Genomic DNA, 226,257 nt, shown 5'->3' on the forward strand with positions numbered 1-226,257 from the left:
ATAGGGCAAGCCCCATCGTCACCGTTCGACTTGCATGTGTTAAGCACGCCGCCAGCGTTCGTCCTGAGCCAGGATCAAACTCTCCATCAAAAAATGAAAAACTATCCTGGCATTTCAAACGACTAGCATAATATAAATTCTGCTACATCATCCGTCATGCCATAAAACATATGGCATCAACAAATTGACACGCTATTGAGATTTCAAACAGCACGCGCACACCCTCACGCCACCACAATGGCAACCGCTCAGGGGCACTGCACCGGATCCAGGCCGAAACCCGTTCCGAGCGAATCACTTCGTCACTCCGGCACGAGAAGCTACTCTAGTAGATCCCCGCGGCATTTGCAACTCCGCGATCCGTGCTCTGCGTCACATCCCGATCAGATCAGCATCTGACACACAGCACTTGAATTTTCAGTTCGTCGTCCTGGGCTCTTTCGCGGCACTCGATCCGGCCAGCAGGCCTTCCCTCGTTCCGCTCGGCTCACCCGGCGACAGAGAAAACATTACGGGCCCCCCGAACCCCCCGTCAAACCCGCCGTTCACCCCCTCGCCACCCCCTCGCAACCGTGTCTGCGCAGGTCAGGGGGCTTTGCGCTCCCGATCGGCGTCAATATTGCAGGGCCTGTGACGTGCAGATGCGGCTGGCCTCACATGAGGCCAGCCGCATCTAGTACACAGCGGGAAGGGAGCGCTCGAGCGGCTCAGGCCGGCTGCGGCACCACCCCTCGATGGAGCGCGACGATCCCACCGGTGAGGTTGCGGTACTGCACCTGTTCGAGGCCGGCCGCGCCCAGCCACTGCACCAGCTCCTCCTGGCTCGGCCACTCGAGGATCGACTCCGCGAGGTAGTCGTACGCATCCGCGCTGCTCGACAGTCGCCCGGCGATCGCCGGGAGCGCGCGCAGCAGGTACTTCTCGTACACCGCGCGGAAGGGCTTCAGCACAGGGGTGGAGAACTCGCAGACCACGACGCGCCCCCCGGGGCGGACGACTCGCGCCATCTCGCGCAGGGAGCGGCGCGGATCCTGCACATTGCGCAGGGCGAAGGAGATCACCGCGCTGTCGAACGAGTCGTCGGCGAAGGGGAGCGCCTGGGCGTCGGCTCCGACGAACGGGAGATGGGGCTGGCGCTCCCGGCCCTCGCGCATCATGCCGAGCGAGAAGTCGGCGGCGAGCGCGCGGGCGCCGGCCTCGACGATCGCGGCGGTCGAGGTGCCGGTGCCTGCAGCGAGGTCGAGCACGGCATCCCCCGGTGCGATGGCGAGCGACTCGACCATCGCCTTCCTCCACGAGCGCACCTGGCCGAGTGCGGCCACGTCGTTCATCAGGTCGTACCGCCCCGCGATGCTGTCGAACATCCCGGCGACGTCGAAGGGGCGCTTGTCCAGATCCGCACGGCTCATGCCCCGATCCTGCCAGATCCGGTCCAGCACGCGGCGCACCTTCGCGCTGTGCCGCCCCAGCACGGACAATGGAGGGGGCGCGCCAGTGCGCTGCGCTCCCGCCGACAGTCCCGTTCCCGCTCTCAGGAGACCCTGTGACCTCCATCGATTCCCTCCACATCCCCGATTCGCTGCTGCCGGCCGACGGCCGCTTCGGCTCGGGACCCTCGCGCGTGCGGCAGGAGCAGATGGATGCGCTCTTCGCCCTCGGCCCCGATGTCATGGGGACGTCCCACCGGCAGGCCCCGGTGAAGCGGATCGTCGCTCGGGTCCGCGAGGGCCTCGCCGCGCTCTTCTCCCTCCCCGAGGGATATGAGGTCGTGCTCGGCAACGGCGGCTCCACGGCGTTCTGGGACGCTGCGGTCTTCAGCCTCATCCAGGAGCGCAGCCAGCACGTCGTGCTCGGGGAGTTCTCCTCGAAGTTCGCCCAGGAGAGCGCGGGCGCCCCGTTCCTCTCCGAGCCCCGCATCATCCGCACGGAGCCTGGCACCGCCGCTGCCGCGCAGGCCGACGACGAGGTGGATGCCTTCGCCTGGCCCCAGAACGAGACCTCGACCGGCGTCATGCTCCCCATCGTCCGCCCTGAGGGCGCGCGCGAGGACCAGCTCGTGCTGATCGACGCGACGTCCGCCGCCGGCGGCATCGCGTTCGATCCGCTCGCGACGGATGCCTACTACTTCGCGCCCCAGAAGAGCTTCGCCTCCGATGGCGCGCTCTGGTGCGCGGTGCTCTCCCCCGCGGCGATCGAGCGCGCCGGCGCCATCGCCGCGAGCGACCGCTGGATCCCGGAGATCCTCTCCCTCACCACCGCGCTCGAGAACTCGCGCAAGGACCAGACGCTCAACACACCTGCGATCGCCACCCTGGCGCTGATGGCGGAGCAGATCGAGTGGATGCTCGCGCAGGGCGGACTGGCGTGGGCCGATGCCCGCACCCGTTCCACGAGCGGACTCCTCCACGCATGGGCTGATCGCCGTCCCGAGATCACGCCGTTCGTGACCGACCCCGCGGCCCGCTCCCAGGTGGTGACCACTCTGGACGTCGATGACCGCATCGATGCCGAGGCGATCACGGGACTGCTGCGTCGCCACGGCATCGTCGACATCGAGCCCTATCGCAAGCTCGGACGCAATCAGCTGCGCATCGCGACGTTCCCCGCGGTCCCGGAGTCCGACGTCCAGTCGCTGATCGGCGTGCTGGACTACGTCCTCGATGCCATCGAGGTCGCCGCGCAGCCCTGAGCCTGCCCTGCCGCTCGCAGCACGAAGCCCCTCCGCATCCGGGATGCGGAGGGGCTTCGTCGTCCTGTCGGCGGGAAGCACGCACGCTCTCCCGCTCACGCAGAGCGCAGGATCGATGCCGCAGCGCACTGCGGCCGCGGGCGGCCTGTGCGCCTGCTCAGGGACGCTGCCCGAGGGCTCCCGTGGCCCCGGCGAGGAGCTCATCGTCGGTCTCGGGCTGCAGGAGCAGGGCGAGCAGGGCCACGGCCTCGGCGAGGGACTCGGCCTGCTCCTCGGAGAGCTGCTCGATCCGGGAGCGCAGCCGCGCATCGCGGCCGTACCGATCGTCCTCCACTGCTGCCGCCCCCTGCGCGGTCAGCCGCACGACGGTCTGGCGGCCGTCATGGGGATGGGGCGAGCGCTCGAGCAGCCCTTCGGATTCCAGTCGCGCGAGCATGCGCGAGACGACGGGAGCGGAGACCCCCTGCACCTCCGCCATCCGGCGCGGAGAGCTCTCCCCGGCGCGGTGGAGGTAGGCGAGGGCGGAGGCCTGCGGAGCGGTCAGCCCCGCATCCGAGCTCCGGACGCGGGGGCGGCGCGATGCCATGACCAGCACCCGATGCAGCGCATCGACGATGCCGTCCACGACGTCGCGCCCCGCGCCCGGGCCGCTCATGCGATCAGCGACTCGATCGCTCCGCGCAGGAAGTACAGGACGAACAGGGCCGAGACCACGTACATGAGCGGGTGGATCTCCCGCCCGCGTCCGCGCACCACGCGGATCAGCACGTACATCAGGAAGCCCGCGCCCATGCCCACCGTGATGGAGTACGAGAAGGGCATCAGGATGATGGTGAGGAAGGCGGGGATCGCCTTCTCCATGTCGGTGAAGTCGATGGACGTCACCTGGGTCATCATCAGGAAGCCGACCATCACGAGCGCGGGAGTGGCCGCCTCGTAGGGGACCATCGCGACCAGGGGCGCGAAGAACATCGTCGCGAGGAACGCCAGGCCCGTGACCACCGCGGCCAGTCCCGTGCGCGCGCCATCGGCCACGCCTGCCGTCGACTCCACGAAGCTCGTGTTCGAGGAGACGCCGCCGAGACCGCCGCCGATCGCGGCGACCGAGTCGGCGATCAGGATGCGCTGCGAATGAGGGATGTCGCCCTTCTCGTCGAGCAGATCGGCCTCGGAAGCCACCGCGACCATCGTGCCCATCGTGTCGAAGAAGTCCGCCAGGAGCAGCGAGAAGACCACGACCGTCGCGCCGACGGCCCCCGCGGCCGTGATGCCCGCGATCGGATCGACCGTCAGCAGCGTGGAGAAGTCCGGCAGCTGGATCGGGAAGCTGTCCAGGGACGGGACGTTCATGCTCCAGCCATGGGGGTTCGGGGCATCGCCGCGCGAGCCGTCGGAGTACGCGCCGACTCCCGCGAAGCGCTCGATGACCCAGGCGAGAACGGTCGCGATCACGATCGAGATCAGGATGGCGCCGGGCACCTTGCGCACCCACAGCACGAACATCAGCAGCAGGCCCACCACGAACACGAGCGTCGGCCAGCCGACGAGGGAGCCGTCGTTGCCCAGCTGCACCGGCGTGCCGGCGGCGTGCGTCACGAAGCGGGCGTTGAACAGGCCGATGAAGGCGATGAACAGGCCGATGCCCACGCCGATGGCGGTCTTCATGAAGGGGGGCACAGCGTCGAACACCGCGCGGCGGAAGCCGGTGAGCACCAGGATCAGGATCAGGATGCCCTCGATGACCACGAGGCCCATCGCACCGGCCCACGTCATCCCCGGGAGGGAGACGACCGAGTAGGCGAGGAAGGCGTTGAGGCCGAGGCCGGCGGCGAGCGCCAGCGGGAACTTGGCCCACGCCCCCATGAAGATGCTGAGCACACCGGCCACGACGGCCGTGCCCGCGGCGACCGCGGCGAGATTGGGCTCGGTGCCGCCGCCGAGATAAGCGCCGGTGGAGTCGGGGACCGTGCCGATGATCAGCGGGTTCAGCACCACGATGTAGCACATCGCGAAGAAGGTGACGAGACCGCCGCGGATCTCGCGGCCGATCGTCGAGCCGCGCTCCGTGATGCGGAAGTACCCGTCGAGCCCGCCGCGAGAGGCGGGGGCCGGTGCGCCGGCGGCCGCTGGGGAGGCGGCTGCGCGGCGGTCCCCGGAGAGAGAGGAGGAGGATGAGGAGGAATGGGGTTCTGGCATGGGGGAATGCTATCGGGATCAGCCCTCCAGGCGGCTCTTCTGCCGCTGGATGAACCGGTAGTACTCCGCGTCCTGCAGCTCGCCGGCGGCGTCCTCGTCCACGACCACCGTGACGGCCGGATGCATCTGCAGGATCGTGGCCGGGCAGAACGCGCCGAAGGGGCCCTCGATCATCGCAGCGATCGCACTGGCCTTGCTCTCCCCGGTCGCGGCAAGGACGATCCGGCGCGCCTCCATGATGGTGCCCAGCCCCTGCGTGATCACGTGGACCGGGACGTCCTCCGGGGAGTCGAAGAAGCGCGCGTTGTCGCTGATCGTCTGCTCTGTGAGGGTCTTGACCCGGGTGCGGGAGGTCAGCGCGCTGGTGGGCTCGTTGAAGCCGATGTGGCCGTTCCCGCCGATGCCCAGGATCTGCAGGTCCACTCCGCCCGCGTCGGCGATGCCGCGGTCGTATCGGGCCGCTTCGCCGACGGGGTCTGCCGCCTGGCCGTCCGGGGAGATGACCAGCTCGTCGGCGATGTCGACGTGGGAGGTGAAGTGCTCTCTGATGAAGCGGTGGTAGCTCTGCTCGTGGCTGCGCGGGATCCCCACGTACTCGTCCAGCAGGAAGGCGCGCGCGTGCCCGAAGGAGAGGCCCTCCTCCCGATGCCGGCGGATGAGCTCCTGGTACGTCGCCACCGGAGAGGATCCCGTGGCGAGGCCGAGCGTCACGCCGAAGCGGCCCCCGTGCCGGATGACGCTCTCGAACCTGTCTGCGACCTGCCGGGCGACGCCCTCGGCGTCCCGCTCGATGATGATCTCCATGGTGGCCTCCTGCGCGTGCGAGCTGTTCGATGGTCTGCGCGAGCCTGCGCGGAATCGCCTCGATCCGCGCACGCCCGATCACAGACTATCGGCTGGGCCGCAGATGAGCACGGGACCTCGGCACCTGCGCGCCCCGCAGGATGCGTCAGAGCCCCGCTCCTCCCATGAAGGAGGAGCGGGGCTCTGAGGGGCGCGGGGCGACCGATCGGCCGCCCGTCGCGCATCCCGCCGCGCCTCTCAGCGAGAGGCGCGGGACGGGGTCACTTCTTCTTCGGGCCCGCCGCCAGCTCGAACGCCCCGCGGGGGTTCGTCGACTGGGGGATGCCGATGATGTCGCGGCGCGAGATCATGTTCCCGATCCAGTCGGTGAGCACAGCCGCCTTGCGGCCGAAGGTCGGCATCGCATAGAGGTGGTAGGCGCGCGCAGCGGCCCAGGCCGGGAGGCCCTTGAACTCGATGCGCTTGTCGCCGAGCATCACGTAGCCCATGCCCTTGTACATGCCGAGGGTCGCCATGGTGCCGAGGTTCTTGTGGTAGTAGTCCACGAGCGGGCGGCCCTGGATCGAGCGCGCGATGTTGTCGGCCAGGCGCTTGGCCTGCCGGACCGCGTGCTGGGCGTTCGGCGGGCACATCTTGTCCTCGCCGGAGGCGAGGTCGGGCACCGCGGCGCAGTCGCCGGCGGCGAAGACGTCGTTCAGCACGCCGTCATCGGTCTTCACGCGCAGGTCGGGGAGGCAGGCGAGCTTGCCCATCATCGGGCCGCGCTCGGAGATGACCGGGAGGTCGGAGTGCTCGGCGTCCGAGAGCAGCGGGTTCGGCTTCACCCCGGCGTTCCAGACGATGAGGTCGCTCGCGAACTCATCGTCATCGCTGGTCTTGACGACGCCATTCTCGCAGGAGTTCACGAACGTCTCGAGCTTGACCTCGATGCCGCGCTCGCGGAGCTGGTCGAGAGCGTACTGACGATGCTCCTCGCTCACCTCGGGGAAGATGAAGGGCGCCGCATCCACGAGCACGAAGCGCACGTCGGAGGAGTGCAGATCGGGGTAGTAGCGCAGCGCGTCGCGGACCATGTCCTCGGTCTCCGCGAGCGCCTCGCCGCCGGCGAAGCCGCCGCCGATGAAGGTGAACGTGAGCAGGCGCTTGCGGGCCGCGGGATCCTTGGTGGACGCCGCCTCGGCGAGGTTCGCGAGGATGCGGTCGCGCACGGCGATGGCCTCCTCCACCCACTTGAAGCCGATCGCGTTCTCCGCGAGGCCGGGGATGGGGAGCAGGCGCGGGACGGAGCCGAGGCCCACGACGAGGTAGTCGTACGAGATCTGCAGATCCTCGCCGTCCTCCGTCTGGACGCCGACGACCTTCGCCGAGGAGTCGATGTCGGTGATCGCACCGGTGACGACCTTCGTGCCCGTGAGGATCTTGCGCAGCGGCGCGAGGACGTTGCGGGGATCGATCGAACCGGCGCCCACCTCGGGGAGGAAGGGCTGGTACGTGAGGTAGGGGCGCGAGTCGACGACCGTGATGGCGACGTCGGAGCCGAGGTTCTTGCGGAGCTCCGATGCGGCGTTGAGGCCGACCGACCCGCCGCCGAGGATGAGGACGTGCGGCTTGCTGCCGGTGGTGGTGTTCATGATTCCAGCGTATCTCTCCCACCGGTCACAAAGTCCAGGCACGCCGCCTCATGAGACCGGATCCTCGTCACGCCTCCCCCTCACCCCAGCAGGCGCAGGGCGATCCCATCGAGGATGTCGTGCTCGGAGACGCGCACGCTGCGCGCGCCCGAGGCCTCCTGCACCCGCTCGAGCAGTCGCGACCAGATCAGGGCTCCCCCGCCGATCACATCGATCCGGCCGGGGTGGATGATCGGGTGGGCTGCGCGCTCAGTGCGCGTGGCGGAGAGGATCTCGGCGCAGCTCTCGCGCATCCGGGTGATCGCCAGCTCCGCCCCGTGGGTGAGGTCGGGGGTGTAGCTCTCGTGGCCCAGGGCGAGCCCTGCCAGCGTGGTCACCGTGCCGGCGACGCCGACGACCGTGCGAGCGCGGGCGAGCGGCACGGCAGCGGCCGCCTCGTCCAGCAGCGCATCCACCAGGGAGCGGGCCTGCGCGATCTCCTCGGAGGTCGGAGGATCCCCGTGCAGGAAGCGCTCAGTCAGGCGCACGGAGCCCACGTCGAGGCTGATGCGGTGAGTGGGGGCATCCTCGCCGAGCACGAGCTCGGTGGATCCCCCGCCGATGTCGACGACGAGGACGGGCCCCTCCTCCAGCCCCCGCAGCGTCGAGACCGCGCCGAGGAAGGACAGCTCCGCCTCCTCCTGACCGGACACGACGTCGAGCTCCACGCCGAGGATCTCGCGGACCCCGTCGATCAGCTCGTCGCGGTTGGCGGCGTCCCGGGTCGCGGAGGTCGCGACGAAGCGCACGGCCTCGGCGCCGTGCTGGTCGATGAGGACCGCGTATCGGCGGGTCGCCTCCAGGGTGCGCTGCAGCGCGGCGGGGTCGAAGCGCCCGGTGCGATCCACCCCGTACCCGAGGCGCACCACCTCCATGCGGCGCTCGAGATCCCGCAGCGAGCCCCCGGGGCCCCCCCCTGCGGCGATCAGGAGTCGGATCGAGTTGGTCCCGCAGTCGATCGCGGCGACTGTCCTGCTCATACCGTCCCCTCCCCTGCCTGCTCGCAGCGGCACACGTCGATCGAGGCGCTCGGGGCAACCTCGGCCAGCACGAGGTCGGCGACGGGGTTGATCCCGGGTCCTTCGGCGAGCCCCTGCCCGATGAGCGCATGCAGGCACTTCACCCGGGTGGGCATGCCGCCCGCGCTGAACTCGGAGATCTCCTCGACCTCCCCGAGCTCCCCTCGCCGCTCCAGGTAGCGGCGGTGCGCCGCCGCGTAGCCGGCGGCGAGCTCCTCGTCCTCGAGCAGGGCCGCGCTCAGCTCCGCCATCCGACCGTCGGCCTCGAGCCGCGAGACCGCGTGGGTGAGCGAGGGCAGGGTCAGGTAGAGCGAGGTGGGGAAGGGGGTGCCGTCCGGCAGCCGCGGCTGCGTGCGCACGACCGCGGGCCGGCCGCAGGCGCACCGGCGCGCGATGGAGACGACCCCGCGCATGGGCCGGCCGAGCTGGATCGCCATGGCCTCGAGATCCGCGGGCGTCGCAGGGCTCTCGAACGGGAGAGGAGGGAGTGTGCTCACGGGATTCCGATCATGGGGAGAGATGTCCGAGGGGATGCGCTCCGGCGCGGGGCTCGGGGCGCTGCGATGTCTGGGAGTGCTGCGAAGGCTGGGAGGGAGGTGCGGACCGAAGCGGTCAGGGTCGGGAGGGATCGGCCGGTCCGCCGTCGGCCGGAGGGATCCCGGCACCGGCGGTCTCCGCACGGCTCGCGCCCTCCACGCTGCTCCACAGCGTGTCGTACCACTCGCCCTGCGCTGCAGCGACCTCCTGCTGCTCCCGCTCGGTGAGGGGGACGGCTGCACCGCTGCTGTCCATCAAGCGGTACTGGGTCTCCCCGGGCATCGCGTAGAGGAGGCGCTCGCGCGCCTGGGCGGCGACGAAGTTGGGGTCCTCCCAACGGTCGACGTCCTTCTGCAGGGAGGCGAGCTCGTCCTGCTGGGCGGCGACCTGATCCTGGAGCGCGGAGAGCTGCTGGCTCTGGGCGACGTAGCTGTTGAGAGCCGGGACGAGGGTGCCCGCGGCCAGCACGATCACCGCCACCAGCACCAGGGCGCGGCGGGTGACCGTCAGCAGCGGGCCGTCGTCGGCCTCCGGCAGGGGCGCGGAGGTGCGTGCGCGCGCGGCCGCGGCAGGGCGCGTGCGCGAGGCTGCGGCGCCGCCGCCCGCGCGCTTCGCGCGAGACGCGACGACCGGGCGACCCGCTCTGCGCGGGGCACCCGGTCGTCGTGTCGTCATGCGGTCAGGCTACAGGCTGCGCCTGCATCACTTCCCGAAGCGAGGGAACGCAGCAGCACCGGCGTAGTTGGCCGCCTCGCCCAGCTCCTCCTCGATGCGGATGAGCTGGTTGTACTTGTTCACGCGCTCGCCGCGGGCGGGGGCGCCGGACTTGATCTGGCCGCAGTTGGTCGCCACGGCGAGGTCGGAGATGACGGTGCTCTCGGTCTCGCCGGAGCGGTGCGACATCATCGAGCGGTACCCGGCGCGGGTGGCCATGTCGACCGCGTCGAGGGTCTCGGTGAGCGAGCCGATCTGGTTGACCTTCACCAGCAGCGCGTTCGCGGCCTTCTGGTCGATGCCGCGCTGGAGGCGCTCGGGGTTGGTGACGAAGAGGTCGTCGCCCACGAGCTGGACCTTCTCGCCGAGCTTCGCGGTGATCGCGACCCAGCCCTCCCAGTCGTCCTCGTCCAGCGGATCCTCGATGGAGACGAGGGGGTAGGCATCCACGAGCTCGGCGTAGTAGTCCACCATCTCCTGGCTGGACTTCTTGGCGCCCTCGAACTGGTAGGAGCCGCCCTCGAAGAACTCGGAAGCCGCGACGTCGAGCGCGAGCGCGACATCGGTGCCCGGCTTGTAGCCGGCCTTCGTGATGGCCTCGAGGATGAGGTCGAGCGCCTCGCGGTTGGAGTCGAGGTTCGGGGCGAAGCCACCCTCGTCGCCGAGACCGGTGGAGAGCCCGCGATCCTTGAGCACCGACTTGAGCGCGTGGTAGACCTCGGCGCCCATGCGCATGGCCTCCACGAAGCTCTCCGCGCCGATCGGCGCGATCATGAACTCCTGGATGTCGACGTTGGAGTCGGCGTGGGAGCCGCCGTTGACGATGTTCATCATCGGCACGGGCAGGACGTGGGCGTTGGGGCCGCCGACGTACTGGTAGAGCGGCACGCCCGCGGAATCGGCGGCGGCCTGCGCGACGGCGAGGGACACGCCCAGGATCGCGTTGGCGCCCAGCTTGCCCTTGTTCGCGGAGCCGTCGGCCTCGAGCATCGCGAGATCGATCGCGCGCTGCTCCTGCGCATCCTTGCCCACGACCACGGGGCCGAGATCCTCGATGACCGCCTGCACGGCCTGGGTGACGCCCTTGCCGAGGTAGCGCTTCTTGTCGCCGTCACGGCGCTCGACGGCCTCGAACTGGCCGGTGGAGGCGCCCGAGGGGACCTGGGCGCGCGCGAACGTGCCGTCCTCCAGCAGGACCTCGACCTCGACGGTGGGGTTGCCGCGGGAGTCGAGAATCTCGCGGGAGTGGATGGCTTCGATGATGGCCATGGGCTGTTCCTTCCTTCGGATGAGGATCAGACGGCGGGGCTCATGGGAGAGGCCCGCTCTCGCCGCCCAGTCTAGTGTCCGCCGGCGCCAGGGCGCGGGGCCGTTCAGCCCGCGCCGCGCAGCGCCGCGGGGATCCGCGCGAGGAGGGTGCGCAGCGCGCTCTCGGGATCGGAGTCGACTTCCTCGGCGCGCACCGCGAGGTCGAGCAGCGCGAGCGCGAGGCGCCCGTCCCACTGCCCCTCTTCGCTCCCGCCGGCCGCTCGACGGGCGCCGTGGAGGAGCTCCTCGAGCCTGCCGGCCGAGCGGGCGCGGTGCACGATCTTCGCCGCGCGCTGCAGGGAGGGCAGCTCGCGCGGAATGCCGTGGAACCACGCGTCTGCCCCCGAGGGGGCAGGCGGGGCCCCGGCGGCTCGCGCGGCCTCGGCCTCCTGCGCCTTGACCGCATGCCACTGCGCGACGATCGCCTCGACGTCGCCGCGGTCGCCGATGGCCTCCGCGCGATCGGCGCCGAACACGTGAGGATTGCGCCGCTCCATCTTGTCGATGAAGGCGCGCGCCACATCGTCCACGTCCCACGGGGGCTCGGCGTCCTGACCGAGGCGCGCGTGGAAGAGGATCTGGAAGAGCAGGTCGCCCAGCTCATCGGGCAGCCCTGCGCCGTCGGCCTCGATGGCTTCGAGGACCTCGTGGGTCTCCTCCAGGAGGTAGCGGGCGAGCGAGCGGTGGCTCTGCACCGCGCTCCAGGCGTCGCCGTCCTCGGCGAGCAGAGCGTCCATCACCTCCACGGCGCGCAGCAGCGCTGCGCCCTTCGCCTGCGCCTCGGGCGGCCCGGCGAGGGCCGCCCCGCACGGATCGGCGGCATCGGGCTCCAGGCGCGCCGACGGTGCGGCGCCGTCCGCTGCAGATGCCGGAGCCGGCAGCTCCGACCAGTCCTCCTCGTGCGCGCCCGCGGCGGCGAGCACAGCACGGGCGATCTCACGGGCGGCGGGGAGGTGGGCCTCGCCCACCAGCCACGCGCCCTGTCCGAGGCGCACGATCCCCTCGAGCGCGCCGAGCAGCGCGGGCATCGGGGGGTCCTGGCCGATGTCCACGACCGGGGCGTGCGCCTCGTCGAGAGCGCGCCTCCAGCTCCCGTGCGCATCGCCGCCCGCACCGGCCGTGGCGATCACCCCGTCGGCCCCGCGCAGCGCATCCCACGCCGCGGCGCTGAGCATCCCCGCCGGGATCCCGGCGGGCACGGGCACGAGGACGAGCCGCTCGGTGCGCATCAGGCGGCCGCGCGCTCGGGGGCGAGCACTGCGAGCACCTGGCGCGCCCAGTCCAGCAGCTCGTGGTCGCGCAGCTCGACCCCGCCGACGCGCGAGGTCGTCGGGCGCGGGATGAGGACCTGGCGCACGGCGGGCTTCAGCATCGTGCCGGGGTACAGGCGGCTGACGCGCAAGGCGACCGAGTCCGGCAGCTCCACATGGGCGAAGCGGATCATCTTGCCCTGGGCCTGGACCTCGTCGATGCCGGCGAGGCGGCAGTCGCGGCGGAAGCGCGCGACGTCCAGCAGCACCTCGACGGGAGCGGGCAGAGGGCCGTAGCGGTCCGCGAGCTCCGCGCGCACCTCCTCGATCGTGGCGAGATCGGTCGCGCCCGAGAGCTTCGCGTACGCCTCCAGGCGCAGCCGCTCCGAGGAGATGTAGTCGTGCGGGATGTGGGCGTCCAGCGGCAGCTCCACTTTGATCTCGCGCTCGGGAGCCTGGGACTGGCCGCGGAAGGCGGAGACCGCCTCCCCCACCATGCGCACGTAGAGGTCGAAGCCGACCCCGGCGATGTGTCCCGACTGCTCGGCGCCCAGCAGGTTGCCCGCGCCGCGGATCTCGAGGTCCTTCATGGCCACCTGCATGCCCGCGCCGAGATCCGTGTTGGTGGCGAGGGTCGTGAGGCGGTCGCTCGCGGTCTCGGTGAGCGGCTTGCTGCCGTCGTAGAGGAAGTACGCGTACGCGCGCTCGCTCGAGCGGCCCACGCGCCCGCGCAGCTGATGCAGCTGGGAGAGGCCGAACTTGTCGGCCTTCTCGACGATCAGCGTGTTCGCGTTGGAGATGTCGAGCCCGGTCTCCACGATCGTCGTGCAGACGAGGACGTCGAACTCCTTCTCCCAGAAGTCCACGATGACCTTCTCGAGCTGGTGCTCGCCCATCTTGCCGTGGGCGATCGCGACCCGCGCGTCGGGCACGAGATCCCGGATGTGCTGGGCTGCGCGATCGATGTCCTCCACCCGGTTGTGGATGAAGAACACCTGGCCCTCGCGCAGCAGCTCGCGGCGGATCGCGGCGACGATCTGCTTGTCGTCCTCCGCGCCCACGTAGGTGAGGACTGGGTGGCGCTCCTCAGGCGGGGTCGCGAGGATCGACATCTCGCGGATCCCCGTCACGGCCATCTCCAGGGTGCGCGGAATCGGGGTGGCAGACATCGACAGCACGTCGACGTCGGTGCGCAGCGCCTTCAGCGTCTCCTTGTGCTCGACGCCGAAGCGCTGCTCCTCGTCGATGATCAGCAGTCCGAGATCCTTGAAGCGCACCTGCCCGGTGATGAGGCGGTGCGTGCCGATGACGACGTCGACCGTCCCGGCCGCGAGGCCCTCGATGGTCTCCTTCGAATCCGCATCGGACTGGAAGCGCGAGAGCCCCCGCACGACCACCGGGAAGCCGGTGTAGCGCTCGGTGAAGGTGTCCAGGTGCTGCTGCGCGAGAAGGGTGGTCGGCGCGAGCACGGCCACCTGCTTGCCGTCCTGGACCGCCTTGAAGGCGGCGCGCACGGCGATCTCGGTCTTGCCGTAGCCGACGTCGCCGAGGATCAGGCGGTCCATGGGGACGGTCTTCTCCATGTCGCGCTTGACGTCGTCGATCGTGGCGAGCTGGTCGGGGGTCTCCACGAACTCGAAGGCGTCCTCGAGCTCGCGCTGCCAGGGCGAATCGGGGGCGAAGGCATGCCCCGGAGCCGACTGGCGCTGGGAGTACAGGCGCACGAGCTCGTCGGCGATCTCGCGGATCGCCTTGCGGGCCTTGGACTTCGTCTTGGCCCAGTCGCCGCCACCCATGCGGTTGACGGCCGGATCCTCCCCGCCGACGTACTTCGTGACCTGGTCGAGCTGGTCGCTGGGCACGTACAGGCGGTCCCCCGCCTGGCCCTTCTTCGAGGCGGCGTACTCGATGACGAGGTACTCGCGCGTGGTCGCCTTGACCCCGGTACCGACGGTCCGGCTCGTCATCTCGACGAAGCGGCCGACGCCGTGGTGGTTGTGGACGACGTGGTCTCCCGGGCGCAGCTGCAGCGGGTCCACGACGTTGCGGCGCTTCGCGGGGATGCGGCGGTCGGTGCCGCGGCGCTGGCCGGTCTTGCCGGTGATGTCCCGCTCGGAGACGAGGATCAGCCGCAGCGACTCGTCGATGAGGCCCTCGGTGAACGGCCCGACCGTCACCACCGGCTCCCCGGGCGGGGGCATCTCGTCCAGCGCCGCGCGGAACGACACCGGGAGCCCCTGCTCGGCCATGGTCTCCGCCGCGTGGCGCGCCGAGCCCGTGCCCATGAACGTGATGGCGATGCGCCAGCCCTCCGCGCGGCGCGCGATCAGGTCGGCGGCGGCGTCCGTGCCGCGGCCCGTGTAGCCCGGGTGCGTGGTGGCGCGGGCGGTGACGTCGGCGTCCTCGTCGAGCCCGAAGGGGCCGACGCGATGCCAGCCGAGTCCCCGCTCGGCGGCGCGCTCGCGCGCCTCGCCGAGGGTCGCGAAGGAGGCGTCCCCGACGTCGATCGGCGTCCCGCCGCCGACGGCCGCGCTGGACCACGCAGCGGCGAGGAACTCCTCGGTGGTCGAGACGAGCTCCGCAGCGCGCGAGCGGACGCGCTCGGGATCGAGCACGAGGACCTGCGCCCCGGCGGGGAGCACGTCCAGGACCTGCTCCATGCCGTCCACGAGGACCGGGCTGAGGGACTCCATGCCCTCCACCGCGATCCCGCCGGCGATGCGCTCCAGCATGTCCTGGATGCCGGGCAGCCGCGGGGCGAGCTCGCGGGCTCGCTCGCGCACCGCGTCGGTCAGGAGGATCTCGCGGCACGGCGCGGCGTCCAGCCCGTGAGGCACGGGCTCCAGGGAGCGCTGGTCGGCGATGGAGAAGTAGCGGATCTCGTCGATCTCGTCGCCGAACAGATCGATGCGCACGGGGTGCGGCTCCGTGGGCGGGAAGACGTCGAGGATCCCGCCGCGCACGGCGAACTCCCCGCGCTTCTCGACCATGTCGGTGCGCACGTAGGCGGCGTCCACGAGGTCCTGCTCGAGCGCTTCGAGGGGATACTCCTGGCCGACCTGGCCGCGCACGGCCCGCAGGTCCCCGAGGCCCTTCGCGATCGGCTGCAGCAGGCTGCGCACGGGCAGGAGCAGCACGGAGACGGGCTGCTCGGTCTCCGGGTGGGCGATCCGGCGCAGGGTCTGGAGGCGGCGGGCCACGGTGTCCACGCGCGGCGAGAGCCGCTCATGGGGGAGCGTCTCCCAGGCAGGCAGCTCCGCGATCTGCTCGGTCGCGACCATGGCGCTGATCGCCGCGCGCGCGTCCTCCGCGGCGCGCGTCGTGGCGGTGAGCACCACCAGGGGGCGCTCGGGGCTCGCGCAGCGCGCGAGGTCGGCCACGATGAAGGGCACGAGACCCCCGGGGGCCACCACGCTCGCGTCCTGCTCGGCGTCCGGCCCGAAGAGTGCGCGGATGCGGGTGAGATCGTCCCCGCTCGCGACCAGATCGAGCAGCGGGGCCAGGGGCGCCGCGGCGGCGGCTCCGTCGGCGGCGACGGGAGCAGGAGCGGGGGCGGTCATCGGGCCTCCTTCGAGTGGACGTGCTGCTGGGCGGCGGTGAGGCCCTCGAGGACGAGCCTCTGGAGCGCCTCGGCCGCATCGTCGATGAGCAGGGGGAGGTTCTTGCGCTCTGCGGAGGAGAAGGGCGCGAGGACGAAGTCCGCGGTGTCCTGGCGGCCGGGGGGCCTGCCGACGCCCACGCGCACGCGCAGGTAGTCGCGCGTGCCGAGCGCCTTGGAGATGCCCCGCAGGCCGTTGTGGCCGCCTTCGCCGCCGCCCTGCTTCAGGCGCACTGTGTCGAAGGGGATGTCGACCTCGTCGTGCACGACGACAACGTTCTCGGGGGCGACGTCGTAGAACTTCGCGAGCGCGCTCACGGGGCCGCCGGAGGCGTTCATGAAGGTGGTGGGCTTCGCGAGGATGGTGCGCGCGTCCGCGCCCGGCATCCCGAGGCGGCCCTCGATGACCACCGCCTGCGCGCGCCGCGCCGCCTTGAAGGTGCCGCCCGTCTCGGAGGCGATGTGGTCCAGCACCATCTGCCCGACGTTGTGGCGGGTGGCTGCGTACTGGGGGCCGGGGTTCCCGAGCCCCACGACCAGGAAAGTCTCGTGCATCGTGCGCTCCTGCAGGTCTCGGTGGGCGGATCCGGCCACCGGAACGCTACCGGGGCGCCGCGCTCAGCGCGACGCCCCGGCAGCAGATGTGGGCAATCGATCGGGAATCGGCTCGCGCCGCCTCCCGGGAGGATCACTCCTCGGAGTCGGACTCCTCGGAGGACTCGCCCTCGGAATCCTCGGACTCCTCGGAGGACTCGGCACCGGCCTCGGCGCCGCCGGCCTCCGCCTCCTCGATAGCGGCCTCCAGCTCCTCGTCCACGCGCGGCAGCTGCACGGACAGCACGAGCAGCTCGGCGTCGGTGACCAGCTCAGCGCCGCTGGGGAGGGTGACGTCGCCGGCGAAGAGCTGGAAGCCCTCCTCCTTGCCCTCGACGTCGATCTCGATGCTCTCGGGGACGTTGAGGGCGTCGACCGAGAGGGTCAGCGCCTGCTGGTCCACGACGGCGATCGCGGGGGCGACGGGCTCACCGGTCATGAAGACGGGGATGTCGACCTCGACCTTCTCGCCGCGGCGGACCAGGATGAGGTCCAGGTGGGTCAGGGAGCGGCGCAGCGGGTGGCGCTGGATCTCCTTGATGAGGCCGAGGTGGGTCTCGCCGTCGGGCAGGACCAGCTCGAACAGCGCGTTCGCGTTGCGGGCCGCGAGAGCGGTCTCGTGGCCCGGGAGGACCAGGTGCAGGGGCTCGGTGCCGTGGCCGTACAGGACGGCGGGGACCTTGTGCTCGGCGCGGATGCGGCGGGCAGCGCCCTTGCCGAACTCTTCGCGCTTCTCGACGTTCAGCTTCTCAGCCATGGGGATGCTCCTTCAGGTGGTTCGCGGGCGGCGAGCGGCGCAGCGGAACCTGCTCAGCCGCCCATGGAGGGGGGAGCCATCCCGCACCGCGTCGATCACGGAGAGCAGATGCTCTCCCTCGCCGAAGTGACCGACGCACTCTACCACGGCCTCTCCGCCCCGGCCCGGGACCGCCTGCGACATGGACTTTCGTCCTGCCGACGGGTGCGGCGCGCGACCTAGCGTGGAGGCATCCGGAGGCGCACGCCGCCGGGCGGCGCACGAGCCGCAGCATCCCGACGGACCGAGGAGTTCGATCCCATGACCACCTCCCCCACCGCCCCGCTCGAGAACCGCTCGCCGGGAGCAGATCCGGCGCGCGGCTCCCTCGCCGCCGACGCCCGGGGAAGCCACGTGAAGCCCTGGGGCTTCACCCTCCTCGGAGCGGTGCGGATCCTCCTGGGCTTCTACTTCCTGTGGGCCTTCCTCGACAAGCTGCTGGGGCTGGGATTCGCTACCCCGCGCGAGCGCGCCTGGATCAACGGCGGCTCGCCCACCACCGGCTTCCTCGGCGGCTCGATCGAGAGCGGCAACCCGTTCGCTGGGATCTGGAAGTTCTGGCTCGGCCTGAACCCCTTCACCGACATCCTGTTCATGGCGGGTCTGCTCGGCATCGGGCTGGCTCTGCTGCTGGGGATCGGAATGCACGTGGCCGCAGTATCCGGCGCGCTGCTCTACCTGATGATGTATCTCGCCGCGTTCCCGCTCGCGACTAACCCGATCCTCGACGACCACCTGATCATGGCGGTCCTGCTGCTGGCGATGGCCGGTCTGGCGGCTGGCGATCACCTGGGCTTCGGACGGCCCTGGCGCCGACTCGTGAAGGGCAACGCTCTGCTCGTGTGACGCGCAGCCAGCGGCCCGGCAGCAGACCAGGCAGCCGACGAGGAGGGGCGAGCACCGCACGGTGCTCGCCCCTCCTTCATGCTCCAGCGTTGCGCAACGCTCAGACGTCGCCGTCGAACAGGCTGGTCACCGATCCGTCGTCGAACACCGCGCGGATCGCTCGTGCGATCAGCGGCGCGATCGAGAGCTGCGTGAGCCCTTCGAACTGCTTCTCGGCAGGGATCGGGAGCGTGTTCGTGCAGATGACCTCGCGCACCCCGGAGCCCCGGAGGCGCTCGGACGCCGGATCCGAGAGGATCGGGTGCGTGGTGGCGACGACGACGGACGAGGCGCCATTGGCGGTCAGCGCCTCGATGGCCTGCACGATGGTGCCGGCCGTGTCGATCATGTCGTCGACGAGGATGCACGTCTTGCCGGAGACCTCGCCGATCACGCGCTTGGCGACAGCCTGGTTCGGGCGCGTGGTGTCGCGGGACTTGTGGATGAAGGCGAGGCCGACGCCTCCGAGCCGCTTCGCCCACTGCTCGGCCACCCGGATGCGGCCGGCATCCGGGGAGACCACGACGATGTCCTCGGAGCCGTAGCTGGCGCTGACGTAGTCGGCCAGGAGCGGCAGTGCCATCAGGTGGTCGAGCGGCTTGTTGAAGTAGCCCTGGACCTGCGGGGCGTGCAGGTCCACGGAGATCATGCGGTCGATGCCCGCGGTCTCGTACAGATCCGCGACCAGCCTGGCCGAGATCGGCTCGCGGCCGCGGTGCTTCTTGTCCTGGCGCGCGTAGGGGAAGCTCGGCGCGATGGCCGTGACGCGCTTGGCCGAGGCGCGCTTGAGCGCGTCGATCATGATCAGGTGCTCCATCACCCAGGTGTTGATGGGAGCGGGATGGGACTGCAGGACGAACGCGTCGGCGCCGCGCACCGACTCCCCGTAGCGCACATAGATCTCGCCGTTGGCGAAGTCCCAGGCGTCCATCGGGAGGACCTCGATGCCGAGCTCCTCGGAGACCTCCTGGGCGAGCACCGGGTGGGCCCTTCCTGAGGCCAGGACCAGGCGCTTCTCTCCACTGGCGACGATGCCGCTCATCGGTTCCCCTCTTCCTCCGCGCCCTGCTCGGGGCGCGTGACGGACTGCTGGTTGGCGAGGGCCGCTTCCGCGGCCTGCGCGGCAGCGGTGCCGGCGCGCCGTTGCAGGCTCCATCCTTCCATGATTCGCATGGAGGTCGCGTTCACAGCCAGCGCGCCGGGCGGGACGTCGGCCCGCACGGTGGTGCCCGCGCCCGTGTCGGCGCCGTCGCCGATCGTGACGGGCGCGATCAGCACGGAATCGGCGCCCACGTGCACGTGCTTGCCGATCACCGTGCGGTGCTTGTGCACGCCGTCGTAGTTCGCGACGATCGTCGCGGCGCCGAGATTCGTGCCCTCGCCGATCTCCGCGTCGCCGACGTAGGACAGGTGCGGGACCTTCGCGCCCTCGCCGATCACCGCGTTCTTCGTCTCGCAGAACCCGCCGATCTTCCCGCGCGCGCCGAGCTCGGTGCCGGGGCGCAGGTAGGTGAACGGGCCCACGGTCGCCTCCTCGCCGATGACGGCGAGATTCGCGTGGGTGCGCACGACGCTCGCGCGGTCGGCGACGTCGGTGTCGATCAGGGTGGAGTCCGGACCGATCTCGGCGTCCTCGCCGATCGACGTCGCCCCGAGCAGCTGCACGCCCGGGCGGATGATGGTGTCCTGCCCGATGGACACCTCCGCATCGATCCAGGTGGTGGCCGGATCCACGAGGGTGACGCCGGCGCGCATGTGGCGCTCCAGGATGCGCCGGCGCATCTCGGCGCCGAGCTGCGCGAGCTGGACCCGGTCGTTGACGCCCTCGACGAGCAGCGCGTCCTCGGTGAGCAGGGCGCGCACGATCCCGCCGTCCTCGCGGGCGATGGCGAGCACGTCGGTCAGGTACATCTCCCCCTGCGCGTTGTCCGTCCCGATGCGCTGCAGCGCGGAGCGCAGCACGGCGAGGTCGAAGGCGTAGATGCCGGAGTTGATCTCGGTGATCGCGAGCTGGTCCGCGTCGGCGTCCTTGTGCTCCACGATCCCCAGCACCCCCTGGCCGCTCGGATCCCGCAGGATCCGGCCGTAGCCGGTGGGATCGGCGATGCGCGCGGTGAGCACCGTGACGGCGCTGCCGTGCTCCTCGTGCTCGGCCACGAGGTCCTGGAGGGTCTGCGCATCGAGAAGCGGCACATCGCCGTAGGTCACCAGCACAGTGCCGCTCTCGGCGCTCACGCGGTCGAGACCGCACTGCACCGCACGGCCCGTGCCGGGGATGTCGTCCTGATCGGCGATCAGGACGTCGTCGGCGACGTCGGCGAGATGGCCCACGACCCGCTCACGCTCATGGCGCACGACGGCGACGATCTGATCGGTGTGCGTGCCGCGCGCGGCGTCCAGCGCATGCAGCAGCAGCGAGCGCCCGCAGATCTCGTGGAGGACCTTCGGGGTCTTCGAGCGCATGCGGGTGCCGGCTCCGGCGGCGAGCACGATGACGGCGACTGGGACGGGAACGTTCACGCGGATCTCCTCGAGGGCGGCTCGGTGGCGGGGCGGCCCCAGGGGCCTGCTCCGTTCCGCCACCAGGACTCGAACCTGGAATATCAGAACCAAAATCTGAGGTGTTGCCGATTACACCATGGCGGATCCGCCGGGCCCCGCCACGAAGGGCTGGGGCGACGGCTCCGTGATCCTATCCGGCCAGGCTGTCCGCCCCTCGCCGCGGCGCCCGCGTGCAGGAGGCAGCGAGGCCCGCCCGCAGGAGGCGTCCTCGCCCCGGGAGACGGCCGGGCCCTGTGGGAGACTGCCCGCATGCCCGATTCCTCCCCCACGTCCCGGCCGTCGCCGCGCTCGGACGGCCCGCGGCCGCGCTCGGCGCGGATGTCGGGCAGGGAGCGCCGGGAGCAGCTCCTGGAGATCGGGCGCTCCGTGTTCGCGCAGAAGGGCTTCGAGGCCACGAGCGTCGAGGAGATCGCCTCGCGCGCGGGCGTCTCCAAGCCGATCGTCTACGAGCACTTCGGCGGCAAGGAGGGTCTGTACGCGGTGATCGTGGATCGCGAGACCTCCGCACTGCTCGGAGCGCTCGAGAGCGCGCTCGAGGATCCCAGCGCGCACCCGCGGCGGCTGATGGAGCAGGCGGCGCTCGCCTTCCTCACCTACATCGATGAGCGCGAGGACGGGTTCCGCATCCTCGCGCAGGACTCCCCCGCTTTCCGCGCCTCCGGCTCCTACTCCTCGGTGCTCGGCGACATCGCCGCGAAGGTCTCCTGGATCCTCGCCGCGCAGCTGCGGCCGCGGAAGTACCCCGTGCGCGACGCCGAGATCTACGCCCAGATGCTGGTGGGGATGGTCGCCTTCACCGGGCAGTGGTGGCTGGAGAGCCGCAGGCCCTCGAAGGAGGAGGTCGCCGCCCGCATGGTGAACCTCTCCTGGTACGGGCTCGCGCAGCTGGAGAAGAAGCCGGAGCTGATGCGCCGCAGCGACGCCAGGAGCGTGGGTCAGGCCACGCCCGGGCCGCGCACACAGCTCCCCGGCGCACCGCCTCCGTAGAATCGCTCCCATGCCCACTGACCAGACCCGTCCCGATGCGGTGGACCGCGTCATCGCCGGATGGTCGCGGGCGCGTCCCGATCTCGACACCACTGCGCTGTCGGTCTTCTCGCGGATCTCCCGACTGGCCCGCCACCTGGAGAGCGCGCGCCGCGAGGCGTTCACCGCGAGCGGCATCGAGGGCTGGGAGTTCGATGTGCTCTCCGCGCTTCGCCGCGCCGACGGCGAGCCCCTGAGCCCCGGCGCCCTGCTGCGCCAGACGATGGTCACCAGCGGCACCATGAGCACGCGACTGGACAAGCTCGAAGCGCGCTCCCTGGTGCGGCGCGAGCGGGATCCCCGCGATGGCCGCGCGGTCCTCGTGCGCCTCCAGGAGGAGGGCATCACCCGCGTCGACGCCGCGATCGAGCGGCTCCTCGACGCCGAGCGCCGCGCGCTCAGCGCGGTGCCTCCCGCCGAGCAGGAGCAGCTCGCGAGCACCCTGCGCACCCTGCTGCTCCCGTTCGAGCCCGACGGCGACTGAACCGGGTCCGGCGGATCTCTCGCCGGTTCTGCGCCGCCACGTCCCGCCCCTTCCGCACCACCACCCGAGGAGCACCCCCATGGCCCACCTGCTGGGAGCCGAGAAGATCCACGTCGCCCTGCCCGACCGCGTGCTGCTGGACGCCGTCACCCTCGGCATCGAGGAGGGCGACCGGATCGGCGTCGTCGGCCGCAACGGCGACGGCAAGTCGACCCTGCTGCGAGTCCTCGCCGGTCAGCAGCCCTCCGACAGCGGCCGCGTGACCGTGCGCGGCGGGGTGCGCGTGGGCGTGCTGGACCAGCAGGACCACGCCGAGGAGGGCGAGACGATCCGGTCCCTCGTCGTGGGGACGGGCCCGGAGCACGAGTGGGCCGCGGATCCTCGCATCCGTGACGTGATGGCCGGACTGCTCGGCGAGCTCGACCTCGACGCTCCGCTGACGAGCCTCTCCGGCGGGCAGCTGCGCCGCGTCCACCTGGCTGCGCTCCTGGTCCGGGACGACGACGTGCTGCTGCTGGACGAGCCCACCAACCACCTCGACGTCGAAGGGATCGCGTGGCTCGCGGAGCACCTGAAGCACCGCTGGAGCGCGCGCTCCGGCGGGCTCGTGGTCATCACCCACGACCGCTGGTTCCTCGACGCGGTCTGCACGCGCATGTGGGAGGTGCACGACGGGGTCGTGGACCCCTTCGAGGGCGGATACGCGGCGTACGTGCTGCAGCGCGTCGAGCGCGACCGCCAGGCCGCGGCCATCGAGTCCAAGCGCCAGAACCTCATGCGCAAGGAGCTCGCGTGGCTGCGCCGCGGCGCCCCGGCGCGCACCTCCAAGCCCAAGTTCCGCATCGACGCCGCGACCGAGCTGATCGCCGACGAGCCGCCCGTGCGCGACAGCGTGGCGCTGATGCAGCTGGCCACGACGCGGCTCGGCCGCGACGTCATCGACATCGTCGACGTCACCGCGGGCTACGACGGCATCCCGGTGATCGAGGACGTCACGGTGCACATCGGGCCTGCCAACCGCATCGGCATCCTCGGCCCCAACGGCGCCGGCAAGTCGACGCTCCTCGCCCTGGTCAAGGGCGATCTCCTGCCGATGGCGGGCCGCGTCAAGCGCGGCAAGACCGTCACCGTCAAGCAGGTCTCCCAGCGCCTCGAGGGCCTCGCCCCCCACCTGGACTCGCGGGTAAGCGACGTGGTGGGCCGCTACCGCACCACCTTCACCTCCGGCAAGGACGAGGTCACTCCCGGCCAGCTCCTGGAGCGGCTGGGCTTCACCGCCGCGCACCAGAAGGTGCAGGTCAAAGCACTCTCGGGCGGCCAGCAGCGACGCCTGGACCTGCTGCTGACGCTGCTGGACGAGCCGAACGTGCTGGTGCTGGACGAGCCCACCAACGACATGGACACCGACATGCTCGCGGCAATGGAGGATCTCCTGGACACGTGGCCCGGCCCGCTGGTGGTCGTCTCCCATGACCGCTACCTTCTCGAGCGCGTCACGGACACCCAGTACGCCGTGCTCGACGGCCGTGTGCGCCACCTCCCCGGAGGGATCGACCAGTACCTGCAGCTGCGGGCCGGCGGCGCGTCCCCAGCGGCGCACCAGCCGACAGCGGCTCCGGCCGCCTCGGCCGCGCCGTCGGCAGCGCCCTCCGGTCCGGTCGCCGGGAGCAAGGAGGCGCGAGAGGTGCAGAAGGAGATCTCGGCTCTGGAGCGCCGCTTGCAGCGCCTCACCCAGCAGACCGAGGCCATCCACGCGAAGATGTCCGACCACGACCCCGGAGACTTCGAGGGCCTGCAGACGCTGAACGCCCAGCTCACCGAGGTGCAGGCCGAGCTCTCCGCCGCCGAGGAGCGGTGGCTGGAGCTCTCCGAGCTCATCGGCTGAGGCAGGCCGCCGCGCCGCTCAGCGCCGCGCGCTCACATCCACTTCTTCCAGCGGAACACGACGTACAGCACGACCGCGAGCAGCAGCATCGAGCCGAGGGCCAGGGGATACCCGTAGGTCCAGTGCAGCTCCGGCATGTCGTCGAAGTTCATGCCGTAGATCGCGCCGATGAGGGTGGGCGCGAAGAGGATCGCGGCCCAGCCGGAGATCTTCTTCATGTCCTCGTTCTGACGCTGCGCGACCAGCGTCGCGTTCACGTCGAGGATCTGGGCGAGCGTCTGGCGCTGGTTCTGGACCTCCTCGACGGTGCGGGCGAGGTCGCTCTTGAGGTCCTGGAGATAGGTCTGCAGCGAGGCGGGCACGTCGTGCTTCTCGAACCCGGCCTCGAGATCGCGCAGCGCCCGCGCGGTGGCGGTGCTCGCCTGCACGAGGTCGACGACCTCCTGGCTCAGCAGATAGATGCGCTGGGCGGCAGCAGCGTCTCCGCTGAACACCTGGCGCTCGATCTGCTCCACGTCGATCTCGATCCCGGCGACCACGGGGGCGTAGCCGTCGATCACGGCTTCCAGCAGGCGATACATGATCGCCTCCGGGCCGAGGCTCAGCAGCTCCGCGTCCCCGATCAGCCAGCTGCCGTCGACCGTCCGCAGCTCCTCGGGCGTGCTGGCGGGATCGATCCGCCGGCCGTCCAGGAGGCGGTCGTCCTGGCACAGCAGCACCAGGCAGCGCCCGGTGACGACCAGATGGAACTCGCTGAACTCCACGTCCTCGAGGTCGTCGATGTAGCGAGCGCTGCGCAGCACCAGGAGCAGCGAGTCGTCGTAGCGGGCGAGCTTGGGCCGCTGACGGCCGCTGAGGAGATCCTCGGTGATCAGCGGATGGAGATCGAACGCGCCGGCGATCTCGGCGACGTCGGCGGCGGTGGGCGCGAGCAGCACCGCGAAGCCCATGCGATTGCGGGCGCTCGCGGCGAACTCCCTGATCTCCTCGAGAGGCATGCCGGGATCGGCCTCCCGGACGACTCCGTCCTCCACCAGCCGCAGCAGCCGGGGCGAGGCCCCGCGCACGACCGGGGCCGGACGGCGGGGGCGCTCCCGGCTCATGCCGTCGCCTGCTCGCGCGCGCGAGCGATGGCGAGGAACTGCTCGATGCGCAGGGTCTCCCCGCGCAGGGTCGGATCGACTCCGGCGCGCTCGAGGATCGCGCTGGCGAGCGTCGAGGAGCCCGCCCATCCCGAGAGCGCGGCGCGCAGCATCTTGCGGCGCTGGGCGAAGGCGGCCTCGATCACCGCGAAGGTCGCCAGGCGCTCCGCCTCCGTGCCCAGCGGGCTCTCCCGCCGCGTCAGCAGCACGAGCGCGGAGTCGACGTTCGGCACCGGCCAGAACACCTGGCGCGAGATCTTCCCGGCGTACTCGCGCGTCCCGTACCACGCGGCCTTGGCGCTCGGTGCGCCGTAGGTGCGAGAGCCGGGCTCGGCGACGAGACGGTCGACGACCTCGGACTGCACCATCACCAGCGCGGTGCGCAGGGAGCCGAACCGCTCCATCAGCGTGAGCAGGATGGGGGTCGCCACGTTGTACGGGAGGTTCGCGACCAGCGCCGTCGGCTCCCCAGCCCGCGGGGCCGACGGCAGCGCGGTGACCTGGAGCGCGTCGGCGTGCACGAGGGCGAAGCGGTCCTCGGAGATGCCGCGCGCGCCGAGCGTCTGCGGCAGCAGCGCGGCGAGGCCGCGGTCGAGCTCGATCGCGGCGACGTCGGCCCCCGCCTCCAGCAGTCCGAGGGTGAGGGATCCGAGTCCCGGACCGACCTCGAGCACGGACTGCCCCGGCGCGATGGCGGCGCGCTCGACGATCAGGCGCACAGTGTTCGGATCGATCACGAAGTTCTGGCCGCGCTGCTTCGAGGGGCGGATGCCCGCGCGGTCGGCGAGCTCGCGGATGTCGCGGGCGCTCAGCAGGATCGACGCGCCGGGCTCTGCAGCAGCCGACGCACCGGGAGCGGACTGGTCGCTCATGCCGCGGGCCAGCCGTAGACCGCGCACGTGGTCGCCTCGATGGTGCGGCATGCCTCCTCGAGGTCCGTGCCCGTCACCTCCGCGATCGTCGCCATGGTGTGCGGGATCAGATAGGAGGAGTTCGGGCGCCCGCGGTAGGGGACGGGTGTGAGGAACGGGGCGTCGGTCTCCACCAGCACGCGCTCGAGCCCGACGGCCGCGAGTGCCTCGCGCAGGTGCTGGGCGTTGCCGAACGTGACGTTCCCGGCGAAGGAGAGGTAGTAGCCGCGCGCCGCGCACTCCCGAGCGAACTCCGCATCCCCGGAGAAGCAGTGCAGGACGGTGCGCTCGGGCGCTCCGTCGGCATCGAGGACATCCAGGACGTCCTGGTGTGCATCGCGGTCGTGGATCTGCATCGGCAGGCCGAGCTCCTTGGCGAGCGCGATGTGCATGCGGAACGCGGTGATCTGCGCATCGCGCGCCCGGTCGTCGCCTCGCTTCGTGCGGAACCAGTCCAGTCCCGTCTCGCCGACGGTGACGATGCCCGGCCCGGCGGCGAGCGCCGCGATCTCCGCGAGCGCCTGCTCGAGAGGCTCGAGAGCCTGGCCGTCATGATCCGTGCCGCGCGCATGCAGCGCGGCCTCGTTCGGATGGAGCGCGACGCCGCCGGCGAGGGTGGGCGGGCACTGCGGGGAGCCGACGAGTGCGGCGGTCCACCGGGCGGAGGCCATGTCCGAGCCGATCGTGATCTGCGCGCGGATCCCCGCCTCCGCCGCCCGCTGGACGTGGTCCGTGACGGACAGCTCGGTGTCCCCGTCGGCGAAGTCGAGATGGCAGTGGTTGTCGATCACGGGGTGCGGCAGGGGCTCCGGGGCCGGAGGCCAGGAGCGGTCGCGGGAGGATCGGCGGGGATCGATCTCCTCGCGGGCGTGCACGGGTGCGGGGTCCAGGGGCATGTGCACATCGTACGGAAGCGCCGTCGCCGATCCCTCTGGACTGGGCCGACGCCCCTCCCTGCGATGGCCGGTGGCGCATATCACCGGCCCGGCCGGGGGCCCCGCCTCGGGCATGTGGCAGAATAGTGGACCGTTGCGTGTCCATCCGCGCGCCCTCGCGGCTCCCCGCCGCTGCCCCTCACGGGGCGGGCCCGCTCGCAGGACAGACACCCTCGATGACCACATTTCCGGACCGTCAAGGAGCGTTCCCATGGCAGTGCCCAAGTTCAAGATGTCCCGGGCTCGCACCCGGTCCCGTCGTTCCAACTGGAAGGCCAGCAACGACGGCCTCGTGCAGGTCACCGTGCGCGGCCGCACCGCTGCCGTGCCGCGTCGCCTCGCGAAGGCCTACCAGCGCGGTCTCCTCCAGTTCGAGGACTGATCCCCTTCTCCGATCCGCGCTGAGCCTCGCGCTCGCTCCCGGATCCCGACGAGAGCCCCGACCGATCCGGTCGGGGCTCTCGTCGTTCCCGGAGTCCGCTCCCCTGCCGTGCGGAAGGGCTGCCGCGGCGGGAGCCAGCGGTCGCTCTCAGCCGCGCTGCGTGCGCGCCATCTCGTAGAGGTCGCGGGCGCTGATCCCGGAGTGCCCGCGCGCGACCTCCTTGGCGGCATCCTTCAGGCGCTCCCCCGCCTCGGCGCGGCGCACCACCTCCGCGGCGAGCTCCGCCGGGTCAGCGGCCACCGCGTCGGCGCCGGCGACCACGATCGCGATCTCGCCGAGCACCTCGGTCGTCGCGGCCCGTTTGGCGAGCTCCGCGAGCGTCCCGCGCACGACCTCCTCATGCGTCTTCGTCAGCTCACGGGCGAGGACCGCGGGCCGCGCAGGGCCGAATCCGTCGCGCATCGCGGCGAGAGCGGAGGCGGTGCGGCGCGGGGACTCGAAGAACACGAGCGTGCGCCGCGCCTCGCGCAGCTGCGCGAAGAGGCTCTCCCTCTGCCCGGGGCCGCGGGGGACGAAGCCCTCGAAGGAGAAGCGATCCGGGGCCAGCCCCGAGACGGCGAGCGCCGTCAGCACTGCCGAGGGACCCGGGATCACCTCGACCCGTCGGCCCGCGGCCACGGCGGCTTGCACGGCGCGGTACCCGGGGTCGGAGACGACGGGCATGCCCGCATCGGTCACCAGCAGCACCTTCTGGCCCGCGGCGAGCGCCTCGAGCAGCCAAGGGATCCGCTCCACCTCGTTGTGCTCGTGGCAGCTGATGATCTTCGCACCGGCCTTCACGTCGAGATCCCGCAGGAGGCGCTGGAGGCGCCGGGTGTCCTCGGCGGCGATGAGATCGGCGTCGGCGAGCGCCCGCATCAGCCGCACCGACGCATCGAGCGGGTTGCCGATGGGGGTGGCGGCGAGGGTGAGGACTCCGGGCTGCAGCATGCCAGCCATCGTAGGCGCGCGCCCGAGGCGCGCAGCACGGGCCGGATGGACGCTCCGGGAGCGGACCGGGCATGACCTAGCATGACCGGGTGCAGCCAGCCCCCCGATCCCCCGCCCGCGACGAGGTCCCCTCCGAGGGCTCGGGGGTCGCGTCGGCGGATCCGGGCGCAGCCCTGGCGTCCCAGCGCCGGCTCCTGCACTGCAGCGACCTGCCCCGCGGATGGGTGACGTGGCTCCCCGCCCTCGTCCTGCTCGCCCTCGCGCTCACCTTGCGCCTCTGGGGGCTCGGAGCGATCCACGAGCTGATCTTCGACGAGACGTACTACGTGAAGGATGGCTACACCCTCTGGCAGGAGGGGGTGGAGATGCAGTGGCCCGACGAGGCGAACCCGGCCTTCGAGGCCGGCGCGGTCGACACCTACCTCCCTGCCGGGGAGCGCGTCGTCCATCCGAGCCTCGGCAAGTGGATCATCGGCGCGGGCATGTCGGCCCTCGGCGCCGACAGCGCGGTGGGGTGGAGGATCTCCGTGGCCCTGGCCGGCTCCCTCAACGTGCTGATGACCGTGCGCATCGCGCGCCGGCTGCTGCGCTCGGGGAGCATGGGCGCCATCGCGGGCGGGCTGCTGGCGATCGACGGGCTGCACCTGGTGATGTCCCGCACGAGCCTGCTGGACACCGTGCTGATGGTCTTCGTGCTGGCCGCGTTCGGCGCGCTGCTCATCGATCGCGACCAGCACCGGGAGCGGCTCGCCCGGATCAGCGCGGCCGCGCTCACCGGTGCGGTCGCGGCGGATGCGGGACGCAGCTGGCGGCCCTGGCGGCTGCTCGCCGGGGTGCTGCTGGGGATGGCCTGCTCGGTGAAGTGGTCGGGGCTGTACGTCCTCGCGGTCTTCGGGATCATGACGGTCCTGTGGGACTGGTGGGCGAGGCGCACCGTGCGCGAGCCGCGCTGGGCGCTGAAGGGCCTCACCCGCGATGCCATCCCGGCGTTCTTCGCCATGGTGCCCACCGCGATCGCGGTCTACATCGCGAGCTGGACGGGCTGGCTCGTCACCGACAAGGGCTACTTCCGCGACTGGGCGCGCACCCACGGCCATGAGGGCGACTCCCCCGTCATCGACGGCCTGCGCTCCCTGTGGGAGTACCACCGCGACTCCTACGCCTTCCACGTCTCGCTCTCGGATCCCCACCCCTACGCGGCGAGCCCCCTGGGCTGGCTCCTCCAGCTGCGGCCGACGAACTTCTACTACCGGGACTTCGACTTCGGGGAGGCGGGCTGCCGGGTAGAGCAGTGCTCCGCCCAGGTGATGTCGGTGGGCAACCCGCTGATCTGGTGGCTCGGCACGGCGGCGATCGCCGTGGCGGTGTTCGCAGGGATCCGCTGGCGCGACGGCCGCGCGTGGGCGATCCTCGCCGGGATCGCCGCGGGGTACCTGCCGTGGCTGCTGTACCTGGATCGCACGGTCTTCACCTTCTACTCGATCGTCTTCGAGCCCTGGCTCGTGATGTGCCTGGCCTACGCGATCGGGCTCGCCCTCGGGCCGGCGGGCACGGCGGGCTCGCCCTCCTCGCTGCGGCGGCCTGCAGTGCTGGCCGTGGGCGCCCTGCTGGTGCTGATCGTGCTGGTCTCGGCGTTCTTCTGGCCGATCTGGACCGGGCAGGTGATCGACCACGAGCAGTGGCAGTGGCGCATGTGGCTGCCCTCCTGGCCCTGAGCCGGACCGCCGCGAGCCCCTGAGGCGCGCGCCCGGGTGACCCATGCCACCGAGCGGGGCCGTCTCCCGCACTGAGCGCGGCGGCGAGGGCACCCTCAGCCGCCTATACGATTGGGGCATGCCTCTGGACACCTCAGCGCTGCGCGCACTCGCCCGTGACATCGGGGTCAGCATCGACTTCTGGGGGTGGGACGGCGTGCAGAAGCAGGTCGCCGATGACACCCTGAGGAAGGTGCTCGCCGCCCTCGGCCATCGCATCGAGACCGACGACGACATCGAGCGCGTGCGCCGCGAGCGCGAGCAGGCCGCCTGGGCCCGCACCCTCCCGCCGGTCGTCGTGATGCGTGAGGACGCCGACCGCGGCCTCGCGGTGCGCGTGCCCGACGGTGCCGCAGTGCGCGTGCGCATCCTCCTCGAGGACGGCACCGAGCGTCTCCTCGAGCAGCTCGAGGACTTCACTCCCCCGTTCGAGGCCGACGGCGGGCGCCGCGGCCAGGCGAGCTTCCGACTGCCCGTCGGCCTTCCGCTGGGCTGGCACCGGATCCTCGCCGAGGTCGGGCCCGCGCAGGGCCGGGACGCCGAGGAGCACTGCTCGCAGCTCGTCGTCACCCCCGCGCGCGTCACCGTCCAGGACCGCCTCGGCGCGAAGCGCGCCATGGGCATCCAGGCGCAGCTCTACTCCGTGCGCTCCCCGCGCTCCTGGGGCATCGGGGACCTCGCGGACGCCCGCGACCTGGCTGCCATCCTCGGCGTCCGGCACGGGGCCGACTTCCTCCTGGTGAACCCCCTGCACGCCTCGAACCCGCGCCCGCCCGTGCTGCCCTCCCCGTACCTCCCGGTCACTCGCCGGTTCACCTCCGCGCTCTACGTGCGACCGGAGGAGGTCCCCGAGTACCGGGACCTCCCGGAGTTCGCGCGCCAGAAGATCGCGCTGCTGCGCGGGGAGGTCTCCCCCTGGAACGACCGCGCCGACCGTCTCGTGCGCGACGAGGTCCTCGCCCGCAAGAACGAGGCGCTCGAGGAGCTCTTCGCGGTGCCCCGCACGCCCGCGCGCCAGGCGCTGCTCGATGCCTTCCGCGCCCGCGAGGGCGAAGGCCTGGAGGACTACGCCCTGTGGTGCGCACTCGATGAGCGCGCCGCCGCCACGGGCATCACCCCGCCCGTGCTGCAGGAGGACGTCCGCAGCCCCCTCGCCGCGCAGGCCCGCGCCGAGCTCGCGGACCGCATCGACTTCCACATCTGGGTGCAGTGGGTGTTGGACGAGCAGATGGCCGCCACGCAGCTCGCCGCGACCGAAGCGGGGATGCGGATCGGCCTCATGCACGACCTCGCCGTCGGCGTCACGCAGCACGGAGCGGACGCCTGGCGCCTCGCGCACGTGCTAGCCCGCGGGATCGGCGTCGGCGCGCCGGCCGACCAGTACAACCAGCTGGGGCAGAACTGGGACCAGCCGCCGTGGCGCCCCGACGCTCTCGCCGAGGCCGCCTACCTCCCGTGGCGCGACATGCTGCGCACCCTGATGCGCCACGCGGGCGCCCTGCGCATCGACCACGTGCTCGGCCTCTTCCGGCTGTGGTGGATCCCGGAGGGCAACCAGGCCTCCGACGGCGCCTACGTGAACTACGACCACGAGGCGATGATCGGCATCCTCGCCCTCGAGGCCCAGCGCGCCGGCGCGATCATCGTCGGCGAGGATCTCGGGACCTTCGAGCCGTGGGTGCGCGACTACCTCGCCGGACGCGGGATCCTCGGCACCTCGATCCTGTGGTTCGAGAACGACTCCCAGGGGCAGCCGCTTGCCCCGTCGACCTATCGCGAGCTGTGCCTGGCCTCGGTCAACACCCACGACCTCCCTCCGACCGCGGGATACCTCGCGGGCGACCACGTGGCGCTGCGCCACGAGCTCGGGCTGCTGGAGCGGCCGCTGGAGGAGGAGCTGCGCTCCGACGAGGAGGGCCGCGAGAAGGTGCTGCGCGTGCTGCGGCAGGAGGGTCTGCTCGCCGAGGGCGCGAGCGTGGAGGACACGATCATCGCCCTGCACCGCCACCTCGCGCAGGCGCCCTCGCAGCTGCTCGGCGTGTCCCTCGTGGACTGCGTCGGCGAGCGCCGGATCCAGAACCAGCCCGGCACCGACAACGAGTACCCGAACTGGCGGGTGCCGCTGGCCGACGAGAGCGGCGCCGTGGTGAGCGTGGACGACATCGCCGCCTCCGCGCGCACCGCCCGCCTGCTCGGCGCGATCCGCGAGGAGCTCGATCGCTCCTGATCCCGGGCCCGGGATCGCGGGACAGCGGAAGGGCTCGGCGCCGTCACGGCGCCGAGCCCTTCTGCATGTCGCAAGGGGCGGCGGGCTCGCTGCGCGCGGGACCCGCCCCTCACCAGCCCTCGCTCAGGCGGTGACGCTCCCCCACTGCGCGCGCTGCTCGAGGAATGCGCGCGCGGCGGCCTGCGCGCCCTCGAGCGTGTGGTGGGCGCCCCAGCCGCACTGGATCTCATTGGCCGCCGGCACTTCGCTCGCCTCCAGCACGTCGCGCAGCGTCGCCTCGAGCACCGGCGCGAAGTCCTCCGGGGTGTGCTCGCCGACGAGCAGGGCGTAGAAGCCGGTGCGGCAGCCCATCGGGGAGACGTCGATGACGGCATCGGTGTGGTTGCGCATGTGCTCGGCCATGAGGTGCTCGAGCGAATGCACCACGTCGCTGTCGAGCGCGGAGACGTTCGGCTGGGTGAAGCGCACGTCGAACTTCGTCAGCACATCGCCCTGCGGGAGGGTCTTGGAATCCGCGATGCGGATGTACGGAGCGACGACGGTGCGGTGGTCGAGGTTGAAGCTCTCGACGTTCATGCGGGGCTGCTCGGTCACTGGGGTGCCTCCTCGGGCATCTCGGGGATGCCGACGAGCCTAGCGGGGCGAGCTCGGCCCCTCCTGCGCTGCGGTGCAGCGGTGCAGCGGTCCCGCGGTGCCGCGGTGCAGCGGTGCCGCGGTGCCGCGGTGCCGCGGTGCCGCGGACGAGCCCATCCCCGCGGGAGACGTTCCGACCCGTTGCCCTGCTCAGCCGCCATTGCGCCCCGAGCGGCCGGTCCTGCCGCGGACCGTGCCCACGAACTCCTGGCGGGCATCGTCGTCTGCCGCGCGAGGCCAGACGATCGCGATCTGCGTCGGCTCCGCATCGGTGATGACACGGTGCACGGCATCCTTGCGATGGTGCAGCCGGGCGAGCGAGAGCGGGAGCCGGGTGAAGCCCGCGCCGGTGGCGGCGACCTCCACGCGCTCCTCCGCGTCGTCGAGATGGCGGGGAAGGATCTCGGTCTCGCCCTCGAGGTCCGCGAGGAGGATCTCCCCGTGCAGGCTCAGCAGGTGCTCATCGCCCATGAGGGCCACGGGCTGCTCCTCCCACAGCGGCACGATGTGGAGGTCCGCCGCGGTCAGCGCAGCCGGTGCGCCGGTCGCTTCCGGGTCGACGCCCTTCGAATCGGAGACCGGCGCATCAGTGCCCTGCGCACCGGCACCCTGCGCACCGGCACCCTCCATGAGCGGGAGGCGCACGAAGCACATGTCCACGCGGCCTTCGGCGAGCGCAGAGAGCTGCTCGGACAGCGCCAGCGGATGCAGCTCGAGCCAGGCGGTGCGCGGGGCGGTCTTCCAGCGGCGCATGAAGCGATCGGGCTCGACGCCGGGGATGAACCCGACGCGCAGGATCTGCTGGATCGTGGTGATCGGGGGCTTCGCCTTCTGCCGCGGGCGGCCCTGGCCCCCTGCCTTCCCGCTGCCGGCCGCACCGCGGGCGCTGCCGCCCCCCTTCTTCGCGCTGCCCGCTCTCGAGGCGCCGGACTTCGATGCGCCGGCACCCTGGCCCCGCGTCGAGCTGGTGCGACGGCTGCCTGAGGATCCCCGCGATGTCATGCGCCCAGGATACGGGGCCGCCCGCGGCGCAGTCCTCGCCTTCCCCGCCTGCCCGCCTGCCCGCCCTGCCGGCACGCTGGGCGACGCGAACTGCCGCCTTGCGGCCCATTGAGGTACCTTTCCGGCGCACGAATGATACGTGAGCGGGCCTGACGCCGAGGCAGGCCACCGGCCAGTGCCGGCATCCCGCTGGGAGCGGGAGCGCGCCGCCGGAAGCGGGTGTGCTCTGCCAAGCCGAACCTGGACAGACGAAAGGCCCCCGCCGAAGCGGAGGCCTTTCGCACGAGTCACTGTCTCACGGTTTCTCGAGTGGAGCTTAGGGGAATCGAACCCCTGACCTTTTCATTGCGAACGAAACGCTCTACCAACTGAGCTAAAGCCCCATGCCGCCGGAGCGACCCGACAAGCCTAGCACCACCGCGCGAGTGCGCCGGCCCCTGGGCGGGGCGCTGGATCAGGATCACATCCCAGCGCCCGCCCGGGCGCCTCAGGCGCGACGTCGGGCGAGGACCTCGTTGAGGTTCAGCTCCACGACGGGTGCGGGCTCGCTCTGCGCCGCATCCTCGCGCAGCGCCTCATCGCGATCCTCGCTCTCGGTCTCGAGCGGGACCGAGAGCCCGGCCACGCTGCGGCGGTGCGCCGCGTGGCGGGTGGCGAGGTCTTCGACGTCGCCGCGCAGGCTGTACGCCGGGCGCGGCACGGGGCGGGGGGTCCACTCCCCGGGAGCGAGGACCTGCTCCGCAGCAGCCTCGACTTCTTCACCGAGGGCGCTTGCCCGGTTCGCCTGCGCCGCAGCGCCGTCGGCCGGGACTCGGCTGACGCGCACGGAGCCGCCCTCGTGGGGCCCGCTCGCGAGCGCCTCGCCGGCGCTCGGCGAGACGGCGGGCTGGGCCGATGCGGGGTGCTGGCGGCGGGCCTCGGCGCGGGAGGCGGCGCGCAGCGTCATCGCGCGGCTGCGGCGCTCCAGCTCGGCGCGCCGCAGGCCCACCAGGTACACGCCGAGCACAGCCGCGCACACGACCGCGCTCCACCACGGCACCATCCCCGCCAGGGAGAGTCCGGCGAGCGCGATCGTGCCCACGACCAGCACCAGCAGGACGGCCATGAGCATCCGGCGTGCGGTCACGTTCTCGGAGAGGCTGCCCACGCGGGTGCCGGGGTCCTCCTCGAAGCGCGGGCGGCGTGTGGGATCGGCGGGCCGCAGGAGCATGCGGTCTTCGGTCATGGGACTCACCTCATGTGCTCGGGGAAGGGTGCGAATCGCCGCAGAGAGATCCCTGGCGGTGGCCGATTCTCGAGAGCGCTCCACCTGGTGCGCCGCGCCCATCACGTCCCTGCGCGCCGCGGTGCGCGGAACGGCGTAGCCGATCCACAGCAGCAGCAGGAGGGCGATGAGCACTGCCCCGAGGTTGAAGTTCTCCACACCTGCACACTAATGACACAGCTGTGATTCCCCTGCTCACGACGCGCCCGGGTGTCCGTTTCCGTCCGAGTGATGTTCGGCCAGATAGCGGCGCAGCACTCCCCTGCCGCTCGCGTCGGTGGCGACCTCCTCGGCCGTGAGCGCGAAGGAGAGGTGATCGCGGAAGGCGCCGTCCACGTGGATGAACGCGCGGCGCAGGCCCTCCTCGCGCAGATGCAGCTTCTCGGCCACCCGCAGGCTGGCCGCATTCTCCGGGCGGATGTTCACCTCGATGCGGTGTAGCCCGGCCTCGGCGAAGAGGTGGTCTGCCAGCAGCGCCACCGCGCGCGGGGCGATGCCCGCACCGACGTGCGCACTGCCGACCCAGTAGCCGATCACGGCGCTGGACTGCGGGCCGTAGAGGATCGGGGAGGCGCTGACCTGTCCGAGGATCGCGCCCCGCCGCGTGATGAGCAGGGGGATCATCGCTCGTGCGCGGGCCTGCTGGTGCGTCCAGCGCAGCAGCGTCGCGAACGGCGGCCGGGCGCGATCGCCCACTGGGTCCGTGGCATCCCAGGCCCGCAGCCAGTCCCGGTTCTCGGCGAGGAGCGCTTCGAACGCACGGCGATCCCGCCTGCGCAGCGGGCGCAGCAGCAGGTCGCCGTCGGTGAGCTCGAGGGGCCAGGGGGAAGGCATCTGCAGATCGTAGCCACCGCGACGGAGGAGGCGGTGCCATGCTGGGTGCATGCACACTGACCCCCCTCTCTCGTGGAGCGCCGCATCCCCGGCAGAGGTCGCCGACGCCAAGCGCGACCTGCGCACCCGCCTGCGCGCCCAGCGCGCCGAGGCGAGCTCCCGCAGATCCGCTCGCGAGGCGGATGAGCTCGCCTCTGCCGCTCCGACGCTCCTGGGGCTCGCCCGAGTCTCGGCGCGAGACGGAGGTCCCCTGCGGATCGCTGCGTTCGACCCCACGCCGCGCGAGCCCGACGTGCACGCGCTTCTGGCGGCTCTGGCGGAGGCGGGCGCCGAGCTGGTGCTGCCGCTCGATGGCGGGGATGAGCTGGACTGGGCCGCGTGGGACGCGCGCAGCGCGCTGGCGGACTCTCCCGCTCGCGGTTTCGGGCGGGAGCCGCGAGGGCCCCGGCTAGGCCCCTCGGCACTCGCCGGAGCCGCGCTGGTGCTCGCTCCTGCCCTCGCCGTGGACCGCAGCGGGATGCGCCTCGGCCATGGCCGAGGCCTCTACGACCGGGCGCTCCTGCACGCTCCGGCCGACGCCCCTGTGATCGCAGTCGTCCATCCGTGGGAGGTGCTCGAGCACCGCCGGGTCCCCGTCGAGCCTCACGATCGGCCCGTGAGCGGCGCCCTCACCACGGGCGGCCTCGAGGGTCTGCCCCGCCCCTGAGCTCTCCGACGAGGCCGGCCCCGACGGTATTGTTCTTCGCGATCATGCTGCGCGGCGCTCACCGAGCGCCCGCCGACCCCTGAAGGAGCGGCCCCGTGCCCACGTACGCCTACGCCTGCAAGAACTGCGGCCATCGCTTCGAGAAGTACCAGAGCTTCAGCGAGGACTCCCTGGTGACGTGCCCCGAATGCAGCCAGGACTCCCTGCGGAAGGTCTTCGACAGCGTGGGCGTCGTCTTCAAGGGCTCAGGCTTCTACTCGACCGACTCCGCGAAGTCGACCTCGGCAGGCCATGCGGGCAAGAGCGCGGGCTCCTCGGACGGCGCCTCGGGGACGGACTCCTCCTCGAGCGCGACGGGCGAGAGCACCGGCGCGTCCTCCGCGGCGCCGGCGGCGAGCTCCTCGAGCGCCCCTGCGGCGTCCTCCTCGACCTCGGCATCAGGGTCCTCCTCCGCCGATTCCTGAGGCGACCCTCTCGGCTCCCCGGCGCCAGTCCCTCGGCCCCGGCCGCCAGGCCCGGTCGCTCGGTGTTGGACGCTGTGCGCTGTGCGAACCCTCCCCTGAGCGCGCTGTCCACAGCGCACCGCAGGAGCCGCCCGGGAAAGGCGGCCCGGACGTAGCGTCGCAGGATGCTCCTGCGCCTGCGCTCCCTGCTCCCGCACCTCCGCCGCGCCGCCCGGCGCCGGCGACGCCTGCTCGGCGTCCTCCTGACCGCCGGGCTCCTCGCGATCGCCGTGCCCAGCGTCCTGCCCGAGCGCAGTCCCCAGGCGGGAGTCGTCCAGGCCGCGCGGCCGCTGGAGCGGGGCCATGTCCTCGACGCCTCCGATCTGCGCACGGTGCAGATCCCCCGGGCGCTCGTCCCTCCGGGGTCCGGCACCGACCCCTCCGCTCTCATCGGACTCCGTCTCCCCTCTCCCCTCCACGAGGGGGACATCCTGCGCCCGGAGGAGCTCGCCGCCGAGGCCGCCGCACCGGATACCCGCGGGCTCGCCCAGCTGGTCCTGCCCGTCGATCCCTCGCTGCGCGAGCGGCTCGTGCCCGGGGACGCGCTCAGCATCGTGCTCTCCACGCCCGATCCGGGGCAGACCCTCGTCGTCGACGCGGTGGTCGTGGACGTCCCTGTGGCCGCCGCCACTGCCGACGGCGGGGAGCTCTGGGCGGAAAGCGGATCTGGATCACAGGGCACCGCCGTGATCGTGGGAATCGCACCACACAATGCCCGTGACGTCGCCTACGCCACGCACGAGGGCTGGTTTCTGATCACTTTCATCGACTAGCGTCCGAATCGTGAGGGACCCGGCCGCGACGGCCGGCCCCGCCATTCCCGCCCCCGAAGAGGCTCGCGCTCCACGCGCAGACAAGGACATCCCCATGAAGGGCTTCAAGGATTTCATCATGCAGGGCAACGTCATCGACCTCGCGGTCGGCGTCGTGATCGGCGGCGCGTTCACCGCGCTCGTCACCGCCTTCTCCGACAACATCATCAACCCCGTTCTCGCCGCCGCCGGCGGTGCGAACAACGTCGATGGCCTGGCATTCCGCATCTTCGCCGACAACCCGGCGACCGCCATCAACATCGGCGCCCTGATCACCGCGATCATCACCTTCCTCATCACCGCTGCGGTCGTGTACTTCGTCTTCGTGATGCCGGTGGCCAAGGCTCGCCAGGCCGCTCGCGCTCGCCGCGGCCTGCCGGCCGAGGAGGAGTCCGCCGCTCCCGAGGACGTCGTGCTCCTCACCGAGATCCGCGACCTGCTCGCGACCCAGCAGGGTGGCACCCGCATCTGATCCTCGTGCTCCTGCAGTCCGGCTGAATGCCGGATCTGCAGCGCAGGATCTCCAGGCAGGCATCTGCCGCACCGCGAGGGGCGGGACCGATATCGGTCCCGCCCCTTCGCCGTGCTCGGAGACATCGGGCCGGGTGGCATCGGGCCCGGCGGCATCGAGCCGGTGGAATCCTGCCCGGCGGCATCGGGTCGGGTGGCATCGGACCCGGTGCGATCGTGCCCGGTGGGATACGGTCCTGGGATGCCCGCGCGCCCCGCTCCCCCTGCCCTGCAGAGCCATCTGCCCGAGGAGGCGACTGCAGCGGTGATCGCGTGGTTCGACCGCAGCGGGCGCGATCTGCCCTGGCGCCACCCGGACGCGAGCGCCTGGAGCATCCTCGTCTCCGAGATCATGCTGCAGCAGACCCCCGTCGTCCGCGTGCTGCCCCGGTGGCAGGAGTGGATGCGACGCTGGCCGGCCCCTGCCGATCTCGCCGCCGCGCCAACTGCCGAGGTGCTGCGAGCCTGGGACACCCTCGGCTACCCCCGGCGCGCACTGCGCCTCCAGGAGTGCGCGCGCGTGATCACCGAGCAGCACGGCGGGCAGGTGCCGCGCGGTCTCGAGGCGCTGCGCGCGCTGCCGGGCATCGGGGAGTACACCGCCGCCGCGATCACCGCCTTCGCCCACCACGGGCGCGCGGCCGTGGCGGATACGAACATCCGGCGGGTCCTCGTGCGCACGCTCGACGGCCACGCCCACCCCGGCCCCGCCCTCACGGCCCACCAGCGGGCGCTGACCGCCGCCTCCCTCCCGGAGGGCAGGGAGCAGTCCGTGCGCTGGAACCAGGCCGTGATGGAGCTGGGCGCGCTCGTGTGCACCGCACGCGCGCCGCGCTGCGAGGAGTGCCCTCTGCGCGAGCGGCACTGCAGGTGGTTCGCTGCGGGGCGCCCCGAGGGGACGGGCGCCCCCGCGCGCACGCAGGCGTTCGCCGGGACGGACCGCCAGCTGCGCGGCCAGATCATGGCGCTCCTGCGAAAGGGACCGGCAGGCCCCGAGGCCATCGCCGCTCTGGACCCGAACGATCCTGAGCGCGTGCGGCGATGCCGGGGCACCCTCGTCGCCGACGGCCTCGCGGTCGAGATCCCCCAGCAGCCGGCGGCCGGGGCTGCGGGCGAGGCTGCAGGCGACACTGAAAGCGCCGACCTCGCGGGCGGTCTGCGGCTTCCGTGACGCCGCTCAGGCGCCTGGTCGGCCCTCGCGGAGGTGCACGATCATGCGCGTGTTGCCCAGCGTGTTGGGCTTTACGCGCGCGAGGTCGAGGTATTCGGCCACTCCCTCGTCGTGCGAGCGCAGCAGCTCGCTGAACAGCTCGCTGGGGATAGGCTCCTCCCCCATCGGCTCGAAGCCGTGGCGGGCGAAGAAGTCGACCTCGAAGGTCAGGCAGAACACCCGCTCGAGGCCCAGATCCGCGGCCCGGCGCAGGAGACCGTCCAGCAGCAGGTGGCCGACGCCCTGGCCGCGCACCGAGTCCGCGACGGCGAGCGTGCGTACTTCCGCGAGGTCCTCCCACATCACGTGCAGGGCGCCGCAGCCCACGATCGTGCCGTGCTCGTCCACGGCCACCAGGAACTCCTGGATCGCCTCGTAGTAGACAACCAGCTCCTTGCCGAGCAGGATCTTCTGCGCGGCGAGAGGCTCGACCAGCGCATCGATCGCACGGACGTCAGCGGGCAGGGCGGGGCGCAGGGCGATGCTCATGAGGGGGCGTCCGATCTCGCGCGGTCGGTGGGCGGGCGCGGGAATGCGCGCGCGACGATCTCCTGCTGACGACGCCGGTGGCGCAGGTGCGCGCTGCGCTCATGATCGCCGGCGGCCTCGGCCTCGTCGATCTCGGCGGCGATCCGGTCCAGCGCCGCTTCCTGCTCGGCGACGGCGGCGGCTGCGCGCCGCTCATGATGGCGATCGAGGATCCGGTTGAGCAGGGCGACCAGGCGCTCGACTCCGAGCGCGATCACGACCGCGAGCACCACGGCGACGGTGATCGCCAGCAGGTGGTTGTTCTCGAACCAGGAGCCCGCCACCGCGCCGATGGCGCAGGAGTAGAGGGCCCACACGGCGGTCGCCGCGAGGGCGCGCCGCCAGAACTTCTGCCAGGGGTAGTGCACCGCCCCGGCGGTGAGGTTCACGGCCGTGCGGCCGAAGGGGATGTAGCGGGCGGTCATCAGCAGCAGGAGGGCTCGCCTGTCCAGCCCGCTCTCGGCGGCCTTGACGGCGGCCAGCCCGCGGCCGCGCCGGAGGAAGCCGAAGCGCTCCCATCCCACTTTCGCCCCGATCGCATACGCGATGTTGTCGCCGGCGAAGGCGCCCGCCCAGGCGGCGAGAGCCACCAGCCAGATGGCCGGGGTACCGGAGGAGGACCAGAGGGAGGAGAGCGCCACGATGACGGACTCGCTGGGGACCGTCGGGAAGAAGGCATCGATCGCGCACAGCGCGAGCACCACCAGGTGGACCCACCACGCGTCGCCGACGGTGAGGATCCAGTCCTGGATGGTGCTCATGCTGCGCGATCTCCGCTGCGCCGCTCGAGGCGGCGGGTCAGCGGGTCCCGGTCGTGCCGGTGCCCGGCTCCGAGGCGGGCAGCGGGTCCGAGTCGCTGGACTGCGCGTCAGGATGCGTGAGCTCCTCGGCGCGCGCGCCCGTGATCGACTCGACGTCCACGTGATCCGAGATGGGGCTCACTGTGCCGTCCTCGCCGCGGCGCTGGAACGTCAGCTCCCCGAGGATGCCCTCCCCCTCCGCGTCCACGAGGATCGCGTCACCGGCGTGGACCTGGCCGAACAGGATCTTCTCGCTCAGGGCGTCCTCGATGTCGCGCTGGATCGCGCGGCGCAGGGGACGCGCGCCCAGAACGGGGTCGTAGCCCTTGTCGGCCAGGAGCGCCTTCGCCGCCGGGGTCAGCTCGATGCTCATGTCCTTCTCCGCGAGGCGCGCGGAGAGCTTGCCGACCATGAGATCCACGATCTCCACGATCTCGCTCTGCGAGAGCTGCGGGAAGACGACCACGTCATCGACGCGGTTGAGGAACTCGGGGCGGAAGTGCTGCTTGAGCTCCTCGTGGACCTTGCTCTTCATCCGCTCGTAGTTCGTGGAGAGGTCGCCGCCGGCCTGGAAGCCGACCTGCACGCCCTTGGCGATGTCGCGGGTGCCGAGGTTCGTGGTCATGATGATCACGGTGTTCTTGAAGTCCACGACGCGGCCCTGCGAATCGGTCAGACGACCGTCCTCGAGGATCTGCAGGAGCGAGTTGAAGATGTCGACGTGGGCCTTCTCGACCTCGTCGAACAGCACCACGCTGAACGGCTTGCGGCGCACCTTCTCGGTGAGCTGGCCGCCCTCGTCGTAGCCCACGTAGCCGGGGGGCGAGCCGAACAGGCGCGAAGCGGTGTGCTTCTCCCCGAACTCGGACATGTCGAGCTGGATGAGGGAGTCCTCGTCGCCGAACAGGAACTCGGCCAGAGCCTTCGCGAGCTCGGTCTTGCCCACGCCCGTCGGGCCGGCGAAGATGAACGACCCGCCGGGGCGCTTGGGATCCTTCAGGCCCGCACGGGTGCGGCGGATCGCCTGGGACAGGGCCTTGATGGCCTCGTCCTGGCCGATGACGCGCTTGTGCAGCTCGTCCTCCATGTGGAGCAGCCGCGAGGACTCCTCCTCGGTGAGCTTGACGATCGGGATCCCGGTGGAGGCGGCGAGCACCTCGGCGATGACCTCCTCGGAGACCGTGGTCACCGCGTCGCTCTCGCCGTTGCGCCAGGCCTTCTCGCGCTCGTCGTGCTCGGACTTGAGGGACTGCTCCTCGTCGCGCAGGGAGGCGGCCTTCTCGAAGTCCTGGGAGTCGATCGCCTCCTCCTTGGCCTTGCGGACCTCCTCGATCCGCGCGCCGAACTCCTTGAGCTCCGGCGGAGCGGTGAGGCGGCGGATGCGCAGGCGCGCCCCGGCCTCGTCGATCAGGTCGATCGCCTTGTCCGGCAGGAAGCGGTCGTTCACGTAGCGATCGGCGAGGTTCGCCGCGGCCACGAGCGCGCCGTCGGTGATCGTCACCTTGTGGTGCGCCTCGTAGCGGTCGCGCAGGCCCTTGAGGATCTCGATCGTGTGCGTGATCGAGGGCTCGTCGACCTGGATCGGCTGGAAGCGGCGCTCGAGGGCGGCGTCCTTCTCGATGTGCTTGCGGTACTCCTCGAGCGTGGTCGCGCCGATGGTCTGGAGCTCCCCGCGCGCGAGCATCGGCTTGAGGATGCTGGCGGCGTCGATCGCGCCCTCGGCGGCGCCTGCGCCGACGAGGGTGTGGATCTCATCGATGAAGATGATGATGTCGCCGCGCGTGCGGATCTCCTTGAGCACCTTCTTCAGGCGCTCCTCGAAGTCGCCGCGGTAGCGGGAGCCCGCCACGAGCGATCCGAGGTCCAGCGTGTAGAGCTGCTTGTCCTTGAGCGTCTCCGGGACGTCGCCGCGCACGATCGACTGGGCGAGGCCCTCGACGACGGCGCTCTTGCCGACGCCCGGCTCGCCGATCAGCACGGGGTTGTTCTTCGTGCGGCGGCTGAGCACCTGCATCACGCGCTCGGCCTCGTGCTCGCGCCCGATGACCGGATCCAGCGACCCGTCGCGCGCGGCCTGCGTGAGGTTGCGGCCGAACTGGTCCAGCACGAGCGAACCGGCGGGCTGCCCCTCGGCGGGGCCGCCGGCGGTCGCCGGCTCCTTGCCCTGGTAGCCGGAGAGGCGCTCGATGACCTCGCTGCGCACGGCGGCGGGCTCGGCGCCGAGGCGGGAGAGGACCTTGACGGCCGTCCCCTCGCCCTCGCGCAGCAGGCCGAGCAGGATGTGCTCGGTGCCGATGTAGTTGTGGCCGAGCTGGAGGGCCTCGCGCAGGCTCAGCTCCAGCACCTTCTTCGCGCGCGGCGTGAAGGGGATGTGGCCGGTGGGGGCCTGATTGCCCTCGCCGATGATGTCGCGCACCTGCTCGCGGGCGGCATCGAGCGTGACGCCGAGTGCCTCCAGAGCCTTCGCGCCGACGCCCTCGGCCTCGTGGATCAGCCCGAGCAGGATGTGCTCGGTGCCGATGTAGTTGTGGTTCAGCAGGCGGGCCTCGTCCTGTGCCAGGACGACGACGCGGCGTGCACGGTCAGTGAAGCGTTCGAACATGTCTCTCCCCCATCGGGTGGTGGTGATGGATCGAGCGTACGCGGCAGGGGGGACATCTCCCCTGCGTGTTCGCCGCGGGCGTGACACCGGGGTGCGGACCGCTACGCTGTCGGCATCACCGGCCGCTGTCGCGGCCGCAGTCCGACCCTTTCCACCGCATCACCGAGCACGAGGAGCACACCATGGGCGCGATCGTCGGAGGCATCATCCTGTTCGTCATCGGAGCGATCTGCCGCTTCGCACTGGAGGTCGACCTCCCCTTCGTCGCGGGAGGCACGCTGGGCACGATCCTGATGGTCGGGGGCGGAGTCCTCTTCCTCGTCGGGCTGCTCCTGATGCTCGCGGGCCGCCGCACCACGGTCACCGCGCGCCAGGACCCCAGCGGCTATGTCGCCGAGCGCCGGGATCCCGGCGCGGGTCTCTGAGCGCTCCCGCTCCAGCGCAGCGATAGTCTGGCCTGACAGCCGGACGCCACCGGCGGCGCACGGCATCGATGCCGTGCGCCGCCGTCGCGTGCGCCCCCGAGGGCGTCCGGATCGCAGTCGGGCGCACGATACGAACGGAAGTGTCATGGGAGATCTGGCAGTGGATGTCACGCGCGCAGACGCAGTGCTGATCGGGGGCGGCATCGCGAGCGCGACGCTCGCAGCCATGCTGAGCGAGCTGCAGCCCGACTGGCGCATCGAGGTGCTGGAGAAGCTCGACGACGTGGCGCTCGAGTCGAGCGACGGATGGAACAACGCGGGCACCGGCCACAGCGCGCTGTGCGAGCTCAACTACACCCCCCAGGACGTCGACGGCTCGGTGAGCCCCAAGAAGGCGACCCTCATCAACGAGCAGTTCCAGATGAGCCGCCAGTACTGGGCGCACCTGGTCGAGACGGGACGCATCGGGGATCCCTCGGCGTTCATCCACTCCGTGCCCCACATGAGCTTCGTGCACGGCGCCGACAACGTCGACTACCTGCGCCGGCGCCACGCCGCTCTCGTCGGCAACCCCCTGTTCGACCGGATGGAGTTCACCACCGATCACTCTCAGCTCGCCGAGTGGGCCCCGCTGGTGGCAGAGGATCGGCCCGTCACCGAGAACATCGCCGCGACCTACTCCCCCGACGGCACCGACGTGGACTTCGGCGCGCTGACCCGCGAGATGCTGCGCTTCGCGAGCAGCGTCGGCACCACGGTGAGCTGCGGCTGGGAGGTCACCTCCCTGCGTCGGATGCCCGGCGCCGAGCCCCGCGAGTGGGGCGTCATGGCGCGGCGCGCCGACGGCTCCACCCGCGTGGTGCGCGCACCGTTCGTGTTCGTGGGAGCAGGCGGGGCCGCCCTTCCGCTCCTGCAGAAGTCGGGCATCGAGGAGATCCGCGGATTCGGCGGCTTCCCGATCTCGGGCCAGTGGCTGCGCTGCACGAACCCCGAGGTGATCGCCCGGCACGATGCGAAGGTGTACGGCAAGGCGGCCGTCGGCGCGCCGCCGATGAGCGTGCCCCACCTGGACACCCGCTACATCGACGGGAAGCAGTCGCTCATGTTCGGCCCCTACGCGGGCTGGACCCCGAAGTTCCTCAAGCAGGGCTCCCTGTGGGATCTGCCCGGGTCCGTGAAGCCCGGGAACCTCCTGCAGATGCTCGCCGTCGCGCCGCCGAACCTCGATCTGATGACGTATCTCGTCAGCGAGGTCGCCGCGACCCCCGCGAAGCGCTTCGCCGCGCTGCTCGAGTACATGCCGAGCGCCCGCCAGGAGGACTGGGAGCTGATCACTGCCGGTCAGCGCGTCCAGGTGATCGCCCCGGACGCCGACAAGGTCGGTGTGCTGCAGTTCGGCACCCAGCTCATCACCGCCGCCGACGGGTCGATCGCGGGCATGCTGGGGGCCTCGCCGGGCGCCTCCACCGCGACCACGATCATGCTGGGCATGCTCCGCTCCGTCTTCCCCGACCGCATCGACGGCTGGGAGCCCACGATCCGCGAGATGGTCCCGAGCCTCGGCACGGATCTCGCCGACGACGCCGGCGCCGCCCACCGCAGCCTCGAGGCGACCGCCTCCGTGCTGGGCCTGCGCGGATGACCGCGGCCGCCCGCCCCTCCCTGCCCCTGCGCGCACGGGGCGAGCGGATCGAGCTGCGCGCGGGCGAGTACCGCGCGGCCGTCTCGAGCGTCGGCGCGATGCTCGAGTCGCTCGAGCTCGCAGGGCGTCCGCTCGTCCTGATCAGCCCGGAGGACGGTCCGATGCTGCTGCACCGCGGCGCTCTGATCGCACCGTGGCCGAACCGCATCGGTCGCGGCGCGTACGTGTGGGAGGGCGAGGAGATCCTCGTCCCCGTCAACGAGCCCGAGCGGGGGAACGCCCTGCACGGGCTCGTCTCGTTCTCCGAGTTCGAGGTGCTCTCCGCCCAGGAGGACGCCGTCGTGCTCGCGCACACCCTGCGGCCGCAGCCTGCGTACCCGTTCACCCTCCGCCTGGAGGTCGAGCACCGCCTGGACGCCGCCGAGGGCCTGACCACCCGCGTGCGCGCGCTCAACGCCGGCACCCGCACCGCTCCGTACGGGGTGTGCCCCCACCCCTACGTGGTGGCGGGCCCCGAGCCGCTCGAGGAGTGGAGCCTCGAACTCCCTGCCGAGGAGGTCCTCGAGGTCGACGAGAACCTGCTCCCCCTGCGCACGCAGCGGATCGCCCCCGGATCGGAGTGGGACTTCCGCACCGCGCGCCGACTCGGCGACCTGCAGATCGATCATGCCTTCACCGGCCTCCTCCCCCGCGGGGCGGACGCGGAGCGCTCGCGATGGAGCGTGCGGGTCAGCGCCCCGGGGGGCACGGGCGTCGAGGTCAGCGCCGACGGCAGCTGCCCGTGGGTGCAGGTGCACACGGCGGACCGGCCCGAACCGGAGAACGACCGCAAGGGCCTCGCCCTCGAGCCGATGACCTGCCCGCCCGACGCCTTCCGCTCGGGCACGGACCTGGTGCGGCTCGAGCCCGGAAGCACCCATGAGGCCTCCTGGAGCATCCGCGGCTGGTGAGGCCCCACCCGCCCTCGCATGCGAGAAGCCCTGACCCGCATCAGCGGGTCAGGGCTTCTCGCATGCGCGGGGAAGGTCAGTTGCCGGCGGCGTAGTACGCCTGGCGCAGCTCCTCGGGGATGCGGCCGCGGTCCGAGACCTCGCGGCCGTTCTCGCGCGCCCACTGGCGCACCTTCGCCGAGTCGTTGTTCGCGGAAGCGCTCGAGGCGGAGCCCGTGCCGCGGGTCTTGCGACCGGCGACGCGGCGGGCCTTGCCGACCCACTCGCCGATATCCGAGCGCAGGCGCTCAGCGTTCTCGGCCGAGAGATCGATCTCGTAGGCGACGCCGTCGAGCGAGAAGCTCACGGACTCCTCGGCCTTCGAGCCGTCCAGATCATCGATGAGTTCAACAAAAGTCTTGCGGGCCATCAGCAGACTCCTTCATATGCTTCGGGGGTATCGGGCTGCCCCTATTATTCCCACACTTCCCTGTGCGCGGCGAGAAGAAACACGGCGAGCCCTCGAGCCGGATCGGCTCGAGGGCTCGCGCAGAGAAGAACTTCTTCGCCCCGCCAGTGCCTGCGAAGCGGGATATCCGTGAGATCTTTCAGCCTCGGAAGCCTCCCGAGGTTTTCCCGGAACTCACATCTTCATGTGAGCATCGCCACGGGAATCGGAATCCGAGGGGGCATTCGCGGGTTCGCCCGCCGCCCCCGGGGAGGACGCCCTGTTCTCGCCTGCCGCGCGCTGGGCGAGGCGCAGCTCGCGGTCGGCGAGGCGCTCGGCCTCGCGCTCGCGGCGATCCGCGCGCAGGATCGCGCGCATCGCGAACCAGAACAGGAGCCCGACCCCGATGGAGGGGACGAGCGAACCCGCCTCGTACCAGAAGCCGCTGCCCATCTCAGGCCCCCGGCTTCACGAGGGGGAACAGGATGGTCTCGCGGATCCCGAGACCGGTCAGGGCCATCAGCAGGCGGTCGATGCCCATCCCCATGCCGCCGGTCGGCGGGAGCGCGTGCTCCATCGCCTCGAGGAAGTCCTCGTCCAGGCGCATCGCCTCGTCGTCCCCGGCCGCCGCGAGGCGCGCCTGCTGCGCGAAGCGCTCGCGCTGGATGACGGGATCCACGAGCTCGGAATAGCCCGTGCCGAGCTCGAAGCCGCGCACGTACAGATCCCACTTCTCCACGACGCCGGGCGTCGAGCGGTGGGCGCGCACCAGCGGGCTCGTCTCGACCGGGAAATCGCGCACGAACGTGGGCTCGTGGAGCGCATCGCCGACCTGATGCTCGAACAGCTCCTCGACGAGCTTCCCGTGCCCGAACTTCGGGTGATCCAGATCCAGTCCCAGACCCTCCGCAATGCTCTGCAGCTGCGCGACAGTCGTCTCAGGGGTGATCTCCTGGCCGAGGGATTCGGAGAGCGAGCCGTAGACGGTGATCTGCTTCCACTGCCCCGAGAGGTCGTACTCGCTGCCATCGGCGAGAGTGACGATCTGCGAGCCGGACGCGGCCTCGGCCGCCTCCTGGATGAGCGCGCGGGTGAGATCGGCGATCGAGTCGTAATCGCCGTAAGCCTGATAGGCCTCGAGCATCGCGAATTCCGGCGAATGCGTGGAATCCGCTCCCTCATTGCGGAAGTTCCGGTTGATCTCGTACACGCGCTCCAGGCCGCCGACCGCGGCGCGCTTGAGGTTCAGCTCGGGCGCGATGCGCAGGTACAGATCGAGATCGAAAGCGTTCATGTGCGTGACGAACGGACGCGCCGCGGCGCCGGAGGGGATCACCTGCAGCATGGGCGTCTCGATCTCCACGAAATCGCGGCGCCGGAACGAGTCGCGCAGCGCGTGCATCACCTCGGCGCGCAGGCGCGCGGTGCGACGGGCCTCCGGCCGCACGATGAGATCCACATAGCGCCTGCGCACCCGGGACTCCTCGGAGAGGTCCGCGTGCAGCACCGGGAGGGGGCGGACCGCCTTCGCGGCCATGCGCCACTCGTCGGCGAAGATCGAGAGCTCACCGCGGCGGGAGGATCCCACGCGGCCGTGGAAGAACACGTGGTCGCCGAGGTCGACATCGGCCTTGTACTGAGCGAGGCGCTCCTCGCCGACCTCGGCGAGGCTCAGCATGATCTGCAGCCGCTCCCCCGCGCCGTCCTGGATGGTGGCGAAGCAGAGCTTGCCGGTGTTGCGCTGGAAGACGATGCGACCGGCGATCCCGACGACGTCCTGGGTCTCCTCGCCGTCCTCGAGGTGCGCGTACTGCTCGCGCACCTGGGCGATCGAGGAGGTGATCGGCACCGAGACCGGGTAGGCCTCCTCACCCCGCTCCAGCAGCCGCTCGCGCTTGGACTTGCGCACCGCGATCTGGTCGGAGGTGTCCAGGGGACCTGCGGGATCCGTCTGGCCGTGCGGCGTGGGCTGTGCGTTCATGCCGCCGATTCTCTCAGATCCCGGTGCGGGCGGCCCGCCGCGCACCTGCGCGTCTCAGCGCTCTGTCGCCACCGCCACAGCGGCATCGAGCAGGCGCACTCCCTCCACACGAGCGGCGAGCACGACGAGCACCTCGCCGCGGTGCTCCGGGGTGATCTCCTCGAACGTCCCGGGATCCACGGCGAACGCGTAGTCCCATTCGACGCCCTCCGGGGCGGAGCGCCGGGCGGTCTCCAGCGCGGAGAGGATGCCTGAGGCCGAGGGCGCCGCGGCGGAGACCGCGGCGATGGTGCGCGAGAGCAGCAGAGCGCGCTCGCGGCCCTCGTCCGAGAGGTAGACGTTGCGGCTGGAGCGGGCGAGGCCCGAGTCCTCGCGCGCGATGGGCACCGCCTCGATGGACGCGGGGATGTCGAGGGAGAAGACGAGGGCCCGGATGATCGCGAGCTGCTGGGCGTCCTTCTGCCCGAAGACGGCGAAGTGCGGTCTCGTGAGCTGCAGGAGCTTCGTGACCACGGTGACGACCCCGTCGTAGTGCCCGGGGCGGCGCGCGCCCTCGAGCACGGTGCCGAGCCGGCCCGCGGAGACGGTGACGGGCGGGGGCATCAGCGGATACATCTCCTCGACGCTCGGCGCGAAGACGAGGTCCACGAGCCCCTCGACCTGGGCGACGTCGGAGGCGAGATCGCGCGGGTAGGCGTCGAAGTCCTCGTTCGGACCGAACTGGAGGGGGTTCACGAAGTCCGTGAGAATGACGTGGTCGGCGAGCTCGCGGGCGCGGTGCACCAGGCTCAGGTGGCCCTCGTGCAGGGCGCCCATGGTCATCACCACCGCGACCGTCCCGTCCATGGCGGCCCTGGCGCGCAGGAGCGCAGTCCTGGTGGTGACGACGGTGCTCATCTCTCTCCTTCTTCCGGCTGCGGGGCGCCGCGCTCCAGGAGCGCAGCGATCTGCTGGGCAGTATGCGCGTCGAGGCCCGCGCGATCCAGCGCGGCCCGGGCGAGAGCGCGGTAGGTCCGCTCGGCGTCGGCGGGAGCGCGGCGCGCAGCAGCGGAGCCGTCGGCCTCGGCGAGCGCCTCGAGGTGCGCGGCGACGGTGCCCGCATCGCCGCGCATCACGGGCCCGGTGAGGGCGTCGGATCCGCGCCGCAGCGACTCCTCAAGCGCGGCGCCGAGCAGCGGGCGCAGGTACTGGCCGGGCTCCTCGATCCCGACGCTGCGCAGCAGCTCGCGCGACTGGTCCACGAGCACCACGAGGTGGTTCGCGCCGTGGGCGAGGGCCGCGTGGTAGAGCGGCCGGTCGCCTTCGGCGATGGTGACCGGCTCCGCTCCGATCTCGACCACGAGGGCCTGCGCGATGGGGAGCACGGAGGTCTTCGCCGTGATGCCGACGGGGCAGCCGATGAGGCGCGGGAGGTCGGCGGGGGTGCCGGTGAAGGTCATCGCCGGGTGCAGGGCGAGGGCCGCTGCGCCGGTGCGCTCGAGCGGGGCGAGCACCGCCGTGCCGAAGCGGCCCGAGGTGTGCGCGAAGATCTGCCCGCCCGGAGCGATCCCGGCGCTCGCGATGCCGCTCGCGAGCCCAGGGAGCTGGTCGTCGGGGACGGCGAGCAGCACCATCTCGCTGCGCTCGACGATCTCGTGCACTCCCAGCAGCGGCGTGCCGGGCAGGAGGGCGGCGGCGCGCTCGCGCGAGGCGGCGGAGACGGCGTAGGCACCGGTGATCGCGTGGCCCTCGGCGCGCAGGGCCGCCCCGAGAGCGGCGCCGACTCTCCCGGCGCCGATGATCCCGATCCCGAGGCGCGGGGCGCTCATCGCGCAGCGGCCGCGAGCGCGGGCCGGCCCGCGAGCGGCGGCTGCGGCCAGGTGCGCTCGCGGTCGTAGCGGCGGCCGCTGCGCGCATCGGCGGCGAGGGTCTCCTGCAGCGCGAGAGCGTCGGCGAGCGGGAGGTCATGCAGCTCGGCGCTGGAGCCGGCGATCCCCACGCTCAGGGTCGCGCTGCCGACGCGACGGGCGATCGGCCCCTGGGCGAGGGAGAGCCCCTGGATGCGCTCGCGCGGGACGATCTGCACCCGCTTCGTGAGGATGCCGCTGCGCACGGCGATCGCGCCGGGGAGGACCAGCACCCGCCGGGTGCGGCGGCCCACGAAGTACAGGCGGCTGCGGGGCCCCGTGCCGCCGAGCTCGGCCGCGGGAGCGGTGAGCAGGTGCTCGATGAGCGAGGAGTCGTCCTCGGTGCCGAGTCCGGGGACCAGGTGGCCGAACGTGCGCGCGAGCTCTTCGCGGGTGCCGACGGGCAGGACGCTCGTCGCCTTGGCGTCGTCGGTCGCGTCGATGCCGGCCACGGTCACGGCCGCGCGGGTCCAGCCGGGCCCGCGCCACAGCAGGGGCCGGTGCAGGGTGATGTCCTGGACGCGCCCGGAGCCGATGTTGTCGGTGCGGGTGTTCAGCAGTCCGCGCCGCATGCGCAGACCTGTGTCGGTGTTGCGCGAGACGAAGCCCCAGCCGCTCTCGACTCGGCTGAACGCAGAGCGCACCAGACCGAGCGCGATGGGCAGGGCGACGGCGAGGGAGGCGAAGCCGTAGCCCTCCACCGTGAGGAGGAGCCCGATGGAGAAGGCGGCCCACAGGACGGCGAAGACCGCTCCCACCAGCAGGCTCACGTCGCGCAGGAGCGAGCGGATGAGCCTGCTCGTGGGGATCTGGGCGATCAGCTCGCCCCCGGTGACGCCGTCGTGGAGGGCCGCGCGCAATCGATCGCTGCGTCTGTCAGCGGCGAGAGCCGCCTCGGGGTGCCCTGCGGCGAACGCCGACTCGGGGTGCTCTGCGGCGAGCGCCGCCTCGGGGTGCTCTGCGGGCGCGGAGGCTCCGATCCCGCTCGGGGCCGGTGCGGGCCCGCCTGCGGCTGCGCCGGTCGGGCCGACGGGCGCCTCGGCGCTCTCCCCCGGTGCGGGAGCGTCCTGCGGGATCTCCGCGGCGACCCGCAGGATCCTGGTGCGGATCTCCTCGGCGTCGCGCGCCGTGACGTAGGCGAGATCGAGGTGGGATTCGCCGCCGCCGGCCATCTCCACGCGCACCTTCGCCAGTCCGGCGAGGCGCGCGAGCAGGGGCCGCTCGACCGAGACCGACTCGATCCGCTCCCTGGGGGCGACGCGCCGCGTGAGGGTCAGCAGGCCGGAGCGCAGGGTGACGCCGTCCTCGGAGATCTCGTACGTGGTGCGCCACCAGCTGACGGCGCTGAGGACCACGGCGAGCAGGGCGATGCCCAGCAGGATGCCCCCGCCCAGCAGCGCGCGGCGCCACGTGAACTCGTCGACCAGCGCCGAGATGTTCTGCGCGAGCAGCACCGCGACCACACCGGCCAGCACCTTCCAGCCGGTCAGCAGGGGGGTCAGCGGGTGGGTGCGGCGGGGGCCGTGCACGTGCTGGTCGCTCACAGGGACTGCATCCGCTCGATGCCGCGGCGCGTGAGCAACTCCTTGAGCCGCTCGGCCTCTTCGCGCGGGAGGCCGTCGATCCAGCCGCCGGAGTCGGTGGAGGCGGTCGAGAAGGTGAGCCGCGCGATGCCGAAGCGGCGCGCGATCGGGCCCTCGTTGATCTCCACCGACTGCACGCGACCGTAGGGGGTGGTGGTGACCGAGCGGAACATGAGACCGGATGCGGTCACGAGCTCGTGCTCGCCGTCGAGGTAGCCGAGCGCGCGCACGCGCCGCGGAGTGAGGAGCAGTCCGGGGAGCGTCCACAGCACGGGAAGGATCGCGAGGATCCACATCCACCACCAGTCGAAGCGGATCACCAGCCACACGCATCCCGCGACCAGCGCGAGGGAGAGCACCGCTCCCACCGCCTGGCTGAGGTACCTCGCGGGGATCAGCTTCTCCGAGACCGGCTTCAGGCCTGCGGCTCCGAGGAGCCCGGCGCGCTCGGCCCAGGTCTCGGGGCTGCGTGCGGGCGGGGCATCGGCTGCGGGGGCGGGGGAGGGTCCGATCTCGGTCATGCCCCTATCCTTCCAGCTCGGCAGGGGGTCATCATCCGACGTTCGTCTGCCGCGCCCTCTCCTTCGGCTCGTCGCTGCGGCCCGGCAGCAGCGACTGCAGGGCGCCGGCCACCCGGCCGAGAGTCGCATCGAACAGGGCCATCCACCATCGCTTTCCGCGCACCTCGACCACGCGGTGGAGGGTCCAGGCCAGCGCCAGGATCACCGCGAGGGTCGCGAGCTGGATCCAGGGCAGCTTGCGCGCGGTCGCGAGATGGCTGAAGGCGATGTAGCCGAGGTTCGCGTGCAGGAGGTACAGCGGATAGGTGATCCCGCCCGCGGCGCGCGAGAACGGCAGGCGCAGCTGCGCGATCTGCGGGGTGCCGAGCGCGGCGATGAGGAGCATCGCCAGCAGCACGAGCGCCCTATAGATCCACGGGTTCCAGGCGAGCCCGTCCCCCTCTCCCGGGACGGTGCGCACCTGCGCGCGGCGGAACGAGGCGATGAGGGCGCCGATCGCCGCGCAGGCGAGCGAGGCCTTCAGCCACCAGGGCCGCGAGCATCCCGCGGCGAATCGTCGATGGAGCTCCGCGAGCAGCGCCCCGGTCGCGAACAGCAGATAGAAGTCGCCGAGGTAGATCTGGCCCGCGAGGGATGGCGCCGCCAGCGTGATCAGCAGCATCAGGACGGACCACCCCGCGATCACCTGCGGCAGCACTCTGCGCAGCCCCAGCAGGAGCAGGATCCCGATCAGCAGGTAGAAGCGCAGCTCGATGCCGAGCGTCCAGTAGACGCCGTCCACGGGGCTCGCCCCGAAGCTGCGCGGGATCATCGTGAGGTTCCACAGGTAGGTGTGCCAGGACATGCTGAGGTGCGCCTGCGCACCCCACAGCACGATCGCCCCGGCCGTGATCGACATGGCGACCCAGAACGCCGGATACAGGCGCACCGCCCGGGCCACGAGGAAGCCGCGGGCATCGCGATGCCGGACCGAGTTCAGGATGACGTACCCGGAGATCAGGAAGAACAGCTCGACGCCGATGATGCCGTAGCGCGCGATGCGGCCGATCGGGCTCAGCTCGTCCTGCACGGCGATGTAGTCCGTGAGCACGCCGAAGTACAGCCAGTGGTAGGCGACCACGGTCAGCGCAGCGATCAGGCGCAGCCAGTCCAGCGCTTCCAGGCGCGCGGCCCGGCGCGGGGCGGCGGGGGCGGGGGCTGGGGCTGGGGCTGGGGCTGGGGCTGGGGCTGGGGCGGTTGCATCCTCGCTCACGCGGGCTCGGACTCCCCAGGGCTCTCGCCGTCCTGCGGGGGCAGCGTGCCCCAGCGCTCGACGACGGCCCCGAGCACCGCGAGGGCCGCGGCGCAGGCGGCGCCGAACGCCGTCGGCGCTACGGCACCCCACAGGCTGCCCGTGCCGCTCGCCAGCAGGTGGAGGGCCTGACCGGCGAAGATGCCTGCGACGAGGGTGCCCGTGTAGGCGCAGGCCCGGGCGAGGACGACCGTGCGGAACGCCGTCGGCAGGTCGAGCTGATGGCGACGGGGCGCGACGGTCGGCTGGATCCGACGCTGCTCCGATTCGCGCATGTAGCGGCGCAGCGGAAGACCGAGCACGAGCAGCACCGCGGCGAGGACGAGCATCACCAGCCCGGTGAAGGGGCCGGTGATGGGCACGGTCCCGCCGCGAGAGGCGAGGAAGGCTGCCAGCGAGGCGCCGAATCCCGTCGCGATCAGCGCGAGGAGCAGGAGCGTCGGGATCGAGAGGGGCCTCATGACCCCTCCCGCACCGCGCCGAAACCGGGGATCCGAGGACCGGGGCGGATGCCGTGGCGGTCCGGGGCGTGCTCGAGCAGCGCGGCCACGCGCCCGCGACCGGGCAGCTCCGCGTCGGCCTGCGCCTGCAGCCAGGGCGCCAGCACGAAAGCGCGCTCATGGGCGCGCGGGTGCGGGAGGGTCAGCTCGGGATCGTCCTGGATCAGATCTCCATAGGAGATGAGGTCGACGTCGAGGGTGCGCGGCCCCCAGCGGACCTCGCGCACGCGCTGCGCGTCCTGCTCGAGGCGCTGGGCGAGATCCAGCAGCGTCCAGGGACCGAGCACCGTGCGGATTCCGATCGCCGTGTTGAGGAACGCCGCCTGCTCGACTCCCCCGACGGGATCGGTCTCGATCACAGGCGCGGTCCAGGCGATCTCGACGCCGTCGGCCCCGCGCAGGGACTCCAGCGCCCCGCGCAGGTGGGCCGCGCGATCCCCCAAGTTCGTGCCGAGCGCGAGGACCGCATCGACCGGGGCGGCATCCCGGGTGATCTGCACGGTGACGTCCGCGAAGGGGTGCGGGATCGGCGCTGAGGGCTTGTGGATCGTGATGGCGATGCGGCGGATCAGGACATGCTCGGCGAGCACGCGCTGGGCGATCCGCTCGGCGAGGGTCTCGATGAGCTGGTGCGGCTCGCCCTCGATCTCCTCGACGGCGCTCGCGGCGACCTCCGCGTAGTTCACGGTGCGGCCCAGGGCGTCGCCTCGCGCGGCGGCGCGCAGATCGACCTCGAGGCGCAGATCCGCGGAGAACTCCTGGCCCGCCTCGCGCTCATGCGCGAGGACCCCGTGGCGGCCCCAGGCGCGCAAGCCCGTCAGGGTGATCGCGTCGCTCGGCTGAGGAGATGCGCTGAAGGACTGGCCGCGGGGTTTCTCGCTCATGTGCCCATCCTCCCAGGTGCGAGCCGACTGCAGGGACCGGCCGGTCGGAATGGCAGGGCCTGCCGGCTCTGGGTGCCTGCGCACGTGGAGCTCCGCGCGTCGCAGACGCGATCGGTCACAGCCGCAGAGCCTCCACCGGCTGGATCCGGCTCGCGCGCCACGCCGCGACAGCACCGGCGAGCGCAGCGACGACGATGCCCGCGGCCACGGCGATCGGCGCGAGCACCGGGTCGAAGATCGGCACCCAGCCGCGCGAGATCGACACCGAGAGGACCGCGAGGAGACCCAGGAACAGCCCGCACACCCCACCGGCAGCGCCGAGCAGCATCGCCTCCACCATCACGAGCCGACGCAGGTGGCTGCGCTGCGCACCGAGAGCCCGGCGCAGTCCCAGCTCCCGGGAGCGTTCGAGCACGGAGACGGACATTGAGTTCATCAGCGAGATCACCGCCACCAGGATCGAGACGGCCGACAGGGCCAGCAGAGATGCCCGGACGGTCGCCTCGATGCTGCCGCGCTGCGTCTGCGGATCCGGCGGGGCCTGCACGTGGACGCTGCTGGGATCCTCGGGCTGCAGTGCCAGAGGAAGCTGCTGTGCGATCTGCTGCGCCGCACCCGGGACGGCGCGCACGTGGACCGCCATCTCGGGCGGCACCGCGGTCACTGGCGGCGGTAGCAGCGGACTGTCGGCGACGGGAAAGCTCGCTCCCCCGACGACGCTGCGCAGCAGCTCCGGGGCGAGCGCCGACTCCTCGATGATCCCGACCACCTGGGCCTCGGTGCCGTTGACGCGCACCCGCGGGCCGGAGAACAGCGGCGGCAGCCCCAGCTCAGCGGCGAGACTGCCGCCCACCAGCACCTCGCCATCGGCGATCTCCCGCTTCTGCCCCTGCCACCGCACTGTCGCGCCGACGGACTCCAGATAGTCCGGCGTGACCGCGGCGAGAGGCGTCCCTGCAGGGGCTTCACCGCTCTCAGCGCTGATCGCGGGACTGCGCGTGATGTGGACAGCGCCGGCCAGGTCCACTCCGGCGAGCTGCTCGGAGCGAGCGGCGTACTCGGAGATGCTCGTGCGCGGATCGCCGAGGGCGGCGTCGACCTGGATGTTGCGCGTCGCATCGAAGGTCTGGGCGACCTGGGCTCGTGCTGCTTCCGTGAGACCGAAGGTCGTCACGGCGAGGCCCACTCCCAGTGCGATCACGAGGACGAGGGCCGCGTACTTCCCAGGGCGAGACGCGAGCGTGCCCCACGCATCTCGCAGGAGGTCCGGCAGGGAGAGGCGCGAGTCGTGCCCCTCTTGCCGTGCTGCGGCCGCATGCGCCGAGGGTTCGCCACCATCGCTCGCGAGCGAGAGCACCTCCGTCGGCTCGTCCTCGGCTGCGAGCGCTGGTGCACCGGCGACTCGCGCATCGGAGGCGATCCGGCCGTCCCGCACCACGATCCGGCGGTCGGTGGCTGCTGCGACGTCGGCGGAGTGGGTGACGATCACGACCGTGCGGCCGGTGCGCGCGATCGAGGTGAGCAGATCGATGATGGCCGCGCTGTTCTCGGAGTCGAGGTTGCCGGTGGGCTCGTCGGCGACGAGCACGGGCGCGCCGCCGGCGATGGCACGTGCGATCGCCACGCGCTGGCGCTGACCGCCGGAGAGGTTGCGAGCGAGCTCCTCTGCGCGATCGGCCAGACCCACCTGCTCGAGAGCCGCAGCCGCGAGCTCCAGCTGCCGGGCTCTGGGAAGTGCCCGGTAGCGGAAGGCGAGGGTGACGTTCTCGATCACCGTATGGGCGTCGAGAAGATGGAACCCTTGGAAGATGAAGCCGAAGGTGCACGAGCGGAGCTTCGCGAGCGCCCTCGGGCGCATCGCGCTCGGATCGTCCAGCCCGACCAGGATCTTCCCCGAGGTGGGGAGATCCAGCAGAGCGAGCATGTTCAGCAGTGTGGACTTGCCTGCGCCGGAGGGTCCTTCGATGGCAATCAGTTCGCCCTGCTCGATGGTGAGGTCGATCCCGCGCAGCGCGTGGACAGGGCTCGGGCCGGGGTAGCTCTTCGCGACGCCGACGAGGCGGATCCTCGGCACCGCTCAGCCGATCCTGACGACGGCGCCTTCGACGACGCCGCTGGCCTCGTCAGGAGCCACTGCGGCCACTCCGCGCACAGTTCCCGCCACGCTCACCGAAACACGAGCGAACGAGCCGTCCGACTGTCGCACGTAGATCGCACTGCCGGTGGCATCAGTGGTGATCGCCGTCGACGGCACCAGGATCGCGTCGTCGGCGACTCGCTGCTTGATGATCGTGAGGATGAAGTTCTTCCCCTCCCACTCCGGAGGAATCCCGCCCTCCACAGAAACGGGGATCGTCACGAGCGGCACCTGGCCCGTCGTGGTCGCATCCGCTTCCGCTGGAGCAGCCGCAGGGGCAGGAACCGCACCGAGCACTCCCGTACGGACCTCTCCCGCGTCGGGGGTGATCGTGACGGCCATGCCCTCGGCGAGCGCGGGCGCATCGATCGCCGGCACGCTGCTGGTCGCTGCGAGATCGGCGCCGGCGAGCGAGAGGGTGGCATCCTCCGCGAGGGTGGTGCCGACAGCGGGGACGCTCTGGAGGCGCTGGTCGCCGCCGGGGACGACGACCACTTCGGCCATGGGCAGGACGAGGTCTCCCGTCACGGGTCCGGCTGCTGCAGCATTCGGCGATGCCGCTGGTGCCGCTGCACCAGCTGCAGTCGGCGTGTTCGAGGCAGCGGGCTGCTCTGCAGCTGAGTCAGGCTTCAGAGCCGGATAATCGCGTGCGGCATAGAACTTCTCCGTTGCAGTCGCGGTGCGCGCACCGACTCGACCGTACTCAGAGGAGGGGATCGAGTAACCGAGGTCCCGGAGAGTCTGCTGCCACTGCTCGACATCCGGGCCGGTGTCCCCCACTGCGAGGTCGCGGTAGTAGGGGAAGGTGCCGAGCACAGCGAAGACGGGTCGACCGTTGAGCTCGATCAGCGGCTGCCCGATGCCGATCGGCGTGCTCGCGCTGAGCGGGTTCCCCGTCACGACGCGCGCGCCCTCCCGTGTGGGGAGGACGATCTGCTGGGTCTGCGCGGGTCCGATGGCGACGCGCGCGGTAGTGGTGTCCTCGAGCGGCCCCCGGGTGAGAGTCGCGGTGATCGCCTCAGGGGCAGGCGCCTGCGCGGCCGCCTGCACCTGCTGCGGCGACTGCGTGCGCTGTGCGATAGCCCAGGTCGCCCCGGCGGTCAGCGCCATCAGCAGCAGGATCGCGACCGGGAGCAGCCAGGACGGGCGGCGGCGCGCAGGCGCCACCTGCGTGTTCTCGCCGCCGCCCGGCGCTGGGATGAGTGACGAGCTCACCGCTCCTCCGCCAGGACCGCGGTCGCCTCATCGATCTTCGCCTGGTTCTTCGCGCGCTCCTCCTCGAGGTGCGCCCGGTTCGCATCGAGGAGCTTCGACTCGGCCTCCCATTCGAGGTCGTACCGCTTCTGCGAGTAGCCGGAGGAGTCCCTGCATTCCGCGTCGGCGATGGCGAGCTCGATCTCGCGGGGCGTCGGCGCCGAGCGGGCCACACCGTCTCCACTGAGGTCTAGACCGGACTCCGTCATTGCAATGAGAGGAAAATCCTCTGGCCCATCCGAAAGCCCTGGCACCCCTTGGGGCTCCATGCACTTTCGCCATGCGCCGCGCACGTCGGCGAGCGCTCCCGACGACTCTACCTGATGCGCTGCTTCCACCGAGAGCCACATAGAGGATTTGTCATCACTGCTTGCATCACTCGCGAGCAATCCATCAAACTCGGCCGAGCAGCTATCGAATGCAGCCTGAGCAGGTTCACCAAACTGCTGAATGAGCACGCCGAAAGAGTCTCCTGGGTCCACATAGGCAAACTCTGGAAGCATGGATGCATCGTGATATCCGTACTTCTCAGCAATCTCGCGATCGAAGAGTTTATACCCGACGATGTTTCGCGTGGGGTCGACTGGAGCCGCGAACCCAACGGGAACCTCGGGGCCCGGAAAGCCCGCGCCTGTCATGCAGCTCGACATCGATACAAGCCATGCTTCTCGAGGCACCGCACTCTGCGCCACCTCAAGATAGGAATCGAGCGGCATGGACCACTGGGCGACGTCCTTCGAGCCCTGAGGGGTAGTGGCGAGCTCACCCCTCTCGCTAGGGGTTCCTGCACAGGCCGAGACGGCGACTGCAAGAATGCATGCCGCCGCCCCGGAAGCGAGAAAGTTCCTCACGCTCACTGGAATTTCACAGACTCCGCATTGTCGTTCCGCCAGTCTGTGTAGCCCGGCTCAGTCGCACCCTTCGCCAAGCAGAACTTGCTTCCCGTGTATGCGACTTCGGTATAGAAGCAGACACTCTTGCCGCTGGTTCCATTGTTGGCAAACGACGAACCGGTATTGAGACCCGTATCGCTCGTGTCGGAGCGATACTTCCCCGTGTTGAGGTAAGCATAGCCGTTCTGGAAGTTGATGCGGTAGGCCTGCACATCCCAGGACTCGTAGTCGTAGTCCTTCCACATGCAACCGTAGGTAGAGGGGCATGTTGACTTCCGCCCCGGATCCTGGCCCGGGTACGTGCTGTACGCCTGAGCGGAGACCACCGCTCCACCCATCACCATGGATCCCGCCGCGAGCGCAAGGGCTTTCCGATCTTCATAGGGAACTCCTTCGTTCCGCCCCCCCCGATGCATCGCAGCGGCTCAAGAGGAGCATGGCTAGATTCTGGCAGTGACCAATTAGGCCAGGGAGCCATGCGAGCCATTCGTTACCGATTTGTTACCTTCCCCCACGGGGATGGGGACGAGCCCAGGCCCGCTCGACTCATAAGCCGGCGCTCGGAAGGCTCACCCGCCCCGCCACCCGCGCCGCCGCTACCGATCCCGGGACCTCGTGCACCCGCACGGCCCACGCCTCGTGCAGAGCCGAATACGTCGTCACGGCGGCGGTGGCGGCGTCGCGGTCGACGTCCAGCGCGCCGAGGAAGCGCTTGCGGCTCGCGCCGATGAGGATCGGAAGGCCGTGGCTGCGCATCGCCTCCCAGTCGCGCAGCACCTCCCAGTTCTGCTCCCCCGACTTCGAGAAGCCGAGGCCGGGATCGACCACGAGGAGCTCGTCCTCGACTCCCGCAGTGCGCAGCGCATCGAGCTGCGCGGCGAGCTCGCGCGCGCTGTCCCGGGCGACGTCCTCGTACGAGTCGAGCGCGTTCATCACGTCGCTGTGGCCGCGCCAGTGCATGGCGACGAAGACGGGCGGCGCACCGAGGCGCGTGCGGGCCTCGGCAGCGGTGGCGGCCATCGCGGGATCGGCCTGCCCGGCGGAGACGTCGTTGATGATCAGGGCGCCCGCGGCGACGGATTCGGCGGCGACGGCCGCGCGCATCGTGTCCACGCTGACGGCGATGCCCTCGCCCGCGAGGGCTGCGACCACCGGGATCACGCGGCGCAACTCCTCGGCCTCGCTGACCCGCTCGGCTCCCGGGCGGGTGGACTCCCCGCCCACGTCGACGACCGCCGCGCCCTGGCGGGCGAGCAGTCGCCCGTGGGCGAGGGCGCGCTCCAGATCGTCGTGCGCACCCCCGTCGGAGAAGGAATCGGGGGTGACGTTCAGGATCCCCATCACCAGGGTCTCCTCGCGCTCGAGGTCGCGCGGCAATCCGCAGGGACGGCGGATCATCCGCTCAGCCCCGCATGATGAGGCTCATCGCCTCCGAGCGCGTCGGCCCATTGCGGAGGATCCCCCGCACAGCGGAGGTGACGGTCTGGGAGCCCTCGGCGCGCACGCCGCGCATCGACATGCAGGAGTGCTCGGCCTCGAGCACCACGATCGCGCCCGCCGCATGGAGCTCCTCCATCAGGGCGTCCGCGATCTGGCTGGTGATGCGCTCCTGCACCTGGGGGCGGCGCGCATACACGTGCACGAGGCGCGCGAGCTTCGACAGTCCCGTCACTCCGCCCTCGCCGGGGATGTACCCCACGTGCGCCTGGCCGGTGAACGGCAGCAGGTGATGCTCGCACATCGAGGAGAAGCGGATGTCGCGCACGAGCACGAGCTCCTGGTGGTCGATGTCCCCGAAGGTCACCGACAGCGGCTCGTGAGGATCCTGCGCGAGGCCCTCGAAGACCTCCGCATACATGCGCGCCACCCGCCCGGGGGTGCCGCGCAGCCCGTCGCGATCAGGGTCCTCGCCGATGCCCGCGAGGATCTCGCGCACGGCCGCCTCGATCCGGGGCAGATCCATGCCCGCGCCCCTCTCAGGCACCGCTGCCCTGCGTGCTCGTCCCCATCCCGCCCAGCTCGCCGGGCGCGCCGGGGATATGCGGGCCGTCGCCGCCCGGCGAGGGCAGCTCGGGAGCACCGGGGCTCAGGGGCTCGCCGGCGTCGTCGGACTCGGTGCCGCGGTTGCGGGGATCGCCGCCGACCAGCGGGGCCGTGAACACGGGCCGACGCTCCGAGGACTGCCAGACCTCGCGGGCCGGGCGCTTGCGCACGTCGGCGAAGATCTCCGCGAGCTGGCGCTCGTTGAGCGTCTCCTTCTCGAGCAGCTCGAGCACGAGGCGGTCGAGCACGTCGCGGTTCTCGCTGATCACGGCCCACGCCTCGGTGAGCGCCTGGTCGATCAGGCGCCGCACCTCCTCGTCGATGATCTGTGCGGTCTCGTCGGACATCTTCGGTCCGCCCGCGCCCTGCTGCATGCCGACGAAGACCTCGTCCTGCCCGCCGCCGTAGAACACCTGGCCGAGCCGCTCGCTCATGCCGAGCTGGGTGACCATGGCGGTCGCGACCTTCGTCGCGTTCTGCAGGTCGGAGCTGGGGCCGGTGGTGACGTCGTGGAAGATGCCCTCCTCGACCGCGTAGCCGCCGAGCGCGTAGGCCAGGCGGTCCAGCAGCTCGTTGCGCGACTGGTAGTTGCGGTCCTGCGTGGGCACGACCATCGTGTAGCCGCCGGCCTGGCCGCGCGGCAGGATCGTCACCTTGTTGACGGGCGCCGAGTTGTTCAGCGCCGCCGCCACCAGGGCGTGGCCGCCCTCGTGGTACGCGGTCATCTGGCGCTCGCGATCGCTCATCACCTTCGAGTAGCGCTGGGGTCCCATGGAGACGCGGTCGATGGCCTCGTCGAGCGCGCGCGCGTCGATGATCTGGTTGTTCGAGCGGGCGGTCAGCAGGGCCGCCTCGTTCAGCACGTTCGCGAGGTCGGCCCCCGACATGCCGATCGTGCGGCGCGCGACGATCTCGAGATCGACGTCCTCTGCCAGCGGCTTGCCCTCCGCGTGGACGCGCAGGATCTGCAGGCGGCCCTTGAGGTCCGGCAGTCCGACGGCGACCTGTCGGTCGAAGCGGCCCGGGCGCAGCAGCGCGGGGTCGAGGATGTCGACGCGGTTGGTGGCGGCGATGAGGATGACGTTCTGGTGGGCGTCGAAGCCGTCCATCTCCACCAGCATCTGGTTGAGGGTCTGCTCGCGCTCGTCGTGCCCGCCGCCCATGCCGGCCCCGCGATGGCGGCCGACGGCGTCGATCTCGTCGATGAAGATGATCGCCGGGGAGTTCTCCTTGGCGGTGTTGAACAGGTCGCGCACGCGCGAGGCGCCGACGCCCACGAACATCTCCACGAAGTCCGAGCCGGAGATCGAGTAGAACGGCACGTTCGCCTCGCCGGCGACCGCGCGGGCCAGCAGCGTCTTGCCCGTTCCGGGCGGGCCGTAGAGCAGGACGCCCTTGGGGATCTTCGCGCCGACGGCCTGGTACTTCTGGGGGTCCACGAGGAACTGCTTGATCTCGTCGAGCTCCTCGACGGCCTCCTCGGCCCCGGCGACGTCGGCGAAGGTGACCTTCGGGGACTCCTTGCTGAACAGCTTCGCCTTGGACTTGCCGAACTGCATGGCGCGCCCGCCGCCCTGGGCGTTCATCATCAGGAACCAGAACAGGCCCAGGAACAGCAGCAGCGGCAGGAGCGAGAACGCGAGGGTGCTCCACAGCGAGGTGGAGGCGATCTCGTCGGTGTACCCCTTCTCGGGATCCGCCGCCTGGACCGCCTCGACCACGGCGTCGCCGCGCGCGGTCACGTACGGGAAGCTGACGCGGTCGCCCTTGTCCTCGAAGTCCTCGGTGAGCACGAGGTCCACGCGCTGCTGGTTGCCGTCGACGATCTTGGCCTGCTCGACGGTGCCGCCCTTCAGCAGCTCGAGCCCCTGCTCGGTGTCGATGCTCTGGTAGCCGTCCCTGCCGAGCAGGGAGAAGGCGAGGATCCCCAGCAGCAGCGCCAGCCCGATCCACACGGCGAAGGACGCCCCGGGGCGCCGCTTCTTGGGAGTGCCGCTGCCGGCCTGGTCACTGCGCTGGGCCATATCAGTCCTCGTAGACGGAGCGCTTGAGAACGCCCACGTAGGGAAGGTTGCGGTACTTCTCGGCGTAGTCGAGGCCGTAGCCGACCACGAACTCGTTGGGGATGTCGAAGCCGACGTACTTCACGTCGATCTCCACGCGCGCCGCATCGGGCTTGCGCAGCAGGGTCGCGACCTCGACCGACTTCGGGCCGCGGGAGCGCAGGTTCGTCAGCAGCCACTTCAGCGTGAGACCCGAGTCGATGATGTCCTCGACGATGAGGACGTGCCGATCCGTGATGTCGGCGCCGAGGTCCTTGAGGATGCGCACCACGCCCGAGGACTTCGTGCCGGAGCCGTAGGAGGACACCGCCATCCAGTCCATGTCGATCGGCAGATCGATGCGGCGGGTCAGGTCGCCCACCACCATCACGGCGCCCTTGAGGACGCCGACGATCAGCGGCGGATCCTCGGCGTAGTCGCGAGCGATCGCCTCCCCCATCTCCGCCAGTCGCGAGTGGATGCTCTGCTCATCGAGCAGGATGCGTTCGACGTCGTCATGCAGGGTGACGGACACGCGGTCTCCTTGGTGGGTCGGCTGCCGCTCGCCGTGCGGGGCGCGGCCGGGGCGGCGCGTCATCCGCGGGAGCGGCGCCACACCAGCAGTCCGTCCCGACGAGCGACCTCGATCCTACCCGGAAGGGCAGCGGCAGCCTGACCGTGCCATGAGACAACCAGGGCATCCGCGGCGAGCACGTGGCGGCGCAGCAGGGACTTGTCCGACGGCCCCGGTCCCAGCTTCTCCGCGAGCCGAGCCGCATCCCGCAGCACCCGCGTGCGCAGGGGGGCGGGCGCGGCGGCGAGCGCATGGACATCGGCGACCAGCAGGTCCCCCTCCTCCAGCGCGGGCCCCTCGCTGCGCAGGAGCGAGCGCCCGAGATCCGCCGCCTCCGCGTCCAGCAGCTCGGAGTCGGGTGCGACCAGCGCTGCGGTGCGAGCGAGGTTCTCGGTGATCTGCTCGCCGAGCTCCTCCCTCAGCAGCGGCATGATGCGGTGGCGCACGCGGGAGCGCAGCAGGGAGGGATCCGCGTTCATCGGGTCCTCCCACCACTCGAGATCGTGGAGAGCGCAGATCGCCTCAGTGTCCGCGCGCGTCAGCGCTGTGCTCTCGTCGCGACCGGTGCCGAGGAAGGGACGCAGCACGTGCCCGCGCACGGGCGGGATGCCGGCGAGCGCACGCAGGCCCGACCCGCGCGCGAGGCCCATCAGCACCTGCTCAGCCTGGTCGTCGAGCGTGTGCCCGAGCAGCAGGGCGAGCGCCCCGCGCGATTCCATCAGCTCCTCGAACGCCGCGGTGCGCGCGGTGCGGGCGGCGTTCTCCACTCCCCCGCCTCCGGAGCGCTGCACGGCGACGCGCACCACGTGCACGCGCGCGGCGCCAAGACGCTCCGCCTGGACGCGGGCGCGCTCGGCGACCCCCTGGGATCCCTCCTGGATCCCGTGGTCGATGATCACGGCCTCGGTCTCCAGGCCGAGGCGGGAAGCCGCCCAGCACGTGGTCGCGAACAGCGCGAGCGAGTCCGCGCCGCCGCTGAGCCCGACGAGCACCCGCGGGCGCAGGTGACCGGCCGAGGCGTCCGCGAGGACCTCCAACCGCGCCATGAGGGCAGCGCGCACGGCGCTCCGCGCACGGGCCACCGCCTTCGGAGGGCCCGCCATCAGGACGTCTCGACGATCTCGGCGGCCACCCGGTCCACGCCGGCGCGGGCCTCGTCGGCCTGCTCGGGCGGGAAGCCGTGCACGATGATGTCGAAGGCGACGGTGCGGCCGTCGGGCAGCGCCGTGACCCCGGCGAGCGCGGCCGTCCCGCCCAGGTATCCGGTCTTCCCGCGGATCACGCCGCGCGCCGGTGCGACGCCCGGATCCGAGAACCTCTCCGCCAGCGTGCCGCTGAGACCGCCGATGGGGACGTCGTAGAGCAGCGGCTCGAGCGCAGGCGCGCTGCCCGAGGCGGCCCTGCCGAGCACAGCCGTCTGCAGCGCCGGCGAGACGCGGTTGTCGAGGGAGAGGCCGCTGCCGTCGCGGATCACGAGCTGGGCGAGGTCGGCGCCCGGCACGCCGAGCTCCGCCCCGAGCGCCCTCACCTCGGCGTCGACCGCCGCGGCGGCGTTCGCGGGGGTGGGCTCGAGGCCGTGGGCGCGCGCGACGAGATGCGCGAGCAGCTCGGCGAGCGTGTTGTCGGAGTGCAGCAGGGTCGTCTGCACGATCTCCTCGAGCGGGGCGGACCCCACCTGCACGCTGCGCCCGGTCGGCGGCGCGATGCCGGGGGCGATCTCGCCGCTCACCTCGACCCCGCGCTCGCGCAGCAGCTGGGCGAAGCGCTGGGCGGCATCGCCCGCGGGATCCGCGGACTTCGCGCCGTAAGGGCTCGCATCCAGTCGGCCCTCGTCGACGGCGAGCGCCGCCGTCGGCGCCACCCATCCTCCCGCGCGGCCGTTCCCGCCCCACGCGGGGTTCTCGCCGCCGGGCAGGGCGCTCGTATCCAGGCGCAGGGCGATCGGCCGCGCCCCGCCCTCCAGCACCATGGCGGCGGCGGCATCGGCGAGCGCGGCCAGCTTCGCGTCGGTGAGCGTCATGTCGCCGGTGCCGACGAGGGTCATCGTGTCGCCCTCGAGCACTGCGCTCGTGGTGAGAGTCGTCTCTCCGGGGAGCACCCTCAGGACGGCGGCCGCAGTGAGGAGCTTGAGGGTGGAGGCCGGGATGCGGGCGGCGTCCGCGTCGCGCGCGACGATCGCCTCGCCCGTCTGCGCATCGACGACGCTGACGGCCAGATTCCCGCCGATGACGGGATCCGCGGCCAGCGCGTCGATCCGGGCGCTCAGTCCCGCGGCGAGATCTGCTAGCGCCTCGGACGCGGGCGCCGGCACCAGGGGCTCCGCGCTGGCGCGGGCGAGATCCTCGCCCTGGGCGGGCGGGCCGGCCTGGGCGGCGGCGGAGGGGCGCTCGAGGGTGAGGACCCCCGGGAAGGCGTCGGCCAGATCGCCCAGGGCGTAGAAGCTCACCGGGATCGCGGCGCACAGCCCGATCGCGAGAGCGCGCCAGGCCTTGCCTGCCTTCTCGGAGTCCATGGGGCAACGATAGAGGCAACCATATAGAGTGGCGATGGAACTGGCCGTGCCCCTCGGGGCCGAACGCAATGGAGCTGCAGACGTGGAATTCGACGTCACCATCGAGATCCCTCGAGGCAATCGCAACAAGTACGAGGTGGATCACCACAACGGCCGCATCCGCCTGGACCGCATGCTGTTCACCGCGACGCGCTACCCCGATGACTACGGGTTCATCGAGGGCACCCTCGGCGAGGACGGCGATCCGCTGGATGCACTCGTGCTCCTGGAGGAGCCCACCTTCCCCGGCTGCCTGATCCGCTGCCGTGCGCTCGGCATGTTCCGCATGCGCGACGAGTCCGGCGGTGACGACAAGATCATCGCGGTGCCGGTCGGCGATCAGCGCCAGGCCCGCCGCCAGGAGCTCACCGACGTCTCCGAGTTCCACCGCCTGGAGATCCAGCACTTCTTCGAGGTCTACAAGGATCTCGAGCCCGGGAAGAGCGTCGAGGGCGCCCACTGGGAGGGCCGCACGGACGCCGAGGCGGAGATCCGCGAGTCCTACCAGCGCGCTCGCGGCACCGAGCACGAGAACGAGTTCACCCAGGACGTCTGATCCCTGCGCACTGCGCCCGGGATGCCAGCGGCCCCTGATCCGATCGGATCAGGGGCCGCTGGCGTGCGAGCCTTCTCAGGCCTCGATGCCGCCCGCCGCAGGGGCGGAGCCCTGGAGGCCGGGAGCGTGCGCGAAGACGGTGCGCTGCGCGGACAGGACGCTCTTGGCGATCGCCCGGTTGCCGACGCCGCCGATGAGAGCGCCGACCCCGAAGGGGATCAGGCGTCCGGCCCACACGGAGCCCAGTCGCGAGGCGACCTTGCGGCGGATCCAGCGCTTCATCTGCCTGTTCACGGCCGACATCACGAAGTCCGGGGCGACTCCGTTCAGCACGGTCGTCCACTGCACACCCTGCTTGCCGAGCGCCTTAGAGACGAGCTCTTGCCCCTTCTCCCCGCCGAGGATCGCCAGCGTGATCGTGCGGCGCCGCTCCTTGTCGCTCATGTCGACGTCGCGGATCCGCGCGACCGCAAGGGTGAGGAACGCGCACGCCTCGGCGAATGCGGCTCCCTCGCCCGTGGTCAGCGCGATCGCGGCGATCGTGCCGACGCCCGGCAGCGCCGCCACCCCGCCGACGCCCGCGCCCGACGCCGTGAGCATCCGGGTGAACTGCTTCTCGATGTGCGCGACGAGCTCGTCGTCCGAGAGCTCGGGGCGCTTCTTCCGGAGCGAGGCGACGTAGCGGTTGGCCAGCGGCGCCTGGATGCGCAGCGCGTGGTCGATGATCGTCAGGGTGCGCTCGTCGGGCGCCTGCGCCTCGCCGTTCTCCCCGGTCGTCTCGAGCGCGCTCTCGCGCTCCTTGTCGGCCTTGCTCGGCAGTCCCAGCACGGCGTCCTCCTTCTCTCTCGCATCATGGTGCCGAGGGCCTCCCCCCGGCGGACGCCCACACCCTAGCGGGTGCGACTGGCCGGCTCCCCCAGCTCAGCGCCGGCTCAGGGCAGGCGGATCTGACCGCTGCCCAGCGTCGCGATCTCCCCCTCCAGGCCGAGCTCGGTGACGGCGTCGGGGAGATCGGCGTAGCGCGGCGCGTGGCGGTTGGCCACGATGGAGCGCGGGATGCAGAGGTCGTGGCAGATCGTGCCTGCGAGATGGTCGGTCTCGTGCTGGAGGATGCGGGCGGTCCAGCCGAGATGCTCCTCCTGGACCTCCTCCAGGGACCCGTCGGCGCGCAGCTCGGTCCCGCGGAACGCGATCCGGCGGGCGCGCGGCACGATCGAGCTGAAGCCGTCCATCGAGAGGCAGCCCTCCCAGGCGAGGACGCGCTCGGTCCCGATCGCCTCGTACGAGGGATCGAGCATCGCGCGCAGCGGCAGGGGGCGGCGCTCCAGGAGGTCGTCCTCCTCGTCGCCGTCCTCGGAGGCGAAGCGATCCTGCGCCACGAACAGGCGCAGCGGCAGCCCGATCTGCGGAGCGGCGAGCCCGACCCCGGGCGCCTCGTGCATCGTGAGCGTCATGGCGTCCACGAGCTCCGCCAGGATCTCGGGCTCAAGGGCCCCGCGCGCATCCCGCGCGGGGCGTCGCAGGGCGGGATGGCCCACCTGCACGATCCTCAGGGGCGCATCGGCGCTCTCGCGGCGGTCCAGCAGGCGGCGGGTGTATTCGGTGAGATCCACTGACGCAGTATCCCCCATGGGGTAGCATCGGCTCACCGGTGCAAGGACGCACGCGAGCACTCGCGGGACCACGCCCCCGCTCCGGGATGACACAGCACTTCGCGACGGATCGTCCGGCACGTACCTGCCGGTGAAGGAGAATCCCCATGGCAACAGTGACTTTCGACAACGCGAGTCGCATCTACCCGGGCCAGGAGCGCCCCGCGGTGGACAACCTGAACATCGAGATCGCCGACGGCGAGTTCCTCGTGCTCGTCGGCCCCTCGGGCTGCGGCAAGTCGACCTCCCTGCGCATGCTCGCAGGCCTCGAGGAGATCAACCGCGGCCGCATCCTCATCGGCGATCGCGACGTCACCGACGTCCCGCCGAAGGATCGCGACATCGCGATGGTGTTCCAGAACTACGCGCTGTACCCGCACATGACCGTGGCGGACAACATGGGCTTCGCCCTGAAGATCGCCGGCACCCCCAAGGCCGAGATCCGCAAGCGCGTGGAGGAGGCTGCGAAGATCCTCGACCTCGAGCAGTACCTCGACCGCAAGCCCAAGGCCCTCTCGGGCGGCCAGCGCCAGCGCGTCGCCATGGGCCGCGCCATCGTGCGCTCCCCCCAGGTGTTCCTCATGGACGAGCCGCTGTCGAACCTCGACGCCAAGCTGCGCGTGTCGACCCGCACCCAGATCGCGTCGCTGCAGCGCCGCCTGGGCGTCACGACCGTCTACGTGACCCACGATCAGACCGAGGCCATGACGATGGGCGACCGCGTCGCGGTCCTCAACGGCGGCGTCCTCCAGCAGATCGACTCCCCGCGCCGCATGTACGACCACCCGAACAACGTGTTCGTGGCCGGCTTCATCGGCTCCCCCGCGATGAACCTCATCGAGGCTCCCCTCTCGGAGCAGGGCGTGCAGTTCGGCGGGATCACCATCCCCGTGGACCGCACCACCCTGTCCGACACCGCTGAGCGCTCCGTCACCGTGGGCGTGCGCCCCGAGGACCTCGAGCTCAGCCAGGACGGCCTCGCGGTCGAGGTCGACGTGGTCGAGGAGCTCGGCGCGGACGCCTACATCTACGGCCGCCTCGCCGGCTCGGACGAGACGGCGAAGCCGATCATCGCCCGCGTCGACGGCCGCCGCCCCCCGATGAAGGGCGAGACGGTGCACTTCCGTCCCAAGGAGAACCACCTGCACCTGTTCGACGTGGCCAACGGCCAGCGCCTGGGCGACTGAGCCCGCGCGCCGCACAGCGCTGCATGAGCCCGACGGGCGTCCGGTCACAGGCCGGGCGCCCGTCGGCGCATGCGGACGCCGCCTGCGCCCAGCCCCGTCGGGCCGACGCGCCGACGGGCTCGAAGGCCGCTCGCTCCGCCGCCTCCCGCTCGCGCGAGGGCTCGGGAGCAGGCAGAATAGTGGGCATGGCACCCCTGGAGATCACGGCATCGCGACCAGATCCTGCTCTTCTGGATCTGCCGTGGAGCACGCCGCTGGCCCAGTGGCCCGAGGAGCTCCTCGCCGCCCTCCCGCGCGGCATCTCCCGCCACGTGGTGCGGTTCGTGCGCGTGGGCGGGCAGGTGCTCGCGCTCAAGGAGATCAACCATCACCTCGCGGTGCGCGAGTACGACATGCTGCGCCTCCTGGGACGGATCGGGATCCCTGCGGTCGAGCCCTACGGAGTCGTCTCCGGCCGCTCGAGCGCCGACGGCGAGCCGCTGGACTCCATGCTCATCACCCGCCATCTCCAGTTCTCCCTGCCCTACCGCGCGGTCTTCTCGCAGATCTCGCAGGAGGACACCGCCCGCCGCCTCCTGGACGCGCTCGCGGTGCTGCTGGTGCGCCTGCACCTCGAGGGGTTCTTCTGGGGCGACGTCTCGCTCTCGAACACCCTGTTCCGTCGCGACGCCGGTGCTTTCGCCGCCTACCTGGTGGACGTCGAGACCGGCACACTGCACGAGACGCTGACCGACGGCCAGCGCAGCTACGACCTGGACATCGCCCGCACCAACATCATCGGCGAGCTGATGGACCTGCAGGCCGGGGAGCAGCTCAGCGAGGACACCGACCCCATCGAGGTCGGCGACCAGCTCCTGGCGCGGTACGAGGAGCTCTGGAGCGCCCTGACCGAGCGCGAGAGCTTCTCCTCCGACGAGCGCTGGAAGGTCTCCGCGCGCATCGAGCTGCTGAACCAGCTCGGATTCGACGTCGGCGAGCTCGAGCTCACCACAGACCTGGACGGCACGACCGTCTCGATCCGCCCGAAGGTCGTGGACGCCGGGCATCACTCCCGCCGCCTCATGCGGCTCGCCGGGATCGACGCCCAGGAGAACCAGGCGCGCCGTCTCCTGAACGACCTGGACCAGTACCGCGCGATCACCGACCAGCAGGCCGAGGAGGAGGAGTTCGTCGCGCACGAGTGGCTGCAGGAGCACTACGAGCCGGTCGTGCGGTCCATCCCCCGCGGCATGCGCTCGAAGCTGCAGTCGCCAGAGTTCTTCCACGAGGTGCTCGAGCACAAGTGGTTCATGAGCGAGCGGGAGCAGCGCGACGTCCCGCTGCGGGAGGCGGCGCAGGACTACATCGCGCAGATCCTGCCGCACCGGCCGGATGAGAAGTCGCTGGTCACCACCGAGACCTCCGCGATCCCCGTCATCGGCTCCTGAGCCCGGCCGCTCGCGGCGGCACCGCGCCGATGCCCCGCGCAGCGCAGATCGCCCCGCCCCTGCTCGACTGAGCGGGGGCGGGGCGATCCGATTGCGGCGCGGCTGATCGGTCAGGCGAGCCCGGCGCGATCGCGAGCGCCCGCGATCTCGTAGAGCGCGATCGCCGCGGCGACCGAGGCGTTCAGCGACTCCGTGCGCGCCCCCATCGGGATCGAGACCACCTGGTCGCAGGTCTCCCGAGCGAGACGCGAGAGTCCCTTGCCCTCCGCGCCGATCACGAGGACCACGGGCTCCGCGGCCAGCGACATCTCGCGCGTAGTCACGTCGCCGTCGGCATCGAGCCCGAGCGCGAACAGGCCCTCGCTCTTCAGATCCGCCAGGGCGCGGTTGAGGTTGGTCACCTGGGCGACGCGCACTCGGGCGGCGGCGCCCGCCGCGACCTTCCACACGCTCGCGGTCATGGAGACGCTGCGGCGCTCGGGCAGGATCACGCCGTGGGCGCCGAACGCGCCCGCGCTGCGGAGGATGGCTCCGAGGTTGCGGGGATCGGTGATGCCGTCCAGGGCGATCAGCAGGGGCGCCTCGAAGGCATCCTGGGCGATCTGCAGGAGGTCGTCGAGCTCGGCGTACTCGTACGGCGGGATCGTGAGCGAGACGCCCTGGTGGACGGCGTGGTCGGTCATCCGATCCAGGTCCGTGCGGGTGACCTCGGCGACCGGGAGGCCCTGGGCTGTCGCCAGGCGCAGGATCTCGCGCACGCGGTCGTCGAACTCCAGGCGGTGCATCAGAGTCAGCCCCGTCGCCGGGATCTGCTCCTGCAGCGCCTCGAGCACGGCGTTGCGCCCGGCGACCTGGTTCTCCCCCGGGTTCGTGCGGGCGCCTGCGCGCGAGCCGCGCGAGCCGGCCTTCGGCGAGGTCGGGCGGCCGCTGCCGCTCTTGCCCGTCGTGCCGCCGCCCTTGTACGCCTTGTGGTTCGGGCGGTCCTCGGCCTTGGGGGTCGGCCCGCGGCCCTCGAGCGCGCGCCGGCGCACTCCGCCCGAGCCGACGCTCGGGCCCTTCTTCGCGTGCCGCATCTTCCCGCGGCGCGAGCTGTTGCCTGCCATCAGTCGTTCTCCTTGTCCTGGGGTGCGAGGCTCCAGCGGGCTCCGCCGGTTCCGTCCTCCACCCGAATTCCTGCTGCGGCCAGGGCGTCGCGGATCTCGTCCGCGCGCGCCCAGTCCTTGTCCTCGCGGGCGCTCGCCCGGGCCTCCAGCTGACTGCGCACGAGAGCGTCCAGCGCCTCGTGCTCTCCGCTCGCGCCGCTGCCGCCCTCGGTCCACGACACCGGATCCAGGCCCAGCACGTCGAGCATCGCACGCAGCGACGCGAGCGATTCCGCGATCGCCGACGGATCCGCGTCGCTGCGCGCGAGCGCGGTATTGAGATCGGCCTGCGCGCGATGCACGGCGGCCATCGCCGTCGGCACCGCGAGATCGTCGTGCATCGCCTCGACGAAAGCAGTCGGGAGGGCGGCCGTGCGCAGATCCTGCGCCAGCAGGGCCTCCTCGCCGATGACCGCACCGGCGCGCTGCACGGTGGCGGTGAAGCGCTCCCACACCACCTCGGCCTCGCGCATGATCGCGGCGTTGTACTCGATGGAGGCGCGGTAATGGGCGCCCAGGAGCGCGAGGCGCACCGCCGGGGCGGGATGAGCGCTCAGCACGTCGTCGGCCGTGACGAAGTTGTGCAGGCTCTTGCCCATCTTCAGGCCGTCCACCGTCACCATGCCCACGTGCATCCAGCTGCGCGCGAAGCCGTAGCCCGCCGCGCGGGACTGCGCCTGCTCGTTCTCGTGGTGGGGGAAGCGCAGGTCGAGGCCGCCGGCGTGGATGTCGAAGGTCTCGCCGAGGTAGCGATGTGCCATGGCGGAGCACTCGAGGTGCCACCCGGGCCGGCCGCGGCCGAAGGGCGTGTCCCAGGAGGCGCTCTGGGGCTCCGAGGGCTTCGCTGCCTTCCACAGGGCGAAGTCGCGCGGATCGCGCTTGCCGGGCTCCGGCTCCTCGCCGGTGTCCTGCATGTCCTCGAGCGCCTGGCGCGTCAGCGCACCGTACTCCGGGAGGCTCTGCACGGCGAAGTAGACGCTCCCGCGGCCGTCGGCATAAGCGTGACCGCGCTCGATGAGCCGCTCCATGAGGGCGATCATCTCGGGGACGTGCCCGGTGGCGCGGGGCTCGATGCTCGGCACGAGGCAGCCCGCATCGGCGAGGATCTCGTGGAACTCGGTCTCGAACCGGTACGACCAGGCCCACCACTGGGCGCCGTTCTTCGCGGCGAGATCGAGGATCTTGTCGTCGATGTCCGTCACGTTGCGCACATAGGTGACGTCGAGGCCGGAGCGCGTGAGCCAGCGCACCAGGATGTCGACGGCGAGGAAGGTGCGGAGGTGACCGAGATGGGGCGCGCCCTGGGTCGTCGGGCCGCAGGCGTAGATCGAGGCGGCCCCCTCCTGCACGGGAGTGAAGGGTGCGAGGGTGCGCGCGGCGGTGTCATAGAGATGCAGGCTCACCCCACCAGGGTACGTGCCCGTGCGCCCGCGGACGACGACGGCCGCCTCGAGCAGATGCTCGGGCGGCCGTCGCAGGGGTGCAGGGGGCGTCAGCGCACTGCGGAGGACCCTCCGGGGTGCGGGGAGTCGACATCGGTGATGGAGGAGGCCGCGCGGACCGGGGAGCCGGTCGCGGGGACGGCCATCGCGGAGGCGGAGCTGTAGGCGCCGGAGTCGCTGACCCGGGCGCTGACCTGCTTGCCGTAGAGCTCGTCGAAGGTGTCGTCGTAGGAGACGGCGTTCGAGCGGCGCTTGCCCTGGACGGCGTCGACCGCGCCCTTGGCGGTCTCGATCGTCGTCTCGGGGGCGCGCAGCTTCCGCGCCACCAGGAAGGCGACGAGGCCCGCGACGGCTGCGAGCAGGATGAAGACGCCCGCGATGATGAGGAACGCTCCCCAGTGCGGGACGCCGAGCGCGACGAGGCCCCACGCGGCGGCGAACAGGAGCATCACCCAGGCGGAGAGCAGGAGGAACAGCAGCACCGCGGCGCAGGCGGCGACGATGCCCGCCTTGACGCCCAGAGCCGTGATCTCCTTCTTGGCGATGTCGATCTCCTGATGGACGACACCGAGCAGCTCGTCCTTGATGGAGGCGACGAGCTCACCGATCGACCGCTGGGTGGGCGGGGTGGTCGGATCGTTGGTCGTGTTGATCATGGTCGGAGCCTATCGCAGGGGGATGGGGGTGATCGCGCGGGCCGCAGGCCGCCCGCGCCTCAGTCGACGGAGATGCGCTTGCGCTTGAAGCGGTCCTCGGCCCGCGGCCCCGCGGAGGAGGACTGCCGCACGACCAGGGTCGGGGCGACCGCGACGTCGCGCACGGGGACGTCGTGCCCGGAGATGCGCTCCACCACGAACTGCGCGGCGATCGCGCCGAGGCGATCGGAGTTCGGATCGATCGAGGTGAGCTCGGCGGTGCCGGAGGCGGCGAGCGAGGTGTTGCCGTAGCCCGCGACAGCGAGCTGACTGGGGACGTCGTATCCGGCGGAGCGCGCGGCGGCGAGGACGCCGATCGCCGTGACGTCGTTGGCGCAGGTCACTGCGGTGGGGACCTGGCTGCCGCGCAGCAGCATCGAGCCGGCGGTCTGGCCGACCTGCTCGGTGAAGTCGCCCGGCTCCACGCGTGCGGAGGCGCTGAGGCCGTGGCGCTCCATCGCGTGGCGGAAGGCGTCCGCGCGCTCGCGGGCGACGACGGAGCCGACGCCGCCGACGTGCGCGATATCGGAGTGGCCGAGGCTCACGAGGTGGTCCACCAGGAGGCCCTGGCCGACCTCGTCATCGATGCGGACCGTGTCGAAGCGGCCGGCGCGGTCGCGCGAGCACCCGATGCCGACGACGGGGCGATCCCCGGTCGCGCCGAGCGCGTTCTCCAGGTCCTGGAGGTCCGAGACCATGAGGAACCCGTCCACGCCGAGGCGCACGAGCGACTCGATCGCGTCGGTGTCGGCGGCGACGGGGTACTCGGGCACGCGGCGACGGGTGGGCACCACGACCACGGAGCGCCCCGTGGCCGCGAGCTCGATGCGGATCGCGCGCACCAGGTCGGAGATCCAGGTGTTGCGCATGGTGTTCACGAGCACGGCGATGACGCCGTTGTGGTCGGCCTCGGCGGCGAGCTCCTCCATGGGGAAGCCGAGCCGCTCGGCGGCCTCCTGCACCCTGGTGCGCAGGAGCGGACGGATCTCCTTCTCGCCGCGCAGGGCGCGAAGCGCCACCGCCGAGGAGATGCCGAGGCTGTCGGCGACATCGCGCAGCGTGCCGCGCGTGGGGCCGCCGTCCTTCGCGATCGACTCCTCGACGCGCTCGACCTGGTCGATGACCTGGTCGGTGTGCTCCGTCCGGCCTTCTTCGGCGTCGGAGTGCGCATCGATCCGACCGGAACCCATCATGCCGCTTGCGTCGTTGCTCATGCCTCCATTGAACCGCATCCCGCCGCCGGTGCGCGCCGCGCCGGGGGTTTTCCCCCGTGAGGATCTCCGGGAGTCCGGGGCGCGCGGCAGTCCCGCGGACCTCTACGTTTGCAGCATGTCCACTGCTCTCGCCCCCGCCACCGTCCCCGCGCCGGCTCCAGCGCCCGGATCAGCCCCGGCATCCGCGCGGGCGCCGCGCCCCGAGCTGCGCCCGCACCTGCTCGCAGAGGCCGCGAGCCTGCTGGTCTCGGCTCTGCTGTCGTGCACCTGGCTCGTGGTGAGCGTGTCGATGCTCGTGACCGGGTTCTCCGCGCTGCCCGCCGCCCTGAGCGGCCTGCTCCTGCTGGTGCCCTGGGTGATCGCGATGCGCTGGGCCGCGGCTTTCGAGCGTCGGCGCGCCCGCGCCGTGCACGGGGTGGACGTGGTGCGCCCCGCACACCGCGTCTCGGACCGCCCAGGAGCGGGCGGCTGGCTGCACACCCTGGCGCTGGACTCCATCTCCTGGCAGTTCTGGCGCTCGGTTCTCCACCACCACCTCACGATGGCGCTCTCCGCGATCCCGGCTCTGGTGGCGCTGATCGCCCTCTGGGCCGCGTGGACGGCCGGAGAGCTCGCGATCATCGGCGCGCCCCTGGACCTCGGTCCCGTGCACGCAGGTCGCGGCCTGCAGCTGCTTGCCGCGGTGCTCCTGCTGCTCGTGGCTCTGCCCGCGATCGCCGGCGGCGCGCTCGCGGAGCGCGGCCTCGCGCGGGTGATGCTCCCCAGCACCGACGACTCCCTGCGCAGCGAGGTCGCGGAGCTCTCGCAGCGCAGGCAGGGAGCAGTCGACGCCGCGGAGCAGGAGCGGCTGCGCATCGAGCGCGACCTGCACGACGGCGTGCAGCCCCGCCTCGTGGCGCTCGCCATGACCCTCGGCCTCGCCAGGAGCCGCCTGCAGTCCGATCCCGACCGCGCGGGCGCGCTCATCGACGAGGCCCACGCCGAGGCGAAGGCCGTCATCACCGACCTGCGCGAGCTCGCCCGCGGGATCCATCCCGCCGTCCTCACCGATCGCGGTCTGGATCCGGCGCTGTCCGCCCTCGCGGCGCGCTCCCCCGTTCCCGTGGATCTGCATGTGGCGGTCCCCGAGCGGCTGGGCCGCGAGCAGGAGGCTGTCGCCTACTTCGTGGTCTCCGAGGCGCTCACCAACATCGCCAAGCACGCGGGCGCCTCCAGGGCGCGGGTGGATGCCGTGCTGGCCCGGCCCGAGCGCGTACTGCACGTGCGCATCGAGGACGACGGCCGCGGCGGCGCCGCCGTGCACCACGACGGCATCTCCACGGGTCTCGCCGGGCTCACCGACCGGGTGCGCGCGGCCGGCGGGCACCTCGAGGTGTCCAGCCCCGCCGGCGGGCCCACCGTCCTCACCGCCTCCCTGCCCATCCCGACCCCTGCCCCGATCCCCACCCCGAAGGAGCGCTGAGCCATGCGCATCGTGATCGCCGAGGACTCCGTCCTCCTGCGCGCCGGACTGGAGAGGCTGCTGAGCGAGAGCGGCCACGAGGTCCTCGCAGCCCTGCCCGACGCCACCGCCCTGCTCGAGGCGGTGGGCCGGCTGCGCCCCGACCTCGCCCTGATCGACGTGCGGATGCCGCCGACCTTCACCGACGAGGGCATCCGCGCCGCGAGCCTCATCCGTGCGCAGAACCCCGAGGTCGCCCTGCTCGTGCTCTCCCAGTACGTCGAGGAGCGGTACGCCAGCGAGCTGATCGCCGACTCCCGCGGCGCCCTCGGCTACGTCCTCAAGGACCGCGTCGCCGACGTCGAGGAGTTCCTGCGGGTCGTGGAGAGCGTCGGGGCGGGCGGCACCGCGCTCGACGCCGAGGTGATCCAGCAGATCCTCGTGCGCTCGCGCCGGCGCTCCGCGCTCGCCGCCCTCACCGGGAGGGAGCGCGAGGTGCTGCAGCTCATGGCGGAGGGGCGCTCGAACGCCGCCATCGCCGCCGAGCTGTTCATCTCCGCGGGGAGCGTCGAGAAGCACATCTCCTCGCTGTTCCTCAAGCTCGGCCTGTCCCCCGTCGACGGCGAGAACCGCCGGGTCCTCGCCGTCCTGCGCTATCTCGAATCCGAGGAGAACTGATGCCCGCCCCTGTGCACCCCGCTGTCCGCGAGCACCGCTCACCCGCCTCCGACCGACTCTGGCGGATCGCCCTGATCTGCGTCGCCGCGCTGAGCGTGCTGGCCGTCCTCGCCGCGCTCGCCGCCGGCTCCGTGGGAGCAGCCCTCTCCCGCGGATCCTTCGAAGATGTCTCTGCGGTCCACGCCGTCGGCACGCCGTCCGCGCTCACCGTCCGCTCGCACGCCGCGGACGTGCGGGTCATGGTGAGCGAGGGGGTCTCCGAGGTGACGCTCGCTCTCGTCGAGGAGGGCTCGGACGATCTGCCCGGCCCGGGGGACACGCTGCGTGCGCGCTGGACGCAGTCCGAGGGCGCCGCGAACGGCGGCCGGGGCGCGGCGCGCGAGGGCATCACCGTCGACGTCGTGCAGCCCACGATCTCCGGACCGTCGTCCTGGGCGCTCGGCGACGGCCCCCGCGACCTGCTGATCCTGGTCCCGGCACCTGCCGCGGCGTCCATGAGGCTGCGAGTGGAGGGCGAGGTCGGGAGCATCGAGGCGAGCGGCGCCTGGAAGGGCCTCGAGCTCGTCACGGAGGTCGGCGACGTCACCGCGCGCGACATCGGCGGGGCGGATCCGCAGCACGAGCCCGTGGTCCTGCAGACCGACATCGGAGACGTGTCCCTCACCGCTGCGAACGGGCCCGGCCGCCCCCTCAGCGCGATCTCGAACACTGGCGACGTCACGGTCACCGTCCCGGCCGGCGAGCCCTGGCGGGCCGAGGCCGGCACCGAAGTGGGCGAGGTGCACGTGGACCCCGGCCTCGACGCCGGCCACGCCTACCCCATCGAGGCGCGCACCGAGGTCGGGGACGTGCGGGTGCAGCTCGGCTGAGCCTCAGCCGCGGCCCGTGAGCCCCTTCTGGATCAGATCCATCACCGAGGAGTCCGCGAGGGTCTGGGTGTCCCCGACCTCGCGGTTCTCCGCCACGTCCCGCAGAAGACGCCGCATGATCTTCCCCGAGCGGGTCTTCGGCAGCTCGCTGACCAGCAGGACCTTCCGCGGCTTCGCGATCGGGCCGATCTCCCGCCCGACGTGCGCGCGCAGGGTCTGAGCCGCCGACTCCTCGCCCCCGGCCTCCTCGACGGCATCGGCCGCCCCGGAGCGCAGGATCACGAAGGCGACGACGGCCTGACCGGTCGTCTCATCGTCCGCGCCGACGACCGCGGCCTCGGCGACCCACTCGTGGGAGACGAGCGCCGACTCGATCTCGGTGGTCGAGAGGCGGTGGCCGGAGACGTTCATGACGTCGTCCACGCGGCCCAGCAGCCAGATGTCGCCGTCCTCGTCCTTCTTCGCCCCGTCGCCGGCGAAGTAGCGGCCCGGGAAGCGCGACCAGTAGGTGTCGCGGAAGCGCTGGTCATCGCCCCAGATCCCCCGCAGCATCGAAGGCCACGGCTCGGAGAGCACGAGGTAGCCGCTCTGCCCGTCGGCCACCGGCTCCCCGGCGTCGTTCACGACGTCGGCGCTGATTCCCGGCAAGGGCACCTGCGCGGAGCCGGGCTTCAGGGCAGTGACGCCCGGGAGCGGGGAGATCATGATGGCGCCCGTCTCCGTCTGCCACCAGGTGTCGACGATCGGGCAGCGGCCGCCGCCGATGACCCGGTGGTACCAGAGCCACGCCTCGGGGTTGATGGACTCGCCGACGCTGCCCAGCAGGCGCAGCGAGGACAGGTCGAAGCGCCCGGGGATCTCCTCGCCCCACTTCATGGCCGTGCGGATCGCCGTGGGCGAGGAGTAGAAGATCGTGACGCCGTGCTTCTGCACGATCTCCCACCACCGGCCCTGGTGGGGGGTGTCAGGGGTGCCCTCGTAGATCACCTGGGTGGTGCGGTTGGCCATCGGGCCGTAGACGACGTAGGAGTGGCCGGTCACCCAGCCCACGTCGGCCGTGCACCAGTAGACGTCGCTGTCGGGGCGTACGTCGAACACCGTGCGGTGGGTGAATGCCGCCTGCGTGAGGTAGCCGCCGGAGGTGTGGACGATGCCCTTGGGCTTCCCGGTGGTCCCGGAGGTGTAGAGGATGAACAGGGGATGCTCCGCCTCGACCATCACGGGCGCATGCTCGGCCGATGCGCTCTCCCGCGCCTCGTGCCACCAGATGTCGCGGCCCTCGGTCCACTCGACCTCCCCGCCCGTGCGGCGCACGACCAGCACGTGCGTCACGCTCGGAGCGCCGCCGGCGAGCGCCGCGTCCACGGCGCCCTTGAGCCCCATGGCCTTCCCGCGGCGGAACTGGCCGTCGGCGGTGATGACGACCTTCGCCTCGGCATCCTCGATGCGCGAGCGCAGGGCATCGGCGCTGAACCCGCCGAACACGACCGAGTGCGGTGCGCCGATGCGGGCGCAGGCGAGCATCGCGAAGACCGCCTCGGGGATCATCGGGAGGTAGATCGCGACCCGGTCCCCGGTCGCGACCCCGAGGCCCTCGAGCACGTTCGCCATCCGGCTGATCTCCTCCTGCACCTGCGCATAGGTGAAGGAGGCGCCGGAGCCGTCCTCGTACTCGGCCAGCAGCGCGGTCTGCGCCCCGTGGCCCGCCTCGACGTGCCGATCCACGCAGTTGAAGGCGACGTTGAGAGTGCCGTCGGCGAACCACCGGGCGCGCGGCGCCTCGCTCCAGTCGAGAGTCTGCTCGGGCTCGCGGTCCCAGCTCAGCGCCCGGGCCTGCTCGGCCCAGAATCCGAGCCGGTCCTCCGCCGCGGCCTCGTAGAGGGAGGCGTCTGCGCGCGCCGCGCGGGCGAACTCGGGGCTCGGCGGGAAGGTGCGGGCGGCCGGGGCGTCGGCCGAGGCGGCGGGAGCCTGCGAGCAGGCGCCCTGCGCTGCGCCGGGCTGCGCGGTGCGGTCCTGCTCCGAGGGGGTCGCTGATGCGGTCATGTCTGCTCCTGGGATCGGGGACCCCGGGAGCCGAGCGGCGCTGCCGGCGTGCGCGACCGCCGGGGCGAGCGGTTCGCCAGCCACCGTATCGCACGAGACCTGGGTCACCCTGCAGGGGCCGAGGGGCGGCCTTCGCGTCGGACCTCCTCGAGCGGCTGCCCGCTCAGTCCGCCAGCGGCTCCCAGCTCAGGGAGCAGCGACCTGCCGTGACCTCGGCGATGATGCCCTGGAGCCTGCGCGGGCTCTCCTCGACGGTCTCCGCGTCGAGCGCGAAGGCCTGGCCGGTGCGGTAGAGGCCGGTGAGCTCCTTGCGCACCCGCACCTTCCCCTCCCCGCGGGGGAGCTCGACCTGGGCGATGATCGCGCCCGCCGGGCGGATCGACCAGGCGCTGAAGGAGCGGATCTCCTCGGGCGCGGTGCGCAGCGGAAGGGCGACGTCCACGACGGCCGCCTCCCCTGCGCGCAGTGGCCGCTCGAGCAGGAGCTCGAAGGCGATCCGCCCCGAGGGGAGCTCGCACTGGCGCGCGATGCGCGCGCCGCGACCGGGGCTCAGCGCGTCGATGCGCGCGTGGGGAGCGTCGAAGATCAGCAGCACCCCGTCGGCCCCGTCGCGGGTGGCCGTCACCACGGCCTCGTAGGCGATGCGCGCCGGACCCTCCTGCGGGTCCAGGAGCAGCGTGGAGACGACGCTCTCCCGGCGCAGCCCGTCGTCCCACCGCAGGCCCCACTCCTCGCGCAGGCTCGTGATCTCGACATTGTCCGCGACCACGGCGCTGACCTCGTTCGAGCTGCGGTAGCGCCAGGCGTCCGCCCCGATCTCCACGTGGTCCGCGAGCGTGCCGTCCTCGAGTCCCAGCACGCTCTCCAGGGCGATCACGACGGGCAGCGAGGAGCGCCTGCGCGGCAGGGAGCGGCCGCGGGTCCAGTAGCTCAGGGTGGCTGCGGAGACGCGGGCTCCGCTGTGCGAAGCGCGGGCTGCGGTCTCCTCGATCGTGAGACCGCTGCGCGCGATGCTGCGGCGCAGGACGGTGGCGAAGCGGCTCTGCGGTCCCGGCTCCGCGGGAGCGTCGGCGCTCGGGTCTGTGCTCGGTTCCGTGCTCGGATCGGTGCTCGGGCTCATGCGATGCTCACCCCTCCCAGTCCCAGGCCGCACGGATGCCGCCGCCGTTCACGCGATGCAGCACGCAGACAGCGCTGCCGTCGGCCCCGATCGCGAGCTCCTTCTCCGGTGTGAGCTGCGGCTCCCCCATACGGTCCGTGCGACAGGTCAGACGAGCCGGGCGATGCGCGGGGTCGAAGCGCATCTCCAGCACGAGCGCCTCGACCGGCTGGCTCGAGCCGTACTCATGGCTGCCCTGGCCCGACGCGCGCGCCCACGGGCCGCCGTCGGGCAGGACCTCGTACTCGATCACGGCCAGCCGCTCGGGCTCGATCGGCGCCTCGAGCACGAGCTCCACCAGTCGCACCCCGTGATCGGCCCACAGCCGGCTGCGTCCGAGCTGCGCTCCCCACAGGGGGCGGATCGACCGCGTGGTCTGCGACTGCTCGGCGCACGGCTGTCCGCCCCAGAGCGTGACGCCCACGCGCTCGACCGCCGAGCGGGTTCCCCGCACCACGCTCCGCACCCGTGAGCCGACGTAGCGTCCCTGCGCGTCGATGCGCGCCACCTCATGCATGAGCAGGCGCTGCAGCGCGTCAGGGGCGGTGAGCCCCATCTCGGCGCGAGCGCGGAGGATCTCACCCTCGATGTCGGAGGGGAGGGTCGAGGGGCGCCTGCGGGATCCCGCCTGCAGCAGGACCTCCACGAGGTAACCGGGCGGCGTCTCGAGGATCGTCTCCAGCGCGAGCACCACGCGCACCCCCTCGGGGCGGCGCGGCCGGGTGTGCCCGCTGCGCCAGTTCGAGAGAGTCGAGGCCGCGCAGGGAGCGCCCGCGAGCCGCAGTCGGCTGCTCACCCGGGCGAGCCCGAGACCCCTCGACTCGAGCGCCGCGGAGAGACGGGTCGCGAAATCGCCCTCGGGCAGAGAAGGCGCCGTCGCAGCTCCCACGTCCACCTCCGACCTGCGCTCGAGCGGGGCGCAGGGCGCGCCACCAGCACGTTCACAGTACCGAATATCGCAATGGCCCGTTTTCCCGCCCGCGCCCGGAGGCATCAGGCCCGCCGGGGGGAGAGCGCCCACGGGGCCGCTCGGCCCCGGGCGGGGGTCAGCACTCGGGCAGCGACACCGGGACTGCCGTGATCGCGAGGCCGCCCATGGCGGTCTCCTTGTAGCGCTCGGACATGTCCTTGCCGGTCTGGCGCATGGTCTCGATCACGGTGTCGAGGGAGACGAAGTGCTCGCCTGTGCCGCGCAGGGCGAAGCGGGCGGCGGTGATCGCCTTCACAGCGGCCATCGCGTTGCGCTCGATGCAGGGCACCTGCACCAGCCCGCCGACGGGATCGCAGGTCAGGCCCAGGTTGTGCTCCATCGCGATCTCGGCGGCGTTCTCCACCTGGGCGGGCTTCGCGCCCATGACCTCGGCGAGCCCTGCGGCGGCCATCGAGCAGGCCGAGCCCACCTCGCCCTGGCAGCCGACCTCGGCGCCCGAGATCGAGGCGTGCTCCTTGTAGAGGGAGCCGATCGCACCGGCGGTCAGCAGGAACCGCACCACGACGTCCTCGGGATCGACGCCCTCCAGATAGTGCGTGGCGTAGTAGAGCACGGCCGGGATGATGCCGGCGGCGCCGTTGGTCGGGGCGGTGACCACGCGCCCGCCGGCGGCGTTCTCCTCGTTGACGGCGAGCGCCGCGAGCGAGACCCACTCGAGCGCGCTGAGCGCACTGTGCTGCGGATCCTCGACGCTGAGCGCCTCGTACCAGGTCGCGGCCCGCCGCTTGACGTCGAGGCCGCCGGGAAGGATACCCGGAGTGCGCATGCCGCGCTCGATGCAGTCGCTCATCACGCCCCACAGGCGCAGGGCCCCGGCGCGCACCTCCTCCTCGCTGCGCCACTGCAGCTCGCGCTGGAGCATCGCGTCGGAGATCGAGATCCCGCGCTCCTCGCACACGCGCAGCAGCTCGGCGCCGGCGGTGAAGATCGCGCGGCCGTCCTCCTCGGCGGTCACCTCGGCGATCGACTGCTCCATGTCCTCCGCGTCGACCACGAAGCCGCCGCCGACGGAGAACATGGGGCGCGTGAGGATCTGGCCGCCCTCGGAGTCCAGGGCGATGAAGGTCATGCCGTTGGAGTGCTGCGGCAGGAACGTCAGGGGGTGCAGCACGATCGAGGCCGGTCGCAGCGAGACCGGAAGGCGCCCGTCGAGGAGGAGCCCGCCGTGCTCGGCGATCTCGGCGACCCGCTCGCGGCCGCGCACGGGATCGACGTACTCGGGGTCGGCCCCTTCGAGGCCCATGACGATCGCATTCAGGGTGCCGTGGCCCTGCCCGGTCGCGGCGAGGGACCCGTAGAGGTGCACTTCGACATCGGCCACACGGGGCCCGATCTGGGGATCGTCCAGGATCTCGCGCGCGAACGTCGCCGCGGCGCGCATCGGACCCACCGTGTGGGAGCTCGAGGGCCCGATGCCGATCTTGAACATGTCGAAGAGGCTGATGCTCACCGAGAACGTCTCCTAGCACTGCTCATGCCGCGGCCCGAGACCGAGGGCCGACCCTGTCGGGCCCTCCCCTGGTCCTCTCCGCGACTGCTCTGCGAACGGCCCTGGCCTGCGGACCGTCCCTGTCCTGCTCCGCGCGACTGCCTCCCGCGCCCCTGGCCCTCCTCGGTCTTCCCCGCGCCGGAGCCGACACGGGCAGGTCGACCCTGGGCGGAGCGCTGAGAGCCGGTGCGGCCCTCAGCGGAGCGGCCGCCCTGCGAACGGCCCCGGCCGCCTTCGCGGGACGAGGTCTCCTCGTCCCAGGCGGCGCGGCGCTCCTCGTTGAGGCGTCGCTCCAGCGCGCGGCTCTCGTTCGCTCCGTGCGCTCCCTTCAGCCGGAGCTTACGCGGGGCCCCCTTGTACTTCGTCTTCGCAGGGTCCTCCGCCATCTCGCCCGCCGGACGGCGCCCGCCGAGGCGCGCGAGGACCTCCTCGCCCGCATGCTCGACCTCCTCCCACTGCGCCTGCACCGCAGCGCCCTCGAGGACCGAGCGGGTGCTCTTGACCTGATGCGGCAGGGCGAGAGTGACGACGACGCCTGCGGCGCCCGCGCGGGCGGTGCGGCCCGAGCGGTGCACGTACTCCTTGACGTCGTCCGAGGGGTCGGCGTGGATGACCATCGTGATGTCGTCGATGTGGAGGCCGCGGGCGGCGACGTCGGTCGCGACGAGCACCGGATAGGCGCCCGCGCGGAAGCCGGCGAGCACGTTGGTGCGCAGGCCCTGCTGCTTGTTGCCGTGCAGCGCCGCGGCGGGCACTCCCACCTCCACCAGCTCCTGGGCGACGCGCTCGGCGCCGAGCTGCGTGCGGGTGAAGATCAGGGTGCGACCCTCGCGCGCGGCGAGCTGCGCGGTGATCTGGCGCTTCTGCTTGGGGTTGATGGCGAGCACGTGGTGGTCCATCGTCGCGACGGCCGCGGTGACCGGGGTCGTCTCGTGCTCGATCGGATCCACCAGGAAGCGATCGGTGATCTCCTCCACCTGCCCGTCGAGCGTCGCCGAGAACAGCATCTTCTGCGTGCCCATCGGGGTGGCGGCGAGGATCTGCTCGACCTGCGGGAGGAAGCCGAGGTCGGCCATGTGGTCGGCCTCGTCGATCACGGTCGACTCGACGAAGTCCAGGAACAGCGCCTCGCGGGAGGCGAGGTCGAGCAGGCGACCGGGGGTGGCGACGATGATCTCGACGCCCTTGTTCAGCGCCTCCGCCTGCTTCTCGATGTTCATGCCGCCCGCCACCAGCTGCGCGCGCACGCCGACGGCGCGGGCGAAGGGGTGGATGGTGTCGACCACCTGCGCCGCGAGCTCGCGCGTGGGCACGAGCACCACGCCGAGGGGGCGCATGCGGTGCACCTTGCGGCCGCGGAAGCGGGCGGTCATCGCGAGCGCGAAGGCGAGGGTCTTGCCGGATCCCGTCTCGGCGCGCGCGAGCACGTCGCGCCCGGCGAGCGCATCGGGCAGGATCGCCTCCTGGATCTCGAAGGCGCGCTCGAAGCCCTGCTCGGCGAGAACCCGCAGGAGCTCGGAGGGCAGAGCCATGTCCTCGAAACGGGAACTGGAATGCGTGCTGCGGCGACGGGCCTTGGGCATGGTGATCCTCCTTGCGATACGGGCCTTCCCATCATCCCGCATGGCTGCACGTGGGAGAATGGAAGGCGATGATGCGCACTCTGATGACCTCGAAGATCCACCGCGCGACGGTGACCCAGGCCGACCTGCACTACGTCGGCTCCGTGACGCTCGACGCCGCCCTGATGGAGGCGGCCGGGATCGTGGAGAACGAGCAGGTGAGCATCGTGGATGTCACCAACGGTGCGCGGCTGGAGACATATGCCATCACCGGGGAGGCGGGCAGCGGGATCATCGGGATCAACGGCGCCGCCGCGCACCTGGTGCAGCCCGGGGACCTCGTGATCATCATCGCCTACGGGCTGATGGATGCCGCCGAGATGGCCGCCCACCAGCCTCGCGTGGTGCACGTGGATGAGCACAACCGCATCGTGAAGCTCGGGAACGATCCTGCCGAGCCCGTGCCCGGCATGCCCGATCAGCGCCCCGGGCGCTGATCGCGGGAGCGCGCAGCCGTGGCCGGGGTCCTCTCGGGATTCTTCATCGTCTGGGTGCTCATCGGCATCGGCTGGGCGATCGGCCGCACCGGCGTGCTCGGCCCCGATGCGCGCTTCGTCCTGAACCGCGTCACCTTCCTCCTCGCCTCCCCCGCTCTCGTGCTGGTCTCGCTGCTGGACAGCGATCTCGCCCAGGTGCTCTCCGTCCCGATGCTGGTCGCGGGGCTCTCGGGGCTCAGCGTGGGGGCACTCCTCCTGCTCGCGCTGCGGCTGCTGACGGCCGAGCGCGGAGCGCGCCTGGTGGTGGCGGCGATCAGCGGCTCCGTGGTCAACGGCGCGAACATGGGCTTCCCGATCGCCCTGTACGTGCTCGGGGACACCTCGCACGCGCTCCCCGTGATCCTCTTCCAGCAGGCCGTCTACACGCCGCTGTACCTGTTCGTGCTGCACGCGGTCACCACGCAGATGCGCCCGAGCCTCGTCGGCATCCTGAAGAACGTCGGCGCGAACCCGACGATCATCGCCGCCGCTGCCGGCATCGCGATCGTGCTGACCGGAGCGACCGTGCCGTCAGTCATCCTGCAGCCGTTCCAGTCGATCGCCGACATGGCGATCCCCGCGATGCTGCTCGCCTACGGCATCTCGCTGATCGGCTCGGCGCCCTTCGCGAAGGCCGACGGCAACCGCGGCCTCATCGCGGTCGCCGCGAGCGCGAAGCTCGTGGTGATGCCGCTCGTGGCCCTCGGGATCGGCGCGGCGCTCGGCCTGCGAGGCCATGACCTCTTCGCCGTGGTGGTGATGGCGGCGCTGCCCACGGCGCAGAACGTGTTCGTCGCGGCCTCGCGCTACAAGGTCGGCGAGAACCTCGCCCGCGATACCGTGCTGGTGACGACCGTGGGCACTGTCGGGACGCTGCTGCTGGCCTCGGCCCTGCTGGGCTGACCAGGGCTATACTGGACCCATGGCTGCTCGCCTCCTGCTTCCGTAGCCGCATCGAGATGAGCCCCCGAGGATCGGGCGGCGTCGATGCGGCCCCCTCGCCTGTGCGGGGGTTTTCTCATGTCAGGGGGCATGCGCCCCACCGGTCGCCGCCCACCGGGCGCCCGGACCACGCACCGAGCAAGGAATCACCCACCATGAGCGAGGCACCCTTCCGCTACACGGCCGCGATGGCCGATGAGATCGAGAAGCGCTGGCAGCAGCGCTGGGAGGACGACGGCACGTTCCACGCCGTGAACCCCGTCGGCCCCCTCAGCGACGGCACCCCCGCCTCCGAGCTCGGCGAGAAGATGTACATCATGGACATGTTTCCCTACCCCTCGGGGAAGGGGCTGCACGTCGGCCACCCGCTCGGCTACATCGCCACCGACGTCGTCGCGCGCTTCCACCGCACCCGCGGGAAGAACGTGCTGTACACGATGGGCTACGACGCGTTCGGCCTGCCCGCCGAGCAGTTCGCGGTCCAGACCGGCACCCACCCGCGCGTGACCACGGAGGCCAATGTCGCGAACATGCGCCGCCAGCTGCGCCGGATGGGCCTGTCCCACGATCCCCGCCGCTCGCTCGCCACCACGGATCCCGCGTTCGTGAAGTGGACGCAGTGGATCTTCCTGCGGATCTTCGACTCCTGGTACGACCCCTCGGCCGCGAACGCCGACGGCGCCACCGGTCGCGCCCGCCCGATCTCGGAGCTGCCCGGTGCCCTGCGCGCGGGAGAGGTCGATCCCTTCGCCCTCGCCGATCGCCAGGGCATCACCCTGCCGGAGGAGTGGGCGGGCCGCACAGCGGCCGACGTCGCCTCGGCGAGCGACGCGGAGCTCGAGCGCCTGGCGGAGTCCTTCCGCCTCGCCTACATCTCCGAGACCCCCGTGAACTGGTGCCCGGGCCTCGGCACGGTGCTCGCCAATGAGGAGGTCACGCCCGAGGGCCGCTCGGACGTCGGCAACTTCCCCGTGTTCAAGCGCACCCTGCGCCAGTGGAACATGCGCATCACCGCCTATGCGGACCGCCTGCTGGAGGACCTGGACCGGGTCGACTGGCCCGAGTCGGTGCGCTCGATGCAGCGCAACTGGATCGGCCGCTCGCGCGGCGCGCAGATCACCTTCACCCTCGAGGATCTCGCCGGCGCCTCCTTCGACGTGTTCACCACGCGCGCCGACACCCTGTTCGGCGCGACGTTCTGCGTGCTCGCCCCCGAGCACGAGCTGCTCGCGGATCCCCAGGCCCTGCCTGCCGCCTGGCCGCTCGAGGCGCCCGCCGCGTGGAAGGACGGCGCGGCAACCCCCCGCGAGGCCGTCGCCGCCTACCAGGAGCGCGCCGCGGCCGCCGATCCGGCCGAGCGCACCGCCGAGGGGCGCGAGAAGACGGGCGTGTTCACGGGCCTGTACGCCGTGAACCCGATGGACGGCCGCCGCCTGCCGGTGTTCACCGCGGACTACGTGCTCACCGGCTACGGCACGGGCGCGATCATGGCCGTGCCCGCCGAGGATGAGCGCGATTTCGCCTTCGCCGAGCGCTACGACCTCCCCGTGATCCGCACCGTCCAGGTGCCGGACGGCTTCGAGCGCGGCGCCTACACGGGCGAGGGCGAGAAGATCAACTCCGCCGGCCCGGGCCTGGACCTCAACGGGATGGCCAAGGAGGAGGCCAAGGCCGCCGCCGTCCGGTACGCCGAGGAGCAGGGATTCGGCCGCGCCCGCACCACCTACCGCCTGCGCGACTGGCTGTTCTCGCGCCAGCGCTACTGGGGCGAGCCCTTCCCGATCGTCTACGCGCTGGACGATCCGGAGACCCCGATCGCACTGCCCGAATCGATGCTGCCGGTGGACCTGCCCGAGGTCACGGACTTCTCCCCGAAGACCTTCGATCCGATGGACGCCGAGACCGAGCCGCAGACCCCGCTCTCGCGCGCGACCGACTGGACGACCCTCACCCTGGACCTGGGCGACGGGCCGCGCCAGTACCGCCGCGACACCAACGTGATGCCCCAGTGGGCCGGGTCCTCCTGGTACCAGTTGCGCTACATCGACCCCAGCGACGATCAGCAGCTCGTGGCGCCCGAGAACGAGGAGTACTGGCTGGGCCCGCGCGGCGAGGGCGATGTGGGCGGCGTGGACCTGTACGTCGGCGGCGTCGAGCATGCCGTCCTGCATCTGCTGTACGCGCGGTTCTGGCACAAGGTGCTGTTCGACCGCGGCGACGTCACGAGCCAGGAGCCGTTCCACCGCCTGTTCAACCAGGGCTACGTGCAGGCCTATGCGTACACAGATGCGCGCGGGATGTACGTGCCCGCCGCGGAGGTCGTCGAGGAGGCGGACGGCTCCTTCACGTACAACGGCGAACCCGCATTCCAGGAGTACGGGAAGATGGGCAAGTCGCTGAAGAACATGGTGACGCCCGACGACATGTACGACGAGTACGGCGCGGACACCTTCCGCGTGTACGAGATGTCGATGGGCCCGCTGGACCTCTCCCGCCCCTGGGAGACGCGCGCCGTGGTCGGCTCCCAGCGCTTCCTCCAGCGCCTGTGGCGGCTGGTCGTGGACGAGGAGACCGGCGAGGTCATCGTGAGCGACGAGCCGGCCGCGCTCGAGTCGAAGAAGGCGCTGCACCGCGCGATCGACGGCGTCGGCCGAGATATGGAGCAGATGCAGTTCAACACGGCGATCGCGAAGCTCATCGAGCTGGTCAACCACCTCACGAAGTCCGGGACCTCCCCGCGCGAGGTCATCGAACCGCTCGTGGTGATGGTGGCGCCGCTGGCCCCGCACATCGCGGAGGAGCTCTGGGCGCGGCTCGGCCATGAGAGCACCGTGACCCGGGCGCCGTTCCCGGCCGTGGATCCGGAGATGCTGAAGGCCGACTCGGTCACGTGCGTCGTCCAGATCAAGGGCAAGGTACGCCACCGGCTCGAGGTCGATCCGGAGATCTCCGAGGCCGACCTCGAGGCGCTCGTGATGGGCGAGGCCCGCGTGCAGGAGCTCATCGCCGGGCAGGACGTCCGCAAGGTCATCGTGCGCGCGCCGAAGCTGGTGAACATCGTCGTCTGAGTCGGCGATTCCTCCCCAGCGGAGGGTTGTCCACAGCGGGCCCCGGAGGATTCCTCCGGGGCCCTACGCTTCGGGGCAACAGGCCCCCGCGCACAGCGCGGGCCGCTCCTCGGAAGGGTCGCGATGCAGCCCGATCAGACGTCCTCCTCTGCCTTGCCTGTCCTCGACCCGTCCCAGTCCGGCGCTCAGCATCGGCCGAGCGATCTGCGCCTCGGATCAGATAGCCCGTCGGCCCCCGAGCAGCATGCCGGCGCCCAGACGGAGGGGCTCGCTATCGCTGCCCTGGTGCTCGGCATCGTCTCCTTCCCGTTCCTCGTCTTCCCCGTCATCGGCCTGCCGATGGCTGCGATCGCCGTCTGGTTCGGGCATTGGGCACGTCGCGACAGTCCGAAGACGCCGTCCAGGGCCAGAGCGATGGCCACCTGGGGTCTGGCGATCGGCTGGGTGTGCGGGGTGATCAACCTGCTCGAGATTCTCGCCTTCGCCGGATACTTCGTGCTGCTGATCCTGATCGGCATGTCCGGCAGCTGAAGCCTCAGACGCAGCGAGATCGGAGAGCAGAAAGACCGCCCTTCAGTGCCAGGATCTGGCGCAGAAAGGCGGTCTCGCTGCCGGGGGCGGGCCCGTCAGACGGTGCGCGGGGCCTCTGCAGGCTCATCGCGCAGGGAGATGCCCTTGGTCTCGGGCAGCGTGGCGAGCGTGATGATCGAGACCACCAGCATGATCACCGCGTAGATGCCGAAGGTCAGCTGGTTGCCGATCGCCGTGTTGATCAGCGGAGCGGTGCCGCCGAAGGCGGCGATGGCGATCGCATACGGGATGCCGAAGCCGCTCGCGCGGTTGGCGGTGGAGAACATCTCCGAATACATCGCCGGGGCGTGACCGAGGAATCCGGCGAGCAGCACGAGCTGCACGCAGATCGCGAGCACGAGTTGCCAGAACTCGCCCTGCACCAGGAGCACGAGCGGGATGTAGAGGATCGCGGTGCCCGCGAGACCGGCGATCGCGCAGGTCTTGCGGCCGATGCGGTCCGAGAGCGCGCCCCACAGCGGGAGCGCCATGATGAAGACGACGTTGCCGATCAGCGAGGCGCCGAAGGACTCCTGCGCCGTGTAGCCGAGCTCCTGCTTGGCGAGCGAGGCCATCGAGACCGACCAGATGTAGTAGGCGATGGTGAGACCGGCGGTCATGAAGATGACCTGCAGGGAGGTCTTCCAGTTGCGCGCGAGCTGCGTGAACACCCGCACCTTCTCGCCCTGCTCCTCCTGTCGCGCCTTCTCCTCGTGGAACACCTCGGACTCGTCCATCGAGCGGCGGATCCACAGGGCCGCGAGGCCCAGCACCGCGCCGATCGCGAAGGGGATGCGCCAGCCCCACGTCGCCATCTGCTCCGCGGTGAGGACGCTCTGGAGGACCAGTCCGAGCAGGAGACCCATCATCAGGCCCGAGGTGCCGAACACGTAGATCGAGCTGGCCCACAGGCCGCGCCGCTCGCGCGGCGCGTGCTCGGCGATGTAGGTCTGGGCGCTGCCGACCTCGCCGCCGTGGGCGAGGCCCTGGATCAGGCGGGCGACCAGCAGGATCACCGAGGAGAGCACGCCCACCTGCTCGTAGGTGGGCAGGACGGCGATCAGCAGGGAGCCGACGGACGCGCAGATGACGGCGAGCGAGAGAGCGTGCTTGCGCCCCACGCGATCGCCGATCCAGCCGAAGACGACGCCGCCGAAGGGACGCGCCACGAAGCCCACGGCGAAGATCGCCATGGTCTTGAGGAAGTCGGAGGTGTGATCCTCCGGGTTGAAGGCGAGGGCGGAGAAGTACACCGCGAAGCTCGCGTAGATGTTCCAGTCGAACCACTCGAGGCCGTTGCCGATGCCGGTGCCGAGGATGGTCTTCGCTCGGGACTGGCGTGCGGGCGCAGGGGATGGCGCCGAGGCCGACGGGAGCGCGGGGTCGGGGGTGAGGGAGGTGCTCATTGCTCGATCGTACGGATTCTGAGTCTCCGCTGGGGGATCTGCCCGCAGTTGTCGAGAGGCATTCCCGCAGGCTGGCGTCCTTTTTCTACCGTTTTCTCCCTCCCTGCGGCCTCGGCGAGCGCTCCGCCCGCTGAGGAGAGCGGCGGATCGCCGCTGCGCTCGAGGGCGTTCTCCACACCACGAGTCCTCCCCATGACCCCTGCCTCGGTCCCGTCTAGCGTGGCGCGCATGACGATGTTCATGGGAGCAGACACGGACCAGCTGGAGTCCTTCGCCGCGCAGCTTCTCGCTGACGCCGCGCAGGCGGACGCGCTCGGCGAGGCGGCGGAGCGCGCGAAAGGCGTGGAGTGGGAGGGTCCGGATGCCGACGACTTCCGCTCGCGCCTCGGCGAGGTCGCCCAGCGCAGCGGCCAGTGCGCCGAGCAGTGCCGTGCGAGGGCGCAGGAGCTGCGCCGTCAGGCGGCGCAGCAGGATGAGGCGAGCGCAGCGGACGGCGCCGGGTGGTTCCGCGGCACCGGTGGTCCAGGAACCGGTGGGCCAGGCAGTGGTTGGTCAGGAACCGGCACGGCAGGCCGAGGGGAGCACCCAGCCCCTCCGGGCCTCCAACCTCCGCCCTTCGGGAGCCCGCAGAGCCCGTACATCGGGATTCCGGTGCATCCGCTTCCCCTGCCTGCTCCCCTGCCGGCGCTCCCGCCGGACCTGGCGTCACGGCCCTACTTCGGCCCGATGATCTCCCCGGATCCCACACACTCGCCCTTCCCCTGGCCGCAGCCGGGCGCCGCGGCACCGGAGCATGCTCCCGCGGAGCATCTCGAGACCGCACGCACCCTGCGCCACGCGGCCCTCTCCCCCGTGCCGCTCGTCTCCCTGCTGCAGGATGGGGTCGATGCGCACGCGCGCTCCGGGGAGATGATCGACGACGCGGAGGGCTGGGCGCAGGAGCGGGGCCTCGGCGATGCGGCAGCGCCGCTCGCCGGGACGGCCCGCATGCTGCACGGGGCCGGGGGTTTCGCCTTCGGGACGCACTCGGTGGGCGCCACGGTCCTGGAACAGACCGACGCGCTGATCGCGAGCCGCCTGACGACCGCCGAGGACCTCCTCGACGCGGCTGTCGCGGGCGATGGCGCCGCCGGGATCCGTGCGCTCGAGGACGGCGCAGCCCGGGACTCCGCTGCCGTCGTCCGTGGGCTCACGGCCACCGCTGCCCCAGCGCTCACCGACTCCCTCGCACGGGTCTCCGAGGGGGCGGCGGATGCCGTGCGACCCTTCGCCCCCTCGGAGGTGACCGATGCTCTAAACCGCTCGTCGGAGGAGCTCGATCGCGCGACCGAGACATGGGAGGAGGCCCACCGCGCCGTCACCGACGCGGAGGGCCTCCTGGAGGTGCGCCGCGAGCATGTGCCCATGCCATGGGACGCGCCGCGCGGGTGAGCCGACTGCCCGGCTCACCCCGCTGCTCAGAGCTCGGCGGGCCCCTGCGGGGAATCCGCCTCGGGATCCTCGGCTGCTCCCGCGCCCTCGCTCACGCGCAGGCGCAGGGAATCGGCCTCGGGGTCCAGCTCTGCGAGGATCGACTCGCCGTCGTGGACCTCGCCGCGCAGGATCAGCTGCGCGAGGGCGTCTCCGATCTCCTTCTGCACCAGGCGCTTCAGCGGCCGGGCGCCGTAGGCCGGGTCGAATCCGCGATCGGCCAGCCAGCGCGTCGCGTCCTCGCTGACCTCCAGCGAGATCCGGCGCTCGGCGAGCCGCTGCGCGACCGAGGCCACCTGCAGGCTCACGATCCGGGCGATCTCGCTGCGATCCAGCGCGTCGAAGATGACGATGTCATCCAGGCGGTTGAGGAACTCCGGCTTGAAGTTCGCGCGCACCACGTGCATCACGGCCTCGTGCTTCGCCTCCTTCTCCAGTCCCGAGTCCTGGAGGAACTGCGCCCCCAGGTTCGAGGTGAGGATCAGGATGGTGTTGCGGAAGTCGACCGTGCGACCCTGGCCGTCGGTCAGTCGCCCGTCGTCCAGCACCTGCAGGAGCGTGTCGAAGACGTCCGGGTGCGCCTTCTCGACCTCGTCCAGCAGGATCACCGAGTACGGACGGCGCCGCACAGCCTCGGTGAGCTGCCCGCCCTCCTCGTACCCGACGTACCCGGGGGGCGCGCCGACGAGCCGGGAGACCGAGTGCTTCTCCCCGTACTCCGACATGTCGATGCGCACCAGGGCGCGCTCGTCGTCGAAGAGGAACTGGGCGAGCGACTTCGCGAGCTCCGTCTTGCCCACGCCCGTCGGCCCGAGGAACAGGAACGATCCGGTCGGCCGGTTCGGATCCGAGATGCCGGCCCGAGCGCGGCGCACCGCATCGGCGACCTCGCCCACCGCGCGCTTCTGCCCGATGAGCCGCTGCCCGATGACGTTCTCCATGTCCAGGAGCTTCTGCGTCTCGGACTGCAGCAGCCGGCCGGCGGGGATGCCGGTCCAGCTGCCCACCACCTCGGCGATGTCATCGGGGCCGACGCGCTCGGAGACCAGCGGCTTCTGGCCGCTGCCGGCGCTCTGCCCGGTGGCCTCGGCCTCCTCCGCGTCGCGCAGCTGCTCCTTGATGGCAGGGATGTCGCCGTAGAGGATCTTCGAGGCCGCGGTGAGGTCTCCCTCGCGCTGGGCGCGATCTGCGCGCATGCGCAGCTCCTCGAGCTTCGCCTTCAGCTCGCCGACCTGGTTCAGCCCCGCCTTCTCCCGCTCCCAGCGCGCCGAGAGCTCGTCGCGCTTCTCGGTGCGATCAGCGAGCTGGCTGCGCACGCTCTCGAGCTGCGCGACGCTGCCGGGATCATCGCTCCCGGCGAGCGCGAGCTCCTCCATCTTCAGACGGTCCACCTGGCGGCGCAGGATGTCCAGCTCCACCGGGGAGGAGTCCAGCTCCATGCGCTGGCGCGACGCGGCCTCGTCGACCAGGTCGATCGCCTTGTCGGGGAGCTGACGGCCCGAGATGTAGCGGTCGGACATGGTCGCCGCCGCCACGAGCGCGGCATCGGTGATCGAGACCTTGTGGTGCGCCTCGTACTTGTCCTTGAGCCCGCGCAGGATCGTGATCGTGTCCTCCACGGAGGGCTCGCCGACGAAGACCTGCTGGAAGCGGCGCTCGAGCGCGGGATCCTTCTCGATGTTCTCGCGGTACTCGTCCAGAGTCGTCGCGCCGACGAGCCGCAGCTCGCCGCGGGCGAGCATGGGCTTGAGCATGTTGCCGGCGTCCATCGCGCCGTCGCCGCTGCCTCCCGCGCCGACGACCGTGTGGAGCTCGTCGATGAAGGTGATGACCTGGCCCTCGGAGGCGCGGATCTCGTCGAGGACGGCCTTCATCCGCTCCTCGAACTCGCCGCGGTACTTCGAGCCGGCGACCATCGAGGAGAGGTCGAGGGACATGAGCGTCTTGCCGCGCAGCGACTCGGGGACGTCCCCGGCGACGATCCGCTGGGCGAGGCCCTCGACGACGGCGGTCTTGCCGACGCCGGGCTCGCCGATCAGCACCGGGTTGTTCTTCGTGCGGCGGCTGAGCACCTGCACGACGCGCCGGATCTCGCTGTCGCGACCGATCACCGGGTCGAGCTTGCCGTCTCGGGCCTGCGCCGTGAGGTCGACGCCGAACTTCTCGAGACTCTTGAACGTGCCTTCGGGGTTCTGGGTATCCATGGGTGTGCCTCCGCTGAGAGTGGTCATGGCATCGCGCAGGGTCTTCGCGGTCGCGCCGCTGCTGGTGAGCAGCCGTGCGGCCTCATCCTTGCCGAGCGCGATGCCGATGAGGAGATGCTCGGTGGACAGGTAGGTGCGCCCTTCGGCGTCGGCCTCGCGGCGCGCGCTCTCCAGGGCGTCGAATCCGGCCCCCACGAAGGTGGGGTGGGTATCGGTGCCGCTCACCCGCGGCAGGGCGTCGATCAGGGCGGCGGCGCTCGTGCGGATGCCATCGGCATCGACGCCGGCAGCCTCGAGCAGCGCGCGAGCGATCCCGTCGGTCTGATCGGCGAGCGCCCAGAGCAGGTGGGTGGCCAGGACCTGGGGGTTGCCCAGTTCGGCGGCGCGCGAGGCGGCCTGGGTGACGGCCTCCTGCGAGCGAGTGGTGAAGCGGAACTCCACGGTGTTCTCCTCCGGTTCTCCGCGGCGCGGTTCGCGCGCAGCGACGGGTCGGGACGTTGCGAGGAGGTCATCGGGGCGCCTGGGCGGCGGGTGCCGGTGCGCTCTCCGGGAGAGCGGGGTGCCGACCTCGACGGCCTCATACTGTGCAACGGATCCAGGGTTGAGTCTATTCCGCTCAACCCTGGCATCCGTGCCGCCTGCGTCACACACCGATACCATCAGCGACGACGGCCTCCCCTCCTGACCGAAGGATCCCCATGACCGCCACGCCCCCTCTCCCGCCCGGCCATCGCCCTCCCGCGCAGCCCGGCGGGCACCGGCCTGCCGAGTACGTCCACTACGAGGTGCCGCGCCGCTACGACACCTCCTCCCGGCCGGCAGGAGCGATCACCCGCGCGCGCTGGGCCGAGGCGCAGATCCAGCGGCCGCAGGACGCGCCGGCGGAGTCGGCCTGGGCCACGCAGACCCGCCGCATCCAGAACGTCGCCGAGCAGCGCACGCCGATGCCGCTGGGCACCGTGCTGGGGTGGATCCTCTCCGGGGTCCTCGCGCTGCTGCTCGTGGTCGTGCTCGGCTTCTTCTTCCTCATGTACGTGCTCGGCGGCTACGGCGCGGGGGCGTGGGTCGTGCAGTTCCTGCTGGCGCTGGCCTCGCTGCTCGTGATCGCCGGACTGATCGCGCTGGCCGACCGCTGGGATCCGCAGCCGGTGCCGCTCCTGCTCAGCGCCGTGCTGTGGGGCGCCGCCGTCGCCGCAGCGATGAGCTACGTCATCAACACCATGGTCTCGATCCTCGCCTACTCCGCGACCGGCTCCGAGGACAGCGCGAACTTCGTGGGCGCCGTGATCAGCGCGCCCCTGACCGAGGAGACCACGAAGGGCCTCGGGCTGGTCGTGCTGTTCTTCCTGGCCCGGCGCTACTTCAACGGCCCGCTCGATGGTCTGCTCTACGGCGCGCTGATCGGCGGCGGGTTCGCCTTCACCGAGAACATCCTCTACTACGGCCAGTTCTGGGAGGGCGGCGCAGCGGCCACCGCCTTCGGCGTGCTGATCCGCGGCGTGATCGGCATCTTCGGCCACGCGGTGTACACGTCGCTGACCGGCGTCGTCATGGGCCTGGTGGTGCGCCGTTTCGGGACCGTCGCCGGAGCGCTCGTGTTCCTCGTGGCGACCTGGCCGGGGATCGCCCTGCACGCCCTGTGGAACTTCTCCAGCATCATGGTCGCCGGCTCGCTCGGCGGGCTGGCCCTGATCCTCGGGCTCGAGATCGTGATGTCGGCGCTGTGGCTCGTGCTGATCGCGGTGCTGGTGCTGGACGAGGCCCGGCTAACCCGGGTGCGGCTGGGCGACTACGCGAACGCCGGGTGGCTGACGCACGACGAGGTCTCCATGCTCGCGACCTGGCGCGGGCGCCGCGAGGGGAAGGCCTGGGCGCGCACGATCGGGATGCAGTCCGAGATGAAGAAGATGATCCGCGATGCCGCCGAGCTCGCCTCCGTGCGCCAGCGCCTGCTGGCCGACGGCGCGCACCCGCGCACGAGCGCGGTCGAGCGGCTGCTCCTGGATCGCCTCATGGCCCACCGCCGGGTGCTGATGGGCGCGCTGCGCTGAATCAGACCGGCCGCTCGCGGGGCGTCAGCGCTCGAGCGCGTCCTCGTCGTCCTCGGCGTCCGCGCTCCTGCCGCTCCCCGCTGGGGTGGCCCCCTGCGCGCGCCAGCGGTCCATCTCCCGGCGCTCCTTCTTCGTCGGCCGACCGGCCCCGCGCTCGCGGCGGGGCGGCGCCGTGAGCATCTGCGCGATCGGCTCGGGAGAACGGTCCTCGTAGGCGAGGCGCGCGATCTGCGCGCCGACGCGCTTGCTCAGCAGGCGCGTGATCACCACGATCCGCTCCCTCCCGGGCGAGCGCAGGCGCAGCTCGTCGCCGACGGAGAGGCGCTGGGCGGCCTTGATGGGGTCGCCGCCGCGGCGCACGTGCCCTCCGCGGCAGGCGGCGGTCGCCGCGGAGCGCGTCGGATAGAGCCGCGCGCTCCACAGCCACAGATCCGCCCGCACCGGGACCGCGGACTCCGCGTGCGCGGGGATGGTGGGTGCGGGGGGCGTCGCTGCCCTCTCCTCGCCCGGCGCACCGGGCGCGCTCGCTGCCTGATCGCCGCGGGTCATGCCGCCGCCCACGTGATGAGAGGCCACGGGTCCGCGCCATCCAGCTGCGCGGCGAGCGCGAGCAGCAGGGCGTCGTCCCCGTGGCGCACGGCCCCGACCTGCACGCCGAAGGGCAGGTCGCGTCCCTCGACCGCCTCGCGGTGCAGCGGCACGCTGATCGCGGCGGATCCGGTCATGTTCCAGGTGCTCGTCCACGGGGTGAACGCGCACTGCGCGTCGAAATCCGCCTCCGGGTCGAGATCGAGGAAGGCGCTCGGCGGGAGCGGAGGCGCGGCGAGGGTGGGGGTGAGGATCACGTCGAACGGCGCGAAGGCCTCCCCCACCTGCCGGGCCAGCATCTGCATCTGCGTGAAGGCCGCGGCGACCTCCACCCCCGAGTACTCGCGCCCGCGCTCGCGGATCCAGCGGGTGTACGGGGTCAGGAGCTCTTCGCGCTCCGGCGGCAGCGGTATCGCGGCCGCGCCGACGGTCCACAGCGGCATGAACGCGCGCCAGGCGGGCGGCGCGTACGGGGCGGGGATCTGGGTGCAGGCGTGGCCGAGCCCCTCGAGCACGGTCCGGGCGCGCTCCACGGCGCGCAGGGCTCCCGGGTGGACGTCGCAGTCGGCGGCGAGGGGCTCAGTCAGCACGCCGATCCGCAGGGCCTCGGGCCGGGCCTCTCCGCTAGCGGCACCGAGGAGGCTGGAGGGGAGGCCGCCGGAGACGAGACTCCCGGGGGCAGGGAGCGCCTGCGGCCAGGCGTCGCCGGGCCGGGTGCGCGCGATCAGAGAGAGCCCCGCGGCCGCATCCCGGACGCTCCGGGCGAGGACCCCGTCGGTCACGAGTCCGAAGCCCTCCGCGCCGAACGGACCCGGGGAGACGAGGCCGCGCGTCGGCTTCATCCCCACCACGCCGCAGCAGGAGGCGGGGATCCGCACAGAGCCTCCGCCGTCGGAGCCGTGCGCGAGCGGGACGATGCCGGCGGCGACGGCCGCGGCTGCACCCCCGCTCGACCCGCCGGCGATGCGGGTGGGATCCCAAGGCGTGCGCGCCGGAGCGGAGGTCGCCGGCTCGGTGTAGCAGGGCAGTCCGAGCTCGGGCGCGGTGGTGAGGCCGATGGTCACGGTCCCGCCTTCGAGGATGCTCGCGGCGACCCCGTCTGTGACCTCGGCCGTCATGCCTGCGAGCGCGGCGCTGCCTCCTTCGAACGGCTCGCCGGCGATGCGGCTGAGAGCCTTGAGGGGCAGGGGCACCCCGAGCAGCGGACGGGTGCGCGCGAGCTCCTCCCGGGCCTCGCTGCTCCGCGCCGCGCCGAGGGCCTGCGCCGCGCAGTCCGCCTGCCGACGGCTGCGCTCGGTCAGGAGATGGGCGAAGGCGCCGACCGCCGGACCGCGCTCCGCGGCGCGCGCGAGCACCGCCTCGGTGTGCTCCCGTGCGTCGACGGCGCCGCTGCGCAGAGCGGCGGCGAGCTCGAGGGCGCCCAGATCCTCGGGCGGGGCCTCGCGGGGTGCGGGCTCATGGGTGCGCTGCGACATCGCGTGCTCCTGACCCCTCAGGCGGGGTCGGCCCCCGCCGCCAGCGCGCGCCGCACATGCTCCACGACGCCCGGCGCGGCATCGGCGATCATCTGCGCGCTGGAGGCGAAGTCGGACTCGTCGCCGTACCAGGGATCGCGGATGCCCAGGTCCTCGCCCGCCTGCGGATCGAACTCCCGCAGCATGCGCACGCGCCCCTGGATCTCCTGTCCTCCGATCCGCTGGAGCGGCGCGACATGGTCGTGGTCGAGCGCCAGGATCAGATCCGCCTCCCGCAGCATCGCGGAGGTCGCCTGACGGGCCCGGTGCTCCCCGGAGGAGATGCCGCGGGACTCCAGCTCCGCCGCGGCGCGCGGATCGATGGGCTCCCCCTCCTCCCAGCCGGTGGTGCCGGCGGAGGCGACGTCGACGCGATCGCCGAGCCCGGCCTCCTGGACCGCGCGGCGCAGGATCAGCTCCGCCATCGGGGACCGGCAGATGTTGCCCGTGCAGATCGTGAGGATGCGATGCATCAGCGCCCTTCCGTGCACCGGTGCCGCCTGCGGGCGGCCATGTTGATGGGGCCTCACGCTACACTGCCGCTCATGCCTGCGCCCTTGATCTGGCACATCACCGAGCGTCCCGCCTGGGACGCCGCGGTGCCCACCGGCCAGTACACCCAGTCCACTCGCGGCGCCTCCCTCGAGGAGGTCGGATTCCTGCACGCCTCCTGGCCGGAGCAGATCTCGGTGGTGGCCAAGCGCGTCTACCCCGATCAGCCCGACGACCTCGTGATCCTCGAGATCGACGTCTCCCGGGTGGAGGCCGCCGGGGTCGTCGTGGACGTCGAGGAGGACTCCTACCTCCCGGGAGTCTCCTACCCTCACATCCGCGGCCCGCTGCCGATCAGCGCAGTGGTGCGGCTGCGGCGCACGAAGTGGCTCGGCCGGGAGTTCGTGGTCGTCGCCTGAGCACGGCGCTCTCTGCTTGCGGAGCTCAGCGCGTCGTGCGCGTCGCCAGGGAGCCGGAGAAGATCAGGATCCCGAGCGCGTAGATCGGCATCATCCACAGCGCGTAGCGCAGGGTGAGGGCATCGGCGAGGGCGCCCACCAGCGGCGGCGTGAGGAAGAACCCCAGGCGAGCGAACCAGCCCACCACGGTGATCCCGACGCCGGGAGCGACGCCGTCCATCTCGTCGGCCGAGCGGTACGCCGCCGGGAACAGCGTGGCGACGCCCCAGCCGGCGAGCGCGAATCCGATGAGCGCCGTCACCGGATGCGGCACGAGCAGCGCGAACGACATCCCCGCTGCGCTGAGCAGCGCGCCGATGCGGGCGGTGAGGCGATCGCCAAGCCGGTCCACCACCCCGTCGCCGAGGAAGCGGCCGATGGTCTGCGCGCCCTGCAGCGCGACGAACGCGAGGCCCGCCACGAACGGGGCCGCATCGAAGGTGCGGGACATGAACAGGGCGCCCCAGGTGTTGCCGGCGTCCTCGGTCGATCCGGCGAACACGAGCACCATGCCGAGCGCCGCAACGAGAGCGAAGCCGCGCGCGGTCATCCCGGCGATGCGCCGCGGCGCGCGCGATACATCCGGAGCGCTCGCGGGCCGGTCCATGCCGGTGACGTCGTCGGCCGCCGCCTCGGGGATGCTGCCGGCCGACGCGGCCGACGGGGAGGCCGCCGACGCCGCCGCGGGCTCGCGCTCGGTCGTGTCCGCTCCCGTCAGCAGGAAGCGGTGAGAGGCGGCGGCGAGCGCCCCGAAGACCACGAGCCCCGCGAGGCCCTGGGCCCACAGCGGCACCTCGAGCTGCGCGCACGCCGCGCCGACGAGGCCGCCGGCGACCGCGCCGAGCGACCAGTAGCCGTGGTAGCTGTTGAGGATCGAGCGGCCGTACCGGCGCTCGACCCGCATGCCGTGCGCGTTCATCGCGATATCGGTGATCGAATCGGCGGCGGCGGCGAGGAACAGCGCCGAGGCGAGCCAGAGCCACGAGCCCGAGGTGTACACGAGCAGGTGGGTCGTCGAGGCGATGATCTGGAAGATCACCGAGACCTTCGAGGAGCCCAGGCGCCTCATGAGCGTCGCGGCGAAGAGCCCGGCGGCGAGGCCGCCGAGCGGCCCGACCCCCACCGCCAGGCCGAACGCCGCGTTGCTCAGGCCGATGCTCTCCACGATCTCCGGGTACCGCGGGAGGATCGCGCAGAACGAGGCGCCGTTGAGGAAGAAGATCAGGGACACGGCCCAGCGGGCGCGCCGCGCATCGAGCGCGACCCGGGGGCGCGCCGATCGGGAGGCGGGGGAGGAGGAGGAGGAGGAGGGCGCCACGGTCACCGATCCTCCCAGTACGCTGGTCGCATGTCGACCCACATCGGAGCCGAGCACGGCCAGATCGCATCCCATGTCCTCATGCCGGGGGATCCCCTGCGCGCCCGCTGGATCGCGGAGACCTTCCTCGAGGACCCTCAGCAGTACAACGACGTGCGCGGCATGCTCGGGTACACCGGCACCTACAAGGGCGTGCGCATCTCCGCGCAGGGCTCCGGGATGGGCCAGCCCTCGATGGCGATCTACGCCCAGGAGCTGTTCGAGCAGTACGACGTGCAGACCATCATCCGCGTGGGCACCTGCGGCGGCGTCTCCGACGCCGTGAAGGTGCGCGACGTGGTCCTCGGCGTCGCCGCCTCCACCGACTCCGCGATGAACCGCTCGCGCTTCGGCAACGTCACCTTCGCCCCCGCCGCCGACTTCGACCTGCTGCGCATCGCGGCCGACGTCGCCGAGGAACGGACGATGCCGCTCGCGGCCGGCGGCCTCTTCTCCTCCGACCAGTTCTACAACCCCGACCGCGAGATCGTCCCGAACCTCGCGCGCTACGGGATCCTCGGCGTCGAGATGGAGGCTGCCGCGCTCTACACGCTGGGGGCGCAGTTCGGTCGCCGCGCGCTGTCCATCTGCACCGTCTCGGACCACCTGCTGACCGGCGAGGAGACCAGCGCCCTGGAGCGCCAGGAGAGCTTCAGCGACATGATGGAGCTCGCCCTGGAGACGATCGTGCGCCTGGAGCAGAAGCCCCGCACGCGCTGAGCCTCCCCCGCATGCGAAGAGGACCCCTGCTCCACGGAGCAGGGGTCCTCTTTCTCGTCAGGTCTCGCGCCGGCTCCGCGCCTGCGGCCCGGGGTTCACTTCGCCAGGAGGCGGGGCACCAGGTCGAAGGCCAGGAACAGCGAGACGATGCACAGCACGAGCCCCACCCCGAACCACCACCAGGCGATCGTGTAGAGGCCCATCACCCACAGCCCGGCGACGAACATCACGAACAGCACGAGCGAGAGCACCAGGCTGCTCGCGAAGCTGTTCCCCTGCGACGTCGCGTTCTCCTCGCGGACCTCGTGGGTGCGGCTCTCAGGTGTGGAGCTCATGCTTCCTCCAGTTCAGACGGATAGGCCTCTATCGTAGACCAGCCTGCGCGGCCTTGATGCCCGCCCCGGCGGGGAGACCCTGCAGGGCGATGACCTCCAGCAGCCGCGCGAACACGCCGCCGCCGGCTCCTTCGAGCTCCGGATGCCACTGGACGGCGAGGACGGGAGAGCCGCTGCGCGCCTCCAGGCCCAGCACGAGGGAGCTCTCGTGGCGGGCGACGGCCCGCAGGGAGGCGGGGACCCGGCGCACGCCCTGATGGTGGAAGGCGGTGACGTCGGCGCTCGTGCCGAGGGCGAGCGCGAGGTCGCTGTCCGGCTCGATGCGGGCGCGCACGGCAGTCGGGGCGAGCCCCGTCACCGGATGGGCGGGCAGGTCGGCGGGAAGATGGGCGTGCAGGTCGCCGCCCTCGGCGACCGCGATGAGCTGCAGCCCGCGGCAGATGCCGAGCACCGGCACCCCGGCGCGCCGCGCGGAGCGGTACAGCGCCGTCTCGAAGGCATCGCGCGCAGCGTCCGGAGCGAAGCCGGTCTCGCGCAGCTCCTCGCCGTAGAGCGCAGGATCCAGATCGGTGCCGCCGGTGAGGACGAGCCCGTCGAGCTCGGCGATCTCCTCGTCGGTCCACTCGTCCTGCGCAGCGATGATGACGGCGCGGGCGCCCGCCTCGCGCAGCGCGCGCACGTAGTGCTCGGTGAGGATCACCGCCTCGTGCCCGGCCCAGGCCCCCTGCATCAGCGTGCTGGTCCCTGCGGTCACACCGATGAGCGGGCGACGGGTGCGGGTCTGCGCCATGAGATGTCCTTCCGGGTCCAGATGCGCCGAGAGCGCGAGGGATGCGAGGGCCGCCGGGGGATCCCGTGCGGCATGCACCTATCTGACCCGTTGCGGGCTCCTCGCAGCGAGCACGGTGACGGAATGTGACAGCGGCCGGCTCCGCTCCGTTCGGGAGAGGAGCCGGCCGCTGGGCGCGAGGCGGGTGTCAGAGACGGCTGGAGGCGAGAGCGGCGCCCTCGACGAGGGTCTCGAGCTTCGCCCACGCGATATCGGGGTGGATGCGCCCGCCGAGGCCGCAGTCGGTGGCGGCGATGACGTTCTCGGGGCCGACGATGCTCGCGAAGCGCTCGATGCGCTGGGCGACGAGCTCCGGGTGCTCCACGACGTTCGTCGAGTGGGAGACGATCCCGGGCACGAGCACGCGCCCCTCGGGCAGCGCGATGTCCTTCCAGATCGTCCACTCGTGCTCGTGGCGCGCGTTCGCAGCCTCGAAGCTGAGGTACTTCGCGTTCACCTCGAGCACCGTGGCGGCCAGATCGCGGAAGGCGAAGTCGGTGGTGTGCGGGCCGTGCCAGGAGCCCCAGCACAGGTGCAGGCGCACCTGCTCCTCGGGGATGCCGGCGAGCGCGCGGTTCAGCGCGTCCACGCGCTTGGCGGTGAAGGCGAGGTAGTCCTCGACGCTGGGCTCAGGGGTGATCTGGTCGAAGTTCTCGGCGAGCGAGGGATCATCGACCTGGATCACGAGACCCGCATCGGCGATCGCCTGGTACTCCGGGCGCATGACGTCGACCCAGGCGTCGAGGAACGCGTCGACGTCCCCGTAGTGGTCGTCCTGGATGCGGCTCGCGGAGCCCGGGGAGAGGGAGTTGAGGAATCCCTGTTCGTAGCCGGACGCGCTGAGCGCGGCGCGCAGGTTGTCGATGTCCTGCTCGATGAGCGCGTGGCCGAGGTCGCTGAACCCGATGGGGCCGGTCGCCGCGGGGAACACGTTCTGCTTGCCGAGCGAGACACCGGACTCCGGGTCGCCGTATGCGTCGGCGAAGCGCACCCAGTCGCGGCGGTCCGCGAAGCTCGTCAGCCGCACATCCCCCGGCGCGGAGCACGCGGACTCCTGCGTGCGGTGGTCGACGCCGGTGACCTCGAGGCCGCTGACGCGGTCGAAGATGTAGCTCCACCAGGTGCCGTAGTTGTAGGCCGAGCTCATCGCATGGCCGTACTCGCCGTCGTTGGGGATCGAGATGCCGATCTGCTTCTGCCGTGCGACGACGTCCTGGACGGACTGCGCGAGCACGTCCCGGAACTCGTCGGTGATGACGGGCGCGAGTCCGTCGGGGCCGACGGGCCGCGCGGCGTTCGCCGCGATCAGCTCGGGCGTGCGGGGCAGGGAGCCGGCGTGGGAGGTGAGGATCTCAGTCATGGAGCGAGGCTACCCAGGCCGTCTGCACGCGGGGCCCTGGCCGTCACACGCCGTCACACTGGCCTGCCCGCATGCGCGAGGAGGGGGCGAAATCGCTCCCGCCCCCTCCTCACCGCTCAGCGCTCTTCGCGGGCCGGATCAGCTCGCGCCGGCGTTCTCCGCGTAGGCGTCCAGCGGCTGGCAGGTGCACACGAGGTGGCGATCGCCGTAGGCCTGGTCGATGCGGCGCACCGGCGGCCAGTACTTCGACTCCACGCGCATCTGCGCCGTCATGTGGTAGCCCTCGGCGCCGTCGCCCGAGGCGGCGACGCCCGGGTAGACCGCGACCTCGCGGGAGTACGGGTGCTCCCACTGCGCTACCGCGATGCACTGCGCCGTGTGCGGGGCGTTGACCAGCGGGTTGTCCTCCGCAGGCCACTCCCCCGCCAGCACCTTCTCGGCCTCCGCGGCGATCGCGAGCATCGCGTCGATGAAGCGATCGATCTCCGGGAGGTCCTCCGACTCCGTCGGCTCCACCATGAGCGTGCCCGACACCGGGAAGGACATCGTCGGCGCATGGAAGCCGTAGTCGATCAGGCGCTTGGCGACATCGTCCACGGTGATGCCCGTGCGCGCGGTGAAGGGGCGCAGATCGAGGATGCACTCGTGGGCGACCAGTCCGTCGTCCCCGCGGTAGAGGATGTCGAAGGTGCCCTCAAGGCGCTTGGCGATGTAGTTCGCCGCGAGCACCGCGGAGGCCGTCGCGTGGCGCAGCCCGTCGGCGCCCATCATCCGGATGTACGCCCACGGGATCGGCAGGATCGAGGGCGAGCCGTAGGGGGCCTGCGAGACCGGCGCCCCGCCGTGCACGGTCGCCGGGTGGCCGGCGACGTAGTGCTCGGCCTGCTGCGCGAGGGGGTGGCCCGGCAGGAAGGGCGCGAGGTGCGCTTTCGCCGCGACCGGGCCGACGCCCGGGCCGCCGCCGCCGTGGGGGATGCAGAAGGTCTTGTGGAGGTTCAGGTGCGAGACGTCGCCGCCGAACTCGCCCGGACGGGCGACCTCGACCATCGCGTTCATGTTCGCGCCGTCGACGTACACCTGGCCGCCCGCATCGTGCACGAGCTGGCAGACCGTGCGCACTTCCTGCTCGTACACGCCGTGCGTGGACGGGTAGGTGATCATGATGGCGGCGAGCTCCTCGCCGTGGTCCTTGATCTTCTGCTTGAGATCGTCGAGATCCACGTTGCCGAGCGCGTCCGAGGCGACGACCACCACGCGCAGCCCCGCGAGGACGGCGCTGGCGGCATTCGTGCCGTGCGCGCTCGCGGGCACGAGGCACACCGTGCGCTCGGAGTCCCCGCGCGAGAGGTGGTAGGCGCGGATCGCGAGCAGGCCCGCGTACTCGCCCTGGCTGCCGGCGTTCGGCTGCAGGGAGACGGTGTCGTAGCCCGTGATCTCCGCGAGCCAGCGCTCGAGCTGATCGATCAGCTCGAGGTAGCCCTCGACGTCCTCCGCCGGGGCGAAGGGGTGCGGGGAGGCGAACTCGGGCCAGGTGATCGCGTTCATCTCCGCGGCCGCGTTGAGCTTCATCGTGCACGAGCCCAGCGGGATCATGCCGCGGTCCAGTGCGTAGTCCTTGTCGGCGAGGCGGCGCAGGTAGCGCATCATCGCGGTCTCGGAGTGGAAGGAGCGGAACACCGGATCCTGCAGGTAGCTGCTGGTGCGCAGCAGCTCTGCGGGCCACGCCTCGCCGACCTCGGGCAGCGCGCCCTCCTCGTCCTCGCCGGCGGGCAGCGCCGACTCGGCGGGGGCGAAGCGCTCGAAGACCTGGGCGATCGCATCGAGGGCATCCGCATCGATGGTCTCGTCGAGGCTGAGGCGCACCTGGTCGGCGCCGAGCGCCCGCACCAGGTACCCGGCCTCGCGCAGCGCGGCGGTGATCTCCTCGGCGCTGCCCGGGGCCTCGACCACGAGGGTGTCGAAGAAGGAGTCGTGCGCGAGGCCGAAGCCGCTGCGCTCGAGGCCGGCGGCGAGATCCGCGGTGCGCGCGGCGACCTGCCGGGCGATCCGGGCGAGTCCCTCGGGGCCGTGGTAGACCGCGTACATGGAGGCCATCACGGCCAGCAGCACCTGGGCGGTGCAGATGTTCGAGGTCGCCTTCTCGCGGCGGATGTGCTGCTCGCGGGTCTGCAGCGCGAGGCGCAGAGCCGGTCGGCCCTCGGCGTCGCGGGAGACGCCGACGAGGCGACCGGGGAGCTGCCGCTCGAGGCCCTTGCCGACGGCCATGAAGCCCGCGTGCGGGCCGCCGAAGCCGAGCGGCACGCCGAAGCGCTGCGAGGAGCCGACGGCGACGTCGGCCCCGAGCTCGGCGGGAGAGGCGAGCAGCGTGAGCGCGAGCAGGTCGGTCGCCAGCACGAGCTGGCCCTTGATCGCGTGGATCCGCTCCGCGAGCGGCTTCGGGTCCCACACCAGCCCCGAGGCGGCGGGGTACTGGGCGAGCACGCCGAAGGCGCCGTCCGCGAGGGCCTCCTCGGCGGAGGAGGGATCCTTCAGATCGGCGACGACCAGCTCGATGCCCACTGCCTCGGCGCGGCCGCGCACCACGGCGAGCGTGGAGGCGTGGACGTCGCTGTCGATGACGAAGCGGCCCGTCTTCGCGCGGCTCGCGCGGCGCGCCAGCAGCATCGCCTCGGCGGCGGAGGTAGCCTCGTCCAGCATCGAGGAGTTCGCGATGTCGAGACCGGTGAGGTCCGCGATCACCGTCTGGTAGTTCAGCAGCGCTTCCAGCCGGCCCTGCGAGATCTCGGGCTGGTAGGGCGTGTACGCCGTGTACCAGGCGGGGTTCTCCAGGATGTTGCGCTGGATCACGGGCGGGGTGTGCGTGCCGTAGTAGCCCTCGCCGAGGAGGGAGGTGCGCACGGTGTTGCGGCGCGCGAGCGCACGCAACTCGGAGAGCACCTCCGCCTCGCTCGCGCCGGCGCCGAGAGCGTCATCGGTGCGCGGGTCCAGGAGGATCGTGCCGGGGACGGCCGCCTCCAGCAGGGCGGGCAGATCCGCGATGCCGAGGGTGCGCAGCATGTGCTCCTGCGCGGGGCCGTCGGTGCCGACGTGGCGGCGGACGAACGAGTCGTGGGCGGTGAAGGGCGAATCAGGGGTGGACATCGACGTGCGTCGCCTCGTCTCTCTCAGGTCCGGTGCTGCAGGGGGTCACGCAGGGCGGTCGTGCAGCGGGGGCGGGCCCGGCCGGGCCCGGCGCCCGCGGTGGTTCAGCTGCCGACGAGCGCGGCGTACTCCTCGGCGTCCATGAGGTCGTCCGGGAGCGCGTCGAAGGAGGCCTTGATCAGCCAGCCGTCCTCGAAGGGCGAGGCGTTGACGAGCTCGGGGCTCGCCACGACCTCGTCGTTGACCTCGAGCACGGTGCCGTCGATCGGCGAGAAGAGGTCCGAGACGGACTTGGTGGACTCGATCTCGCCCATCTCCGTGCCCGCGGTGATCTCCGCGCCGGCCTCGGGGAGGTCGACGTAGACCACGTCGCCGAGCTGACCGGCGGCGAAGTCGGTCACGCCGATGACGGCGACGCCGTCGGACTCGATCCGGACCCACTCGTGGTCCTTGCTGTACTTCAGGTCGCTGCTCATAGGGCGGTCCTTCCGGGAGGGAGCCAGCGGGGCGCTGGCGCGGGGTGATGTGCAGTGAAGAGGGAAGCGTGCGGGGCGGCCGCCGGGGCGGGCGCGGTGCGCGCGCGGACGATGCGGCCGCGCGGACGGATCAGTCGCGCGAGTAGAACGGCAGCGCGGTCACGACCGCGGGGAGGTCCTTGCCGCGCACATCGATGACCAGCTGCGTGCCGACCTCGCTGAGCGCGGGATCGACGTACGCCATCGCGATGGGATGGCCGAGGGTGGGCGAGAGGACGCCGGAGGTCACGACACCGACCTCGGATCCGTCGGGCCCGCGCAGCAGGGATCCGGCGCGTGCGGCGCGGCGGCCCTCGGCGGTCAGGCCCACCAGCACGCGGCGGCCGGAGACGTCGGTCTGCTCGATGGCCTCGCGGCCCACGAAGTCGCCCTTGCTGGTGAGGGCGACCACGCGCCCCATCCCGGCCTGGGCGGGCAGCAGGTCCCGGCCCAGCTCGTTGCCGTACAGGGGCATCCCGGCCTCGAGGCGGAGGGTGTCGCGGCTCGCGAGGCCGCAGGGGACGAGCTGGTCTCCCCCGGCCTCGGTCAGCAGCTCCCACAGGTCCGCCGCGCGGCCGACGGGGACGTACAGCTCGAAGCCGTCCTCGCCCGTGTAGCCGGTGCGGGCGACCAGCAGCTCTTCGCCCTGGTAGGTGTCCTGGAGGACCCGGTAGTACTTGAGCTCGGCGATGTCCTGGACGTTCAGGCCCGTCTCACCGCCGACCACGGCGCGGGTGACGATGTCGGCGCTGGCCGGTCCCTGGACGGCGATCAGCGCGTACTCGAGGGAGCGATCGGCGACGACGGCGTCGAAGCCGGCGGCGCGCTCGCGCAGCTCGGCCGCGACGGTCTCGTAGTTCGAGGCGTTCGCGACCACGAGGAAGCGCTCCTCGCCGAGACGGTACACGATGACGTCATCGATCACGCCGCCGTCGGGGGCGAGCATCAGGGAGTACTTCGCGCGGCCCTCGCCGATCACGGAGAGCTTGCCGGCGAACGCGTTGTCCAGCGCCTCGCCCGCGCCCGGGCCCGTCACCTCGATCTCGCCCATGTGGCTGAGGTCGAATATCCCGGCGCTCTCGCGCACCGCACGGTGCTCGGCGAGATCCGAGGTGTACCGCACCGGCATCGCCCAGCCCGCGAAGTCCGTGAAGGTCGCGCCGAGGCGCTCGTGAACGGGGTGCAGGACCGTGGATCGGGCTCCGACGTCGGCCATCGAATCTCCTCGCGTGCTCCGCGCCGGGGCGCGTGATGAACGGCTCCGGCGGCAGCCGGTCCCGCAGGGGGCGGCACGTCCTCGTGCCGGCGACGCCCACAATACAGGCCCGAGTCCCCTCCGCCGCGGGGTTCGGGCGGGTAGCCTTGGGGGGTGGCACGAGAAGGCACCCAGGAGTGGCCGATCACGATCAGCGCAGGTCGCGTCGTGATCCGCTCCCCCCGTGAGCCCGACCGCCCGGCGATGATCCGCCTGATGACCGATCCCGTGACGCGCCAGTACCTGGGAGGAGCGGTCGACTACGCCTCGCGGCAGGCGCTCGAGCTCTCCCCGCTGGGGCTCTCCTGGGGCCGCTGGGTCGTGGCCCGCGCGGAGGACGACTCGATGATCGGATCGATCGCGCTGGACTACGACCGCGGAGAGCTCGAGCTCTCCTACGCGCTGCTCCCGGAGAGCACCGGCCAGGGCCTCGCCGCCGAAGCGTGCCTGTGCCTGCTGGAATGGGCGCAGTCGCACCTCGAGGACGACCACGTCATCGCGGTCACCCAGACCCGCAACAAGCGCAGCGTCGCCCTGCTCGAGCGGCTCGGCTTCCGCATCCGCAAGGGACTGATGGAGTTTGGCGCCCAGCAGCTCCTCATGGAGCGGTCCCTGCGCGAGGCGCTCCCCACCCGCGAGGAGATCGCCGCGTTCGTCCCCCCGTACGCCCCACCGGGATCGGGAGCGCCGAGTCAGTCCTGAGAAGGTGTCCGCAGGACCGGGCACGACATGCAGCGGGGCCCGCCGCGACCGCGCCCGAGCTCCCCGCCCGCGATCTCCAGGACCTCGACGCCCTCGCCGCGGAGGTAGTCGTTGGTCTGCGCGGCGCGCTCGTAGGCGATGACCCGCCCCGGCGCGACGGCCAGCACGTTGCAGCCGTCGTCCCACTGCTCCCGGGCGGCGGCGTACTCGTCGAGCGGAGGCGTGAGCACCCGCAGGGAGGGCACCCCCATCGCGGAGGCGAGGACCGCATCCATCTCGTCGGCCCCCCGCGCGCGCGTCACCAGGCGATCGCCCTGGCGGCGGATCTCGAAGGTCTCCAGCGCCGGCAGCAGGCCGAACCGCACCATCGACTCGCGGTCCACGACGGTCATCACCGTGTCCAGGTGCATCATCGAGCGCTGATGCGGCATCGCGATCGCGATCACGCGCTCGGCCGCGCCGTCGGCCAGGATCGTCCCGGCCAGCCGCTCCACCCCGGCGGCGCCCGTGCGCTCGCTGAGGCCGATCGCGACGGTCCCCTCGCTGAGCAGCATCACGTCGCCGCCCTCGACCGCCGTGCGCGCCCCGCTGAGGCCGTCGGTGTGCAGCGTGGCGCCGGTGCCGTCGGCCCCCGCGAACAGGGGGTGATGGCGATAGATCATGCGCAGGTGCGCGCTCTCGCGCCGGCGCGCGGGCAGTCGCATCCGGTTGACCGCCACCGCCCCGCCGATCCAGGCCGAGGTGTCGCGGGTGAACAGGTGGTTCGGCAGCGGATCCAGCACGAGATCGCGGGGCGCCGCCATCTGGAGGGAGATCGAGCGCAGCGGCGCACCGAGCGCCTCGAGCTCGCCGCGGGTGATGCCCGCCATGAGCACGTCGACGAGCGCGGCCGAGGGGAGCGCCTCGAGGGCCTCGGTGAGGTCCTGGGCGGCGATGTCCCCGAACACCTGCGCCGAGAGCGTCTCGGCGAGCAGCTCGCTGCGCGCCTCGGGGATCTCGCACACCTCGCGCAGCAGGTCCGTCAGCAGCAGCGCATCCGCGCCCTCGGCGCGCAGCAGCGCCGAGAAGGCGTCATGCTCCTCGCGCGCGCGATCCAGCCACAGCACCTCGTCGAACAGGAAGTCGTCGTGCGTGTCCGGGGTCAGGCGGGCGAGCTCGGGACCGGGCCGGTGCACGATCACTCGGCGCAGCGGCGAGACCTCGTCATGGACGCCGACGGCGGGCAGGGTCGCGCTCATGGCGCCTCCTCAGGTGGACGGGCAGTGCTGTGCACGCTAGCAGGCGGCTCCCCGGCGCCGACGGGCTTCTCGGGACCGTACGGCCAGCGCGACAGCGCCCCGGCCTCCCGGTCGCTCCTGGTCGCTCCTGGTCGCCGCGCCGACAGCACCGACTGCGCCGACTGCGCCGACCAGGAGTCGGACGTGGTAGGACTGGGACCGGGACACCGACCCAGGAGGCCGACCGTGAGCACTGACCCCGCATCCCCCGCGCGCCGCGCCGGCGAGGAGCGGTGAGCCCCCCCGAGGCTCCGCGCTCCCGCGGCGCCTACCGGCCGCGGTCCGTCGAGCAGCGGATCGTCTTCCTCACCGGCGCCGGCCTGAGCGCTCGCACCGGCGCGGGCGTCTTCCGCGGGCCCGAGGGGCTGTGGGCCCTCGCCCCGGAGATGGAGGAGGCGATGCACGCCGATCGCCTCCCCGCTTCCCTCCCCCGGCTCTGGCAGGTGTGGGGGCACCTCGCACGGCTGGCAGCGGACCACGGCCCCACTCCCGGGCACTACGCGATCGCGCGGATGGGCGCACCGGTCATCACCCAGAACGTCGACGGGCTGCACCAGCGCGCCGGCAGCGGCACGGTCCACGAGCTGCACGGGCGGGCGTACACCGCGGTGTGCATGGATCCCGGGTGCGACTGGGAGGCGCCGCTCGCCCCCGGGGAGGGGCCGCGCGCCGAGGACCACGGCGCGCCGTCGCAGTGCCCGGCGTGCGGCAGCCCCGTGCGGCCGGACGTCGTGCTGTTCGACGAGATGCTCCCCGAGGCGGCGATGCGCGAGGCCGCGGCGCTCGCCCGCACGGCCGATGTCCTGGTGGCCGTCGGCACGAGCGGGATCGTCTTCCCGGCCGCGCAGCTCGCTCCGCTGGCCCGCGCGCACGGGGCCACCACGGTCCTGATCGACATCGATCCGCCCACCGGGGACTTCGTGCGCGCGGCCTACGACCACGTGATCGCCGCCGACGCCCACGAGATCCTCCCCGACTGGGAGCGGACCCTCGTGGGCGGGGGCGGCGGCCGGAACCCCTTCCTGGAGCCCTTCGGCTGAGGGGTCCCGGGCCCCGCGGATCCGGCGCGATCAGATCCAGATCGCCGGGTCCACCAGCTCATCGGGATGGGCCACGTGCGGGCGGATCCGCGCGGGGATGCCGACGGCGATCGCATCGGCCGGGACATCCTTGACGACCACGGCGTTCGCGCCGATCTGCGCGCCCTCGCCGATGGTCACGGGCCCGAGGATCCGCGCGCCGGAGCCGATCACCACGCCGTCCTCCACCGTCGGGTGGCGCTTGGTGCGCTCCATCGAGCGGCCGCCGAGCGTGACCCCGTGGTAGAGCATCACGTCATCGCCGACCTCCGCCGTCTCCCCGATCACCACGCCCATCCCGTGGTCGATGAAGAAGCGCCGCCCGATCCGGGCGGCCGGGTGGATCTCCACCCCGGTGGCGGCGCGCGCCGCCTGGGCGAGCATCAGGGCGGGCAGTCGGCCCCGCCGCCGCCCCCAGAGCGCGTGGGCCGCGCGGTGCACCCAGATCGCATGCAGTCCGGGGGCGGTCAGCGCGAGCTGCACGTCGGAGGTCGCGGCCGGATCGCGGCGACGCGCCGCCGCGAGGTCCTCGCGGACCGCGGCGAGCGCGTCGAGCGGGCGGTTCAGCAGAGCCATCTCAGTCCATGTACTCGGCGTAGAGCGGGGTGGTGAGGTAGCGCTCGCCGAAGGAGGGGACGATCACCACGATCGTCTTCCCCTCGAGATCGGGGCGCGCGCCGATGCGGGCCGCGGCCTCGATCGCAGCACCCGAGGAGATGCCGACGAGCAGGCCCTCGGTGCGGGCGACCGATCGCGCGCGCTCCATGGCCGTCTCGGCGTCGATGTCCAGGACCTCGTCGTAGACCTCGGTGTCGAGGACGCCGGGCACGAAGTTCGCGCCGATCCCCTGGATCTTGTGGGGGCCGGGGGCGCCGCCGTTGAGGATAGCGGACTCCGCGGGCTCGACGGCGAAGATCTTCACCCCGTCCTTGCGCTCCTTGAGCACCTGGCCGACTCCCGTGATCGTGCCGCCGGTGCCGATGCCTGCGACGAGCGCGTCGACGCCGCCGTCGGTGTCGGCCCAGATCTCCTCGGCCGTGGTCTCGCGGTGGATCTGCGCGTTCGCCTCGTTCTCGAACTGCTTGACCTGCACGGCCCCGGTCTCGGCAGCGATCTGGGCCGCCTTCTCGACGGCGCCCTTCATCCCCCCGGCGGCCTCGGTGAGCACGAGCTCCGCTCCGAAGGCCCGCAGCAGGGCGCGGCGCTCCTTGGACATCGACTCGGGCATCGTGAGCACCACGCGGTAGCCGCGCGAGGCGCCGATCATCGCCAGGGCGATGCCGGTGTTCCCGCTGGTGGCCTCCACGATCGTGCCGCCGGGCTGCAGGTCTCCGGACTTCTCGGCGGCGTCGATCATCGCCACGCCGATGCGGTCCTTGACGGAGTTCGCGGGGTTGTAGAACTCGAGCTTGGCGAGGACGTCGGCCTTCACGTCCTCCCCCAGGTGGTGCAGGCGCACGAGCGGGGTGCGGCCGACGAGCTGGGAGACATTGTCGTACACGGTCATCTCAGGGGTCCTCTCTGGAGCATGTCTGAAGCATGGCTTTTGGCCATCATAAGGCAGGCCTCGGTGAGGCGGCACAGCTTCGAGACACGGCCCAGCACTGCGCGGCAGCCATCGGCCCAGATAAGGTCGCGGCATGACGACCACTGCGCTCCGCGCACAGTTCGACGGCATCTTCCGTCTGCGGCCTCTCCTCGCGCTCCTCCTGTGCACCGCCGCCCTCATGGTCTCGATGGTCTCGTGGGCGCCCGCCGCCCTCGCAGTGCCGCCGACGGTGGAGATCGCTGACGAAGCCGGCGTGCTCGACGACGAGGCATTGTCCGCCTCGCTCGCGAGCGTCGACTTCCGCAGACCCGTGCAGCTGAAGGTGCTCACCTTCGACGCCGCACCATACGGATCCGATCTGAGGTCTGAAGACGGTCTGTGCTGGGCCGTGGGCCACTATGTCGAGCAGGAGCACCCCGAGTGGCCCCCGGGCGGTGAGGACATCGACGGCCTCATCATCATCGCGATCGACCCCTCAGCCTCGCGGCGGAACCTGGGACCGAACGGACGGGCCTACGACGCCTGCGCCGCCGGGGACGCGGCGTTCGACCGGAACGATCGTCGCATACTCGTCACCGGCCCGATGTTCCCGTACATCCTGCAGGGCGAATGGGAGCAGGCCGTGCTGACCGGCGCCGAGGGCTATGCGGAAAAGCTCGATTAGCCGTTCTGGACGACGTTCCGCGTCATCCTCGCCGCGGTCATCGCCACGGCCGCCCTGCTGGCCGCGCTGGCGGGAGTCCTCTACGCGCTCGGGATCGCGCGCGCCAACCGGCTGCGCGTCGAGGCCGCCGTGGAGGGATACGGGAAGCTCCGCGCCGCGCAGAGCGCCGTCGAGCAGGCGCTCGCGTCAGTCCCCGACGGCGCCGCGCCCGAAAGCCGTGATCTCGCCAGGGGACCGGACTACCGCAGCCGGATGCTCGAGGCGCAGAGCATGATCGAGTCCCTCCCCGCGCGACGCGGGCTGCTCTGGGGCCTGCCCGGCCTCGGCGCGGCCGATTCCCGGCTCGTCGCGGACCTGGTGACGCGAGCGCGCGAGGAGCGGGAGCGGATCACCGATGCCGTCGCGCTCTTCCATCGCAGCGGCGGTTGGCAGCAGGCATGGCGCAGGACGACCGCCCCGCTGCGCGATGCGCTCCGCTCGGTCACGGGGCTCGACGCCGACCTGCGCCCCTCGCTGCCGCACGAAGCGGGCGGCCACCTGCTCGAGGAGTCCGAGCGGATCGGGCGCGACCTCGAGGGCCTCGATGCGGAGCTCCTCGCGGGCTCCCTCTCCTATGCGTCGGCGACCGCCCGCCTCGACGCCCTGACCGAGCAGCTCCAGCGCGCGGCCCACGCCGCGGAGGGGAGCCGGGTGCGCACTGAGGGGACCGGCGCAAGGAGCAATATCCTGGACGAGACCCGCGGAGCCGAGGGGTTCGCTGACGCCTTCCCCGGAGCCGTCCGGCCGGCGCCGCGCTGGGCGGAGCCCTCGCAGGACGACACCGGCATCAGCTTCGACCTGATCGCACGCATCGAAGCGTGCAACGCCGCGCTCGAGCGCGCTGTGCGCGAGGACCGCCGGCGGACGCCGACCTGGGGCGACGGGGACGATTCCTGATCAGCGCCGGTCCCGTCAGATCCAGTCTCCCGCGTCCGTGATCATGCCGGGATCATGCTGGGCCGCGGTCGGCCCGGCAGTCCCCTGCGGTCAGTAGACCATCCCCATGACCTCGCGGACGTGCGCGAGGGTCTCGTCGGCCACCGCATTCGCGCGCTCGTTGCCCGCGCGCAGGACCGACAGCAGGTAGCCGGGGTCCTTCTCGAGCTCCGCGCGGCGCGCACGGATCGGGGCGAGGTGGTCGTTGAGCACCTCGGCGGTCATGACCTTGAGCGTGCCGGAGCCCGCATCGCCGATCTCCGCGGCGATCTCCTCCGGGGCGCGGCCGGTGCACAGTCCCGCGATCGTCAGCAGGTTCGCAACCTCGGGCCGGCCCTCCGGGTCGAAGGTGATGGTGCGCTCGGAGTCCGTCTTCGCCTTGCGGATCTTCTTCGCGGTCTCATCGGCGCTCATCCGCAGCATCACGGTATTGCCGAGGGACTTGCTCATCTTGTGCCCGCCGTCGAGGCCGAGGATCGTCGGCGCCTCAGAGAGGAGGGCATCGGGCTCGGGGAAGTACTCCTCGCCGCCCGCGTAGCGCTCGTTGAAGCGGCGCGCGATCACGCGCGTCTGCTCGATGTGCGGGAGCTGGTCCTTGCCCACGGGCACGAGGTTGCCGTGGCAGAAGAGGATGTCGGCGGCCTGGTGCACGGGATAGGTGAGCATGAGCCCGCCCATCGCGGACTTCCCGGCCGCGGCGAGCTCCGCCTTCACGGTGGGGTTGCGCTCGAGCTCGGGCTGGGTGACGAGCGAGAGGAAGGGCAGCAGTAGCTGGTTCAGCGCGGGCACCGCGGAGTGCGTGAAGATCGTGGCGCGATCGGGGTCGATGCCGACGGCGAGGTAGTCCGTGAGCAGCTCGCGCACCGATCCCTGGATGTCGCCGATGACCTCACGGTCGGTGATGACCTGGTAGTCCGCCACCAGCACCCAGGACTCGACGCCCGCATCCTGCAGGCGCACGCGGTTGCGCAGCGAGCCGAAGTAGTGGCCGATGTGCAGGGCCCCGGTCGGTCGGTCGCCCGTGAGCATGCGCAGGCCCGAGGGGTCCTTCGCGATCTTCTCCCATAGCGCGTCGCTGCGGCGCTGGGCGACCCCGTAGGTGTCGCGGGCGGAGGAGGCGTCGGTGGGGGCGGGCTCGTTCGCAGTCACCGCGCCATCGTATCGGCCCTGCTCCCGGGCGCCGCGCCCGTGCTTCCCCGGACCACCAGCTGAGGCCGCACCACCAGCTCGGTGCGCACGGGCCGGCGGCTGCGGTCCCCGCCCCCGAGGGCGGCGCGCACGGCTGCGCGCGCCATCGCGTCCAGGTCCTGGCGGATGGTGGTGAGAGGCGGAGTGGTCATCGAGGCCTGCGGGATGTCGTCGTATCCGACCACCGAGAGATCGCCGGGCACGCGCAGTCCGGCGGCGCGGGCGCCCTCGAGCACGCCCGTCGCCATGACGTCGGACCCGCAGACGATGGCGGTGGCCCCGCGGCGCACGAGCTCGCCGGCTGCTTCGTAGCCCCCGGCCCGGGAGAAGTCCGTGAACGCGATCGGCCGATCCCCCGCCCTCTCCGCGCTCCCCGAGCGCTCGAAGGCGGCGATCTTCGCGCGCACGGGCCAGGTGTGCTCGTCCCCCACCGCCAGGCCGATGCGCCGGTGCCCGAGCTCGCGCAGATGGCGCACGGCGGCGTCGATGGCGTCGGAGTCGTCGGTGGAGATGAAGGCGGCGTCGAGCCCCTCGCGCACGCCGTTGACCAGGACCAGAGGGACGCCCGCGGCGATGAGGTCGCGGTAGTGCTGCGGCGGATCCTGCGCGTAGGCGTGGAAGCCGGAGACCATGATGATTCCGCTCGCCCCGGCCTGGAGGAAGCGGTCCACGGCGGCGCGCTCCCGGTCCCGAGTGCGCACGCGCATGGCGACCTGTACGGTGGCATCGGCCTCGAACGCGTGGGCCTCGATGCGCTCGAGCCACTGCGCGAAGATCGGGTTCTCCAGATCCGGGACCACCACGCCCACGGAGCGGCCGACGCTCAGAGCAGGCATCTGCGGCGCCAGGCGCCCGAGGCGGCGCGCGGCCTCGAGCACCGCGGAGCGCGTCTTCTCGCTCACACCGTTGCGGTCGTTGAGCACGCGCGAGACGGTCGCCTCGCTCACCCCTACCTGCCGGGCGATGTCGAGCAGCCTGGTGCGCCCCATCGGACCTCCTCGTCGATGCCGTGCAAGAACTTGCGCCATTCTTGCATGTCACCGGGAGTTCACCTAGGATCTGCTTACCAGGAGGCTGCGATGCCGCCTGCATACCCGCCATTCAAAGGAGAACACGGTGCTCATCCGTCGCAAGTCCTTCCTCGCACTCGGCGCCGCCGGCGCCTCCGCCGCCCTGCTCGCCGCCTGCGGCGACAGCGACTCCACCAGCACGACCGCCGGCTCCGGCGCGTCCGACGGCGGCGCCAGCGGCGCTCCCGCGGTCGACCCCAACGCCGGCCTCGTCATCTGGTGCGATGACGAGAAGGCCCCCGCCATCAAGGGCCCCGCCGAGAAGTGGGGCGAGGCCAACGGCCTCACCGTCGCCGTCCAGACCGTTCCGGGCGAGGACCTCCAGGCGAACTTCATCACCGCCAACCAGGCCGGCAACGGCCCGGACCTCATCATCGCCGCGCACGACTGGATCGGGAACCTGGTCCAGAACAGCGCCATCTCCCCCGTGCAGCTGCCCGCCGATGCGAGCGAGAAGCTCGCTCCCATCGCCCTGTCCGCGATGACCTACGACGGCCAGACCTACGGCGCCCCGTACGCGGTCGAGACCCTCGTGCTCTTCGTGAACAAGGCGCTGACCGACGTCGCCGAGCCCGCCACGATCGAGGAGCTCATCGCAGCCGGCGGCGCGAAGGGCGCGGAGCACGTGCTCTCCCTCCCCGTCGGCGAGCAGGGCGACGCCTACCACATGGAGGGCATCTACACCTCCGCCGGCGGCTACCTCTTCGGCAAGAACGCCGAGGGCGGCCTGAACCCGCAGGACGTCGGCGTGGGCAAGGAGGGCTCCATCGCCGCAGGCGAGAAGATGAAGGAGCTCGGCGCGCAGGGAATCCTCTCGACCTCCATCAGCACCGACAACTCCATCTCGCTGTTCACCGACGGCAAGGCCGCCTACCTGATCTCGGGCCCCTGGGCCCTCGCCGACATCAAGAAGGCCGGCATCGACTTCGCGATGTCCGCGATCCCCGGCTTCGAGGGCATGAACCCGGCGGTCCCCTTCGCCGGCGTCAACGGCTTCTACGTCGCCTCGCAGAGCAAGAACGCGGTCAACGCGCAGACCTTCGTCAACGAGATCGCCACCTCCGACACCATCGTCGAGGAGATGTTCCCCGAGGACCAGCGCCCGCCGGTCTCGCTCGCCCTGCAGCAGAAGCTGGCTCCCGAGTACCCCGAGCTGGTGCGCGTGGCCGAGCTCGCGAACGCCGCGGAGCCCATGCCGTCCATCCCCGCGATGGCCGCGATCTGGGGCCCGCTGGGCAAGGCGCAGGCGAGCATCGTCGGCGGCGCCGACCCGAAGTCCACCATGGAGTCGGCCGGCACGGAGATCTCCTCGCAGATCAAGTGACCCGGCCGCGGGGCCCCGGCCCCGCATCCGCCTGGTGAGCGATGCCAGGGGAGGCGCAGCACGCTGGGCCTCCCCTGGCATCGCCGCATCCCTCCCTCGCGTCACCCCGCAGCAGGACTGCACCCCTGAAAGGCACCGTCGCCATGACCACGACCCAGGCGCCCGCGCATCGTTCGCGCTCCTCGTCGATCCCCACCATCCTCGGCAAGGTCCTCCTGCTCGGAGCCACCCTCGCCATCGCCATCTGGATCATCCCGGCACTCATCGCGCTCCAGCAGTGGCTGTGGGTGGCGGTCGTCCTGTTCGCCGCGATCGGGATCTTCGTCCTCTACACGACCAAGCGGTTCATCCCGGGCAAGTACATCTTCCCCGGCACGTTCTTCCTGGTGGTCTTCCTGATCGCTCCGATCGTGCTGACCTTCGCGTACTCCTTCACGAACTTCGGCGACGGCACCCGCGGCTCCAAGGAGCAGGCCGTCTCCGCGATCATGGGCAACTCGGTCCAGCAGGCGCCGGACTCCCCGCGCTACGGGCTCTCCGTGGCCACCGCCGGGGATCCCGCCGCGGGCCCCTACACCTTCTTCCTCGTGGATCCCGAGGACCAGAAGGTCTACCAGGGCAGCCTCGAGCAGGACCTCACGCCCGTCCCCGCAGGCGATGTCACCGTCGAAGGCGGCCGCGTCACCGAGGCGCAGGGCTTCACGATCCTCACCATGCCGCAGATCAACGCTGCGGGCCGCGAGATCCAGCAGGTCTCCGTCAAGGTCGACGAGGACAGCGCCATCCGCATGCTGACGGCGAACCAGGCCTTCGAGGGCACCGCGACCATGGTGTACGACGAAGAGGCCGACACCTTCACCAACACCACCTCGGGCGCGGTCTACACCGTGCAGAAGGTCGGGAACACCGACTACTTCGTGGACGAGGCCGGCAACCGCCTCCCCCAGTCCTGGCTCCAGGGCGTCGGCGGCGCGAACTACATGCGCCTGTTCACCGACGGCAAGATCGCCGGCCAGTTCCTCAAGGCCTTCGGCTGGACGCTCGTGTTCGCCGCGGGCTCGGTGCTCAGCACGTTCCTGGTGGGCTTCGCCCTCGCGCTCGTGCTGAACGACGAGCGCATGAAGAGCCGCCGCTTCTACCGCTCCGTGCTGCTCATGCCCTACGCGATCCCCGCATTCATCGCGATCCTCATGTGGTCGAACTTCTACAACCGCGACTTCGGCCTCATCAACCAGGTGCTCCACCTGCACATCAACTGGCTGGGCGACCCGACCTGGGCGAAGGCGGCCGTGCTGCTGACGAACCTGTGGATGGGCTTCCCCTACATGTTCATCGTGTGCACGGGTGCGCTGCAGGCGCTTCCGGGCGATGTCATGGAGGCCGCGAAGATCGACGGCGCGAGCCGACTGCAGACGACGATGCGCGTGGTGATGCCCCTGCTCCTGGTGGCGGTCTCCCCGCTGCTGGTGGCCTCGTTCGCCTTCAACTTCAACAACTTCAACGCGATCCAGCTACTCACCGAGGGCGGCCCGTTCCCCGCCGGCGAGTACACCCGCGGCGGGACGGACATCCTCATCTCGATGATCTACCGCATCGCCTTCGGCGGCTCGGGAGCCGATTTCGGCTTCGCCTCGGCCGTCTCCGTCGCCCTGTTCGTGCTGACGGGCGTCATCGCCGCCCTGCAGTTCCGCTTCACGAGCGTCCTCGAAGACGTCAACTGAGAGACCGAGGAACACACCATGTCGCATTCGACTTCCGCACCCGCCGTCGCCTCGACGCCGTCCGCCGCTGATCCCGCCGACCGCCGCATGCCCTTCGGGCGCTGGATGGCCGAGATCGGGTGGCGCCACATCGTCGGACTGCTGGCCGTCGCCTTCGCCGCGTTCCCGATCATCTACATCCTGTCGGCGTCGGTGAACCCGCTGGGCACCGTCTCCAGCACCTCGCTGATCCCCACCAGCTTCAGCCTGGACCACTACCGCACGCTCCTCGCCGGGGAGCGCGGGCCGTTCCTGCGGTGGTACCTGAACACGATCATCGTGTGCGCCGCGGTCTCGATCGTGCAGGTCCTGCTCTCGACGCTCGCGGCCTATGCCTTCAGCCGCTTCCGCTTCGCGGGCCGGCGCATGGGCATGCTCAGCCTGCTGCTGGTCATGATGTTCCCCGCGATCCTCTCGATGATCGCGATCTACACGATGATCTCGGGCCTCGGCCAGGCGGTGCCGCTGTTCGGCCTGGACTCGCTGCCGGGCTACATCATCGTGCTGCTGGGCGGATCCCTCGGCCAGGTGTGGCTGATCAAGGGCTTCTTCGACACCGTCCCCAAGGAGCTCGACGAAGCCGCGATCATCGACGGCTGCACGCACTGGCAGGTCTTCTCGAAGATCCTGCTGCCCACCCTCACCCCGATCCTGGCGACGACGCTGCTCATCTCCCTGGTCGGCGTGATGAGCGAGTTCCTGCTCGGCTCGATCTTCCTCACCAGCAACGACTCGAAGACGCTCGCGGTCGGGATGTACACCCTGCTCTCGGGCGACCGCTCGAACAACCTCGGTGTCTTCGCCGCGGGCTCGGTGATGATCATGGTCCCCGTGATCATCCTGTACCAGTTCCTGCAGCGCTTCATCGTGGGCGGCTCGACGGCCGGCGCCGTCAAGGGCTGACCCCTCAGCGCCTCCTCCGAGTCCCAGCGCCCCGCCCTCCGCACCCGCGGACGGCGGGGCGCTCGCGGCTGCACGGGGCGCCGCCGCGCGCCCGGATCGGGGGCGGGAGCGGGAGCGAGAAGCGTCGGACTCCTCACTCCCTCCGGCCCTGCCGCGCCCGCCGCGCACTCGATAGCCTGGTGGGACGCATCGGCCTCCCGACCCCCTGCTCAGCGCGCCTGCGCGCGTCCCGGAGACCGAGCACCGAGGCAGGACGCCCCACCGGCACCGCCTCCCGCCGCACATCCCCGAGAGGAACCCATGACCCGCACTGCATCGTCCCCCTCCCCCGCTCCCGGCCAGCCTGCGGCCGGCAGCGGCGAGCCCCATGGCCAGGAGTGGTGGCGCGACGCCGTCGTCTACCAGGTCTACCCCCGCTCCTTCGCGGACTCCGACGGCGACGGCATGGGCGACCTGCCCGGCGTCATCGCGCGCCTGCCCTACCTGAAGGACCTCGGCGTGGACGCCGTGTGGCTCTCGCCGTTCTACACCTCGCCGCAGAACGACGGCGGCTACGACGTGGCCGACTACCTCGATGTCGATCCTCGCTTCGGCACCCTCGCCGACGCCGACGCGCTCATCGCCCGCGCCCATGAGCTCGGCCTGAAGGTGCTGGTGGACATCGTCCCGAACCACTCCTCGAGCGAGCATGTGCTGTTCCAGGAGGCGCTCGCGGCCGGCCCCGGCTCCCCCGAGCGCGACATGTACATCTTCCGCGACGGCAAGGGCGCCGGCGGCGAGCTGCCCCCGAACAACTGGACCTCGATCTTCCACGGCAAGGGCTGGACCCGCATCACGGAGGCCGACGGCACCCCGGGGCAGTGGTACCTCCACATCTTCGACACCACCCAGCCCGACTGGAACTGGGAGAACCCGAAGGTGCAGGAGCTCTTCGACGGCGTGCTGCGCTTCTGGCTGGACCGCGGGGCCGACGGCTTCCGCGTGGACGTCGCGCACGGCATGGCCAAGCCCGAGGGGCTGCCGGACGCCGAGGTCAACGCCGAGGGTCTGATCGACATCCCCGAGGGCGATACCCCCATCTACTTCGACAACGACGCCGTGCTGGACATCTACCGCCGCTGGCGCCCGATCCTCGACTCCTACGAGGGCGATCGCATGATGGTGCTCGAGGCGTGGATCCCTGAGCACCGCCTGCCGCACTACATCGGCCGCGACGTCGCCCACCAGTCGTTCAACTTCGGGTTCCTGCAGGCGCGCTGGGGCGTGGACGCCATGCGGGCCGCGATCGAGAAGCCTCTCGCCCTCGCGGACGCCGTCGACGCGCCGACCACCTGGGTGCTCTCCAACCACGACGTGATCCGCCACGCCACGCGCTACGGCTTCCCGCCGGAGCACCGCTTCGGCGAGGGCCTCAGACGCGAGGAGGTGCCGGACGTCGAGCTCGGTCTGCGCCGCGCTCGCGCCGCGACCCTGCTGATGCTGGCCCTGCCCGGCTCCGCCTACCTCTACCAGGGAGAGGAACTGGGCCTGCCCGAGGTGGCGGACATCCCCGACGAGCTGCGCGAGGACCCGTCGTTCCTGCGCGGCGGCGGCCCCGGCCGCGACGGCTGCCGTGTGCCTCTGCCCTGGGAGCAGGACGCCCCCGCGTTCGGCTTCTCCCCCTCGGGGAAGAGCTGGCTGCCGCAGCCGGAGGTCTTCGGCGCGCTCGCGGAGGACGCCCAGCGCGGCGTCGAGGGCTCGACCCTGGAGCTCTACCGGAGCGCTCTGCACCTGCGCCGCGAGCTGGGCCTCGGCCGCCACGCCGAGGGCATCGAGTTCGTGGAGGACGTCCCCGAGGGGATCCTGGCGCTGCGCCACGCCGGCGTCGTGGTCGTGGTGAACACCACCGATCAGGACGTCCCGCTCGCCGGGCTCGGCCTGGGTGCAGACCTGCGCGTGCTGGTGGCCTCTGCCGAGGGCGAGGGAGCCGTGCCGGCGGAGTCCACGATCTGGCTCCAGAGCCCCTCCCGCGCCTGAGCCCAGCCGATAGAGTGACGCCGCCCTCCGCCCCCTCCGCTTTGAAGAGGACACGATGAACACCACCGAGCACAGTCCCGACTCCCCCTTCGACGTCGTCATCCTCGGCGCCGGCCTGGGCATCTACGCTCTGACCCGGGCATTTCACGAGGAGTACGGGGTGGTCTCCACGGTCGTCTCCGTGAACCCTCCGGAGCCGATGCGGCGCTCGATCACCTGCACCCCCCATGTGCTCCCCGAGAGCACCGAGGAGGCCCGGCTCGAGGCGCTGCGCGAGCTCGCCGCCGCCCGGCCCGCGGACCGGTCGGCCCTGCTGCTGTGCAACAGCGATGGGGACGTCGAGTTCATCGCGCGCAACGTCGAGGAGCTCTCGGCGCTGTACACGTTCCGGTTCCCGGACCACGCGACCGTCGAGGAGCTCTCGGACAAGGCCGAGTTCGCCCGGATCTGCACCGAGCACGGCATTGCGACCCCCGCCACGGAGATCCTCGACTTCCGCGGCGGGCAGCGCCCCTCCCTGCCCGAGCTCCCCTTCGACTATCCGGTCGTCGCGAAGCCCGCGCAGTCCCACCCGCACCGCATCATCTCGATGCCGGGCAAGCAGAAGATCTACTTCCTCTCCTCCCCTGCCGAGCTCGATGACCTGATCGCCCGCCTGCACGGGGCCGGATTCGAGAACCGCTTCGTCGTGCAGGAGCTCATCCCCGGCGACGACACCTCGATGCGGTCGATCACCGCCTACCGGGATGGAACGGGCATGGTGACGCTCATGTGCGGCGCGCAGGTGCTGCTCGAGGAGCACACGCCTGATGCGCTGGGCCGCCCTGCCGCGATGATCACGATGGATCTGCCCGAGCAGTTCGCGCAGGCGCGGGCGATCCTCGAGGCATCCGACTACCGCGGCTTCGCGAACTTCGACATCAAGGTGGACCCGCGGGACGGCTCGCAGCGCTTCCTCGAGGTCAACCCGCGCATGGGCCGGAACAACTACTACGTCACCGGCGGCGGGGCGAACATCGCCCGCTTCCTCGTCGAGGACGCCCTGCACGGCCGCTCGATCGCGCCGGTCGTCGGCGTGCAGGAGATCCTGTACTCGATCCTCCCGCTCCCGCTGCTGCTGCGGTACGTGACCGATCCCGAGCGCCGGCGCTGGGTGCGCTCCGTCGCCCGCCGCGGCACCGTGAACCCCTGGGACTACCCGCGCGAAGGCCTGTGGATGCGCGCCTACGCGCGCGCGGTCGCTCTGAACCATGTGCGCAAGTTCCTCAAGCACTACCCGCGTCCGACCGAGACGGGGTTCTGAGCACAGAATCTCGCGACCGAGCAGCCGCGCCTGAAGAATCCCGCCAGCCTTGCCGAGGGCTGATCAGGTGAAGAGAGGGCTGAGCTCGCGCCCGGCGGCGGTGACCGTCGCCCGGGCGAGCTCGGTCAGCGAGTCCACCATGCGGGGGTCGGAGCGGTAGCCGTGCTGGTCGTACACGACCGAGAGCTCGGTGCACCCGAGCACCACCGTCCCCGCGCCGCGGGCGATCGCGATATCGACGGACTCGTCGAACAGCCGCAGGTCTACAGGCCGGCCGGCCTTGACCATGTCGTAGATGATCCGGTTGACGTCGCCCTGGAGCGCCTCATCGGGAACCAATGCCTGGAGACCGGCGGCCTCGAGGGCGTCCTGATAGACACGCGCGCGGATGTTGCCCTCGGTCGCGAAGATCGCGACCGGGCGGTCGCCCGTGCGGCGGGCCGCCTCGCGGACGGTCGCCTCGACGATGCTGACGAAGGGGACGCTCGTGGCCGCTTCGACCTGCCGCGCATAGTGGTGAGCCGTGTTGCACGGCAGCACCAGCAGATCGACCCCGGCCCGCTCGAGCATCACCGCATCTCGCGCGATGACCGGCCCCGGATCCGGCGCGCCGTGATCGAGGATTCCGCGAGTGCGATCGGGGGTGGAGGAGTGCTGGGAGACCAGCAGATCGAGATGCTCCTGGTCGCTGCCGGCGAGGGTCGCCCGCACGAGCACGTCGAGGAACACGGCGGTTGCCGCGGGGCCGAGCCCTCCGAGGACTCCGACGACGGGATGCGCCCAGTCCCCGGGGTGCAGGCGACCGCCCTGGCTCACGAGGCGGAAGCCCTGCGGGACAGCTTCGCCTCGGCGCGGCAGACGCGGCCGACCGTGCGCGGGCGGTAGTAGCGCTGGAACTTGCGCACGTAGTTGACCATCGCCGCGACGATATACGCCCAGCGCTTGGGATCCTTCTCCACACCGCGGTAGATCAGCGGGTTCTTCACCGCGCCCGCGGCGAGCACCCGGCGCAGCTGCGCCTTCGCATCGGGCAGCGTCGTGTAGCGCCGCACGAGCGCGACGGGCACGACCGTGTAGAGCACCTCGGGCTGGTCCTGGAGGATGCCGTCCTCGCCGATGCCCGAGCCCGGGCCGGCAGTCGGCAGGGCATCGCGCAGGTGCTCGTCGACGTACCAGGTCACGGGGTTGTGCCCCGCGGCGGTGACGTAGTAGTTCGAGCGGCCCAGGCGCGGGTTGAGCTCGAAGAACTTCGTGCGCCCGTCCCGGGGATCGAACTTGAGGTCGAAGTTCGCGTAGCCGGTCCAGCCGAGCGCGCTGCACAGGCGCTGCGCCTGTGCGACCACCTCGGGATCGACGCTCGAGATGATCGCGGCGGGATTGCCGATGGCCCCGGGTCCGTGCTCCTCCAGCAGAGTGCGGCCGTAGGAGGCGAAGCGCACTGTCGAGTCGCTGTCGCAGTAGCAGGTCAGGATGCGCATGTTCTGGTCATCGCCAGGAATGCGGTCCTGGACGATGATGCTCTGGCGATAGCCCGCCGATCGCACCGTGCGCAGCAGGCGCAGCAGCGCCGCGCGCGAGGGCACCGTGTGCACCTTGTTCTTGCCGGTGAAGCTGATGCGCTTCCACTCGGAGACCTCGGCGGGCTTGGCGATGACGGGGAAGGCGAAGGGGATGTCCAGGTCATCGGGAACCTCCTCGGCCAGATCGACCACGCGCGTGCGGGGATGGTCGATGCCCAGGCGCTCGCACAGCTCGGTGAAGTTCTGCTTCTCGGTCGCGGCGCGGAAGGTCGGCATGTCCACGTAGGGCACGATCCAGCGGTCGTCGAGCGCCGCGAGCTCGTCGCGCACCCGGATGATCGGCTTGACGGTCGCGTCGGCCGATCCCAGCAGGAGGAGCCTGCCCTCGGGGACGCGCTCGGCGACTGCGAGCAGCGCCGGGGCGAGCTTCTCGGCATCGAAGGGATCTGCGCACGGGACGTTCTCGATGAACGCCGACCGGCTGATGACCCAGCCCTGCAGGCGCGAGACCACCACGGTGGAGATCCCGTAGGCCTCGTGGAAGGCGCGAGCCAGGGAGTAGGCCCCGATGTCCCCGCCGACGACGACGGGGGTGAACGCTGGCGCAGCGGCGAGGGGAGATCGAACCATGCGCGCCAGTGTATCGAGGGTCCTGGGCCGTCCATGGGAGCGCTCGCCCGGGAGTTCCCCTAGCGTGGGACGCATGAACCAGAGCGCACCCCAGAACGGACCCTCAGTCCTCGCAGACGCGAGCTCGCCGGCCGTCTTCGCCCTCAGCTCCGATGCGGCGCCCGACGGCTCGATCCTCGAGCACGCCCAGCTCTCGCCGGAGCAGGGCGGCCCCTCGCTCTCACCCGACCTGCGCTGGAGCGGTGCCCCGAAGGGCACCCGCAGCTTCGCCGTGACCTGCTACGACCCTGACGCCCCCACGGGCTCCGGCTTCTGGCACTGGATCGCGTGGGACATCCCTGCCGACGCCTCGGGCCTGCCACCGGGAGCGGAGCGCGAGGCCTCCGGGATGCTCCAGGCCGTCAACGACTTCGGTCGCCCCGGCTACGACGGTCCGAACCCGCCGGAGGGTCCCGCGCACCGCTATGTCTTCACGGTCCACGCGCTCCCCGTCGAGACCCTCGGCATCGACCCGAGCGCGCCGCACGTGCAGGCGCGCTTCGCGATCGTCACCCAGCAGCTTGCGAGCGCCAGCATCACCGCGACGTACCGCGCCCCGGCGTGAGGGCACCTCGGCCCGCCTGCTCTGCGGGGCGGCGCCGCACGCCCGCATGCGGTGCAGATCTCGTGCATCTGCGGACCAGGTTGTGAACACTTCGCGTGGTGCGTTGTGGGGGCTGGGCGCGCGCCCTACAGTCGGGGGCATGACGTCCCGCAGCGCGACCCTGAGTCCGCATCCGACTTCCGGCGGATGCCTCAGCGACCCTGGGCTGATGGCACCCGGCCCCGACGCGGCAAGGCTGGCCCCATGGACATGATCGACCGCCGCCGCGCCGGTTCCGGCGCCGCTCCCCTCAAGGTTCTCCTGACCACCGACTGGTGGGAGCCGGCCGTCAACGGCGTCGTGGCCTCGGTGATGACTCTGCGCCGCCAGCTGGAGCTGCTGGGCTGCGATGTGCGCGTGCTGACACTCAGCGCGGGGATGCGCTCCACCGCGAGCGGCCGGGTGTACCGCCTGGGCTCGATCTCTGCCTCGATGATCTACGACCATGCCCGCGTGGGCACGATCCTGCAGAAGCGCATCCTCTCCGCGATCCTGCGCTGGGGCCCCGATGTCATCCACTCGCACTGCGAGTTCACCACACACGTGTGGGCGCGCCGCATCGCCCGCGAGCTCGACATCCCCCTCGTGCATACGTACCACACGATCTACGAGGACTACACGCACTACTACTCCCCGAGCCGCACCATGGGGAGGAAGGCGGTGGCGGGCTTCTCACGCCACGTCCTCGAGCGCACCGACGCCGTCATCGCGCCCACCGCAAAGGTCGCCTCGCTCCTGCACAGCTATCACGTGCACCGCCCGGTGCACGTGATCCCCACGGGCCTCGAGCTGGACCGCTTCCGGCCCGCGATGACGCCGGAGGAGGGCGCAGAGGCCGCCGCGCTGCGGATGTCCCTCGGGATCGCCCCGCAGCAGAAGGTCCTGCTGTCGGTGTGCCGCCTGGCCAAGGAGAAGAATCTCGAGCGGGTGATCGCGGACGTCGCCGCGGCCCGCCGCGAGGACGCCGTCCTCGTGCTCGTGGGCGACGGTCCGCATCGCGAGCAGCTCGAAGCGCAGGCGGCGCGGCTCGGCATCGGCGAGCACGTGCGCTTCGTCGGCACGGTCGATCCCCGGGACGTCCCCCGCTGGTATCGCGCGGGAGATGTCTTCGTCAGCGCCTCGCTCTCCGAGACGCAGGGGCTCACGTTCATCGAGGCGCTCGCGAGCGGACTGCCCCTGCTGTGCTATCGCGACCCCTCAATCGCTGCGGTCGTCCTCGAGGGGCGCACCGGTCACATGGTCGAGTCCTCCGCGGAGTTCATCGCGCGGCTGGACCAGATGCTCGGCGACGACGCGGCTCTCGAGCAGATGGCCGCGCGCGCCGCCGAGCACGCCCGGGCGACGTGCGGCGCCGAAGCGTTCGGCACGCGCGTGCTGGACGTCTACGACGATGCGCGGCGCCGACGGCGGATCCCGGATCTGCGCTCCCGCCAGCTCCTCGGGATCTGAGCGCGATGGCGACGGCTCCCCCTTCGCCGCGCCCGCTGCGCGTGCTGATCCCGCGCGGAATGGCGCGACTGGCCACGCAGTCCGGCATCGGCGAGGCGATCCGCCACCAGCAGCGCGCCGTCTCCTCCCTCGGCCATCAGGTCGTCACCAATCCCTTCGGCCCCTTCGATGCGGTGCACCTGAACACGCCCTTCCCGGATACGCCGCTGCTCGCTGCGCTCGCGCATCTGCGGCGGCGACCGATCCTGGTGTGGGCCCACTCCACCGAAGACGATTTCCGCGATTCGTTCACGGGCGCGAACCGCCTGGCTCCGTGGTTCCGCCGCTGGATCGCGGCGATCTACCGCCGCGGGGATGCGGTGATCACCCCCACCGAGTACGCGCGCACGCTGATCTCGGATCGCCGCTATGGGATCCGCCAGCCGATCCATGTGCTCTCCAACGGCGTCGACACCGCGTTCTTCAGCCCCCGTCCCGGGGCGCGCGCCGTGCTGCGCGAGAGGTTCGGACTCCCGCTTCGGACCCCGGTGGTGATGTGCGTGGGGCTGCTGATGGTCCGCAAGGGCATCCTCGAGTGGGTCGAGACGGCGCGCGCGATGCCGCACGTGACCTTCCTCTGGTACGGCCGCACCGATCCGCGGCTGATCACCGCGGAGGTCGCCGCGGAGGTCGCGGCGGCGCCGCCGAACGCCCTGTTCCCCGGCTACGTCTCGCGCGAGGTGCTGCGCGAGGCCTACAGCGGGGCCGATGCCTTCTGCTTCCTCACGAAGGAGGAGACCGAGGGGATCGTGCTGCTCGAGGCGCTGTCCTGCGGGGCGCCGACCCTGCTCGCAGACATCCCGATCTATGGGGACTGGCTGCCCGACGGCGAGGTCGTCCACAAGGTGCCGGTGCCCCGGGCGAAGGACGTCAGCTCCGGTGCACCGTTCGCGCGCGAGCACCTGCTCGCGGCGGCGTCCGTGATCTCTGCGCGCCTGCAGGCGCTCCTGGACGGGGAGCTCGCCGACCTGCGCAACGCGGGCCGGCGGGCAGCGGAGGAAGTCGACATGCGGCCGGTCGCACAGCGCCTGCAGGAGATCTACGACGCCAGCGGCGTCACGGCGCGCTCGCGCTGAGGTCAGCTGCGGGCGCTCCGGCCGGGGCGCCACAGCACGAGAGCGCCCCCCGCGGTGCGAGCGGGGCGCTCCCCGCGTCGCAGGGCGCTGACCTGGCCGTTGCGGTCGGCGGAGAAGACGCGGCCGCGCTGGCTGCTCGCCTGCGCGAGCGTCTCGTGCACCTCCTGCAACTGGCTGCGCAGGGCGGCGACGTCCTCCTGCAGCTCGAGGATGCGCTTGATGCCCGCGAGATTGATGCCCTCCTCCTGGGAGAGGCTCTGGACCTCGCGCAGCTTGGCCACGTCGCGCGCGCTGTAGCGGCGCCCCCTGCCTGCTGTCCGCCCGGGCGAGACCAGTCCGAGCTTGTCGTACTGGCGCAGGGTCTGGGGGTGCATGCCCGCGAGCTCCGCCGCCACGGAGATCACGAACACGGGGGCGCGGTCATCGAATCGGGGGGCGGAGGACGGCATCGGGGTTCTCTCCTCTCGAGCTCGCTCGAGGTCTCACGGGGTCTTCCGAATGCTGCCGGCCGCCCTGGAGGCGGCCGGTGCGGGTGCGGGCCATGCGGAGGGGATCCGCACGGCCCGTGACGTTCAGCGCGAAGCGGCCTCCGCGAGGCCCGCTCGGGGATCCTCGCCGGCGAGAGCCTCTCGGAGGTCCTCCACGGCCTTCTTCGCATCGCCCTCGACATGACTGGGGACGGCGACCTGGATCTGCACTAGCAGATCACCGGTGCGCTTGGCGGTCTTCAGGCCCTTGCCCTTGACGCGCAGGCTGCGCCCGGCCGGGGTGCCCGCAGGCACCTTCACGGTCACGGTGCCGCCGTCGAGCAGCGGGACCTGCAGGCGCGTGCCGAGCACCGCCTCGTCGAAGCTCACGGGCACGGTGATGCGCAGGTCGGCGCCGTCGGCCGTCCACACGGGGTGGGGGGTGACGTCGAGGGTGAGGAGGAGATCCCCGGCGGGGGCTCCGCCCTGACCGGGGCGGCCCTTGCCGCGCAGGCGGATCTTCTGGCCGTCCTTCACCCCGGCGGGGATGCGGGCGGTGACGCGTCGGCCGCCCACGTCGAGGGTCACCTCGGTGCCCTGGGCGGCGTCGCGGAATCCGATCCGGGTGCGGGCGGAGATGTCCTCGCCCGGTGCCGCGCCGCGGAAGCCCGCCTGGCCCCCGGCGCCGCCGGGGAATCCGCCGCCCTGGCCGAACATGCCCATGAGGTCCTCGATGTTCACGCCGGAGGCGCCGGAGCCGCTGAACCCTCCGCCGCCGAAGCCCCCGCGGGAGCCGCCGCCGCTGAACATCGAGCCGAACAGATCCTCGAACCCGGCTCCCCCGCCGGCGCCGCCGGGACCGGCAGCGAAGCGGGCGCCTCCCGCGCCCATGGCGCGGATCGCGTCGTACTGCTTGCGCTGCTCGGGGTCGTTGAGCACCGAGTAGGCCTCGCCCACCTGCTTGAAGCGGTCCTCGGCGGTGGGGTCATCGGGGTGTCGATCCGGATGGAGGTCGCGCGCCTTCTTGCGGTACGCCTTCTTGATCGCCTGCGCGTCCGCGTCCTTCGAGACGCCGAGAACTGCGTAGAAGTCCTTGTCGAGCCAATCCTGCTGGGACATCCTGCGCCTCCTTCCGAAGCGTTGATGCGGGGCGGCATCGCCGCCCTATGGGCCGGGCCGGCGCGGCGATGCCGCACCGGCCCGGGTCGTTCACCGCGACCGGATCGCTGGCGGGCGATCCGGTGCGGATGCGGTCACTGCGGGCCGTAGGTGGCCACACGCGCCGGCCGCAGCACGCGGTCGTTCAGCATGTAGCCGGGCTGCATGACCATCTTGATCGTGTTCGTCTCGACGTCCTCCGAGGCCTCGTGCAGGAGCGCCTCGTGGAGATTCGGGTCGAACACATCGCCTGCAGCGCCGTAGCGCGTCAGGCCCTGGGATGCGAGGGTCTCCTCGATCTTCTGGGCGATCGAGTAGAACGGGGTGCCCTCGGCGATGTCGCCGTGCTGCCGCCCCAGCTCGATGTCGTCCAGCGCCGGGATGAGGCTCGAGAGCACCTTCCCGATCGCGGCCTGGGTCTGCGCCTGGGCAGAGGCCTCGATCCGTCGGCGGGAGTTGACGTACTCCGCCTGGCTGCGCTTGAGCTCCTCGTTCAGCTCCGCGACCTGGCCCTCGAGCTCCGCGACGCGGTCGCTCTGGGAATCCGCGACGCGGTCGCTCTGGGAACCGGCCTCCGTCGTGGCCGCCTGCTCGTAGAGCGCGGCCGCTTCGGCGTCGATCGGATCCTGCGCGGCGCCGGGGGCGCCGGCGGCGGGCTGCTCGCCCGCCGCCGGGTCGGCCGACTGGCGGGCGGTGCCGTCAGTCGGATCGACCTTGCGCTTGTCGGTGAACGAGAACCGCGGCTCGCCCTGCTCCTGGCCCTCGCGGTGCTCGGGATCGGGAATGCTCTGGTTCTCGCTCATCACTTGGTCTCCTCGTCCTCGTCGTCCACGATCTCGGCGTCGACGACGTCCTCGTCGGCGCCTGCGGGCTGCTCACCGTCGGCGGGAGCGCCCTCGGCACCCTCGGCCTGCGAGTAGATCGCGGTGCCGACGGCCTGCAGGGCCTCGTTCAGCGCATCGCGCTTCGACTCGAGCTCGGAGGTCTCGGCGCCCTCGTTCGCGAGGGTCTCCTTGGCCTCCTTGATCGCGTCCTCGGCCATGGTGCGGTCAGCGTCCTGGACCTTGTCGCCGTTGTCCTTAAGGAGCTTCTCGCCCTGGTAGACGAGCTGCTCGAGGGTGTTGCGGGCGTCGGCGTTCTTGCGGCGCTCGGCGTCCTCGGCCGCGTGGGCCTCGGCGTCCTTCACCATGCGGTCGATGTCGTCCTTCGACAGCGCCGAGCCGCCCGAGATCTGGATGGACTGCTCCGTGCCCGTGCCGCGGTCCTTCGCAGTCACGTGGACGATGCCGTTGGAGTCGATGTCGAAGGTGACCTCGATCTGCGGCAGGCCGCGCGGGGCGGGAGCGATGCCCGAGAGCTCGAAGGTGCCGAGCAGCTTGTTGTCGCGGGTGAACTCGCGCTCGCCCTGGAAGACCTGGATCGCGACCGACGGCTGGTTGTCATCGGCCGTGGAGAACACCTCGGACGCACGGGTCGGGATGGCCGCGTTGCGCTCGATGAGCTTGGTCATCACGCCGCCCTTGGTCTCGATGCCGAGGCTCAGGGGGGTGACGTCCATCAGCAGCACGTCCTTGCGGTCGCCCTGGATGATGGAGGCCTGGAGAGCGGCGCCGACGGCGACGACCTCATCGGGGTTGACGCCCTTGTTGGGCTCCTTGCCGCTGAGCTCCTTGACGACCTCGGACACCGCGGGCATGCGGGTCGAGCCGCCCACGAGGATCACGTGGTCGATGTCGGAGACCTTCAGGCCCGAGTCCTTGATGACCTGGTGGAACGGCGCCTTGGTGCGCTCGAGCAGATCCTTGGTCATCTCCTCGAACGCGGAGCGGGTGAGCTTCTCGTCGAGGTGCAGCGGGCCGTTCTCCGTCATGGAGAGGTACTGCAGGGAGATCGTGGTGCTGGCGGCGCTGGAGAGCTCCTTCTTGGCCTGCTCCGCAGCCTCCTTGAGGCGCTGCATGGCGATGCGGTCCTTAGAGAGGTCCACGCCGTCCTTGTTCTTGACCTGCTGGATCAGCCAGTCGACGATCTTCTGATCCCAGTCGTCGCCGCCGAGGCGGTTGTCGCCGGCGGTGGCCTCGACCTGGATGGTCGAGCCCTCCTCGTCCTTGGAGACGGTCAGCAGGGAGACGTCGAAGGTGCCGCCGCCGAGGTCGAAGACCAGGATCTGCTCGCCGTCCTTGCCCTTCTCCAGCCCGTAGGCGAGAGCAGCGGCGGTGGGCTCGTTGATGATGCGCAGGACGTCCATGCCGGCGATCTGGCCGGCCTCCTTGGTGGCCTGGCGCTCGGAGTCCGAGAAGTAGGCGGGGACGGTGATCACGGCGCCGGTGACGGTCTCGCCGAGGTATGCCTCAGCGTCGCGCTTGAGCTTGCCGAGGGTGCGGGCCGAGATCTCCTGCGGGGTGTACTTCTTGTCGTCGATCTCCTGCGTCCAGTCGGTGCCCATGTGGCGCTTGACCGAGGCGATGGTGCGATCGACGTTGGTGACGGCCTGGCGCTTGGCGGGCTCGCCGACCAGGACCTCGCCCTGCTTGGAGAAGGCGACGATCGAGGGGGTGGTGCGCAGACCTTCCGCGTTCGCGATCACGGTGGGCTGGCCGCCCTCCATGACGGCGACGCACGAGTTGGTGGTTCCGAGGTCGATTCCGACGACTCGAGACATGGGTGCCTGCCTTTCTGCTGCGGCCGGGCCGCGGTCTGGATACCGCGGCGGGTGCCGCGCGTGCTTCCGTGGATTCTGAGCCGCTCGCTCGCCCATCCCGCCGGGGCGGGGAGCGAAGCTGAGCGGTACAGACTCAAGCCTGCGACTGCCGGATCTGGGTTGTCAATCCGGCGGTCATCAAACTTGAGTACACATGGCTCAACTATGGATCGGGCGGTTCTGTTCCCGGGGCACGACGTCTGTGCGCGGCGTCACATGTGTAGGTTCCGGGGCAAGTTGAAGCGCCCTGGGTTTCGTTCCGTGGTTAGACGGTCGCGGGCGCGATCATCGTGGTGCGAGTGTAGGCCGCTTCGACGGCTGCGGGGGTGCGGTAGGCGAGAGCCTCGTGCAGGCGAGCGGTGTTCCACCAGTGGACCCAGCCCATCGTGGCGACCTCGACTGCCGCAACGGACTCCCACAGTCGCTTGGAATGGATGAGCTCGGCCTTGTAGAGCCCGTTCACCGTCTCCGCGAGGGCGTTATCGTAGCTGTCTCCGACGGTGCCGACCGACGCTTTCACGCCAGCAACGATGAGAGCATCGGAATATGCCAGCGAAACATATTGGCTTCCTCGGTCCGAGTGGTGGACCAGGCCGTCTGATTTCCGCTGTGCGCCTGTGGAATGCAGAGCGTGCTCGAGTGCGAGCAGTGGCAGGCCTTCGGTGTGGAGGCTTGGTGCCACGGCCCAGCCCACGATCTTGCGGGTGAAGACATCGGTGATGAAAGCGGTGTAGCAGAATCCCGCTACCGTCCGGACATACGTGATGTCGGCGACCCACAGCTCATGCGGGCACTGGGCAGTGAACTTGCGTTCCACCAGGTCAGGCCTGTGATCCGGCGCACTGCTCGGGCGGGTCGTGACTGGTTTCCGGCCTCGGCGCACGCCCTGCAGGCCGGCGTTCTTCATGAGCCTGGCGACCTGATCGCGACCGATCGTCCAGCCGGCATGACGCATTGCGTGCCACATTTTGCGGACACCGTAGACACTGTAGTTCTCGCGATGGATCCTCACAATTTCGGGGGTGAGGATGGAATCTTTCAGCTTCCGGGCGGACATGGCTCGATTTTTCGCGGCGCGGTAGCCGCGGGAGGTGATGAACCCACTTTCTGTCGCAGTGAGGGTGCGGCAGATGGCCTCGACCCCGAATTGATCGCGATGCTTGTCGATGAACGCGATCATTTCGTCGTGGGGCGGCCTGGTTCCTTGGCGAAAAACACTGATGCGGCTTTGAGGATCTCATTGGCTCGCTGGGATTCGGCGAGCTCTCTGCGCAGGCGTCGGTTCTCAGCCTCGAGAGACTCAGCTGGCGCGACGTCTCTCGAGGCCGGGCCATGCCTGTTGCACCAGACGCGGAGGGTCTCCGGGCCGATGCTCAGCTGCGCCGAGATCGCGCGGATCGATTGCGAGCGGGGGCCACCCTCGCGGGCCTGTCGTTCGTGGACCAGGCGCACTGCGCGCTCGCGCAGCTCGGGACTGAACTTCTTGGGCATGCTCCGATTCTCCTTGCTGAGACTCGGAACGAAACCCAGGGCGCTTCAGTCACCTATCCGTGCAGCAGACCCAACGCTAGAGCGAACCTTTTGAAACAGGGTGTTCGCTGCCATGACGGGTGTCTCGTTTGGGTATACCCCAACGAAGCAACTGCCATGAGCCGAGTCCTGGCATGCGGTCGACCCTCGATACACTCTGTGGCTTCGTTCGCTTGGTGGCGGGGTTTTTGCAGCGCTCCGTGGCGGTCTTGTTGCCGCGATCACGCAGGACTGGCTGCAGGTAGGTGTCGAGGTCTGAACCGAGAGGGGTGCGCCCGGTCGGGGCCGTTTGGATCGCTGCCGCTACGTCAGAGTCCGAAGGCTCCGCCGCTGACGAGGATCACGATGCCGAGGCCGATGAGAACGATGGGGAAGAGGATGTGCTCCCAGCGTTCGAGCGCTTCGGCGATCGGGGGGCGGGTGGCGACGAACTTTGCCAGAGCCACCAGGACCGCGACGAGCGCGAGGAAGACGATGCAGTAGGCGACTACTGCGAGAGGTTCCACGCTGAGGAAGACAGGGGTGTAGACGCCGATGTTGTCGCCGCCGTTGGCAAGGGTGACGCCTGCGACGGTCCACACGCCGACCTTCTTGCCGGCAACCTTGGCCTCGTCGTCATCGTCGTCATCGTCTCCGCGCCAGGCCTGCCATGCGGCCCAGAGGCCGAGGCCCAGAGGGATGAGACCGAAGTACGGGATGGCTGCCGAGGGCAGGAATGCTCCGGCACCGATGGTCACCAGGACCGCGGCACCGAGGATGCCGGCGAATCCGAGGTACTGGCCGGCCAGAATGCGGGCGGTAGTGCCGCGCTGGCCTGCCCCTCGCGCGAAGAAGAGGGAGAGCACGATGATGTCGTCGATGTTGGTCGCTGCGAACAGGCCCATCGCCTGCAAGACCGAGGTGAGGATCATGCGCCCTCCCCAGCTGCGTCGCATCCGGGAAGCGAGCAGGCGGGATCGATGCACGGGGCGTCTTCGTCCACTGCCAGGGTGGCATCGACCAGTGCCGTCAGCGCCTGCGCCAGGTGCGAATCGGCGATCTCATATCGTGTCCGACGACCCTCGGGCTCGGAGACGACGATCCCGCAATCGCGCAGGCATGCCAGGTGGTTGGACACGTTCGGGCATGTCAGGTCCAGATCTCGGGCCAGTTCCGCCGGGTAAGCGGGATGGTCGAGCAGGGTCAAGATGATCCGGGATCGAGTGGGGTCGGCCAGTGCACGACCCAGGCGGTTCATCACGTCGAGACGCGAAGCAATAGTCAGAATGGACTGAACTATACAGCGCGCACTGAACACTCGGTCACAGGCGTCAGCCCAGATCGTATGCCCGCAAGGGGAACCCTCACCGGACACCACCGCTACTTATCGAGAGGAACGACGGCACGCCTGGCGGGCTGTCCCGTAAGACCCGTCCGGTGAACTGTCCGGTGAAGGGAGGCTATATGACACACTGGGGAGCACGTCCCCCTTGAAGGTCGGCTATGCCCGAGTCTCCACCGACGAGCAGGACCTGACCGCGCAGCGTGACGGACTCGCGGCGTTCGGCGTCGATCCCAAGCGCATCTACGTCGATCACGGGCTCACGGGCCGCAACGCCGACCGTGAGGGCCTGCGGCAGGCGCTGGCTGCCTGTCGGGACGGCGATACGTTCGTGGTCACCAAGCTCGATCGGCTGGCGCGTTCAGTCCGTGATGCCCACCAGATCGCCGACGACCTCGCGGCGCGGGAAGTGAAGCTGAGCATCGCCGGATCGGTGTACGACCCGACCGACCCGATGGGGAAACTGTTGTTCAACGTGCTGGCGATGGTCGCCGAGTTCGAAGCCGACCTCATCCGTGCCCGCACCCGCGAGGGGATGAAGGTCGCCAAGGCCAAGGGCCGGCTGCGCGGGAAGTCACCGAAACTCACCCCCCGGCAAGAAGCTCACCTCGTCCAGCTACATGCTGCCGACGAGCACACCGTGGGCGAGCTGGCCGAGCTGTTCAGCGTGGGCCGCTCCACGGTCTACCGCGCCCTTCAGCGCGCCGAGCGCGGGCGCGAGAACGCCTTGCAGTAGGTGCGTCGTGGACGCTCGAGCGCGGTGGCGAATCCTCAGGCTCCACGTCGAGGACCAGGTGCCCCTCGCGCGCTTAGCTCGCGAGACCGATGTAGGGCTGCGGACCCTGGAGCGCTGGCACGCCCGCTACCGCGCCGACGGCTACGCCGGACTGGAGACAGCCTCACGGGCGGACGCCGGCTCCCGCCGCCTTCCGCCCGACCTCGTCGACCTGATCGAGGGCCTGGCACTGAGCAAGCCGCGGCCGGCCATCGCCACGATCCATCGCAAAGTCACGGGCATCTGCGCCGCCCGGAGGTGGCCGGTCCCCTCCTACTCGGTGGTGTGGGACATCGTGCGGACCCTGGATCCCGGCATGGTCCCCCTCGCCCTGGAGGGCGCAGCGTCCTACCGCGACAAGCACGAGCTGGTGCTACGCCGGCAAGCAGAGCTGCCCAACGCGATGTGGCAATCTGATCACACCATGCTCGACATCCTGGTGGTGGGCACCGACGGCAAGCCCGCACGGCCATGGCTAACAACGATCCTCGACGACTGCTCCCGGGCGGTCTGCGGCTACACAGTCTTCCTGGGCGCACCGTCGGCGATGAACACCGCCCTGGCGCTGCGCCAAGCGATCTGGCACAAGACCGACCCGGCCTGGCCGATGTGCGGCCTGCCCGACGTGCTCTACGTCGACCACGGCAGCGACTTCACCAGTGACCAGCTCGCCCACACCGCCGTCGACCTCCACATCCGACTGATCCACTCCACCGTCGCCCGACCCCAGGGACGGGGCAGGATCGAGCGGTTCTTCGGCACCATCAACACCGAGCTACTCGCCACCCTGCCCGGACTCATCACCGAAGGGCACCCCTGGCCGACACCGAAACTGTCCCTGGCCGCCCTCGATAGCGCCCTGGAGGCGTTCGTGGCCACCTACAACGACCGCACGCACAGCGAGCTCGCAACCTCCCCGCGCAGCGCGTGGATCGCCGATGGCTGGCTGCCCCGAATGCCCGAGAGCCTGGAAGACCTCGACAGACTGCTGTTAACCGTCGCCAAGACCCGCGTCGTGCGCCGCGATGGCATCCGCTTCCAGGGCCTGCGCTACGTCTCGCCAACTCTGGCCGGCTACGTCGGACGCTCGGTCGTGATCCGCTACGACCCCCGCGACATCACCGAGATCCGCGTCTTCGATCACGACGAATTCGTCTGCAAGGCCGTCAACCAAGAGCACCACGACCAGAAGGTCAGCCTCAAGAAGATCCAGGCCGCGCGCAACGCCCGCCGCCGGGCGCTGCGAGCCGGCATCAACGAACGCATCGCCCTTGTGGCCGCACCTACCGAGACGCAACGGATCACCGAAGCACCGGCTCCGGCGCCGAGGTCGGCGTTGAAGATCTACAAGGAGGACCTCAGGTGAGCCAGCGCTTCATCGTCACCAAGGAGCACCGCCGCTTCACCGAGTTCGCCGACGCCGTGCGCCGCGGGCACACCATCGGTTTGTGCTTCGGATCAGCCGGCGTAGGAAAGACACTCTCCGCACGCCGCTACGCACACTACGAGAAGGCTCATGACCTGCTGACCTACTGGGGGCCGCGCTCCGACAACGACGCCAAGATCTACGCCGCCTTGAACCGGAGCCGCACCGTGCTCTACACCCCCAGCGTGCTGACCACCCCGCGGACCCTGAAGGACGAGCTGACCCAAGCCATCACCCGCACCAACATGTGCATCGAGCAGCACCTCGTACCTCCCGGCACGGCCACTCCCGAGGCCTGGGGATGGCGACACGGCAGGAACTACGTGGAGCTGATCATCGTCGACGAGGCCGAACGACTGCGTCCCGCCGCGCTGGAACTGCTGCGCGATCGCTACGACCGCGACGGCATCGCCCTGATCCTGATCGGCATGCCCGGCCTGGAGAAGCAGTTCAGCCACTACCCCCAGTTCTACAGCCGAGTCGGCTTCGCCCACCAGTACCGGCCCCTGGGACAAGACGAACTGCTGTTCGTCCTCGAGCGACACTGGCGATCCCTCGGCAAGACCCTCGACCCCGACGACTTCACCGACGCCCAAGCCATCGCAGCCATCGCACGGATCACCCGCGGCAACTTCCGGCTCCTCGAACGCCTCTTCCCCCAGATCCAGCGGGTCCTGAAGATCAACGAACTCGACACCATCACCAACGACGTCATCGAAGCCGCACAGAGCACCCTGGTCATCGGTGTCTCCTGACCCCGCCACGAAGCGACCGAAGAACCCCGCCATTCAGCAGACGAAGTCACAACACTCGCCCTTACCCGCCGCGGCCGCCGGCCGCCGGAGCATGATCTGAAACACCGCCGTGGCGCTCGCGATTCTCATCGCGCTGCTTCCTCGCGTGCTCTTCGATGTCTGGACCTAGTCGGCCCGGTCCTCGCCGCCGAAGTCGCCGAAGTCGCCGAGGGCAGCGCGCCGCTCCCTACAGGGGTGAGGGCCAGCACGAGACGCCCGTGCCGGTGATCTCCGCAGCCCGCCAGGAGGAAAGCTGCGCCTCGGCGCGCTGACGTCGGGATCGCCGACCCGTGAGGCGTCGTGCTCCACTTAAGCCACAGTCTGCCCAACGAAGGTAAAGGCGAGCCCTACCCCGCAGGGGTATGCACGGCTGTGGAGTCAAGGATCGGCTAAATCCTTCGGTGGACCCTCCCATCGTTGTTCTGTGGGGCTGATCAGGGCCGTACGTTGATGTCGCCGCCCACGACATGAGCCGTCGCCTCGTTGCTCGCTCCGCTGTCGCTGTGGCACTGACGAAGTCATCGACTCCCTCCCGTCTCGAGGAGGGGAACTTACGGAGTAGAACCATGTCCCAGAACAACACCCATCGGGCCGTCGGCCGAGCAGTCACGCCTGTCGGGACCGCCGGCCGCGCACTGCGGGGCACCGGTGGTGCCGCTGTGCTCGGCACGGTCGTCATCGGCTCCGCACTGCTCGCGGGCCCCGCGCAGGCCGCCCCCGCCGGCTCGCCCGCCGCACCTGCCGTTGCTGCGCAGGCTTCAGCCCCCACGGCACCGGCTCCTGCACATGCGACGTCCGCGCTTGCGGCCGAGAAGCTGCGGTGGGGATCGCAGGGCTCGTCGGTCGAGCAGCTCCAGACGGCACTGAACGAACACGGTGCCTCGCTGTCGGTCGATGGCAAGTTCGGCAAGCTCACCCATGGGGCCGTGAAGGACTTCCAGCGCTCGCATGGCCTGAAGATCGACGGCATCGTGGGCCCCGAGACGCGCGGCGCACTGAACGGCGGCGCATCGACCTCGGGCGGTGGAACCTCTGCTCCCGCCCCCTCGAATTCCGCGACGAACTCGCAGCAGGCGATCGTCGACGCCGCGCGCAGCCAGATCGGGGCCCCCTACTCGTGGGGCACCTCCAAGCCGGGCGTCAGCTTCGACTGCTCGGGCCTGAGCTCCTACGCGTACGCGCAGGCCGGCATCGCCCTGCCTCGCACCTCGTCGCAGCAGGTCGCGGCCGGCACCACGATCTCGAAGTCCGAGGCTAAGCCGGGCGACCTCGTGGTGTGGCCGGGCCACCTCGGGATCTACGCGGGCGGCAACACGGTGATCGACGCCGGCAACAGCAAGGGCTCCGTCAGCGAGCGCACCATCTGGGGTTCGCCGACCTTCGTCACCTTCCGCTGACAGAACGCCACGACGCCAGCGTAGAGGGAGCCCCGACCACCGGTCGGGGCTCCCTCTACGTGCAGAGGCAGCGGTATCAGCCGATCGAGGCCAACAGCTCTGCACAGGCCTGCTCGCAGCGGCGACAGGCGTCCGCGCAGACCTTGCAGTGCTCGTGCATTTCAGCGTGCTTCTCGCACTCCTCGGCGCAGGACCGGCACGCCGCCTGACACGCCTCGAGCAGGGCACGGTTGAGGGCGACGTTCTTCCCGGTCTGGCGGGATAGGACCCGGCCGGTGACCTCGCAGACGTCGGCGCAGTCCTGGTTCAGGCGAATGCATTGGGTCAGCTCCGCCACCATGTCTTCGGCCAGGCAGGCGTCCGCGCAGGCGGCGCAGGTATGAGCGCACTCGAAGCAGGCCTCGATGCATTCGGCGAGCTTCTGCTGGTCGATGGTGCCGAGGTCCTTCGGGTAGGTCTGAAGCATTGATGCGACGTGATGGGTCATGATCCTGCTCCTTCTCGTTCCGGACGGACCGGCGGATGCCGGCCCATCCTGACGACGCTAGCCATCGCCCCCCGAAGGACGGAAGCGGATAGACCACTCGTTTGGAGGCAATGCGGAATGACTGGCCAACGTTGTGCTCAAGAAGTCAAGATCTAACCTTGAGGAGACCTTGATCTAGGGGTCATAGGCTGGTTCAAATCGTCCTCTGACTAGGAGAAATCATGCGTTCTCGTCGCTCTCTCGGCCGTCTCGCAGCCGTCGTCGTCACCGGTGCGATTGTGTTTGCCGGCTGCACCGACAGCGGGTCTGAGGAGGGTCAGACGCCGGGCGAGTCAGAAGCGTCGGAGGCGTCCGATGGAGGCAGCCACGGCGGCATGGAGCACCCGATGGATGGCGGCCCTGCGCCCGAAGGTATGGCGTCTGCGGAGGATCCCGAGTTCCCGGTCGGCACGGAGGTGACGCTCACGGCGGACCACATGGAGGGCATGGAGGGGGCGACGGCGACGATCTCGGGCGCCTTCGACACCACGACCTACTCGGTCAGCTTCACCCCGACCGATGGCGGTGAGCCGGTCACTGACCACAAGTGGGTCGTTCACGAGGAGCTCGAGAACCCGGGCGAGGCACCGCTGGCAGAGGGCACCGAAGTGGTCATCACCGCCGACCACATGACGGGCATGGAGGGTGCTGAGGCCACCATCGACAGTGCCACCGAGGAGACCGTGTACATGGTCGATTACGAAGCCGACGGGATGATGATGACGAACCACAAGTGGGTCGTCGAGAGCGAGATCGAGCCTGCGTGATGACCACCCCGTCGTACCTTCGAGGCCCGCGCGCCTCCTCCGGGGGTAGGCCCCGTCGTCGCACCGGCCGGTTGCCGCGCCGATCGCTCGTGCTCGGCGCTGGCCTGTTCCCGCTCGTGGTCGCCGGCTGCGGGACCGGCGGGTCCGAGCCCGCATCCATCACGGGTGATCAGGAGCTGCTTCAGGAACATGGCTTCGCCGACGCGGACGCGCACGAGATCATCGACCGGCTCGAGGCGCTCCCGGTGGCTGAGCGACCGCAGGACCTGATCGCCAGCGTCACCGCGACGTCTCTGCAGCTCCAAGACGATGCAGGGCGCGAGGCCGAGCTGCCCCTTCCCGAGGACCAGTTCTACTTGTCGGTGGCCCCGTTCGTCGAGACCACCCACGAGTGCGCCTTCCACAGCCTGACCACGTGCCGCGGAGAACTGCGCAGCCGCGAGCTCACCGTGAGCGTGGTCGACAGCAGCTCGGGCGAGGTCCTTGAGGAGGGCCCTCGCACCACGCATGACAACGGGTTCCTCGGTCTCTGGCTGCCGCGCGGGATCACCGCGGAGCTCACGTGCACCCTCGAGGACTACACGGGGACCGCGTCCATCTCGACCCAGGCGGAGGATGATCTGACCTGTCTGACCAGTCTCCAGCTGACGTGAGCAGGCGAAGCACCCGGTCCGCCTTCTGGCATTCGGTGGTCGGCCCAACTGGGCGGAGCGTGACACCACGCCTGAGTCGGCGGACCACGCTGCGGCGGGGCGGGAGCCTGCTCGTCCTCGCGCCCCTTCTTGCGGCGTGCAGCGGTTCTTCGGATGCGGCGAGTGAGGCGAACGCCGGGTACGTCTCCGGTGATGGGGTTGTCGTCGAGATCCCCCCGGAGGGACGCGCCGATCCTCTGGAGATTCGGGGAACCACCTATGACGGCGACGACTTCGACTCCACGGCGCTGCGCGGTGCACCCTTGCTGATCAACGTCTGGTATGCGTCGTGTCCGCCGTGCCGGGTCGAAGCACCGGCGCTGAAGGCCGTGCACTCCGAGTACAGCGCCCTGGGAGTGGAATTCGTGGGCGTGAACACGCGCGACAAGACCGGGCCGGCCGCCGCGTTCGAGGAGACCTTCGGCATCACCTACCCCTCGATTCCGGACACCGACGGCGCGGTGATCGCGTCGATGGACGGCAGCGTCTCGCCCAACGCCGTCCCCACGACTTTGATCCTCGATGCTGAAGGACGAGTAGCCGCCCGGATCGCGGGCGCAGCCGATCAGAGCACCCTAGAGAGCCTCTTGGATGCCGTGCTAGCGGAGGCCGCCTGATGGGTGAACTGTTCGCCACCACCGTGCTGAGCGGACCCCTGGCCGCAGCCCTGCTGCTGTCGATGGTGGCCGGTCTGGTCGCGTTCCTCTCGCCGTGCGTGCTTCCGGTGGTCCCCGGCTACCTCGGATACATCACCGGGCTCACCGGAGGAAGCGCCGGGCCGCCCCGCACCGGCGATCCCGGGGAACGGCCATGGCGCCTGGTCACCGGCGCTGTACTGTTCGTCGCGGGCTTCACGGCGGTGTTCCTGGTCATCGGCGGTTTCGTCGGTGCACTCGGGTCATTGGTGATCCAGTACACCAGCGCGATCAATCGGATCTCCGGGGTGCTGGTCATCCTCATGGGCCTGGTGTTCGTGGGAATCTTCCCCCGCCTCTCCGGTGAGAAACGGATCCGGAAGCGCCCCGATGCCGGACTCGCAGGCGCCCCGCTGCTCGGGATAACGTTCGGCTTCTCCTGGACCCCGTGCATCGGGCCGACGTTCGCCGCAGTCGCGGCGCTCAGCCTCGGGGAGGCCTCCGCGAGCCGCGGCGCTCTCCTGGCTTTCGGCTATGCGATCGGGCTCGGGATCCCGTTCATCCTATTCGCCCTCGTGTTCCGGCGCGCCCTAGGAATCTCCAAGATGCTGTCCCGGCATCGCCGCACGCTCCAGATCGTCGGCGGGTCCGTCCTGATCACCATCGGGCTGCTGCTGATCTCCGGGGTGTGGGAGCAGTGGATGGCGCTCCTGCAGGTCCAGATCGGCACCTTCACCACGATCGTCTAAGGGTGCTGCTCTCGAGGATCAGCGTTCAACGGTCGCTCGAGGAAGCCGGATGGTGAAGACGGCTCCGCGCCCGGGCCCCTCACTGGCGGCAGCCATGGTCCCGCCGTGCGCATCGACCAGGGCTCGACTGATCGTCAGGCCGATGCCTGAGCCGGAGTTCTCACGGGTGCGGGAGCTGTCGGCGCGGAAGAAGCGTTCGAACAGGCGAGACCGGTCCTCAGCGGTGAACCCTTCGCCGTCATCCGCTACCGCGATCTCCACCGTGCTGCCGTGGGTGGCTGCCGAGACCGTGACGGTGCCTCCGGGGGAAGTGTGCCGCAGAGCATTGCTCAGCAAGTTCCCAAGTACTTGGGCGAGGCGGTCCGGGTCCGCGTGGATCGTCACGGAGTGGGGCAGGGCGACTTCTCGTCGTAATGCCACACCCGCTGTCTCAAACCGTTCCTCCCATTCCTGGAGTGCTGATGCCAGCAAGTCATCGACGGCGAGGGGGTGCAGCTGTACCGGGAGCTGGCCCTCCTCGGCCCGGGACACCTCACTGATGTCGTCGGCCAACCGCGACAGTCGCACGGTCTGGCCGGCGAGGATGGGCATGGCCGCACCGGCTTCGATGACGCCGTCGGCCATGGCCTCGTGATGCGCGGAGAGGGTGGCGATGGGGGTGCGCAGCTCATGGGCGAGGTCGGAGAGCAGTTGGCGTCGGGTCTCTTCGACGGCATCCAGGCGTGCAGCCATGTCGTTGAGCGTGGCCGCCAGCGAATCCAGCTCGGTCCCGGCTCCGACGGAGGGAACGCGTGTGGAGTAGTGGCCCCGGGACAGTTCATCGACAGCCGAGGTGAGACCGTGCAGCGTCTGGCGGAGTCGTCGCGCCAGATTCCAGGTGACGAGGCCTGCAGCTAACAGAGAGACGACCAGGCCGACGCCCAGCGCAAGGGCAAGAGCGTCGCGGTAGGCGCGCTCGATGTGGACGAGCTCGTCGCTGCCCACGGGGAGGTCGGTCTGGAGCAGGTGGTAATGGAAGACGGCAGGTCCGATGATCACTGTCAGGACCGTGATGGTGAGCGCGCCGGCGAGCAGCACGATGAGCTGGCCGATCATCAGGCGCGAGGCCAAGCTGGTGCCAGGCCGGACCGTTCGAACAGAGGTACTGGGGGCGGTCACGAGCTCAGCCCTTCCCCATCCGGTATCCGATACCGCGCACCGTGGTGACGAACCGTGCAGACTCAGCCGTCTCGTCGAGCTTCCGTCGGAGGTTGGCGATGTGCACATCAACGAGATGGTCATCTCCGATCCAGCTGTCGCCCCAGACGGCTTCCATCAGCTGTCTGCGGCTGAAGGCCTGGCCCGGCCGGTGCGCCAGGGTCATCAGGAGCCCCCTCTCGGTGGGGGTCAGCGGGACCATCCGGCCAGCGAGTCGTACTTCCTGGGCAGCAGTGTCGATCTCAAGCTCGCCGAACGTACACACCATGCCTGAAGCATTCCCTGACTCGGCGCGGGGCCTACGCAGCACGGCCTGGACCCGGGCGACAAGCTCACGCACGCTGAACGGCTTGGTGAGGTAGTCATCCGCCCCCACCGAGAGCCCCACCAGGCGGTCCACCTCCTCGGATCGCGCCGTCGTGATCAGCACGTAGCAGTCCGAGAAAGTGCGGATCCTGCGCATCACCTCCAAGCCATCTAAACCAGGCAGGCCGAGATCGAGGACGATCACGTCCGGCGCCAGGGCACGGGCCATCTCCACCGCCTTTGGACCGCTCCGCGCGCTCGCAGTCGCGTAGCCGGCCTTCGCGAGATACGCCTGGACGACGTCCGACAGCGCCGCTTCGTCCTCGACGACGAGAACCATCGCTGCGGCTCGAGCCGATTCACTCCTCATGAGCTCCAGTCTGGTCTCCGTTCCTGGACACCGCGCGTCTATGGAGGTGCAGGCGGACTATCTGGACCGGATCTTGAGGAATTCTCGACGAGAACTTCGACCGTCCCGGGGAACCTGGTGGGGACCGTGTCGCGTACGTACTCGACCAAGGGAGCCCCTCGATGATGCCGACCGATGCGATGTCGTGGCTGATGTGGGCGATGGTCGCCGGTCTCCTCGTTCTCCTCTGGGCCTCGGCGCTGCTGCTGGCACGCACCGTGTTGCCCGGGCGCCCCCGACGCGCTCGGGACGAGAACGAGGCGATCGGGGAACTCTCGCTGCGCCTGGCTCGAGGAGAGATCACGGCCGATGAGTTCGAGCAACGACGACGACTGGTCTTGGACGCCTTTCGGCCATGACACCACCCCTCGCTCTAGAAGGACTGCACCTGTGAAGACTTTTTCCCGCCGCACCGTGTTCTCCGGAGGCCTCGGCGCGGCAGCACTGACGCTCGCGGCATGTGGCGACCGAGCCGCTCCGACCGAAGTTGGAGGCTTCGCACCGCCTCCTGCCCTGACGCCGAAAGCCGGTCAGAACGTCGTCACCCAGACCCTCGCCGCGGCGCCGACGACGGTGGACCTCGGAGGGAAGACGGTCTCGACCTGGGCATACGGCGAGTCCCTCCCCGGGCCGCTGATCCGCGCCACGGCCGGGGATCTGCTGCGCATCACGCTCGAGAACCGCCTGCCCGAGGCCTCCACGATCCACTGGCACGGCATCCGACTGCACAATGCAGCCGACGGGGTTCCGGGGATGACGCAGGACCCGGTCAAGCCGGACACCTCCTTCACCTACGAGTTCGTCGCCCCCGACCCCGGCACCTACTTCCTCCACTCCCACGTCGGCCTGCAGCTGGACCGCGGGCTCTACGCGCCGCTGATCATCGACGATCCCGACGAACCCGGTGACTACGATGCGGAATGGATCGTGACTCTCGATGACTGGATCGATGGGACCGGGCAGACCCCCGACGAGGTCCTGGCCGCGCTGACCGGCGCCCGGCCTTCGGATGGCGGCGGCATGGACCACGGCGACATGCCCATGGGCGACGACGGACCTGGCGGCATGGACCACGGCGGCATGCCGATGGGGGACGAGCCCTGGGGCGACGCCGGTGACGTGGCCTACCCCCACTTCCTGGTCAACGGCCGGGTTCCCGAAGCACCGGAGATCTTCGAGGCGAAGCCCGGCCAGCGCGTGCGCATCCGTCTGATCAACGCCTCCGCCGACACCATCTTCGCCCTCGCGCTCGGCGACCACGACCTCTCCGTCACCCAATCGGACGGGTTCGCCGTCGAGCCGGTCACCGTCAAGGCGCTGTACCTCGGCATGGGTGAGCGGTATGACGTGGTGGTCACGGTGAAGAACGGCATGTTCCCTCTGGTGGCGCGTCCCGTCGGGAAGTCCAGCGGCGGTCAAGGGCTCGCCGTGCTGAGGACCGGTGCCGGGGAAGTGCCCGCTCCGGACGTTCAGGTCCGGGAGCTCGACGAGGACGTCCTCATCGGGTCCACCCTGGAACCGGCCGAGACCGCACGGCTCGAGGACCGCGCCGTCGACACCGAGCTGGAGCTCGCATTCCAGGGGTCAATGCAGCCGTATCAGTGGGCCATTAACGGCGCTCCCTACGGTCAGAACACTCCACTCAGCATCCGCGAGGGGCAGCGGGTGCGGATCACCGCGACCAACGAGACGATGATGAGCCACCCCCTCCACATCCACGGGCATACGTTCGCCCTGCCGTCGGGGCTCCGAAAGGACACGGTGATGCTCGCGCCCATGGAATCGTTCGCCCTCGACTTCGATGCGGACAATCCGGGCCGGTGGGCAGCGCACTGCCACAACGCGTACCACCAGGAAGCCGGCATGATGACAGGGATCGACTACGCGTCCTGACGTCGTACGTGCAGGTCCCCGACGTCGAGGGAGGCAGACGTCGGGGGCCTATGGCTTGGCAGGAGCGAGAACTGACTGCTACCCCAGTGTGGCCGTCAGCGTCCTTCGGAGGCGGTGAAGGCTGGGAGCAGGGTTCCGATGATGAGGTCGGCCGCGTCCCTGCGCTCGATCCGTCCAGCGGTCACCTCTTCGGCGGCGGCGTTCATGGCCAGATGGGTGACGGCGAGAAGCCAGCTGACCGGAAGCTCTGCGCGGAACACCCCTTCACGCTGTCCGCGTTCGAAGAGACCCTGCATGCGCCCCTCGGCCACCTCATGCATCTCACGGATACGCGCTGACGGCAATTCGCGCTGTGCCACCACGAGCACAGAGCGGACACGTTCCAGGAGAGACCAGCTCGACGCGATGAGGGCTTCGAGCGCTGCCGCTGGGTCCCCGTCGAGGGGTACGTTCCCGAGGACGTCCTCGGCCTGCTCGAGGCTGTCCGCGAGGGTCGCATCGATCAGTGCCGCGCGGTTGGCGAAGTGCCCGTACAGGGTCATGCGGCCCACGCCGGCTTCGGCGGCGATGTCGGCGACAGAAGCGTCCGGGTTCTTGCGCAGCGCGACCGGCGCGGCGGCGAGGATCTTCGCCCGGTTGCGCTGTGCGTCGACTCGCTGATTGACCGCCAGACCGCTCTTGCCGCGTTCACCTGCTGCGGTCGTGCCCTTGACGTTCGGCATCTTACACCTCTAACTCGTACGGGAATGTATGGGTTACTCTATCGGTTGTAACCCGTACACCGATGTTCGAGTTCGGTGTTGTGGGGTCCCACCCCACGGAAACGCAGTCAAGGACGGAAGGGCCAGAGGCCATGAGAATGAAGAAGCATGAGACGAACGAGGTGCGCCATGTCTGAAGCGGATGCACCTGTACCCCGGACGGGGGCGAAGCAGTGGTGGGGTCTTGCGGTACTCGTGATCCCCTCCACGCTGCTGTTCATGATGTTGACGATCCTGTTCCTCGCGGCCCCGAACATGGCCGCGGACCTGATCCCGACGAGCGCACAGCTGCTATGGATTCTCGACATCTACGGGTTCGTGATGGCCGGGTTCCTCGTCGCGATGGGCGTCCTCGGCGACCGCGTCGGCAAGCGCCGACTCATGGTTCTCGGCGCCATCGTGTTCGGGATCGTCTCGATCGCCGCGGCGCTGACGACGAGCCCGGAGCTGATGATCCTCTGGCGAGCCGTTCTCGGGCTCGGAGGAGCCATGATGCTTCCCTCCACCCTCGGGCTGATCTTCGTGCTGTTCGCCGACCCGAAGGCCCGCGGAATCGCGATCGGGGTGTGGGCCGGCGGCATCTCCGCAGGTGTCGCGCTCGGCCCCCTGCTCAGCGGGCTCCTGCTCGAGGCGTTCGGCTGGCAGTCGACCTTCCTAGTCGCCGTCCCGGTGATGGCGCTGGTCGCGATCGGTGCCCCGCTGCTCCTACCTGAGCACAAGGATCGTACTGCGAAGATCGACCTGTTCAGCGCCCTACTTCTCGTCGCCTCGCTACTCGGGATCATCTACAGCATCAAGCGCTTCGCTACCCAGGAGCCGGTCGGGCCATCGATCGGACTGCTGGTCGCCGGAGCGCTGATCGGTCTATGGTTCGTGATCCGGCAGCTGCGCGCCACACACCCTCTACTGGATGTGCGACTGTTCGCCAACCGCACCGTCAGTGGAGCGCTCACCGTTTTCCTCCTGTCGGCTGCGGCATTGGGAGGGGTGTACTCCCTGTTCACCCAGTACCTGCAACAGGTTCAGGGGCTCTCGCCGATGCAGGCGGGGCTATCGATCATCCCCGCCGCGGCGGTCCTCATCGTCGTCTCCACCCTCTCCCCGATGCTGGCCCGGAAATTCCGTCCTGGCAACGTGATCGCGCTCGGCCTGCTCACGCAGATCGTCGGGTACATCTTGTTCACGCAGCTGGACGCCGGCACGGGCCTCGCACTCGTGATCGCGAGCTTCGTGGTCACATACCCGGGGGTTGCACCATCGATGGCGCTGACGACGGAACTGGTCGTCAGCTCGGTCCCGCCGGAGAAGGCCGGCGGCGCCTCCGGTTTGGCGACCACCGTGAACGACTTGGGCATCTCCCTGGGGGTGGCGGTCATCGGCAGCATTGGCATTGCCACCTACCGCGGCCAGATCGCCGACACCATGCCCGACGGCGTGCCAGCAGAAGCAGCGGTCGCCGCGGAGTCCGGCATCGATGGAGCCCTCGCCACCGCGGGACAGCTGCCCGACGCGGTCGGCGCAGCCCTGACCACCGCGGCGCAACAGGCGTTCACCAGCGGGCTGAACACCGCCGGCATGGTCTCCGCTGTCATCGCCGCTCTCGCCGCACTCATTGCCGCTACGCGGTTGCGCCATATCCGACCCACCGGTGAGTCCGCGTCCGAATCGAGGCCCGCCGAGGAATCCGTGCGGTGAGTGGAGCCGGCGAGCCGCTGCCCGGCACTCGTAGCCACAGGCCTTGCGTGGTACCGGGAGGGGGTATAGCCTCAACCCTGGAAAGATACCCCGTGGGGGTATACAAATTGAGAGGAGCACGACCATGACGACGACGAACGAGTATCAGGTGACCGGAATGACCTGTGGGCACTGCGAGATGTCCGTCCGCGAGGAGGTCGGCGAGCTGTCCGGGGTGACTGACATTCAGGTCAGCGCCCAGACGGGCCGCCTCGTCGTCACCTCCGAGGAGCCCCTCGACGACGCACAGGTCCTCACCGCGGTCGAGGAGGCCGGCTACTCGGCGGTCAAGACCCGATGAATGCCGCGGGACGACTGATCGCCTACGGCGCTGCGATCGCAGTGACCTTCGGCGGCGCATTCGTCGCAGCCGGCGCCGTCGTCCCGGACCGGGTCGTCGAGCGATGGTCGGCGCAGGCAGCCGACACATCGTACGACGATCCCGACCACGGTGGAGGCGCGGATACGCAGCCCGAGGCCGCACCGCAGAAGGGAGTATCGATGTCATCGCAGGGATACGTGCTGTCCGAGGTTTCCGCTCCGCAGTCCGCTGAGCAGGCCGGAGAGCTCGCCTACACGATCACCGGGCCCGACGGGAGCCCCGTCACGGAGTATCAGGAGGCTCATGAGAAGGAGATGCACCTGATCGTTGTCCGCACCGACGGCACCCAGTACCGCCATGTGCACCCGGAGCTGGACCCATCCACCGGCAGCTGGTCCCTGCCCTGGAAGTGGGAGGAAGCCGGTACGTACAAGATCTACGCCGACTTCGCCCCCACCGGCGACGGCGAGGACACCCTGACGCTGTCGCGAACCGTTGACGTTGCCGGCGAACTCACGCCGGTCACCGACCGTCCCCTCTCCGCGAAGGACGAGGTCGACGGGTTCGAGGTGACTCTGGACGGAGAGCTGACTGCCGGGACATCCAGCGACCTCACGCTGAGCGTCACCCAGGACGGCGCTCCGGTGACCACCTTGGAGCCCTACCTCGGCGCCTTCGGCCATCTCGTCGCCCTGCGCGAGGGCGATATGGAGTACCTCCACGTCCACGCCGAGGGCGAGGACCCGGCTGCCGGGGAGACCTCCGGCCCGGAGATCTCCTTCATGGCGGAGGCCCCTACGGCCGGCCGCTACTACCTCTATCTGGACTTCCAGATCGATGGCGAGGTGCACACCGCGCAGTTCATCGTCGAGGCGGAGCAGGGCACCGAGAACGAGAGCGCCGATGCGCACCCGGACGGTCACTGACCCCTCCGGGCCGGATCGACCGTCGCAACAGATCGGAAAGGACCTGGAGTGAACACCGAAGCACCGCTCATCGCGGAGGCCGGCATCGAGCTGGAAATCGGCGGCATGACATGCGCATCCTGCGCGAACCGGATCGAGCGGAAACTCAACAAGCTCGACGGCATCACCGCGACCGTCAACTACGCCACCGAGAAAGCCAAGGTGACGGCCCCAGAGGGCTACGATCCGCAGCTGCTCGTCAGTGAAGTCGAAAAGACCGGCTACACCGCCGCGCTACCCAAGCCCACCACCGGCAAGGACTCAGCGAACACGCCTGGGGACGATCAGGAGGACTCCGACCCGGAGCTGACCTCGCTACGCCACCGGCTGATCGGTGCGGTCGCGCTGACCGTCCCGGTCATCGCGATGGCGATGATCCCCGCCATTCAGTTCCCCTACTGGCAGTGGCTCTCCCTCGCGCTCGCGGCCCCGGTCATCGTGTGGGGCGCCTGGCCGTTCCACAAGGCGGCCTGGACGAACCTCAAGCACGGCGCAGCCACGATGGACACGCTCATCTCGATGGGCACCTCCGCCGCCCTGCTGTGGTCCCTGTACGCACTGTTCTTCGGAACCGCCGGCACCCCAGGCATGACTCACCCCTTCGAGCTGACGATCGCGCCCTCCGACGGTGCGGCGAACATCTACCTCGAGGTCGGCGCGGGCGTCACGATGTTCATCCTGGCCGGCCGCTACTTCGAGAAGCGCTCCAAGCGCCAGGCCGGCGCCGCACTGCGCGCCCTGCTCGAGCTCGGCGCGAAAGAAGTCTCCGTGCTGCGCGGAGGCCAGGAGCAGAAGATCGCCATCGACGATCTCGTAGAGGGTGACGATTTCATCGTCCGCCCCGGCGAGAAGATCGCCACCGACGGCACCGTCGTCTCCGGCACCTCCGCGGTCGACGCCTCCATGCTCACCGGGGAGTCGGTTCCCGTCGAGGTGAGTGAGGGGGACGCCGTCACCGGCGCCACCGTCAACGCCGGCGGACGCCTCGTGGTCCGCGCCACGCGCATCGGCTCCGACACCCAGCTGGCTCAGATGGCGAAGCTCGTCGAGGACGCCCAGACCGGCAAGGCCGAGGTCCAACGCCTGGCCGACCGCATCTCCGGGATCTTCGTGCCGATCGTCATCCTGGTCGCCGCGCTGACCCTCGGGGCGTGGCTCGGCGCCGGGTTCCCCGTCACCGCGGCCTTCACTGCAGCCGTCGCCGTGCTCGTGATCGCCTGCCCCTGCGCGCTGGGTCTGGCGACCCCGACCGCGCTGCTGGTGGGCACCGGCCGCGGAGCCCAGATGGGTGTGCTCATCAAGGGACCCGAGGTGCTCGAATCCACCCGCAAGGTCGACACCGTGGTGCTGGACAAGACCGGCACCGTCACCACCGGCAAGATGACCCTCACCGATGTCGTCACCGATGAAGGCACCGATCGCGCCGAGCTGCTGCGACTGGCCGGCGCCGTTGAGGACTCCTCCGAGCACCCGATCGCCCAGGCGATCGCCAAGGGCGCCACCCAGGAGGTCGGCGAACTCCCGACACTCTCGGACTTCACCAACGTCGAGGGCAAGGGTGTACGCGGCACCGTCGAAGGACGGGCTGTCGTCGTCGGCCGAGAGAGCCTCCTCGCCGAGACGCAGATGGCCCTGAGCCCCGCGGTCGCCGCCGCCAAGGCGGAGGCCGAGGAACAGGGCAAGACCGTCGTCGCCATCGGCTGGGACGGAATCGCCCGGGGAATCCTGGTGGTCGCCGACACGGTCAAGCCCACCAGCGCTGAGGCCGTCACCGCGATGAAGGCGCTGGGTCTGACCCCGGTCCTGCTGACCGGCGATAACGAGGCCGTGGCCCGCCAGATCGCCGCTGAGGTCGGCATCGACGAGGTCATCGCCGAAGTCCTACCGTCGGAGAAGGTCGATGTGGTCTCCCGCCTCCAGCGCGAGGGCCGCACCGTCGCAATGGTCGGCGACGGCGTCAATGACGCACCTGCCCTCGCCCAGGCCGACCTGGGACTGGCGATGGGCACCGGCACCGACGTCGCGATCGAGGCCAGCGACATCACCCTGGTACGAGGCGACCTCCGCAGCGCCGTCGATGCCATCCGCCTGTCCCGCAAGACCCTCTCGACCATCAAAACCAACCTGTTCTGGGCCTTCGCCTACAACACGGCCGCGATCCCCATCGCCGCGCTCGGCATGCTCAACCCCATGCTCGCCGGCGCCGCGATGGCCTTCTCCAGCGTCTTCGTCGTGGGCAACAGCCTGCGCCTGCGCGGCTTCACCTCCATCGCGAAGAACTGACCCCTCCCCGCACGAAACCACTATGGAAGGAACCCCATGAACGACACGACCGACCAGACCTCCAGCTGCTGCGGCCACACCTCCCACTCCTCCGTGGAGTCCGAGGGGCGCCCGAACCTGATGGGCGCCGCGGAGGACGACATGGCCACCTGTCCGGTGATGGAAGGCCGGCCCGTCGTCAAGAGCATCGCCGAGGCCGCGGGCTTGTACCGCGACTACGAGGGCACCCGCTACTGGCTGTGCTGCGCCGGGTGCGGTCCCCTGTTCGATGCCGACCCGCAGAAGTACGTCGCCGCCTGAGGACCACCGCTCAGCGGGAGGGGGCCACTGTCAGGCAGTGCGCCCCCTCCCCCATATAGATCGGAGCTCGGCAATGCCCGACACGACACACGTTCTCGTCATCGGTGCAGGAGCTGCGGGGGCGGCCGCCGTTCGGGAACTCGCCCAGCACGAAGAGATCACTACAACCGCAATCATCGATACGGAAACCACCCCGTATAACCGCACTCTGGTCAACAAGGCTGTCGCCACCGGCCTCCTCGAACCCCATCACGCACATCTGCCAGTACTGTCCGCTCCGCCAGTCCGGGATCGCGTCCAGGCGGTGGACCCCCAAGAGCAGACCGTTCACCTGCGCTCTGGAGCCCGCGTGGACTATGACGCGCTGATCGTCGCTACGGGAAGCGTGCCACGCGCCCTGCCTCCGGGTATCACCAGCCCTGCCGCCCTGGAGAGCGGACGGGTGACGCATCTGCATTCCCTGGACGATGCGCTCCGTGTGCGCGGCGTCCTCGACCGCACGCCCTCCCCGCGGGTCCTGATCTACGGGGCAGGGTTCATCGGAGCCGAGACCGCGGGAATCCTCCGCGACGCTGGATGCAGGGTCACGCTCGCTGCCTCGTCGCCCATCCCCGGGGCCACCGCCTTCGGCGCCCAGGTCGCAGGACAGCTTTCCCAGGCACATCGGGACACTGTCGACACGCACTTCGGTCACGCGCTGACGCGCCTTGAGCTCGTCGAGAGCGAGCTGCACGCCGAGTTCACCGACGGCCGCGTCATTGCCGCGGACCTGGCCATCACCGCCCTTGGAACGCGCCCGCACTCCCCCTCCCCATGGGGAGGAGCGATCGCTGTCGATTCTCGGCTGCGCAGCCGTGACCACGAGAACGTCTACGCCGCAGGAGGCGTCGCGGTCCACGAGACTGACGGCACAACCTGGCGCATCGATCATTGGAGCGACGCCGAGGCACAGGGCGCGCACGCCGCACGCAGCGTCCTGGCCTCGCTCGGGCGCGCGGACGCCCCCGGGCCCTACCGACCCCGCGCCCTCTACAGCGCACAGATCCACCAGCACCTCTATCTCGCTGCTGGACACACAGGCCGATTCGGGAATTCGCGCGCCTTCTCTACCAGCCCCCTCGTTCTCACCCACGACCGAGCGGGTCGGCTCGTCGGAGTCAGCGGCTTGGACTCCGGCCCCGACGTGATGGCTCTCGTGCCGCGCCTCCACACCTCGATCACGCCGATGTTGACAGCAGAATCCGACCCCTCGACACATACCCCCTAGGGGTATATGGTGGGGTGCATGAACGCTGGCAACCACCCACACCGTCACGACCACGGAGAACCCGGCATGCAGCACTCTCATCCTTCCCCCACGCCTCATGGCGCCCACACCGGTATTGCTGAGCACGACGCACCCGAGGCGCATCACGACCACGGAACTCACGGAGACCACTCGGGACACGAGGGTCACTCAGGGCACGGGGGCCACGCCGGGCACGGGGACCACGTCGGGCAGTTCCGGCGGCTGTTCTGGATCAACCTGATCATCGCGGTCCCAGTTGTCGTGTTCTCGCCGATGTTCGCGATGCTGCTCGGGTACAGCGTTCCCGAGTTCCCCGGCGCTCTATGGATCGCCCCGGTTCTCGGCACAGTCATGTACATCTGGGGCGGCCGCCCGTTCCTCACCGGCGCCGTTTCCGAGATCCGTTCCCGTCAGCCCGGGATGATGCTCCTGATCGGGCTCGCGATCACGGTCGCGTTCATCGCCTCTTGGGGTGCGACTCTCGGGATCCTCGACCACCAGCTCGATTTCTGGTGGGAGCTCGCCCTGCTGATCGTGATCATGCTGCTGGGCCACTGGGTCGAGATGCGCTCCCTCGCCCAGACCACCTCCGCGCTCGACTCTCTGGCCGCACTGCTGCCGGACATGGCAGAACGCATCGACGGCGACGAGCTCGTGAGCGTCTCGCCCAACGAGCTGCAGCGAGGCGACCTCGTCCTCGTCCGCCCCGGGGCGAGCGTCCCGGCCGACGGCACGATCCGGGAAGGCCGCGCCGACGTGGACGAGTCCATGGTCACCGGCGAGTCTCGCCCAGTGACGCGCTCCACCGGAGACTCCGTCGTGGCGGGCACCGTCGCCACCGACTCCAGTCTCCGCATCGAAGTCACCGCCACGGGCGACGACACCGCCCTCGCCGGTATCCAGCGCCTGGTCACCGAGGCGCAGAACTCCTCGTCCCGGGCCCAGCGCATCGCGGATACCGCTGCGGCGTGGCTTTTCTGGTTCGCTCTCGGCGCTGCCGTGATCACCGCGGTCACATGGTCTCTGCTCGGGATGCCAGATGAGGCCGTCGTTCGCACGGTGACGGTCCTGGTCATCGCTTGCCCCCATGCGCTGGGGCTCGCGATCCCGCTGGTCGTCTCCATCGCCACCGAGCGGGCCGCCCGCGGCGGAGTCCTGGTAAAGGACCGTCTGGCTCTGGAGGCCATGCGCACGGTGGACGCGGTCCTGTTTGACAAGACCGGCACCCTCACCAAGGGCGAGCCCGTGCTCGCCGAGGTCATCCCTCGCCACGCGGAGGCCGCGGAGGTGTTGGCACTGGCGGCTGCGGCTGAGGCAGAGAGCGAGCACCCTCTGGCGCGTGCCATCGTCAGCAAGGCACAGGCCGACGGCGTGCGGGTCCCCACCGGCACTGACATCAGTTCCACCCCGGCTCTGGGCGTGAGCGCCCAGGTCGATGGCCATCAGATCCGCGTGGGCGGGCCCCGCCTGCTCGAGGAGACCGGCGCAGGCGAGATCGAGGAAGCCGTGTCCTGGCGCGAGGAGGGCGCGATCATCCTCCACGTGCTGCGGGACGGCGAGGTCATCGGCGGCCTCAAGCTCTCCGACGAGGTGCGCCCCGAATCCCGAGAGGCCGTCGACGCACTGCACAGCCTGGGCGTCGAAGTCGTGATGATTACCGGTGACGCCGAGGCCGTGGCGAACAGCGTCGGTCGCGAGCTCGGCATCGACCGCGTCTTCGCCGGGGTGCGACCCGAGGACAAGTCGTCAAAGGTCGCCCAGCTCCAGAAGGAGGGCAAGAAGGTCGCGATGGTCGGCGACGGCGTCAACGACGCTCCCGCCCTCGCCCAGGCCGATGTCGGCATCGCGATCGGTGCCGGCACCGACGTGGCGATCGCCTCCGCCGGCGTGGTGCTTGCCAGCTCCGATCCTCGCTCGGTGCTCTCGGTGATCGAGCTCTCCCGCGCCGCGTATCGGAAGATGAAGCAGAATCTCTGGTGGGCAGCCGGCTACAACCTGATCTCAGTGCCGCTCGCGGCCGGGATCCTCGCCCCGATCGGGTTCGTGCTGCCGATGTCCGTCGGCGCGGTCCTCATGTCCCTGTCCACCATCGTCGTCGCGCTCAACGCCCAGCTCCTGCGACGCCTCGACCTGCGCCCGGAAGCAACTGTCGCCGCCCTGCGTGACCGACGCTGATCCCGCTCACAGAACGGAAACACTCATGACCACCACCCCTGATATCAGTATCAGCTCCGCCGAGGGCCAGGCCTGCCACAGCGGCCCTCATGGCTACATCCAGGACAAGCCCCGCTACCTCAATCGACTCAAGCGGATCGAGGGTCAAGCCCGCGGAATCTCACGAATGGTCGAAGAGGACGTTTACTGCATCGACATCCTTACCCAGATCTCTGCCCTGAGCAGCGCTCTCGAGAATGTTGCGTTGGGCCTACTCGACGACCACCTCCGTCACTGCGTCCTCGATGCAGCCCGCGAAGGTGGGGACGAGGCCGAGGCCAAGCTCAAGGAAGCCTTCGAGGCGATCAAGCGCCTCGTCAAGTCCTGAATCATTCCTCCGCCAGCGACAATCCAGTCGATCAACTGCACAGCTTCGGAGCCAGCAAGATTTCCTGCGGTCCTCACTCACCACCTCGAAGAATCTGACAACTTCACGAGAATTCGTGCAGATGTCCTCCTTGCCGCGCCGCAGGTCATAGCGCCACACCCCTGTCAGATCGCGCGAGAACCTACAGCCCTTGTAGGTTCTCGCCCAACTTGGCCAGTTCTCACTTTCGTGTCACCCAGGGACCGACACGGAGGCGCTTCGACACATTCCCGCAGGTCGCGGCAGCGCTACAGCGCAGGCAAGCTGAGGATTTGGACAACTTAGTGAGAATCCGGGCACGTGCCCCACTTGTCGCACCGCAGGTCACAGCGCTGCACCTCTGACAGATCGCGCGAGAACCTACAACATGCGTGACCGGAGGACTTCGAAAGGTCGGGGGTCTCCCCACTGCGCGGTCAGGTGCCACAGCTGCTTGAGGGACTGCGGGTCGATCTCGCCGCTGCGGGCGGCGCGACCGATGACCGCGGCGTCGATCGTCTCGAGGCCGAAGCGCTCGACGATGCGATGGCCGAGCTGCACAGGCGCAGGGCCGCGATAGTCCTGGTGGGCGTCGAGTGCAGGCACGTCGAGAACACGGCCCTCGTGCCACTCGACAGGCACCGCGAGCCGGAGGGCCTGCTCTTCGATCGGCGTGCCTCGATAGCAGGGATCCAGGACGAGGGCCTCGACGTCGTCGGTCACGGTGATGGGACCGTGGATCTGCGCCTCGACGTACCCGTCGAGAGGGTCATAGCGGCTCTTCGCAGTTGAGGGTGTAGCGCCGGGGGCGAGTCAGGGACGGGGTTGGGGCGCGTCGTTGCGGGGGTAGACGTCGAGGTCTCCCCATGATGGAAGTTCTGACGCTCGCCATCGGGAAGACCTCGACATGCCCCACGCTACCTTCAACTGTCCTGACCTGACGACCTTCGCGGCCCTGGACGGGCTCGGACTGGTGTGCACGGGCCAGCTCCTCGAGCAGGGCGGGGCAGTCCTGGAATGCCGCCTCACGGACACGGATCCGTGGTGCCGGGCTTGTGGTGCTCGCGCGTCTTCGCGGGGCACGATCGCCAGGCGCCTCGCCCATGTGCCGTTCGGACACCGCCCGACCATGCTGCTGCTGAGGATTCGTCGCTACCGCTGCCAGCACTGCGGTCGCCGATGGCGGGAGGACACTCGGGGCGTTGCGGAGCCGCGGGCGAAGCTCACCCGCACCGCGCTGGCCTGGGTGCTGGCGGGCCTGGTCATCGACCACTTGAGCGTCTCTCGGATCGCTGCGGGTCTCGGCGTGGCCTGGCACACCGCGAACACCGCGGTCCTCGCCGAAGGCAAGCGGCTTCTGATCGGGGATCCCTCCCGCTTCGAGGGGGTGAGCGCGATCGGGGTGGATGAGCACGTCTGGAGGCATACGCGCCGCGGGGACAGGTATGTCACCGTCATCGTGGACCTCACCGCGAACAGGGCCGGCACGGGCCCGGCGCGCCTGCTCGACATGATCGAGGGCCGCTCCAAAGAGGTGTTCAAGTCCTGGCTGGGAGCGCGCCCGGCCGCCTGGCGCGATGGGATCGAGATCGTCGCGATGGACGGGTTCACCGGCTTCAAGACCGCTGCCGCGGAGGTCCTCCCGGGCGCGGTCGCGGTCATGGATCCGTTCCATGTCGTCCAGCTCGCCGGCGATGGCCTGGACCGGTGCCGCCAGCGGATCCAGCAGGCCACCTGCGGGCACCGCGGGCGCGCGGGCGACCCTCTCTTCCAGGCCCGCAGGGTCCTCCACACCGGCGTGAACCTGCTGACCGCGAAGCAGGACGCCCGGATCACCGGCCTGTTCGCCGATGACCGTCATGCCGCGGTGGAGATCGTCTGGGACTTCTACCAGAAGATCGTCGCCTCGTATCGTCAGTCGGACCCTGGCCGAGGCAGACACATGATGCGGGAGGTCATCGAGAAACTCGCCCACCAGGTCCCCGCCGAGCTGCCCGAGCTCGCGCGCCTGGGACGGACCCTCCACCGCCGCCGCGAGGACATCCTGGCCTACTTCGAGAACCCCCGCACCAGCAACGGCCCCACAGAAGCGATCAACGGCCGCCTCGAACACCTCAGAGGCTCCGCCCTCGGCTTCCGCAACCTCACCCACTACATCACCCGCAGCCTCCTCGAGACCGGGGGCTTCAGACCACGACTACACCCTCAAATGCGATGAGCCGTCATAGCGCTCGTCGACAGGGTCGAGCTCCAGGGCCGCGTCGTGCGCATCCGCGAGAGGGAGCAGGTCGAAGTGCTGCGCGGTGGCGAAGCGCGTCGGGCTGAACGCCGAGTCGGGGAAGCAGAATGTCGCCCGGTCGAGCATGTGCTCACGCAGCCGCACATGCGCGGAGCCGAATCGCGGTGCGCCGCCGAGGGGCCGCCTGCGGTGGTCGAGCGCGCCGTACTTGGGCCGCTCCACGGCGGGGGCATCGTCGTAGGCGCCCTCGAACAGTGCTCGCTCCCACAGCCACCTGTCTCCGCCGGGTTGAGCGGTCAGGCCGCCGCTGCTGGTGCCGGTCTCGAACTGGGAGCGGTACACGCCATCGTCGTGGAGGCCTTCCAGGACGTTCGAGCGGGCGCGCCCATCGCCGGCGGCTCGGTCCGGGTGGAAGTTGAGAGTGATCCGCAGCGACCGGTCCACGGGGCGGCCGCCGCACCGCCTCTCGACAGCGGCGATGGCTCGCCGTGCCCACACGCTCGCGTCGCTCACAGGCCCAACCTACCGATCCGACCCCTCCCATCGCCTCCCGGGGCAGGTGCCGGGGCTCGAGGTCTACGATCCTGACATGCCGGAGCAGACAGACACTCCCACCCCTATGACCACGCAGGTGCTGCTCGACGAGCTCGACGTCTACGGCCTCGAACCGGGCAGGCCCGGCGGCTTCCCCGCGGACGAGTACACCCCGGAGGCGCAGTCCCTGGCTGATCACCTGCTCGCAGACGGCAGGATCGACCTGGCTGCGGTGGACGAGATCTGGCTCCGATGGTTCTCGGAGACCCTGACCGATGTCGCCGGACCCGAGCGCGCGGCGGAGTTCGTCGAGAAGCTCAGCGCTCTTGCCCCGGGGAACGACGCTGCGGACCCCTCAGCGTCCTAGTCCGCAGAGCGGCGGGCGATCACGGTGAAGGCATGCCAGTGCTTGGGACCGGAGAAGGCTCGACCGTCCTCATCGCGCTCCTCGAGCTCGACGATCTCCAGACCGGTCCGCAGCGCCCGGACCTCCTCTTCGGAGAGATAGGTGCCCTCTGCCGACGCCCAAGTGTCCCGATCCCCGAAGAGGTCGACTGCCAGGATCCCGCCGGGCCGCAGCGCCTCCCGGATCCGCGACCACACGAGCGGGAACGCCTCGCGAGGGACGAACGGCAGGGACGCGCACGCGAGGACGAGATCGGCCGGGGGCAGAGGGTCCCACTCCTCGATCGGCATGGTCCGATGGGTGTGCGTGCCGAGCTCGGACAGCCGGGACAGCTCCGAAACCACCGTCGGATCGATGTCCTGGGTGTCTGCGCTCAGACCCTCCTCCAGCAGGTATCTCGTCTCGCGTCCGGCACTGCATCCGAGCTCGACGGCATGCAGTCCCGCGATGCCATCACGGCCCGCGGCCAGCGCATCCAGCGCCTTGAGGGCGAGCGGCCGCACGCCCCCGGTCCGGGCGCGCGCGGAGTTGAAGGACTGCCAGTCGCTGTCCCTGGTCGGGGTGGTGCCCATCACGCGATGTTAACCCCCTGCGTTAACCCCCTGCGTCGTGCCGACCCGGGCCGTCGCGAGGCTCACGGCAGCCGCAGACCCATCGCCGTCCGGGGCGCGCTGAATGGGCGCCGCTCCTCGCCGATCTCGGCCGTGAGCTCCGGGCCGAGCTCGGCATCCGGAAGGGGCCGGAAGCCCAGTCGGGAGTAGTAGGGAGCGTTCCACGGGACATCCGTGAAGGTGGTCAGCCTGAGCTGCTCGTCCCTGCGCTCGAGGGTCCAGGTCCGCACGGCCCCGATGAGCTGCGCGCCGACGCGCGTGCGCGCATGGTCCGGGTGCACGCTGACCTGCTCGAGGTGGGCCTGCCCGTCGCGCAGCACCGCGAGCGCGTATCCGGCCACCTCCCCAGCCGTCTCTGCGACCCAGATGCGGCCCTCCCCCACATGTCGGGCGAGGTCGTCGGTATCGGGGAGCGGGTCATCGGCGACGTCCGCCATCCCGATCTCGCGGAAGGCCTCTCCCGCAGCGGCTTCGATGGCGGGCAGGGCCTGGACATCGCCCATCTCGGCGAGCCGGATGTTCACAGTGGCCGCCGCGCCTCGAGCAGGTGCCGGGTCGAGTGCGCGAGGAACGGCTCCCCCGCCCGCATCTGCGCATCCAGGGCCCGCAGCTGGGGCTCGTACGCCGGGACGCTGAAATCCGGCACCCACCACACGCACTTGCGCAGGATCCACACCACCGCGCCGATGTCGAAGAACTCCATTCGCAGACGGGCAGTCCGCAGATCCATCACCTCCAGGCCCGCCTCGCGTGCGGCCTGCGCCTCGCGCTGCGCGTCCCGGCCGAGGTAGTGCTCGGGGCTCAGCGGCCCGAGGATCGCCTCGATCAGCTCGAAGGCCGAGGCCGCGCCGACGTGCTGGGCGAGATACGTCCCGCCGGGCGCGACCACGCGGTGGATCTCGGCGAAGTCCGGGGCGACGGGGTGGCGGGCGGTCACCAGGTCGAAGGAGGCGTCCGGCAGGGGCAGCGCCGAGGATCCGAGCGCGGTGCGCACCACGTCGACGCCCCAGGGCGCGAGGCGCCGCTGAGCCTGGGCGGCGTTCGGCGGCCAGGCCTCGGTTACGACCATGCGAGGAGGACTGCTCGCCGCCATCCCGAGCGCTTCTGCGAGGACCTCCCCGCCGCCGGTGTCGAGGTCCAGTGCGCAGTTCGCCGCCCCGAGCTGCTCTGCGAGCAGGCGAACGTACCGCCACGACGGGCGCTCCTCCGTGGCGCGACCCTCCAGGAAGCCGAACCCCCAGCCGTCGACGTCCGCCTGCTCAGCTTCCAGCACCAGTTCCTCGAAGCTCCTCATGGCCTCGACCCTCCCACATGCCCGGCCCCTACACTCGCCGCCATGGCCCACCGCATCTTCACCATGCCCGTCGCCGAGGTGTACCCGCACTACGTCACCAAGGTCGAGAAGAAGGGGCGCACGGTCGCGGAGCTGCGCGAGGTGATGCGCTGGCTGACCGGTTACACCGACGCCCAGATCGATCAGCACCTCGAGGATCGCACCACCTTTGAAGACTTCTTCGCCGCTGCCGACCTGAACCCCGCCTCCTCCCTCATCACGGGCTCCGTGTGCGGGGTGAAGGTGCAGGAGGTCGAGGATCCGCTCATGCGGAAGATCCGTTACCTCGACAAGCTCGTCGACGAGCTCGCGAAGGGCCACCCGATGGAGAAGGTCCTGCGCGGCTGACGCCGAGATCTGGCTGCGCGCCCGCCCCGCACGGCCCGCCCCGCGCGCCGCCGGTCGGAGCGGCCTCGGCCGCCGCCTCGGCTACCGTGACCCCGTGATCCTCCCCGACCTCCGCGAGCGCCTGCTCGCTCTCCCCTCCTCTCCGGAGCGAAGCGCCTATCTCGGCTTCCTCGAGACCCGCGGGGAGGACGCGGTGCGCCGCGACGGCGGTCCGGAGCACATCACCGCCTCCACGTTCGTGCTCTCCCCCGGCCTCGACCAGGTGCTGCTGTGCTTCCACCGCAAGGGGCAGTTCTGGGTCCAGTTCGGCGGGCACATCGAGCCCGGCGATGCCACGATCGCGGGCGCCGCTCTGCGGGAGGCGCGCGAAGAATCCGGCGTCCGGGATCTCGCTCTCGCCAGCACCGCGATCACCGACCTCGACCGCCACGAACTGCACGGGGGCTTCCGCTGCGCGGCGCACTGGGACGTCGGCTTCACCGCGATCCTGGACCGGTCGGCCGCCATCGCCGTCAGCGAGGAGAGCGAAGCCGTGCGCTGGTTCGCACTGGACGCGCTCCCGCGCGCGATCCCCGCCGCTCTCGAGACGCGCCTCGCGGCGGCCGTGCGCGCGGCGTCGAGAAGCGCGACAGCGGGCAGCACGACTGCTGGCAGCGCGGCGACGGGGAGCGCAGCCCCAGTGCGTCCGCCCCTGCCGCCCGACGCGCCCTCCCGCTCGTGAGCAGCCCCGAACCCCTGCACCGCGCGGCGCCGCGCCCCTCTCCGTGGACGCCGCCGTTCACCCGCTTCTTCGCCGCGCAGACCCTCTCCTTCTTCGGCAGCGCGATGACGCCAGTCGCGGTGAGCTTCGGGATCCTGCGCGTCACCGGGCGCATCGAGGACCTCTCGCTGGTCCTCGCCGCGAACATCGTCCCCATGCTCGCGCTGCTGCTCTTCGGCGGGGTGATCGGCGACCGGCTCCCCCGCGGCCGGGTCCTCGTGCTCACCCACCTCGCGGCCGCCCTCACCCAGGCCCTGACCGCGCTGTGGTTCTTCGCCGCCGCAGCCGGTATCGCCGACCGGCGCCACCTCGTGCTCCTGATGGCGGTCACCGCCGCGAACGGCGCGGCCGCCGCGTTCACGGCCCCCGCTCTGCGCGGCATCATCGCGGAGCTGGTCCCTGCCGCTGCGATCGGTGCGGCGAACGCGGCGCGCACCACTACCCGCAGCGCCTCCCGTCTGCTGGGGCCGACGATCGGCGGTCTGCTCGTCGCGACCGCCGGCGCCGGCTGGGCGCTCGCGATCGATGCCGCCTGCCTCGCGCTCGCGGCAGCGCTCCTGACTCGGCTGCGCACCGAGGGCCGCCCGGAGCGCACCGCGAGCATGCTCGCGGATCTGCGGGAAGGCTGGGCCGAGTTCGTCTCGCGCCGCTGGCTGTGGATCGTCTCCGCGTCGTTCTTCGCGGTGAACCTGCTGATCGGCGGGATCTGGCTGGTGCTCGGCCCGGTCGTGGCCGAGGGCTCGATCGGGGCCTCGGGCTGGGGCCTGGTGCTGGGCGCCCGCGCCGCCGGCCTCCTGCTCGCCGGGCCGATCGCCTACCGCTGGACGCCCTCGCGCCCCCTCATCTGGGCGCAGCTGCTCGCCCTGCCCTACGGCGGAGCCTTCCTCGCGCTCGCGCTCGCCCCGCGGCTCGAGCTCCTGCTGCCCCTGGCACTGCTCGCGGGCGTCGGCTCGGCGCTGGAGGCGATCCTGTGGGAGACGGCGCTGCAGCACCAGATCCCGGCCTCTGCGCTCTCCCGCGTGGCCTCGATCGACATGCTCGCCTCCTTCGCCTCCGTCCCGGTCGGCCAGCTGCTCGCCCCGGCCATCGCCGCTGCGGCGGGGGTGCAGGCCGCGATCATCGTGGGAACCGGCGTGCTCGTGATCGCTCTGCTGCTGCCGCTCCTGTCCCGCTCCGTGCGGCAGCTGCCCGGCGGACCGGCGGCGCATCCCGTCCCCTGACCCGGGGCCGAGGCCCGGGCGCAGCCCTGGGGATCCTCAGGCACGCGTCGTAGCCTGCCGACCACCACCGCTGCGCAGCCCTGAGGCTGCCCTGTCCGAAAGGCCCCTCATGCGAATCGCCGTCATCGGAGCGACCGGCAACGTCGGCACCGCCCTCCTGCGCAGGCTGCACAGCGCCGAGGAGGTCACCTCGATCCTCGGCATCTCCCGGCGCGGCCCCGACCGCACCGGGGAGCCCTATGACGGCGTCGAGTGGCAGCGCGCCGACATCTCCAAGCCCGCCTCCGCCGGCCGGCTCACGGAGCTGCTCCGCGGCGCCGACGCCGTGGTCCACCTCGCCTGGGCGATCCGCCCGAACCGCGACGAGGCCTTCCTGCGCGCCACCAACGTCGACGGTGCGCGCCGGGTGTTCGAGGCCGCAGCCGCCGCGGGCGTCCCGCACCTCGTGGTCGCCTCGAGCGTCGGCGCCTACGGCCGGGCCGACGGCGCGCCGGGCCCCGCGAGCCCGCAGAGCGAGGACTACCCGGTCTTCGGCACCCCCAGCTCGCACTACGGGCGGCAGAAGGCGGAGGTGGAGCGCGTCCTGGACGCCGTCGGCGCGGCGCATCCCCAGATACGCATCGCGCGCCTGCGCCCGGGACTGATCTTCCAGGCGGACGCCGGCCCGGAGATCCGCGACTACTTCCTGGGCTCCCTCGCCCCGCGCCCCCTGCTGCGCGCTCTCGCCGGCGGCCGCCTCCCTATGCTCCCCTGGCCCGCAGGCCTGCTCACCCAGACGGTCCACGCCGACGACATCGCCGAGGCCTACTGGCAGGTGGTCCGCCAGGGCGCGAGCGGCGCGTTCAACATCGCGACGGACCCCGTCGTCGGCCCCGATGCGATGGGCACCGCGCTGGGCGCCCGGCGCTGGCTGCCGGTGCCCGTGCCGCTCATGCGCGCGGCCCTCAGCGCCGCGTACGCGCTGCGCCTGGTGCCGACGGATCCGGGCTGGATCGACATGGCGATGGCCACGCCGGTGATGTCCACCGAGCGCGCGCGCAGCGAGCTGGGCTGGATGCCGCGCCATGACGCCGTCACCGCCCTCGGCTCCGTCATCGCGCACCTCGCCGACGACGGGGGCCTCGGCAACGCGCTCCATCGCTCGCGGGATCCCTGGGAATGAGCCGCCGCGCCGGCCGTTCCGTCGGACCTCCTGCCGCGTGGGAGCCGCCGACGGCGATCGCATCAGGGAAGGCAGCCGCGGCCCCATCGGCCGCCGGAGCATCGCCACCCGAGCCGGTTCCGGCACCCGCAGGCGAGGGGGCTACCCTCGAGGCCATGAGTGATCGCTCCACGTACCTGCTCGTCGACGGCGAGAACATCGACGCCACCATCGGCATGTCGATCCTGCGCCGCCGCCCCCAGCCGGAGGAGCGACCGCGCTGGAACACGCTGCTCTCCTTCATGGGCCGGCAGTGGGACCAGCCCGTCAAGGGCCTGTTCTTCCTCGCGGTGGACGGCGACATGCCTGCCCCGTTCGTGCAGGCGCTCGTTACCATCGGCTACCAGCCGATCATGCTGCGCGGCGAGGGCAAGGTCGTCGACATCGGCATCCAGCGCACCGCGGAGGCGCTCCAGGCGCGCGAGGCCGACGTGGCGCTGGTCAGCCACGACTCCGACTTCGCCCCGCAGATGGCCGCGCTCGCCGCGACCCCGGGCCGCCGCACGGCGCTGATCGGCTTCAGCGAGTTCCTCTCCTCCGAGCTGCGGAAGATCCCCGACGTCGAGTTCTTCGATCTCGAGCACACCGTCGGCGCGTTCACCACGCCGCTGCCGCGCATGCGCGTCATCGAGATCGACGAGTTCGATCCGCTCGAGTTCATCTGAGGCGAGAGCCCCGCTTCGGGTGCGGGCGCGCGCGGATGCGACGATAGGGGCATGACCGACGCTCCCGCCGCACCGCTGCCCGGCCGCTCCCCGATCCCCGTGGTCGACGGCCACAACGATCTCCCCTGGGAGTTGCGGGAGGTCGGGTACGACCTCGAGCGCTGCGACATCTCCGTTGCGCAGCCGCAGCTGCACACGGATATCGCGCGCCTGCGGCAGGGCGGAGTGCGCGGGCAGTTCTGGTCGGTGTTCGTGCCGTCTGACATCCCCGATCCCGTCACCGCGACCCTCGAGCAGATCGATGCGGTGCGCGCTCTCGCCCGCCGCTGGCCGGAGCACTTCGCGATCGCCACGGAGCCGGACCATCTCGCCGCCGCTCTCGCCGCTGGACCGGACGCTCCCATCGCCTCGATGCTCGGCGCGGAGGGCGGCCACAGCATCGCCGGCTCCCTCGCCGTGCTGCGCAGCCTGCACCGCCTCGGCGTGCGGTACATGACCCTCACGCACAACTCCTCGACGCCCTGGGCCGACTCCGCCACCGGCGAGGCGCTCAGCGGCGGGCTGTCGGGCTTCGGCCGTGAGGTGGTGCGCGAGATGAACCGGATCGGGATGCTCGTGGATCTCTCGCACGTCGCCGAGAGCACGATGCGCGACGCCCTCGTGGTGAGCGAGGCGCCGGTGATCTTCTCCCACTCCTCCTGCCGCGCCGTGGGCGACTCCGTGCGCAACGTCCCCGACGACGTCCTCGCGCTGATGGCGCAGCGCGGCGGCACCTGCATGCTCGCCTTCGTCCCCCGCTTCGTCGCGCCGGAGACCATCGCGTGGGCCGCGCAGCTGGACGCCGACGCCCGCGCGGCCGGAGTGGACCCCGCCGATCTCGACGCCCGCCGCGCCTTCGAGGCCGCCTATCCCGAGACCGCTCCCCCGGCGACGCTCGCGCACGTCGTGGCGCACATCGAGCACGCCCGCGAGGTCGCCGGCGTCGATCACATCGGCCTCGGCGGGGACTACGACGGCACTCCCGTCATGCCCGTCGGCCTCGAGGACGTCGCCTCCTACCCGCGCCTCATGGATGCGCTGCGGGAGCGCTCCTGGAGCGAGGAGGATCTGGTCCGGCTCGGCGGGCAGAACATCCTCGCCACCTGGCGCGAAGCCGACGCCGTCGCCCGCGACCTCCGCAGCCGCGGATGAGCCCGGTCCGCTCCGCCGCGCCCGCTGTGCTCGCCGGGATCGTCTGCGGGATCGTCGGGTTCACGAGCTCCTTCGCGGTCGTCCTCGCCGGGCTGCAGGCCGTCGGCGCGAGCGCCGACCAGGCCGCCTCGGGACTGCTCGTGCTGTGCCTGACGATGGGGGCGGGCTGCATCGCGTTCTCGCTGCGGCTGCGCATGCCGATCACCATGGCGTGGTCCACCCCGGGCGCGGCCCTGCTCGCGACCGCCGCCGTGCCCGCAGCAGGCTTCGCCGGCGCTGTCGGGGCGTTCGTCCTGAGCGGGATCCTGCTGGCGCTGTGCGGCCTCGTGAAGCCGCTGGGCCGGCTCGTGCAGTAGATCCCCGCGCCGCTCGCCTCCGCGATGCTGGCCGGAGTGCTGCTGCACCTGGTCATCGCGCCGTTCACGGCGCTCGCCGCCGACCCTGCCGCCATCGCGGGCCCGCTGCTGGTGTGGCTCGCCCTCAGCCGGCTCGCCCCGCGCTGGGCCGTGCCGGGAGCGCTCGGCGCGGCGATCGCGGTGATGGTGCTGCGCGGATCCTTCGCGCACCTCGATGCGGCAGCGGCGGCGCCCCGGGTGATCCCGGTGCTCCCCGCCTGGGACCCCGGGGCGCTCCTCGCGATCGCCATCCCCCTGTTCATCGTCACCATGACCAGCCAGAACGTTCCCGGGATCGCGGTCCTCGCGAGCTTCGGGTACCGGCCCGGCACGCGCGGGCCGCTCCTCTACACGGGAGCCGCCTCCGCGGCGGGGGCGCTCGGCGGCGGCCATGCGATCAACCTCGCCGCGATCTCGGCGGCGCTCGCGGCGGGGCCGGAGGCGGGCCCCGATCCGTCGCGCCGATGGATCGCCGGCGTCTCCTGCGGCCTGACATACCTGGCGTTCGGGCCGCTCGCCGGTCTCGTCACCGCGCTCGCGCACGCCGCTCCGCACGGTCTCATCGAGGCGATCGCCGGGCTCGCGCTGGTGGCCACGTTCGCCGCCTCCGCGACCGCTGCGCTCGAGGCGCCCCGCACCCGCATCGCCGGAGCGATCACGCTGATCGTCGGCGCCTCGGGATTCGCGATCGCCGGGATCGGCGCGGCGTTCTGGTCCCTGCTGGCCGGGCTCCTGATCCACTTGGTCCTCACCCCTCGCGCGGCTCCTCCCGCGGTGGGGCCGACGCCAGGAACCCCGGGAGCCACACCCGCTCCCAGTCCGTGACCTCCTGCACCATGGGACCCTCCCGCAGGGGGAGTCTGCGAGCGACCCAGTAGGTCCCCGGCGCTTCGCGCTCCAGCAGTCCGTAGTCCACCAGCTCACGGCGCAGGAAGGCGACGTCCTCGTGCAGCGGGCGCAGGATCTCGTTCACCTCGCTCTCCGGCAGGGTGCGCCCCAGGGGGAAGCGGGCGAGCAGCTCGAGCATCAGCGCGAAGCGCGCACGCCGGCGGCTGGGGATGCTGAGGATGCGCCCGTCCCGCAGGAACGGCCGCAGCAGTCGCTCGTGCTCGGTGCGCGCGGCTTCCGGGTCGATGGGCGCTCTCGCCGGTTCTGCGCGGGCCGGGTCCGGCGCCTCGCGCGGGGCCGCAGGGCCGACGCGCCGAGGGTCCGTGGCGCGCTCGGCCCGGATGGCGGCGAGCGCCGCGGTGTAGTTCTCGCCCGTGCTGCGCATGCGCGCGCGGACGATCGCCTTGAGATCTGCGTGGAGGGTCATGTCGTCGCCTCTCGCCGCGGGCACCCCCAGCCTGCAGCGCGGCCGAGATCGACCTGGACATGATCACCGGCCCGAGGATCCGCTCCCCTTCGCCTCTGCGTCCGGGCTGGGGCCGTGACGCGGGCTGGGCGATGAGCCATCGCCGAGGCCGAGCGTGCCATCCGGCGGCGGCGCCGTCAAGGCGCCGCCGGTTCAGCGGGTCCGCGAGGAGAGCACGCAGAACTCGTTGCCCTCGGGGTCCGCGAGCACGGTCCAGGTGACGGAGTCGCCCTGGCCGACGTCCGCCCGCGTCGCGCCCGCGTCCAGGAGGCGCTGGATCTGCGCGTCGCGATCGTCGTCGGCATGGGGCGCGAGATCGATGTGCAGGCGGTTCTTGACCGTCTTGCCCTCGGCGACCGGGACGAACACGAGCCCGGGACCGGTGCGGTGCCAGCGCTCAGCGGGGATCTCGCCCTCGTCGGCGAGGTCGGAGGGGATCACGGCGACCTCCTCGTCGTTCTCGAAGATGATCTGCCAGTCGAGCACTCCGGCCCACCAGCGGGCCTGCGCGTGGATGTCATGGGCATCGATCACCACGGTGTACCACCGCAGGGAGAGGCCGGTCGAGGAGGGGCGGGGGGCGTTCGGGCTCTGTTCCATCATCCGAATATGCCACGGCCGCGGACGGTTCTCCCGGAACGCCCCGTTCCCCGCGCCGAGCCCGCCGCGGATAGCCGCCGAACCCGGCCGATCGCGCGGACCCTGCGGTTACCATGAGGCAATGAGGACCCCCACCCCCGCCGACCCTGCGCCGGCCGCGCAGACCCCTGCCGCGGAGCCGACTGCCGCAGGGCGGATCATCGAGCTCGAGCCGAAGGACGCTCCCGTGCTGCGCTCGGTGATGCAGGAGGCGTTCGCCGAGTACACCACGGACGGCTTCTCCTACGGGACGGAGCACGAGACCGACGAGTCGATCCGCGCCGAGCTCGAGGGGAGCGGCAGGGCGGCCGCACTGGTCGTCGACGGAGCCGTCGCCGCCGTGGTGAAGTTCCATGTGGAGCCCGAGACGGGACTGCTGTACTTCTGGCGCCTCAGCGTGCGGCCTCAGCACCGCGGGAAGGGCCTCGCGACGCAGATCGTGCGCTGGCTGTTCGACGTCGCCGCGGCAGAGGCGCTGGGCGGGATCGCCTGCAACGTCGTGCCGCGCCACGCGCAGCTCGCCCGGCTCTACGAGCACAGCTCGATGCACATCGTCGGGGAGGTCGAGCACGTCACCCCGCGGGGTCAGACCCTGACCCTCCTCCGGCTGGAGGGAGCGCTCCCTCCCACCCGCGCGATCATCGAGCTGCGCGAGCAGGACGCCCCGCTCCTGCGGGCGGCCCTGCACGAGAGCTAGGCCCAGTACCAGACGCAGGGAATGCCCTCGGACGCGATGCTGGAGACCGACGAGACCCTTCGGGCCAAGCTCGGCTCGGGGTCGAGGGCGGCGGCGGTGCGCTGCAGCGGGAAGATCGCCGCAGTGATGAAGTTCCGCCCCCTCGACGGGGCCGACCTGGTGATCGCGCGCCTCGGCGTCCTGCCCGAGCACCGGGGCCGGGGCCTCGCGAAGATGCTCCTGCACTGGCTGGAGGATCAGGCTCGGCGCGAGGGCGCTGACGGCATCGCCGTGGTGGTCCCCAGCTCCGACGCCTCGCTCATCGAGCTATTCGGGCACCTCGGCCTCGATCTCGCCGACCGGGGCAAGCAGCTCACCCTCAGCGGAGAGCTGCTGGACGTCTCCTACCTGCGCAGAGCCATCTGAGCTCTCGGCGCCGCGACGGGGGCCGCTCCCGTCGCGGCGGGCTCCGCTGCGGCGACGCCCCGCGGCGCCGACCGGATCCGCTCAGGCCAGGCGCCGCGCGAGGGTCGAGACGACGTGCCAGTGCTTCCGGTCCCCGGAGAAGGTGCGGCCGTCTTCGTCGCGGATGCTGCGATCGAGGATCTGGAATCCCCGGAACATCTCGCCGATCCGCTGCGCCGAGAGGGTCGCGATATCGGGCCGATCGCTCCACGAGTCGTTCTCCCCGAACAGGTCCACCGCCAGCACTCCGCGGCGCTCCAGCGCCGCCAGCAGGCGGGGCCAGATGCGTTCGAGCCCGTCGGGACCGAGAATCGGCAGCGAGTAGGCCGAGTAGATGACCGCGGCCTGCGGGAACTCCTCCACCGTGCTCGCATCGACGTGGTGCAGCACGACCTCCCCGGGCAGGCGCTCGTTCTCCACCAGCCGGCTCGCCAGGGTGTCGTCGATGTCGTAGGCGTGGACCGACCAGCCGCGGCGGGCGAACTCGAGCGCGTCGGAACCGCCGCCCGCACCGATCTCGATGGCCACACGACCGGGGCCCTCCCCGGGCGCGGCCGCGATCGCCTGCGCCACCAGCCGGCGCGCCGGTCGCGCCGAGGCCGCCCGATTGTAGGGATGCCAGTCCACGGGCGCGTCGGAATCCATCGAGCCAGCCTACCGATGACCCGCGCGGGCGCGACTCCGCCGCCCCTGCGCCCCCGGGCTCCAGGCCCAGGGGCCCCGGGGCCCCTGGGCCCCCAGGCCCCCACTACGATGATCAACATGTCAACCACCTCGTGGAGGATCGCCTCCGTCTCCCTCCACACCTCCCCCGTCTCCACCCCCGGGAGCGCGGACGCGGGAGGGATGAACGTGGTCGTGCTGGAGCAGGGGCGCGCGCTCGCCGCGGCTGGTCACCGCGTGGACATCCTGACCCGGCGCACCGATCCGGACCAGAGCGCGATCACGCAGATCGCTCCGGGGCTGCGCCTGCTGCGGCTCGACGGCGGTCCGGCCACCCCGCTCGCGAAGAGCGCGATGGAGCGCGCCATCGCGCCCTTCTCCGCGCACCTCGAGCAGCTGGTCCATGAGGCCGAGGCTGCAGGAGATCCCTACGACCTCCTCCACTCCCATCACTGGTTCAGCGGCGCTGCCGCGCTCCCGGTCGCGCAGCGCCATGGCCTCCCCCACCTCCAGTCCTTCCACTCGGTGGCCGCGCCCGCGGATGCGGCCGGGTTCGATGCCGGGGAGCCCTCGGAGTCGGCCGGACGCATCGCGGGCGAGCGCGCGGCGGCCCGCGGCTCCGACGCGGTGGTGGCCGTCTCGCTGGCCGAGGCGCGCACGATCTCCGCGCGGTACGGGGTGGCTCCCGAACGCATCGCGGTGATCCCGCCGGGTGTGGACGCGGCGCTGTTCCATCCCTCCCCCGCCCCTGCGAGCGACCGCCTGCGCGCTCCGCACCTGCTGTTCGCCGCCCGCCTGCAGCCGCTCAAAGGCCCGGACCTCGCCCTCGAGACGCTCGCACTACTGGAGCCCGACCTCGGCGCGCGGCTCGACCTCGCCGGTTCTGCCTCCGAGGATTTCGCCCCCTACCGCGAGGAGCTCGCGGCGCACGCGCAGTCCCTGGGCGTGCGCGATCGCGTCCGCACCCTCGGGGCTCTCGAGCGCCCCGAGCTGGCCGCGCGCATGCGGGAGGCGGCGGCGCTGCTGCTGCCGAGCTGGTCGGAGACCTTCGGGCTCGTGGCGCTGGAGGCGCAGGCGAGCGGCACTCCCGTGATCGCCTGGGCAGGGGCGGGCGGAGTGCGCGAGGCCCTCGGGGCTGGGAGCATGCTGCTCGAGAGCCGGGAACCGGCGGCGTGGGCCGACGCTCTCGCGCAGCTCCTGGGCGATGCCGCCGCCTACACGGCAGCCTCGCAGTCCGCCCGGGACTTCGCCGCCTCCCGCAGCTGGGAGGCGAGCGCGCAGCAGCTCGCGCACCTGTACGCGGACGTGCTCGCCGCTCCCGCGCGCCGGGCGGATCCGTGGGCCCTGCTCGAAGGCGCCGCGCGCGTCCTCGCCGTCCATGCGCACCCGGACGACGAGACGCTCTCCACCGGAGCGCTGCTCGCGGAGCTCTCCGCCAGCGGGACAGAGGTGGCCCTCGTGACCGCCACCCGGGGAGAAGCCGGCGAGGTCGTCCCCGGCGCCCTGGCCGACGGCGACCCCCGGCCCCTGAGCGCCGTGCGCGCGGCGGAGGCCGACCTGGCGGCCCGCGCGCTCGGGATCGACCGCCGGTTCCTGCTGGGCGAGGCGCCCGCTCTCGCCCCGGGCGCAGGCCCCCGCCGCTACCGCGACTCGGGGATGGAGTGGGTGCGCGAGGGCCTCGCGGGCCCGTCGGCGGATGCCGGGCCCGAGTCCTTCACCCGCCGCAGCGAGGAGGAGGCCGTCGCCGATCTCGCCGCTCTCATCGCGCACGTGCGCCCCGACGCGGTCATCGGCTACGACGACGAGGGCACCTACGGCCACCCCGACCACGTGCGCGCCCACCGCGTCACCGCTCAGGCCTGCGCGCTGACGGCCGTGCCCTTCGTGGAGGTCGCGAGCGCCCCGGAGGCAGAGGGCTTCCACTGGCGCGCGCACACGGGAACCGGGACCCTCGCGCGCGTCCGAGAGGCGCTGCAGGGCTACCGCACGCAGCTCACCGTGATCGACGCTCGCGAGGCGAGCGCGGCGGATCCGTCGGCCATCCACTCCGTGCGCGTCCGCCACGTGGGCGGGCAGGAGCAGGATGTCGTGCTGCGCACGGGACTGCGCATGCACGCGAGCGAGCGCCGCGCCGAGGGCTGAGCGGACCCCGGCGCTGCGCTGGACCTCGGCGTCGGCGGCGATCCGCTCGCCTTCGGTGTCGGCGGCGATCCGCTCGCCTTCGGTGTCGGCGGCGATCCGCTCGCCTTCGGTGTCGGCGGCGCTCCGCAGGGCCTCAAACCCGCGGGACCCTCACGTCCAGCACCACCGGCAGGTGGTCCGACGCCTCCGCGAAGCGCTCGGCGCTGACGCGTGCGCTCTGCCGCGGCGAGAACGCCGCGCGCACGCGCACGTCGGGAGTCGTCAGGAGCGCATCGATGCGGCTGCGGGGGCTCGCAGCCGGGAACGTCGGCTGATCCCAGGCGGGGTCGCTCGCGGCGGGGTCCTCGAGCACCCCGGAGAGCAGGGTGCGAGCGGGCCCGTCGGCGCCCTCGTTGAGATCCCCGCCGACGATCACCGGCGCCCCCGCGCCCTGCACGAGCTGGAGGACATGCCGGGCGTGGCGCTCGCGATTGGGGACCTGCAGCGCGAAGTGGATGTCGGAGACCACCACCGCGCCGCCGCCCGGAACCGCGAGCCGCACGGCGGCGACGCCTCGCGGATAGGTCGAGTTCGCGTCGCTGAGCTGCTGCGCCACCGGGTGCATCCCGCGCCGGATCACCTGCCCGGCGATCTCCTCGCGCGCGAGGATCGCCAGTCCCCTCCCGCCGCGTCCGCCCACCAGGATCCGCCGGTCCACCCGGCTCGCGAACCATGACAGCCGGGCCTGCGGGAGCACGAAGCGCGGGGCCTCCTGGAGGAGGAGCACATCAGCGTCGAGGTCGCGCACGCCGTCGATCAGCGCGGGCAGATCCCCGCGCAGCTCGCAGATGTTCCAGCTGAGGATCCGCAGATCCCAGCCGCCGCGCGCGCTCACGCCAGACCCTCGGCGGGCACCGGCACCAGGCTCTCCACCAGCGCCACCAGCTCCTTCACTCCATATCCGGGCCAGCCGAACATCTCGCGCCGCCATTCCGGCGGCACCGCCTTGAAGCCGAGCGCACCGCCCATCAGGGAGCCGGCGATGCATGCCACCGTGTCGGTGTCGTTGCCGGCGCGGACTGCCGACTCGAGCGCCTGCACGAGGGCGGCCCGCTGGGCGAACTTCCCCGCGGGGATCGCGCCGACGCCGTGCACCGCCGCGAGAGCGGCCTGGAAGGCGTGCACCACCCAGCCGTTGCGGGGGAAGGATGCGGGTTCGGAGGCCTCGGCCTCCTCGATCCGGCGCTCCCAGAGGCCGCGCCTCTCGGCGCCGAGCCGCGGGAGCGCGCGGCGCACGTCGATCTCCCCGGTGAGCACGGCGTGGCGCACCGCGAAGCCCCACAGCAAGCAGGCCTCGGAGGCGTCGGGGTGGGCGTGGGTGAGCCCGCACACCGCCTCGATGGTCTCCTGGGCGACGTCGTCGCTCTGGAGCAGCGCGGCGATGGCCGCGGCATGCGTGCGCATGAGCGCGCCGTTGCCGGAGACGCGCGGCAGGTCCCGGTGCACCTCGCTCGCGGCGCGCTGGAAATCGGAGGCGCGCGGCACGGATCGGCCGTCGGCGCGGGCGGACTCCGCCGCCCGGCGGATCACGTGGGAGGTGAGGGCGCCGATGTCCGGGGTGCCCATCGACCAGGAGTACCACTCGCGCGCGATCTGATCCAGTGCCGAGCAGGCGCGCAGATCGTGGTTCTCGGGCGCGGCGGCGGCGGCCTCGAGCACCACGATGGCCATCGCCGTGTCGTCGGTCCACTCGGCCTCTGCCCAGCCGAGGACCCCGCCACCGATCATGCCGATCTCCTCGCTGCCGGAGATCGGGGCCTGGAACTCGTAGGGCGCGCCGAGCGCATCCCCAGCGGCCGCGGCGACCACGGATCCCGCAGCGCGGGCGCGCACAGCCAGCGTCGCCGAGGCGTTCATGCTGGTCTGGTCGTCGTCCACCTCGCCATCGTGGCACATCGCAGCCCTCCAGCAGAATGCCTGGTCAAAACCGGGTCCGTGGGATGCCGAACACAGGCAACCGACGGCAACCGCGGCACTGTCCCGGGCCCTGGGAGGTGCGGGTCCGTGCGCCGATAGAGTTGGCGGACACCGAAGGAGATCCATGACCCCCTCCACGCCCGCACCCGCGACCTCGCACCCCGCCCCGGAGAGCGGCGCTCCCCAGCAGCCCGCCTCCGAGCCGCAGGGCTGCGGAAGCTCCTGCACGGACGCCCACGACCACACCGGCCACGACCACGGCCCCACCGGAGCGGACATCGTCCGCAGCTTCGGCTCAGGACTGGCCATCGTGACCATGGTGATCCCGGCCCTCGCCGTGGTGATGCTGCTGAGCGCGCTGGTCCTCGCTCCCGCGACGCCCCTCCCCCTTCTGCTCGGCATCGGCCTCGGCGGCGCGCACCTGCTGGTGCTGGTGCTCACGAGCCTGTATGTCTCGCGCACGGAGCGCCGCCTCGCGGTCAGCCCCGGGCTGCTCGCCGTGCGCAGCACCGTCGAGGAGCTGCTGCGCCTGGCCGCGGTGCTAGTCGGCGCGCTGCTGTGGCCCTTCGAGCACCCGGGCGCGCTCGGCGTGTGGGTGGGCGCGGGCGCCGCCCTGGTGTGGATGGCGCTCGCGACCGCGCAGACCGTGAGCGCGCGCCGCCGCATGGCGAGCCCCTCGAACTGGTCCAAGAACGCGGTCGCCACCTTCCTCGCCGAGAAGGTGTCCGTCCGCCGGTCCCTCGTGCTGCGCGTCCTCGACGTCATCGGCTCCGCCGCGTTCCAGATCGGCGCGACCGTGCTCATCTTCCTGAACCCCCTGATGACCGTCGGCACGATCGTGCTGTCCATCGCGACCGGACTCTCCACGCTCGTGCTGCATCGCCGCAGCTCGGCCGAGCGCGCGCGCACCCCCTGGGCCTACGCGCCCTTCGCCGTCGGCGCCCTCACCCTCGCCCTCGCGATCCTCGGCATCTCGACCCTCTGACCCCGGACCCTCTGGCTCCGGCCCTCTGGCCCAGGCCCTCTGAACAGGAGACCCATGACCTCCCCTCAGCACACGCCCGCCCGCTCCGGCCTCGACCTCAGCCAGGTCGATCCCGCGATCCACCTCCAGGACGATCTGTTCGGCCATGTGAACGGCCGCTGGCTCGCCGAGCACGTGATGCCGGCCGACCGCTCCTCCGACGGCGAGTTCCGCCGCCTGCGCGACGAGTCCGAGGCGCACGTGCGGGAGATCATCGAGGAGGCCGCCGCCGCGGGCGCGGATCCCACGAGCGACACCGGCCGCATCGGCACGCTGTACCGCCTGTTCATGGACGAGGAGACCATCGAGGCCAAGGGCGCCGCGCCGCTGGAGCCGCTGCTCGCGGAGATCACCGCCGCGCAGTCCCTCGACCAGATCGCCGCTCTCATGGCCGCCCCGGTCGCGGGCACGAGCGCAGTCCACGCATACGTCTGGACCGATGACGACGACTCCTCGCGCTACCAGGTGAAGCTCTACCAGGGCGGGCTCGGCCTGCCCGACGAGTCCTACTACCGCGAGGATTCCTACGCCGAGATCCGCGAGGCCTACGCCCGCCATCTCGCGCGCCTCGCCGCGCTCGCCTCCCTGCCGGGCCGCGAGGGCCTCGTCGGCGGGGATGCCGCCGCGCAGGCCGCGGCCGTGGTGGACTTCGAGACGCGCCTCGCCTCCTGCCATGTGGATGTGGTGCGCCTGCGCGACTCCGAGGCCTCCCACAACCCGATGACCGCGGGCGCACTGGCCGAGCTCGCTCCCGACTTCCCCTGGGGCCCGTTCTTCGAGGGCACCGGCGCACCGGAGGGCTCCTTCGACACCCTCAGCGTCAGCCAGCCGGAGTTCATCACCGCCGCCGCTCCCCTGCTCGCGGAGACCCCCCTGGATGTGCTGCGCACCTGGCTCGCGCTCCACACCGTGAGCTCCTACGCTCCCTACCTCTCCGCCGCCTTCGTGGAGGAGGACTTCGACTTCTCCGGCCGCACCCTCTCGGGCGCGGAGGAGCTGCGCGAGCGCTGGAAGCGGGGCGTCGCACTGGTCGAGGGAGCGGTCGGCTTCGCCGTCGGCAAGGAGTACGTGCAGCGCCACTTCCCGCCCTCCCACAAGGAGACGATGGAGGAGCTGGTCGCCGCACTGCTGCGCGCCTACCGCACCTCGATCAGCACGCTGGAGTGGATGACACCCGCGACCCGCAAGAAGGCCCTCGAGAAGCTCGAGCAGTTCACCCCGAAGATCGGCTACCCCGAGCGCTGGCGCGAGTACGACTCCCTGACCCTGGATCCCAGCGACCTCGTCGCCTCGGTGCGCGCGGCGCGCGAGCATGAGACGGCCCACGAGTTCGCGAAGCTCCAGGGCCCTGTGGATCCGTACGAATGGCACATGACCCCGCAGACGGTCAACGCCTACTACAACCCCGGCGCGAACGAGATCGTCTTCCCCGCCGCGATCCTCCAGCCCCCGTTCTTCGACGCGGATGCCGAGGCCGCCGTGAACTTCGGCGGCATCGGCGCGGTGATCGGCCACGAGATCGGCCACGGCTTCGACGACCAGGGCTCGAAGTACGACGGCGCCGGCAACCTGCGCTCCTGGTGGACCGACGAGGACCGCGCCGCTTTCGAGGAGCGCACCGCGCGCCTCATCACGCAGTACGAGGCGCTCTCCCCCCGCGAGCTGGACGCCGAGCACCACGTCAACGGCGCGCTCACGATCGGCGAGAACATCGGCGACCTCGGCGGGCTCTCCATCGCCCTGCAGGCCTACCTCGACTCGGTCGAGGGCTCCGGACCCGAGATCGACGGCTTCACCGGCGTGCAGCGGGTGTTCCTGTCCTGGGCGACCGTGTGGCGCGGTCGCAACCGCCCGCAGGAGTCGATCCGTCGCCTCGCGATCGATCCGCACTCCCCCGCCGAGTTCCGCTGCAACACGATCGCCGGGCACCTCGACGCGTTCTACGAGGCGTTCGACGTCGCCGAGGGCGACGCCATGCACATCGCCCCCGAGCAGCGCGTGAGCATCTGGTGAGCACGGCGCAGCGGGGGCGCCCCGATGCGCCCTCCTACACCGGCCGCACCCTGATCGGCGCGGTCGGCTGGACGCGCATCGGGATCGCCGCGGTGCTCGCCTTCGCGGCCGCGGTGTGCGGCGCCCTGCAGCTGATCCAGATGCCGTTCGTGATCGCGGTGATCGTGTTCACCGTCGGCTTCGCAGTCGCCGCGTGGATGCGCATGAGCACGCGCTTCGTCGTGGACGAGCGCGGGCTGACGGTACTGCTCGGCGGGTTCTGGAAGCGGCCCACGTGGCCGGTGGAGGACTTCCGCACCGTGCAGCTGCGAACGATCCCCGCAGAGCTCGTCGGCGTGAGCACCGGCGGGTACGGCTGGCGCGCCGGGAAGGCGATGTCCGCGGCCGACGGGACGATCGAGCCCCTCCCCGGGCGGAAGCCCTTCACCACGACGTCGGCCCAGGAGCTCTACCGCCTGCTCGTCACGCGGCCCGGGACGATGGTCGAGATCATCGGCCGCGAGGGCTGGAACTACCTGATCTCCCCCGAAGATCCCCGGGAGACGGCCGCGGCGGTCGACCAGGCGATCCGCGCCCGCCGCTGAGCAGGCCTCCCGCCGCCGCAGGGGTAGACTCCCATCCGACATCCACAGACAGGGGAGCACCGCTTCGGTGCTGAGAGTGCGCAGCTGCGCAGACCCTCGAACCTGATCCGGTTCATACCGGCGTAGGGAGTCGGGATTTCTTCCGCGCGCGGGCCGTCCCGGTCCCGTGCGCGGCCCCTTCCATCACGGAAGGAGATCACGATGTCGACTGCACCCACCACCACCTCCACGGGCGGCACCTCCGAGGGCTCCGCGCTCGCGCGGCGGCCCCTGCTGGCCTACCGCACCGTGGACCTCGTCCTCACCGTCGCGATCGGCGTCGTCTTCGGCGTCGTGTTCGTCGGCTGGGGCCAGGTCTACAACCTCATCACGCCGCTGCAGGCGGCGTTCCCGCCCGCCGTCGGCCTGCTGACCGGCGTGTTCTTCCTGCCGGCGCTGCTCGCGGCGCTCATCGTGCGCCGCCCCGGCGCCGCGCTGCTGGCCGAGGTGATCGCCGCATTCCTGTCGATCGGTCTCGGGGGCCAGTGGGGCTTCGGCGCGATCCTCAGCGGCCTGATCCAGGGCGCCGGCGTCGAGCTCGCCTTCGCGCTCACCGCCTACCGCCGCTTCACCCTGCCGGTCGCGATCCTGGGCTCCGTGCTCTCGGGGCTGTTCGAGTGGGTCTTCGAGCGCTTCGTCTACTACGCCGAGTGGTCCTGGACCTTCGCGTTCGCGCACCTCGGATTCTTCCTCGTCTCCTCGGTGCTGCTGTGCGGTGTGCTGGGCTGGGCGCTCGTGAAGCTGCTCGTCGGCACGGGTGCGCTGAGCGCCTTCCCGGCCGGGCAGCGGATGCGGACCGCCCGCGCGTGAGCACCCCTTCCGCTGCCGACGGCGCAGCGACTGATGCCGATTCCGGCACGGTCGCCCGCGCCGCGTCGGCGACCGCGCCGGCCGCGACTGCTCTGACGATCACCGACCTCACGTGGGTGCCGTCCGGGCGGTCACGGCCGACGCTGGACGCGCTGAGCCTGCAGATCCCTGCGGGCCAGCGCGTCCTTCTCGTCGGCCGCAGCGGCAGCGGGAAGTCCACCCTTCTCCGGGCCCTCGCCGGACTGCTCGATGAGAGCACCGGGGAGCTCTCCGGTTCCATGCCTCTCGCGGGGCGTCCCGGGGAGCGCGCACTGCTCCTCCAGCAGCCGCTGCACGCGATCGTCGGCGCGAGCGTGGGCCGCGATACCGCATTCGGGCCAGAGAACGCCCGCTGCTCGCGCCCGGAGATCCAGGAGCGGGTCTCGCGAGCGCTGCAGGAAGCCCGCGTGGTCGGCGCGGAGGATCCGCGCACGAGCGCCGATTCGATCCCCTGGGAGCTGAGCGGCGGGCAGCAGCAGCGCCTCGCCCTCGCGGGCTCGCTGGCACTGGAGCCCGGCGCGCTCCTGCTCGATGAGCCCCTCAGCATGCTCGATGGGCCGACGGCGCAGTCCGTCCGCTCCGCGATCCTCGAGGCCGCGCGCGGCCGCACCCTGGTCGTCGCCGACCACCGCATCGAGGACTGGCTGCCGCACATGGACCGGGTGATCGTGCTCGGAGACGGCGCCCGGATCCTCGCCGACGGCACCCCGGCGCAGGTGCGGGCACAGGGGATGCTCGGCGGATCGGCGGCAGCGGACCCCGGGCGCGCCGACGTTTCCGGTGCCGGGAACGCCGATGCGCGCGAGGCCGCAGCTCGGGAGGCCATCTCTGGGGAGCCCGCAGCCGAAGAAGCCTCCGCCGAATCGACCCCCGCGCCACTGCTGCGCGCTCGCGATCTAACGATTCGCCCCCGCCGCCGCGAGGGGGTCTCCGCCCGCGCTCATCGCGCGCTCCCGCCCCTGCTCACCGGGATCGATCTCGATCTGACCCCGGGCTCGCTCACGGCGATCATCGGGCCGAGCGGATCGGGGAAGACCACCCTGCTGCGCGTCCTGCTCGGGCTGGACTCCCCCGCCGCCGGTTCCCTCGAGGCCCCGCGCGGCGCGGACCTCGCCTTCGTCCCCCAGGAGCCCGAGCACTCCTTCCTCGCGCTCACCGTGCGGGAGGAGGTGACCGCCTCCCCCTGGGTCCCCGATGCGACCGACGTCGATGCGCTGCTGCGCACCGCAGGGCTCGAGGATCTCGCCGACGCGAGCCCGTACACCCTCTCGGGCGGGCAGAAGCGCCGCCTCGCGGTGATCTCCGCTCTCGCCCAGCGCCCGCGGCTGCTGGTGCTCGACGAGCCGACCGTGGGCCTCGACGCCGAGAGCTGGGCGCAGCAGCAGGCCCTCCTGGATTCGGCCCGGGCCGAAGGCGCCGCGGTGCTCGTGGCGACCCACGATCCGCGGCTGATCGCACGCGCGGATGCCGTGCTCGACCTCGCCGCGCACCGCCAGGATCGCGCGCTCGCGACGGGACCGGGGCCGAATCCGGGCACGAGCGGCGAGACTGCCGCGCGCACGCTCCTGCGCCCGATCCGGCGCCGGCCGCGTGCACTCACCGATGCGCTGAACCCCCTGTCGCTGCTGCTCATCGCTGCGGCCGCGGTGGCCGGATCCTTCGGCATTGCCACCTGGCAGACGGGCCTCGCATCCCTCGCGCTGGTCGCGGTGCTTGCGCCGCTGAGCATCCGCACCGTGCGCGGGACGCTTCTGCGGCTCGTGCCCGTGGGGCTCGCGGCGGCGGGCCTGTGGTGGTCCACGATGCTCGCCTCCGAGCTGCCCGCCTTCACGGCAGGATCCGCCCTGCTCGGGCTGAAGGAGGCGCTGCGCATCGCCTACTTCGTCGCGCCCGGCGTGCTCGCCTTCACCTCCCTGGATCCGACGGCCCTCGGCGATGCGCTCGGCGGGCGGCTGCGATTGCCGGGCAGACCGGTCGCGGCGAGCGTCGCGGGTCTCGTGCGCGCGGGCCTCACTGCGGATGTCTGGTCGCGGGTCCTCGAGATCCGCCGCCTGCGGGGGCTCGATGCGCGCTTCTCCTGGCGGCATCCCCTGCGCTCGAGCGTGCAGCTCGTGCGCACTCTCTCCTCGACCACCCTCGCGGTGCTGCTGGACGCGATCCGCTCCGCCGAGCAGCAGGCCCTCGCCATGGACGCTCGCGGCTTCCAGCAGGCCCAGCGCCGCACGTGGGCGCTGCCGAGCCGGTTCAGTGTCGCCGATGCGACTGGAGCAGGGGTTGCATTCGGGCTCGCTGCCGCTCCGTGGGTGATCAGAGGACTGACCGGCTGACAGGCTCATCTAGCCATGGATCCGCTAGGCTACAGTCCAGGCACACCGCCGAACCCCACGATCCACGGATTGCGACGATCCGGTCCCCGTAGCGAGTGCTCCAAGTCAACTTCCCAACTGGCGGACGACGCGCCGGCTGACCGCAGCTTCACCTTTTCGCATACAGGGCCGCGGACTGCCGAGGTGCGGAAACCAGGCTCGCCCACACTCGAGAATCAGCACCCACGCTCGCCTTAGTCGCTCATTGAGTTGCCCTCCTGGCACAGCCATATCTGCGTATCCACGCTCCGGAGTACGGCCCTACGACGTTGCCGCCCGGACCGAGGCACGCCTCTCAACGCCGACATGCCGGGCCCCCTCGTCCAGTCCCGTACGATGGACACAAACGATGACTGGGCTGTCCCGCCTACGCAGAGAGGAAGACCATGGCTGCGCTCGGAGAGCACATCACCGCCATGGTGCGTAGCCATGCAGCCGGTGATGACGCGGCGTTCTACTCCGTGGCGTTACAGGTCGCCGCCCGGGAAGCCCGAAGCGGGCATCACACTATCGCGGAGAACATCAAGAAAAGCGTCGACAGCTCCCGGCAGGTCACACCGCGGAGCAACATCACCAAGCTTGCGCAGCCCCGTGGGGACCTCGCCGAACTCGTGGAGACCACCCACCCAGCGGTCACGTTGCGAGAGTTCGTCGCTCCGCCAAGCCTGACAGGGCAGATCAAGCACATCATCGCTGAGCAGCGTCAGCGGCAGCGATTGCTTGAACATGGCTTCGCGCCGGCGCACCGTCTTCTCCTGGAGGGGCCGCCGGGTACAGGCAAGACCATGACAGCCAGCGTCCTTGCGTCCGAACTGGCACTTCCGATGTTCACTGTCCGCCTAGATAGCTTGCTCAGCAAATACATGGGAGAGACGGCCGCTAAATTGCGAATCGTGTTTGAGGCTGTCGCCCAGCGGCGCGGCGTGTACCTATTTGATGAGTTCGATTCACTTGGTGGCGACCGGAGCGGAAATGACGTTGGTGAAGCTCGTCGGATCCTGAATTCTTTCTTGGTCTTCCTCGAGGGAGTCAGTCCTGAGTCTATTGTGATCGCGGCTACCAATCATCGCTCCATTCTCGATCGCGCATTGTTCCGCCGTTTCGATGCCGTCCTGGCTTACCAGCTACCGGATGCCCGTCAAGCAAGTGCCGTTATCCGCGCACGCCTCGGATCACTCGGCACGGGTCTGAGCCTGGCCAAGCTCGGTGACCACACCAACGGACTGAGCCATGCCGACCTAGTGAAAGCTGCGGAGAGCGCAGCGAAGGGCGCATTGATGCGCGGGCAGAGCGCCGTCCGTCGAGAAGATCTCATCACAGCGTTGACCGCACGCCAGCAGGCAAACATTGGCTGACGAGTTGCCGCATCTCGATCACCTCTACATCGTCGAGCGAGCTGCAAATGAAGAGTTCTCTCGTGGAGGGCAGGGAAACCCAAAGGTCCGCTCGGTCAAGCACCGCGCCCACGGCCTGCTCATGCGGGGCCAGCTTCAGGAAGCTTTCGCGAAGGCCGACACGGAGCGCCACCAGGTCAGCATCACCGCCGAGGACACTCAGACTCTCGGCACTGTTATCGTTCTCGAGGGCGCCGACGCCACATATCCTCTCAAAGTCGAATCGCTCGACCGCCTCAGCACACATCGGAGGTCCCCGAAGCGCCCGATGTGGCTCCTCCTCTCCGTCCACCCCGCCTCCAGTGATGCGCCCGAACGAGCGACGGTATGGGTGGCCGATGCCTACCGGCCCAAATTCCTGCAGCTGTTCGATGATTACCTAACGAAGCTCTCCACCAAGGCGGATGAAAAAAAATGGAGCACCCCGGAGGGGAACCCCGCCAACCAAGCCCTGATCGCCAACATTGCTCGGATCCGAAAAGCGATCCTCCGCGATCTGTGGACCTCCGAGAGTGAACCACCGACACGGGGACTGCACTGGTGGGAACTATGGCTAGACACAACGCAGCCAAACTATGAACTCTTGGACGCCTTCGCCGCGGCACACAAGCTCCGAATAGCGAGGCACTCAGTAACTTTCCGAGATCGCATCGTGGTGTGGATTGAGGCGACTTGGGATCTGTTGCAAATTTTGCCCTTCACTGGCGTTCCCATCGCGGAGGTCCGTCGACCCGAGTTCATCGAAACTGTGGAGGATCTCCCCGCACAGGAACAGGACGAGTACGTAGTCGACCTCGTTGACCGGATCATCACGGCCGCCGACGAAGCGCCGGCAGTCACACATCTCGATACCGGCGTCTACCAGGGCCACCTTCTGTTACGCGATTCCCTACACCCCCGCGATGTTCACACTATTATTGGTACGTCGGGAGCCGATGTCGCTGGTCACGGGACGACAATGGCCGGCCTAGCCCTGTACGGGAATATCGACTCGCTACTCGTATCGAACAACCCCGTACAGCTTGAGCATCGGCTCGAGTCGGTCCGCATGAAACCCGGGCGCGGAGAGCAGCTCCTCGACCCACTGGATTTCGGTACCGCAACCGCCACCGCGGTCTCACTCCCAGAGATCACCGCTATTCGGCGTCGAGTCTTCTGCCTACCACTAAGCGCAAAGCCTGACCGCCCGGGCGAGCCAACACTGTGGTCAGCGACCGTCGACGCGCTCTCTGCAGGGACCGAAATCATTCGAAACGGCACCCAGCTTCGACTGCTGTCCGCGCCGGAGCCGGCCGCGGCCCGACTCATTGTGGTCGCGGCCGGAAACGTGGACAGCTACCAAATCGACCATCGATCCGAGTCCGACACCTCCGCCATCGAAGACCCTGCTCAAGCTTGGAACGCTCTCACGGTTTCCGCGCACACCGAGCTAGCCAGTGCGCCATCTGATCCTGCTTACCAAGGCTGGACGCCGCTAGCCAACGCAGGCGACCTCTCGCCGCACAGTCGCACCTCGGTGATGTTCTCGACTCGGCAGTGGCCCATCAAACCCGATATCTGCATGGAAGGCGGGAATGTCCTAAGCGACGGCGCTACCGGATTCGAGGACAAGCACCCCCTGTTGTCCCTGACATCATCAGGAATCGCGAATGACCGCGCACTGACCTCAGCGAACGCCACCAGCGCCGCCGCTGCGCAGGCCGCACGTTTAGCCGCAATAGCAATGGCCCGCTATCCGGAGTACTGGCCGGAGACGATTCGTGGCCTATTGACACACTCAGCAGAGTGGACGTCAACAATGCGCCAGGAAATCGCGGCCGCAAGCGGCAAGACGGCGCGCCTATCTCTGTTGCGCCGCTACGGCTGGGGCGTGCCTACGGACGACGCGGTGCTCAACTCATCATCGCAGGCAGTGACGCTGGTCAGCCAGGATGAATTCGTACCGTTCGACGGCACCGATTTCCGCATGCGTCATTTCCGTCTTCACAACCTGCCCTGGCCACGGGAGGCACTCGAAGAGATTGGAGATGACGACGTTCGCTTGCGGGTTACCTTGTCCTACTTCATCGAGCCGTCGGCCTCACGCCGCGGTTGGCGCCGCCGCTACTCGTATGCGTCACATGCACTGCGCTTTGAACTTCAAAGTCCGTTGGAGTCCCAGCGGGACTTTGTTCAACGCGTCAACCGTGATGCGCAACGGGACGAGGAAGTTGCCAGCAGAAGCACGTCCAGTTCGGACCGCTGGCTTGTCGGGCCTAACCAGCGGAATGTTGGCTCCCTTCACCAAGATGAGTGGACCGGCAGCGGCCATGAGCTCGCCGCGTCTGGCTCCCTAGCCGTCTATCCTGTCGGCGGCTGGTGGAAAAACAACGGGCGGGCCGACCGCACCTCCTTGCCAGTGCGCTACGCGTTGCTGGTGTCGCTGCGCACCCCTCGCACCGACATCGACCTCTATACGCCGATTGCTAACGAGATCCGGGTCGCGACTCCGATCGCCATTGAATAGCGACAAATACGTGCTCTCCCACACGCCAGACCCCTTGGCAGCCGCGGCCGCCGACCCTCGCTTCCTGCGTGGCAATCCGCAGCCCGTTCAATCAAAACCGCTTGCCAAGGCGCAGGTTGGCGAATGGAATCTTTCCGTACTCATCCACGAAGGCGTCCAGTAGCTGGGTCTCGACCTCTTCCGGATCCCGACCTGGGGTCGGACACCAGGCGACCAGTAGATCCGCATGATCGGCCATCTGCCATACCAGGCGCCCTCCGGAATGCCCCACAGGCTCACCATCACCGAAGCGGCGGTATTCCTCAAGGCGCTTTCGCAGACCGCGCCTTCCTGCCTTGCCGATCGCAGCCTTTCCAATGTACAAAACGTGGGCACCAGAAACCCAGGCCCGCTCGAGCGCAGAGAGGTCAGTGACCGTCGGATCCCTTCCTTTGAAATGGCCTGCAATACTGTGCTCCAGAAACACGGGCGGGTCGTTCGAATCGCGAATGACGACGTAAACCCCGTCTACGTTCGGGAGGGCCTCAACGGGCACGGTCAGCAGGTCGGCAAAGGGCACGAAGCCGCGGAACCCGATGCGCGTGAGCCCAGCCCGGGTCCATGTCGAAGTCACGGCGCCGTCATCGTGGCGTAGTGGTCGAAGAGGATGCGAGCACGGTCCTCGTTCGAGCGCGGTGCCTTCGTGGCGCCGAATGCGCGGTCGACCACGCGGTCCAGTGTGTTGTGCGCCTTCACGAGCACGGGATCCATGGCGAGCGGGCTGTAGTGCTGGGCGAGAGATCGCTCGGGGTGGAGCGCCCGGGCGTCGAGGACTCCACGCCCCGCGGCGGAAATCGCGTCGCGCTGGGCAATTTCGAGATGAGGCAGCGGGAAGTTGTTCCAGGTGATCGTGCTGGAGAAGCTGAGGTCAGACTTCATCCGGCCGCCGACGGCCTTCATCCAGGTGATGAACGCGGATGAGGACGCGATGGCGAAGACCAGGCCAGTCTCGTCGATCGCGCCGTAGACCTTGTTGGAGATGATCGTTCCGGGATCGAGGTGCGCGACGGGAAGGTACCGGCGTGCTTCGGAGCTGACCTCGGGGATCGCCACGATGGGTACGTCGGCCATGATTCCGAACTGCCGGAACAGGTGATGGTGGGGGTAGTCGCGGGTCGATGCGGCTTTCGAGGCGGCACGGAAGTCGCGGACGGCGGCTACGCGATCTCGCAGTAGAGTCGAGCGCTGCAGGTCGGTGGGGTCGACGTCCCGCAGCCACAAGCACCACCGCTTCTGCCCGTTGATGAGTTCCTTCGAGCCCATATACGGACGAACGAACTTGGCGGCCAGTGGATCTGCCATGACCTCCGTGTGCTCGGCAGGGGTGATGACGAAGTTCCCGTCATCGGTAGCCATGGATCCTTTGACCACGGTCGGAATCAGTGGGCTTAGGGGAGTAGAGCGCTTCTCGACGAGGATGTTGCGTGCGTCGAGAAGGTACGCGTTGATGCCGATCTTGACGGGAAGCTCGTGGGGGTCTGCTTTGGGACTTTCGTACTCGAACAGGCGGGGGCTGGTCTTGGTGTCCTGGGTGAAGCCGACGATGACGCAGTGCACGGCGGCAGCGCCGGGGGCTTCGCTGGACCAGGCAAAGGTCTGGTGGGCGAACTTGATCTTCCAGCCGGCCTCGAAGATCGGCTGGAAAAGGCGGGCGGGCTGGTCACCCTGGGTGATGGAGTTGGTGGTGACGAACGCCCACTGGCCCGCGTAGCGGTAGTTGGCGAATAGGGCAAGGGTCTTGGCGTGCCAGCCCGTCACGTAGTCCATGCGGGACAGGACCTTGTTGCCGCCCCAGGCGTTCTGGAGGTCTGCGAGCTGGTCGGCGCCGCGCGTGTGGTCTCCGAGGAAGGGCGGGTTGCCCATGACGAACAGGGAACGTGTCTCGGGGACGATCCGCTGCCAGTCATCCTGGAGGGCGTTGGCCACGGTGATCCGCGCCGAGTCCTGGAGGGGGAGCATGGGCACGGAGTAGCCGAGGGTGAGGTTCACGGCCTGGTTGGCCTGGTGCTCCATGAGGAACATCGCGGTGCGGGCGATGGTGGCCGGCCATTCCTCGATCTCGATCCCGTAGAACTGGGAGAGCTTCACGTGCACGCGCGATTCGGCTTCGAGGGAGAGCTGTGCGCGGGCGGGGTCGAGCTGCTGGAGGCGCTCGTGGATACGCAGCTCGAGGGCGCGCAGCTCGCGGTAGGCGATGATCAAGAAGTTCCCGCAGCCGCAGGCAGGGTCAAGGAAGATGAGGCTGCCGAGATGCGTCAGGAGCTTCTCGAGCTCGTTCTTCTTGGCGCGGGCCTTGGTGAAGCGCTCCTCGAGCTCGTCGAGGAACAGCGGGCGGATGAGCTTGAGGATGTTCGTCTCGGTTGTGTAGTGCTCTCCGAGTTCGCGGCGGGCCTTCTTGTCCTTGACCGCTTGGAAGAGGGACCCAAAGATCGCGGGGCTGATCGAGGACCAGTTGAAGTAAGCCGCCTGGAGCAGCAGATCGCGTGCGGCGCGGTTGAAGTAGGGAATGTCGACAGCCTCACCGAACACCGAGCCGTTGACGTAGGGGAAGGCCTGGAGCAGGTCGTCGTCCCGGCCGTAGCGCTTGTCCTCGGGCTTGTTGAGCGCCTGGTAGAGGGTGGCGAGCTGGGCACCGAGATCGGAGCCGTCCTCGCTGGTGCGCTCCTCGATGTAGCGGGAGAACAGGTCTCGCTCCCACAGGCCGGCGTCGTCGGCGTAGAGGCAGAACAGAGTGCGGACCAGGAAGATCGACGCCTGGTGCTCGTCGTACCCGGTGGCCTCAAGGTGCTCGTACAGCCCGGCCATGAGCTGCGCGGCCTTGATCGACGCAGCTTCCTGCTCGGCGCTGCCGAACTTCGTGCGGCGGTAGCCGGCCAAGAACATGAGGTCCTCGACATGGGAGGGCAGCTCATCGAGCGTGAACTCGATCAGGTCGTCGATGTCCGGCTCGACGGTGAGGTCGAGCATGCGGAAGCGTCGGAAGTCGCTGGTGATGATGAAGTCTGGACGCTCGTTCTCCGAGAGCGACTCGATGTAGTCGAGGGCCTGTGCCTCGGCCTTGACGAGGTCTGCCCCGGCCGACTTCATCTCGATCAGGGCGGTCCCGGAGATCAGGGCGTCGATGTACCCGCGCTGCCCCGTGGTGGCGCGCTCGGCGCGCTTCTCATAGACGGCCGCAGTGCGACCGCTGATCCCGAAGACGGCGAGGAGGCCACGCACGAACTCCTGGGCCTCGCCACGCTCGTACCCTTCAGCGTCGCGCCACTCCGCCGCGAAAGTAGCTGCGCGAGAGCGAATGTCGGACAGGACGAGCGGCTTCTGCACCATGGAGGCATTATCCATGCTTCGCTGTCGCAGGTCCTGACGTCGTCGACGCCAATGGGACTCGGCCGCTGGGCACCAAAGTCGCCTGGCTCAGGCTGCTTCCGATCAGCGAAGATACGGTGCGTCCATGACGAGCACGCCGCCCCCTGCCGAGGCCACGAGCCCGGAGCCCTACGAGTCATCCTCTCCCGCGAGTGACTCCGTGGACCCTGCCGTCCTCGACCTCGCCCACCGCATGTTCGATGCGGCCCGCGCGGGTGATGCCGCATTGCTGCTGTCGCTGCTGGAGCAGGGGGCACCTGCGAACCTGCAGGACCCGCAGGGGAACACGTTGCTCATGCTCGCCGCCTACCACGGCCATGCCGATCTTGTCCGGGAGCTCGCCGCGCGCGGGGCCGATGTCGACCAGGTGAACGACCGCGGCCAGTCGCCGCTCGCCGGTGCCGCCTTCAAGGGGACGCACGACGTCGCCGCGGCGCTACTGGAGGCCGGCGCCGATCCGGACCTCGGAACCCCGAGCGCTCGCGACACCGCCGCTTACTTCAAGCGCGGCGAGATCACGGCCCTCTTCGATGAGACGAGAGCCTGAACGCCAGCTCGCAGCGCCACCGATGCAGATGCCCAACGCTCGAGGAGGAGCCCTCCGATGACCGAATCCGTACCCATGAGCCCCAGCCCGAAGGTGGAGGAATGGCAGCGCGATCTTGCCGCCGGGCGGCGCATCGAGCTCCGGCGCTCCCGGGTGACGAATATTCTCCTCGCCCTGCTGATGCTGGGGCTCGCGATCCTCTTCGCGTTCCTGGCGCGGAGCGCTGACGACGGGTCATTCATCCCGTGGTTCGCCGCAGTCTGCTCCCTGGTCGCTTTCGCCGTCTTTGCCTATCGGGGCGTCTCCGCGCCGCCGGCTGCGATCATCTCGCCCGAGGGCGTGAGCCGCGGGGACGGTACGAACCCGATCCCGTGGTCCGAGATCAGCGACACCGGGGTGATCCGCTCCCAGCGCAGTCGCTTCGTCGCCCTGGTGCTCACTCCGCAGGAGGCAGCGCGCCGCACCGAGCTGGGTGAGCCGACAGCAGACCTCACCAGTGACAAGGGCGAGACGGCGACCGCGGCGTTCCTGCCCAGCGGCATCCCCTCCGAGGACGACCTCATCGCCCTGATCGAGATCGAGCGTCAGCGACGCGGCTGAGCTCCCCTCAGCCCCGCGGGTGGCGGAACCGCATCGGGACGTGCTCGATGCCCGCCTCCATGAACACGGGGCCGGTCGTCTCGTATCCCATGCCGATGTACCACTGCTCGAGGTAGGCCTGGGCGTCGATGTTCACGTCCTGCTCGGGCGCGAGCTCGTGGGTGACGTCGAGGGCCGCGCGCATGATGCGGCCGCCGAAGCCGTCGCGGCGGTTCTGCGCGCGCACGGCGAGGCGGCCGATGCGCATCGACCCGTCGGGCTCGGTGAGCACGCGGATGTGCGCGGCGGGCTCGCGCTCGAGGCCCGCGGCCTCTGCGTCCTCGCCGGGCACTTCGACCCACAGCAGCGTGGTCCCGCTCTCGAGATCGCGGCCGTCGAGGTCGGGATCGCTCGCCTTCTGCTCCATCGTGAACACGTCCTGGCGCAGCTTCGCCAGCAGGTACACGGTGCGCGGATCGATGTCCCTCACGTGCGCGCGGCGCAGCACGGCGCCGGTGGCGGGATCGGGAGCGGAGGCGGCGGGATGGATGATCGGCTGCGGCATGGGACGAATCTAAGCGATCTGGGCGGGTGCAGCCGCACTCGCGGGCCCGGCATCCCCGGTATCAGACCGGCCTCCCGGATCCCCCGCCTGACCGGCCGGATCCGCCCACGGACCGGCAGGGTGCTGCGCGGTCCACGGCGAGCGCCGGGAGCGCACGCTCTGGCAGCGGGGGCACCAGAAGACGGTGCGGGCGGCGAGATCGCGCGAGCGGATCTCGGTCCCGCAGATCCGGCACGGAAGGGTCTGGCGGTGGTAGACGTAGAACGAGCGCTCGCGCGCGACCGCGTCCGGATGCTCCTCGCCGTTCTGCAGCGTGCCCCGGGAGCGCTCGACGATCCGGGCCTCGATGTCGCGGTGCTCGGGCTGGGTGGTGACGATCCGCCCCGTGCGCGCCCCGTAGCGCAGCAGCGGCACGAGGTCGTCCCAGATGCCGCGCACGATGCCCGCGCTGAGCTCCCGGCCCGGCACGAAAGGATCCAGGCGTGCCCGGAAAAGGACCTCAGCGCGATAGATGTTGCCGACCCCGGCAATGACCTCCTGGTTCATCAGGAGCGCCCCGATCGTGGTGCGCGAGCCGAGCACGCGATCCACGAAGCGCTGCGGGTCGGCGTCGGCGCGCAGCGGATCGGGGCCGAGGCGCTGCAGCAGGGCGTCGCGCTGGGAGGAGTCGTACAGCTCGCAGGCCGTCGGCCCCGTCAGATCGGCGAGCCCGGATACGCCTTGGAGACGGAGCCGGGTCGTCGGCCGCGGGAGGATCGCTCTCCAGCCGGGCTCCGCACCGTCTTCGTCCGCAGAGCCGTCGGCCCCCGCTGAGCTCTCCACGGCCCGAGTGCTTCCCGCGAGCGCTTCCTCGCGCTCCCCCACACGCAGCCTCGGCGCGCCGATCGCTCCGGCGAGCGCGAAGCCAGGATCCCCGGCGAACGTCCAGGAGCCGTAGAGGCCGAGGTGCACGTGCACGATCCGCGCTGCGGGGCCCTCGGGGTCGCTCTGGGCATCCGGGGTGAAGGTGATCAGCAGGTGCTTGCCCGCGGCTTCTGTGCGCGCGAGCACCCAGCGTTCGAGCTGCGCGGCCTCCTCGAAGCGGCCCTGGGGGCTCGAGACCCGCACCCGCTGCCCGCCGAAGCCCGCATCGAGGGCTCCGGCGAGGCGGTGGATCGTATGGCCCTCGGGCATCAGGAGGCGGGCGCCTCGTAGGTGCCGGTCTGCTCGTAGCGGGCCATCAGCGCGATGCGGCGCGCGTGGCGCTCCTCCTCGCTGAACGGCTCGGCGAGGAACAGGTCGATCAGATGCTCGAGCTCCTCCTCGGAGTGCTGGCGCGCGCCGACGGAGATGACGTTCGCGTCGTTGTGCTGGCGGGCGAGCTTCGCGGTGTCCTCGTTCCAGACGAGCGCCGCGCGCACGCCCTTCACCTTGTTCGCGGCGATCTGCTCGCCGTTGCCGGAGCCGCCGATGACGATCCCGAGGGACCCGGGGTCTGCGACCACCGCTTCGCCGACGGCGGTGCAGAACGGCGGGTAGTCGTCCTGCGCCTCATAGGTGTGGGCGCCGTGGTCGGTGACCTCGTGGCCCTTGGCGGTGAGGGAGTCGACCAGGCGGTTCTTCAGCTCGAAGCCGGCGTGATCGGTGCCGATGTGGACGTGCATGGGTGTGTGCCTTCCGGGAGAGGAGCGAGGATCAGTCGAAGACGGGGCCGGTGGTGCGCGAGCGCTTGAGCTCGAAGAAGCTGCTCACGCGGCTCATCGCCTCGAGCCCGTCGAACAGGACGCCTGCCTCCTCGCCCTTCGGGGCCGGGGAGATGACGGGGCCGAAGTAGGCCACGCCCTCGCCGAAGGAGATGACCGGCGTGCCGACCTCGTCGCCCACGAGCTCCACGACCGCCTTCTGGCGGGCGCGCAGCTCGTCGTCGAGGGACTCGTCCTCCAGCGCGGAGATCAGCGAGGCATCCAGGCCCGCCTTCTCCAGGCCGGCCTCGGCGGCGCCGGGGTTCTCCTTGTTCCCGCCGACGTGGAAGGTCTCGCCCCACGCGGTGTAGAACGCAGCGAGATCCTCCTGGCCGCCTGCCTTCTCCACGGCGAGCGCGAGGCGCGCAGGGCCCCATGCCTCGTCCATGTGCTTGCGGTAGTCCTCATCCAGGTCGCGGCCCTCGTTCAGCGCAGCGAGCGACATGATCGAGAACGTCGGTGCGATCTCGCGCACCTCGGCGGCGCTCAGCAGCCAGCGGCTCGTCATCCAGGCCCAGGGGCAGATCGGATCGAAGAACAGTTCGACAGGGCGGGCGCTCATGGGGTCTCCTCCGGGTGGTGCGGGTGCGTGCGGCCATTGTGGCACCCGTCTCCCGGCCCCGCCTGGGACGACCAGCGATGCGGGGTCGCGCGCCCGTCCCGCGGGACTCGCACAGCGCGAGAGCGCGTCGCACGAGCGCGGTGCGAGAGTGCCGGGCACGAGTGCAGTGCGGTGAGCGGATCGACAGCGCCGGTCCCGCAATTCTGTTGCCGGGGCCCGCCGTTCAGGGTTGGATCATCAGGTGCCCGACTCCCCCGCCCCCTCCTCTCCCGCACCCGCCCCTCCCGCAGCCGGCGCTCCCGCCGGCCGGCCCCCGGTCTCCGTGATGCGCTCGATCGTGCGCGATCACCGCCGTCAGCTGCCCTGGATCCTGCTCGGCTCCTTCGCCGTCGAGGCGATCGACATGGCAGTCCCCATCCTCATGGGCCTGGTCATCGACGCCGGCATCGTGCACCGCTCGCTGAGCATCACGATCCTCGGCGCGCTCGGGATCGTGGCCCTGCGCCTGGTCAGCACGTTCAGCTGGGCCGCGATGTTCCGCGCCTCCCAGCGCGCCCGCATGTACCAGCGCCACCGGCTGCGCGTGGCGGTGACCGGCGCGGTCCTGGACCCGCGCTCGAACACGGTCGACCGCCCGGCCGGGGAGATCCTCTCCATCGCGACCTCGGACGCCGACAAGGCCTCCGACGTCATGGACATGCTCCCCTGGGCCGTCCCCGCCGGCGCCGCGGTCCTCGCGGCCAGCATCTGGCTGGCCATCCTGGATCCCTGGCTCGGCCTCGCCACCCTGATCGGCATCGTCGTGATGGTCCTCGTGGTCCGCGTCATCACTCCGGCGCTCTCGGCCCGCTACGACGCCCAGCAGTCCAAGGCGGCCGACGCCGCCGCGACCGCCACCGATCTCGTCCACGGGCTGCGGGTCCTGCAGGGCCTCGGCGTGCAGTCCCGAGCGCGCGCCCAGTACCGCCGCCGGTCGCGATCCGCGCTGGACGCCGCACTGGTCAACGCCCGCTTCTCCGGGGTCTCCAGCGGACTGACCACACTGGTCACCGCCGTGATGATGGCCGCGGTCGTCATCATCGCCGCCCAGCGCGCACTGATCGGCGAGCTGACCCTCGGCACCCTCATCGCCGTGGTGGGCGTGGCCCGCTCGAACATGGGGATGCTCCAGGGCCTCTCGGGCCTTCCCGTGTGGTGGGCGAGCATGTCGACCTCCGCACGCCGCGTGCGCGACCTGCTCGCCGACCTCGGCCGCACGATCGACGATCCCGAGCTCAGCATCGCGCACCTGCGCTCCGCGCGAGACGACCGCGGAGAGGGCGGCGCCCCCGTCGGCCGGCGTCCCGGCACCGGCGGGCTGCGCATCTCCGGCTCTCCCGGCACCGCCCTCGAGGGCGCCGAGATCGCCGTCGCCGACGGGTCGATCCTCGCCATCGCCTGCGCCGACGGTGCCGATGCCGAGGAGGTCCTGGACGCCGTGCGCACGAGCAGCACCGGCCTCGCCCGCGCGGACGTCCTCCTGGAGCCGCACGTGGTCGACCTCTTCGACGGCTCGCTGCGCACCCAGCTCGCCACCCGCGCGCCCGCCGGGCGGGCACTGGACGGCAGCGACGACTCCTGGGCCGACGCCGCCCTGCACGCCGCAGGCGCCGAGGACCTCCTGCGGATCCTGCCCGAGGGCTACGACACCCGCATCCTGGACCGCGGCGCGAACCTCTCGGGCGGGCAGCGCCAGCGCATCGCGCTCGCACGCGCCGTCGCCTCCGACGCCCCGGTGCTCGTGCTGCACGATCCGACGACGGCCGTGGACGCCGTGACCGAGCAGCGCATCGCCGAGGCGCTCACGGCGGCCCGGAGCGAGGACGATCGCGCGACGCTCCTGATCACCCGCGCCCCCGCACTGCTGCGGCAGGCCGACCAAGTGGTCTTCGTCGCCGGCGGCGAGATCGCCGCGAGCGGGACCCACCAGGACCTGATGGAGCGCGAGGACTACCGAGAGATGGTGCGCCGATGAGCACGCAGACCACCGCCCCCGCCGCGGGGCGCACGATCTACGGGATCGACTGGGAGCGGTCCACCGAGGACGTCCTCGGTGAGGATGCGACCGCTCTGCGCCAGCTCGACGAGCATGCGCAGATCCTCCCGGTCGCGACCGTCGGCGCGTCCTTCGCGCATGTCGCGCGCCGGCTCCTGGACCTGTGGCCGATGACGCTGGCGACGCTGCTGGTCGTCACCGGCGGCGCGGCGGCGGCGGCCTGGATGCCGCGCCTGATCGGCGGGGCCGTCGTGATCGTCGAGCACCACGGCAGCGCTGCGGACGTCTGGCGCCAGGGCGGCATGATCGTCCTGGCGGGAGCGCTGCAGGCGGTCCTGTCGGCGCTCGGCTGGGCCCTCGTCTCGAGCCTCGGCCAGCGGATCCTCGCGGGGATGCGCGAGGAGGTCATCGACCGGGCGCTGGACCTCCCCGTGCAGACGATGGAGATCACCGGCATCGGCGACGCGCTCTCGCGCGTGGCCGACGACGTCGACATCACCGCGCGCGCCGTGAACAACGTCGTGCCGAACCTCATCCAGATGGGGTTCTACGTCCTCATGACCCTGATCGGCATGGCGACGCTCTCGCCCTGGCTGCTGATCCTGCTGGTCGTGGTGGTGCCGATGTACGCGGCCGCAGCCGTCTGGTACCTGCGCCGCACCGCCCCGATCTACCGTCGCGAGCGGGTGGCGATGGGCGCGCGCGCCCAGGGCCTGCTCTCGGCCATCCAGGGCATCCCGACCGTCCACGCCTACGGCATCGAGCGCCGCGAGACCCGCCACGTCTCCGTGCTCTCGGAGGTCGCCGTCGTGCTCGGGATGCGTGTGATGGTGCTCGTGACCCGCATGGTCAAGATCCTCGCGATCCCCGAGAACATCTCCATCGCCCTGGTGCTCGTGCTCGGCTACGCGATGGTGCACGTCGGCGGCGCCTCGATCGGCACCGTCACCGCGGCGAGCCTGTACCTCATCAGCCTCATCTGGCCGATGATGAACCTGATCTTCAGCCTCGATGACGTGCAGTCGGCCGCGGCGAGCCTGACCCGCATGGTCGGCGTCATCGAGTCGATCGACCCGGCCGCCTCCCCCGGCGACGAGATCCCCGCCGACGGCTCGATCAGCCTGCGGGGCGTCTCCCACGCCTACGGCGCCGCCGAGGACGCGAAGGGAACCGGCGCCGCGCCCGAGCGGATCATCCTGCAGCCCATCGATCTGGAGGTCGCCCCCGGGGAGACGATCGCACTGGTCGGCGCCTCGGGCGCGGGCAAGTCGACCCTCGCCTCGATCCTCGCCGGCACGCTCACCCCGCGCTACGGCCAGGTGCTGCACGGCGGCGCAGATCTCGCCCGCGCCGACCTCGAGGCCGTGCGCCGCCACTCCTCGATCGTCAGCCAGGACGTGCACGTCTTCCGCGGCACCCTCGCGGAGGACCTGCGCCTCGCGCGGCCCGAAGCGAGCGAGGACGAGCTCTGGGGAGCCCTGGAGCGGGTGGACGCGGCCTCCTGGGTGCGCCGTCTGCCGAAGGCCCTGGAGATAGAGGTCGGCGAGAAGGGCGAGCGCCTGACCGCCGAGCAGTCCCAGCAGCTCGCGCTCGCGCGCGTGGTGCTCCAGGATCCCGCGATCCTCGTGCTCGACGAGGCCACTGCCGACGAGGGCTCTTCCGGTGCGCGCGTGCTCGAGCGGGCGGCGCTCGAGGTCGCGGCGGGCCGCACCACGGTGATCGTCGCGCACCGCCTCTCGCAGGCGAGCACCGCCGATCGCATCCTCGTCATGGCCGATGGCCGCGTGGTCGAGGAGGGCCCGCACGCCGAGCTCGTCGCGCGCGGCGGGGTCTACGCCGGGCTGTGGTCGGCCTGGAGCGGCGAGAGCAGCTGAGCGGGCGGACGCGACGCGCCCGGGGCGGGGCAGTCCTGTGCGTGAACTGGGCATCTGGTCCGTGACGTCCAGGTTTTCCGACGGCGCAGGCGTTAGGGTCACGGGCATACGCCTCCCCCTCGCGGGGAACTGATCCCGGGCCGATGGGCCGGTCGCCCCGGGTCCCGCGGGGCTGACCCGGCCAGGAGACGGCATGTCCTCCACGACTCGATGGTCGCCTGGAGATCAGGTGACCTGGACCTATTACACCCTGCAGCACCCGACGCGCACCGTCCGCCCCGGCACGGTCGTCCTCGACGACGACCGCGGGATCGTGGTGTGGGTGGCCCCCGGCACCGAAGTGCTCCTGCCCGTGCTCTCCAGCGGAGCGCCGCTGCGCCGCGCGGGCGACGAGGGCATGTTCACCCAGCCCCGCGTGCAGTCCAAGCAGCTGTGGACCGGCAACGGCATCCTCATGATCGGCCTGCCGGACAAGCCCTACTCGGTATGGCTGTTCTTCAAGGACGACGGCACCCTCGGCTGCTACTACGTGAACCTCGAGACGCCCTACGAGCGCACCGAGGAGGGGGTACGCACCCGCGATCTGGTGCTGGACCTCGTGGTCCTCCCCCGCCGCGACTGGCACTACAAGGACGAGGACGAGCTCGAGGGCGCCGAGCGCGTCGGCTACTTCTCGCCCGAGGAGGCCGAGCAGATCCGCGAAGCCGGGCGGATCGCCGAGAAGGACATCGCGGAGTGGACGTATCCTTTCGCCGCGGGCTTCGAGCACTTCTTCCCGGATCCGCGCTGGCCGATCCCGAGGCTCCCCGAGCACTACACCTGGGATCTGGACTTGACGACCCGTTCGTGACGAGCGATCACTCCCGGATCTGGACGATCCCCTCGGACTCGCCCCATGCACGGTCCGCTGTCAGGACCTGCACCTCGAGCCGCTGTGCGAGAGCAAGGCACAAGCGATCGCCCAGAGACAAGGGCGATCCGGAAGCCGACATCCCTGCGGCCATCTCCGCATCTGCCTGCGTCACCGGCTCGATCGACGTTCCATAGCCTTCGATCAGCGCGCGGACGGCCTCCACGTCGGCCCCGCGAGCAGTGACCTTCTGGAAGATCTCGGACCAGTTCGCGGCGCCGACCACGCCACCCCGCTCGAGCTCCTGCTCGACACGATCAGCCCCCGCTCTCCCTGGAGGAAGGCGAGGACGGCGGAGGCATCGAGGACGATCACGACTGGTTCTGGCGCGATGCCTCGACCCGGCGCTGAGTGATCAGCTCCTCCACCAGGTCACCCCCCGCCAGCTGGGCGCGCACCAGGGCCTTCAACTGATCACGGGAGGCCATCACCACTCCCGCGGGAGTCTCGATGAGATGCAGCACCGTGCCCTCTTCCCAGTGCTGGCGCCCGCGCAGCGGCGAGGGGATGACCATGCGACCGCGGTCTCCCACGCGAACAGTCTCCGTGGTACTCATGGAGGAATCGTCCCACCTGCGGCTTCAGGACGGTCACGGCACCGTCTGCCCAGCCGGACGCCCCTCCTGCCGCGATCAGGTGGCCCGGGGACCGCGGCGATGGCAGGATGGGAAGCATGCCCACAACAGAGAACCTCACCCGCGACGAAGCGCGAGAGCGCGCATCCTTCCTGGCCACGGACACGTACGACGTCCGGCTCGACCTGACGACCTCGGAGACGACCTTCCTCACCGAGACCACCATCCGCTTCCGCTCGAGCGCGGCGCGCGAGACCTTCGTGGACCTCATCGCCCCCGCCGTGCGCGAGATCGAGCTCAACGGCGAGCTGCTCGAGGATCCGGCCTCCCGCTTCGACGGCGCGCGCGTGCAGCTGCCGGCGCTGGTCGAGGGCGAGAACGTCGTGCGGATCCTCGCCGACGGCGCCTACATGAACACCGGCGAGGGCCTGCACCGCTTCGTCGACCCGGTCGACGGCGAGGTCTACCTCTACACGCAGTTCGAGGTCTCCGACGCCCGCCGCATGTTCGCCTGCTTCGAGCAGCCCGATCTGAAGGCCACGTTCCGCTTCACGGTCACCGCTCCCGACCACTGGCGCGTCATCTCCAACATGACCACCCCGGAGCCGACCCCCGCCGGCGAGGGCACCGCGACCTGGGCCTTCGAGCCCACCGAGCCGATCTCCACCTACCTCACCGCGCTCATCGCCGGGAAGTACGAGGGCGGCACCGGCGAGATCACCACGCGCGACGGCCGCACGATCCCGATGGGCGTCTTCGCCCGCGCCTCGCTCGCCGAGCACGTCGACGCCCAGTACGTCATCGACATCACCAAGGCCGGCATCGACTTCTACGAGGAGGCCTTCGACTGCGACTTCCCGTTCACGAAGTACGACCAGGTCTTCGTGCCGGAGTACAACATGGGGGCGATGGAGAACCCGGGCGCGGTCACCTACGTCGAGAGCTACGTGTTCCGCTCCGAGGTCGCCGACGCCGTGCGCGAGCGCCGGGACCTCACGATCCTCCACGAGCTCGCCCACATGTGGTTCGGCGATCTCGTGACAATGCGCTGGTGGGACGACCTGTGGCTGAACGAGTCCTTCGCCGAGTACGCCTCCACGCTCGCCTCGGCCGAGGCCACGAAGTGGACCGACTCCTGGACCACCTTCGCGGGCTCCGAGAAGGCCTGGGCCTACCGCCAGGACCAGCTCCCCTCCACCCACCCGATCGTCGCCGACATGGTCGACTTCGACGCCGTGGAGACGAACTTCGACGGCATCACCTACGCCAAGGGCGCCTCGGTGCTGCGCCAGCTCGTCGCGTACGTCGGCAAGGACGCCTTCTTCGAGGGTCTGCGCGCTTACTTCCGCAAGCACGCCTGGGGCAACACCGAGCTGAAGGACCTCCTGGTCGAGCTCGAGGCGACCAGCGGCCGCGATCTCAGCTCCTGGTCGGCGCTGTGGCTCGAGACTGCGGGCGTGAACACCTTGCGCCCGCTCGTGGAGCGCGACGCCGACGGTGCCGTGACCTCCTTCGCCGTCGAGCAGAGCGCCGCGGCCGACTACCCGACGCTGCGGCCCCATCGCCTGCGGATCGCCGGCTTCTCCCTCGAGGACGGCGTGCTGCGCCGCACCGAGAGCGTGGAGATCGACGTGGACGGCGAGCGCACCGAGGTCCCGGACCTCGTCGGCAGGACCGCGGAACTCTGGCTGCTCAACGACGGCGACCTCGCCTACGCGAAGATCCGCCTCGACGAGCAGTCCCTCGCCGTGGCGATCGATCATCTGCGCGACATCGAGGATCCGCTCGCGCGCACGCTCGTGTGGTCGGCCGCCTGGGACATGGTCCGAGACGGCGAGCTGCCCTCGCGCCGCTTCCACGCCCTCGTGCTCGCGAACATCGAGGGCGAGTCGTCCTCGAGCGTGATCCGCACGCTGCTCGGCCAGGCGCGCACCACCGCGGGCGCCTACGCCGCGCCCTCCGAGCGCGCCGCGCGCACGGCGCTGACGGCCGACGCCCTCTGGGATCTCGCCGAGCGCGCCGAGGCGGGCTCGGACGCGCAGTTCCAGTTCCTCGAGGCGTTCACCCACGCCGCCTCGACCTCCGCGCATGCGGAGCGGGTGCGGAGCCTGCTGGAGGGCACCCTCGTGCTGCCCGGCCGCACGGTCGACACCGACCTGCGCTGGACCCTCGTGACCTCTCTCGCCGCCCTCGGCGCCATCGACGAGGCCGCGATCGATGCGGTGCTCGCCGAGGACGACACGCAGTCGGGCCGCAAGCGCGCTCTCACCGCGAAGGCCGCGATCCCGACCCCGGAGGCGAAGGCCGCCGCCTGGGAGAGCATCGTCGAGCGCGAGGACCTCGCCAACGAGTCGCTCTCGGCCGTGGCGCAGGGCTTCTCCCGCGTCCACGACGGCGCGCTCATCGCCCCCTACGAGCAGCCCTACTTCGCCATGCTCGAGCGGGTGTGGGAGGAGCGCTCCAACGAGATCGCCAACCGCATCATCCAGGGCCTGTTCCCCGCCGACTTCGGCGGGCAGGAGGTCGTGGACGCCGCGGATGCCTGGCTCGAGGCGCACCCCGGCGCGCCGCTCGGCCTGCGCCGCCCGATCGTCGAGGGCCGCGACACGGTCGCCCGTCAGCTGCGTGTGCGCGCAGCCGATATCGCCTGATCCCGGGCGGGGGCTGAAGGGCCCCTGGACCGAGCCTGCTCCGGCCGGGTAGCGATTCTCACCGCTGCCCGGCCGGACTGCGCACGGGGTCCGCGGCTAGGGTCGAGAGTATGGATCTGGTCGAACTGCTGAGCGCCCCCTCGACGGAAGGCGCGCTGTCCCTCGCGGACAGGATCTGGACATGGCTGCTCTCCAGCGGCGTCACCGTCGTCATCATCATCGTGGCCGCGCTGATCCTGCGCATGGTCGCAGCGTGGCTGATCCGCCGCTTCTTCCGCACCATGCGGGAGGGCGGCACGCGGCTGAGCAGCATGACGAGCGCGATGGCGGGCCGCGATCAGCGCACCGCGCGGATGGCCCAGCAGCGCCGTGCGCAGCGCATCAGCACGCTCACCTCGGTGAGCGTGAACATCGCGAGCATCGTGATCGGCATCGTGGCCCTCGTGATGGTGCTCTCCGCGCTCGGGGTGAACGTCTCGCCCCTGATCGCGAGCCTCGGCGTAGCCGGTCTCGCTGCCGGCATCGGCGCCCAGACGATCATCAAGGACATGATCGCCGGCATGCTGATCCTCTTCGAGGACATCGTCGCCGTCGGGGACACCGTCGACTTCGAGTACGCCAGCGGCACCGTCGAGGCCGTCAGTCTGCGAGCCACCCAGATCCGCGCGCTCGACGGCACGCTGTGGACCGTCCGCAACGGCGAGGTGATCCGCATCGGCAACAAGTCCCGCGGCTTCGCGACCGCAGTGGTCACCCTGGACATCGACTCCGGCGCCGACAACACGGTCGTCAGCACCGCCCTCGCCGCCGTCGCGGATGACCTGGCCAGCGACGAGGCCTGGGCGGATCTCATCGATCCGCCCGTGGAGGTCAGCGGCATCCTCAGCGTCGACGGCGCGCGCATGCAGCGCCGTGTCACCGTGAAGACCGTCGCCGGGCAGCAGTGGGCGGTCGAGATGGAGCTGCGGCGCCGCATCCGCATCGCCTTCCGCGCCGCGGAGATCGACTTCGCGCTCCCCCGCTTCGAGGGCTCCGCGAAGGCCTGAGCACTCCCCTGCATCGCGGCCGCGGTCGCAGCACCCGAGAGGACGAGAGCACCCCATGACGATCCCCCTGCGACCGGCCGGCCCCGGCCACGAGCCCCAGCAGACCTTCCACGAGGCCGTCGGCGGGCACGAGACCTTCGTGCGCCTCGTGGACCGCTTCTACGAGGGCGTCATCACGGATCCGCTCCTGCGGCCGATGTACCCCGAGGCCGAGACGGACCCCGCCATGCCCGGGGCGCGCGAGCGGCTGACGATGTTCCTCGAGCAGTACTGGGGCGGCCCGAAGACCTACGGCGAGCAGCGCGGCCATCCGCGGCTGCGGATGCGCCATGCGGTCTTCCCCGTCTCCCCCGCGGCTCGGGACGCCTGGCTGCGGCACATGCGCGCGGCGGTCCTCTCCCTCGAGCTGCCGCCGCTGCAGGAGGAGACCCTGTGGGACTACCTCGAGCGGGCCGCGCACTCCCTGGTCAACACGCACGACGGCGGCGAGGCCCCGATGGCGCCGGGCAGCATCCCGGGCCACCTCGACTGAGCACCGGTCAGCACGCCCAGATGCACGGACCGGGGCGGAAACAGTTCGCGTCTCTCTGGGAGCCTTGACCTTGACACTGTGTGAAGCGGTTGGGTGGGGGTCGACATGTTGAGCATCGGAGAGATCGCGCACCGCACAGGTGTTTCACGGCGCATGCTGCGGCACTGGGAAGGCGAGGGGCTACTGACCCCAGCTGCCACCGACCCAGTGACCGGGTATCGGCGCTACCAGGACAGTCAGCTGGGGCGCGTGCGAGTCATCACGCGACTGCGGACGCTCGGATTCGGCTTGGCCGAGATCGCGCAGCTGCTCGACCCTCTGATCGAGCAGCCTGCGCTGGTAACGCTTCTCACCCACCAGGCAGACACCCTGCAGCGCCAGATCACCGAGGCTTCGACAAATCTGGTCCATGTCCAGCACCGTCTGGACGTCATTCAGAGCATGTCCAAGGAGATCGTGATGAATCTGTCCCTCGCCGCACTGCCCCACTTCGAGATCTGGGGACTGAGCAGCGCTGTCCTCGACGAGACCGACATCCCTCACGCCGTGGAAGAGCTGTACCAGGAGCTTCCGCCATCCGATGACGAGATCGTGCTTCTGTACGACGGCACGCGCGACGACCAGATCACTGTCTCGGTCGGGAGCATCGCGCGCCCCGAATCTGAGGCGGTCAGCAGCATCGTCGTGCAGGAGGCACCGGAAGGCGTCACGGTCACTTTCGACACGCCCCCAGAAAGCATCGGGGATGCCTGGGTCCTCATCGAGGCCGAGCTCGAGAAGCGGCACCTGATGAGTTTCGGTGTCTATCGGCAGATCAACAACGCGACGGGCCGGGTCACTCTGCAAGCTCCCGTTCGCGAGCGGAGCTGATCTGTCAGCTGCGGAACGCGATCGGCTCGTCCTGAAGCGCGGCGAGGACCTCGCGGCTGGAAGCGTCCAGGCGCGAGGTGCCTCCCGTGGCGCGGTCGACGATGACGATCGTCGTGCGCGCGCTTGCGTAGGGCGCGGCGCCTTCGCCATCATCGCTGCGCAGGATGCGGTAGTCCACATCGAAGCTCGCCCCGCCGATGCGGGAGACCCACAGCCGCACCAGCACGCCTTCGCGGAGGTAGTCGATCGGCCGGTGGTACTCCAGGCGCTGGGAGGCGATGAGGGTCAGCATCGCCGAGCGCGGCCCGAACAGGTCCAGCTGGGTCGCGCGCGCCTCGGCGCCGCGGGCGAGCTGCTCGGGGGCGGGCGCCCAGAACGCCGCGATCCTCGCCTCCTCCAGCAGGCCGACCACCGCGGCGTTGTTCACGTGGGCGTAGGCGTCCAGATCGCTCCAGCGCAGGGGGATGACGACATCGAGATGAGGCATCCGCCCATGGTAGATCGGTAGCATCCGGCCATGGCCACCGCACCCGAACCGACCCCCGATTCCGTCTCCGCCGCCCTGCTGGACCTCCTGGATCTGCGCGAGGTCCCCGCAGATCTCCCCGAGTCCGGGCCCGCGCATCCGGGCCCCGCCGGCATCTTCGAGGGCGAGACCCGCCCGCAGCCCGGTGGGCACGTGTTCGGCGGCCAGGTGATGGGCCAGGCCGTCGTCGCCGTCGGCCGGACGGTCCCTGCCTCCCGCCGCATCCACTCGATGTACTCCTACTTCCTCGCCCCCGGGGATCCTGCCCTGCCGATCCGCTTCGAGGTCGATGCTCTGCGCGACGGCGGCTCCTTCTCGGTGCGCCGGGTGCTCGCCACCCAGGCGGGCCGCACGATCCTCGCGATGACCGCGTCCTTCCAGGAGCAGCAGTCCGGCCTCGAGCACCAGGACCGCGCCCCGTCGGCCCCGGACCCCGAGGGGCTTCCGACCACCGCGGACGTCCTCGCGGGCATCGACCACCCCGTCGCCCGCTACTGGGCGACCCAGCGCCCCATCGACATCCGCCATGTCACCGATCCGATCTACCTGCGGCCCGACGGCAGCGCCGCCGAGACGCAGATGCTGTGGATGCGGGTCCTCTCCCCCGTCGAGGCGCCCGGCCTCGTGCACGATGCGATCCTCGCGTTCGCGAGCGACTACACGCCCTTCGAGCCGATCATGCGCCGCCAGGGGCTGACCTGGGTCACGCCGGGCCTGCGCATGGCCACGATCAACCACGCGATCTGGTGGCACCAGCACGCCGATCTGAACGACTGGCTGCTGTACGTGCAGCGATCCCCCTCGGCCTCCGGCGGACGCGGCCTCACCCAGGGCCAGCTCTTCGCGCGCGACGGCTCGCTGGTGGCGACCGTGACGCAGGAGGGGATGATCCGCACCGCGCAGTGAGCGCGAGCGGATCATCCCCTCCTGGAGCGGGCCCGATCAGGCCATCGCGGCGTTCCCGGCCTCCTGGGCCTGCGGGAGGCCCTCGGCGGCGCTGAGGCGGCCGATGAAGATCTCCTGGAAGATCGGGAACGCAGCGGTCAGCCCCGCGTTCGCCTTCGCGCCGGTGTCGGCCATGGCGGGGTTCTTCGCCGCCTCGACGAACACGGAGACGTCCTGGCCGAGCTTCGACCAGTAGTGGACGAACGCGCTCTGCACCTCGGTGTTGCCGGGGAAGGAGATGCCCTTCTCGCCGATCGGCCGCTGGCCGTCGGCCGAGCCGAGCCAGGTGAGGAGCTGCGCGATGCCCTCCTGCTTGTCGTCCTCGGCCTTCGCGTTGCCGACGGCGACCACGCCGTGCACGAGCGACTTCGCCCCTGCCGGGCCCGCGACCATGGGCGCGATGCCCCACTCGAACGAGTCGCCGATGCCCTCGTTCAGCGCGGTCAGGCTGTAGGGGCCGGACTGGAACAGGCCGAGCTTGCCCTGCACGAACAGATCGCGGGAGAAGTCGCCGTTCTCGTTGGTGTCGGCGGCGCTCGGGGCGACCTGCTGGACGTTCACGAGATCCGCGAGGTACTGGAACGCGGCGATGCCCTCGGGCGAGGCGAAGGTGTAGGCGTCGTCCTCCTGCCACGTGGCGCCGTTGGAGGCGAGGAACGGCCCGATGATCGCCTGGCGGTCGGCCTGGGAGTTGAACCCGAACTGCGCACGGGAAGCAGCGTCGAAGCCCTCCTCGCCGGGGTGCTTGCCTGCGCCGTCGACGGTGAGCTTCGCTGCGGCCTCGCGCAGCGAGTCGGTGGCCGCGGCCGGATCGAAGGCGAGCTTCGCGGGATCGATGCCCGCGGCCTCGACGAGGCCCTTGTTGTAGAACAGCGCGATCGAGTCCCACAGCTGGGGGACGCCCCAGAGCTTGCCCTCGCGGGTGTAGAGCTCGACGACCGCCTTCTCCCACTGGTCCGCGCCCTCGGTGACCACGTCATCGATCGCGACCAGGTTGCCGGAGGACTGGTACTGCACGTAGTTCGCGGAGTTCATCCAGTAGACGTCGGGCGCGGAGCTGTTCTTCGTGCCGGCAGTGGCGACATCGAGCGGGAGGGTCGTCCAGTAGTCGGACCACGGGACGACGTCGATGCTGACGCTCCAGCCCGTCTTCTCGGTGAACGCGGCGAAGGACTCCTCGTAGGCCGCGCGGGCCGAGTCGTCCCACAGGCGGAAGGAGAGCGTCTTGCCCCCGCCGCCGTCGGAGCCTCCCGAGCCTCCCGAGGTCCCGGAGGGCGAGCAGGCGGCGGCAGCGGCGGAGACGGATCCGGCTGCGGCGAGAGCGGTGAGCATGCGGCGGCGAGAGAGCATTGGTGACCTTCCGGCGAACGGGACTGCGGTGCGCCCATATTGTCACACCTTCAACTACCGTGAGCGGGACTGTGTCCGCCGATGACGCTCTCAGCGCAGCGCGCCGGCCCCGATCGAGCGGGTGAGCTGGCGCTGGAAGATGATGAACAGCACCACGAGCGGGATCATCGCGATGGTCGTCGCCGCCATCACCATCGTCCAGTTCGAGTTGTACTGGGACTGCATCCCCGAGGTCGCCACCGTGATCGTCTGCCAGGGCGGACCCGAGGTGATGACCAGGGGCCACATGAAGCTGTTCCAGTGCGTGACCACCGTGATCAGCACCAGGGTGATGATGATCGGCCGGTTCAGCGGGATCACCAGGTTCCACAGCAGCCGCAGGGTGCCCGCGCCGTCCAGGCGCATCGCATCCATCAGCTCCCCGGGCATCGCGCGGAAGTTCTCGCGCAGCAGGAAGATCGCATACGGCGACCCCAGCACGAACGGGAGCACGAGGGCCCAGAAGGTGTCGCGCATCCCGGCCTGGGTCAGCATCAGGTAGAGCGGCACCACCACGACCACCTGCGGCACCATGAGCGTGGCCACATACACCCAGAACAGCAGGTCGCGACCGGGGAACCGCAGCAGGGCGAAGGCGTAGGCGGCGAGCACCGAGAAGACCATCTGCCCGATGAGGATCACCGCGACCATCTGCAGCGTCACCGCGATCGGCGCGATGAGCCCCCCTGCGTCCGTGGTGAGCAGAGCCTGGAAGTTCTCGAGGGTGGGCGGGGCGGGCAGGGCGAGCGGGCCGTCCTGCACGAACTGGCGGGGGGACTTCAGCGCGGTCAGGACCGACAGCGCGAAGGGCGCGAGCGTCAGGAGCGCGGCGATCGCGAGGATCGCGTAGGTGGCGGCATAGCCGAGCAGTCGGCGGGCGTGCATCGTGTGCCTCTCTCAGCTCATGTCGTAGGTGATGCGGCGGCCGAACCACCGCTGCTGCACGATCGTGATGACGACCAGCAGCAGGAACAGGATCACGGCCACCGCGCTCGCGGTGCCCATGTTGAAGGAGACGAACGCCTGGTTGTAGACCAGCGAGGCGATGACCTCGGTGCGGCGGGCCGGGCCGCCCCCGGTGAGCGCGTAGATCATGTCGAACACCTGGAAGCTCGCGACCACCTGGGTCACGGCCAGGAAGAACGTGGTCGGCCGCAGGAGCGGCACCGTCATGTGGCGCAGGATCTGCAGGGGCCCGGCGCCGTCGAGACGAGCGGCCTCGTAGATGGACTCGGGGATCTTCGACAGCCCCGCCTGGAAGAACAGCGAGACGTACCCCACGTTCTGCCAGATGGCCACGAAGGCGACGGCGGGCAGCGCCAGCGACGGTGAGGTCAGCCACTCCACGCGCATCCCCAGCAGCGCATTCAGGGCCCCTGTCGAGGGCTGGAAGATCCACTTCCAGACCACGCCGAGCGCGAGCGGGGCGCACACCCACGGGATCACCACGAGCACGCGCACGATCCCCGATCCGGGCAGCGCCCGGTTCAGCTGCGTGGCGAGCACCAGGCCCAGCCCGAGCGAGAGGGGCACGGAGATCAGGGTGAACAGGGCGGTGACCAGCAGGGAGTTCGCAAGCACTCCCCCGGTCAGCAGGCTCGCGTAGTTCTCCAGGCCCACGAACTCGCGGGTCCCGATGAGGTCCCAGCGGTACAGGGACACAACGAACGCGAGGAGCACCGGCAGCAGGATGAAGGCGGTCACGCCGATCAGGCTGGGCGCGATGAGCAGCCAGGCGACGAGGGGACTACGGGGGCGCATCGCTCCAGTATCCCCCCGGGCAGCGGTGCCTCCCGCCCCCGCGCGCCGCTGCGCCCGCGGGCGCAGCGCTGCCGCGCGCACGCCGTCCGGATGCGCCGACGGGCCCCGTCCGCTGGGGACGGGGCCCGTCGGCCCGAAGCGCTGCGGGGCAGCGCCCGCGCTCAGCCGCGGGTGAGGCGGCGGTGCGTCACGCGGTGGGGACGCGCGGCGTCCTCGCCCAGGCGCGAGACCTTGTTCTCCTCGTAGGCCTGGAAGTTGCCCTCGAACCAGTACCAGTTCGCGGGGTTCTCCTCGGTGCCCTCGTAGGCCAGGATGTGGGTCGCCACGCGGTCCAGGAACCAGCGGTCGTGCGAGACGACCACGGCGCAGCCCGGGAACTCCAGCAGCGCGTTCTCGAGCGAGCCGAGGGTCTGCACGTCGAGGTCGTTGGTGGGCTCATCGAGCAGGAGCACGTTGCCGCCCTGCTTGAGGGTGAGCGCGAGGTTCAGGCGGTTGCGCTCGCCGCCGGAGAGCACGCCGGCCTTCTTCTGCTGGTCCGGCCCCTTGAAGCCGAACTGGCTGACGTAGGCGCGCGAGGGGATCTCGACCTTGCCGACCTGGATGTAGTCCAGCCCGTCGGAGACGACCTCCCAGAGGGTCTTCTCGGGGTCGATGTTCTCGCGGTTCTGGTCGACGTAGCTGATCTTGACGGTCTCGCCGATCTTCAGCTCGCCGCCGTCCAGGGGCTCGAGGCCGACGATCGTCTTGAACAGCGTGGTCTTGCCGACGCCGTTCGGCCCGATGACGCCGATGATGCCGTTCGGCGGCAGCGAGAAGGAGAGGCCGTCGATGAGCTTGCGGTCCCCGAAGCCCTTCTCCAGGTCCTTCGCGTTGATGACCACGTTTCCGAGCCGCGGGCCCGGCGGGATGGTGATCTCCTCGAAGTCGAGCTTGCGGGTCTTCTCGGCCTCGGCGGCCATCTCCTCGTAGCGGGCCAGTCGCGCCTTCGACTTCGTCTGGCGGCCCTTCGCGGAGGAGCGCACCCAGTCGAGCTCCTCCTTGAGGCGCTTGGCGAGCTTGGCGTCCTTCTTGCCCTGCACCGCCAGGCGCTCCTCCTTCTTCTCCAGGTACGTGGAGTAGTTGCCCTCGTAGGGGTAGAGGTGGCCGCGGTCGACCTCGGCGATCCACTGCGCGACGTGATCCAGGAAGTAGCGGTCGTGCGTCACGGCGATGACGGCGCCGGCGTACTCCTGCAGGTGCTTCTCCAGCCACAGCACGCTCTCGGCGTCGAGGTGGTTGGTGGGCTCGTCCAGCAGCAGCAGGTCGGGCTTCTCCAGGAGCAGCTTGCACAGCGCGACGCGGCGGCGCTCGCCGCCGGAGAGGTGGGTGACCTTCTCATCGCCGGGCGGGCAGCGCAGCGCGTCCATCGCCTGCTCCAGCTGGGAGTCGAGATCCCAGCCGTTCGCGTTGTCGATGTCGGTCTGGAGCTTGCCCATCTCCTCCATCAGCGCGTCGAAGTCGGCGTCGGGCTGAGCCATCTCCTCGCCGATCGCGTTGAAGCGCTGGACCTTGCGGTACAGATCGCCCATGCCCTCCTGGACGTTCTCCAGGACGGTCTTGGTCTCGTCCAGCGGCGGCTCCTGCAGGAGGATGCCGACGCTGTAGCCGGGGCTGAGGCGCGCCTCGCCGTTGGAGGGGGTGTCGAGCCCGGCCATGATCTTGAGGATCGTGGACTTGCCGGCGCCGTTGGGGCCGACCATGCCGATCTTGGCTCCCGGGTAGAAGCTCATGGTGACGTCATCGAGGATGACCTTGTCTCCCACGGCCTTCCGAGCCTTGTACATCGTGTAGATGAACTCTGCCACTGCAGCTCCCATGCATGTCGTCTTCGAGGCGCGGCCTCACGGCGCGCGCACGATTCCCACCCTACCGGCGGGCCGCCCGGCGGGTCAGGGCGCGGGCGGGCAATGAGGGCAGAGACTCAGTGCACTGCGGCGATCAGTCCAGCGGCACGCCCCGGGCCCGCAGCACACGACGCGCGATCTGCGCCCCGTGCTCGGGGGCGTCGCCCTCGGCCGGGGGCTGCTCGCCGTTGCGGGGCCACAGGTGCGCATCGATGCCCAGCGCGCGGGCCGCCTCGATGTTGTCGGCGCGGTCGTCGAAGAAGATCACGTCGCCGGGGCGGGAGACGCCGCCGTTCTCATGGACGAGCACGTCCAGGAGGATCCGGTAGATCTCCGCGTCGGGCTTCGCCACCCCCTCCTCCCCCGAGATGATCGCGAAGGAGAACGCCTCGAACCAGTCGGCCCGGCGCACCGCCTCACCGAAGGCGATGGAGGCGTTGGACAGCAGCACCAGGCGCACTCCGTTGCGGGCGAGGTCGTGGAGCAGCTCGCGCGCGGCGGGGTCGAGCTTCAGGAAGTAGCGGTCGTCGGCGATCTGCAGCTCCCGCGCCTCCTCGGGGCTGAGCGAGTCGATGCCAGCGGCGGCAGCGACGCGGCCCCAGTACTCCTCCGGGCTCAGCTGCCCGAGGTCGTAGCCGGGCCGGTGCTCCCACAGCGCCTCGCGCACGGCCGTCTCCTCGCCCCCGGTGAGGGCCTGGACGTCGGGGACGGGGTCATGGCCGGCGCTCAGCACGCCGCCGAAGTCGAGGACGACGGTGAGGCGCTTCGGATCGGCGACGGCGGGGCCGCGGCGCTTCTTGCTCACGGGGACTCCTTCTCGAGCGGGTGGCTGATTCTTCGGGCGGGTGCGGCAAGGCGGGGTGGCGGGGCGGCGGGGCGATCAGCCGCAGGTCGGCAGGGCGGAGACGTCTCCGCCCTCGCCGATGGTCTCCACGGCATGCAGGGCGCCCTCGAAGGTGTCGACGCGCACCACCTGCAGGCCGTCCGGGATGCGGCCGACGACCTGCTCGCAGTTCCCGCCGGGAGCGAGGAAGTACTCGGCGCCCTTCTCGCGCGCGCCCACCATCTTCTGACGGATCCCGCCGATGGGGCCGACGGCGCCGTCCTCGTCGATCGTGCCGGTCCCGGCGATCTCGGCGCCGCCCGTGAGCGCGCCGGGGGTGAGCTCGTCGTAGACGCTGAGCGCGAACATGGTGCCGGCGCTCGGACCGCCGACCTCGCCGACGGCCAGGTGCACCTCGAAGGGGAACACGTGGCCGGTGGCCAACACGATGCCGAGCCGCGGCACGCCGTCGCGCATCTCGGGGGTCACCGCGATCTCCTGCTCCGCGCCGTCGCGGCGGACCGTGAGGCGGACGTCCTGCCCCGCCGGGGTGGCTGCGGTGAGCGCCTGGAAGCCTGCGGGATCCGCGGCGGCGCTGCCGTTGACGGTGAGGAGCTCGTCTCCTGCCTCGAGGAGCCCGTCGGCCGGAGCGCCCGTCTCGACGCCGGCGATGAGGACGGCGTCGGTGTAGGGGATCCCGAGCTCCTCGAGGGCCACGGCGACGGCGCCCTGCTGCGAGGTGCTCATCTGCACGCTGGTCTGCAGGGTGGTCTCGTCCTTCGTCTGCTGCGCGGGGAAGACCACCTCGCGCGGCATCACGGCCTGGCTGCGATCGAGCCAAGCGCCGATCACCTCCAGGGGCGTGACCGTGTAGCCGGGGCCGCCGTCGACCGCGACGGTCGTCATCATCAGCGCGCCGTCAGTCGGGTAGGTCTCGCGGCCCTCGATCTGCAGGATCTTCTCGCCCTCGTACTCGCCGAGGACGTCGATCGCGGGGCCGGGCCGCTCGATCACGTACGGCACGGGCAGGAGCATGGCGCCCAGCAGCATCGCGCACAGCAGCGCGAGCGTCGCCATCGCGAGTCGGGGGCGGGCGAGCGCGCTGCCCGCTCGGGCGAGGCGGCGGGGGGCGCGGAAGGAGCTCACCTCGCCATTGTGCCGCGCTCCGGCTCCCAGGGGCGCACAGACATACCGGGGCGTGCGCACAGTCGGGTCCAGGTCACGCTCGCTACCCTGGCCCCATCCAGCGACGACGACCGTGCGGCGAGAGCGCCTGCGCTGCCCCACCAGGAGGTGCCCATGAGCCAGGACCCGATCTCCCGCAGCGGCGGAGGGGACGAGGAGGCGCTGCGGCGCTTCCTCGAGGAGACGTTCGGCGGGGCGCTGCCGCCGGAGGCGCTCGAGGGAGTGGACCTCTCCGAGCTCGCCAAGCACGCGAATCTCCCCACCGATCCGGCGATGCTCAAGGCCGCCGCCGCGCAGATGCAGCACATGTTCGCCGCCCAGGACGACGGCCCGGTGAACTGGACCCTCGCCCAGGACCTCGCGCGGCGCACCGCGCAGGGCGCTGTGCAGATCCCCGGCGCCCCGGCCCCCGAGGGCACCCCGGGCGATCCGAACCCTTCCGAGCAGCAGGTGCGCGAGCTACGCGACGCGGCGAACATCGCCGCCCTGTGGCTCGCCGACGCGATCGACCTGGACCTGCCCGCCCAGGACCTCGAGGTCTGGAGCCGCGGCACCTGGCTTCACCGCACGCTCCCCCGCTGGCAGTCCACCGTGGAGCCCGTGGCGAAGTACATGGCCAGTGCGATCGGCGATGCCATCGGCGCGCAGCTGCGCCAGGCGGACATGGCCCTGCCGGGTGACCCGGCCGCGATGATGGAGCGGATGGGCGGCACCATGTTCGGCGTCCAGTTCGGCCATGCCATCGGCTCCCTCGCGCGCGAGGTCACCGGCACCACCGACCTCTCGCTCCCCCTCGGCCCCGAGGGCCGCCCGGCCCTCGTCGCCGCGAACGTGCAGGACCTGATCGCGCAGCACGATCTCGACGCCCCGGCCGCGCGCATCTTCCTCGCCGCGCGCGAGCTCGCCCACACCACGCTCTTCGCGCGCGCCCCGTGGCTGGGCCGGGCGCTGTTCTCGGCGATCGAGGACTATGCCCGCGGCATCACCCTGGACCTCGACGCCCTGGACGAGATGGTGCGCGACATCGACCTGTCCGACCCGGCCGCCATGCAGGCGCGCCGGCCCGAGGAGATGTTCCGCTTCACCCGCCGGGCCTCGCAGGAGCGCGCCCTCCAGGAGCTCTCCACGACGCTGGCCCTGGTGGAGGCGTGGGTGGACCACGTGACCACCCAGGCGCTCACCGGGAAGCTTCCCCAGCTCGAGGCGCTGCGCGAGGTGCTGCGGCGCCGCCGCGCGAGCGGATCCCCGGCCGAGGAGATGCTCTCGCGGACCGTCGGCATCGAGCTGCGCCCCCGGCGCGTGCGCGAGGCGCTCGCGTGGTGGGACAGCGTGCTCGCGACCGAGGGCGTCGCGGGCCGCGAGGCCAAGTGGGCCCACCCCGATCTCCTGCCGAGCCTCGAGGTGCTCACCGGGACCCCGCAGGCGCCGCGGCCCGACGCGGCACCGGTCGCAGGAGCCCCTGCCGCGGAGCCCGGTTCCGGTGAGGAGCCGGGCGCCGAGAGCGAGGGCGCTGCGGGGAAGGACGACCTGGAGGGCATGGTGCTCCCTGCGGACTTCGACGCCGAGCTCGCCCGCCTGCTGGATGAGGCCGGCGAGGGCGATGCAGGTTCCGATGGCGACTCCCGCTCCTGAGGCGCTGGCGCGGCGCGCGGCCGAGGAGCTGCGCGCCGCGACCGGTCCCGGCATCGACCCGGAGATCCGGGAGGACTATCTGCGACTGCTCCGCGCCGCGCCGAGCGCGCTCCTGCGCGAGGGCGCGGCCCGCGACCACGAGGGCGGGAAGCTGCACTTGACCGTCAGCGCCGTGATCCTCGACGACTCGCTCGCGCGCACCGTGCTGGTCTTCCACCGGAAGGCCGGGGTCTGGGTGCAGCCCGGCGGTCACATCGAGGCGGCCGACGCCTCGCTCGAGGCCGTCGCGCGCCGGGAGGCGCTCGAGGAGACGGGCCTCGCGGATCTCGAGCGGATCGGCGACGGCCCGGCGCTCCTCATCCCCCACGGGCCGGCCGACACCTTCGGCTCCTGCGGATCGCACTGGGACGCCGTGTTCGCTCTGCGGGCCCCCGGTGCCCAGCCCGCACTGCACCCCGAGGCGGGATCGGACGCGGTGTGGGCGCCGCTGACGGATCTGCCGCCGGGCACGGCCGAGGACATCGCTCCGCTGCTCGCGGACGTGCAGGCGGCGCTGGGGATCTGAGGCGAGCCCGCTCTCGGCGAGGGGGTCCGACGGGGGCCAGCAGCGGCTCGGGGCTCTGGGCTCTACGCGCCCGTCGCGGCACCATCACCTGCGTCCTGCGCCTCGGACTGCTCGCCGTCGATGTCGCCGCCCTGCCATCCGTGCTGGACGGCGAAGCTGACGCCGTCGAGGAAGCCGCGGGCGCTCTCCGTGCGGGGATAGCGGGCCACGAGCGCCCAGAACTCCGGGCCGTGGCCGTCGATCAGCAGATGCGCGAGCTCGTGCACGAGCACGTACTCGAGCACATGCACGGGCATCGACCGCAGCCTCTGCGAGAGGCGGATCTGGCCGGTCGAGGGCGTGCAGGAGCCCCATCGGTGCTGCTGACGGGCGGACCAGCTCACGGAGACCGGCTGGGCGCGGCCCTCGAGGTGCGCCTGCGAGAGGCGCCGCGCCATGCGCAGCAGCTCGTCATCGCCGGCGCGCGCAGGGGTGCGGGACTCCTCGCTGCTGCGCAGCTGCGCGACCATGCGCACGGCCCAGTCGCGCTCCTGGCGGCGGGTGAACCGCGCGGGCACCGCGAGGACGATGTCGCCCTCGCGGCGCGAGATCGACACCGTGCGCGTGCGCCGCGCGGACCGGCGCACGAGGATGCGCTCGCCGGAGGGGCCGGTGATGCCGTCGAGAAGGTGAAGTTCCGCCACACAGCCAGGGTCTCAGAAAAAATCTTCGGCGAATTCCCTGTCCCCATCTGTGCACGACGAGTGCGCCGGTCATGAGGACGCCGTCCGGATCCCCTCCCCGCTGTCCACAGCGGGACGGGGCCTGGTCCCCACGGCATCCACAGCATTCCGGGGGTTATCCACAGCTCGGGCACCCCCGCCGCTTTGACCCCGGCCCGCTCCCGGCACTACGTTCGAGTCGTGTGGAGCCCCGGGATAACGGGCGCGGTGCGTACGGGGAAGGTGCGCAGTGCGCTGATGGTCCCCGGGGCTCCACGACTCGTCTGAGGGCCTGCCTCGGGGCGCAGGGGCGGCCGCCGTGGGAAAGCCGACTCACCGGAGATTCAGCGCCCGGCCTCACCGGCCTATACAGTGGCCTGACCGGCCCAGATTCGCCGGCCCGTGACGTGCGGCGCATTCGGTTGCTGGGCGATGTGAAGGAGTGAGCATGGCTGACGAGAAGTACAGCGGAGATTTCTACTGCGTGAAGTGCCGTGAGAAGCGCGAGGCGACCGGCGATGTCGTCGTCTCCAACGAGCGTCGCATGGCCAAGGCCGTGTGCCCCGTGTGCGGCACCAAGCTGAACCGGATCCTCGGCAAGGCCTGATCGGATCTTCTGCAGGGGCGGCGCACCTTCGGGTGCGCCGCCCCTGCTGTGCGCGCAGGCCCGTCACGCCCGCACGCAGGCCCGTGCGGCGCGCGAGCCGCGCCGCCTCGTCTGGCGGCACGGCGCTCACGCGGCGGCGGCGTCTTTGCGGGGCCGGCCCCGGCCGCGCTTGACGGCGATCACGCGGCCGTTCTCGAGGATCTCGCCGCCCCACACGCCCCAGGGCTCTGCGCGCCGCAGAGCGCCCTCCAGGCATTCGGCGCGCAGGGGGCACGGACCGCACAGGGACTTGGCGCTCTCGAGCTCGGCGGGGCGCTCGGAGAAGTACAGGGACGCCACCTGCGCGCTCTGGCACGGCAGGACCGGGGTCGGGTCATCGGGGACGCACGCAGGGGTGCGGATCAGGATGTCAGTCATCGTCTCGCTGCTTCAAGATCGTCGTGGAGGAGAGCGGGCGCGCGCGAAGCGCTTCGCCGGGGGCGGAGCCGGGGCCAGAGGAGCGGGACGGATCCCGGTCAGATCTGGGGGGTGGGCTCCTGGGGCTGATAGCCCCGCTCTCGCTGAGTCGAGGGCGCCGCAGGGAGGGCGCCGCGCTGCTGCGCGAACGGGTTCAGACCCGAGCTGATGAGTGTGGACATTCCAGCGGCACCTCCTTCTGACTGCGCGCTCTCCGGCTGACCGGATCACGACCTGAACGATGGACAGGGCAAGCCTACACGGCCCCGCGCACGGGGCAATCTATTTTTTGACCTGCGGCGATGCGCTCTCGGCGGGTGCTGCGGCAGCGAAGCCGGCAAGGATCGCGAGGACTTCCTCGCCGTGGCGCTGCACCTTCAGCGGCCCGATGCCGGGGATCTGCGCCATCTCCTCCGCGGTGCTGGGCGCGCGCTCGGCGAGCGCGCCGAGGGTCGCATCGGTGAAGACGCTGTAGGCGGGCACGCCGAGCTGGGAGCTGCGCTGGCGGCGCCAGAGCCGGAGCGCGTCCAGGACGCTCTCGCCGTGCGAGGGCGCGCACCCCGAGTGCCGGCCCAGGCGCTGCTCCGCGTCCGTGGTGAGCTGCGCGCCGCACGTGCGGCACTCGCTGAAGACGGTCGCGCTGCGGCGGCCGGTGCGGCGGGGCGAGGACGCTGCAGGCCCGGTGCGCGCCCCGCTGCCCCGCTGCTCGAGCACCCCGTCCAGGAAGCGGGAGGGCTTGCGGGATCCGCGCGAGCCGGGAGTGCGGGCGGCGGACCAGGAGATCGTCAGCAGGTCGCGGGCGCGGGTCAGGGCGACGTAGAACAGGCGCCGCTCCTCCTCGACCTCCGCGGGAGTCTGCGCCATGGAGATCGGCAGCAGGCCGTCGCTCGCTCCGATCACGAAGACGCTCGGCCATTCGAGACCCTTGGCGGCGTGGATCGAGGCGAGCGTGACGCCGTCGACCACGGGCGCGCTCTGGGATTCGGCGCGCTCCTCCAGCTCCCGCACGACGTCCACGAGACCTGCGCCGGGCCTCGCGAGGATCGTGCCGGTCAGGTGCACCAGGGCGTTCAGGGAGTCCCAGCGCTCGCGCACCGCGCCGGTGGTCTCGGGCGCCTTCTCGCTCCAGCCCAGTGCGCTCACGACGTCGCGCACCGCGCGCGCGGCATCGCCGTGCTCCACCCGGCTCGCGGCGCGCAGGGCGAGCAGCGCCCGGCGCACCTCCTGGCGCTCGAAGAAGCGATCGCCGCCGCGCACCAGGTAGCCGATGCCGCGGGCGGTGAGGGCCTGCTCCACGGCCTCGGACTGGCTGTTCGTGCGGAACAGGACGGCCATGTCGGCGGCGGTGCGGCCCTCGCGGATCTGCTCCTGGATGCGCTCGGCGACGCCCTCGGCCTCGGCCATGTCGTCGGCATAGGACTCGATGACCGGAGCCGGGCCGGCGGGGCGCTGGGAGACGAGGGTGAGGCGGTGCGCCTTCGTGCGGCCCTGCGCGCCGTCGAGCACGGTGTTGGCCAGGCGCACGATCTGCGGAGTGGACCGGTAGTTGCGCTCGAGGCGGATGGTCGAGGCGCCGCGGAACTCGCGGGGGAAGTCCAGCAGGTAGGAGGCGCGCGCACCGGCGAAGGTGTAGATCGTCTGGGCGGCATCGCCCACGACGCACAGATCGGTGCTCGGTCCGAGCCAGAGCCGCAGCAGGGCGTGCTGGAGCGCGGAGACGTCCTGGTACTCGTCGACGACGAAGTGGCGGTACTGGCCGCGGATCTCCCGGGCGATGTCGGGGCGCTCCGTCAGGAACCCGACCATGTGCAGCAGGACGTCCTCGAAGTCGATGACGCCGCGCTCCTTCTTGACCTCCTCGTACTGCGTGAGGATGCGCGCGATGCTGCGGGAGTCGAATCCCGCCACCCCGGGCCGACGGGCCTGCGCGGCCGCCTCGGGATAGCTCTCGGGGGTGAGCATCGACACCCGCGACCACTCGACCTCGGAGACGATGTCGCGCAGCGCCGCGCGGTCCACGCTCATGTGCAGGCGCTGGCAGGCCTCCGCGACGCCCGCGATCTTGTTGGGCATGATCTCGGGCGCGCCCCCGCCGATCACGCGCGGCCAGAAGTGGCGCAGCTGGCGCAGCGCCGCGGCGTGGAACGTGCGGGCCTGCACGGCCGGCACACCGAGGTCGCGCAGTCGCGAGCGCATCTCGGCGGCGGCCTTCGCGGTGAACGTCACCGCGAGCACGTGGCGCGGGTTCAGCTGGCCGGTCATCACCCCATAGGCGATGCGGTGGGTGATGGTGCGGGTCTTGCCGGTGCCGGCGCCGGCGAGCACGCACAGCGGGCCGCCGAACGTGCGCGCGGCCTCGCGCTGCTCCGGGTCCAGGGCCTCGAGCACGCCCTCGGCGGTGAGGGGCGGGACGGCAGGTGCTCCTGCGGCTGGGGCTGCGTCAGCGGGGTCTGCGGGGAAGGCGCCGGTGTTCTCAGTCATCGCCTCCAGTGTGCCAGCGGCCCCCGACATCCCGGATCCTGCTGTGGATCCCCTCTCGCCGCGCTCACGAAGGCGGCAGCGGCGCCCCGTACCAGTCGGCGATGAGGGCGTGCCCGAGGGAGGCCGGACCGGGCAGCGCGATCGCGCCCTCGACGAGCGCGCGCGAGAGCTCCTCGCGGGTGACCCACTGCGCGGATGCGATCTCCCCGTCGGCCAGGACGATGGGCGTCGCGCTGCTCGCCCAGGCGCGGAACCCCAGCATCAGGGAGCGCGGGAACGGCCAGGGCTGGGAGCCGACGTACTCCACGGACTCCACGTGCAGGGAGACCTCCTCCTCCACCTCCCGCGCGACCGCCGCCTCGATGCTCTCGCCCGGCTCCACGAATCCTGCGAGGACCGAGTGGAAGGTGTGCTGCGCCCGCGCGCTGCGGGCGAGCAGCAGACGGTCGGACTCGTCCCGGACCGCCATGATCACGGCCGGGTCGGTGCGGGGGAACTGCAGCTCCCCGCAGCCGGTGCAGCGCAGCTCCCAGCCGCCGCGCTGCGCGACCAGGGCCTCCCCGCAGGCGGGGCATCGCCGGGTGGAGCGGTGCCAGGCGATCATCGAGATCGCGGTGAGGGCGAGTGCGAGGTGCGCGGGCTCCAGGTGCGCGCCGGCGGTGCGGAGCTCCTGCCAGCCGAGGTCCAGGCCCTGCGGTGCAGCGGTGCCGGCTGCGGGCTCCGCGACCTCGGCCCCGATGCATCGCAGTCCGTCCATCGATCCGAGATGCACGAGCACGGAGTCTCGCGCCGCGGGGGGAAGCTCCCGGGACAGCAGCAGCTCCTGCGCGCCGGCGACGGCGACCGCTCCCCCGCGGGTCAGGACGTAGCGGGCGTCCGGCCCGGGCTCGAGGATCCCGGGCTCCGCGCGCCGCAGGGCGTCGCGGTCCGTCCCGGTGCGCGTGAGCGGGGTGAGCAGGTGCGGTCCTCGCAGGGTCGTCATCGGCCCAGGGTGCCACGCGCACGTTCCCGGCGGCGCGCCGCACCTCTCGCGTGTGTCCGGCGGGGAGGCCCAGCCGTCGGCGGGTACGGTGGAGGCGTGCCTCGCAACTCCTTCCTCCTCGCCGCCTTCGCCGCCGCGTCCGTTCCCGGTCTCGACCCGGTGAAGACCGTCGCGATCCCCACTCCTGCCGACGATGTCGACGTCGCCGGGGTGGTGGGCGAGGACGGCCGCCGCGTGCTCGTCACCTGCCCGCGCAGTACTGCCGCGGGAGTGCGCATGGAGAAGGACCTGGCGATCTCGGCGGCGCTGAGCGCGCACGCCCTGAGCGATCTGGTCCCCTCCGTGCTCGGGTCGGTGAAGCTGCCGGGCGGCGGCCGGGCCGCCGTGACCGACGTGTTCGACGGCGCCCCTCTGGCCTTCGACCGGCTGCTCGAGGACAGCGGCCTCGCCGCCTCGCTCGGCACCGCGATCGCCCGCATCCACGAGGTGCCCCGGCACATCGCCGAGGGCGCCGGCGCGGAGCAGTACTCCCCCGCCGCCCTGCGCGAGCGGCACCGCGCGCAGCTCCTGCGCGCGCAGCGCAGCGAGCCGCTGCCCGCCGCCGTGCTCCAGCGCTGGCAGGCGCAGCTGGCCGACGACGCCCTCTGGGCGCTCGATCCCGTCCTCGTGCACGGCGACCTGTCCGACGAGGCGCTGTTCGCGCGCGACGGCCGGATCACCGGGGTGCGCAGCTGGTCGAGCGCCCGCATCGCGGATCCCGCCGCCGATCTCGCCTGGCTCGCCTCCACGCTCGAGACGGACCGCTTCGACGCGCTGATGGCCGCCTATGCTGCGGAGCGCCGCGCGCCGCTCGATCCCCGCCTGGTGGACCGCGCCCACGTGCTCAGCGAGTTCGCGATCATCGACTGGCTCCTGCACGGCATCGACACGCAGGACGAGGCCGTCATCGACGACGCCCGGGCGATGCTGCACGAGCTCGACGACGCCCTCGCCCAGATCGCGAAGGACGAGGCCGAGGAGGCCTACGCGGAGCTCGCAGCTCCCGCAGGGCC

207 protein-coding genes, 2 tRNA genes, 1 rRNA gene, 3 pseudogenes and 1 riboswitch (1 of these 214 only partly in view) are annotated in these 226,257 nt (G+C 70.9%); of the genes and pseudogenes, 93 read left to right on the plus strand and 120 right to left on the minus strand.

All coding sequences use genetic code 11. From position 1 onward, the window contains the following. Together Bequi_RS00005 and Bequi_RS00010 are read right to left on the minus strand one after the other, a co-directional pair. A 16S ribosomal RNA gene (locus Bequi_RS00005) occupies positions 1-90 on the minus strand; the annotation flags it as partial. Positions 91-707: 617 nt separating this feature from the next. Beyond that, complete coding sequence (locus Bequi_RS00010) at positions 708-1,409, minus strand: demethylmenaquinone methyltransferase (RefSeq protein WP_249735947.1); 702 nt, start codon at positions 1,407-1,409, stop codon at positions 708-710. Positions 1,410-1,552: 143 nt separating this feature from the next. On the opposite strand from Bequi_RS00010, the gene serC reads away from it, so the two are divergent. Beyond that, complete coding sequence (gene serC / locus Bequi_RS00015) at positions 1,553-2,689, plus strand: phosphoserine transaminase (protein ID WP_249736736.1); 1,137 nt, start codon at positions 1,553-1,555, stop codon at positions 2,687-2,689. Positions 2,690-2,846: 157 nt separating this feature from the next. Here the strand turns inward: serC and Bequi_RS00020 are convergent, their stop codons facing one another. From Bequi_RS00020 to Bequi_RS00075, 12 genes are all read right to left on the minus strand, one after another. Beyond that, positions 2,847-3,344, minus strand: coding sequence for a MarR family winged helix-turn-helix transcriptional regulator (locus Bequi_RS00020; RefSeq protein ID WP_249735948.1), 498 nt, complete (start codon positions 3,342-3,344; stop codon positions 2,847-2,849). Further along, complete coding sequence (locus tag Bequi_RS00025; RefSeq protein WP_249735949.1) at positions 3,341-4,885, minus strand: NCS2 family permease; 1,545 nt, start codon at positions 4,883-4,885, stop codon at positions 3,341-3,343. Before Bequi_RS00025 ends, Bequi_RS00020 begins: the two co-directional genes overlap by 4 nt. An 18-nt stretch (positions 4,886-4,903) precedes the next feature. Then, complete coding sequence (gene nagB, locus Bequi_RS00030) at positions 4,904-5,689, minus strand: glucosamine-6-phosphate deaminase (protein WP_249735950.1); 786 nt, start codon at positions 5,687-5,689, stop codon at positions 4,904-4,906. 260 nt (positions 5,690-5,949) lie between these two features. Then, positions 5,950-7,320 (minus strand): NAD(P)/FAD-dependent oxidoreductase, encoded by a 1,371-nt coding sequence (locus Bequi_RS00035; protein ID WP_249735951.1) that lies wholly within the window; start codon positions 7,318-7,320, stop codon positions 5,950-5,952. Positions 7,321-7,400: 80 nt separating this feature from the next. Then, complete coding sequence (locus Bequi_RS00040; RefSeq protein ID WP_249735952.1) at positions 7,401-8,339, minus strand: Ppx/GppA phosphatase family protein; 939 nt, start codon at positions 8,337-8,339, stop codon at positions 7,401-7,403. Next, positions 8,336-8,875 carry a DUF501 domain-containing protein gene (locus Bequi_RS00045; RefSeq protein ID WP_249735953.1) on the minus strand — a complete coding sequence of 180 codons (540 nt, stop codon included), beginning with the start codon at positions 8,873-8,875 and terminating at the stop codon, positions 8,336-8,338. Before Bequi_RS00045 ends, Bequi_RS00040 begins: the two co-directional genes overlap by 4 nt. Before the next feature lie 115 nt (positions 8,876-8,990). Further along, positions 8,991-9,590 carry an FtsB family cell division protein gene (locus tag Bequi_RS00050; RefSeq protein ID WP_249735954.1) on the minus strand — a complete coding sequence of 200 codons (600 nt, stop codon included), beginning with the start codon at positions 9,588-9,590 and terminating at the stop codon, positions 8,991-8,993. A 27-nt stretch (positions 9,591-9,617) separates the two neighbouring features. Continuing rightward, entirely contained in the window at positions 9,618-10,898 is a 1,281-nt protein-coding gene (eno, locus tag Bequi_RS00055) for a phosphopyruvate hydratase (protein WP_249735955.1), read from the minus strand. Between the two features lie 104 nt (positions 10,899-11,002). Beyond that, on the minus strand, positions 11,003-12,166 hold the full coding sequence (locus Bequi_RS00060) for a MazG nucleotide pyrophosphohydrolase domain-containing protein (protein WP_249735956.1): 1,164 nt from the start codon (positions 12,164-12,166) through the stop codon (positions 11,003-11,005). After that, positions 12,166-15,747, minus strand: a complete 3,582-nt coding sequence (gene mfd, locus Bequi_RS00065) for a transcription-repair coupling factor (RefSeq protein WP_249735957.1) — start codon at positions 15,745-15,747, stop codon at positions 12,166-12,168. The genes Bequi_RS00060 and mfd overlap by 1 nt, the downstream gene beginning before the upstream one ends. Beyond that, on the minus strand, positions 15,744-16,340 hold the full coding sequence (gene pth / locus Bequi_RS00070) for an aminoacyl-tRNA hydrolase (protein WP_249735958.1): 597 nt from the start codon (positions 16,338-16,340) through the stop codon (positions 15,744-15,746). The genes mfd and pth overlap by 4 nt, the downstream gene beginning before the upstream one ends. Positions 16,341-16,473: 133 nt before the next feature. Then, entirely contained in the window at positions 16,474-17,136 is a 663-nt protein-coding gene (locus tag Bequi_RS00075) for a 50S ribosomal protein L25/general stress protein Ctc (RefSeq protein WP_249735959.1), read from the minus strand. Positions 17,137-17,436: 300 nt separating this feature from the next. Here Bequi_RS00075 and Bequi_RS00080 point away from each other — a divergent pair, with 300 nt between their 5' ends. Further along, positions 17,437-18,021, plus strand: coding sequence for a hypothetical protein (locus Bequi_RS00080; protein WP_249735960.1), 585 nt, complete (start codon positions 17,437-17,439; stop codon positions 18,019-18,021). Positions 18,022-18,121: 100 nt separating this feature from the next. Here the strand turns inward: Bequi_RS00080 and Bequi_RS00085 are convergent, their stop codons facing one another. The 3 genes from Bequi_RS00085 to Bequi_RS00095 all read right to left on the minus strand — a co-directional run bounded on the left by Bequi_RS00085 (position 18,122) and on the right by Bequi_RS00095 (position 20,706). Then, positions 18,122-19,102, minus strand: a complete 981-nt coding sequence (locus Bequi_RS00085; RefSeq protein WP_249735961.1) for a ribose-phosphate diphosphokinase — start codon at positions 19,100-19,102, stop codon at positions 18,122-18,124. Continuing rightward, entirely contained in the window at positions 19,099-20,580 is a 1,482-nt protein-coding gene (gene glmU / locus Bequi_RS00090) for a bifunctional UDP-N-acetylglucosamine diphosphorylase/glucosamine-1-phosphate N-acetyltransferase GlmU (RefSeq protein WP_249735962.1), read from the minus strand. Before glmU ends, Bequi_RS00085 begins: the two co-directional genes overlap by 4 nt. A 54-nt stretch (positions 20,581-20,634) precedes the next feature. Further along, a tRNA-Gln gene (locus tag Bequi_RS00095) sits at positions 20,635-20,706 on the minus strand. 234 nt (positions 20,707-20,940) lie between these two features. On the opposite strand from Bequi_RS00095, the gene Bequi_RS00100 reads away from it, so the two are divergent. The 3 genes from Bequi_RS00100 to Bequi_RS00110 all read left to right on the plus strand — a co-directional run bounded on the left by Bequi_RS00100 (position 20,941) and on the right by Bequi_RS00110 (position 24,017). Next, positions 20,941-21,609: a TetR/AcrR family transcriptional regulator gene (locus Bequi_RS00100; RefSeq protein WP_249736737.1), complete on the plus strand. Its 669-nt coding sequence runs from the start codon at positions 20,941-20,943 to the stop codon at positions 21,607-21,609. A gap of 10 nt (positions 21,610-21,619) precedes the next feature. Continuing rightward, positions 21,620-22,132 (plus strand): MarR family winged helix-turn-helix transcriptional regulator, encoded by a 513-nt coding sequence (locus Bequi_RS00105; protein WP_249735963.1) that lies wholly within the window; start codon positions 21,620-21,622, stop codon positions 22,130-22,132. 79 nt (positions 22,133-22,211) lie between these two features. Then, a complete protein-coding gene (locus Bequi_RS00110) occupies positions 22,212-24,017 on the plus strand; it encodes an ABC-F family ATP-binding cassette domain-containing protein (RefSeq protein ID WP_249735964.1) in 1,806 nt (601 codons plus the stop codon). Between the two features lie 32 nt (positions 24,018-24,049). Here the strand turns inward: Bequi_RS00110 and Bequi_RS00115 are convergent, their stop codons facing one another. From Bequi_RS00115 to Bequi_RS00125, 3 genes are read right to left on the minus strand one after another with little or no spacing between them, the layout of a single operon-like run. Beyond that, on the minus strand, positions 24,050-25,120 hold the full coding sequence (locus Bequi_RS00115) for a magnesium and cobalt transport protein CorA (RefSeq protein WP_249735965.1): 1,071 nt from the start codon (positions 25,118-25,120) through the stop codon (positions 24,050-24,052). Then, entirely contained in the window at positions 25,117-26,031 is a 915-nt protein-coding gene (gene rsmA / locus Bequi_RS00120) for a 16S rRNA (adenine(1518)-N(6)/adenine(1519)-N(6))-dimethyltransferase RsmA (RefSeq protein WP_249736738.1), read from the minus strand. Before rsmA ends, Bequi_RS00115 begins: the two co-directional genes overlap by 4 nt. Next, on the minus strand, positions 26,028-26,966 hold the full coding sequence (locus Bequi_RS00125) for a TatD family hydrolase (protein ID WP_249735966.1): 939 nt from the start codon (positions 26,964-26,966) through the stop codon (positions 26,028-26,030). Before Bequi_RS00125 ends, rsmA begins: the two co-directional genes overlap by 4 nt. 250 nt (positions 26,967-27,216) lie before the next feature. Between Bequi_RS00125 and rpmF the strand changes: the two genes are divergently transcribed. Beyond that, positions 27,217-27,387: a 50S ribosomal protein L32 gene (gene rpmF, locus Bequi_RS00130; protein WP_249735967.1), complete on the plus strand. Its 171-nt coding sequence runs from the start codon at positions 27,217-27,219 to the stop codon at positions 27,385-27,387. A 147-nt stretch (positions 27,388-27,534) separates the two neighbouring features. Here the strand turns inward: rpmF and rsmI are convergent, their stop codons facing one another. Then, positions 27,535-28,377, minus strand: a complete 843-nt coding sequence (gene rsmI / locus Bequi_RS00135) for a 16S rRNA (cytidine(1402)-2'-O)-methyltransferase (RefSeq protein WP_430623080.1) — start codon at positions 28,375-28,377, stop codon at positions 27,535-27,537. 89 nt (positions 28,378-28,466) lie between these two features. On the opposite strand from rsmI, the gene Bequi_RS00140 reads away from it, so the two are divergent. After that, positions 28,467-30,092: a dolichyl-phosphate-mannose--protein mannosyltransferase gene (locus tag Bequi_RS00140; protein WP_249735969.1), complete on the plus strand. Its 1,626-nt coding sequence runs from the start codon at positions 28,467-28,469 to the stop codon at positions 30,090-30,092. A gap of 118 nt (positions 30,093-30,210) precedes the next feature. Then, positions 30,211-32,358, plus strand: a complete 2,148-nt coding sequence (malQ, locus tag Bequi_RS00145) for a 4-alpha-glucanotransferase (protein ID WP_249735970.1) — start codon at positions 30,211-30,213, stop codon at positions 32,356-32,358. A 123-nt stretch (positions 32,359-32,481) separates the two neighbouring features. On the opposite strand, the gene Bequi_RS00150 is transcribed toward malQ, so the two are convergent. The 5 genes from Bequi_RS00150 to Bequi_RS00170 form a co-directional block, all read right to left on the minus strand. Beyond that, entirely contained in the window at positions 32,482-32,952 is a 471-nt protein-coding gene (locus Bequi_RS00150; RefSeq protein ID WP_249735971.1) for an S-ribosylhomocysteine lyase, read from the minus strand. A gap of 189 nt (positions 32,953-33,141) precedes the next feature. Further along, on the minus strand, positions 33,142-33,993 hold the full coding sequence (locus Bequi_RS00155; RefSeq protein WP_347271949.1) for a type 2 periplasmic-binding domain-containing protein: 852 nt from the start codon (positions 33,991-33,993) through the stop codon (positions 33,142-33,144). Between the two features lie 310 nt (positions 33,994-34,303). Then, a tRNA-Ala gene (locus Bequi_RS00160) sits at positions 34,304-34,376 on the minus strand. Between the two features lie 104 nt (positions 34,377-34,480). Continuing rightward, positions 34,481-35,416 carry a hypothetical protein gene (locus Bequi_RS00165; RefSeq protein ID WP_249735972.1) on the minus strand — a complete coding sequence of 312 codons (936 nt, stop codon included), beginning with the start codon at positions 35,414-35,416 and terminating at the stop codon, positions 34,481-34,483. Between the two features lie 36 nt (positions 35,417-35,452). Then, positions 35,453-36,091 (minus strand): GNAT family N-acetyltransferase, encoded by a 639-nt coding sequence (locus tag Bequi_RS00170; protein WP_249735973.1) that lies wholly within the window; start codon positions 36,089-36,091, stop codon positions 35,453-35,455. Positions 36,092-36,140: 49 nt separating this feature from the next. Here Bequi_RS00170 and Bequi_RS00175 point away from each other — a divergent pair, with 49 nt between their 5' ends. The 5 genes from Bequi_RS00175 (at position 36,141) to Bequi_RS00195 (ending at position 39,793) form a co-directional block, all read left to right on the plus strand. Continuing rightward, a complete protein-coding gene (locus Bequi_RS00175) occupies positions 36,141-36,797 on the plus strand; it encodes a 5-formyltetrahydrofolate cyclo-ligase (protein ID WP_249735974.1) in 657 nt (218 codons plus the stop codon). Between the two features lie 95 nt (positions 36,798-36,892). Beyond that, positions 36,893-37,261, plus strand: coding sequence for an FmdB family zinc ribbon protein (locus Bequi_RS00180; RefSeq protein ID WP_249735975.1), 369 nt, complete (start codon positions 36,893-36,895; stop codon positions 37,259-37,261). Positions 37,262-37,425: 164 nt separating this feature from the next. Then, positions 37,426-38,073, plus strand: coding sequence for an SAF domain-containing protein (locus Bequi_RS00185; RefSeq protein ID WP_249735976.1), 648 nt, complete (start codon positions 37,426-37,428; stop codon positions 38,071-38,073). A 94-nt stretch (positions 38,074-38,167) separates the two neighbouring features. Further along, a complete protein-coding gene (mscL, locus tag Bequi_RS00190; RefSeq protein ID WP_249735977.1) occupies positions 38,168-38,584 on the plus strand; it encodes a large conductance mechanosensitive channel protein MscL in 417 nt (138 codons plus the stop codon). Between the two features lie 240 nt (positions 38,585-38,824). Next, positions 38,825-39,793: an HhH-GPD family protein gene (locus Bequi_RS00195; RefSeq protein ID WP_249735978.1), complete on the plus strand. Its 969-nt coding sequence runs from the start codon at positions 38,825-38,827 to the stop codon at positions 39,791-39,793. 6 nt (positions 39,794-39,799) lie between these two features. On the opposite strand, the gene Bequi_RS00200 is transcribed toward Bequi_RS00195, so the two are convergent. From Bequi_RS00200 to Bequi_RS00210, 3 genes are read right to left on the minus strand one after another with little or no spacing between them, the layout of a single operon-like run. Next, positions 39,800-40,321, minus strand: coding sequence for an amino-acid N-acetyltransferase (locus tag Bequi_RS00200; protein WP_249735979.1), 522 nt, complete (start codon positions 40,319-40,321; stop codon positions 39,800-39,802). Then, complete coding sequence (locus Bequi_RS00205) at positions 40,318-41,121, minus strand: DedA family protein (RefSeq protein WP_249735980.1); 804 nt, start codon at positions 41,119-41,121, stop codon at positions 40,318-40,320. Before Bequi_RS00205 ends, Bequi_RS00200 begins: the two co-directional genes overlap by 4 nt. A gap of 37 nt (positions 41,122-41,158) precedes the next feature. After that, positions 41,159-43,762 carry an ATP-dependent Clp protease ATP-binding subunit gene (locus tag Bequi_RS00210; protein ID WP_249735981.1) on the minus strand — a complete coding sequence of 868 codons (2,604 nt, stop codon included), beginning with the start codon at positions 43,760-43,762 and terminating at the stop codon, positions 41,159-41,161. A 182-nt stretch (positions 43,763-43,944) separates the two neighbouring features. Between Bequi_RS00210 and Bequi_RS00215 the strand changes: the two genes are divergently transcribed. From Bequi_RS00215 to Bequi_RS00225, 3 genes are all read left to right on the plus strand, one after another. After that, the gene (locus tag Bequi_RS00215) at positions 43,945-44,187 is read left to right on the plus strand and encodes a hypothetical protein (protein WP_249735982.1); all 243 of its coding nucleotides are present in this window, start codon (positions 43,945-43,947) and stop codon (positions 44,185-44,187) included. A 145-nt stretch (positions 44,188-44,332) separates the two neighbouring features. Next, complete coding sequence (locus tag Bequi_RS00220) at positions 44,333-45,829, plus strand: malate:quinone oxidoreductase (protein ID WP_249735983.1); 1,497 nt, start codon at positions 44,333-44,335, stop codon at positions 45,827-45,829. Next, the gene (locus Bequi_RS00225; protein WP_249735984.1) at positions 45,826-46,779 is read left to right on the plus strand and encodes an aldose 1-epimerase family protein; all 954 of its coding nucleotides are present in this window, start codon (positions 45,826-45,828) and stop codon (positions 46,777-46,779) included. Before Bequi_RS00220 ends, Bequi_RS00225 begins: the two co-directional genes overlap by 4 nt. 76 nt (positions 46,780-46,855) lie before the next feature. Here the strand turns inward: Bequi_RS00225 and Bequi_RS00230 are convergent, their stop codons facing one another. The 20 genes from Bequi_RS00230 to Bequi_RS00325 all read right to left on the minus strand — a co-directional run bounded on the left by Bequi_RS00230 (position 46,856) and on the right by Bequi_RS00325 (position 67,307). After that, positions 46,856-47,188 (minus strand): histone-like nucleoid-structuring protein Lsr2, encoded by a 333-nt coding sequence (locus tag Bequi_RS00230; RefSeq protein WP_249735985.1) that lies wholly within the window; start codon positions 47,186-47,188, stop codon positions 46,856-46,858. A gap of 213 nt (positions 47,189-47,401) precedes the next feature. Then, positions 47,402-47,659 carry a hypothetical protein gene (locus Bequi_RS00235; protein ID WP_249735986.1) on the minus strand — a complete coding sequence of 86 codons (258 nt, stop codon included), beginning with the start codon at positions 47,657-47,659 and terminating at the stop codon, positions 47,402-47,404. A 1-nt stretch (position 47,660) separates the two neighbouring features. Next, complete coding sequence (gene lysS, locus Bequi_RS00240) at positions 47,661-49,187, minus strand: lysine--tRNA ligase (RefSeq protein ID WP_249735987.1); 1,527 nt, start codon at positions 49,185-49,187, stop codon at positions 47,661-47,663. A gap of 54 nt (positions 49,188-49,241) precedes the next feature. Then, positions 49,242-50,084, minus strand: coding sequence for a pantoate--beta-alanine ligase (gene panC / locus Bequi_RS00245; protein WP_249735988.1), 843 nt, complete (start codon positions 50,082-50,084; stop codon positions 49,242-49,244). Beyond that, positions 50,081-50,995, minus strand: a complete 915-nt coding sequence (locus Bequi_RS00250; RefSeq protein WP_249735989.1) for a Rossmann-like and DUF2520 domain-containing protein — start codon at positions 50,993-50,995, stop codon at positions 50,081-50,083. The genes panC and Bequi_RS00250 overlap by 4 nt, the downstream gene beginning before the upstream one ends. After that, a complete protein-coding gene (locus tag Bequi_RS00255) occupies positions 50,992-52,617 on the minus strand; it encodes a PH domain-containing protein (protein WP_249735990.1) in 1,626 nt (541 codons plus the stop codon). The genes Bequi_RS00250 and Bequi_RS00255 overlap by 4 nt, the downstream gene beginning before the upstream one ends. Continuing rightward, positions 52,614-53,177, minus strand: a complete 564-nt coding sequence (locus tag Bequi_RS00260) for a PH domain-containing protein (RefSeq protein ID WP_249735991.1) — start codon at positions 53,175-53,177, stop codon at positions 52,614-52,616. Before Bequi_RS00260 ends, Bequi_RS00255 begins: the two co-directional genes overlap by 4 nt. 31 nt (positions 53,178-53,208) lie before the next feature. Continuing rightward, positions 53,209-54,429: an acyltransferase family protein gene (locus Bequi_RS00265; RefSeq protein ID WP_249735992.1), complete on the minus strand. Its 1,221-nt coding sequence runs from the start codon at positions 54,427-54,429 to the stop codon at positions 53,209-53,211. Further along, positions 54,426-54,929: a DUF3180 domain-containing protein gene (locus Bequi_RS00270; protein ID WP_249735993.1), complete on the minus strand. Its 504-nt coding sequence runs from the start codon at positions 54,927-54,929 to the stop codon at positions 54,426-54,428. Before Bequi_RS00270 ends, Bequi_RS00265 begins: the two co-directional genes overlap by 4 nt. After that, positions 54,926-55,852, minus strand: a complete 927-nt coding sequence (folK, locus tag Bequi_RS00275) for a 2-amino-4-hydroxy-6-hydroxymethyldihydropteridine diphosphokinase (protein ID WP_249735994.1) — start codon at positions 55,850-55,852, stop codon at positions 54,926-54,928. The genes Bequi_RS00270 and folK overlap by 4 nt, the downstream gene beginning before the upstream one ends. Positions 55,853-55,967: 115 nt before the next feature. After that, complete coding sequence (locus Bequi_RS00280; protein ID WP_249735995.1) at positions 55,968-57,926, minus strand: ABC transporter ATP-binding protein/permease; 1,959 nt, start codon at positions 57,924-57,926, stop codon at positions 55,968-55,970. A gap of 3 nt (positions 57,927-57,929) precedes the next feature. Next, the gene (locus Bequi_RS00285) at positions 57,930-59,204 is read right to left on the minus strand and encodes a hypothetical protein (RefSeq protein WP_249735996.1); all 1,275 of its coding nucleotides are present in this window, start codon (positions 59,202-59,204) and stop codon (positions 57,930-57,932) included. Next, positions 59,201-60,094, minus strand: coding sequence for a hypothetical protein (locus tag Bequi_RS00290; protein ID WP_249735997.1), 894 nt, complete (start codon positions 60,092-60,094; stop codon positions 59,201-59,203). Before Bequi_RS00290 ends, Bequi_RS00285 begins: the two co-directional genes overlap by 4 nt. 2 nt (positions 60,095-60,096) lie before the next feature. After that, positions 60,097-60,381 (minus strand): hypothetical protein, encoded by a 285-nt coding sequence (locus Bequi_RS00295; protein WP_249735998.1) that lies wholly within the window; start codon positions 60,379-60,381, stop codon positions 60,097-60,099. Between the two features lie 301 nt (positions 60,382-60,682). Further along, complete coding sequence (gene folP / locus Bequi_RS00300; protein ID WP_249735999.1) at positions 60,683-61,534, minus strand: dihydropteroate synthase; 852 nt, start codon at positions 61,532-61,534, stop codon at positions 60,683-60,685. Between the two features lie 4 nt (positions 61,535-61,538). Beyond that, the gene (gene folE, locus Bequi_RS00305) at positions 61,539-62,099 is read right to left on the minus strand and encodes a GTP cyclohydrolase I FolE (RefSeq protein ID WP_249736000.1); all 561 of its coding nucleotides are present in this window, start codon (positions 62,097-62,099) and stop codon (positions 61,539-61,541) included. 13 nt (positions 62,100-62,112) lie between these two features. Beyond that, positions 62,113-64,203: an ATP-dependent zinc metalloprotease FtsH gene (gene ftsH / locus Bequi_RS00310; protein WP_249736001.1), complete on the minus strand. Its 2,091-nt coding sequence runs from the start codon at positions 64,201-64,203 to the stop codon at positions 62,113-62,115. A gap of 1 nt (position 64,204) precedes the next feature. Beyond that, entirely contained in the window at positions 64,205-64,756 is a 552-nt protein-coding gene (gene hpt / locus Bequi_RS00315; protein ID WP_249736002.1) for a hypoxanthine phosphoribosyltransferase, read from the minus strand. A gap of 59 nt (positions 64,757-64,815) precedes the next feature. Further along, positions 64,816-65,898, minus strand: a complete 1,083-nt coding sequence (tilS, locus tag Bequi_RS00320; RefSeq protein WP_249736003.1) for a tRNA lysidine(34) synthetase TilS — start codon at positions 65,896-65,898, stop codon at positions 64,816-64,818. Continuing rightward, positions 65,898-67,307, minus strand: coding sequence for a D-alanyl-D-alanine carboxypeptidase/D-alanyl-D-alanine-endopeptidase (locus Bequi_RS00325; protein ID WP_249736004.1), 1,410 nt, complete (start codon positions 67,305-67,307; stop codon positions 65,898-65,900). The genes tilS and Bequi_RS00325 overlap by 1 nt, the downstream gene beginning before the upstream one ends. Before the next feature lie 82 nt (positions 67,308-67,389). Here Bequi_RS00325 and Bequi_RS00330 point away from each other — a divergent pair, with 82 nt between their 5' ends. After that, positions 67,390-67,902 carry an inorganic diphosphatase gene (locus Bequi_RS00330; protein WP_249736005.1) on the plus strand — a complete coding sequence of 171 codons (513 nt, stop codon included), beginning with the start codon at positions 67,390-67,392 and terminating at the stop codon, positions 67,900-67,902. A 75-nt stretch (positions 67,903-67,977) separates the two neighbouring features. Here the strand turns inward: Bequi_RS00330 and Bequi_RS00335 are convergent, their stop codons facing one another. Next, complete coding sequence (locus Bequi_RS00335; protein WP_249736006.1) at positions 67,978-68,730, minus strand: hypothetical protein; 753 nt, start codon at positions 68,728-68,730, stop codon at positions 67,978-67,980. A gap of 104 nt (positions 68,731-68,834) precedes the next feature. Next, positions 68,835-69,515, minus strand: a complete 681-nt coding sequence (locus Bequi_RS00340) for a peptide deformylase (protein ID WP_249736007.1) — start codon at positions 69,513-69,515, stop codon at positions 68,835-68,837. Between the two features lie 146 nt (positions 69,516-69,661). Between Bequi_RS00340 and Bequi_RS00345 the strand changes: the two genes are divergently transcribed. Together Bequi_RS00345 and Bequi_RS00350 are read left to right on the plus strand one after the other, a co-directional pair. Next, positions 69,662-70,741: an ABC transporter ATP-binding protein gene (locus tag Bequi_RS00345; protein ID WP_249736008.1), complete on the plus strand. Its 1,080-nt coding sequence runs from the start codon at positions 69,662-69,664 to the stop codon at positions 70,739-70,741. Between the two features lie 185 nt (positions 70,742-70,926). Then, the gene (locus Bequi_RS00350; RefSeq protein ID WP_249736009.1) at positions 70,927-72,168 is read left to right on the plus strand and encodes a DUF4032 domain-containing protein; all 1,242 of its coding nucleotides are present in this window, start codon (positions 70,927-70,929) and stop codon (positions 72,166-72,168) included. Positions 72,169-72,278: 110 nt separating this feature from the next. Here Bequi_RS00350 and rlmB read toward each other — a convergent pair whose 3' ends face one another. The 4 genes from rlmB to Bequi_RS00370 form a co-directional block, all read right to left on the minus strand. Beyond that, the gene (gene rlmB / locus Bequi_RS00355) at positions 72,279-73,271 is read right to left on the minus strand and encodes a 23S rRNA (guanosine(2251)-2'-O)-methyltransferase RlmB (protein WP_249736010.1); all 993 of its coding nucleotides are present in this window, start codon (positions 73,269-73,271) and stop codon (positions 72,279-72,281) included. Continuing rightward, complete coding sequence (gene cysS / locus Bequi_RS00360; protein WP_249736011.1) at positions 73,271-74,713, minus strand: cysteine--tRNA ligase; 1,443 nt, start codon at positions 74,711-74,713, stop codon at positions 73,271-73,273. The genes rlmB and cysS overlap by 1 nt, the downstream gene beginning before the upstream one ends. Before the next feature lie 89 nt (positions 74,714-74,802). After that, positions 74,803-75,408 (minus strand): phage holin family protein, encoded by a 606-nt coding sequence (locus Bequi_RS00365; RefSeq protein ID WP_249736012.1) that lies wholly within the window; start codon positions 75,406-75,408, stop codon positions 74,803-74,805. 59 nt (positions 75,409-75,467) lie between these two features. Next, entirely contained in the window at positions 75,468-76,661 is a 1,194-nt protein-coding gene (locus tag Bequi_RS00370; RefSeq protein WP_249736013.1) for a LacI family DNA-binding transcriptional regulator, read from the minus strand. Positions 76,662-76,776: 115 nt separating this feature from the next. Here Bequi_RS00370 and Bequi_RS00375 point away from each other — a divergent pair, with 115 nt between their 5' ends. The 3 genes from Bequi_RS00375 to Bequi_RS00385 are packed head-to-tail and all read left to right on the plus strand — an operon-like array spanning position 76,777 to position 79,649. Beyond that, positions 76,777-78,123, plus strand: coding sequence for a sensor histidine kinase (locus Bequi_RS00375; RefSeq protein WP_249736014.1), 1,347 nt, complete (start codon positions 76,777-76,779; stop codon positions 78,121-78,123). A gap of 3 nt (positions 78,124-78,126) precedes the next feature. After that, a complete protein-coding gene (locus Bequi_RS00380) occupies positions 78,127-78,780 on the plus strand; it encodes a response regulator transcription factor (protein ID WP_249736015.1) in 654 nt (217 codons plus the stop codon). Further along, positions 78,780-79,649 carry a DUF4097 family beta strand repeat-containing protein gene (locus Bequi_RS00385; protein WP_249736016.1) on the plus strand — a complete coding sequence of 290 codons (870 nt, stop codon included), beginning with the start codon at positions 78,780-78,782 and terminating at the stop codon, positions 79,647-79,649. The genes Bequi_RS00380 and Bequi_RS00385 overlap by 1 nt, the downstream gene beginning before the upstream one ends. Before the next feature lie 3 nt (positions 79,650-79,652). On the opposite strand, the gene acs is transcribed toward Bequi_RS00385, so the two are convergent. The 5 genes from acs to Bequi_RS00410 form a co-directional block, all read right to left on the minus strand. Further along, positions 79,653-81,692 (minus strand): acetate--CoA ligase, encoded by a 2,040-nt coding sequence (gene acs / locus Bequi_RS00390; protein WP_249736017.1) that lies wholly within the window; start codon positions 81,690-81,692, stop codon positions 79,653-79,655. 163 nt (positions 81,693-81,855) lie between these two features. Continuing rightward, complete coding sequence (locus Bequi_RS00395) at positions 81,856-82,812, minus strand: hypothetical protein (protein WP_249736018.1); 957 nt, start codon at positions 82,810-82,812, stop codon at positions 81,856-81,858. Positions 82,813-82,819: 7 nt separating this feature from the next. Continuing rightward, a complete protein-coding gene (locus Bequi_RS00400) occupies positions 82,820-83,740 on the minus strand; it encodes a hypothetical protein (RefSeq protein WP_249736019.1) in 921 nt (306 codons plus the stop codon). 157 nt (positions 83,741-83,897) lie between these two features. After that, on the minus strand, positions 83,898-85,292 hold the full coding sequence (locus Bequi_RS00405; protein ID WP_347271950.1) for an L-serine ammonia-lyase: 1,395 nt from the start codon (positions 85,290-85,292) through the stop codon (positions 83,898-83,900). After that, a complete protein-coding gene (locus Bequi_RS00410) occupies positions 85,289-86,914 on the minus strand; it encodes a DEAD/DEAH box helicase (protein ID WP_249736020.1) in 1,626 nt (541 codons plus the stop codon). Before Bequi_RS00410 ends, Bequi_RS00405 begins: the two co-directional genes overlap by 4 nt. A 68-nt stretch (positions 86,915-86,982) precedes the next feature. On the opposite strand from Bequi_RS00410, the gene panD reads away from it, so the two are divergent. The 4 genes from panD to Bequi_RS14140 all read left to right on the plus strand — a co-directional run bounded on the left by panD (position 86,983) and on the right by Bequi_RS14140 (position 91,970). Then, the gene (panD, locus tag Bequi_RS00415) at positions 86,983-87,390 is read left to right on the plus strand and encodes an aspartate 1-decarboxylase (protein ID WP_249736021.1); all 408 of its coding nucleotides are present in this window, start codon (positions 86,983-86,985) and stop codon (positions 87,388-87,390) included. An 18-nt stretch (positions 87,391-87,408) separates the two neighbouring features. Next, positions 87,409-88,332, plus strand: coding sequence for an AEC family transporter (locus Bequi_RS14315; RefSeq protein ID WP_249736022.1), 924 nt, complete (start codon positions 87,409-87,411; stop codon positions 88,330-88,332). 194 nt (positions 88,333-88,526) lie between these two features. After that, positions 88,527-91,439, plus strand: a complete 2,913-nt coding sequence (gene leuS, locus Bequi_RS00425; protein WP_249736023.1) for a leucine--tRNA ligase — start codon at positions 88,527-88,529, stop codon at positions 91,437-91,439. A gap of 123 nt (positions 91,440-91,562) precedes the next feature. Next, positions 91,563-91,970, plus strand: coding sequence for a DUF4190 domain-containing protein (locus Bequi_RS14140; RefSeq protein ID WP_283774553.1), 408 nt, complete (start codon positions 91,563-91,565; stop codon positions 91,968-91,970). 95 nt (positions 91,971-92,065) lie between these two features. On the opposite strand, the gene Bequi_RS00435 is transcribed toward Bequi_RS14140, so the two are convergent. Then, on the minus strand, positions 92,066-93,415 hold the full coding sequence (locus Bequi_RS00435; RefSeq protein WP_249736025.1) for an MFS transporter: 1,350 nt from the start codon (positions 93,413-93,415) through the stop codon (positions 92,066-92,068). A 228-nt stretch (positions 93,416-93,643) separates the two neighbouring features. Between Bequi_RS00435 and Bequi_RS00440 the strand changes: the two genes are divergently transcribed. Further along, positions 93,644-94,846 carry a hypothetical protein gene (locus Bequi_RS00440; protein WP_249736026.1) on the plus strand — a complete coding sequence of 401 codons (1,203 nt, stop codon included), beginning with the start codon at positions 93,644-93,646 and terminating at the stop codon, positions 94,844-94,846. Between the two features lie 26 nt (positions 94,847-94,872). On the opposite strand, the gene clpB is transcribed toward Bequi_RS00440, so the two are convergent. Then, the gene (clpB, locus tag Bequi_RS00445; protein ID WP_249736027.1) at positions 94,873-97,530 is read right to left on the minus strand and encodes an ATP-dependent chaperone ClpB; all 2,658 of its coding nucleotides are present in this window, start codon (positions 97,528-97,530) and stop codon (positions 94,873-94,875) included. 257 nt (positions 97,531-97,787) lie between these two features. Here clpB and Bequi_RS00450 point away from each other — a divergent pair, with 257 nt between their 5' ends. Then, complete coding sequence (locus Bequi_RS00450; protein WP_249736028.1) at positions 97,788-99,140, plus strand: PrsW family intramembrane metalloprotease; 1,353 nt, start codon at positions 97,788-97,790, stop codon at positions 99,138-99,140. Between the two features lie 24 nt (positions 99,141-99,164). Here the strand turns inward: Bequi_RS00450 and Bequi_RS00455 are convergent, their stop codons facing one another. The 3 genes from Bequi_RS00455 to Bequi_RS00465 form a co-directional block, all read right to left on the minus strand. Further along, a complete protein-coding gene (locus Bequi_RS00455) occupies positions 99,165-99,611 on the minus strand; it encodes an RNA-binding S4 domain-containing protein (protein WP_249736741.1) in 447 nt (148 codons plus the stop codon). Positions 99,612-99,685: 74 nt separating this feature from the next. Then, positions 99,686-101,203, minus strand: coding sequence for an amidase (locus tag Bequi_RS00460; RefSeq protein ID WP_249736029.1), 1,518 nt, complete (start codon positions 101,201-101,203; stop codon positions 99,686-99,688). Positions 101,204-101,220: 17 nt separating this feature from the next. Then, positions 101,221-101,715: a low molecular weight protein-tyrosine-phosphatase gene (locus Bequi_RS00465; protein ID WP_249736030.1), complete on the minus strand. Its 495-nt coding sequence runs from the start codon at positions 101,713-101,715 to the stop codon at positions 101,221-101,223. A 72-nt stretch (positions 101,716-101,787) separates the two neighbouring features. Here Bequi_RS00465 and Bequi_RS00470 point away from each other — a divergent pair, with 72 nt between their 5' ends. Further along, on the plus strand, positions 101,788-102,153 hold the full coding sequence (locus Bequi_RS00470) for a DUF952 domain-containing protein (RefSeq protein WP_249736031.1): 366 nt from the start codon (positions 101,788-101,790) through the stop codon (positions 102,151-102,153). Positions 102,154-102,178: 25 nt separating this feature from the next. Here the strand turns inward: Bequi_RS00470 and Bequi_RS00475 are convergent, their stop codons facing one another. After that, a complete protein-coding gene (locus tag Bequi_RS00475; RefSeq protein ID WP_347271951.1) occupies positions 102,179-103,516 on the minus strand; it encodes an MFS transporter in 1,338 nt (445 codons plus the stop codon). 24 nt (positions 103,517-103,540) lie between these two features. Between Bequi_RS00475 and deoD the strand changes: the two genes are divergently transcribed. Next, positions 103,541-104,269 (plus strand): purine-nucleoside phosphorylase, encoded by a 729-nt coding sequence (gene deoD, locus Bequi_RS00480; protein WP_249736032.1) that lies wholly within the window; start codon positions 103,541-103,543, stop codon positions 104,267-104,269. A gap of 95 nt (positions 104,270-104,364) precedes the next feature. Here deoD and Bequi_RS00485 read toward each other — a convergent pair whose 3' ends face one another. The 6 genes from Bequi_RS00485 to gcvT form a co-directional block, all read right to left on the minus strand. Further along, a complete protein-coding gene (locus Bequi_RS00485; RefSeq protein ID WP_249736033.1) occupies positions 104,365-104,604 on the minus strand; it encodes a hypothetical protein in 240 nt (79 codons plus the stop codon). A gap of 28 nt (positions 104,605-104,632) precedes the next feature. Next, a complete protein-coding gene (locus tag Bequi_RS00490) occupies positions 104,633-105,394 on the minus strand; it encodes a gamma-glutamyl-gamma-aminobutyrate hydrolase family protein (RefSeq protein ID WP_249736034.1) in 762 nt (253 codons plus the stop codon). Between the two features lie 187 nt (positions 105,395-105,581). After that, positions 105,582-106,793: a cobalamin-independent methionine synthase II family protein gene (locus Bequi_RS00495; protein WP_249736035.1), complete on the minus strand. Its 1,212-nt coding sequence runs from the start codon at positions 106,791-106,793 to the stop codon at positions 105,582-105,584. A gap of 138 nt (positions 106,794-106,931) precedes the next feature. Beyond that, a complete protein-coding gene (gcvP, locus tag Bequi_RS00500; RefSeq protein WP_249736036.1) occupies positions 106,932-109,934 on the minus strand; it encodes an aminomethyl-transferring glycine dehydrogenase in 3,003 nt (1,000 codons plus the stop codon). A gap of 104 nt (positions 109,935-110,038) precedes the next feature. Next, the gene (gene gcvH / locus Bequi_RS00505; RefSeq protein ID WP_249736037.1) at positions 110,039-110,410 is read right to left on the minus strand and encodes a glycine cleavage system protein GcvH; all 372 of its coding nucleotides are present in this window, start codon (positions 110,408-110,410) and stop codon (positions 110,039-110,041) included. A 130-nt stretch (positions 110,411-110,540) separates the two neighbouring features. Further along, positions 110,541-111,665 carry a glycine cleavage system aminomethyltransferase GcvT gene (gcvT, locus tag Bequi_RS00510; protein WP_249736038.1) on the minus strand — a complete coding sequence of 375 codons (1,125 nt, stop codon included), beginning with the start codon at positions 111,663-111,665 and terminating at the stop codon, positions 110,541-110,543. Between the two features lie 153 nt (positions 111,666-111,818). Here gcvT and Bequi_RS00515 point away from each other — a divergent pair, with 153 nt between their 5' ends. Then, positions 111,819-112,406, plus strand: a complete 588-nt coding sequence (locus Bequi_RS00515) for a GNAT family N-acetyltransferase (protein WP_249736039.1) — start codon at positions 111,819-111,821, stop codon at positions 112,404-112,406. Here Bequi_RS00515 and Bequi_RS00520 read toward each other — a convergent pair. Further along, positions 112,397-113,644 (minus strand): arginine deiminase, encoded by a 1,248-nt coding sequence (locus Bequi_RS00520; protein ID WP_249736040.1) that lies wholly within the window; start codon positions 113,642-113,644, stop codon positions 112,397-112,399. The genes Bequi_RS00515 and Bequi_RS00520 overlap by 10 nt on opposite strands. A gap of 272 nt (positions 113,645-113,916) precedes the next feature. Here Bequi_RS00520 and Bequi_RS00525 point away from each other — a divergent pair, with 272 nt between their 5' ends. Then, complete coding sequence (locus Bequi_RS00525; RefSeq protein WP_249736041.1) at positions 113,917-114,723, plus strand: SIR2 family NAD-dependent protein deacylase; 807 nt, start codon at positions 113,917-113,919, stop codon at positions 114,721-114,723. A 30-nt stretch (positions 114,724-114,753) separates the two neighbouring features. Here Bequi_RS00525 and epsC read toward each other — a convergent pair whose 3' ends face one another. Together epsC and cysK are read right to left on the minus strand one after the other, a co-directional pair. Beyond that, positions 114,754-115,338: a serine O-acetyltransferase EpsC gene (gene epsC, locus Bequi_RS00530; RefSeq protein ID WP_249736042.1), complete on the minus strand. Its 585-nt coding sequence runs from the start codon at positions 115,336-115,338 to the stop codon at positions 114,754-114,756. 1 nt (position 115,339) lies between these two features. After that, entirely contained in the window at positions 115,340-116,269 is a 930-nt protein-coding gene (gene cysK, locus Bequi_RS00535) for a cysteine synthase A (protein WP_249736043.1), read from the minus strand. A 133-nt stretch (positions 116,270-116,402) separates the two neighbouring features. Between cysK and Bequi_RS00540 the strand changes: the two genes are divergently transcribed. Next, positions 116,403-116,975, plus strand: a complete 573-nt coding sequence (locus tag Bequi_RS00540) for a DUF5129 domain-containing protein (protein ID WP_249736044.1) — start codon at positions 116,403-116,405, stop codon at positions 116,973-116,975. Between the two features lie 12 nt (positions 116,976-116,987). After that, a pseudogene (locus Bequi_RS00545) lies at positions 116,988-117,911 on the plus strand (DUF5129 domain-containing protein); the annotation flags it as partial. Positions 117,912-118,001: 90 nt separating this feature from the next. On the opposite strand, the gene trpS reads toward Bequi_RS00545, so the two are convergent. Both trpS and Bequi_RS00555 read right to left on the minus strand, forming a co-directional pair. Beyond that, positions 118,002-119,099 carry a tryptophan--tRNA ligase gene (trpS, locus tag Bequi_RS00550; RefSeq protein WP_249736045.1) on the minus strand — a complete coding sequence of 366 codons (1,098 nt, stop codon included), beginning with the start codon at positions 119,097-119,099 and terminating at the stop codon, positions 118,002-118,004. Further along, complete coding sequence (locus tag Bequi_RS00555; protein ID WP_249736046.1) at positions 119,096-120,127, minus strand: LacI family DNA-binding transcriptional regulator; 1,032 nt, start codon at positions 120,125-120,127, stop codon at positions 119,096-119,098. The genes trpS and Bequi_RS00555 overlap by 4 nt, the downstream gene beginning before the upstream one ends. A 127-nt stretch (positions 120,128-120,254) precedes the next feature. On the opposite strand from Bequi_RS00555, the gene Bequi_RS00560 reads away from it, so the two are divergent. The 5 genes from Bequi_RS00560 (at position 120,255) to Bequi_RS00580 (ending at position 127,514) form a co-directional block, all read left to right on the plus strand. Continuing rightward, complete coding sequence (locus tag Bequi_RS00560) at positions 120,255-121,532, plus strand: sugar ABC transporter substrate-binding protein (protein ID WP_249736047.1); 1,278 nt, start codon at positions 120,255-120,257, stop codon at positions 121,530-121,532. Between the two features lie 143 nt (positions 121,533-121,675). Next, positions 121,676-123,253: an ABC transporter permease subunit gene (locus tag Bequi_RS00565; RefSeq protein WP_249736048.1), complete on the plus strand. Its 1,578-nt coding sequence runs from the start codon at positions 121,676-121,678 to the stop codon at positions 123,251-123,253. An 18-nt stretch (positions 123,254-123,271) separates the two neighbouring features. Further along, positions 123,272-124,195 carry a sugar ABC transporter permease gene (locus tag Bequi_RS00570; RefSeq protein WP_249736049.1) on the plus strand — a complete coding sequence of 308 codons (924 nt, stop codon included), beginning with the start codon at positions 123,272-123,274 and terminating at the stop codon, positions 124,193-124,195. Between the two features lie 300 nt (positions 124,196-124,495). Then, positions 124,496-126,211 carry a glycoside hydrolase family 13 protein gene (locus tag Bequi_RS00575; RefSeq protein WP_249736050.1) on the plus strand — a complete coding sequence of 572 codons (1,716 nt, stop codon included), beginning with the start codon at positions 124,496-124,498 and terminating at the stop codon, positions 126,209-126,211. A 55-nt stretch (positions 126,212-126,266) separates the two neighbouring features. Further along, positions 126,267-127,514 (plus strand): carboxylate--amine ligase, encoded by a 1,248-nt coding sequence (locus tag Bequi_RS00580; protein WP_249736051.1) that lies wholly within the window; start codon positions 126,267-126,269, stop codon positions 127,512-127,514. 63 nt (positions 127,515-127,577) lie between these two features. Here the strand turns inward: Bequi_RS00580 and cuyB are convergent, their stop codons facing one another. Together cuyB and Bequi_RS00590 are read right to left on the minus strand one after the other, a co-directional pair. Next, on the minus strand, positions 127,578-128,330 hold the full coding sequence (gene cuyB / locus Bequi_RS00585; RefSeq protein ID WP_249736052.1) for a cysteate racemase: 753 nt from the start codon (positions 128,328-128,330) through the stop codon (positions 127,578-127,580). Then, positions 128,327-129,664: a carboxylate--amine ligase gene (locus Bequi_RS00590; RefSeq protein ID WP_249736053.1), complete on the minus strand. Its 1,338-nt coding sequence runs from the start codon at positions 129,662-129,664 to the stop codon at positions 128,327-128,329. The genes cuyB and Bequi_RS00590 overlap by 4 nt, the downstream gene beginning before the upstream one ends. 73 nt (positions 129,665-129,737) lie before the next feature. Here Bequi_RS00590 and Bequi_RS00595 point away from each other — a divergent pair, with 73 nt between their 5' ends. The 3 genes from Bequi_RS00595 to Bequi_RS00605 all read left to right on the plus strand — a co-directional run bounded on the left by Bequi_RS00595 (position 129,738) and on the right by Bequi_RS00605 (position 132,871). Continuing rightward, entirely contained in the window at positions 129,738-130,268 is a 531-nt protein-coding gene (locus Bequi_RS00595) for a YbhB/YbcL family Raf kinase inhibitor-like protein (RefSeq protein WP_249736054.1), read from the plus strand. A gap of 243 nt (positions 130,269-130,511) precedes the next feature. Beyond that, positions 130,512-131,756: a glycosyltransferase gene (locus Bequi_RS00600; protein WP_249736055.1), complete on the plus strand. Its 1,245-nt coding sequence runs from the start codon at positions 130,512-130,514 to the stop codon at positions 131,754-131,756. A 5-nt stretch (positions 131,757-131,761) separates the two neighbouring features. Continuing rightward, positions 131,762-132,871 (plus strand): glycosyltransferase family 4 protein, encoded by a 1,110-nt coding sequence (locus Bequi_RS00605; protein ID WP_249736056.1) that lies wholly within the window; start codon positions 131,762-131,764, stop codon positions 132,869-132,871. Positions 132,872-132,873: 2 nt separating this feature from the next. On the opposite strand, the gene Bequi_RS00610 is transcribed toward Bequi_RS00605, so the two are convergent. The 7 genes from Bequi_RS00610 to cmtR form a co-directional block, all read right to left on the minus strand. Then, the gene (locus Bequi_RS00610; protein ID WP_249736057.1) at positions 132,874-133,320 is read right to left on the minus strand and encodes a heat shock protein transcriptional repressor HspR; all 447 of its coding nucleotides are present in this window, start codon (positions 133,318-133,320) and stop codon (positions 132,874-132,876) included. A 123-nt stretch (positions 133,321-133,443) separates the two neighbouring features. Beyond that, positions 133,444-134,457, minus strand: coding sequence for a DnaJ C-terminal domain-containing protein (locus Bequi_RS00615; RefSeq protein ID WP_249736058.1), 1,014 nt, complete (start codon positions 134,455-134,457; stop codon positions 133,444-133,446). Positions 134,458-134,591: 134 nt separating this feature from the next. Then, the gene (locus tag Bequi_RS00620; RefSeq protein WP_249736059.1) at positions 134,592-135,299 is read right to left on the minus strand and encodes a nucleotide exchange factor GrpE; all 708 of its coding nucleotides are present in this window, start codon (positions 135,297-135,299) and stop codon (positions 134,592-134,594) included. After that, on the minus strand, positions 135,299-137,155 hold the full coding sequence (gene dnaK, locus Bequi_RS00625; RefSeq protein WP_249736060.1) for a molecular chaperone DnaK: 1,857 nt from the start codon (positions 137,153-137,155) through the stop codon (positions 135,299-135,301). The genes Bequi_RS00620 and dnaK overlap by 1 nt, the downstream gene beginning before the upstream one ends. 304 nt (positions 137,156-137,459) lie before the next feature. Beyond that, positions 137,460-138,685, minus strand: a protein-coding gene (locus Bequi_RS00630) for an IS3 family transposase (protein ID WP_249736061.1) whose coding sequence is annotated in 2 segments (ribosomal slippage) — positions 137,460-138,400 and positions 138,400-138,685 — 1,227 coding nt in all. Because the reading frame shifts where the segments join, the coding sequence is not laid out codon by codon here. 347 nt (positions 138,686-139,032) lie between these two features. Then, entirely contained in the window at positions 139,033-139,635 is a 603-nt protein-coding gene (locus tag Bequi_RS00635) for a cadmium resistance transporter (RefSeq protein ID WP_249736062.1), read from the minus strand. Further along, entirely contained in the window at positions 139,632-139,991 is a 360-nt protein-coding gene (gene cmtR, locus Bequi_RS00640; RefSeq protein WP_249736744.1) for a Cd(II)/Pb(II)-sensing metalloregulatory transcriptional regulator CmtR, read from the minus strand. Before cmtR ends, Bequi_RS00635 begins: the two co-directional genes overlap by 4 nt. 202 nt (positions 139,992-140,193) lie before the next feature. Between cmtR and Bequi_RS00645 the strand changes: the two genes are divergently transcribed. The 4 genes from Bequi_RS00645 (at position 140,194) to Bequi_RS00660 (ending at position 144,437) form a co-directional block, all read left to right on the plus strand. Continuing rightward, positions 140,194-140,781: a recombinase family protein gene (locus tag Bequi_RS00645; RefSeq protein ID WP_006215039.1), complete on the plus strand. Its 588-nt coding sequence runs from the start codon at positions 140,194-140,196 to the stop codon at positions 140,779-140,781. 7 nt (positions 140,782-140,788) lie between these two features. Then, positions 140,789-142,186, plus strand: a complete 1,398-nt coding sequence (locus Bequi_RS00650; protein ID WP_249736063.1) for a Mu transposase C-terminal domain-containing protein — start codon at positions 140,789-140,791, stop codon at positions 142,184-142,186. Next, positions 142,183-143,001: an AAA family ATPase gene (locus Bequi_RS00655; RefSeq protein ID WP_249736064.1), complete on the plus strand. Its 819-nt coding sequence runs from the start codon at positions 142,183-142,185 to the stop codon at positions 142,999-143,001. The genes Bequi_RS00650 and Bequi_RS00655 overlap by 4 nt, the downstream gene beginning before the upstream one ends. A 605-nt stretch (positions 143,002-143,606) precedes the next feature. Next, positions 143,607-144,437, plus strand: a complete 831-nt coding sequence (locus Bequi_RS00660; RefSeq protein WP_249736065.1) for a C40 family peptidase — start codon at positions 143,607-143,609, stop codon at positions 144,435-144,437. A 76-nt stretch (positions 144,438-144,513) separates the two neighbouring features. Here the strand turns inward: Bequi_RS00660 and Bequi_RS00665 are convergent, their stop codons facing one another. Then, positions 144,514-144,924, minus strand: a complete 411-nt coding sequence (locus Bequi_RS00665; RefSeq protein ID WP_249736066.1) for a four-helix bundle copper-binding protein — start codon at positions 144,922-144,924, stop codon at positions 144,514-144,516. A gap of 221 nt (positions 144,925-145,145) precedes the next feature. Between Bequi_RS00665 and Bequi_RS00670 the strand changes: the two genes are divergently transcribed. The 4 genes from Bequi_RS00670 to Bequi_RS00685 are packed head-to-tail and all read left to right on the plus strand — an operon-like array spanning position 145,146 to position 147,806. Continuing rightward, positions 145,146-145,730 carry a YdhK family protein gene (locus Bequi_RS00670; protein WP_126988720.1) on the plus strand — a complete coding sequence of 195 codons (585 nt, stop codon included), beginning with the start codon at positions 145,146-145,148 and terminating at the stop codon, positions 145,728-145,730. After that, the gene (locus Bequi_RS00675) at positions 145,730-146,383 is read left to right on the plus strand and encodes a CueP family metal-binding protein (protein WP_249736067.1); all 654 of its coding nucleotides are present in this window, start codon (positions 145,730-145,732) and stop codon (positions 146,381-146,383) included. Before Bequi_RS00670 ends, Bequi_RS00675 begins: the two co-directional genes overlap by 1 nt. Before the next feature lie 59 nt (positions 146,384-146,442). Beyond that, complete coding sequence (locus Bequi_RS00680; RefSeq protein WP_164736291.1) at positions 146,443-147,039, plus strand: TlpA family protein disulfide reductase; 597 nt, start codon at positions 146,443-146,445, stop codon at positions 147,037-147,039. Next, positions 147,039-147,806 carry a cytochrome c biogenesis CcdA family protein gene (locus tag Bequi_RS00685; protein WP_249736068.1) on the plus strand — a complete coding sequence of 256 codons (768 nt, stop codon included), beginning with the start codon at positions 147,039-147,041 and terminating at the stop codon, positions 147,804-147,806. Before Bequi_RS00680 ends, Bequi_RS00685 begins: the two co-directional genes overlap by 1 nt. A gap of 18 nt (positions 147,807-147,824) precedes the next feature. On the opposite strand, the gene Bequi_RS00690 is transcribed toward Bequi_RS00685, so the two are convergent. Together Bequi_RS00690 and Bequi_RS00695 are read right to left on the minus strand one after the other, a co-directional pair. Continuing rightward, a complete protein-coding gene (locus Bequi_RS00690) occupies positions 147,825-148,901 on the minus strand; it encodes a sensor histidine kinase (RefSeq protein ID WP_249736069.1) in 1,077 nt (358 codons plus the stop codon). Positions 148,902-148,968: 67 nt separating this feature from the next. Further along, positions 148,969-149,649 (minus strand): response regulator transcription factor, encoded by a 681-nt coding sequence (locus Bequi_RS00695; protein ID WP_249736070.1) that lies wholly within the window; start codon positions 149,647-149,649, stop codon positions 148,969-148,971. Between the two features lie 191 nt (positions 149,650-149,840). Here Bequi_RS00695 and Bequi_RS00700 point away from each other — a divergent pair, with 191 nt between their 5' ends. Next, on the plus strand, positions 149,841-150,077 hold the full coding sequence (locus Bequi_RS00700; RefSeq protein ID WP_010550444.1) for an SHOCT domain-containing protein: 237 nt from the start codon (positions 149,841-149,843) through the stop codon (positions 150,075-150,077). Positions 150,078-150,108: 31 nt separating this feature from the next. Next, complete coding sequence (locus Bequi_RS00705) at positions 150,109-151,611, plus strand: multicopper oxidase family protein (protein WP_249736072.1); 1,503 nt, start codon at positions 150,109-150,111, stop codon at positions 151,609-151,611. Between the two features lie 95 nt (positions 151,612-151,706). Here Bequi_RS00705 and Bequi_RS00710 read toward each other — a convergent pair whose 3' ends face one another. Continuing rightward, complete coding sequence (locus tag Bequi_RS00710; RefSeq protein WP_126988727.1) at positions 151,707-152,333, minus strand: TetR/AcrR family transcriptional regulator; 627 nt, start codon at positions 152,331-152,333, stop codon at positions 151,707-151,709. A gap of 168 nt (positions 152,334-152,501) precedes the next feature. On the opposite strand from Bequi_RS00710, the gene Bequi_RS00715 reads away from it, so the two are divergent. The 8 genes from Bequi_RS00715 (at position 152,502) to Bequi_RS00750 (ending at position 161,806) form a co-directional block, all read left to right on the plus strand. After that, a complete protein-coding gene (locus Bequi_RS00715; protein WP_249736073.1) occupies positions 152,502-154,067 on the plus strand; it encodes an MFS transporter in 1,566 nt (521 codons plus the stop codon). 124 nt (positions 154,068-154,191) lie between these two features. Beyond that, the gene (locus Bequi_RS00720) at positions 154,192-154,407 is read left to right on the plus strand and encodes a heavy-metal-associated domain-containing protein (RefSeq protein WP_126988729.1); all 216 of its coding nucleotides are present in this window, start codon (positions 154,192-154,194) and stop codon (positions 154,405-154,407) included. Beyond that, positions 154,404-155,354, plus strand: coding sequence for an Ig-like domain-containing protein (locus Bequi_RS00725; RefSeq protein ID WP_249736074.1), 951 nt, complete (start codon positions 154,404-154,406; stop codon positions 155,352-155,354). Before Bequi_RS00720 ends, Bequi_RS00725 begins: the two co-directional genes overlap by 4 nt. A 105-nt stretch (positions 155,355-155,459) precedes the next feature. Continuing rightward, positions 155,460-157,676, plus strand: coding sequence for a heavy metal translocating P-type ATPase (locus tag Bequi_RS00730; protein WP_139017729.1), 2,217 nt, complete (start codon positions 155,460-155,462; stop codon positions 157,674-157,676). 36 nt (positions 157,677-157,712) lie between these two features. After that, positions 157,713-157,976: a YHS domain-containing protein gene (locus Bequi_RS00735; protein ID WP_126988730.1), complete on the plus strand. Its 264-nt coding sequence runs from the start codon at positions 157,713-157,715 to the stop codon at positions 157,974-157,976. Positions 157,977-158,049: 73 nt separating this feature from the next. After that, a complete protein-coding gene (locus Bequi_RS00740) occupies positions 158,050-159,243 on the plus strand; it encodes an FAD-dependent oxidoreductase (RefSeq protein WP_164736293.1) in 1,194 nt (397 codons plus the stop codon). 66 nt (positions 159,244-159,309) lie between these two features. Further along, positions 159,310-161,439, plus strand: coding sequence for a heavy metal translocating P-type ATPase (locus Bequi_RS00745; protein WP_249736075.1), 2,130 nt, complete (start codon positions 159,310-159,312; stop codon positions 161,437-161,439). 25 nt (positions 161,440-161,464) lie between these two features. Beyond that, the gene (locus tag Bequi_RS00750; protein ID WP_249736076.1) at positions 161,465-161,806 is read left to right on the plus strand and encodes a metal-sensitive transcriptional regulator; all 342 of its coding nucleotides are present in this window, start codon (positions 161,465-161,467) and stop codon (positions 161,804-161,806) included. Between the two features lie 399 nt (positions 161,807-162,205). Here the strand turns inward: Bequi_RS00750 and Bequi_RS00755 are convergent. Continuing rightward, a pseudogene (locus tag Bequi_RS00755) lies at positions 162,206-162,586 on the minus strand (DUF3626 domain-containing protein); the annotation flags it as partial. Between the two features lie 145 nt (positions 162,587-162,731). Between Bequi_RS00755 and Bequi_RS00760 the strand changes: the two are divergent. Further along, positions 162,732-164,042 (plus strand): ISL3 family transposase, encoded by a 1,311-nt coding sequence (locus Bequi_RS00760; RefSeq protein ID WP_249736079.1) that lies wholly within the window; start codon positions 162,732-162,734, stop codon positions 164,040-164,042. Here the strand turns inward: Bequi_RS00760 and Bequi_RS00765 are convergent. Beyond that, positions 164,022-164,576 carry a DUF3626 domain-containing protein gene (locus Bequi_RS00765; protein WP_249736081.1) on the minus strand — a complete coding sequence of 185 codons (555 nt, stop codon included), beginning with the start codon at positions 164,574-164,576 and terminating at the stop codon, positions 164,022-164,024. The genes Bequi_RS00760 and Bequi_RS00765 overlap by 21 nt on opposite strands. A 76-nt stretch (positions 164,577-164,652) precedes the next feature. Here Bequi_RS00765 and Bequi_RS00770 point away from each other — a divergent pair, with 76 nt between their 5' ends. Further along, complete coding sequence (locus Bequi_RS00770; protein WP_249736082.1) at positions 164,653-164,964, plus strand: hypothetical protein; 312 nt, start codon at positions 164,653-164,655, stop codon at positions 164,962-164,964. Here Bequi_RS00770 and Bequi_RS00775 read toward each other — a convergent pair. From Bequi_RS00775 to Bequi_RS00785, 3 genes are all read right to left on the minus strand, one after another. Next, complete coding sequence (locus tag Bequi_RS00775; protein WP_249736083.1) at positions 164,961-165,575, minus strand: class I SAM-dependent methyltransferase; 615 nt, start codon at positions 165,573-165,575, stop codon at positions 164,961-164,963. The two genes, Bequi_RS00770 and Bequi_RS00775, sit on opposite strands and share 4 nt — an antisense overlap. Before the next feature lie 62 nt (positions 165,576-165,637). Beyond that, positions 165,638-166,138, minus strand: coding sequence for a GNAT family N-acetyltransferase (locus tag Bequi_RS00780; protein WP_249736084.1), 501 nt, complete (start codon positions 166,136-166,138; stop codon positions 165,638-165,640). Next, the gene (locus tag Bequi_RS00785; RefSeq protein WP_249736085.1) at positions 166,135-166,908 is read right to left on the minus strand and encodes a class I SAM-dependent methyltransferase; all 774 of its coding nucleotides are present in this window, start codon (positions 166,906-166,908) and stop codon (positions 166,135-166,137) included. Before Bequi_RS00785 ends, Bequi_RS00780 begins: the two co-directional genes overlap by 4 nt. A 42-nt stretch (positions 166,909-166,950) precedes the next feature. On the opposite strand from Bequi_RS00785, the gene Bequi_RS00790 reads away from it, so the two are divergent. The 7 genes and pseudogenes from Bequi_RS00790 (at position 166,951) to Bequi_RS00820 (ending at position 173,552) form a co-directional block, all read left to right on the plus strand. Then, a complete protein-coding gene (locus Bequi_RS00790; protein WP_249736086.1) occupies positions 166,951-167,295 on the plus strand; it encodes a DUF2200 domain-containing protein in 345 nt (114 codons plus the stop codon). Positions 167,296-167,389: 94 nt separating this feature from the next. Next, positions 167,390-168,016: an NUDIX hydrolase gene (locus Bequi_RS00795; protein ID WP_249736087.1), complete on the plus strand. Its 627-nt coding sequence runs from the start codon at positions 167,390-167,392 to the stop codon at positions 168,014-168,016. Further along, the gene (locus tag Bequi_RS00800; RefSeq protein ID WP_249736088.1) at positions 168,013-169,275 is read left to right on the plus strand and encodes an MFS transporter; all 1,263 of its coding nucleotides are present in this window, start codon (positions 168,013-168,015) and stop codon (positions 169,273-169,275) included. The genes Bequi_RS00795 and Bequi_RS00800 overlap by 4 nt, the downstream gene beginning before the upstream one ends. Before the next feature lie 109 nt (positions 169,276-169,384). Further along, positions 169,385-170,437: an NAD-dependent epimerase/dehydratase family protein gene (locus Bequi_RS00805; protein ID WP_249736089.1), complete on the plus strand. Its 1,053-nt coding sequence runs from the start codon at positions 169,385-169,387 to the stop codon at positions 170,435-170,437. A gap of 155 nt (positions 170,438-170,592) precedes the next feature. Then, on the plus strand, positions 170,593-171,141 hold the full coding sequence (locus Bequi_RS00810) for an NYN domain-containing protein (RefSeq protein WP_249736091.1): 549 nt from the start codon (positions 170,593-170,595) through the stop codon (positions 171,139-171,141). A gap of 51 nt (positions 171,142-171,192) precedes the next feature. Further along, positions 171,193-172,332 (plus strand): dipeptidase, encoded by a 1,140-nt coding sequence (locus Bequi_RS00815; protein ID WP_249736092.1) that lies wholly within the window; start codon positions 171,193-171,195, stop codon positions 172,330-172,332. Next, positions 172,329-173,552 (plus strand): annotated as a pseudogene (locus Bequi_RS00820) (benzoate/H(+) symporter BenE family transporter). The gene Bequi_RS00815 and the pseudogene Bequi_RS00820 overlap by 4 nt, the downstream one beginning before the upstream one ends. On the opposite strand, the gene Bequi_RS00825 reads toward Bequi_RS00820, so the two are convergent. Further along, the gene (locus tag Bequi_RS00825; RefSeq protein ID WP_249736093.1) at positions 173,476-174,042 is read right to left on the minus strand and encodes a DUF2087 domain-containing protein; all 567 of its coding nucleotides are present in this window, start codon (positions 174,040-174,042) and stop codon (positions 173,476-173,478) included. The pseudogene Bequi_RS00820 and the gene Bequi_RS00825 sit on opposite strands and share 77 nt — an antisense overlap. A 192-nt stretch (positions 174,043-174,234) precedes the next feature. Further along, a complete protein-coding gene (locus Bequi_RS00830) occupies positions 174,235-174,681 on the minus strand; it encodes a VOC family protein (protein WP_249736094.1) in 447 nt (148 codons plus the stop codon). A 121-nt stretch (positions 174,682-174,802) separates the two neighbouring features. On the opposite strand from Bequi_RS00830, the gene Bequi_RS00835 reads away from it, so the two are divergent. Next, positions 174,803-175,417, plus strand: coding sequence for a GNAT family N-acetyltransferase (locus tag Bequi_RS00835; protein WP_249736096.1), 615 nt, complete (start codon positions 174,803-174,805; stop codon positions 175,415-175,417). Positions 175,418-175,438: 21 nt separating this feature from the next. Next, positions 175,439-175,822 carry a GNAT family N-acetyltransferase gene (locus Bequi_RS00840; protein ID WP_249736098.1) on the plus strand — a complete coding sequence of 128 codons (384 nt, stop codon included), beginning with the start codon at positions 175,439-175,441 and terminating at the stop codon, positions 175,820-175,822. An 81-nt stretch (positions 175,823-175,903) separates the two neighbouring features. On the opposite strand, the gene Bequi_RS00845 is transcribed toward Bequi_RS00840, so the two are convergent. After that, positions 175,904-176,506, minus strand: coding sequence for a class I SAM-dependent methyltransferase (locus Bequi_RS00845; protein ID WP_249736101.1), 603 nt, complete (start codon positions 176,504-176,506; stop codon positions 175,904-175,906). A 117-nt stretch (positions 176,507-176,623) separates the two neighbouring features. On the opposite strand from Bequi_RS00845, the gene Bequi_RS00850 reads away from it, so the two are divergent. After that, entirely contained in the window at positions 176,624-178,666 is a 2,043-nt protein-coding gene (locus Bequi_RS00850) for a glycosyltransferase (protein WP_249736102.1), read from the plus strand. A 133-nt stretch (positions 178,667-178,799) separates the two neighbouring features. Here the strand turns inward: Bequi_RS00850 and Bequi_RS00855 are convergent, their stop codons facing one another. Both Bequi_RS00855 and Bequi_RS00860 read right to left on the minus strand, forming a co-directional pair. After that, on the minus strand, positions 178,800-179,540 hold the full coding sequence (locus tag Bequi_RS00855) for an endonuclease/exonuclease/phosphatase family protein (RefSeq protein ID WP_249736103.1): 741 nt from the start codon (positions 179,538-179,540) through the stop codon (positions 178,800-178,802). Further along, positions 179,537-180,583, minus strand: coding sequence for an ADP-ribosylglycohydrolase family protein (locus Bequi_RS00860; protein ID WP_249736104.1), 1,047 nt, complete (start codon positions 180,581-180,583; stop codon positions 179,537-179,539). Before Bequi_RS00860 ends, Bequi_RS00855 begins: the two co-directional genes overlap by 4 nt. A 163-nt stretch (positions 180,584-180,746) precedes the next feature. Between Bequi_RS00860 and Bequi_RS00865 the strand changes: the two genes are divergently transcribed. The 7 genes from Bequi_RS00865 to Bequi_RS00895 all read left to right on the plus strand — a co-directional run bounded on the left by Bequi_RS00865 (position 180,747) and on the right by Bequi_RS00895 (position 191,397). Then, entirely contained in the window at positions 180,747-181,607 is an 861-nt protein-coding gene (locus Bequi_RS00865) for a hypothetical protein (RefSeq protein ID WP_249736105.1), read from the plus strand. 54 nt (positions 181,608-181,661) lie between these two features. Continuing rightward, complete coding sequence (locus Bequi_RS00870) at positions 181,662-183,659, plus strand: M13 family metallopeptidase (RefSeq protein WP_249736106.1); 1,998 nt, start codon at positions 181,662-181,664, stop codon at positions 183,657-183,659. Then, entirely contained in the window at positions 183,656-184,243 is a 588-nt protein-coding gene (locus Bequi_RS00875) for a hypothetical protein (RefSeq protein WP_249736107.1), read from the plus strand. The genes Bequi_RS00870 and Bequi_RS00875 overlap by 4 nt, the downstream gene beginning before the upstream one ends. Before the next feature lie 40 nt (positions 184,244-184,283). Beyond that, positions 184,284-184,389: riboswitch (TPP riboswitch) on the plus strand. Between the two features lie 55 nt (positions 184,390-184,444). Further along, a complete protein-coding gene (locus Bequi_RS00880) occupies positions 184,445-185,092 on the plus strand; it encodes an ECF transporter S component (RefSeq protein WP_249736108.1) in 648 nt (215 codons plus the stop codon). Next, positions 185,089-187,458: an ATP-binding cassette domain-containing protein gene (locus Bequi_RS00885; protein WP_249736109.1), complete on the plus strand. Its 2,370-nt coding sequence runs from the start codon at positions 185,089-185,091 to the stop codon at positions 187,456-187,458. The genes Bequi_RS00880 and Bequi_RS00885 overlap by 4 nt, the downstream gene beginning before the upstream one ends. 425 nt (positions 187,459-187,883) lie before the next feature. Beyond that, complete coding sequence (locus Bequi_RS00890) at positions 187,884-188,852, plus strand: AAA family ATPase (protein WP_249736110.1); 969 nt, start codon at positions 187,884-187,886, stop codon at positions 188,850-188,852. After that, a complete protein-coding gene (locus tag Bequi_RS00895) occupies positions 188,845-191,397 on the plus strand; it encodes a S8 family peptidase (protein ID WP_249736111.1) in 2,553 nt (850 codons plus the stop codon). The genes Bequi_RS00890 and Bequi_RS00895 overlap by 8 nt, the downstream gene beginning before the upstream one ends. 91 nt (positions 191,398-191,488) lie before the next feature. Here the strand turns inward: Bequi_RS00895 and Bequi_RS00900 are convergent, their stop codons facing one another. Together Bequi_RS00900 and Bequi_RS00905 are read right to left on the minus strand one after the other, a co-directional pair. Beyond that, positions 191,489-192,010 carry a hypothetical protein gene (locus tag Bequi_RS00900; protein ID WP_249736113.1) on the minus strand — a complete coding sequence of 174 codons (522 nt, stop codon included), beginning with the start codon at positions 192,008-192,010 and terminating at the stop codon, positions 191,489-191,491. After that, positions 192,007-194,763: a class I SAM-dependent DNA methyltransferase gene (locus tag Bequi_RS00905; RefSeq protein WP_249736114.1), complete on the minus strand. Its 2,757-nt coding sequence runs from the start codon at positions 194,761-194,763 to the stop codon at positions 192,007-192,009. Before Bequi_RS00905 ends, Bequi_RS00900 begins: the two co-directional genes overlap by 4 nt. Before the next feature lie 124 nt (positions 194,764-194,887). On the opposite strand from Bequi_RS00905, the gene Bequi_RS00910 reads away from it, so the two are divergent. Next, positions 194,888-195,349 (plus strand): ankyrin repeat domain-containing protein, encoded by a 462-nt coding sequence (locus tag Bequi_RS00910; RefSeq protein WP_249736115.1) that lies wholly within the window; start codon positions 194,888-194,890, stop codon positions 195,347-195,349. Positions 195,350-195,406: 57 nt separating this feature from the next. Then, positions 195,407-195,949 carry a hypothetical protein gene (locus Bequi_RS00915; protein ID WP_249736116.1) on the plus strand — a complete coding sequence of 181 codons (543 nt, stop codon included), beginning with the start codon at positions 195,407-195,409 and terminating at the stop codon, positions 195,947-195,949. A 7-nt stretch (positions 195,950-195,956) separates the two neighbouring features. Here Bequi_RS00915 and Bequi_RS00920 read toward each other — a convergent pair whose 3' ends face one another. Genes Bequi_RS00920 through Bequi_RS00935 form a run of 4 tightly spaced genes read right to left on the minus strand, consistent with a single transcriptional unit; the run spans position 195,957 to position 198,776 of the window. After that, positions 195,957-196,493 (minus strand): GNAT family N-acetyltransferase, encoded by a 537-nt coding sequence (locus Bequi_RS00920; RefSeq protein WP_249736118.1) that lies wholly within the window; start codon positions 196,491-196,493, stop codon positions 195,957-195,959. A 9-nt stretch (positions 196,494-196,502) separates the two neighbouring features. Continuing rightward, positions 196,503-197,666, minus strand: a complete 1,164-nt coding sequence (locus tag Bequi_RS00925; RefSeq protein WP_249736120.1) for an Fpg/Nei family DNA glycosylase — start codon at positions 197,664-197,666, stop codon at positions 196,503-196,505. Further along, on the minus strand, positions 197,666-198,136 hold the full coding sequence (locus Bequi_RS00930; protein ID WP_249736121.1) for a ribose-5-phosphate isomerase: 471 nt from the start codon (positions 198,134-198,136) through the stop codon (positions 197,666-197,668). The genes Bequi_RS00925 and Bequi_RS00930 overlap by 1 nt, the downstream gene beginning before the upstream one ends. A gap of 31 nt (positions 198,137-198,167) precedes the next feature. Continuing rightward, complete coding sequence (locus Bequi_RS00935; RefSeq protein ID WP_249736126.1) at positions 198,168-198,776, minus strand: mycothiol-dependent nitroreductase Rv2466c family protein; 609 nt, start codon at positions 198,774-198,776, stop codon at positions 198,168-198,170. A 241-nt stretch (positions 198,777-199,017) separates the two neighbouring features. Here Bequi_RS00935 and Bequi_RS00940 point away from each other — a divergent pair, with 241 nt between their 5' ends. The 3 genes from Bequi_RS00940 (at position 199,018) to Bequi_RS00950 (ending at position 203,535) form a co-directional block, all read left to right on the plus strand. After that, positions 199,018-200,790, plus strand: coding sequence for an ABC transporter transmembrane domain-containing protein (locus Bequi_RS00940; protein ID WP_249736127.1), 1,773 nt, complete (start codon positions 199,018-199,020; stop codon positions 200,788-200,790). Beyond that, the gene (locus tag Bequi_RS00945; protein WP_249736129.1) at positions 200,787-202,685 is read left to right on the plus strand and encodes an ABC transporter ATP-binding protein; all 1,899 of its coding nucleotides are present in this window, start codon (positions 200,787-200,789) and stop codon (positions 202,683-202,685) included. Before Bequi_RS00940 ends, Bequi_RS00945 begins: the two co-directional genes overlap by 4 nt. Before the next feature lie 193 nt (positions 202,686-202,878). Next, the gene (locus Bequi_RS00950; protein ID WP_249736130.1) at positions 202,879-203,535 is read left to right on the plus strand and encodes a ribonuclease FAU-1 family protein; all 657 of its coding nucleotides are present in this window, start codon (positions 202,879-202,881) and stop codon (positions 203,533-203,535) included. A 7-nt stretch (positions 203,536-203,542) separates the two neighbouring features. Here Bequi_RS00950 and Bequi_RS00955 read toward each other — a convergent pair whose 3' ends face one another. Both Bequi_RS00955 and Bequi_RS00960 read right to left on the minus strand, forming a co-directional pair. Next, complete coding sequence (locus tag Bequi_RS00955; protein ID WP_249736131.1) at positions 203,543-203,821, minus strand: PIN domain-containing protein; 279 nt, start codon at positions 203,819-203,821, stop codon at positions 203,543-203,545. An 85-nt stretch (positions 203,822-203,906) separates the two neighbouring features. Further along, complete coding sequence (locus Bequi_RS00960; RefSeq protein WP_249736132.1) at positions 203,907-204,152, minus strand: AbrB/MazE/SpoVT family DNA-binding domain-containing protein; 246 nt, start codon at positions 204,150-204,152, stop codon at positions 203,907-203,909. A gap of 116 nt (positions 204,153-204,268) precedes the next feature. Here Bequi_RS00960 and pepN point away from each other — a divergent pair, with 116 nt between their 5' ends. The 4 genes from pepN to Bequi_RS00980 all read left to right on the plus strand — a co-directional run bounded on the left by pepN (position 204,269) and on the right by Bequi_RS00980 (position 209,269). Next, complete coding sequence (pepN, locus tag Bequi_RS00965; protein WP_249736133.1) at positions 204,269-206,821, plus strand: aminopeptidase N; 2,553 nt, start codon at positions 204,269-204,271, stop codon at positions 206,819-206,821. A gap of 110 nt (positions 206,822-206,931) precedes the next feature. Beyond that, complete coding sequence (locus tag Bequi_RS00970) at positions 206,932-207,867, plus strand: mechanosensitive ion channel family protein (RefSeq protein WP_249736134.1); 936 nt, start codon at positions 206,932-206,934, stop codon at positions 207,865-207,867. Positions 207,868-207,922: 55 nt separating this feature from the next. After that, entirely contained in the window at positions 207,923-208,399 is a 477-nt protein-coding gene (locus tag Bequi_RS00975) for a globin (protein ID WP_249736135.1), read from the plus strand. 105 nt (positions 208,400-208,504) lie between these two features. Continuing rightward, complete coding sequence (locus Bequi_RS00980; protein ID WP_249736136.1) at positions 208,505-209,269, plus strand: MerR family transcriptional regulator; 765 nt, start codon at positions 208,505-208,507, stop codon at positions 209,267-209,269. 4 nt (positions 209,270-209,273) lie between these two features. Here the strand turns inward: Bequi_RS00980 and Bequi_RS00985 are convergent, their stop codons facing one another. Next, a complete protein-coding gene (locus tag Bequi_RS00985; RefSeq protein WP_249736137.1) occupies positions 209,274-209,756 on the minus strand; it encodes an acyl-CoA thioesterase in 483 nt (160 codons plus the stop codon). 30 nt (positions 209,757-209,786) lie between these two features. Between Bequi_RS00985 and Bequi_RS00990 the strand changes: the two genes are divergently transcribed. Continuing rightward, positions 209,787-210,701 carry an acyl-CoA thioesterase gene (locus Bequi_RS00990; protein ID WP_249736138.1) on the plus strand — a complete coding sequence of 305 codons (915 nt, stop codon included), beginning with the start codon at positions 209,787-209,789 and terminating at the stop codon, positions 210,699-210,701. A 36-nt stretch (positions 210,702-210,737) separates the two neighbouring features. Here the strand turns inward: Bequi_RS00990 and Bequi_RS00995 are convergent, their stop codons facing one another. The 6 genes from Bequi_RS00995 to Bequi_RS14320 all read right to left on the minus strand — a co-directional run bounded on the left by Bequi_RS00995 (position 210,738) and on the right by Bequi_RS14320 (position 217,742). Continuing rightward, a complete protein-coding gene (locus Bequi_RS00995) occupies positions 210,738-212,090 on the minus strand; it encodes an ABC transporter substrate-binding protein (protein WP_249736139.1) in 1,353 nt (450 codons plus the stop codon). 90 nt (positions 212,091-212,180) lie between these two features. After that, positions 212,181-213,014, minus strand: coding sequence for a carbohydrate ABC transporter permease (locus Bequi_RS01000; RefSeq protein WP_249736140.1), 834 nt, complete (start codon positions 213,012-213,014; stop codon positions 212,181-212,183). 12 nt (positions 213,015-213,026) lie between these two features. Then, positions 213,027-213,890, minus strand: coding sequence for a carbohydrate ABC transporter permease (locus Bequi_RS01005; protein WP_249736141.1), 864 nt, complete (start codon positions 213,888-213,890; stop codon positions 213,027-213,029). A gap of 161 nt (positions 213,891-214,051) precedes the next feature. After that, on the minus strand, positions 214,052-215,734 hold the full coding sequence (ettA, locus tag Bequi_RS01010; RefSeq protein WP_249736745.1) for an energy-dependent translational throttle protein EttA: 1,683 nt from the start codon (positions 215,732-215,734) through the stop codon (positions 214,052-214,054). A gap of 133 nt (positions 215,735-215,867) precedes the next feature. Then, positions 215,868-216,578 carry an HAD family hydrolase gene (locus Bequi_RS01015; RefSeq protein WP_249736142.1) on the minus strand — a complete coding sequence of 237 codons (711 nt, stop codon included), beginning with the start codon at positions 216,576-216,578 and terminating at the stop codon, positions 215,868-215,870. Between the two features lie 75 nt (positions 216,579-216,653). Beyond that, positions 216,654-217,742 carry a YlbL family protein gene (locus Bequi_RS14320; protein WP_249736143.1) on the minus strand — a complete coding sequence of 363 codons (1,089 nt, stop codon included), beginning with the start codon at positions 217,740-217,742 and terminating at the stop codon, positions 216,654-216,656. A gap of 153 nt (positions 217,743-217,895) precedes the next feature. On the opposite strand from Bequi_RS14320, the gene Bequi_RS01025 reads away from it, so the two are divergent. Both Bequi_RS01025 and Bequi_RS01030 read left to right on the plus strand, forming a co-directional pair. Beyond that, the gene (locus Bequi_RS01025) at positions 217,896-219,413 is read left to right on the plus strand and encodes a zinc-dependent metalloprotease (protein ID WP_249736144.1); all 1,518 of its coding nucleotides are present in this window, start codon (positions 217,896-217,898) and stop codon (positions 219,411-219,413) included. Beyond that, entirely contained in the window at positions 219,394-219,978 is a 585-nt protein-coding gene (locus tag Bequi_RS01030; protein ID WP_249736145.1) for an NUDIX hydrolase, read from the plus strand. The genes Bequi_RS01025 and Bequi_RS01030 overlap by 20 nt, the downstream gene beginning before the upstream one ends. 62 nt (positions 219,979-220,040) lie before the next feature. Here the strand turns inward: Bequi_RS01030 and Bequi_RS14325 are convergent, their stop codons facing one another. Then, positions 220,041-220,661: a M48 family metallopeptidase gene (locus Bequi_RS14325; protein WP_249736146.1), complete on the minus strand. Its 621-nt coding sequence runs from the start codon at positions 220,659-220,661 to the stop codon at positions 220,041-220,043. Positions 220,662-221,127: 466 nt separating this feature from the next. On the opposite strand from Bequi_RS14325, the gene Bequi_RS01040 reads away from it, so the two are divergent. Continuing rightward, positions 221,128-221,286 (plus strand): DUF5679 domain-containing protein, encoded by a 159-nt coding sequence (locus Bequi_RS01040; protein ID WP_249736147.1) that lies wholly within the window; start codon positions 221,128-221,130, stop codon positions 221,284-221,286. A gap of 126 nt (positions 221,287-221,412) precedes the next feature. Here Bequi_RS01040 and Bequi_RS01045 read toward each other — a convergent pair whose 3' ends face one another. From Bequi_RS01045 to nudC, 4 genes are all read right to left on the minus strand, one after another. Continuing rightward, entirely contained in the window at positions 221,413-221,703 is a 291-nt protein-coding gene (locus Bequi_RS01045) for a WhiB family transcriptional regulator (protein ID WP_249736148.1), read from the minus strand. A gap of 98 nt (positions 221,704-221,801) precedes the next feature. Further along, entirely contained in the window at positions 221,802-221,924 is a 123-nt protein-coding gene (locus Bequi_RS14155) for a hypothetical protein (protein ID WP_283774556.1), read from the minus strand. Positions 221,925-222,024: 100 nt separating this feature from the next. Then, complete coding sequence (locus Bequi_RS01050) at positions 222,025-224,223, minus strand: ATP-dependent DNA helicase UvrD2 (protein WP_249736149.1); 2,199 nt, start codon at positions 224,221-224,223, stop codon at positions 222,025-222,027. Positions 224,224-224,287: 64 nt separating this feature from the next. Beyond that, complete coding sequence (nudC, locus tag Bequi_RS01055) at positions 224,288-225,205, minus strand: NAD(+) diphosphatase (RefSeq protein ID WP_249736150.1); 918 nt, start codon at positions 225,203-225,205, stop codon at positions 224,288-224,290. 96 nt (positions 225,206-225,301) lie between these two features. On the opposite strand from nudC, the gene Bequi_RS01060 reads away from it, so the two are divergent. Beyond that, positions 225,302-226,257, plus strand: partial view of a phosphotransferase gene (locus tag Bequi_RS01060; protein WP_249736151.1) — the 5' portion only. Its footprint extends 109 nt past the window's final position; the window shows 956 of its 1,065 coding nt (coding positions 1-956); it begins with the start codon at positions 225,302-225,304; its stop codon lies beyond the right edge, outside the window.

It is taken from the genome of Brachybacterium equifaecis, from assembly GCF_023509525.1.
GTDB lineage: Bacteria > Actinomycetota > Actinomycetes > Actinomycetales > Dermabacteraceae > Brachybacterium > Brachybacterium equifaecis.

Excerpts from the sequence above, each read along its gene's own strand:
- Bequi_RS00010 (WP_249735947.1), bottom strand. The coding sequence starts at position 1,409 with ATGAGCCGTGCGGATCTGGACAAGCGCCCCTTCGACGTCGCCGGGATG.
- Bequi_RS00020 (WP_249735948.1), bottom strand. The coding sequence starts at position 3,344 with ATGAGCGGCCCGGGCGCGGGGCGCGACGTCGTGGACGGCATCGTCGAT.
- Bequi_RS00025 (WP_249735949.1), bottom strand. The coding sequence starts at position 4,885 with ATGCCAGAACCCCATTCCTCCTCATCCTCCTCCTCTCTCTCCGGGGAC.
- nagB (WP_249735950.1), bottom strand. The coding sequence starts at position 5,689 with ATGGAGATCATCATCGAGCGGGACGCCGAGGGCGTCGCCCGGCAGGTC.
- Bequi_RS00035 (WP_249735951.1), bottom strand. The coding sequence starts at position 7,320 with ATGAACACCACCACCGGCAGCAAGCCGCACGTCCTCATCCTCGGCGGC.
- Bequi_RS00040 (WP_249735952.1), bottom strand. The coding sequence starts at position 8,339 with ATGAGCAGGACAGTCGCCGCGATCGACTGCGGGACCAACTCGATCCGA.
- Bequi_RS00050 (WP_249735954.1), bottom strand. The coding sequence starts at position 9,590 with ATGACGACACGACGACCGGGTGCCCCGCGCAGAGCGGGTCGCCCGGTC.
- eno (WP_249735955.1), bottom strand. The coding sequence starts at position 10,898 with ATGGCCATCATCGAAGCCATCCACTCCCGCGAGATTCTCGACTCCCGC.
- Bequi_RS00060 (WP_249735956.1), bottom strand. The coding sequence starts at position 12,166 with ATGCGCACCGAGCGGCTCGTCCTCGTGCCCGTGCCCGCCGGGATCCCG.
- mfd (WP_249735957.1), bottom strand. The coding sequence starts at position 15,747 with ATGACCGCCCCCGCTCCTGCTCCCGTCGCCGCCGACGGAGCCGCCGCC.
- pth (WP_249735958.1), bottom strand. The coding sequence starts at position 16,340 with ATGCACGAGACTTTCCTGGTCGTGGGGCTCGGGAACCCCGGCCCCCAG.
- Bequi_RS00075 (WP_249735959.1), bottom strand. The coding sequence starts at position 17,136 with ATGGCTGAGAAGCTGAACGTCGAGAAGCGCGAAGAGTTCGGCAAGGGC.
- Bequi_RS00080 (WP_249735960.1), top strand. The coding sequence starts at position 17,437 with ATGACCACCTCCCCCACCGCCCCGCTCGAGAACCGCTCGCCGGGAGCA.
- Bequi_RS00085 (WP_249735961.1), bottom strand. The coding sequence starts at position 19,102 with ATGAGCGGCATCGTCGCCAGTGGAGAGAAGCGCCTGGTCCTGGCCTCA.
- Bequi_RS00100 (WP_249736737.1), top strand. The coding sequence starts at position 20,941 with ATGTCGGGCAGGGAGCGCCGGGAGCAGCTCCTGGAGATCGGGCGCTCC.
- Bequi_RS00105 (WP_249735963.1), top strand. The coding sequence starts at position 21,620 with ATGCCCACTGACCAGACCCGTCCCGATGCGGTGGACCGCGTCATCGCC.
- Bequi_RS00110 (WP_249735964.1), top strand. The coding sequence starts at position 22,212 with ATGGCCCACCTGCTGGGAGCCGAGAAGATCCACGTCGCCCTGCCCGAC.
- Bequi_RS00115 (WP_249735965.1), bottom strand. The coding sequence starts at position 25,120 with ATGAGCCGGGAGCGCCCCCGCCGTCCGGCCCCGGTCGTGCGCGGGGCC.
- rsmA (WP_249736738.1), bottom strand. The coding sequence starts at position 26,031 with ATGAGCGACCAGTCCGCTCCCGGTGCGTCGGCTGCTGCAGAGCCCGGC.
- Bequi_RS00125 (WP_249735966.1), bottom strand. The coding sequence starts at position 26,966 with ATGCCCCTGGACCCCGCACCCGTGCACGCCCGCGAGGAGATCGATCCC.
- rpmF (WP_249735967.1), top strand. The coding sequence starts at position 27,217 with ATGGCAGTGCCCAAGTTCAAGATGTCCCGGGCTCGCACCCGGTCCCGT.
- rsmI (WP_430623080.1), bottom strand. The coding sequence starts at position 28,377 with ATGCTGCAGCCCGGAGTCCTCACCCTCGCCGCCACCCCCATCGGCAAC.
- malQ (WP_249735970.1), top strand. The coding sequence starts at position 30,211 with ATGCCTCTGGACACCTCAGCGCTGCGCGCACTCGCCCGTGACATCGGG.
- Bequi_RS00155 (WP_347271949.1), bottom strand. The coding sequence starts at position 33,993 with ATGACATCGCGGGGATCCTCAGGCAGCCGTCGCACCAGCTCGACGCGG.
- Bequi_RS00170 (WP_249735973.1), bottom strand. The coding sequence starts at position 36,091 with ATGCCTTCCCCCTGGCCCCTCGAGCTCACCGACGGCGACCTGCTGCTG.
- Bequi_RS00175 (WP_249735974.1), top strand. The coding sequence starts at position 36,141 with ATGCACACTGACCCCCCTCTCTCGTGGAGCGCCGCATCCCCGGCAGAG.
- Bequi_RS00185 (WP_249735976.1), top strand. The coding sequence starts at position 37,426 with ATGCTCCTGCGCCTGCGCTCCCTGCTCCCGCACCTCCGCCGCGCCGCC.
- mscL (WP_249735977.1), top strand. The coding sequence starts at position 38,168 with ATGAAGGGCTTCAAGGATTTCATCATGCAGGGCAACGTCATCGACCTC.
- Bequi_RS00195 (WP_249735978.1), top strand. The coding sequence starts at position 38,825 with ATGCCCGCGCGCCCCGCTCCCCCTGCCCTGCAGAGCCATCTGCCCGAG.
- Bequi_RS00200 (WP_249735979.1), bottom strand. The coding sequence starts at position 40,321 with ATGAGCATCGCCCTGCGCCCCGCCCTGCCCGCTGACGTCCGTGCGATC.
- Bequi_RS00205 (WP_249735980.1), bottom strand. The coding sequence starts at position 41,121 with ATGAGCACCATCCAGGACTGGATCCTCACCGTCGGCGACGCGTGGTGG.
- Bequi_RS00210 (WP_249735981.1), bottom strand. The coding sequence starts at position 43,762 with ATGTTCGAACGCTTCACTGACCGTGCACGCCGCGTCGTCGTCCTGGCA.
- Bequi_RS00215 (WP_249735982.1), top strand. The coding sequence starts at position 43,945 with ATGGGCGCGATCGTCGGAGGCATCATCCTGTTCGTCATCGGAGCGATC.
- Bequi_RS00220 (WP_249735983.1), top strand. The coding sequence starts at position 44,333 with ATGGGAGATCTGGCAGTGGATGTCACGCGCGCAGACGCAGTGCTGATC.
- Bequi_RS00225 (WP_249735984.1), top strand. The coding sequence starts at position 45,826 with ATGACCGCGGCCGCCCGCCCCTCCCTGCCCCTGCGCGCACGGGGCGAG.
- Bequi_RS00230 (WP_249735985.1), bottom strand. The coding sequence starts at position 47,188 with ATGGCCCGCAAGACTTTTGTTGAACTCATCGATGATCTGGACGGCTCG.
- Bequi_RS00235 (WP_249735986.1), bottom strand. The coding sequence starts at position 47,659 with ATGGGCAGCGGCTTCTGGTACGAGGCGGGTTCGCTCGTCCCCTCCATC.
- lysS (WP_249735987.1), bottom strand. The coding sequence starts at position 49,187 with ATGAACGCACAGCCCACGCCGCACGGCCAGACGGATCCCGCAGGTCCC.
- panC (WP_249735988.1), bottom strand. The coding sequence starts at position 50,084 with ATGAGCACCGTCGTCACCACCAGGACTGCGCTCCTGCGCGCCAGGGCC.
- Bequi_RS00250 (WP_249735989.1), bottom strand. The coding sequence starts at position 50,995 with ATGAGCGCCCCGCGCCTCGGGATCGGGATCATCGGCGCCGGGAGAGTC.
- Bequi_RS00260 (WP_249735991.1), bottom strand. The coding sequence starts at position 53,177 with ATGACCGAGATCGGACCCTCCCCCGCCCCCGCAGCCGATGCCCCGCCC.
- Bequi_RS00270 (WP_249735993.1), bottom strand. The coding sequence starts at position 54,929 with ATGAGGCCCCTCTCGATCCCGACGCTCCTGCTCCTCGCGCTGATCGCG.
- folK (WP_249735994.1), bottom strand. The coding sequence starts at position 55,852 with ATGAGCGAGAAACCCCGCGGCCAGTCCTTCAGCGCATCTCCTCAGCCG.
- Bequi_RS00295 (WP_249735998.1), bottom strand. The coding sequence starts at position 60,381 with ATGTGGAAGGACTACGACTACGAGTCCTGGGATGTGCAGGCCTACCGC.
- folP (WP_249735999.1), bottom strand. The coding sequence starts at position 61,534 with ATGATCCGCCGTCCCTGCGGATTGCCGCGCGACCTCGAGCGCGAGGAG.
- folE (WP_249736000.1), bottom strand. The coding sequence starts at position 62,099 with ATGGATCTGCCCCGGATCGAGGCGGCCGTGCGCGAGATCCTCGCGGGC.
- ftsH (WP_249736001.1), bottom strand. The coding sequence starts at position 64,203 with ATGGCCCAGCGCAGTGACCAGGCCGGCAGCGGCACTCCCAAGAAGCGG.
- tilS (WP_249736003.1), bottom strand. The coding sequence starts at position 65,898 with ATGGCGGGCCCTCCGAAGGCGGTGGCCCGTGCGCGGAGCGCCGTGCGC.
- Bequi_RS00325 (WP_249736004.1), bottom strand. The coding sequence starts at position 67,307 with ATGGACTCCGAGAAGGCAGGCAAGGCCTGGCGCGCTCTCGCGATCGGG.
- Bequi_RS00345 (WP_249736008.1), top strand. The coding sequence starts at position 69,662 with ATGGCAACAGTGACTTTCGACAACGCGAGTCGCATCTACCCGGGCCAG.
- Bequi_RS00350 (WP_249736009.1), top strand. The coding sequence starts at position 70,927 with ATGGCACCCCTGGAGATCACGGCATCGCGACCAGATCCTGCTCTTCTG.
- rlmB (WP_249736010.1), bottom strand. The coding sequence starts at position 73,271 with ATGGCAGGCAACAGCTCGCGCCGCGGGAAGATGCGGCACGCGAAGAAG.
- Bequi_RS00365 (WP_249736012.1), bottom strand. The coding sequence starts at position 75,408 with ATGATCAACACGACCAACGATCCGACCACCCCGCCCACCCAGCGGTCG.
- Bequi_RS00370 (WP_249736013.1), bottom strand. The coding sequence starts at position 76,661 with ATGAGCAACGACGCAAGCGGCATGATGGGTTCCGGTCGGATCGATGCG.
- Bequi_RS00375 (WP_249736014.1), top strand. The coding sequence starts at position 76,777 with ATGTCCACTGCTCTCGCCCCCGCCACCGTCCCCGCGCCGGCTCCAGCG.
- Bequi_RS00380 (WP_249736015.1), top strand. The coding sequence starts at position 78,127 with ATGCGCATCGTGATCGCCGAGGACTCCGTCCTCCTGCGCGCCGGACTG.
- Bequi_RS00385 (WP_249736016.1), top strand. The coding sequence starts at position 78,780 with ATGCCCGCCCCTGTGCACCCCGCTGTCCGCGAGCACCGCTCACCCGCC.
- acs (WP_249736017.1), bottom strand. The coding sequence starts at position 81,692 with ATGACCGCATCAGCGACCCCCTCGGAGCAGGACCGCACCGCGCAGCCC.
- Bequi_RS00395 (WP_249736018.1), bottom strand. The coding sequence starts at position 82,812 with ATGAGCCCGAGCACCGATCCGAGCACGGAACCGAGCACAGACCCGAGC.
- Bequi_RS00410 (WP_249736020.1), bottom strand. The coding sequence starts at position 86,914 with ATGCCCAAGGCCCGTCGCCGCAGCACGCATTCCAGTTCCCGTTTCGAG.
- panD (WP_249736021.1), top strand. The coding sequence starts at position 86,983 with ATGATGCGCACTCTGATGACCTCGAAGATCCACCGCGCGACGGTGACC.
- leuS (WP_249736023.1), top strand. The coding sequence starts at position 88,527 with ATGAGCGAGGCACCCTTCCGCTACACGGCCGCGATGGCCGATGAGATC.
- Bequi_RS14140 (WP_283774553.1), top strand. The coding sequence starts at position 91,563 with ATGCAGCCCGATCAGACGTCCTCCTCTGCCTTGCCTGTCCTCGACCCG.
- Bequi_RS00435 (WP_249736025.1), bottom strand. The coding sequence starts at position 93,415 with ATGAGCACCTCCCTCACCCCCGACCCCGCGCTCCCGTCGGCCTCGGCG.
- Bequi_RS00440 (WP_249736026.1), top strand. The coding sequence starts at position 93,644 with ATGACGATGTTCATGGGAGCAGACACGGACCAGCTGGAGTCCTTCGCC.
- Bequi_RS00450 (WP_249736028.1), top strand. The coding sequence starts at position 97,788 with ATGACCGCCACGCCCCCTCTCCCGCCCGGCCATCGCCCTCCCGCGCAG.
- Bequi_RS00460 (WP_249736029.1), bottom strand. The coding sequence starts at position 101,203 with ATGTCGCAGCGCACCCATGAGCCCGCACCCCGCGAGGCCCCGCCCGAG.
- Bequi_RS00465 (WP_249736030.1), bottom strand. The coding sequence starts at position 101,715 with ATGCATCGCATCCTCACGATCTGCACGGGCAACATCTGCCGGTCCCCG.
- Bequi_RS00470 (WP_249736031.1), top strand. The coding sequence starts at position 101,788 with ATGCCTGCGCCCTTGATCTGGCACATCACCGAGCGTCCCGCCTGGGAC.
- deoD (WP_249736032.1), top strand. The coding sequence starts at position 103,541 with ATGTCGACCCACATCGGAGCCGAGCACGGCCAGATCGCATCCCATGTC.
- Bequi_RS00485 (WP_249736033.1), bottom strand. The coding sequence starts at position 104,604 with ATGAGCTCCACACCTGAGAGCCGCACCCACGAGGTCCGCGAGGAGAAC.
- Bequi_RS00490 (WP_249736034.1), bottom strand. The coding sequence starts at position 105,394 with ATGGCGCAGACCCGCACCCGTCGCCCGCTCATCGGTGTGACCGCAGGG.
- Bequi_RS00495 (WP_249736035.1), bottom strand. The coding sequence starts at position 106,793 with ATGACTGAGATCCTCACCTCCCACGCCGGCTCCCTGCCCCGCACGCCC.
- gcvP (WP_249736036.1), bottom strand. The coding sequence starts at position 109,934 with ATGTCCACCCCTGATTCGCCCTTCACCGCCCACGACTCGTTCGTCCGC.
- gcvH (WP_249736037.1), bottom strand. The coding sequence starts at position 110,410 with ATGAGCAGCGACCTGAAGTACAGCAAGGACCACGAGTGGGTCCGGATC.
- gcvT (WP_249736038.1), bottom strand. The coding sequence starts at position 111,665 with ATGGCCGACGTCGGAGCCCGATCCACGGTCCTGCACCCCGTTCACGAG.
- Bequi_RS00520 (WP_249736040.1), bottom strand. The coding sequence starts at position 113,644 with ATGAGCGCGACCCTGCCCGCCGTCGGCGTCCATGACGAGGTCTCGCCG.
- epsC (WP_249736042.1), bottom strand. The coding sequence starts at position 115,338 with ATGGCTCTGCTGAACCGCCCGCTCGACGCGCTCGCCGCGGTCCGCGAG.
- cysK (WP_249736043.1), bottom strand. The coding sequence starts at position 116,269 with ATGACCGTGTACGACAATGTCTCCCAGCTCGTCGGCCGCACCCCGCTC.
- Bequi_RS00540 (WP_249736044.1), top strand. The coding sequence starts at position 116,403 with ATGACGACCACTGCGCTCCGCGCACAGTTCGACGGCATCTTCCGTCTG.
- Bequi_RS00555 (WP_249736046.1), bottom strand. The coding sequence starts at position 120,127 with ATGGGGCGCACCAGGCTGCTCGACATCGCCCGGCAGGTAGGGGTGAGC.
- Bequi_RS00565 (WP_249736048.1), top strand. The coding sequence starts at position 121,676 with ATGACCACGACCCAGGCGCCCGCGCATCGTTCGCGCTCCTCGTCGATC.
- Bequi_RS00570 (WP_249736049.1), top strand. The coding sequence starts at position 123,272 with ATGTCGCATTCGACTTCCGCACCCGCCGTCGCCTCGACGCCGTCCGCC.
- Bequi_RS00575 (WP_249736050.1), top strand. The coding sequence starts at position 124,496 with ATGACCCGCACTGCATCGTCCCCCTCCCCCGCTCCCGGCCAGCCTGCG.
- Bequi_RS00580 (WP_249736051.1), top strand. The coding sequence starts at position 126,267 with ATGAACACCACCGAGCACAGTCCCGACTCCCCCTTCGACGTCGTCATC.
- Bequi_RS00590 (WP_249736053.1), bottom strand. The coding sequence starts at position 129,664 with ATGGTTCGATCTCCCCTCGCCGCTGCGCCAGCGTTCACCCCCGTCGTC.
- Bequi_RS00595 (WP_249736054.1), top strand. The coding sequence starts at position 129,738 with ATGAACCAGAGCGCACCCCAGAACGGACCCTCAGTCCTCGCAGACGCG.
- Bequi_RS00600 (WP_249736055.1), top strand. The coding sequence starts at position 130,512 with ATGGACATGATCGACCGCCGCCGCGCCGGTTCCGGCGCCGCTCCCCTC.
- Bequi_RS00605 (WP_249736056.1), top strand. The coding sequence starts at position 131,762 with ATGGCGACGGCTCCCCCTTCGCCGCGCCCGCTGCGCGTGCTGATCCCG.
- Bequi_RS00610 (WP_249736057.1), bottom strand. The coding sequence starts at position 133,320 with ATGCCGTCCTCCGCCCCCCGATTCGATGACCGCGCCCCCGTGTTCGTG.
- Bequi_RS00615 (WP_249736058.1), bottom strand. The coding sequence starts at position 134,457 with ATGTCCCAGCAGGATTGGCTCGACAAGGACTTCTACGCAGTTCTCGGC.
- Bequi_RS00620 (WP_249736059.1), bottom strand. The coding sequence starts at position 135,299 with ATGAGCGAGAACCAGAGCATTCCCGATCCCGAGCACCGCGAGGGCCAG.
- dnaK (WP_249736060.1), bottom strand. The coding sequence starts at position 137,155 with ATGTCTCGAGTCGTCGGAATCGACCTCGGAACCACCAACTCGTGCGTC.
- Bequi_RS00635 (WP_249736062.1), bottom strand. The coding sequence starts at position 139,635 with ATGATCCTCACCTCGGTCTTGCAGGCGATGGGCCTGTTCGCAGCGACC.
- Bequi_RS00660 (WP_249736065.1), top strand. The coding sequence starts at position 143,607 with ATGTCCCAGAACAACACCCATCGGGCCGTCGGCCGAGCAGTCACGCCT.
- Bequi_RS00665 (WP_249736066.1), bottom strand. The coding sequence starts at position 144,924 with ATGACCCATCACGTCGCATCAATGCTTCAGACCTACCCGAAGGACCTC.
- Bequi_RS00670 (WP_126988720.1), top strand. The coding sequence starts at position 145,146 with ATGCGTTCTCGTCGCTCTCTCGGCCGTCTCGCAGCCGTCGTCGTCACC.
- Bequi_RS00675 (WP_249736067.1), top strand. The coding sequence starts at position 145,730 with ATGACCACCCCGTCGTACCTTCGAGGCCCGCGCGCCTCCTCCGGGGGT.
- Bequi_RS00685 (WP_249736068.1), top strand. The coding sequence starts at position 147,039 with ATGGGTGAACTGTTCGCCACCACCGTGCTGAGCGGACCCCTGGCCGCA.
- Bequi_RS00690 (WP_249736069.1), bottom strand. The coding sequence starts at position 148,901 with ATGATCGGCCAGCTCATCGTGCTGCTCGCCGGCGCGCTCACCATCACG.
- Bequi_RS00695 (WP_249736070.1), bottom strand. The coding sequence starts at position 149,649 with ATGGTTCTCGTCGTCGAGGACGAAGCGGCGCTGTCGGACGTCGTCCAG.
- Bequi_RS00700 (WP_010550444.1), top strand. The coding sequence starts at position 149,841 with ATGATGCCGACCGATGCGATGTCGTGGCTGATGTGGGCGATGGTCGCC.
- Bequi_RS00710 (WP_126988727.1), bottom strand. The coding sequence starts at position 152,333 with ATGCCGAACGTCAAGGGCACGACCGCAGCAGGTGAACGCGGCAAGAGC.
- Bequi_RS00715 (WP_249736073.1), top strand. The coding sequence starts at position 152,502 with ATGTCTGAAGCGGATGCACCTGTACCCCGGACGGGGGCGAAGCAGTGG.
- Bequi_RS00720 (WP_126988729.1), top strand. The coding sequence starts at position 154,192 with ATGACGACGACGAACGAGTATCAGGTGACCGGAATGACCTGTGGGCAC.
- Bequi_RS00725 (WP_249736074.1), top strand. The coding sequence starts at position 154,404 with ATGAATGCCGCGGGACGACTGATCGCCTACGGCGCTGCGATCGCAGTG.
- Bequi_RS00730 (WP_139017729.1), top strand. The coding sequence starts at position 155,460 with ATGACATGCGCATCCTGCGCGAACCGGATCGAGCGGAAACTCAACAAG.
- Bequi_RS00735 (WP_126988730.1), top strand. The coding sequence starts at position 157,713 with ATGAACGACACGACCGACCAGACCTCCAGCTGCTGCGGCCACACCTCC.
- Bequi_RS00740 (WP_164736293.1), top strand. The coding sequence starts at position 158,050 with ATGCCCGACACGACACACGTTCTCGTCATCGGTGCAGGAGCTGCGGGG.
- Bequi_RS00745 (WP_249736075.1), top strand. The coding sequence starts at position 159,310 with ATGCAGCACTCTCATCCTTCCCCCACGCCTCATGGCGCCCACACCGGT.
- Bequi_RS00750 (WP_249736076.1), top strand. The coding sequence starts at position 161,465 with ATGACCACCACCCCTGATATCAGTATCAGCTCCGCCGAGGGCCAGGCC.
- Bequi_RS00760 (WP_249736079.1), top strand. The coding sequence starts at position 162,732 with ATGCCCCACGCTACCTTCAACTGTCCTGACCTGACGACCTTCGCGGCC.
- Bequi_RS00770 (WP_249736082.1), top strand. The coding sequence starts at position 164,653 with ATGCCGGAGCAGACAGACACTCCCACCCCTATGACCACGCAGGTGCTG.
- Bequi_RS00775 (WP_249736083.1), bottom strand. The coding sequence starts at position 165,575 with ATGGGCACCACCCCGACCAGGGACAGCGACTGGCAGTCCTTCAACTCC.
- Bequi_RS00785 (WP_249736085.1), bottom strand. The coding sequence starts at position 166,908 with ATGAGGAGCTTCGAGGAACTGGTGCTGGAAGCTGAGCAGGCGGACGTC.
- Bequi_RS00790 (WP_249736086.1), top strand. The coding sequence starts at position 166,951 with ATGGCCCACCGCATCTTCACCATGCCCGTCGCCGAGGTGTACCCGCAC.
- Bequi_RS00805 (WP_249736089.1), top strand. The coding sequence starts at position 169,385 with ATGCGAATCGCCGTCATCGGAGCGACCGGCAACGTCGGCACCGCCCTC.
- Bequi_RS00810 (WP_249736091.1), top strand. The coding sequence starts at position 170,593 with ATGAGTGATCGCTCCACGTACCTGCTCGTCGACGGCGAGAACATCGAC.
- Bequi_RS00815 (WP_249736092.1), top strand. The coding sequence starts at position 171,193 with ATGACCGACGCTCCCGCCGCACCGCTGCCCGGCCGCTCCCCGATCCCC.
- Bequi_RS00825 (WP_249736093.1), bottom strand. The coding sequence starts at position 174,042 with ATGACCCTCCACGCAGATCTCAAGGCGATCGTCCGCGCGCGCATGCGC.
- Bequi_RS00830 (WP_249736094.1), bottom strand. The coding sequence starts at position 174,681 with ATGGAACAGAGCCCGAACGCCCCCCGCCCCTCCTCGACCGGCCTCTCC.
- Bequi_RS00835 (WP_249736096.1), top strand. The coding sequence starts at position 174,803 with ATGAGGACCCCCACCCCCGCCGACCCTGCGCCGGCCGCGCAGACCCCT.
- Bequi_RS00840 (WP_249736098.1), top strand. The coding sequence starts at position 175,439 with ATGCCCTCGGACGCGATGCTGGAGACCGACGAGACCCTTCGGGCCAAG.
- Bequi_RS00845 (WP_249736101.1), bottom strand. The coding sequence starts at position 176,506 with ATGGATTCCGACGCGCCCGTGGACTGGCATCCCTACAATCGGGCGGCC.
- Bequi_RS00850 (WP_249736102.1), top strand. The coding sequence starts at position 176,624 with ATGTCAACCACCTCGTGGAGGATCGCCTCCGTCTCCCTCCACACCTCC.
- Bequi_RS00865 (WP_249736105.1), top strand. The coding sequence starts at position 180,747 with ATGACCCCCTCCACGCCCGCACCCGCGACCTCGCACCCCGCCCCGGAG.
- Bequi_RS00870 (WP_249736106.1), top strand. The coding sequence starts at position 181,662 with ATGACCTCCCCTCAGCACACGCCCGCCCGCTCCGGCCTCGACCTCAGC.
- Bequi_RS00880 (WP_249736108.1), top strand. The coding sequence starts at position 184,445 with ATGTCGACTGCACCCACCACCACCTCCACGGGCGGCACCTCCGAGGGC.
- Bequi_RS00890 (WP_249736110.1), top strand. The coding sequence starts at position 187,884 with ATGGCTGCGCTCGGAGAGCACATCACCGCCATGGTGCGTAGCCATGCA.
- Bequi_RS00905 (WP_249736114.1), bottom strand. The coding sequence starts at position 194,763 with ATGGTGCAGAAGCCGCTCGTCCTGTCCGACATTCGCTCTCGCGCAGCT.
- Bequi_RS00910 (WP_249736115.1), top strand. The coding sequence starts at position 194,888 with ATGACGAGCACGCCGCCCCCTGCCGAGGCCACGAGCCCGGAGCCCTAC.
- Bequi_RS00915 (WP_249736116.1), top strand. The coding sequence starts at position 195,407 with ATGACCGAATCCGTACCCATGAGCCCCAGCCCGAAGGTGGAGGAATGG.
- Bequi_RS00920 (WP_249736118.1), bottom strand. The coding sequence starts at position 196,493 with ATGCCGCAGCCGATCATCCATCCCGCCGCCTCCGCTCCCGATCCCGCC.
- Bequi_RS00925 (WP_249736120.1), bottom strand. The coding sequence starts at position 197,666 with ATGCCCGAGGGCCATACGATCCACCGCCTCGCCGGAGCCCTCGATGCG.
- Bequi_RS00930 (WP_249736121.1), bottom strand. The coding sequence starts at position 198,136 with ATGCACGTCCACATCGGCACCGATCACGCCGGCTTCGAGCTGAAGAAC.
- Bequi_RS00935 (WP_249736126.1), bottom strand. The coding sequence starts at position 198,776 with ATGAGCGCCCGCCCTGTCGAACTGTTCTTCGATCCGATCTGCCCCTGG.
- Bequi_RS00945 (WP_249736129.1), top strand. The coding sequence starts at position 200,787 with ATGAGCACGCAGACCACCGCCCCCGCCGCGGGGCGCACGATCTACGGG.
- Bequi_RS00950 (WP_249736130.1), top strand. The coding sequence starts at position 202,879 with ATGTCCTCCACGACTCGATGGTCGCCTGGAGATCAGGTGACCTGGACC.
- Bequi_RS00960 (WP_249736132.1), bottom strand. The coding sequence starts at position 204,152 with ATGAGTACCACGGAGACTGTTCGCGTGGGAGACCGCGGTCGCATGGTC.
- pepN (WP_249736133.1), top strand. The coding sequence starts at position 204,269 with ATGCCCACAACAGAGAACCTCACCCGCGACGAAGCGCGAGAGCGCGCA.
- Bequi_RS00970 (WP_249736134.1), top strand. The coding sequence starts at position 206,932 with ATGGATCTGGTCGAACTGCTGAGCGCCCCCTCGACGGAAGGCGCGCTG.
- Bequi_RS00975 (WP_249736135.1), top strand. The coding sequence starts at position 207,923 with ATGACGATCCCCCTGCGACCGGCCGGCCCCGGCCACGAGCCCCAGCAG.
- Bequi_RS00980 (WP_249736136.1), top strand. The coding sequence starts at position 208,505 with ATGTTGAGCATCGGAGAGATCGCGCACCGCACAGGTGTTTCACGGCGC.
- Bequi_RS00985 (WP_249736137.1), bottom strand. The coding sequence starts at position 209,756 with ATGCCTCATCTCGATGTCGTCATCCCCCTGCGCTGGAGCGATCTGGAC.
- Bequi_RS00990 (WP_249736138.1), top strand. The coding sequence starts at position 209,787 with ATGGCCACCGCACCCGAACCGACCCCCGATTCCGTCTCCGCCGCCCTG.
- Bequi_RS00995 (WP_249736139.1), bottom strand. The coding sequence starts at position 212,090 with ATGCTCTCTCGCCGCCGCATGCTCACCGCTCTCGCCGCAGCCGGATCC.
- Bequi_RS01000 (WP_249736140.1), bottom strand. The coding sequence starts at position 213,014 with ATGCACGCCCGCCGACTGCTCGGCTATGCCGCCACCTACGCGATCCTC.
- Bequi_RS01005 (WP_249736141.1), bottom strand. The coding sequence starts at position 213,890 with ATGCGCCCCCGTAGTCCCCTCGTCGCCTGGCTGCTCATCGCGCCCAGC.
- Bequi_RS01025 (WP_249736144.1), top strand. The coding sequence starts at position 217,896 with ATGAGCCAGGACCCGATCTCCCGCAGCGGCGGAGGGGACGAGGAGGCG.
- Bequi_RS01030 (WP_249736145.1), top strand. The coding sequence starts at position 219,394 with ATGGCGACTCCCGCTCCTGAGGCGCTGGCGCGGCGCGCGGCCGAGGAG.
- Bequi_RS01040 (WP_249736147.1), top strand. The coding sequence starts at position 221,128 with ATGGCTGACGAGAAGTACAGCGGAGATTTCTACTGCGTGAAGTGCCGT.
- Bequi_RS01045 (WP_249736148.1), bottom strand. The coding sequence starts at position 221,703 with ATGACTGACATCCTGATCCGCACCCCTGCGTGCGTCCCCGATGACCCG.
- Bequi_RS14155 (WP_283774556.1), bottom strand. The coding sequence starts at position 221,924 with ATGTCCACACTCATCAGCTCGGGTCTGAACCCGTTCGCGCAGCAGCGC.
- Bequi_RS01050 (WP_249736149.1), bottom strand. The coding sequence starts at position 224,223 with ATGACTGAGAACACCGGCGCCTTCCCCGCAGACCCCGCTGACGCAGCC.
- nudC (WP_249736150.1), bottom strand. The coding sequence starts at position 225,205 with ATGACGACCCTGCGAGGACCGCACCTGCTCACCCCGCTCACGCGCACC.